Raw genomic sequence first — 230,686 nt, forward strand, 5'->3', positions numbered from 1 at the left:
GACCTCCAGGCCGAGCCGGATGCGGGACAGCTCACCCCCGGAGGCGACCTTGGCCAGCGGCGCCAACGGGCTGCCCGGATTTGCCGAGAAGAGCAGGCTCACCCGGTCCGAGCCCCAGGGCCCCGGAAGCTCAAGGGGCTCGAGGCGGAACTCAAGTCGGGCGTGCGGCATGGCCAGTGCGCCCAGTTCTTCGCGCACCCCGGAGGCGAGGTGTTGGGCGGCCTTCACGCGCAGGCCATGCAGCACCTCGGCCTGGTGGTGCAGCTGCTCGTCAAGCTGCGTCCTACGGGTGCGCAGCGCCTCGATGCGCTGCTCGTCGCTGCCGAGGTCCTCGATCCGCTCGGAGGCGTCGCGGGCCCAGTCGAGCACGGCGTCGATGTTCTCCCCGTACTTGCGGGTGAGGTCGGCCAGCTCTGCGCGGCGGGTGGTGATGGTCTCGAGTGCGAGTGGGTCGGCGTCCAGCCCCGCCACATAGGAGGCCAGGGCCCCGGCCGCTTCCTGGGCGGCCAGGCCGAGTTGGTTCAGCTGCTCGCCCAGCGCTTCTGCCTGGGGGTCCATCTCGGCGATGCGACCGGTGTTCTTCACTGCAATGCCGGCCAGCCCGACCACCCCGGGGTCATCGGGGTCGCCGTCGTCGGCACCGGACAACGCGTGGCTGGCCTCCTGCGCCAACATGCGCAGGTCATCCATGGCTTGCAGACGCTGCGCCCGGGTGGCCAGTTCCGTGTCCTCGCCGGGTTGTGGGTCAACGCGTTCGATCTCGCTGAGGCCGAAGGCGAGCAGGTCCGCCTCCCGGGCCCGCTCGCGGGAGTTCTCCACGCGCTCGTTGAGCTCCTTGTCGACGCTGCGCCGCAGCTCGAACAATTCGCGGTAGCGCTCCAGCACCTCCGCCACGGGCTTGCCGCCGAAGCGGTCAAGCACCTGGCGCTGACGCTCCTCGGTGCCCAATCGGACCTGTTCCAGCTGGCCATGGATGGTGGCCAACTCCCCCACCACGCCGGCGACGGTGCCAAGGGGTGCGGCGACACCTCCCAGCCAGGCCCGCGATCGACCATTGGTACGTAGTTGGCGTGCCACGATCAGTTCGCCGGCATCGGTCTCGGCGCCCAGCTCGGAGAGTCTGGTGGCCACGTCGTCGAGACCTGTGAACACCCCCTCGACGCGGGCTTGCTCAGCCCCCGTGCGCACCATGGTCGGGTCGGCGCGGTGGCCCAGCAGCAGTCCGAGTCCGGTGACGATCATGGTCTTGCCCGCACCGGTCTCGCCGGTGACCGCCGTCAGCCCGGGTGCCGGCTCCAGGCGCGATTCGGTGATCACGCCCAGCTGCTGGATGTGCAGCTCGGTCAGCATGGTTCCGGGGTCGGGCGCTGCAGCCCGGGGCTGCGCCAGCCGTCGATGTTGAGGCCGAATTTCTTCACCAGGCGGGTTGTGAAGGGCTGCTCCCGCAGGCGGGCGATCTGCAGGTCATCCGGATTGCGGCGTACCCCGATCCGATACCCGGCGTGCACATCGACACTGCGGCGTCCATCGCACCACACCACCGCCCCCAGCGACATGTCCCCCACCATCCGCAGGTCGACCGTCGACGTGGGTGCCACGACGCAGGCCGCCGAGAACAGTGCGTGGGCGGCTATCGGAACGACTTCGAATGCTTCGGTATTGGGCCACATCACCGGTCCCCCGCAGGAGAACGCATATGCCGTCGAGCCGGAGGCCGAGGCCACCAGGACGCCGTCACAGCCCCACCGCGACAGTGGGCGCTCGTCGATGGTCACCAACAGGTCGACCATCTTCTCGCGCGAGGCCTTCTCGGTGGAGACCTCGTTGACGGCGAAGGACTCCCACACGGTGCGTCCGTCGCCATCACGCACGGTGACGGCCAGGGTGAGTCGCTTCTCGATCTCATAGTCGCGGTCGGCCACCTGCGCGATGAGCTCATCGATCTGGGAGGCCTCAAGCTCTGCCAGGAAGCCGACGTGGCCCAGGTTGACCCCTAGGAGGGGCACCCGGTGGGGCAGGGCCCACTCGGCGGACCGCAGAATCGTGCCGTCTCCCCCGAAGACCACCATCAGCTCCACCTGGGAGTCATTGGACAACGCGGCGATGCGCACATCGGGCAGTCGACGGCGCATCTCGGCGACGCGACTCTCCTCAACGACGCATTCGATCCCGTGAAGGTTCATTCCCGCGATGAACTCGGCCGCGCCATCAAGGGCCTCGGTCCTGACCGGATGCATGGTGATGGCGACGCGACGGCTTTGATTCACGTCTTCCAGCCTAGCGATCCGACGAAGCTCGATGGACGAGGTTGCCCCCTCCGCGTGCGATCGTTCAGCGTGCAGGAGGATCCGGCATCGGGATGCCGGCATCGCGCGAGCCGTTGAGGATCGCCTGGAGCTGCTCCTGTGCGGCACCGAGGCGGGCGATGCGCTGCTCGACGTCCAGTGTCGGGAGCTGGCCGAGCGCCGCCAGTGCGCGGTCGACCTGGTCGTTGCCGGTGACCGGCGGAAGTGGTGCGTCGTCCGGCGATGTGGGCGTCGGTTGGACGCTGCTGTCCCGGTCTGTGCTCACAATGCGAAAGCCTACCGGGTGTGCGCTGCGGTATCCCGGGGAGAGACTCCCTGTTCGGGGGCCGCTGCCTGGCTAGTCGCCCAGGCCGCGGGCCTGGAGGGCCTCCCCCACCTGGAGCGCATGCCCCACGGCGGTGACGAGTACCGGGGCGACGAACCGCCACGAGAAGCGCAGGCCCCTGGCGCGTGCCGCATCGCGAACATTGCGCACGGAGACGAGCAGATAGGGAATCGAACTCCACATGACCGACACGGCGAGGGCGAATTTCTCGGGGTTCGCCCCGATGATCCGGAATGGCCTGGCGCAGGCCGCGATCCCGTCCATGATCAACCCGCTGGGCGTGGTGGAGGTGATGATGCGCGCCAACCACAAGGTGGCGATCATTCCACAGGCGAAGACCACGCCCTCCTGCCAGGTGCGGAAGATCCAGTCATAGGCGACGATGACCGCGTTCATCACCAGCAGGCCCACGCCCGGGTTCAGCTGCGCGATCCCCATTCCCGAGCCGGCCACGACCAGCACGGCCGCCACCGCGAAGGCGGCGAGGGACAGGGGCACGTTCTTCGCGAAGAATGGCACGACCCCGACCGCCACCAACAACAGATACTTGACCCACAGTGGGCACCGGTGCATCAGGCTGTGGCCCACCCGGTAGGCGCCCAGGAATGTCTCGGCGCTCATCGTGGGTTACCCGCCGCAGCCCGGTCGGACATCATCGCCCGGTAGCGCGCAATGACCTCATCGGGATGCCCGTCGTCAATCAGCTCTCCGTCGTCGATGAGCAGCGCCCGATCCATGGCGGAGGCGAGGTCAAGGTCGTGGGTGGACACGACCAACTGCTGCTCCAGTGCGTCGAAGGCCCGGGACAGCAGGATCCGGTTGCGCAGGTCCAGCAGGGTGGTGGGCTCGTCGGCGATCACGATGGTGGGCTGGACCGCGAGGACGGAGGCCAGCGATACGAGCTGGCGTTCGCCTCCCGACAACGCATGCACGCTGCGATTGGCAACCTTGCTGAGCCCGTGGTCCGCCAGGATCTGCAGGGCGCGCTCACGGCGTTCCGCGCGATGCGACACCGACGCACGCAGGCTCAGCTCCACCTCCTCGAGCGGGGTGGCCATGATCAGTTGGGCGCCGGGGTCGGTGAAGACATGTCCGACGTGGCGCCGTACCTCCTTGGGGCGCCGCGCCGGATCCAGCCCATCGACGAGGACTGTTCCTGCGCTCACCTTCATCAGTCCATTGACCAGCTTCAACAGCGTGGACTTTCCCGACCCGTTCGCACCGATAACGGCCACCCGGTGCTCCACGAGTCGGGCCGTGACATTCGACAGGATGGTTGTCGTGGTGGGACGGCCCTCCAGGTCATATCCCTCGACCTGAACGCTGACGCCCTGGAAATCGATCACTTCAGGTTCTCTATCACTTTGCCGAGTTCCGCGGACGGGGCATGAGCCTGGGATAGGCGAGGAACACGGCGGTGGCGAGCAATCCGGCCAGGACCGCCTTCAGGATGTCCCAGGGAAGGAAGACAGCGGTGGTCGCGATGGCCTTGCCGAGCGTCAGGTGCAGCGGCCCGGCCATGAACCATGCGACCCCGAAGACGTGCACGACGCCGACACCCACGACGGCAATCAGGCACAGCAGCACCGGCAGTACCCGGCGGCCCGGGCGACGACGCACCAGCGCGGTCATGATCGCGCCGCAGATCAGCCCGCAGGCGATGTAGCCAACCAGGTATCCGCCCGAGGGGCCGATCAGCTTGGCCGGCCCCGACGCGCCCCCGGCAAACACCGGCAGTCCGGCGACGCCGACCAGGATGTAGAGCGCCATCGACGCCCCACCGCGAATCGATCCCAGCACCAGGGGGGCGAGCAGCACGATGATCATGGCCAGGGAGAAGGGGATGGCGCCCACGGTGAAGATCGGCGGGATGAGGGCGAAGACGGCCATCAGCGCGGCGAACACCGCGATCAGGGCAAGATCACTCGCCTGGAAGCCCTTGCCGGCCTCTTCGACGACGGTTCCAGCTTTGGCAGGTGTTGCTGTCATGGGATGTCCCCCTGTTCATGCGGTGGCCACAGATCCGCCGGCGACGTCGCCCGCGAAGCATGTGCACGACGCCCCGTGGGGACCTCGCAGGATGAGCCTACCGAGTTTCATGAACACTGTTCAATTGATCTCAGGGGAGGATCAGCCGAACAGCCCCGGCGACGGTGTGGAGTGGAGCGATCCCGAACCTAGTGGAGGGTGTCCAGGCCCTGCAGGGAGGCCCACGACTCGGGGGTCAGGCCACCATCATCGGACAGCTTCCACAGGAGCTGCAGGGCTGCCCAGAGGACGTCCAATTGCTCGTCGCGCCCCGGGGGAATCTCTTCCAGCTCGAGTGCCCCATCGATCAGTCGTACCTTCTGCTCGCCGCACCGTGCGACCAGTCCGTCGACGGTTGCCCGCCGCACGGGGGCCAGGAGTGCTCGCACATCGTAGCCGAGGTGGGTTGGCCGTTCCTGGGGAACCGCCTCCACCAGGTCCCGGACGCCGTGGGCGCCGGTGAAGACGAACAGGGAGTCCATCTGGGTGTTGAAGGCGCCCAGGATGTCGGTGTCAAGGCGGTCTCCCACGAAGATGGGATGCTGCGAGCCCAAACGTCGTTCGGTCTCGCGCAGCAGCGCGGGAAAGGGCTTCCCGGCAACCAGGGGTTCCCGGTCGGGGAAACATGCGCGCACGGCGTTGACCTGCGTGCCGACTCCGGGCTCCAGCCCGAGGTCGGTGGGACGGGTCAGGTCGAGGTTGCAGGCAAACCACTGGGCTCCGGCCGCAATCGCATGGACCCCATCGGTGACGCGGGGCCATGTCATATCCGGGTCATAGCCCTGGATCACCGCAGCCGGCTCGTCCAGGCGGCTGTCCACGAGCGTGAAGCCCACCGAAGAGATCTCATCGGCCAGTGCCTGAGTTCCCAGGCAGAGGACGCGGGCACCCGGTTCGAGGGTTTCCTGCAGCATGCGTGCGGCGGCCTGGGCACTTGTCACCACATCATCGATCGTGGATCGCACGCCGATGCGATTCAGCTGATCTGCAACGACCTGGGGAGGACGCGCGGCATTGTTGGTGACAAAGCCGACGCGCACTGCATGGGCACGCAGCCCGTCGACGGCCTGTGACGCACCGGGCACCGCATTCGGGCCCAGGTAGATGACGCCGTCAAGGTCGAACAGTGCGGCGTCGTACTGATCGCACAGGGCTTGCTGGGGACCAACAACCGCCGTCACGAATGGACCTCTCCCTCGCCATCGGGGCCGGCGGGTGGCTGGTCCTCCGCCACACCTGCGTCCGGCTCCGGGGTGTCGCCAAGAGGCAGAGCGGGTTGTTCGAGGTTCCCCTCCACGCTGGCCGGCTTGTGATCCTCCGAGCTGGCCGGGACGTCGCCCGCTGAAGCCGTCGGCTCATCTGACGCGTCCGCAGTATCGTCCACGCTGGCCGCGGTGTCATTCTCCGAGCTGGCCGGGACGTCGCCCGCAGAGGGCGTCGGTTCATCTGATGCGTTCGCAGTGCCCTCCGCATCCGGCTCCTCGTCAGACGGAACGGTCAGCGTATCGGTGTCCTCGGGGCTGGTCGGGCCCAAGTCGGGCACCCCACTTGCTTCCGAGGCTGCGCTTGCTTCCGAGGCTGCACCGTCGGAGTCCTCATCGCCATCGGGTGACAGACCTTCATCGGAATCATCCTGCGACTCGGTGACTTCCGGTTCGGGGTCGGCCTCCTCTTCCTGGATCAGGAGGTAGTCCTCCTCATCGAAGTCGGGTTCCTTCTCGGGAACGTCCACGCCAAGGTCCCGCAGACGATCGTCGGCGTCAAGATCCGCTTCGACGTCAAGGGCCTGCGATGCTTCGAACCACCTGACGGCATCCGACTCATTGCCCTCCTGCTGAAGCAGGTTGGCATAGGCGTACCGGAGCCGGGCCTGGGACTCCTTGGGTCCGAGTCGATCGCTGATCGCCTTGCGAAGGAGCCGCAGCCCCTCGGGCCGCTGCCCCATGTCGTCGCGCAGACCGGCCTCGACCAGTACCAGCTCGACCTCCTGCACCACGTCCAGGTCGGCGTTGTGTGCCTCGCGAATGGTGCGTAGCGCCTGATCGTGCTTACCCAGCGCACGCTCACTATCAGCGATCACGGGAAGGTAGTTGGGATTGCCGGTCATCCGGGAAACAGCCCGATACTCAGTCAGGGCCGTCGCAAAGTCGCCATTCGCGTAGGCGGCCTCAGCGGCCGCCTCGCGCACGATCGGTAGCCGGGCAGCCCTGCGTCGCGCCGCCATCGCATGCGCCTGCGCCAGGGCGGGATCCTCGTCCAGCAGCTCCCCGGCGGCCATCAGATGTGCCATGACGACAGTCGCCAGGTCCTTGGGAAGTGCCCGCAGCTCGGCCCGAACGGGTCCAGGAATCGATCGGATGTCAATCAGTGACGTGTCGACGCCGGGCTCGTCGGCAGGCTTCTCCAGCCCGGGTGCAACATAACGCTCTTCCCGATCATCGCGACCGCGTCCGGGGCGGCCGTCCGAACGACCACGGGCCGTGAAACTACCGCCACCCCTGCGCTCACCAGGGCGTCCACCCTGCCCGCCACGACGCTCGCTGCCTCCGAAGGAGCGGCCTCGGCCCGATCCCCTCGAGTCGCGGTCACGACGATCCGAACCACGCGTATCGCCACGCCACGACCCCTGGCCGGCGCGCTCACCCTGGCCCTCCCGATCGCGATCCTCGCGCCGGTAGTTGCCGGGACCACTATCGTGACGCGACCCGAACGAACCACGTCCACGTGCGTCACCGCGATCATCGCGGTCGCGGAAGCCAGCACGGCGACCATCCGAGCGCGACGACGAACCCCGTCCGCCATCGCGTGCAGAACCGTCGCGCTCGCCCCGGTTCCGGTCACCCCAGGTCGAACCGCCGCGGCGGTCATGGTCGCGCCGTCCTGAGCTACGGCGATCGTCCGACCATCGGCGCGGGCGATCCGCGTCACGAGGAGCATCCCCGCGCTCGGAACGGCCCCGATAGTCATCTCGCCCACGACCGGACGATCCAGCGCCGCGGGGGGCACGGTCATCCCGGCCGCGCTCATCACGCCGCCAGCCGGAACGGCCATCTTCACGTGGACGCTGATCATCGTCGCGGCGATTGCCACGACGTTCGCGATCATTGAAGTTACGCGATTCCCTGCCCCGGTCGTCATTGTCCGAAGAACGACGTCCGCCGCGATCGCGCGGACGTCCGGAATCATTGGAACGTGAGCCCCCCAAGGGGCGATAAGGACGGCGTCGGCCTCGACCCTGGCCAGAGCCCGGATCCTCCCGATCGTGCGAGCGCGACTCGTTATCTGAGTTGGCCATTCGGTCCGTCCTATATGAAAAAGTGAAACTTGTCCTGAATGTAGTAACTCCCTCCCACCATCGGGTGGGAGGGAGTTGAAAGTCCGGCGGCTTCCTAGTCTCCCACAGGCTCCCGCCTGCAGTACCATCGGCGTAGAAAGGCTTAACTTCCGGGTTCGGAATGGGACCGGGTGTTTCCCTCTCGCTATGGCCACCGAAACAACTATCGGCTTACTACGTGTACAACCCCCCACACCAACCCCAACAGGGCGGCATGAACAGGAGGTTCCCGACCGTATACCGGGAACGACACAGTGGACGCGAACAAAACTCTTCACAACAATCTACAAGAATTAAAGTGTGGGACAAGCCCTCGGCCACTTAGTATCGGTCAGCTCCACATGTCACCATGCTTCCACATCCGACCTATCACCCGGTGGTCTACCGGGGGCCTTACCACATTAACTGTGCAGGAACCCTCATCTTGAAGCGTGCTTCCCACTTAGATGCTTTCAGCGGTTATCACTCCCCAACGTAGCCAACCAGCCATGCTCCTGGTGGAACAACTGGCACACCAGAGGTTGGTCCGTCCCGGTCCTTGCGTACTAAGGACAGCCCTTCTCAAGATTCCTACGCGCGCAGCGGATAGGGACCGAACTGTCTCACGACGTTCTTAACCCAGCTCGCGTGCCGCTTTAATGGGCGAACAGCCCAACCCTTGGGACCGACTCCAGCCCCAGGATGCGACGAGCCGACATCGAGGTGCCAAACCATTCCGTCGCTGTGAGCGCTCGGGAAAGATCAGCCTGTTATCCCCGGGGTACCTTTTATCCGTTGAGTTCTGGCGATTCCACAATCCACCAGAAGATCACTAGTCCCGACTTTCGTCCCTGCTCGACATGTCTGTCTCACAGTCAAGCTCCCTTGTGCACTTACACTCAACACCTGATTACCAACCAGGCTGAGGGAACCTTTGGGCGCCTCCGTTACCTTTTGGGAGGCGACCGCCCCAGTCAAACTACCCATCAGGCACTGTCCCTGATCCGGATCACGGACCTAGGTTAGATAACCAGAACGACCAGAGTGGTATTTCAACAATGACTCCACAATCACTAGCGTGACCGCTTCAAAGTCTCCCACCTATCCTACACAAGTCGTACCGATCACCAATACCAAACTATAGTAAAGGTCCCGGGGTCTTTCCGTCCTGCTGCGCGTAACGAGCATCTTTACTCGTAATGCAATTTCGCCGAGTTCATGGTGGAGACAGCGCCCAAGTCGTTACTCCATTCGTGCAGGTCGGAACTTACCCGACAAGGAATTTCGCTACCTTAGGATGGTTATAGTTACCACCGCCGTTTACTGGGGCTTAAGTTCAGTGCCTCGCACAAAAGTGCTAACACGTCCCCTTAACCTTCCAGCACCGGGCAGGAGTCAGTCCGTATACATCGTCTTTCGACTTAGCACGGACCTGTGCTTTTAGTAAGCAGTCGCTTGGGCCTATTCTCTGCGACTATCGACGCACCGACAAGTAAACTGCCGTCACGCCTCCAGTCTCCCTTATTCCGAAGTTACGGGAGGATTTTGCCGAGTTCCTTCACCATGATTATCTCGATCGCCTTGGTATTCTCTACCTATCCACCAGTGTCGGTTTGGGGTACGGGCAGCTCGAGAACTCGCTCACGAAGATTTTCTAGGCAGCATAGGATCATCCGGATACGTACCACAAAAGTGGCACCACTCATCACCTCTCAGGCACACGTCCGACCGGATTTACCTGGCCAGACACCCTACAGGCTTAACACCGCAAACCAATACGGTGCCAGACTACCTTCCTGCGTCCCTCCGCAGCTTGCCTACTACAAGATCGGGTTACAGACTCAACGATCAGGGAACCGAAGCCCCCACGACCGCCTTGCATGCTTAGCATCACTCACCTCGGCAGGATCGTTCTCGCGCCGGTACGGGAATATCAACCCGTTGTCCATCGACTACGCCTGTCGGCCTCGCCTTAGGACCCGACTCACCCAGGGCAGATTAGCTTGACCCTGGAACCCTTGGATATTCGGCGGACGGGTTTCTCACCCGTCATACGCTACTCATGCCTGCATTCTCACTTGCGTGCACTCCACGACCGGGTCACCCCGCCGCTTCAACGCACACACAACGCTCCCCTACCCATCCACGCACCTGGACACCCCAAAGGATGCCGGATACACGCGTAGATGCCACAGCTTCGGCGGATGACTTGAGCCCCGCTAAATTGTCGGTGCAGAATCACTTGACCAGTGAGCTATTACGCACTCTTTCAAGGATGGCTGCTTCCAAGCCAACCTCCTGGTTGTCTCCGCAACTCCACGTCCTTTTCCACTTAGTCACCACTTAGGGGCCTTAGCTGATGATCTGGGCTGTTTCCCTCTCGACGACGAAGCTTATCCCCCGCCGTCTCACTGCCATGCTCTCACTTGTCGGCATTCGGAGTTTGGCTGATTTCGGTAAGCTGGTAAGCCCCCTAGACCATCCAGTGCTCTACCTCCGACAAGAAACACATGACGCTGCACCTAAATGCATTTCGGGGAGAACCAGCTATCACGGTGTTTGATTGGCCTTTCACCCCTATCCACAGCTCATCCCCCAGGTTTGCAACCCTGGTGGGTTCGGGCCTCCACGACGTCTTACCGTCGCTTCACCCTGGCCATGGATAGATCACACCGCTTCGGGTCTAGAGCATGCGACTCAAACGCCCTATTCGGACTCGCTTTCGCTACGGCTTCCCCACACGGGTTAACCTCGCCACACACCACTAACTCGCAGGCTCATTCTTCAAAAGGCACGCCGTCACCCACCACAAGGGCAGGCTCCGACGGATTGTATGCGATCGGTTTCAGGTACTATTTCACTCCCCTCCCGGGGTACTTTTCACCTTTCCCTCACGGTACTTGTCCGCTATCGGTCACCAAGGAGTATTTAGGCTTAACGGGTGGTCCCGCCAGATTCGTACGGAATTTCAGGGGTTCCGTACTACTTGGGAAAACATTAAGAGAGAGATCAACTTACGCATACAGGGGTATCACCATCTATGCCGCGCCTTCCCAGACGCTTCTGCTTCATCAATCCTTTATCACTCTCCGACCTCACGGCAGTTCAGTCAAAACGCTTCCCACAACCCCGCACATGCAACACCTGCCGGCTATCACACACATACGGTTTGGCCTCTTCCGCTTTCGCTCGCCACTACTCACGGAATCACGGTTGTTTTCTCTTCCTGTGGGTACTAAGATGTTTCACTTCCCCACGTTCCCTCCAACCGCCCTATACATTCAGGCGGCGGTCGCCAGTAGCTAAACTGGTCACCTTCGAGGTTTCCCCATTCGGACATCCCCGGATCAAAGCTCGTTTACCAGCTCCCCAGGGCTTATCGCAGGTTACAACGTCCTTCATCGGCTCTTGGTGCCTAGGCATCCACCGATCGCACTTAGTAGCTTGTCACACAAAACTCATAAAAAACTACAAAGATGCTCGCGTCCACTGTGAAGTTCTCAACATACGGGCGGACCCAACCAGCCACCCCCCAAACACGGGGAACAACCACCTGGCCACACCGAAAAACCAGCCACAAACATGGCCGATCCCTCAGGACCCAACAACGTGCCTCCCACGACCACCAACCAACCCCCACCCGCGTTCCACACCAACACCCCAACAGGGCACCAGCAGTACTAACAAACAGAAACCAGCCGACAATCTACGGTCAATGCTCCACAACCTCCACCACCAACGCCGCAGGACACAGCCCACGAAACGCACGATGGCGAAAAGGCTCCTTAGAAAGGAGGTGATCCAGCCGCACCTTCCGGTACGGCTACCTTGTTACGACTTAGTCCTAATCACCAGTCCCACCTTCGACGGCTCCCCCCAAAAGGTTGGGCCACCGGCTTCGGGTGTTACCGACTTTCATGACTTGACGGGCGGTGTGTACAAGCCCCGGGAACGTATTCACCGCAGCGTTGCTGATCTGCGATTACTAGCGACTCCGACTTCATGGGGTCGAGTTGCAGACCCCAATCCGAACTGAGACCGGCTTTCTGAGATTCGCTCACCCTCACAGGCTCGCAACTCTTTGTACCGGCCATTGTAGCATGCGTGAAGCCCTGGACATAAGGGGCATGATGACTTGACCTCATCCCCACCTTCCTCCGAGTTGGCCCCGGCGGTCTCCAATGAGTCCCCAGCCGAACTGCTGGCAACATTGGACGAGGGTTGCGCTCGTTGCGGGACTTAACCCAACATCTCACGACACGAGCTGACGACAGCCATGCACCACCTGTGTACCAGCCAAAAAGGCACGCCCATCTCTGAACGCTTCCAGTACATGTCAAACCCAGGTAAGGTTCTTCGCGTTGCATCGAATTAATCCGCATGCTCCGCCGCTTGTGCGGGGCCCCGTCAATTCCTTTGAGTTTTAGCCTTGCGGCCGTACTCCCCAGGCGGGGTACTTAATGCGTTAGCTACGGCACGGACCCCGTGGAAGGGACCCACACCTAGTACCCACCGTTTACGGCGTGGACTACCAGGGTATCTAAGCCTGTTTGCTCCCCACGCTTTCGCTTCTCAGCGTCAGGAAATGTCCAGAGAACCGCCTTCGCCACTGGTGTTCTTCCCGATATCTGCGCATTCCACCGCTCCACCGAGAGTTCCATTCTCCCCTACATTCCTCAAGTCAACCCGTATCGAAAGCAAGCCCAGAGTTAAGCCCTGGAATTTCACTTCCGACGTGATCAACCGCCTACAAGCTCTTTACGCCCAATAATTCCGGACAACGCTCGCACCCTACGTATCACCGCGGCTGCTGGCACGTAGTTAGCCGGTGCTTCTTCTCCCACTACCGTCACTTGCGCTTCGTCATGGATGAAAGCGGTTTACAACCCGAAGGCCGTCATCCCGCACGCGGCGTTGCTGCATCAGGCTTGCGCCCATTGTGCAATATTCCCCACTGCTGCCTCCCGTAGGAGTCTGGGCCGTATCTCAGTCCCAATGTGGCCGGTCACCCTCTCAGGCCGGCTACCCGTCGCTGCCTTGGTAGGCCATTACCCCACCAACAAGCTGATAGGCCGCGAGACGATCCCTGACCGCATAAAGCTTTCCAACCCGACCCATGCAGGCCAGGCTCATATTCGGGATTACCACCAGTTTCCTGGAGCTATACCGAAGTCAAGGGCACGTTCCTCACGTGTTACTCACCCGTTCGCCACTCGTGTACCCCCCGAAAGGGGCCTTACCGTCCGACTTGCATGTGTTAAGCACGCCGCCAGCGTTCGTCCTGAGCCAGGATCAAACTCTCCGTTGAAAAAATATCGGCACAACCACAACCCCACCCCAAAAGGACAGGACCACAGCAGAAACCGTCAACAAAAAGTAGAACCTGACCAAGCCCAAAAACTGGACTCAATCAAATAATACAAACTACAAAGGAATCCAAAACCATCAACAATCCCACCAAAGCAGGACCATCAACGATCACGGAAACAAAATAAAATCATTGACTATAAAAAGACACGCTGTTGAGTTCTCAAGAAACGGACACACACGAACCAACACCCAAAAACTTCCTTCAGGCACCAACTCGAGGTGACTCGACCTCTTCGGATTTTTCACATCATGCCCTTGTTTCCAAGAGCTGTCATTGACATTCAGAACTCTAGCGTGAGTTCCTGATGCTTCTTGACTTGTTGCGATCCGCCCGAAGCGGCTCTATCAATTTTAGACCTTCTTGGCGTCTCCGTCAAGTCCAGTCCTCATCCTTGTTTCTGTTCCTTCCGAGTGCCTCAGTGAGGCCCTCAACCAGAACAGCTCTTCCGGATGGCTTCCACCCCCGCTGGCTCCGCAGATCGTGTCCTTCGGACTCTTTCGCGGTGCTTCCCGGTGGAGGAGGCAGAAAGGAACTCTACACGGAAGCTACCGAGCATGCAAATGGGCGGTCCCCCCGGCGTCAGATCCGGGTGGACCGCCCATGGGCATTGGGGCGTGTCACCGCGTCAGGATCACGCCTCCGACCGTCTTCTTGCCCCGTCGCAGCACCGCATAACGACCCGCGAGCAACTGGTCCGCGCTCAACCTTGCATCAGGGTCGGTCACCTTCGCGTTGTTGACGTAGGCGCCGCCTTCCTGGATCGTCCTGCGCGCAGCCGACTTTGAGGCGACCACACCGCTGGCCGCCAGTGCATCCACGACCGTCGGCAGCTCGCCGTCCCGGGTGGAGACCTCGGTTGCCTTGACCTCCCCCATGACGGCGGAGATCGTCGCGTCATCCAGTGCCGCCAGCTCTCCCCTGCCGAACAAGGCCCGCGCCGCCTCATCTGCTGCCTTGCGGGCCTCGACCCCGTGCACGAGGTCCGTCACGTCGTCGGCCAGCGCCCGCTGGGCAAGCCGCTTGTACGGAGCCTGTTCGGTCTGTTCCGCCAACTCGGCCAGTTCATCGTGACTGCGGAAGCTGAAGATCTTGAGGTAGTCCATGACCTTGGCGTCCTCGGCGTTCAACCAGAACTGGTGGAAGGCATAGGGCGATGTGAGCTCGGGATCCAGCCACACGGTGCCACCCTCCGTCTTGCCGAACTTCGTGCCATCTGCCTTGGTCAGCAAGGGGGTCACGAGCCCGTGGACGATGTCGCCGGTCGTGCGCCGGATGTAGTCGGCCCCTGCGGTGATGTTGCCCCATTGGTCCTGGGCACCGGTTTGCAGTGTGCATCCGTAGAGGCGATGGAGTTCTGCGTAGTCGAACGACTGCAACAGCACATAGCTGAACTCGGTGTAACTGATGCCGTCCTCAAGGCGTCGTGCCACGACGTCGCGGGCCAGCATGCGGTTCACACTGAAGTGCTTGCCGATGTCCCTGAGGAAGTCCAGGGCCGACAGCGGACCGGTCCAGTCCAGGTTGTTGACGATCCTTGAACCGTTCTCACCCTCGAAGCTCACGTACTTCTTGGTCTGTTCGGCCAGGCTCGCCACCCAGGCGGAAACGGTCTCCTTGGTATTCATGACCCGTTCGCCGGTCATCTTCGGGTCCCCGATCAGGCCCGTGCTGCCCCCGATGAGCAGTAGGGGGCGATGTCCGGCCTGTTGGAGGCGTCGGGCAAGGATGAGCTGCATCAGGTGGCCGATGTGGAGGCTGCGGGCAGTAGGGTCAAAGCCCACATAACTCGTGACCATGCCGGCGTCCAGATGGGCGGCCAGGGCATCCCGGTCGGTCGAGTTGGCGACGAATCCTCGCCAGGTCAGGTCATCGAGTAGCGCATTCACCCGGCCACTCTATCGACCTTCACCGTGGAGCGCCCGGGTGCACTTCACGCCCCGAACAACGACCCCGGGGAGCCGACGAAAGTCCCTGCAGACGGGGAATTGCCCTGCAGGGACCGGGACATCTCCCTCAGTAGTCCGACCCGGCCCATTTCTCGAAATGGGCGCTCTGCTGCTTGACGGCGGCGAGCTGTTCGGCGACGCGTACCGGCGCCGTGCCACCGCGGGCATCGCGGGAGGCAACGGAACCCTGGATATTGAGCACCTTGCGCACGTCGGCAGTGAGGGCCGGATCGATGGCGGCCAGCTGCTGGTCACTCAACTCGGGCAGGCCGATTCCATGGGCTTCGCAGAACTTAACCGCCCGACCGGTGACGTCATGGGCCTTCGCAAAGGGCTCCCCCTGTCGCACGAGCCAATCGGCCATATCGGTCGCCAACGAGAACCCGCGGGGGGCATCAGCCGCCAAGCGTTCTTCGTCGAACGCCAGCGTGCCGACCATCCCGGCCAGCGCGGGCAGCAGGACGTGGAGCTGGTCGATGCCGTCGAACAACGGCTCCTTGTCCTCCTGCAGGTCGCGATCGTAGGCCGTCGGCAATCCCTTGAAGGTGGCCAGCAGGCCGCACAGGTTGCCGATCAGCCGTCCCGCCTTGCCACGTGCCAACTCGGCGACGTCGGGATTCTTCTTCTGCGGCATGATGCTGGACCCGGTGCTCCAGGCGTCGTCAAGCTTCGCGAAGCCGAACTCCGGTGTGGTCCAGGCGATGACATCCTCCGCAAGGCGGGAGCAGTCCACGCCGATCTGGGCCAGCACATAGGCCGCCTCGGAGACGAGATCACGTGCCGATGTGCCGTCGATCGAGTTGAGGACCGAACCAGTGAACCCGAGCTCGTGGGCCACCAGCTCGGGATCAAGCCCCAATGAGCTACCGGCCAGGGCGGCCGACCCGTAGGGGCTCACGGCCAGTCGCTTGTCAAGGTCGGTGAACCGATCCAGGTCACGTAGCAGCGGCCAGGCATGGGCCAACAACTGGTGGGCCAACAGGACCGGCTGCGCCGTCTGCATGTGGGTCCGCCCGGGCATGATCGCGCGGGGATGGGCGTCGGACTGGGCACACAGGGCAGTGATCACCTCGACCACGTCCTGGCCCAGTGCGCGGATCTCCCGGCGAAGGTACATGCGGATGAGCGTGGCGATCTGGTCATTGCGGCTGCGGCCGGCCCGCAAGCGGCCACCCAACACGGGGCCGACGCGCTCGGTCAGGATGCGCTCCAGCGCGCCGTGGACATCCTCATCGGTCGGTGCAGGTCGCAGCTCGCCGCTGTGGACCTCCTCGAGCATGCCGCGCAGCGCGGCCTCCATCTGCTCATAGTCGGCGTCCCCCAGCAGGCCAGCACGGTGCAACGCGGAGGCGTGGGCAATGGAGCCGGCGATGTCCTCGGGGGCCAGCCGCCAGTCGAACTGCGTCGACACGCTCAGCTGGAACATGGCCTCCGCAGGCCCACCCTGGAAACGTCCGCCCCACAGGAAACCCTCTTGATGATCGCTCATTGCTCAGTCTCTCCGTTCAGCTTCATTGCCATCGCCGTCGGCGGGGCGTCCGGTCCGCGCCATCGAGACGAAGTACTCGGCCATCTGTGCCCCGCCGTCGCCGCTGCGGGAAATGACCATCACCGTATCGTCCCCGGCGATGGTCCCGGCCACGGAATCAAGGGCCACCCGATCGATTGCCGAGGCAAAGTACTGTGCCGCTCCGGGCGGGGTCTTCAGGACCGCCAGGTTCGCCGACGCATCGGCGCTGACCAGCACCTCGGCGCAGATGCGCGCGAGGCGCTGCTCGTGCATCGCGTGGTCGGAGGCGATCTCGCTGCCGGGAGGGGCGTAGACCAGCAGGCCGGACCCCGAACGGACCCGGACCGCCCCGATATCGAGCAGGTCCTTGCTCAGGGTTCCCTGGCTCACGGAGATGTCGTCGTCGGCGAGCATGTCGGCCAGTTCCGCCTGTGAACCGATCTCATGGGAACGGATCAGCTCCAGGATGCGGCCCTGCCGCGCCACGCGATTGGACCGGCTGCGCTCTGAGCTCGTGCTGCGCTGCGACACGGTCATCGGTTCTCCGCGGCGTCCAGCAAACTGGGCAACACGTCGACGAATTCATCGATCTGCTCGGCCGTCACGATCAATGGGGGCGCGATGCGCAATACCGAGGGCCTCGGCGAATTGATGATCCAGCCGGCCTCCAGGGCGGCCGCAGCAGCCTCGGCCCCGAGCGGCTTCGTCAGGACAATGCCGCGCAACAGGCCCCGTCCCCGCACCGTGGCAATGCGCGGATCATCCAGCGACATCACCTTGTCGGCGAGCCGCAGGCCCATCTGCTTCACGTGGTCGAGCAGGTCGTGCGACTTGATGTAGCTGATCACGGCAAGGCCGGCCGCGCACGCCACCGGGTTGCCACCGAACGTCGTGCCGTGTTCACCGGGGCCGAACAGATCGGCCGCGGGGCCGAGGGCGATGCATGCCCCCATGGGAAATCCATTGCCCAGGCCCTTGGCCACTGAGATGAGATCGGGCACCACATCGAGTCGCTGGTGGGCGAACCATTCGCCGCACCGACCCATGCCCGTCTGCACTTCATCGATCCACATCAGGGCGCCGTGCTCGGCAGTGATCCTTCGGACTGCCGGCAGGAAGTCGTCGGGCGGTTCGATGACGCCGTTCTCGCCCTGGATCGGCTCGGTCACGACGGCCGCAACGGTGTCGTCGACGACCTTCTCCAACGCTGCCACATCGCCATAGGGCGTCCAGATGATCTCGCCGGGAAGGGGCTCGAAGGGCTTGCGGTAGTGCTCGTTGTAGGTGATGGCCAACGAACCCATCGAGCGACCGTGGAATGAGCCGATCATCGCGACGATCTTCTTGCGTCCGGTCATGCGGGTGGCCTTGAAGGCCGCCTCATTGGCCTCAGTGCCCGAGTTGGCGAAGAAGACCCTGGCGGGGGTGCCCGGGGCGGACTCACGAGAGGCGAGTGCCACGAGTTCCTCACCGAGCCGAATCTGGGTGGGCGAGGCAAAGATGTTCGAGATGTGCCCGAGGGTGTTCATCTGCTCCGCCACGGCGCGATTGACCTCCGGGTTGGCGTGGCCCAGCGCATTCACGGCGATTCCGGCCAGGAAATCCGTATATCGCTTGCCGTCGGCGTCCCACACCACCGCGCCTTCACCGCGCACCAGCACTCGCTTCGGGTGTCCGAAGGTGTTCATGATGGTGCGGTCGTACCGAGCGCCCCATTCCTGCTGGTTCAGTCCGGACGCTGCGTCCCCGTTACTCACCGTTGTTTCCCTCCTCGGCGCGAACCATCGTGCCGATTCCCTCATTCGTAAAGATCTCCAGGAGCAGGGAGTGCTGCACGCGCCCGTCGATGACCGTTGCGCGACTGACTCCGCCGCGCACCGCCCGCAGGCAGGCCTCCATCTTCGGTTTCATGCCCGACTCCAGTTGCGGCAACAGGCGCTCCAGCTCCCCCGGGCTGATCTGGGTGATCACGTCTTCGGAGTTGGGCCAGTCTGCGTACAGGCCGGCCACATCCGTCAGCATCACGAGGCGCTCCGCCCCCAGTGCCACGGCAAGTGCCGCGGCGGCAGTGTCCGCGTTCACGTTGAAGACCTGCTCATGGTCCCCCGGCGCCACCGTGGCGACCACGGGGATCCTTCCGGCGTCGATCAGATCGCGCACCGACTCCGGGCGGACCTCGGTGACCTCCCCGACCTGCCCGAGCTGCTCGGGCTTGCCATTGATCATCACCGTCTTCGGGCGCGCAGTGAACAGCCGGGCGTCCTCCCCCGACAGCCCCACCGCGAAGGGTCCGTGCTCATTGATCAGATTGACCAGCTCGCGGCCCACCTGCCCGACGAGCACCATCCGCACCACGTCCATTGCCTCCGGTGAGGTGACGCGCAGCCCACTGCGGAACTCGGTCTTGATATCGAGGCGCTTGAGCATCCGACTGATCTGGGGTCCACCTCCGTGGACGACCACGGGCCGCACCCCACAGCGACGCAGGAACACGATGTCCTGGGCAAAGGCATGCTTCAACTCGTCATCGATCATGGCGTTGCCGCCGTACTTGATGACGATGATCTTCCCCGCATACTGCTCCAGCCACGGCAGGGCCTCGATCAGGGTGCCGGCCTTCGCAATCGCGGCGTCATGGTCCAGGCTGCGCGTGCGGCTCACGATGAGTACTCCGCGTTTTCCCTGACATAGTCGTAGGTCAGGTCGTTCGTCCACACGATGGCCTGCTCCGAACCCGCATGGAGGTCCACGACCACCGTGCATTCCCTCGGGCTCAGGTCGACCAACGCACGATCGTCACCGATTTCGCCACCCCGGCACAACATCACGCCATTGAAACTGACATCGACCCGGCTCGGCTCGAAGCCGGCATCCGTGGTGCCCATCGATGACAGGACGCGGCCCCAGTTGGGATCATTGCCGAAGATGGCGCACTTGAACAGGTTGCTCGCCGCGATCGAGCGACCCACCACCAGGGCATCGCGTTCGCTGGCCGCATTGACCACGTGGATCGTGATGTCGTGCGAACTGCCCTCCGCGTCACCCAGCAACTGGTGTCCCAGGTTGAGGCAGATCTCGGCCAGGGCAGCCGTGAACTCATCGGTGTCGGGCGTGATACCGGAGGCGCCGGACGCCAGCAGGAGCACCGAGTCGTTCGTGGACATGCAGCCGTCGGAGTCGAGCCTGTTGAAGCTGACCTCGGTGGATGCGGTCAGGGCGGCCCGGGCCTGATCGGCGGTGAGGGACAGGTCCGTGGTGATGACCACGAGCATCGTGGCCAATTGCGGTGCGAGCATGCCCGCGCCCTTGGCCATGCCACCAATGCTCCAGCCATCGCCCTGGAACACGGCTGTCTTGGCATGGGTGTCGGTGGTGATGATGGCGTTGGCCGCATCCATACCGCCCTCGCCGGACAACCCCACGACTGCCTCGTCGACGCCGGTGAGGATCTTGTCCATCGGCAGGCGCTCACCAATCAAGCCGGTGGAACAGACCGCGACGTCATGGTCATCGACACCGAGCTGCTCTGCCAGGTGGTGGGCGGTCTCGGCGGAGTCGCCAAGTCCGGCCTCGCCGGTGCACGCGTTGGCGCCACCCGAATTGAGCACCACCGCATGCAGTCGGTGGTCCGCGACGGCCCGGCGCGACCAGATCACGGGCGCTGCGCAGAACCGGTTCGAGGTGAACACCGCGGCTGCCGTCTGGTCGGGTCCGTCGTTGACGACCACGGCGAGGTCGGGCTTTCCGGTGCTCTTGAGCCCTGCGGCCACACCAGCGGCCCGGAATCCCCTGGGGGTGGTGACGCTCACGGTGCTACTCCAATCGTGGTGAGCCCGGTGGTCTCGTCGAGCCCCAGGGCCAGGTTCATCGCCTGGACGGCACTGCCGGCGGTGCCCTTCACCAGGTTGTCCAATGTCGACACGATGACCATGCGTCCGGCATCCGGATCGACGGTGGCATTGACGCAGACGCTGTTGGAACCCAGCACGTTCTGGCTTGCGGGCCAGACCCCGGCGGGCAGGACCTGGGCGAATGGCTCCGCGTCGTAGGCGTCGTGGTAGGCCGCTGTGATCTGCTCGGCGCTGACTGATGTGTCGACCGGGGCGGTGATCACCGCGAGGATCCCCCGGGACATCGGAGCCAGCAGCGGCGTGAAGCTGATGGTCGGATCTGTGGCGCCCAGCACCTCAAGGTTCTGCAGGATCTCGGGCGTGTGCCGATGTATCCCACCCACGCCATAGGCGCTCACTGAACCCTGCGTCTCACTACCCAGCAGGCGCGGGGTCAGTGCCTTGCCGGCGCCACTCGTCCCCGACGCAGCGGCGATGGTGATGTCGTGTCCGTCGGTCAGGCCGTGGGTCATGGCCGGAAGCAGCCCGAGGATGACCGTCGCCACGAAGCAGCCCGGCACCGCGATCCGCTTCGTGTTGGCCAGCAGTTCACGTTGCCCGGGAAGCTCGGCCAGGCCATAGGGCCATGCGCCGGCATACGGCGAGGGGTAGAAGCGCTGCCACCGGGCCTCGTCGGTGAGCCGGTGGTCTGCTCCGCAATCAACGACCAGCACGTCATCGGGCAGTTGCTTGGCAAGCTCGGTGGACGCTCCGTGCGGCAGGGCCAGGAAGACCACATCGTGACCGGCCAGGTTTTCCGGGGTGGTCTCGAGAACGGGTCGGTCGTACAGGGGCACCAGGTTGGGATGGTGCTGACCCAGGAGGGTCCCGGCATTGGACCCGGCGGTCAGGGCACCGATCTCGATCTCGGGATGGCCCGCCAGGAGGCGGAGCACCTCTCCCCCGGCATAGCCGGTGCAACCGGCGACTGCTGCTGTGTACGACATAGGCATAAGTATGCCACGGAGCGCATACATATGCGAACGGCTGACCCGGGCTCCCCGGGGCACATCGTGTCGGGCAGGCTGACCGGCACGCCGAGCGCGAACGCGATGGCCTGCGGATTCCCGGCCTCATTAGTGTTTGATGGCGACTCGAAGGGAAGTAGTTCATGACAGGGTTCCATCAGGCGACTCGCCTACAGGGCGTGCGCTATGACGTACGCGGCAAGAACATGGTTGAAGCCCAGGCGATGGAGGCTCGTGGCGAGCACATCCTGAAGCTCAACATCGGCAACCTCGCCCCCTTCGGATTCGCAACCCCCGATTCCGTGGTCCGCAGCGTGGCCACGCACCTGCCCGAATCCGAGGGCTATTCGGACGCACGCGGTGTGCCGTCCGCACGGGCAGCCGTCGCCGAGTACTACCAATCGAAGCACCTTGACGTGGATCCCCAGCAGGTGCTCATCGGCAATGGGGTCAGCGAATTGATCTCACTGACCCTGTCGGCCATCCTCAACCACGGCGACGAGGTTCTCGTCCCGGCGCCCGACTATCCCTTGTGGACCGCCCAGATCACCCTGTGCGATGGCAAGGCGGTGCACTACTTGTGCGACGAGACACGCGGCTGGAATCCCGATCCGGACGACATCGCCGCGCACATCACGGCACGCACCAAGGCAATCGTGCTCATCAACCCGAACAACCCGACCGGGGCGGTCTACTCCGCGGACACGGTGCGGGCCATCGTCCAGCTGGCGCGCGAGCACGATCTCATCGTGTTGTCCGACGAGATCTACGAGAAGATCATCTATCACGGCACGCACACCTATACGGCCCATGAGACCGGCGATGATGTGCTGTGCCTGACCTATTCGGGGCTGTCAAAGGCATACCGGGCGTGCGGCTTCCGGGCGGGGTGGGTGGTCTTCACCGGGTCACTGCAGCGGGCCCACAACCTGCTTGAGGGCGTGGACCTGCTGGCGAATATGCGCATGTGTGCGAATGTGCCCGCCCAGTACGCGATCGAGGCGTGCCTTTCGGGTTACCAGTCGATCGACGAGCTGACCGCTCCCGGCGGACGCTTTGAAGAACAGCTGCGCCTTTCCCATGACCTGTTGGACCAGATTCCCGGCGTGAACTGCGTGCCGGCCGCCGGGGCCCTCTACTTGTTCCCGCAGCTCGACCCCGAGCGCTACCCGATCACCGACGACGAGGACTGGGCGCTCGGTCTCCTGCGCGAGAAGAAGATCCTGATCAGCCATGGTCGGGGCTTCAACTGGCCGAATCCGGACCATTTCAGGCTGGTGGCACTACCCGAGGACGCCGTATTGCGTGAGGCGCTGGGACGGCTGGCGGAGTACTGCGAGGAGACCCGCCGCGACTAATGGGCCGGGAGGCTGCTTGACGTAGGAAGAAGGGGGGTCCGGGCTAAAGCCCGGACCCCCCTTCTTCAGGTTGTCGTCTCTTCGTTTTGCCGGGCCCATTCGGGACCCGGCAAGCAGCAGCCGGCCGTCAGGCCTGCCGCGCCTGGGCTCCCAGCTCACTGACCGCCGCCGCGAGCGCATTGTCGCGGGCCTGGGCGGCCTCCGACTGGGTCAGGGTGCGCTCCGGGCTACCGAAGCGCAGGCTGAATGCCAGGGACTTCTTGCCCTGTCCGGTCTGCTCGCCGCTGTAGATATCGAACAAGGCAATTGACTCGAGCAGCGGACCGGCCCCCGTGCGGAGGACCTCTTCGACATCCGCCGCAGCGACCGTGTCATCGACGATGAGGGCGACATCCTCCTTGGTGAGCGGGTAGGGCGACAACTCGTGAACCTCACCGCCGGTCGGGGCGTTGGCCAACAGCACATCCAGGTTGATCTCCACGGCGCAGCTGCGGGCCGGCAGCCCGCATGCTTCAATCACGCGGGGATGCAGCTCCCCGGCAGCACCCAGGCTGACCAGGTCACCGTCGGAGTTGCGAATGGACAGCTCAGCGCACCGGCCGGGATGCCAGGGCATGATCTCGGCCTGCGAGCGGATCAGGCGCAGGCCGACTGCATCGGCCGCCGTCTGCGCGAACAGCACCGCATGCGTCCAGTCCACCGGCTCGGCCGGGCCGTTCCACCTGGCAGGCAACCAATTGCCGGCCAGCACTGCCGAGAGCATGTGGGGCTGGTCGGGCAGGGAGTTCAGCAGGGCATCAATCTCGGCATCGCTGGGGCGGTGGGACACATCCGGCATGGGAGCCGGGGGCAATTCGCCACCGAGGAAGACCGAACCCTGCTCGAACAGCGCCACATCATCCATACCGCGTGAGGTGTTGCGGTTGATGGCCGCGAACAGTCCGGGGAGCAGGGTGGTGCGCACATAGGGCTGGGCGTCCGACAAGGGATTGGCCAGCTTCACCAGCCGATGCTGATCGGCCTGGGCCGGCAGCCCGAGCCGGTCAATGTCGTCGGTGCCCACGAAGGGCAGGGTGACGACCTCGACGAAGCCCGCCTCAGCAATCGCGTTGAGAACCGCCCGGCGTGACTTCTGGACGGCGGTCAGCCCCTGTCCGGCCTCGGCCCGCGGCACGACCGCATTGACCACTTCGAGGCTGAGCTTGCGTCCGACCTCCTCCACGTAGTCGTAGGGGTCCACGAGATCGGTGCGCCAGGTGGGCGGCACCAGGGACAGCCGCTCGCCACGCCTGGTCACCTCGATGTCGGATCCCTTGAAGACGCTCAATACCTGGTCGGGCTCGATGCGGGCGCCGAGGATTCTGGCCGGCAGCCCGATGTCGATCGACTGCCCGGGCATCTGGGGCACGCGGCCCACGACAGTGGCACCGTCGGCGATGGTGCCCCCCGCCAGTTCGACCAACAGTCGCGCCGCCATCCGGGCAGCTGCACAGCACACGCCGATATCGGTATCGCGCTCGAAGCGCTTCGAGGCCTCCGACGGCAACTTGTGCAGGCGGTAGGTACGACCGATGGTGCCGGGTGAGAAGTGCGCCGCCTCGATGACCACATTGCGGGTCGAGTCACTCAACTCGGTGTTGAGGCCGCCCATGACACCAGCCAGGCCGATGGGGCCCGAATCGTCGGTGATCAACAGATCTTCGGCACTCAGCTCGCGATCGACGCTGTCCAGGGTGGTGAGGCGCTCCCCCTGATGGGCCTTGCGCACCACGATGGGGCCCAACAGCTGGTCGGCGTCGTAGGCGTGCAGCGGCTGGCCGGACTCGAGCATCACATAGTTGGTGATGTCGACCGGCAGGCTGATGGAGCGCATGCCACTGGCCTCCAGGCGGTGGCGCATCCACGTCGGAGTCGGGGCGAGGGCGTTGATGTCGTGGACGACCAGGTCAACGAACAACTCACAGTCGTCCGATTCGACACGCACCGGGTAGGCACCCTGGCTGGGCTCGGGAACGCGGCGGGAGTAGATGTCGTTGTAGGGCACATCGAACGCCTGCGCCGCTTCGCGGGACAGGCCCCTCATCGACAGGCAATAGCTCATGTCGGGGGTGACATCAATGTCCAGGATCTCGTCGGGCACGCCGAGCAGGGCCATCGCCTCGGAGCCCAGTCCGGCCCGGGAGGCCTCATTGGCGGGCAACACGATGATGCCGGTGTGGTCCTCCCCGATACCGAGCTCATCGGCAGCGCAGATCATCCCGTCGGAGACGTGTCCATAGGTACGTCGCGACGAGATCTTGAACCCGCCGGGCAACTCGGCACCGGGCAGTGCCACCACCACGTAGTCGCCCTGGGCGAAGTTGTCGGCCCCACAGATGATGCCGCGTCCGTCGGTGACGTCGGGGTTCTCATCGGTGATGTTGAACTGCTCTCCACAGTCCACATGGCACCAACGGATGGTCTTGCCGTTCTTCTGGGGCTCCTCGACGAAGCTCACCACCCGACCCACCACGACCGGACCGGTGACCTGGTTGCCCATGAGTTCGATGTGCTCCACCTGCAGGCCGGTGCGCGTGAACGCGTCGGCAAGCTGCTGGGTGGTGACGCCATGGGGCAGCTCAACCAGGGATCGCAACCAACTGATCGGTGCCTTCATCGTGCTCCTCCTACCAACGAACGGCTGAAACGAACGTCGCCCTCGACGAAGTCACGCAGGTCGGGCGCGTTGTTGCGGAACATGACGGTGCGATCGACTCCCATGCCGAAGGCGAATCCGGAATAGACGTCGGTATCGATGCCGGCGGCCTTGAGCACGCGGGGATTGACGATTCCGCAGCCACCCCATTCGATCCAGCCCTCGGACTTGCACGTCCGGCAGGGACGGTCGGGGTTGCCCACCGATGCGCCATGACAGACGAAGCATTCGAGGTCGACCTCGGCGCTGGGCTCAGTGAACGGGAAATAGTGGGGACGCAGGCGCGTGCGGATGTCGCCGAACATGGCCTTCGCCAGGTGGTCGAGGGTGCCCTTGAGGTGACCCATGGTGATGCCCTTGTCGACGGCCAGGCCCTCGAGCTGGTGGAACACCGGCAGGTGGGTGGCGTCGTATTCGTCGGCACGAAAGACCTTGCCCGGGCTCACCACGTAGATGGGGAGCTCGCGCTGCAGCAGGGCGCGCACCTGCACCGGGCTGGTCTGGGTGCGCATCAGCTTGTGATCGCTCGCCGGCTCCACGAACAGGGTGTCCGACATGAACCGGGCCGGATGGTCGGGCGTGAAGTTGAGGGCGTCGAAGTTGAGCCATTCGGCCTCCAGCTCGGGGCCCTCGGCGACCTCCCACCCCATGGCGATGAAGACATCGCACATGTCGTCGATGAGCGCCGTCAGCGGATGGCGGGCACCGACCGGGTGCTCGCGCACCGGCAGGGTCACGTCGACCCGCTCGGACTCGAGCTGGGCGGCGAGCTCACTGTCAGCGATCTGCTCGGCCCGCTCCTTCAGTGCCTTGTTGACACGGCCGCGTGCCTGACCGATCAGGGCGCCGGCGGTCTTGCGCTGGTCCTTCGGCATTGAACCGATCCGGCGGTTGGCCAGGGCCAGCGGCGACTTGTCGGCGGCATGTGCCGCCCGCGCCTGCTTCAATTGCGCTGAATCCTTCGCAGCAGCGATCGCCTTGATCGCCGCATCAACCATGGCCTCGACGTCAGCGGCGTCGAGCGGTTGGGCAGTGTCCTGTGGCCCCGACATGGGCTCTCCTCGCATCTGGCTCATCACCGCGTGCCCACTCGGGTCGGCGCGGACGTACCTTTCCAGTCTAGGAGGACGCACCCAACCACGCGATTCCGTATCGCGGCGCAGCCCGCGTGGCCGGTCATGGCAATTGTGCGTTAGCCCGGTGATCCTCAGTCGTGGGGGCTGGCCTGATCGGGATGCGCCGGGTCGCGCTGCCCGGCACCAGTCCCTCGCGGATCACCTCGCCCCCGCAGGCGGGCCCGACGTCCCAGCAGGAGGAAGATGCCCGCGCACACCACGGAGGCGAGCATCAGGACAATGATCACGACGTTGACCACGATGGCCATCAGTGGGACCCCTCCGGATTCGGCTGCTGTTCGGGTGCGCGACGCTGGGCGCTCGCAGTGGCATAGAGGCAGATGGCGGCGGCCGTGGACAGGTTCAGGCTCTCTGCGGCACCCCACATGGGCACGGCGGCCACGCGATCGGCGAGCTCAAGATCGTGGCGCGGCAGTCCCCATGCCTCATTGCCCATCAGCCACGCCGTGGGCTGCCCCAGCTGACCGGCCCCGGCCATGAGGTCCACCGGTTGCCCGGAACCGTCCGCGGCAAGCACCTGGAGCCCACTGGCATGCGCCCACTCGATCGCCCCGGTCAACTCCACCCCGGAGATGATCGGGAGGTGGAAGATGCTCCCCACCGAGGCCCGCACCGTCTTGGGGTTGGTGATGTCGACGGAGCCGTGGGTCAGCACCACCGCATCCGCCCCGAAGGCATCCGCGCACCGCACCACGGTCCCCGCATTGCCCGGATCTCGCACCTGGGCGCAGATCACCACCAACCGCGGCTCCGCGATGTCCTCGAACCGGGAGCCCGACCAGTGACAGACCGCGATGATTCCCTGGGGGGTCTTCGTGTCGGACAGGCTCGCCAGGTCGGCGCTGCTGCCCTGCACCACGTCAATGAGCTGGCCATCGTCCAGGGCGAGGTCGACCAGCTCCTGATGCCGTGCCGGGTCATCAACCACGAGGGTGTCAACGGCCCCCGGGGACCTCAGTGCCTCGCGGACGGCCTGGGCACCCTCGGCCAGGAAGAAGCCGGTCTCGGCACGATGCTTGTGCTGTAACAACCGACGAGCCGAACGCAAGGACTCCCCGGAGATCTCCGGGAGGCTTGCGTTCGGCTCGTGGTTGGCGAACTGCGCCATGCTGATCCGCTCAGGCAGCCTTGGCGGCCGGCTGGTTGTCCTTGGCCACCTTCACCAGTGCGGCAAAAGCGTCGGAATCAAAGACGGCCAGGTCGGCGAGCATCTTGCGATCAACCTCAACGCCGGCATTCTTCAGCCCATTGATGAAGCGGTTGTAGGTCATGCCCTCGGCACGGCACGCCGCATTGATCCGCTGGATCCACAGCGAGCGGAAATCGCCCTTGCGAGCCTTGCGGTCGCGGAACGAGTAGGTGGCCGAATGCAGCACCTGCTCCTTGGCCTTGCGGTACAGACGCGAACGCTGGCCGCGGTAACCCGAGGCTGAATCCAGAATCTCACGACGCTTCTTATGCGCATTCACTGCGCGTTTGACGCGTGCCATGGTCTTACTCCTTGCTTATTGAAAATCAGTGGTGGAAGGCGTCGGTCACTTACCGAGCAGCTTGCGGGCCTTCTTGGCGTCGGGCTTGGTCAACACGGCGTCCTGGCCCAGGCGGCGAGTCTGCTTGGTGGGCTTGTGCTCGTTCAGGTGCGCCTTGCCGGCGCGGGCATGCATGACCTTGCCGGTGCCGGTGATCCGGAAACGCTTCTTCGCACCGGAGTGCGTCTTCATCTTGGGCATATCTCGCTCCATTCGGTTGACCGTCCGGGGTGCCGGACGGCTGGTCTGTCAGTGACTTCGGTTCGACTCAGACGTCGATATCCGGATCCATGTTGTCAGCCGGGCCGCGCTTCTTCTTCGGCTTGGTTTCCTTCTTGCTGGCCTCGCGCAGGCGTGCTTCCTCAGCCTTTTCGGCGGCCGCCTCTGCCTGGCGCTCTGCCTGCTTGCGGGCCCGTTCAACCTCGTGGTCGGCGCGGGCATCGCTCTTCTTGCGGGTGGGCGACAACACCATATGCATATTGCGCCCCTCCTGCTTCGGGGACTGCTCGACAACACCGTCGTCGCTGACGTCCTCGGCCAGGCGGCGCAGCAGGTTGAAGCCCAACTCGGGTCGCGACTGCTCGCGGCCCCGGAACATGATGGTGATCTTGACCTTGTCGCCGCCGCGCAGGAAGCGCACGACATGGCCCTTCTTCGTCTCGTAGTCGTGTCCGTCGATCTTCGGGCGAAGCTTCATCTCTTTGATGACGGTGTTCGACTGGTTGCGCCGCGATTCGCGGGCCTTCTGCGCATTCTCGTACTTGAACTTGCCGTAGTCCATGAGCTTGCAGACCGGGGGACGTGCCCCGGGAGCAACCTCGACCAGGTCGAGATCATGTTCGCGGGCAAGCTGCAGCGCCTGCTCGAGGCGAACAATGCCGATCTGCTCCCCGTTGGGTCCGACGAGGCGGACTTCGGGTACCCGGATCCGCTCGTTGATGCGGAGTTCGTTGCTGATTATGTCCTCCAATGATGTGGCCAATGTGGTGCACCGCACGAAAAAGGCCCTCACCCGCGGGTGAAGGCCTCAGAAACGCATCACGGAGAACCGGGCTGGCCGGTCATCCGCTCCATCGTACTGACCCAGTCGGCTGCTCACGTGACGCTCCATCGGAGCATCGACTGAGCCGAACAAGGTGGGAGTCCAGGCCTCCACTTGTGGGATCGTCCGTCGTGCGACGTCGATCAACTCAACTAGTTTAGCTCGTCACGGCGTCGAAACCGAATTGCCGCGTGCCAGGGCCCCGACGGTACCTGCTGCCCGGGCGAGGCCCCGCGGCATCGATGTGCAAGTCTTGAGCCATGAGTCCCACGACACTGGCCCTGATCGTCGCCATCGTCCTCGTGCTGGTCGGCCTGCTGGTCGCCTTCCTGGGTTGGCGCCGACGCCGCAGTATGCGCACCGTGCTACGAGGATTGAGCCTGGGCCTGCTGTCCGCAGGGCTGTGGGTGACGGGCATCCTGTCGTTGCTGGCCGATGCCGCTCGGGGCATCTGGCACTGGGTGCGCGATCAGCACCTTGACACACGTATGTGGACCGGGATCGGGATCGCCGCCGCCGGAGTCGTGGTCTTCCTCATCTCCTCGGCCCTGGAACCGGTGGGAAGGGCGGAGGGCCGACGTCGACGCGAGGCCCTGCTCGCACCCCAATCCGCACAGCAGCCGGTCACCGGGGCTGCGGCCACCGCACCCTCGGGGCAGGCGGCGGGCCCCGGCGCGGGACTGGATGACCCCGACGAAGACGCTGAGATCACCGCGATCCTGAAGAACCACGGCATCCACTGACGGACCGGGCGCGGTGCCCCGACCGGGTCCGCCGCGCATCGCCCCGCCACACGGGGACGCTGACTACAGCCGGCAGGCCGCGACCTCGGTCACCAGGATGGCCCGCGCGCCCAGATCCCACAGGTCATCCATGAGTCGTTGGGCCTCGGAACTGGGCACCATGGAACGCACCGCCACCCATCCCTCCCGCGCGAGCGGCGAGACAGTCGGCGATTCGAAGCCGGGGGTCAGGGCACTTGCCTGGTCAAGGATCTCGGAGGGGCAGTCGTAATCCATGATCACATAGCTGCGCGCCACCAGGACGCTGGAAAGACGCCGGGTGAGGTGGTCCAGGGCCGTCTCGTCGAGCTCCCCCTCGCTGCGGCGGATGAGGATTCCCTCGGACTCAAGGATCGCGTCGCCGAAGAGCGCCAGACCCGCCTTGCGCAGGGTGGTGCCGGTCTGCACGACATCGGCAATGGCGTCCGCCACGCCCAGGGCGATGCTCGACTCCACGGCACCGTCCAGGTGCACCAGCTTCGCGGTGAGGCCGTGCTGGTCCAGGTAACGACGCAGCAGGCCCGGGTAGCTGGTGGCGATCCTCTTGCCCTCGAGGCCGGCCACACCGGGCACGGCACCGCGGGGGGCGGCGAAACGGAAGCGACTGCGCCCGAAGCCGAGCGGCAGGATCTCGGTCGCGGCAGCGCCGGAATCGATCAGCATGTCGCGCCCGGTGATGCCCAGGTCGAGGGTCCCCTCACCCACGTACACCGCGATATCGCGCGGACGCAGGTAATAGAACTCGACCCCGTTGGCCTCGTCGAGGAGCACGAGCTCCTTGGAGTCGGTGCGCTGCGCATAGCCCGCCTCGCGCAGCATCTGCGCGGCGGCCTCCGACAGCGAGCCCTTGTTGGGCACGGCGATCTTCACGTAGTTCTCGTCACTCATCAGGAATCCTTAGAACGGTGCATGGTGGGCTTTCCCGGATGCCCCTTGGAGCGGGGGCCGCGTGGCTCACAGGTGGCGGTAGACGTCCTCGAGGGACAGGCCCTTCTTCACCATCATCACCTGGCACCAGTAGAGCAGCTGGCTGATCTCCTCGGCCGCCATGTCAAGCGTCTCGTACTCGGACGCCATCCAGACCTCGGCGGCTTCCTCAACCACCTTCTTGCCGATGGCGTGTACGCCCTCGTCAAGTTTGGCGACGGTGCCGGAACCGGCAGGACGTTCGGCGGCGATCTTGGTCAGCTCGTCGAACAATTGGTCAAAGGACTTGCTCACGCGCCCAAGCCTAGTGCAGGGGCCTGCCGGGGCTGCTCGGTATCACCACGATCGCGCACGCCGACGAAGCCGGACACCGCCGCGGGCCTGCTCGTGGGGGCCAAACGAAATCGCTGGTGGGAACGCGTTGGTGGTGGCGTTTAGGATCGGTGATGAATACCAGGAGGTATCCATGGCCAGACGACCAGCGCACACGGATGACGTGCCCGATCAGGACACCAACCGTGAGCAGGACGCGCCCAAGAATTGGCGCAGTGAGGCACCCCAGGGGCCTCCTCCACTCGACTCCCCCAAGCCGTGGCATACCGAGGGCCTGCCGAAGAAACCATCGGACGGGGACCGGCCCAAGCGCCCCTTGTGGATGCGCTTCGTTCCGTGGCTGATCCTGCTGCTGTTGTTCTTCATCGGCATCAACTGGTTCAACGCGGTGCAGGCACCCCCGACGATCAGTTACAACGAGTTCATCACCCAAGTGAAGGCCGACAACGTGCAGTCGGTACACGCCAAGGGCGATTCGATCGACGGCGTGCTCAAAAAGGCCGCCATCGCACCGGACACCTCAGAGACCAAGAAGGGTGAGAGCTACACCAAGTTCACCACCGAGCGGCCCACATGGGCGAACGACGACCTGCTGACCGAGCTCAACCAGCACAGTGTCACCGTGTCGGCCGTCTCGCTGGTCAACCAGACGAGTCCGTGGGTGAGCCTGCTGGTCGCCTTCGTGCCCTGGATCCTGATCATCGGCGTCTACGTGTGGTTCATGAACCGCATGAGCAAGGGCGGCGGCATGGGGGGCCTGGGCCTGAAACGTGATGTCAAGCCCGTCGAGAAGGACACCGTACGGGTCAACTTCTCCGACGTTGCCGGTATCGACGAGGTGGAGGACGAGGTCCGACAGATCGTCGACTTCCTGCGCAATCCCGACAAGTACCGCAAGGTGGGGGCGCGAGCCCCGAAGGGAGTGCTGCTGGAGGGCGAGCCCGGAACCGGTAAGACCCTGCTGGCCAGGGCAACCGCCGGCGAGGCCGAGGTTCCCTTCTTCAGTGCGTCTGCCAGCGAGTTCATCGAGATGATCGTCGGTGTCGGTGCCCAGCGTGTGCGCCAGCTGTTCGAGGAGGCCCGGAAGGCCGCGCCCGCCATCATCTTCATTGACGAGATCGACGCGATCGGACGCTCGAGGGCGTCCAACCGCTCCCTGGGTGGCAATGACGAGCGCGAGCAGACCCTGAACCAGATCCTCACCGAGATGGATGGCTTCGACGGCACCGAGGGGGTCGTCGTGATGGCGGCCACCAACCGCGCCGATGTGCTGGACCCGGCGCTGACCCGTCCCGGCCGCTTTGACCGTGTCATCACCGTCAGCCCGCCCGACCAGAAGGGACGGGCCGCGATCCTGCGGGTGCACACCCGCGAGATCCCGACCGCCAAGGACGTGAACCTCGACCAATTGGCCGCCTCCACGCCGGGCATGACGGGCGCCGATCTGGCGAACCTGGCCAATGAGGCCGCCCTGCAGGCTGCAAGCCGCAACGACACCCAGGTGTACCAACGCGATTTCACCAATGCCCTGGAACAGATCCAGCTCGGCGTGGCCCGCTCGGTGGTCATTCCTGACGATGAGCGACGCCGCACCGCCTACCACGAGTCCGGGCATGCCCTGCTCGGCATGCTCCAGAAGGGTGCCGACCCGGTGCGCAAGGTCTCGATCATTCCGCGCGGCCAGGCGTTGGGCGTCACGCTGTCGACCCCCGACACCGACAAGTACGGCTATGACGAGCAGTACCTGTTGGGACGCATCGTGGGGGCATTGGGTGGCATGGCCGCCGAGAATGCGATCTTCGGCGTGGTCACCACCGGCGCCGAATCCGACCTCAAGCAGGCCACCGCCATTGCCCGCCAGATGGTGGGCAAGTGGGGCATGAGCGAGAAGGTCGGCCCGGTCATGGTCCTTCCCGACGATGCCGACCCGCGCCAGATCGGGATCAGCGACGAGACGCTGTCGACGGTCGATGGTGAGGTCCGCAGGATCATCGGGGAATGCCAGGACAAGGCGGTCAGGCTGCTCAAGGAGCACCGGGCCCAGTTGGACTCCATCGCCACCAAGCTCCTCGAGAAGGAGACCCTGGACGAGAACGAGGTCTATGCGGCCGCAGGCATCGATCGTCCCCGCGATGACTCGAACCTCTCGGGCGCCGAGGCCTCGCCGGCCGCCCCCGCACCGCCACCCGATACCCCTCCTGACGACTCCGGCACCGCGGCCCCGGCAGGGCCCACCCCACCGTCGAGCCTGTGGGGACCGCCACAGGGAAGCCCCTCGAGTTGAGGGACTGACCGGCCCGCGCACGGTGACGGGTGACACCGGACCATCAGATGGAGGGGCCCCGGACCAGTTGGTCCGGGGCCCCTCCATCTGTCCCTTTGCGGGGTTGGCGCTACAACCGGATGCCCAGCAGGGCGTCCACGGCCTGTGAGATCTGCTGCGGCGCGGCCAGGTCGTCTCCGTCGCCCGCCAGGACTGCCGAACTCCATTCATCGACGACCGCCAGCGCCGTGGGCGTATCGAGGCCCTCCCGCAGGGCGCGGCGAATGTCCGCGATGACCGGCACCGCGTCGGTGCCCGAGGAGGCCCGCGTGGCGGCACGCCACGCGTCAAGGCGACGCTGCGCATCATCCAGCCCGGCCTGTGTCCACGACCAGTCGGAGGCGTAGCCGTGCGCCAACAGCGCGAGCCGGATGGCCATGGGATCAACGCCCTGGGCGCGCAGCTTGCTGACCAGCACCAGGTTGCCGAGCGACTTGCTCATCTTCTCGCCGTCCAGACCCACCATGCCGACATGGATGTACGCCTCGGCGAAGGGCTTGCCGGTCGCGACGATCGCTTCGGCCGCACACATCTCGTGGTGGGGGAACGCGAGATCGCGCCCACCTCCCTGCACGGCGAAGTCCTCGCCCAACCGGTTCAGCGCCGTGGCGGTGCATTCGATGTGCCAGCCCGGCCTGCCGCGTCCCAGCCGCGAGTCCCAGGCCGGCTCCCCGGGACGTTCCATGCGCCATACCAGGCAGTCCAGGGCGTCACGCTTGCCGGGACGTTCCGGATCGCCCCCGTGCTCGGCGAACTCCGAGATCATGTCCTGCCGGCTGAGATGACTCTCGGTACCGAAGCCGGGTGCCTTGCCCACCTCGAAATACCAATCGGGATACTGCGGATCATCAACCTGATAGATGGTGCCCTGTTGGCGCAGCCGTTCGATGAGCTCAACGACCTCATCGATGATCGAGGTTGCCGGCACGTACCAGCGGGGAGGCAGTACCCGCAGGGACTCCATGTCGTCGCGGAAGAGCTGGGTCTGGTCGCTGGCGAGCTCGCGCCAGTCAACCCCCGTGGCCCGTGCCCGCTCCAGCAGCGGATCATCGACGTCGGTGACATTCTGCGCATAGCGCACGTTGAGGCCGAGGTCACGCCAGACCCGGTCGAGGACATCAAACATCACATAGGTGAAGGCATGCCCCATATGCGTCGCATCGTAGGGGGTGATACCGCACACATAGAGACCGGCATCACCGTCTGCCGGTCCGATCGGTACCGCTCTGCGGTTGTTCGTCGTGACCATGACAAGGCGTTCAGGCACCTTCTGGTCGCTCGGACTCGCAGGGATCGTCGGGACTTCCACCGTGGGCCAGGCTTGCATGAGGCCAAACCTACTCGGCCCGCACTAGGCTTTCGGAAACAGTGGTCGTTCGTGGAAAGGGGCCAGATGCGCACCCGGCGGGTCGGCGCCAGCGGTCTCGAGGTGAGCCAGCTGGGCCTTGGCACGATGACATGGGGTGGCGACACCGACCTCCCCACCGCCACAGATCTGGTGACCACCTTCGTGGGCGCGGGGGGAACCCTGGTCGACACGGCCCCCGCATACGGGGGCGGAGCGGCCGAGCAGATGCTGGGTCGGATCATGCGCACGACACTGAACCGGGAAGACGTGGTACTCGCCACGAAGGCGGGTTTCGGGGTGCGCGACGGTCACCAGGTCATCGACACCTCCCGCAAGGCCATGCTCAACGACCTTGCGGGATCGCTGCGCCGCCTGCGCACCGACCACGTCGACCTGTGGCAGGTCCATGCCTGGAGCGACACACCCCTGGACGAGACCCTGGCGGCCCTTGACCAGGCCGTCCGCTCCGGGATGGCCCGCTATGTGGGGGTGTGCAATTACATCGGCTGGCAGATCGGCACTGCCGCCACATGGCAGGAGGCCGTCCCCGACCGCAATCGGCTGGTCAGCGCCCAGGTGGAGTATTCACTGCTGGCCCGTCGGGCGGAGATCGAGGTGGTCCCCGCCCTGAAGCACCACGAGATGGGCCTGTTCGCCTGGTCCCCCATCGGACGCGGTGTACTGACCGGCAAGTACCGCACTGGCACGCCACGCGATTCCCGGGGTGGCCGCAAGCACTTCAGCTGGTTCGTGGAGCCCTACCTGGAAGAGCGGAGCCGGGCCGTCACCGACGGCGTGGCACGTGCTGCCGAGGGATTGGGCCTGACACCGGCCCAGGTCGCGCTCCTGTGGGTGCGCGACGCACCCGGTGTGACCGCGCCGTTGTTGGGCGCTCGCACCACCGAACAGTTGCAGGCCTACCTGGGACTCGACGACGTACGCCTGCCCGAACCAATCATTGCGGCCCTGGATGACATCACGGGCGGACCCAATCAGGGGCGGGCGCCTGCACATCGGGTCGACGCCGACGCCTGAGCCGCCTGTGGGGGCGACTACACGAGTGCGGTCAACCGGGCCCGGATGACCTTCCTGCGCAACCACACCTCGCGCGAACCATCGCGGTACCGCCTCAGCCGGGCCAGTTCCCACCCGTCATGCTCAGCCTGCTCGGTCAACAGGCGACGCACCTGGTTGCGGGTGACCTCACGCGTCAGCCTGAGGCACTGCTCCTCCGTTTCGACACCGGAACGCTCTCGCCTCCGGAGCCTGGTGGACGCGATCCACGAGCTGGGCAGGTAATCCATGGCTTCTCCCTGTTCACCGGTACCGGTCGATCGGATCGGATTCGCCGGTGCACGCGATGATAGCGCCGCGTTCACAACGCCCACGCCGTGGCGATGACAGCTCGGACACGGTTGCACGCGTACACGCGTGCAGGGCGGACACGGATGCACGCGTTCGCGCGCGCGAGCCAAGGAATGCTATGGTTTTGGGGCGTTGCAGGAAACTGCACACAGTGTCCGGGTGGCGGAATAGGTAGACGCGCTAGCTTGAGGTGCTAGTGCCCGTTATAGGGCATGGAGGTTCAAGTCCTCTCTCGGACACCATCGTTGAAACCCTCTCTGACAAGGGGAAGCACCTAGTCGGAGAGGGTTTTTCATGCCTCTCTCGTGCCCGTGCGGCCGCTGACGGACGCTCCGATATGCCGACATCTGGCACGTGTGCGGCACGTCACTGGCACGAAAACCGAGGAGGCCGACCCATGGGACGACGTGGATTCGGCTCCATCAGGACGCTGCCGTCGGGAAAGTACTAGGCCCGCTACACCGCCCCCGACCTTGGCGTCCACAAGGCCCCATGACCTTAACCAGGAAACAGGACCCAGAACGCTGGCTCGCCGCCGAGGAAGACCTCATCTCCCTGGGAGTGTGGGCCGCGCCAAAGATCCGGGCCGCGAAACCCAAGTGCACGTGCGTCGGGACATGGATCGAGAAGGTCATCCAGCGCGCGCCAGCCGCACCCGCAGACCGCTGGCACAAACCACGTTCGACGTGCTGTGGGTCACCGACGACGTGATGAAGGTGCGCATCGAGCACCTTCATCCGCCTGAGCGGGCGTGGATCGAGAAGAACCTCGCAGGTCCCTGAAACTGTCACAGGCCCCCGATAGATTCCTGACAAGACACCCGCCGATCCGAAGGACTCCCCCATGGCCACCAACGAACCCGACATCGCCGCCAAGCTCCTCGAACACCTCGACGCCAAATACGCCGCCGGTCAGCTGAGCCCAGCCGAACACGAGGCACGCAGAACCAGGCTGCTGGCAGACATCCAGCGGGGGGCCTACAACCGGCCGAGCGTTTCAACCATCGTCGGTCACTTCGCCTTCGGAATCATCCTTCTCGCCCTATGCGTTGGCATTGCGGGAGCCGGCGGCGGCCTGGTCGCTGGCCTGATGGTCATTGGCGGATTCGTGTTGATCGGCATGGGAGCGGGACGCCTGGTCAAGAGGATCCGACTCAAGATCTGACCAGGTTCTGTCACGTCAGTACCCACCAACTCGAAGGACTCCCGACATGAAGCACGCCCACCGAATCCTCGCCCTGGTCGCCGCAGCACCGTTGCTGCTCACCGCCTGCGGATCCAATGACGGCAGCACACCCGCATCCACCCCGAGCTCAAGCACTCCTACTACCGCAAGCGCCTCCCATTCAGCGACCCCAAACGTAACGACCCGGCCAGCCTCAACGACCACCCTGACTGCCACATCTCCCAGCGACCTACGCAACAAGCTCACCGCATCCGGCCTGGCCTGCACCGGCTGGCACGAGACACTGGAATCCGGCTTAGCCGGGACCTGTTCCGGCAACATCCGTCTCGTAGTGAACGGCGATCCTGGAGAAGCCTCCTGGGACCGCTTGTACGAAGGCAACCGAGATCTGTTCAAGAGGCTGGTCGGTTCAGACCAGTACTCTTCCCTGAAAATGATCATCGACGCTAACTGGTATGCACTCGTCCCCGCAGCCCAAGCCTCCGACCTGGCTGCCGCGACCGGGGCGCAGACGTACAAGTGATAGTCCGTGCCTCACGGCCAGACAGAGACTAGCTAGCCCCTGAGCGATAATCACCGAAGCCGCTCCCGGCGGTCCCCGTCTGGCACGAAACATAATCCCAGCCACGTTTCCCCTTGTCATGGGCACTCTGCGGGAAGGTTCACGTCCTCTCTCGGAAACAATGCGTAACACCCCTCTGACAAGGTGAAATGCCTCGTCAGAGGGGTTTTTCGTGCCTGAGGGCACGCAACGCGGGACTCCAATCCGTGCCAGATGTCGCACGCCTGCGGTGCATGGTGCTCAACCGGTGCCCGGCTCACCGGGGCCGGGACGCGACCCACATCACGCCAACCGGGGGCACCGGGATGGACCGCCGGTCTGGCGATGGCGACATTGCATCGGCCTGCGGACCGATATCAGTGCGGCACGCCGATCACTGCGTCAACGCGGCGCAGCACACGGCTAGCCTAGGTGGCTGTCAGGATGGCTGCGGCTCGAGCATGGCCCCAGCCGCGCCTGCGAGCAGAGAGCGCACATGAACCTTCTCCACGCCATTCTCCTGGGCATCGTCGAGGGAATCACCGAGTTCCTTCCGGTGTCCAGTACCGGCCACCTGAACATCGTCGAAAAGCTCCTCGGCTACCAGATCGACTCCCCCGGCATGACCGCGTTCACGGCGGTCATCCAGGTGGGGGCGATCATTGCCGCCATCGTCTTCTTCTGGAAGGACATCGTCGCCATCGTGGTGGCCTGGTGTCGCGGGATCGTCCATGCCGACAAGCGGGATGACCCGAACTACCGGATGGGCTGGGCAGTGATTCTGGGATCCATCCCGGTGGCCGTGGTGGGCCTGGCATTCAAGAACGCGATCGAGACGACCACTCGTTCCCTGTGGGTCATTGTCGGGGCGCTGCTGGTCTGGAGCATCGTCATGGCCATCGCCGACAGGCGTGACCATGGCGAGCGCACCATGGTGGACGTGACGTGGAAGGACGGGCTCATCATCGGGCTGTTCCAGGCCCTGGCCCCCGTATTTCCGGGCATCTCGCGTTCGGGCGCGACGATTTCGGCCGGCCTGTTCCGGGGGATGGATCGTGTCTCGGCAACCAAGCTGAGCTTCTTCCTGGGAATCCCCGCGCTGGTGGCTGCCGGCGGCATGGAGGCCATCAGCCAGGCGGGGGCCATTTCGGCCCAGGTGGGTTGGCTACCCACGGCCGTGGCGACGGTCGTGTCGCTGGTGGTCGCCTATGTGTCCATCGCCTGGTTGCTGCGCTTCGTGTCCAAGAATTCCTTCACGGGGTTCATCGTCTACCGCATCATCCTGGCCGCAGTGATCATCGTCCTCATCATGATGGGCGTCGTGGCTGCCTGACGCCTCGAACAGAACGCACGAGGGGGACCGCACGGCCGTGCGGTCCCCCTCGTGCGTTTCTGCCTGCTGCCTACTTGTCGTCTTCCGACTCAAGCCGCTTGACCACGGCCAGCACTGCGTCGCGGGCGGGCATCTCCGGCACGCCGACAACGACCGCGAGGCCGAGCTTGCCCAGGGTGTTGACCATGGGAGGACCCATGTGGCCGGCGGCCGCAACCGTCACCGAGTTGTCACGCATGAAGCGCACGATCCGGGCGTGATGCTGGCCATGCTCGCTCTGGTCATGGAGGACGTCCCAACCGACCTGCTCGGTGCGCCAGTCGGTGATGGCACCATCCTCGACGGTGGCGATCGCCATTTCGGGGGCACGGCCGAAGCGTGGCTCAACATCACCGGTAGGGGTGACCGGAATGGCCACCACCTGACGGCCGAGGCCATTCACGTTCTCAGTTGTCATGGTCAGACCCTACCTTCGTAGGCCGGCAGGTCGAGCACGCCATTTCCCGATACCCCGATCACCACGACCTCGTCGGGTCGCGCCGAGGTCGTCACATAGTCGAGGGCTCCGGCAATCGCGTGGGTCGATTCGGGCGCCGGGATGATTCCCTCACTGCACGCGAAGAGAACACCAGCCCTGAAGGAGGTGTCCTGGTCGATGGCCGTTGCCCCCATCAGCCCCAGGTGCACCGCGTGGGACACCATCGGGCTCATCCCGTGGTAGCGCAGTCCGCCGGCGTGGATCGCTGGCGGGACGAAGTCGGTTCCCAGGGTGTACATCATGAGCTTCGGGGTGAGCCCGGCGACGTCGCCGAAGTCGTAGCGGTATTCGCCCTTCGTGATCGAGGGTGCCGCCTCGGGCTCGCAGGCCATGAACCTGGTCGTCGTGCCCTCCCGCAGGTTCTGGCCGATCAGGGGGAAGGTGATGCCGGTCAGGTTGGAGCCGCCGCCGGCGCAGGCGAAGACGATGTCAGCCTGTTCCTCCCCCGCCGCCGCCAGCTGCTCAAGCAGTTCCTCACCGATGACGCTCTGGTGGATCATCACGTGGTTGAGCACACTGCCCAGGGCGTAGTGGGCGCTCGGATCGCCCGCAGCCACCTCAACAGCTTCGCTGATGGCCATGCCCAACGATCCGGTGGTGTCGGGCATCCGGTCGAGCAGTTCGCGCCCCGAGGCCGTGAGGTCGGAGGGCGACGGATGGCAGCTCGAGCCGTAGACCTCCATCTGGTAGCGCCGGTAGGGCTTGGCGTCGTAGGAGGCCCGCACCTGCCACACCTCGGCGACCATGTCGAACAACGCACAGGCGAAGGCCAGGGAGGCTCCCCACTGGCCGGCTCCGGTCTCGGTGGTGAGCTTGGAGATCCCCTGGGCCTTGTTGTAGAAGGCCTGCGCCACCGCGGTGTTCGGCTTGTGCGAGCCGGTGGGGCTGACCCCCTCGTACTTGTAGTAGATCTTGGCCTTCGTGCCAAGTTCCCTCTCCAGCCGACGGGCACGCACGAGGGGGCTCGGCCGCCACAGTGCGTAGACCTCACGGATTGCCTGGGGAATGTCGATATAGCGCTGCGTGCTCACCTCCTGGGCGATGAGCTCCTCGGCGAACAGGGGCGCCAGATCGTCAGCCGTCACCGGCTCATCGGTGGCCGGGTTCAGGGCCGGCGGCATGGGCTCGGGGAAATCCGCATTGAGGTTGTACCAGCGGGTCGGAACCGTGGACGGCACGGCTGTCCCGAGTGTGTGCAGGACCTCGGATGTCGCGTCGGATGAAGGGCCTGGGTTCTGGCTCACTGTGGTTGCCTCCGGTCTTCTGTCGTGGTCATTGCCATGGGACGTCACCGCCCCCCCCAACACGGCAGGTGTCCGGCTTGGGTGACGACATCCTCCCGGGAGGAGAACGTGTCCGCGTCCCGTGAACGTTCACGATACCGAGGTGGTTCGGCCACCGCGGCACTATCCACCTGCCGGGGCCCCGGCGGGGTGTCGGGGCCGACGGATCCTCCAGTGTTGCGGACCCGTCTGCTGCACCAGGCCCCGCATGTCGAGGCGGATGAGCGCAGCTGCGCACTGCGCAGCCGATCGTCCTGAGGCAACGCTCAGTGAATCCAGGTCGATATCCCCCCTGCTCGGCATCGCCTCACGCACCGCTGCCAATTCGGGATCAAGCCCATCCAATTCCCGCACTGCCTTGACGCCGGGCAATTCCACGTGTTCGCCGACCGGTGTGAGCAGGGCACCCGCGTCATTTGCGTCGGCCACCAATGCCGCCTCGTGGTCCCGGATGAGCCGATGGGGCGACTCGCTGAGTGCGGAGTTGATCGGTCCCGGCACCGCCATCAATGGCCTTCCCAGCCGCAGGGACCAGCTCGCCGTGTTCAGGGCCCCTGATCGGGCCGCTGCCTCGACCACGAGTGTGCCCCCGGAGAGCGCGGCAATCAGCCTGTTCCGGGCCAGGAAGCCCTGTCTGGTGGGGCGGATGCCGGGCGGGATCTCGGTGACGACCACGCACTCACCCGCGATCTGGTCCAGCAACCGGCTGTTGCCCCGCGGATACCACCCGTCCAGCCCGCCCGCCATGACCGCCACAGTGGGCCCGCCCACCGACAACGCCCCCCGATGCGCCGCAGCATCGATGCCGTAGGCACCCCCACTGATCACGGGGAACTGCCCGGCCAATTGCGCAGCGAGTTCATTGGCCGAATCACACCCGTAATGCGTAGCCGCCCGCGCACCCACGATGGCGACCGCGGGCAGTCGCGACTGGCACAGTTCGCCGAGATCCCGCGGCCCCACGGCCCACAGGGCGATCGGGCTTCCGGCCATGCCGTTCAACGGCTCGACATGGTCGAGACCGTCCAGGCGCTCGGGCCATTCCCCATCGCCCGGCATGATCAGTCGGGCCCCGCAGCGTTCGGCCGCCGCCAGGAGCTGGTCGATCTCAAGGCGCCGCGCCCGCTTGGGCCACGCGCCCTGCTCCTGACTTGCCAGCAGCGACTGCCACACCTCCTCGGCCCCCTGTTGGCGAACCAGCTGCGCCAGGTCCGGCTTTCCGGCTTCACAAATGAACGTGAGGGCAGCCCGTGCCCGGCGCTCACCCGACCAACGCCCGCTCATGCCGCACCACCCATCGTCTCGACCTGCCGCAGTCCCATGGCCGAGGCGATGTCGTCCGCACACGGCTTGTCGCGGCCGGCAAGGTCGGCCAACGTCCATGCCACCCGCAACACCTTGTCCACTCCCCGGGCGCTCAGCCGTCCCCTTGCGATGCAATCGTCGATCAGATCCAGCCCGGCCGGTGGCGGCGGGGTCTTCCGCAATTGGGCGCCGGGGACCTCAACGTTCGTCCGCCAAGGTGTGTTCGCCAGTCGTCGCCGCTGGCGATCCCTGGCCTCCAGCACCCGGGCGCGAACCACCGATGAGCTCTCGGGTGCCGGACCCGCGGTGCGCCTGAGGCGGGATGCCCCGGAGCTGGTCATGGCGACGTGGATGTCGACGCGATCAAGGATCGGCCCGGACAGGCGCTGAGAGTATCGACGCACCATCATGGGCGCGCAGGTGCAGTGGGAGTCCGGGACCCCGTAGTGGCCGCAGGGACACGGATTGGCTGCGAGCACGAGCTGGAAGCGGGCCGGATAGCTCACCGTCGCACCGCTGCGCGCGATCGAGACGACGCCCGATTCCAGGGGCGTTCGCAGGGCTTCCAGCACAGAGGTCCCGAACTCGGGTGCCTCATCGAGGAAGAGCACGCCCCGATGGGCCAGGGAGATGGCCCCGGGGCGGGGGATGCGAGCCCCTCCCCCGACCATGGCAGCGACGGTGGCGGTGTGATGCGGATCGGCGAACGGTGGCCTGCGGATCAACCTGTCGTGCAGATCATGACCGGCCAGTGAATGGATCGCCGAGATCTCCAGCGCCTGGGAGTCATCGAGGTCGGGCAGCAGCCCGGGCAGTCGCTTGGCCAGCATTGTCTTGCCCGTGCCCGGGGGGCCATGCATGAACAGATGGTGGCCACCCGCGGCAGCCACCTCGAGGGCCCAGCGCGCCGACTGCTGCCCCTCCACGTCGGCCAGGTCGGGTGCTTGCTCCTCGTCCGGCGTCGTCGGGGCCACCGCCGGGACGGGCCTACCGCACACCGGCCGACCGTTGAGGACCTCGACAAGCTCTGCCAGGTCTGCGACCGCCCAGACGGTGAGCCCCTCGACGAGCTCGGCCTCACCGAGTTGTTCGGAGGGCACGACGGCGGTGGTCAACCCGTGGCTGCGCGCCGCCAGCAGGGCGGGCAGGATGCCGCGCACGGCCCGGACGCGCCCGTCGAGGCCGAGCTCGCCCATGAAGACCGTCCTGGCTGCCGGTTCGGCGGGCACGAGCCGCGCGCTGGCAAGCACGGCTGCCACGATCGCAAGGTCGTAGTGGCTGCCCGCCTTCGGCAGGCTGGCCGGAGTCAGGTTGATGGTGAGCAGTCTGTCGGGCCAGCTCAGTCCCGCACCGGCAACCGCGGCCTTGCACCGGTCGCGAGCCTCGTACAGGGCAGCATCGGGAAGGCCCACCAGGACGGTACGTGGAAGGCCGGCACCAAGCGCTGCCTCGACCTCGACGGCGGTCCCCCTCATGCCCACCAGGGCCATTGACCATGCGGATGCCGTGGTCATGCCAGCCCCCTGAGGTGACGGAGGACCGGCGCGCTCCCGCGCATCCCGACGATGCCGATCGCGTCGATGCGCACCACCCCGGTGGGGCCGTGCTCAGCCAACCACTGGGCGCAACTGGCCCGCAGATGGCGCCGCTTCGTTGCGGTGATCGCCTCCAATGGATCACCAAAGCCTCGACCGGTGCGGTATTTCACCTCCACGAAGACGGTCGTGTGGGTTCGTTCGACGGGTTCGTACGCCACGATGTCGAGCTCGCCGGAGCCGCACCGCCAATTGCGATCAACGATGGTCCAGCCGAGTCCGCGCAGGTATTCAGCGGCGAGGTCCTCGCCATATCGTCCTGTGACCAGAGTGCTCATGGCCATCACCTCCACAGGGGGTGTGGGCGCATCAGCGGTGATCAGTCGCCCATCCACAGGTATCCCGCAGGGCACTGGCGGGCATCCACCGCGGTGGTGGGACGGCCAATAGCTCGCGCGACCTCACGGGCCGCCCGGCATGGTGCTCGGGGGCTACTCCCCCTCGGGCACCTCGAGGTCGGTGTGCTGGATCTCTTCAATCGACACATCGCGGAAGGTGAGGACCTTGGCAGATTTCACGAACCTGCTCGGGCGGTACATGTCCCAGATCCAGGCGTCGCTCATGGAGACCTCGTAGTAGACGTCGCCACCCTCGGTGCGGACCTTCAGGTCGACTGCATTGCACAGGTAGAAGCGGCGCTCAGTCTCCACGGCGTACTTGAAGATGTTGACGACATCCTTGTACTCGCGGTAAAGATCGAGCTCAAGTTTGCTCTCGTAGGCATCAAGATCGTCGGCGCTGCTCATGATTCGTTCAGCCTAGCCGCTCGCCGGACATTCGCGTAGCTGCGCCGGTGGATGGCGCTGGGGCCGAGCGCCTCCAGTCTCTCCTGGTGGAGCTTGGTCGCATAGCCCTTGTGGATCTCGAATCCATAGCCGGGAAATTGTTGGGCCGCCCTGACCATGAGTCGATCGCGGGTGACCTTGGCCACGATGGATGCGGCGGATACGCACGCGCACACCCGATCGCCCTTCCACATGCCCAGCCCGGGAACGGGCAGACCCGCCACCGCAAAGCCATCGGTCAGCGCGAAGCCCGGCGAAGGATCAAGGCGCAACAGCGCGCGACGCAGTCCCTGCAGGTCCGCCTCCTGCATCCCGAGGCGGTCGCATTCTGCCGGGCCCACGCACACCACCGACCAGCTGAGGGCGTGGGCCTTGATCTGGTCAAAGGCGCGTTCACGCCGACGTGCGGTCAGGGTCTTGGAATCGTGGAGGTCCTCGATGTGGTCCTGCGGATCCTCGGAGAGGATGACGGCTGCCGCGACGAGTGGACCCGCGCAGGCTCCCCTGCCGGCCTCATCGGCGCCTGCCACCGGGCCGAATCCCGAGGCGGCCAAGGCCTGTTCATAGCCGATCTCCGACAATGACGTCGCCATGGGGCTCAGCAGGGCTTCCGGTTCACCGTCGGCTGGTCCGGTGCCGGGGCAGGATCGGGTACCGAGGCGAATGTCGCAGGGATGGCGAAGCGCGTGGCGCGGTTGAAGGGCATGAAGATCCCCACCATCGGCCCCGTGACGTCTGAGATGGGTACGAATCCCCCGGATCCGGCCACCTCGCCCGACTCCACCGCGTCACACAGGTGGTAGCGGGAATCGCGGGAGTCATTGCGATGGTCACCGAGCACGAAGATATGTCCGGCCGGAACCACCACGTCGAAGCTCAGGTCGGAGGGATGAACCGACACCCCATTGACCGAGTACAGGTAGGAGGCCTCATCCAAGGGCTGGCCATTGACCGTGATCTGGCCCTGGGCTGTGCAGCACGCAACGTGGTCACCGGGCATGCCGATCACGCGCTTGACCAGGTGATCGGTGGCAGATGAGGGCGCCACACCCAGGAATTCGGCGACTTGGCGCACCGGGTTCGAGGTGCCGCTGGTCTCGTTGCCCAACCAGTTCCCGGGGTCCTTGAAGACCACGACATCCCCGCGATGGAAGTCGGCCACCTTGATCACCGCGCCGCGATCACCGATCTGGAGCGTGTTCTCCATCGACGCCGACGGGATCACGTACAACTGCATCAGGAAACTGCGGATCAGGGCCGAGATGATCAGGGCGACGACGATGATGATCGCCAGCTCGCGGACCGTGGAGAGCCATCCCTGCTTCTTCTTGGGCTTGTTCGCCTTCACGGACGCAACCTTATGCCCGCCCAGGTTTCCCTGAGCGGGCATGTCGGCGTGGGACCCCTGATCAGAGTCCCTCATGGAAGAGTCGCTCACGCGTTATCGCGCTTCTCCTTGATCTTCGCAGCCTTGCCGTGCAGACCACGCAGGTAGTAGAGCTTGGCGCGACGCACATCGCCGCGACGCTCGACCTCGAGCTTGTCGATGATCGGGCTGTGCAGCGGGAAGGTGCGCTCAACGCCGGTGCCATAGGACACCTTGCGCACCGTGAAGGTCTCGGTGAGCCCGGAGCCCACGCGTGCGATGACGACGCCGGCGAAGACCTGGACACGGGACTTGTTGCCCTCGACCACCTTCACGTGGACGCGCAGTGAGTCACCCACGCGGAATTCGGGGATATCGCTACGCAGCGACGCCTTGTTGATCTCGCTGATGAGCTTGTGAGTCATGTTCCTGTCCTCGCCGGTGCCACAGGTCACCTCGTCTGAAGAATTGGATTGCAGTGCTGTTCGGATTCCCCCCGTGGCAGGCGCCGAGCAAGCACAACAGCCCCCAATTTTTGCACATCGGGGTGGCTGGGACCAAACCCGCGACAGCCCGAGTGCCCACCGGCGACGAGGTGCCCCGGCGAACGCAGTAGTGGGGATGGGGCCTGCATGCCCCATCCCCACTATGCAGTGATTACGATCCCGACCGGGCGTCGGGGTTCTGTTGGAGTGCGATCACTCCTTGCCGTCACCGGAGAACAGCGACGCAATGAGGTCACGGTTCAGCTGGTTGATCGACTCGAGCGGGATGCCCTTCGGGCAGACGGCCGCGCACTCACCGATGTTGGTGCAGTGCCCGAAGCCCTCTGCGTCGTGTTGACCGACCATGTTCTTGACCCGCAGCTTGCGCTCGGGCTGGCCCTGGGGCAGGTTCGCCAGGTGGGTGATCTTCGCCGACGTGAAGAGCATGGCGGAGCTGTGCGGGCAGGCTGCCACGCACGCGCCACAACCAATGCAGGTCGCGTTGTCGAAGGCCCGATCGGCCTGGCGCTTCGGAGCCGGCGTGGAATGCGCGTCGGGGGCAGCACCGGTGTTCACGGAGATGAAGCCACCGGCCTGGACCACGCGGTCCAGCGCACTGCGGTCGACGACCAGGTCCTTGATGACCGGGAAGACGGGGGTCTTCCACGGCTCGATCGTGATCGTGTCGCCATCCTTGAACGAACGCATGTGCAGCTGGCACGTCGTGGTGCGCACCGGGGACACGCCGCGGCCGTGGGCGGTGCCATTGATGACCACGCCACACATTCCGCAGATGCCTTCACGACAATCGGAATCGAACGCCACGGGCTCCTCGCCCTGATGGGTCAACTGCTCGTTGAGCTCATCAAGCATCTCGAGGAACGAGGTGTCGCCGCTGATTCCATCGATTTGATAGGTCTTGATGGCGCCGTTGTCGGCACCCTCGGCCTGACGCCAGATATTCAGTGTCAGCTTCACTTGTAACTCCGTTGCTTGAGTTCGATTGCCTTGTAGACCAGCGGCTCCTTGTGCAGCTCGGGCTTCTGCCCGTCGCCGGTGAACTCCCAAGCGGCGACGTAGAGGAAGTCCTTGTCGTCACGCAGGGCCTCGCCCTCCGGAGTCTGGGACTCAACCCGGAAGTGACCGCCACAGCTCTCGCGGCGATGCATGGCATCGATGCACATCAGTTCACCGAGCTCCAGGAAGTCAGCCACGCGACCGGCGCGCTCGAGGGTCTGGTTCAGATCCTCGTTGACACCGGTCACCTTGACGTTCTTCCAGAACTCGTCACGCAGCACGCGGATCTTGTCGATGGCCGTCTTGAGGCCCTCCTCGCTGCGGGCCATGCCGCAGTACTCCCACATGATCTGGCCGAGTTCCTTGTGGAACGAGTCAACCGTGCGCTCGCCCTTGACGGCCAGCAGCTTGTTGACGCGGTCCTTCACGGAGGCAACGGCCTCGACCACTGCCGGATCATCGTCGGGCAGCTTGCCCTCGTGATTGCCGGCCAGGTAGTCGTTCATGGTGTTCGGGAGCACGAAGTACCCGTCGGACAGGCCCTGCATCAGGGCCGAGGCACCGAGTCGGTTGGCACCGTGGTCGGAGAAGTTCGCCTCGCCGGCGACGTACAGGCCGGGGATCGAGCTCTCCAGGTCGTAGTCGACCCACAGGCCACCCATCGTGTAGTGCACGGCGGGGTAGATGCGCATGGGGGTCTCATAGGGATCCTCAGCGGTGATCTGCTTGTACATGTCGAACAAGTTGCCGTACTTGGCGGCCACTCCCCGCTTGCCCAGACGCTCGATGGCGTCGGAGAAGTCGAGGTAGACGCCACGACGAACCATCCGCTCCTTGCCGTCCGGACCGATCTCCTTGATCGCCGGACCGACACCGCGGCCCTCGTCACACATGTTCTTGGCCTGGCGCGATGCGATGTCGCGGGGCACCAGGTTTCCGAATGAGGGATAGATGCGCTCGAGGTAGTAGTCGCGATCCGCCTCGGGGATCTGACGCGGATCCTTGTCGGCGTCCTCGGCGCGCTTTGGCACCCAGATACGACCGTCGTTGCGCAACGACTCACTCATCAGGGTGAGCTTGGACTGGTTCTCGCCGTGCACGGGGATACAGGTCGGGTGGATCTGCGTGTAGCACGGGTTGGCGAAGTAGGCGCCCTTGCGGTGCGCACGCCACGTCGCCGTGGTGTTGCATCCCATGGCATTGGTCGACAGGAAGAACACATTGCCGTAGCCACCAGAGGCGATGACCACTGCGTCAGCAGTCCACGACTCGATCTTACCGGTGACCATGTCGCGCGTCACGATGCCGCGGGCATGACCGTCCTTGACGATCAATTCGAGCATCTCGTGGCGGCTGTGCATGTGCACCGTGCCGGCTGCCACCTGACGCGACAGGGACTGGTAGACGCCGATCAGCAGCTGCTGACCCGTCTGGCCCTTGGCGTAGAAGGTGCGCTGCACCTGGACGCCACCGAACGAACGGTTGTCGAGCAGGCCGCCGTACTCGCGGGCGAAGGGAACGCCCACGGCGACGCACTGGTCGATGATGTTGGAGCTCACGTCGGCCAACCGGTAGACGTTGGTCTCGCGGGCTCGGTAGTCGCCGCCCTTGACCGTGTCATAGAACAGCCGGTAGACGGAGTCGTTGTCGTTCTTGTAGTCCTTGGCAGCGTTGATGCCGCCCTGGGCCGCAATCGAGTGCGCACGACGAGGGCTGTCCTGGTAGCAGAAGTTCTCGACGTGGTAGCCGGCCTCGCCCAGTGAGGCAGCGGCAGCGCCGCCAGCCAACCCGGTGCCGACGACGATCACTGTCATCTTGCGGCGGTTGGCAGGGTTCACGAGCTTGGCATTGAACTGGCGGTCGGGCCAGATCTTCTCGATCGGAACATCGGTGTTCGCCTTGGTGTCATGCACCTCGGCGCCCAGCGTGTAGTACTTCTCATCGCCGGCGGGAAGGCCCGCCACATTGTTCTCAGTCACTGGGTGATCACTCCAAAGGCAATAAGGGTCGGGACGAGCATGAAGCCCACGAACACCAGGATCGACACGAGCCACGCGCAGACCTTGATGACGACCGTCGACGAGTTGCCGACACGCCAACCGAGTGTGCTGAAGGCCGAGCGGAAACCGTGCCAGATATGGAGGCAGACGGCCAGCATGGCCACGAAGTAGATCGCATAGATGCCCCAGTTCTGGAAGCCGAGGATCACGCGCAGGTGCGGCTGGTCGACGGCCGGATCGCCCGCCGAGTAGCCAACCTTGATGATCTGGTCGGTGAACTGCAGCAGGTGGAACACCAGGAACAGGGCGATGATAATGCCGCCCCAGATCATGGTGCGGGCCGCGAAGCTGCCTTCGAGGTAGCGACGCTGGACATACCGCTTGAAGCCCACACCACTCGCCTTGCGGTCACGCAGCGTGAGGTCGATGGCCAGTCCCATGTGAATGATGACTGCGGCACCGAGCACGATGCGGAAGAGCGTAAGGAAGAAGTAGGGCGGGAGGATCGGCACAAGGAACTGCCGGAGCGCATGCGAGTAGGCGTCGAACTCGGCGCCTGAATCGTTCATGAGCAGCTTCAGATTGCCGAACATGTGCATCGCCAGGAACGCCACCAAGAAGATACCGGTGAGAGCCATCAGGAATTTTCTGGCCACCGTGGAGCGCAGCGCCCTGCTCTGCGGAGTCGTGTCCGCTGATTGAGTAGTGAGAGTTGCCACGGCAACACAGTAGAGCACGGGTTGGCCCTGTGAACAGCGCTACGCGACAGCAGTTCGCGTTTTGAGACCAAAATGGTCCGTAATTTGATCCCGGCCCGCTACTACGGTGAACGGCATGAGTCGAAGTGTGATCGCGAACATCGCCCTGCCGGATCCGGGCAAGGACCTCGGCCTCGCCGCCGCCGTCTTTCCCGGAGGCGGGTACCAACTGCTGCCCGAGCATGAGGGCGCCCCGGTTGCCCGGTGGCTGGCCAGCGTCGGGGTTGCTGCGGCGGTGATCGAATATCCGGTGCAGCAGCGCCATCCGGCCCCGTTGGAGGCCTCCCTGGACGCTCTGGGCGAACTGCGGGGCCTTGATGGCTTCCGTGACCGTCGGCTCGGGGTGGTGGGGTTTTCCGCAGGCGCGCACCTGGCGGGCATGTGTTGCCATCCGGAGGCATTCGGCTTCCGGGTTCCCCGCCCCGATTTCGCCGTCTTCGGCTATCCCCTCATATCGATGGACGCCGACACCCATCGCGGGTCGATGGAGACGCTGTTGGGCCCCGACGCCGATGACCAGACCCGTCGCACATTCAGTATCGACCGCCTCGTGGATCCGCAGACGCCGCCAAGCTTCGTCTGGCAGACCGATGAGGACACCAGCGTGCCGGTGATCAATTCGATGCGCTATGCGCTTGCCTGCTATCGCTCGCAGGTGCCCATCGAGCTGCATGTCTTCGCCCATGGTCCGCACGCCCTGGGCCTGGCCGGTGGCGCCTACGCCGAGCCGTGGACGGCACTGTGCGCGCGCTGGCTGGCGGCACTGCCCGATTGAGCCGCGCTCATGGGCGGTCCGGGGACTCCTGGTCGAGCAGGTCGGGGCGTCTGGCCGCGGTGATCTCACGCGAGCGCAACGCGCGCCACGCGTCGACGGCGCCGTGATCGCCCGACAGCAGGACACCGGGCACCTCAAGCCCGCGCCACTGGCTGGGCTTGGTATAGACCGGGTACTCGAGCATGCCCCGGGTGCTGGCCGAGTAGGACTCCTCGACGAGTGAATCCGGGTTCCCGATCACGCCCGGCACGAGCCGCACGATGGCCTCGATCATGGCCAGTGCAGCCACCTCGCCGCCGTTGAGCACATAGTCGCCCAGGCTGAGCTCATGGAGCTCGAAGTGCTCGTCCGCCCAGTCCAGGACCCGGTGGTCGATGCCCTCGTAGCGCCCACACGCGAAGACGAGGTGCTCGGCACCCGCCAGCTCGGCAGCGGCGTGCTGGGTGAACGGGCGTCCGGAGGGGGTCGGCACGACAAGGACCGGCCGCCTGCGCGGGGAGGGCAGCTGTTCGAGTATGGAATCCAGGGCCTCGCCCCAGGGCTCCGGTTTCATCACCATTCCGGCTCCCCCGCCATAGGGGGTGTCGTCAACCGAGCGGTGCCGGTCATGGGTGAATTCACGCAGATCATGGCTGCTCACCTCGAGCAGGCCGTGATCGATGGCCTTGCCGATCAGGCTCAGGTGAAGGGGCGCGAAGTATTCGGGGAAGATGCTGATCGTGTCGATGCGCATCACGCTTCGCGAACCTGCCGGCGACGTGTCCGGCGCGGCAGCGTCGGCTTCTGCGCGCTCGCTGCTCACTGCTTGCTTCCCGTGTTGCTGCCATCATCGATGGCCCGGTCATCGACCAGTCCCGGCACGTCGGCCAGGCGGACCACTCCCGCCTCCGCATCGACATGGGGCACGAGCTCGCGCACGAAGGGGACCAGTCGCTCCCCGGCATCGGTGCGCACCGACAGCACATCCTGGGCAGGCAGGTGGAGCACATCGGACACCACGCCCACACGGCGTTGATCGGCAAGCTCGACGGCCATGCCGATCAGCTGTCGATCGTAGAACTCCTCGGAGTCCTCGGGACGCTCGTCGCGCGGCACGTCTGCGAAGAGCACCGTGCCGCGCAGTGCCTCGGCGGCGTTCCGGTCCGCCACGCCGCCCAGCGTCACCACCAGGCGACCGGAGACCCACCTCGCGGATTCCACGACAAAGCTGCGGTCCGGATCCGAGGCCCGCAGTCGGACCCCCTTACGCAGACGACGGTCGGGCTCATCCGTACGAACGGTGAGCGTCAGCTCACCGCGCACGCCATGTGCCCGACCGATGACTGCGACGACAACCTCCACGGTGTCCATCGCGCTACTCAGCGTCGACGCGAACCGCGGCGATCCACGTCGACAAAGTCGATGCGTAGCTGCTCATGGCCGGCCAGGGCCGCCACGACGGTCCGCAGCGCCGTGGCAGTGCGTCCCTGGCGTCCGATCACACGGCCGATGTCATCGGGATGGACCCTGACCTCGAGCATCCTTCCGTGTCGCAGGTTCTTGTCGCGAACCTGGACATCGTCGGGATGCGTGACGATCCCCTCGACCAAATGCTCCAACGCATCGTCGAGCATGATCAGGCCTTTGCCTGGGAGTCGTCGGACTTCTCGGCAGGCTTGTCAGCGCTGGCGTCCGGCTTGTCGTCGGCCTTGTCCTTGGCGGGCTTGGTATCGGCGGCCTCGTCCTTGGCGCCCTTCTTGCTGATGGCGCTGGTGGTGGGCTCCCCATCGGCCTCCGCAAGGGCGGCATTGAACAGGTCAAGCTTGTTCGGCTTGGCGGCCTGCTCCTGGACGCCCGAGGGAATCGAGGTGTCACCGGTGAACTTCTGCCAGTCGCCGGTGCGCTTCAGCAACGCCACGACGGCCTCGGTCGGCTGGGCACCGACAGAGAGCCAGTGCTGTGCGCGCTCGGAGTCAATCTTGATGATGGAGGGATCGTTCTTGGGATGGTACTGACCCAGGACCTCGATCTCACGACCATTGCGCTTGGCGCGCTCATCGATGACGATGACGCGGTAATGCGGCTCGCGGATCTTGCCGAGCTTCTTCAGACGAATCTTGGTGGCCACGGTGTGTGGTTTCTCCTGTAGGACTGCCCGGAAGCCTGTTCCGGGGCGATGGTTGGCCGTTGACCCACGCGTGGGGACACGCAGACAGCGTCCGATGGTTGTGTGCGCCAGACGTGAGAGGGCGCCACGGCACACAGACATGGCTATTATGCCAGATACGCAGCCCGGGAGTGAAACTCAGCGCAGCGCGGATTGCTGCTGCGGCACCCCGCGCAGGACCACCAGTTGCGGACGGCGCACGACCTCGAGTTCTTCGCGGGGATCGGCGCCATAGACCACCAGGTCGGCGCTGTCGCCCACCTCCAGTCCCGTGGCCCCCAGCCATTCGCGCGCCCGCCAGCTCGCAGCGCCCAGGGCGAACTCGTGATCGCCGAGCTGCGCCAGCGCGAGGACCTCGTCGCCGATCCGGCCGTGGTGGATCGTCCCCCCGGCATCGGTTCCGGCATAGATCGCCACACCGGCCTCACGGGCCGCCCGCAGCATCGGGAGGTGCCCCTCGAACAGGGCCCGCATGTGTGACGCGTAGCGCGGATACTTCGCCTCCGCGGCCCGCGCGATGTCGGGGAAGGTGGCCAGGTTGATCATGGTGGGCACGAGTGCGACGCCCCTGGCGGCCATCGCCGCGATCACCTCATCACTCATGCCCGTGCCATGTTCGATGCAGTCGATGCCGGCACCGACCAACTCGGCCACCGACTGCTCCCCGAAGCAGTGGGCGGTGACGCGCGCACCCTGTGCGTGTGCCGCTGCGATCGCCATGCTGGCCTCGTCGGGATCCCACAGCGGGGCAAGGTCGCCCAGGTCGCGATCGATCCAATCGCCGACCAGCTTCACCCAACCGTCCCCCCGGCGGGCCTGCCGGGTGACCTCGTCGACCAGTTGGCCGGTCTCGATCTCGACGCCGTAGTGACGCAGATAGCGCTTCGGGCGCGCGATGTGGCGACCAGCCCGGATGATCCGCGGCATGTCCGCTTCATGGTCCAGCTCGTGGGTATCGATCGGCGAACCGGCGTCGCGGATGAGCAGGGTGCCCGCGTCACGGTCGGTGCGGGCCTGCGCACGGGCCGTGTCCATGGTGGTGCCGCCGTGCGAATCCAGCCCGATGTGGCAGTGCGCGTCGACCAACCCGGGCATGATCCAGCAGTCGGAGGCCAGTGTGACCGCCCCGGGCACCGGTCCGGGCGCGACCACCCCGTTGGTGATCCACAGGTCGCGCACCCCACCCTGGGGCAACACGGTGCCCCTCAGGTGCCAGGACCGGGCCTGTGGGAGGGCAGCTGTGCTCATCGTCGCGCCGTTGCTACTTGTCGAACAGCTTGCGCATCTCGGGGGGAAGCTCGAAGTTATCTGCCCCCTGGCCCGAGCCCGGAGTACCGAACATCGAGGAGATGTCTGCCTGCGACGGCTGCCCCGTGGGCTTCGGGGCGACGGCACGTTGGGCCCCCCGTCGCAGTGGCGCGCCGTTCTTGCCGCGCTTCTTCTTGCCCTTCTTCTGGTTCTTGGGCCGCATCGCGCGGCCACCCCCCATGCCGGGCATACCCGGCATGGGGGGTACGCCACCGCCGGACCCGAACTTCTGCATCATCTTGCGGGCCTCGACGAAGCGCGTCACCAGCTGGTTCACGTCGTGCACCTGCAGGCCGGCACCGGCCGCGATGCGGGCCCGGCGCGAGCCATTGAGGATCGAGACGTCGTCGCGCTCTGCGGGCGTCATCGACAGGATGATGGCCTCAAGGTGATCAACCTCGCGCTCATCGAGGTTCTCGACGGCCTCCTTCATCTGGCCGCCCATGCCCGGCAGCATCCCGAAGATCTTCGACAGCGGACCCATCTTGCGCAATTGCTTGAGCTGTCCCAGGAAGTCCTGGAGGCCGAATTCGCCCTTGCCCCGCAGCAGCTTCTCGGCGCTGACGCGGGACTGCTCGGCGTCAAAGGTCTTCTCAGCCTGCTCGATCAGGGTGAGCATGTCGCCCATGCCCAGGATTCGCGAGGCCATCCGGTCGGGGTGGAAGAGATCGAAATCCGTCAGGTTCTCGCCGTTGGAGGCGAACATGATCGGCTTGCCGATCACCCGGGCGATCGACAGGGCCGCGCCACCGCGGGCATCACCATCGAGCTTGGACAGCACCACGCCGTCGATGCCGACGCCCTGCTCGAAGGCCTTCGCCGTGTTCACGGCGTCCTGGCCGATCATCGCATCGACCACGAACAGGGTCTCGTTCGGGGTGACGGCGGCCTTGATGTCGTGGGCCTGCGCCATCATCTCCTCATCGACGCCCAGTCGACCAGCGGTGTCGACGATGATGACGTCATAGAGCTTGTGCCGGGCCTCATCGAGGGATTCCCGGGACACCTGCACCGGATCTCCCACGCCGTTACCGGGCTGGGGGGCGAATACGGGCACGCCGGCCCGCTCGCCGATCACCTGCAGCTGCTGCACGGCATTGGGCCGCTGGAGGTCAGCCGCCACCAAGACCGGGCTGTGGCCCTGTTCCCGCAGCCAATGGCCGAGTTTTCCGGCCAGTGTCGTCTTGCCTGCGCCCTGAAGGCCGGCCAGCATGATGACCGTCGGGTCGGTGCCCTTCGAGAAGCGAATCTCACGGGTCCTGCCGCCGAGGATGTCAATCAGTTCCTCGTTGACGATCTTGACGATCTGTTGGGTGGGGTTCAGGGCCTTCGACAGTTCAAGGCCATGGGCACGTTCCTTGACCTTGGCGACGAATTCCTTGACCACCGGCAGCGCGACGTCCGCCTCGAGCAGGGCAATGCGGATCTCGCGGGTGGTGGCGTCGATGTCGGCATCGGTCAGACGACCCTTGCCACGCAACGACTTGAAGGTATCTGCCAGACGACTCTGCAGGGTGTCGAACACGGGATCATCCTCGCTTGGAAATGTTTCAGAAGAATGTGGGGAGGGCCCCAACGGGACCGGCCGGGGTCAGATGGCGACGGGGATCGCAGGCGTCGCAGTGGTCACCTGCGAGGCCACCGGTGAAGGTCACTCCCCCAGGAGGCCATCGACGAATTGTGCTGCGTCAAAGGGTGCCAGGTCGTCGGGACCCTCGCCGAGGCCAATGAACTTCACCGGCACGCCGAGTTCGCGCTGCACCTGGACCACGATGCCTCCCTTGGCCGATCCATCGAGCTTGGTGAGCACGATGCCGGTGATGTCGACCACTTCGGCAAAGATGCGGGCCTGGGTGAGGCCGTTCTGCCCGGTCGTGGCGTCGATCACCAGGAGCACCTCGTTGACGGGGGCCTTCTTCTCGATGACCCGCTTCACCTTGCCGAGCTCGTCCATCAGACCGACCTTGGTGTGGAGTCGTCCAGCGGTGTCGACCAGCACGACGTCCACGCCCTCGGTGATGCCCTCATCGACGGCATTGAATGCCACCGATGCGGGATCGGCGCCCTCGTCGCCACGCACCGTACGAACCCCGACGCGCTCCCCCCAAGTGGTCAGTTGTTCAGCTGCGGCGGCGCGGAAGGTGTCCGCGGCACCGAACAGGACGGTTCTGCCCTGGGCCACGAGCATGCGGCCCAGCTTGCCGACCGTGGTGGTCTTCCCGGTGCCGTTCACGCCCACCATCATCACCACGGCCGGGACCGACTCGGCATGGTCGAGGTTGAGGTCGCGGCTCATGTCCGGGCCGACGATCTTGATGAGTTCGCCGCGCAGCGCCTTGCGGGCGGCGGCCGGGTCGGCCACTCCCCCCACGGCGAGTGCCTTGCGCAGGTTCTCGACGAGTTCAGTGGCCGGGCCCACGCCCAGGTCGGAGGCGATCAGGGTTGATTCGAAGTCGTCCCATGTCTCATCGTCGATCTTGTCGACGCTGAGCAGGTCGGCCAGGGCACGAGCCAGAGTGTTCTGCGAGCCGGCAAGTCGGCGACGCAGCCTTGCCAGGCGCGCGCCGGGGGCCTCGGGCGTCTCCAGTTCGGAGACCGCCTCCTCGGCGGCAGCCTGGGCTGTCGCCGGCGCTGCCGGCGCTCCGGGCTGCTCGGCGGGCTCCTGCTCGACAGTCGTCGGCGTGACGGCCTTCGCCTCAGGTGCCGCCGTGACCTGCTTGTTGGAGCGTCCGAACCGGACCGCAACATACGCGACTGCGCAGGCTGCGACGATGCCGGCGACGATTACCCAGAAAACCCAATCCACGCTGGCAGTCTAGCTGTACTTCCCCGTGACGTTGTGAACGCGGGCTGAGGGAGTCTGGCCGCCGATCCCGGTGTGGGGTCTGTGGTGATTGTAGTGATGGAGCCAGGTCTCGTAGGCTGCGGCGCGCTCGGCTTCGCTGGCGTAGGGCTTCGCGTAGGCCCACTCGACGGCGAGGGTTCGGTTGAACCGCTCGACCTTGCCGTTGGTCTGCGGCCGGTATGGCCGGGTCCACTTGTGCTTCACCTCGTCGCCGAGCGCGTCAGCGAAGGCGCCTGACCGGTAGCAGGAACCGTTGTCGGTCATCACCGCGGTGACTGTGACGCCCAGGCCTGCGAAGAACGCGTTCGCGCGGGTCCAGAACCCCGCTGCGGTCTCTTTGCGCTCGTCGTCAAGGATCTCTGAGTACGCGATCCGGGAGTGGTCGTCCACGGCGTGGTGCAGATACCGGTAGCCGCGAGAGCCGGCTGCCCCGGCACGGGCTGCCTTGTCGCGGGCCACTCCCGCGTGACGGTCCTGCATGGATCCGCGACCGTGGGCACGCCACCCGCCGCCGTCGGGGATCCGGCCTTGTTTCTTGATATCTACGTGCACGAGCTCGCCCGGCGCGGCGACCTCGTACCGTTTCGGCTTCGGGCGGCGAACCGGCAGCCCGGTGGCCTGGTCGATGTTGATCAGCTTCGGCATCTTGTATCGGGCGAGCACCCGACCGACCGTGGAACGGTGCAACCGCAGGTGATACGCGATCCGGTGCGGACCCCACCGGCGAGTGAACCGCAACGCGACGATCCGATGCTCCGTCTTACGCGGAAGCCGGTTCGGTGACGAGGTGGGCCTCGAACTACGGTCGATCAACGGCAGCCCTGCCCGGTACCTGTCGGCCCACCGCTTCACCGTCGCGGGCGAGCACTGGAACCGTTCCGCCGCCCGCCGCAACGACCAGCCCTGTTCCACGACGAGAACAGCAAGACGACGACGCCCTTCCGGTGTCAAGGGTGCGTTAGCGTGAGTCACGAAGACCTCCGTGGTCAGGAGAGTGAGTGTGGTAACCCACATCCTGCCCGGAGGTCTTCGCTACCTCACCCGTTCACAACCTCCCGGGGAAGTACATCTAGCGGGCATGTCCGTGGTTCCCCCGGTCATGAGCCCCCAACCAACCTGCCCCGCACGGGTCCCGGCGATCCCCCGACGACTCAGCGCCTGGGGATCAGGTCGCGCAAGGCCTGCGGAATCTCCGCCTCACCATTGAGGTGGCGTGCCAGCGTGCCCAACCGCCTGGCGAGCCGGGGATGACGATCGCGGAAATATCCCTGCATGCCCATCATGACCATGGCCACGACGCCAACCGCCAGGGCCAGCACGGCCAACATGGCCAGAATGAAGACGATCACGGGACCTCCGATCGGTGCGTTGCACCGCCATTATCCCCCATGGCGGCGCGGGCCCCGCCACCGGCCGGTGTCCCGACGACGTCAGCCGACCAGCCTCTGGGAGATCACCTTCGTGACGCCGTCCCCGCGCATCGTGACCCCGTACAGCGCATCGGCCTTCTCCATCGTGCGCTTCTGGTGGGTGATCACCAGGAGCTGGGAATCCTTGCCGAGTTCCTCGTAGATGCCGAGCAGGCGTGACAGGTTCACATCGTCGAGGGCGGCTTCGACCTCGTCGAGGATGTAGAAGGGGCTCGGGCGGGCGATGAACAGGCTGAACAGGAAGGCCACCGCCACGAGCGAGCGTTCCCCCCCCGACAACAGCGACATGCGCTTGACCTTCTTACCGGCCGGGCGCGCCTCGATGTCCACGCCGGTGGCCAACATGTCACCGGGGTCGGTCAGCACCAAACGCCCCTCGCCGCCGGGGAACAACCTCGGGAAGACCGTGGCGAAGGTCGCTTCGATGTCGGCATATGCCTGGCTGAACACCTGCTGCACCCGGGCATCGACCTCATCGATGATGTCCTCCAGGTCCTTGCGTGTCTTCTTCAGGTCCTCGAACTGCTCCGCAAGGAATTGGTGGCGCGCATTGAGCGCGTCAAATTCCTCGAGGGCCAGGGGGTTGATGCGTCCCAGCTGGTCAAGGGCCCGGCGGGCACGCCGTTCGCGTTTGACCTGCTCCCCACGATCGAAGGGGACCGGATCGGGCTGCTCGTCATCCTCGGTCAGGGCGCTGCCGTCCGGACGGGTGAGGACGGGGATGGGCTTGTCGGGCCCGAACTCGTCAACCAACGCATCGGCCTGCATGCCGAGCTCGCTCATCGCCTTCTCCGTCAACTGTTCCACTCGCATCTGTTGTTCGATGCGTGCCAATTCCTCGCGGTGGGCCCCCTCGACGAGCGACTCGATCTCCTGGCTGCGCTGACGCACCTCTTCGCGTGCCGCGCTGATGTGCGCATCCGCCTGGCTGCGGGCGCGTTCGGCTTCATCGCGTTCGGACTGCGCAGCGACGGTGAGCTCCTCGACGCGCGCAGCGAGCCATTGGGCTGCCTCATGGACCGCGCCGGCAACTGCCGCCTCCCGGCGAACCCGCTCCCGGCGGGCTGCGGCCTCGGCCTGGCTCTGGCGTTCGCGGGCTGCGGCACGACTCAGCGAATCGGCACGCCCGGCCAGGGAGCGGGCACGTTCCTGACCGGTGCGCAGGGCCAATCGGGCGTCCATCTCGGTCTGCCGGGCCAGCCGTGCCGCCACCGACAGCTCGTCGCGCCGCGCCGGATCCGGCTCGGCGACCTCCTCCTGGCTGCGGGCCAGTTCAAGTCGTTGCCTCAGCGCCTCAAGCTCCCCCTCGTCGGCGGCCCGGCGGCTGTTGGCCTTGTCGATGGACGCCTTGGCACGTTCAGCCTCGGCCCTGGCCGTTGCCGAGGCCTGGCCAAGGTGGGAGATCTGCTCTGACAGCGCCGACATCGCCGCATCGGATTCATTCAACAGCTCCAGTGCCGCGTCGGCCTTCTTCTGCGCCGCGGACACCGCCTCCCCAGCCTGCTGACGCGAGAAATGCGCCCGCTCGGCCTCATGGCGGGCGGCGGACAGTTCCTCACGGGCACTGCTGATGGCGGCCTGCAGCTCGATGCGGCTGCGACCCGAACCCGATCCACCGGCCATGAACCAGGCCGACAGGAGTTCCCCGCGTCGGGTGACCACCTGGAGTTGCGGATCGCCGCTCACCACGGCGAATGCCTCGTCCAGGTCCTCAACGGCCAGGAATTCGCCGAGCAGCTCGTTGACCGCCGGCGCCATGGGCTGGGGTACCTGCACGAGATCACGCACTCGGCGGGTGCCGGCGGGGACGGGGCCCGACGACGGCTGTACGCTCGGGGCTCCTTGGATCACCAGCCCTGCCCGGCCCAGATCATCGCGGTGCAGAGTCTCCAGTGCCTCGCGGGCCGCGGCGGGATCACGGACGACCAGGGCCTCTGTTGCCGGGCCGAGCACGGCGGCGACGGCGATCTCCCAACCGGATTCGACCGTGAGCAGCCCGGACAGCGCTCCCAGCACGCCGGGAACCCCGGCCCCGGCCAGCGCAGCGGCACCGTCGGCGCGCACCAACCCCAGCTCCAGGGCCTCGATGCGCGCCGACAGCGTGGCCACATTGCGCTCCACCTGCTCTCGGTGCTGGTCACCGGCAGCCAGGGCCTCCTTGGCAGCCGCGAGCTCGTGGGCGGCCCGCTCATAGTTGGCGTCAAGATCGGACTCGCCGTCACCGAGGCCGGTGATGCGACTCTCCAACGCGAGATAGACCTGTTCGGCCTCGGTGGCCCGGGCCAGGGCCTCATCGCGGCGTTGGCTGAGTCGATCGACTTCTTCGGCGCCCGCCTCGAGCCTCGAATTCAGTGAGCCGACCTGACCGGAAAGGCGGGCCAGCCCCTCCCTACGGTCGGCGACGGCCCGGAGCTGGGCGGCATAGTCCGCCTCCGCCGCCTCATGGTCGTGCTCGGCGGATTCACGACGCGTGGTTGCCCGCGCCAGGCTTTCCTGGGCGGCCTCGACCTGAGCTTCCAGCTCCGCCTCCTCCGCGCGGGCCCGGGCCGCCTCCGCCTCCAACTCGGCGGGATCCCGTGCTGAGCGCGTCTCAGGTGCCACCTCGCCATGGCGCATCCGCTCGGCACTGATCGATTCGATCGTGGCCATCCTTTCGCGCAGTGCCACGGCGGCGTACCACCGCTCCTGGGCGGCCGTGAGGGCGGGATTCGCGGCCGTCAGCGCCTGTTCGGCCTCCGCCTCGCGGGAGCGTGCCTGGTCCAGGCGGACCCTGGCGTCGGCACGCAGCTTCTCCTGACCAGCCTGGTTCTCCTGTTCGGAGGCCAGTGCCAGCCGGGCTGTGGTGAGGTCGTCGGCCAGCAGGCGGGAGCGGGCGTCGCGCAGTTCCGCCTGCACGACCGCTGCCTTGCGCGCAACGGCCGCCTGCCGACCGAGGGGCTTGAGCTGGCGGCGGATCTCTGAGATGAGGTCGGAGAGCCGTTCGAGGTTCTGACGTGTCGACTCGAGTTTCCTGGCCGCCTTCTCCTTGCGGCGACGATGCTTGAGCACCCCGGCCGCCTCTTCGATGAAGCCCCGGCGGATCTCCGGCGTGGCCTGCAGGATCTGGTCGAGCTGGCCCTGACCGACGATCACGTGCATCTCGCGGCCCATGCCGGTGTCGGACAGGAGCTCCTGGACGTCGAGCAGCCGGGCCGTGTGGCCGTTGATGGCATACTCGGAACCCCCCGCGCGGAACAGGGTGCGCGAGATGGTCACCTCTGTGTAATCGATCGGCAGGACGCCATCAGTGTTGTCGATGGTCAGCGTAACCTCGGCGCGTCCCAGGGGTGGACGGCCAGCGGTGCCGGCGAAGATGACGTCATCCATCTTGCCGCCGCGCAGGTGCTTGGCCCCCTGCTCACCCATCACCCAAGCGAGGGCATCGACGATATTGGACTTTCCCGAGCCATTGGGTCCGACGATGGCGGTGATGCCCGGTTCGAAGGCGAGTGTGGTGGCCGAGGCAAAGGACTTGAAACCCTTCAGGGTCAAGCTCTTCAGATACACGCCACGGCTCCCGGAAGGCCGGAATGGTGAATGTCCACTATGCGCTCACAGGTGCTTTCTCGGCAATGGCCTGATCGTGCTTGATGCGGAAGGTCCACAGCTTGTTGACGATGAAGTTGATGGGCATGGTGACCAAGATGGCGATGGCCTGGCTCACGTACTCACGCGAGTGCACCGCATTGAGCACCTGCTGCACGATGGACCCGCTGTGGTGCTGGTAGGCACCGAACCACGCCCCGCGCAGGGAGATGACACCGGCAGGGCTCATCATCATCGCCTTCAGGATCATGCCGATGAAGGCAGCGACGGCCCCGATGGCGAGGAATTGCCAGAAGCCCTTCCACCAGGCGCGCTGGGTGCCCCGGAAGGTCCAGCTGCGGTTGAGCTGGTAGTTGTAGGTGTTCGCCACCAAGAATGACAGGATCCACACCAGCGAGCTGAAACGGAAGTTGAAACTCGTGGCAGGGATCGAGAAGAGGATCTCGGTGGCATTCGCCGAGCCGCCATTGAGCTTGTTTATCACCACGGCGACCGCCATATTGACGATGACGCCGGAGCCACCCACGACGCCGAAGCGGATGAACTGGCCACCAATCCTGGCCGCACGCCGTGAGCGGCTCTCGATGGGTTCCTCGGGGACTTGCTGGCTCATGGGCATCTAGCCTATCTTTCGGGCGCGTCGTGCGCGCTGGATGACGCCCTTGCACGGGCCGGTTCGGATTGTTCCAGCCGACGGGGCAGGCGTTGGCAACGCGGGCACAGGTAACTGGATCGGTTCATGAAGCGCTGCCTGACGATGGCCGTGCCACACCGGGGGCAGGGCTGTCCGGCCCGCCCATAGACGGCCAGGCCGCGGGCGAAGTAGCCGCTGTCGCCATGGACGTTGACGTAGAGCGCATCAAAGCTCGTGCCACCTGCCGCCAGGGCCCGGCGCATGACATCGGCGGCTCGGCGCAGGACCGCGCGCGCACGGCGGGTCGACAGCAGCGATGTCGGATGTTGGTAGTTGGTGTGCGCCAGCCACAGCGCCTCATCGGCGTAGATGTTGCCGATGCCGGAGACGAGCGTCTGGTCGAGGAGGGCACGCTTCACGGTGGTGTGCTTCGCCTGCAATCGGCCGGCGACGGCTTCCACCCGGAAGTGGGGGTCGAAGGGGTCGAGCGCGATGTGTCGAATGGGTTCGGGTAGGCCTGCTCCCCCCGGGCAATAGGCCAGGGAGCCGAAGAGCCGCTGATCCACGAAGCGCAGTTGTGTGCCATCGTCCATGGTGATCACCACGCGTGCATGCTGTGGTAGCGGCGCTCCGGGGGCGTCCACCCGGAATTGGCCGCTCATGCCCAGGTGGGCGATCAGGGCATCACGCCCGTCAAGGGGAATCCACAGGTACTTGCCGCGACGCCGCGGCTCGTCGCAGCGCCTGCCCACCAGTGAGCCGACGAAGTCGTCAGGGCCACCGTCGTGACGCTTGAGTGCCCTGGCATCAAGCACGCGCACGGCGTCGATGCGCCTGCCTTCCACGAACTGGGCCAGCCCCTCGCGCACCACCTCGACCTCAGGTAGTTCAGGCATCAGTCAGGCTGTTCCGCACCATTCACTTCGGCATCGAGCACGCGGAAGGCATTCTCCGCCGCGTGCTGTTCGGCCTGCTTCTTGTTGTGTCCCATGCCGGGGTCGAAGGTGCGGCCGTCCACGAGCGCCACCGCAGTGAAGCGCTTGTCGTGATCGGGTCCGGTCTCGCTGATCCGGTATTCGGGCGGATCGGACTCCATCGCCGCCGCGATCTCCTGCAGCGAGGTCTTCCAGTCCAGGCCCGCCCCCATCTTCACGGCCCGGTCGACCAGCGGATCGAAGATGTGGTGGACGAACTTCGCGGCACCCGACGGGTCTGTCATGTAGATGGCGCCGATCAGCGCCTCGGTGGTGTCGGCGAGGATGCTGGTCTTGTCGCGTCCGCCGGTGGTGAGTTCACCATGGCCGAGCTTCACCAGTTGGCCGATTCCCAGGCTGCGGGCCACTTCGGCCAGGCTCACCGAGCTGACCACGGCCGCGCGCAGCTTGGCCAGCCGACCCTCGGCGTAGTCCGGGAAATGGCGGTACAGATAGTCGGTCACGTTGATGCCGAGCACCGAATCGCCCAGGAACTCAAGGCGTTCGTTGTGGGGGATCTGCCCGTGCTCGTACGCGTAGGAGCGATGTGTGAGCGCAAGGCCAAGGAGCTCGGCGTCCAGAGGGACACCGAGCTCCTTGATCAGTTCAGCGAATCGGCTGGAGCCGGATTCACTCGAATTCACGGGTGTTCAGGCTTCCGGTCACCGTGCGGAACTCGCCACGCGGACCGTACTGATGGCACTTGGGGCACGCGGTGTGCGGCAGGTGGAGCGCACGGCATGCAGGGTTCGGGCAGGTAACCAGGGTCACCGGCGCAGCCTTCCACTGCGAGCGGCGCGACCGCGTGTTGCTGCGGGACATCTTCCGCTTCGGGACAGCCACGTTATTTCTCCTCGATCAAGAATGGGAATGCGCGCCTTTGCAGACACGCGACAGCCTAGGTTACTCGTAGACCCGCCGGTCGTCCAAATGGACGGCCTGCGCGCCGTGGAAACCCGGCACCGCGCCGACGTTCCACATGCGGCACCGCGGTCAGTTGTTCTGGGCCCCGATTCCACCGGTTTCCGGCTCGGTGAGCGCCTTCAGCGCACTCCACCGGGAATCAAGGGGAGCCTCGTGATGATGGTCGGGATGCTCGTTGAGGTTGGCACCGCACTGGGGGCACAGGCCCTTGCAGTCGGGGCGGCACAGGGGCGTGAAGGGAAGGTCGAGGACGATCGCGTCGCGCAACACCGGGTCAAGGTCGAGCAGCTCCCCGTCCAGGAAGAGGTCATCAGGTTCTGCGGAGCGTCCCTCATAGTTGAACAGCTCGAAGACCCGATAGCTGCCGTGGTCGTGCAGATCGGTCAGGCATCGCGCACACTCCCCTTCCAGGGGTGCCTCGACGGTGCCGGTCACGAGGACGCCCTCGACGACGGCCTCAAGCCGAAGGTCCAGGTCGATCCCCGCGCCCTCGGGCACGCGGATCATTTCAATGCCAAGATCGGCAGGCGCCGCGACGGTGTCATGGACCTCCATCATGACTCCCGCCTGACGGGCGAGTTGCTGGGTGTCGATCACAAGGGAATTGCGGGCGTCAAGATGTGTGCTCACACCCCAATCGTAGGAGGCGGCACAACATTTCGACGACTCGCCACCGCCACATCACCTCGCCACGACGCACGGTGGGGTGGGGCCGCGTCAGTAGCCGAGCTTGCTGCGCACCGCTGCGTTCACCGCGGGGGTCACGAAGGGGCTGATGTCGCCGTGGTTCGCCGCCACCTCCCGCAGCATGGAACTCGAGATCGTGCCGTATTCGCGCCCGGCCGGCAGCAGGACCGTCTCGATGCCCGACAGAATGCGATTGAGCTGGCCCATCTGCAGCTCGTAGTCGAAATCGGAGCCGAAGCGAACGCCCTTGACGATCACTGAGGCGTCATGTTCCTTGCAGAACTCGCTCAGCAGTCCGTCTATGGGCTCCACGGTGACACCGTCGATGTCCGCCACGGATTCCCGCACCAGTTCCAGGCGCTCATCACCCTCGAACAGGTAATTCTTCGATGTATTGCGGCCCACCGCAACGATCACCTCGCTGAACACGGTGCGGGCGCGCTCGATGATGTCGAGATGACCACGGGTGATCGGATCGAACGACCCCGGGCACACGGCCCGTACGGGCTCAATCATCCTTGTTCCCTTCGGCGGCACGACAAAAGTACAAACAGCTCTCACCGTAGCGTCGCGTCCAACTGAGTTCGAGGCCACCCGGCCAGTCCGGTTCCCCCACGCGCACCGAGCGTTCCACCACGAAGATCCCGTCGGACAGCAAATAGCCGTGTGCCAGGGCGGTTGCCATGAGCGTGACCAGCTCATCGTTGCTCAACTCATAGGGCGGATCCAGCAGGATCACGTCATTGGCGTGGGCGGCGGGCTGTGCCAAAAAATTGCGTACCGATGCCGTCACGATGCGCCCGGACAGGCGGGTGTGCTTCTGGTTCTGCTTGATCACGGCGGCAACGCCATGGTCCTTCTCGACCCAGGTGACCGGATCGGCGCCCCTGCTCGCCGCTTCCAGCCCCAACGCCCCGGACCCGGCGAACAGATCGAGCACCGCGAGTCCGGACAATTGCTCGGCAGGATCCTCGGCTGCCGTGCCGGCCCATGTCGACAAGGAGCTGAACAGGGCTTCACGCACCCGGTCGGTGGTGGGTCGGGTTTGGGACCCCTGCGGGGTGATCAAACGTGCACCCTTGGCTGATCCGGTAATGATTCTGCTCACGGCCCAAGGCTAGCCGGGGCGTGGCGTACGGCTGCGACGCTGGCCCGGACGCCCGGGCTGGGGTTAGATGTTGTCATGGCTGACACAACGAACCCGATCTCCCCCATTCCCGATGACAGCACGTGGGGATACCTCGCCAGCGTCGACGTGGGCCGCATCGCGGTGAGCTCCGACAACCTGCCGGAGGTGTACCCGGTGAACTTCTGCCTCGACGGCGAGTCGATCGTCTTCCGCAGTGCGGCCGGCAGCAAGCTCGAGAAGCTCGCGCTGAATTCCCACGTGGCCTTCGAGGCCGACGGATGGAGCGAGGAGGGCGGTTGGAGCGTGCTCGTGCGCGGAACCGGCTCCTTCATCACCGATGAGGACGAGCTCGCACGCGTGGCGAAGGCTCCCCTGCTGCCGTGGGTGCCGACCGTCAAGAAGAACTGGGTGCGGATCACGCCGACGAGGGTGACCGGAAGGACCTTCCTCTTCGGCCCTGAGCCCTCCCAGTCCTAGGCGCCCACCAAACACCGGGATGCGGCGGCCCGGCGGCACTGTCACACCGAACCCCGCGAGCACACCGGACCCCGCGAGGTCCGGACCCCGGCCAGTGGGGCGCGACTCAGTCGCGCTCCATCCAGGCGGCGTCCGCGTTGAGTTGGGCGGCCTTCACCATGTCCTGCAGGCCGGGGTCAAGTGATTCCAGCGCAGTGGTCGACAGTGCTGCGGCGACGTCGCGGGCCCGTCCGATCAGGTCGGCATCATCGAGCACGCGCAGGAGCCTCAGCGTGCTGCGTCCACCCGCCTGCTCCGCCCCGAGGACGTCGCCCTCGCGGCGCTGTTCCAGGTCGAGCTCGGCCACGGCGAAGCCATCATTGGTCTGCGCCACCTGCTGGAGGCGCTGCGCCGCGGGGGTCCGTGGGTCAACCCCGCTGACGAACAGGCAGATGCCCGGAAAGCTTCCCCGTCCGATGCGTCCACGCAGCTGGTGCAACTGGCTGACCCCGTAGCGATCGGCGTCCAGAACCACCATGGCGCTCGCATTGGGAACATCCACGCCCACCTCGATGACGGTGGTGGTGACCAACACATCGGTCTGGCCCGCCGCGAAGGCTGCCATCGCTGATTCCTTGTCGGCTCCACTCATCCGCCCGTGCAGCAGACCAAGGCGCAGGCCCTTCAGCTCGTGGGAGCCCAAGCGTTCGAAGACCTCCTGAGCGGCGGCAACCGGCTCAGCCGACTTCCCCCCGTCGGTCTGGCTGACCCGGGGGCACACCACGAACGCCTGCCGTCCGGATTGGACCTCCTCCAGCACGCGCTGCCAGACCCGGGCCAGCCACGTGGGATGCTGCGCGGTGAGCACGGCGGTGGTCTGGACGCCCGCCCGGCCCTGCGGCAGCTCGCTGAGGGTGGACAGCTCCAAGTCACCGAAGACGGTCATCGCCACGGAGCGTGGAATCGGCGTGGCAGTGAGCACCAGCTGGTGGGGGCGATGGTCACCCTGGTCGGCCAGGACCGCTCGTTGCTCGACGCCGAAACGATGCTGCTCATCGACCACGATCAATCCGATGTCGGAGAAGTGCACGGCCTCGGACAACAGGGCATGGGTCCCGACGACCAGCCCGGCCTGCCCGGAACTGATCGCGGCAAGGGCCTGCTTGCGCGCGGCACCGGTGACGGCGCCGGTGAGCAGCACCAGGTGCGTGGCATGCTCCGGGGCGTCCAGGGTGCCCGCCGCGGCCAGGGGCCCGAGCAGCTTGCGGATGGATCCCTCATGTTGCCCCGCAAGCACTTCGGTGGGGGCCAACAGCACGGCCTGATGCCCGGCATCGACTGCGGCGAGCATGGCCCGCAGCGCCACGACCGTCTTGCCGGATCCGACTTCACCCTGGACGAGGCGGGCCATCGGCACCGACCCGGACATGTCGGCGACGATCTCGTCACCCACGGCGCGTTGGCCCCGGGTCAGGGTGAAGGGCAGGGCGGCGTCGAAGGCATCAAGCAGGCCGCCGCTGCGGTGGGTGATCACCGGCGCGCGATGGCGACTGGATTCCTTGCGCCGATAGGCCATCAGGAGCTGGAGGCCCAGCGCCTCGTCGAACTTGAGCCGCTTCAGGCCACGGGCGACGTCGTCGGGGACCCTCGGCCGATGCACCAGGTCGAAGGCCTCCCACAGGCCCACGAGGCCCTCCTCACGCACCAGCGAGGGCGGCAGGAAGTCCACGATGCCCGCCAGCATGTCGAGCCCCATGGCCACGCATTCGGCGATCTGCCAGGTCGGCAGGGTGGCGCGGGCCGGATAGATGCCGATGATGTCTGATTTCGTGACCACCTGCGCCATCAGGGCGCGCTTCTCATCGGCGGCACCCACGATGCGCCCGGCGGCGTCCAGCATGACGAAGTCGGGATGGGTCATCTGCAGCTGGTCATTGAACTCACCGATCTTGCCGACGAAGATGCCCCGCTCCCCCATCGAGAGCTGCCGTTGCCAGTAGTCGACCAGGTACTTCTTGCCGAAGAAGATGAGGTTGAGGAAACCGCGTCCGTCGGTGAGCCGCGCCTCCAGCCGGTAACGGCGTGGGTCGCCCCGGAAGGGCGCCGACGACAGGGAGGCCACCTCCGCCACGACCGCCGCCCGCTCATCGGGCACGAGCGTTCGCAGGTCGGTGCGCTGCGTTCCCGACAGATAGTCACGCGGCGTGTAGTGCATCAGGTCATCGACGGTGTGCAGCCCCACGGCGGACAGGGCCTTGGCAGTGCGTGAGCCGAAGACGCTGCCCAGGGTCGCCTCCAGGCGCTCGAAGGTGTCCGTGCGAAATGGGCTGACCACCCGGCCCGGGACACGGCGGGACGCCGCGGTGCGGGGATGATGGCCCGGGGCCGGCCTTGACGAAGCGCTCACGCCCCGAGCCTAACCACTGCCTGTGACATGGCTCGTCCACCATGAACATGCTGAGGGCCCGTCCACCGACGGGTGGACGGGCCCTCAGGCAAAATCTGTGAGTTCAGCTCAGGTGCGCGAACGCCCTGCTCAACGGCTGACCTTGCCAGCCTTCAGGCAGGAGGTGCACACATTGAGGCGCTTCGCTGTGCCATTGACCACAGCATGCACGCGCTGAATATTCGGATTCCAACGGCGGTTCGTCTTCTTCTTCGACCACGGCACGTTGTGCCCGAAGCCGGGACCCTTGCCGCAGATCTCGCACACGGCAGCCATGGCGACTCCTTGACCTCTTGATGACAGAAACTTGGGAAACAGTCAGCGCCGCTTCCGACGCAACCGGACAAGCTTATCCCCGAGCCACCTACGAGCTCAAATCGGACGCCGGGCCGGGGAATGGCCGGTGCCCGTCATACGGCAATGACCACCGGCACGATCATCGGACGGCGCCGATAGGTATTGCTGACCCATTGTCCGACGGTGCGTCGCACCACCTGCTGGAGACGGTGTACGTCGTCGACCCCCTCATCGAGCGCCGAACGCACCGACTTGGCGATGCGCGCGGTGACATCGTCAAAGATCGAGGGATCCTCGAGGAAGCCGCGGGCCGACAGGTCCGGGCCCGACACGATGGATCCGTCACGCAGATCGACCGCCACGACCACGGAGATGAAGCCCTCCTCGCCCAGGATGCGCCGATCGGTGAGCGCACTCTCGGTGATGTCACCGACGGTGGACCCGTCGACGAAGATGTAGGAGGCGTCCACGCGTCCCACGATCCGCGCCCGCCCCTTCTTGAGATCGACCACATCACCGTCCTGGGCGACGATGGCCCGGTCACGGGGCACGCCGGTGGCCACGGCAAGGTCGGCGTTGGCGACGAGGTGGCGCGGCTCACCGTGCACCGGCAGGGCATTGCGCGGCTTGACGATGTTGTACAGGTACAGCAACTCACCAGCACTGGAGTGGCCCGACACGTGCACGAAGGCGTTGCCACGGTGCACCACATGGGCCCCCATCCGGGTGAGTCCATTGACCACCCGGTAGACCGCATTCTCGTTGCCGGGAATCAGCGATGAGGCGAACAACACCGTGTCACCGGCGTCGATCGAGATCACGGGATGGTCGCGGTTGGCGATCCGGGACAGGGCTGCGAGCGGCTCACCCTGGGATCCCGTGCAGATGATGACCACCTTGTCATCGGGATAATCGTTCAACTTGGACATCTCGATGAGCAGGTCACCGGGCACCTTGAGATAGCCCAGCTCGCGGGCGATGGCCATATTGCGCACCATGGAGCGTCCGACGTAGCAGACCTTGCGGTCGTGCTTCACGGCCAGGTTGATGATCTGCTGGACGCGGTGCACGTGGGAGGCGAAGCAGGCCACCACCAGCTTCTGCGTCGATTCTGCGAAGACCCGTTCCAGGGCCGGCAGGATGTCGCGCTCCAGCGGGGTGAATCCGGGCACCTCGGCATTGGTGGAGTCCGCCAACAGGATGTCGACGCCCTCCTCGCCGGCATGCGCGAAACCCCGCAGGTCAGTGATGCGGTGGTCGAGCGGGAGCTGATCCATCTTGAAGTCGCCGGTGTGGAGCACCGTACCGGCCTTGGTGCGGATGAACACGGCCAGTGCATCGGGGATCGAATGGGTGACCGCGTAGAACTCGAGGTCGAAGATGTCCAGGGCCACCTGGTCGCGTTCCTTGACGGTGTGCAACTCGGCATGGCGGATGCGGTGTTCGCGCAACTTGCCCTCGACCAGCGCCAGGGTCAGCTTGCTGCCATAGATGGGGATGTCCTCGCGCATGCGCAGCAGATAGGGCACGCCCCCGATGTGGTCCTCATGGCCGTGGGTGAGCACCAGCCCGACGACATCGCCGAGGCGACCCTCCAAGTAATCGAGGCCGGGCAGGATCAGGTCAACACCGGGCTGGTTGTCCTCCGGGAACAGCACCCCGCAATCGACCAGCAGGATCTTGCCATTGACCTCGAAACAGGTCATGTTGCGCCCGACATCACCCAATCCTCCGAGGGGAATGATGCGCAGGGTGTCAGCCGCCAGCTTTGAGGGGCTCTTCAATCCGTCATGTGCCACGGGCACCACCCTAGCGGGAGGCCTGTCCCCCTGCCGCCCGGACGCCGGGACCCGCGCCGGGGCCATCGCCGGCCCCACTCGCAGGTCCGATGGCCGCGTTAGTGTGGGGCGGTGACTTCTCAGAGCTCCGGCGCCGGGTTCGTGCGACTTGCCATGCCCAAGGAGGCGGCAGCCATCGCGGCCATCCAACGCGAGTCCTGGCATGACCAGGGACTCGCCGATGAGCTGCCCGGCCCTGCACAGATCGAGCAGGCCTGGCGCGAGGCGATCGCAACTCCCCCGTTGGCCATCTACCGGGTACTCATCGCCCAGGACGACACCCGCACGGCGGTGCGCGGCTTCGCGGCGATCGGCCCCAGCGACGATCCGGACTGTGCCGTCGACGACGCCCTGGTCGGGGAATTCGTGATCGATCCGCGTCACCTGCATGAAGGGCATGGCTCACGACTGCTGAACGCCGTGGTCGACACCCTGCGTGCCGATGGCTTCGTGCGGGCCACGTGGTGGGTCGCCACCACCGACGATCCGTTGCGCGCCTTCCTGGAGGCCAGCGGATGGGCGCCCGATGGTGCCCATCGGGAGGTCGGCGACGAGCAGGGCATCAAGGCTCGTCAGATCCGATTGCACACGGCCCTGAAATAGGGTCCGGGACCGCTACTGCTTGAGCTTGCCCAAGTCGACGTGGTCGCCGTGCACGCCCAGGGTGGCCCCCTGTTCGGTGAGCGTCACGCTCGAGTAACTCAGCCCGTCGCCCACGGTCGGCAGGGTCAGCTTGTCCTGGAAGGCCTTCGTGGCCCCCGCGATGACATCGGAGGGAACGTCCACGCCGGCCAGGGTGGCACTGGGCGAGACGAGGCCGAGCTGGCCATGGGGATCGTTGACGTTCAGCGATGCGGTGACCTGGATGGGGATCGTCTGGCTGCCCGCCGTGATGTTCGTGGACCCGGCTGCCCGTCCATCGCCGGCATAGCTGAGCTGCACACCGGTGAGGCTCGACAGGGTCGCCCAGTCCACCGTGACGGCGGCATCCAGCGATTCGACGGTGGCCTCGGCCGGCTTTGTCAGCGGACTCACATTGTGCAGGTTCACCGTGGCCGAGCTGACGTGCACCGTGCGGGTGCCGCCCGTGAGGGTGAAGGAGCCCAGCGTCAGCTCGGCACCCGAGACCTTGTTCTGCACGGCCGAAGCGAGGAAGATCGGATCGGTGATCCTGGTGTGCACCTCGCTGAGCGTTCCCACCTTGGCGGTCAGCTTGTCATCGATCGCCTGCTCGGCGCGGTCACGCACCACATGGTCCACCACCATCACGGCCACACCCAGCAGTGCCAGGACCATGCTGAAGATGATCACATCGCGTCCCCGATGCGATGACCGGCTCATGGTGGTCAGTCCAGTCCGAGGATCTGGTTCATGCCGACGGTGAGGCCGGGGCGGGACATGACGGCTCGCACCGCTGCCAGCACGCCGGGCATGAAGGAAACCCGGTCGTAGGAGTCATCGCGAATGGTCAGGGTCTCCCCCGCCAGTCCGAGCAGCACCTCCTGGTGGGCGACCAGGCCCTGCAGGCGCACGGAGTGGACGGGGATCCCGTCGACGCGGGCGCCGCGGGCCCCCGGAAGCTCCTCCACCGTGGCGTCGGGCATCGGCTTGGAATGAGCCTTCTGCCGCGCCGCGGCGATCTGCTCAGCCGTCGTCCGCGCAGTGCCCGACGGGGCGTCGAGCTTGCGGGGATGGTGCAGCTCGATGATCTCCACCGAGTCGAAGAAGGGGGCTGCCTTGGCAGCGAAGGCCATCATGAGCACGGCACCAATGGAGAAGTTCGGTGCGATCACCACGCCACACCGTGGCTCGGCGCCGAGCCAGTCGCGCACCTGGTCGAGTCGCTCCTCGGTGAAGCCGGTGGTGCCAACCACCGCGTTGATCCGATGGTCGATGCACCATTTGATGTTGGCCATGACCGAGTCGGGCTGGGTGAAGTCGACCATCACGTCCGCGTGCTCGGCCGGGGCAAGGTCACTGCCCTCGCTGATGCGGGCAACAAGCTCCATGTCGGGGTCGTCCTCGACCGCCTGGACCACGGTCGCACCCATCCGCCCGCTGGCTCCGAATACGCCAACCTTCACCATTGCTCCCCTCGACGCCTCGCACCGGAACCACTACCGGCAGCGCTGTCAGCCTACCCGTCGCGACGCTCGCACAGGGGGATCCACCGCTCAAGGTGGCTGATGGTCCCCGGACCGCAAGGCCATATGAAGCACTGGGGGCCAACCACGTCTGTGGCCGGCCCCCAGTGCTCAGGTGCTCATCCAGCGATCACGCTGGCATGTGGATCACTCGTCGTCGGAGTCGTCCTCGTCGAGCACGGGAACCAGTGACAGCTTGCCGCGATCATCGATGTCGCTGATCTCGACCTGCAGCTTCTGGCCCACGGAGAGCACGTCCTCAACGTTCTCCACACGCTTGCCGTCGTTGAGGGCGCGCAGCTTGCTGATGTGCAGCAGCCCGTCCTTGCCCGGCAGCAGGGAGATGAATGCGCCGAAGCTGGTCAGCTTCACCACGGTGCCGAGGTAGCGCTCGCCGCGCTCGGGCATCGTCGGGTTGGCGATCGCATTGATCATCGTGCGTGCGGCCTCGGCGGCATCGCCATTGTCGGCGCCCACGTAAATGGTGCCGTCCTCCTCGATCGAGATGTTGGCGCCCGTGTCGTCCTGGATCTGGTTGATGACCTTGCCCTTGGGCCCGATCACCTCGCCGATCTTGTCGGTGGGAATGTGCACGGTGATGATGCGCGGCGCATAGGGGCTCATCTCATCGGGGCTGTCGATCGCATCGTGGATCACGTCGAGGATGGCGTGGCGCGCGTCGCGGGCCTGCAGCAGGGCAGCGGCCAGCACGTCGGCGGGAATGCCATTCAGCTTCGTGTCGAGCTGCAGCGCCGTGACGAACTCGCTGGTGCCGGCCACCTTGAAGTCCATGTCGCCCAGGGCGTCCTCGGCTCCCAGGATGTCGGTCAGGGCGAGGTAGCTCGTCTTGCCCGACTCGTCGGTCTCACTCATCAGGCCCATCGCGATACCCGCGACCGGGGCCTTGAGCGGAACGCCGGCGTTGAGCAGCGACAGCGTCGAGGCGCAGACCGAACCCATCGAGGTGGAACCGTTCGAACCGATCGCCTCGCTGACCTGGCGGATCGCGTAGGGGAATTCCTCGCGCGTCGGCAGCACCGGGACGATGGCCCGGGATGCCAGAGCACCATGGCCCACCTCGCGGCGCTTCGGGGAACCCACACGACCGGTCTCGCCGGTCGAGTAGGGCGGCATCTCGTATTGGTGCATATAGCGCTTCGTGTGCACCGAGCTCAGGGTGTCGAGCTTCTGCTCCATGTCGAGCATGTTCAGCGTGGTGATGCCCAGTACCTGGGTCTCGCCGCGCTGGAACAGTCCGGAACCATGCACGCGCGGGACGACGCCCACCTCGCTGGACAGTGCCCGGATGTCCTTGGGGCCACGTCCGTCGATGCGCACGCCCTTGCTGAGCACACGGTCACGCACGATCTTCTTCTCAAGGGCCTTGAAGGCACCGGCGATCTCGCCCTCGCGGCCCTCGAAGTCCTCCTCGCCCACCATCTGGCCGACGATCTCGTGCTTGAGGTCGCTCTCGGCCTCCTGACGATCCAGCTTGGCGGCAACCTGCTCGATCTTGTCGAGCTTGTCGTAGCCGAGTTCCTTGACGCGATCCCACACGTCGTCCTCGTATTCCTTGAACACGGGGAAGTCGTAGGTCTCCTTGTTCACCTGGGCGGCGAGCTCGGCCTGGGCGTCGCACAGCACCTTGATGAAGGGCTTTGCGGCATCCAGTCCGGCGGCCACGACCTCTTCGGTGGGTGCGGTGCGTCCGCCCTTGACGAGCTCCCAGGTGGCTTCGGTGCCGCCGGCCTCGACCATCATGATGGCGATGTCACCGTCGGGCAGTACACGGCCGGCAACGACCATCGAGAAGGTTGCGTCCTTCTCCTGGTCGACGGTAGGCAGGCACACCCACTGGTCACCGATGAGGCTGATGCGCACGGCACCGATCGGCCCGCTGAACGGCAGGCCCGAGATCTGGGTGGACATCGAGGCGGCGTTCATGGCCACCATGTCGTACTCGACCTGCGGGTTGAGCGCCAGGACGGTCACGACCACCTGGACCTCGTTGCGCAGGCCCTTCTTGAAGGCGGGACGCAGCGGACGGTCAATCAGGCGACAGGTGAGAATCGCGTTCTCCGAGGGGCGACCCTCGCGACGGAAGAAGGAGCCGGGGATACGACCCACGGCATACATCTTCTCTTCGACGTCGACGGTCAGGGGGAAGAAGTCGATCGCTTCGCGCGGCTTCTTCTGTGCCGTCGTGGTGGACAGCAGCATGCTGTCGCCGTCAAGGTAGACGGCAGCAGCGCCGTCGGCCTGCTGGGCCAGCAGACCGGTTTCGAAACGCATGATGTGCTTCCCGAACTTGCCATTATCGATAATGGCCTCGGAAAACTTGATGTCAGGTCCCTCCACGGGGATTCCTTTCATTGGGGAATAGCCGCTGGCATGGGCGCCTCACAGTGCCGGTCTTCGATCGAGGACAGCGGGGCGTGCCCGCAGTCCACCACCGAGGACCGAGGCCTGGGCTGGCGACCATGACGGCAGCGTCTGGACGGTGTGCGCAAGGCACAACTTCGACAAGCCTACCCGAACATGCAGCCTGAGTACGCTTTGTGCGTTTCGGACGCATGAATGGTCGGCGGCCGGCAGGAGAACAAGGAAGGGCCGCCCCAGCTGGGGCAACCCTTCCTGCCAGGTTTCCGGATGTCCAGTTCCTGAATGTCTGGTTTGTGGCTGTCAGCGACGAATACCAAGGCGCTTGACGAGATCACGGTAGTGCTCGACATTCTCCTTGGCCACATAGTTGAGCAGGCGGCGGCGCTGGCCGACCATGAGCATCAGGCCACGACGGCTGTGATGGTCACCTTTGTGCACCTTGAGGTGCTCGGTCAGGTGCGAAATGCGCTTGGTCAGCAGTGCAACCTGCACATCGGGGGAACCAGTGTCACCCGGGTGCGTCGCGTATTCTTCGACGATCTTCTTCTTCTCTTCGGCGTCCATGACTGGTCGCTCCCTTCAGTTCCCGCTGCGCGGCGCTGCCCTACCCTGTGTGTTGGCAGCCCTTGGTACTCCGCGGCCGATCGACGGCAACCCGGCGACTATATCAGTCCCGTTGCGCCGACCAGGAATCAGCCGGGATCCCCGCGCCGGTCACACCTGCCGTGGGACGTGTCGCGTCCAGTACCTCCCGGGTGCGCTTGACGTCGGAATGCATCTGGGTGATGAGCTCGTCGATGTCATGGAAGCGCGCCATCCCGCGCAGGTGTTCGACGAAGTCGACCGCGATGTGGCGCCCGTACAGGTGCAGGTCGGTGCGGTCGACGACATAGCTCTCGACGCGACGCTCCACCCCGTCGAAGGTGGGATTGGTCCCGACGCTGATCGCGGCCTCGAGTGGCTCGGCGTCCGGCTCGTCCAGGGGCGTCAGCCACCCGGCATAGACCCCATCGCCGGGCGTGGCCAGTTCCGCCGAGATGGCCAGGTTCGCCGTGGGGAATCCGAGGGTGTGCCCGCGCTGGTCGCCGACCATCACCACGCCGGTGACGCGGAAGGTGCGTCCCAGGTGATGTGCCGCGGTGGCCACGTCGCCGGCGGCCAGGGTGCGCCGGATGAAGCTGGAGGAGGTCTTGCGTCCCCCCACCGAGACCAGCCCCAGGTTCTGCACCTCGAAATCGCCGCCCGACAATTCCCGCAGCGTCTCACCGGTGCCCCGGGCCCCCTTGCCGAAGGTGAAGTTGGCCCCGACGATCACCACGGCCGGGTTCAGAGGGCGCACCATCGTGTCCACGAAGCGTTCGGGCGACCAACTGGCGACCTCGCGATTGAACTGGATCACCCGCACCTCATCGGCACCGTAGTGCCTCAGGAGCCGAAGGCGATCGTCCAGGGTGGTGAGCAGTCGTGGCGCACGATCAGCGGCGAAGACCGTCATCGGATGTGGCCACAGTGTCACCGCAATCACCTTGAGGTCCCGTCCACCCTCGGCGAGGGTGTGGGCCCGCTCCCGGGCAACCTGCAAGAGCCGCTGATGCCCCTGATGCACCCCGTCGAAGTTGCCGATGACGACGACGCTATGTGGCATCGAGTCCCTTTCCCGTGGGGTGAAGTCCGCGCCGGTCACGACGACCGGCCCCGCAAAGTCTAGACGCTGGTCCCGGCAACCTGCTGTGCGCGTTTCACGCTCCGCGGACCCCCGGCGGGCGGGGTGCATGCCCCGCACCGATCAATCGGGATACCGTCCATCCGTGAACGTGGACCCCATGGACATGCTGCGGGGCGGGAGGGTTCGAACCCTCCCGCCCCGCAGCGGATCCATGCCGTATCAGGCCACTTCGGCGCCGGACCACCACCGTGTTAGGAAAGTACGGCGTCAGGTAAGTACGGCGTCAGGCCACGATGGCCTCAGCTCATTCGACAACGTCGTCGTCGACCCAGTCGAAGGTCTTGGTGACGGCCTTCTTCCAGTTGCGGAACAGGCGATCGCGCTCCTCGGCGTCCATCGTCGGCTCCCAGCGCTTCTCCTCCGCCCAGTTGTCGATGACGTCCTGCTCGCCTTCCCAGAAGCCCACGGCGATGCCGGCTGCGTAGGCGGCACCCAGGGCCGTGGTCTCGGCGACCACGGGACGCACCACCGGCACGCCCACCTGGTCGGCCTGGAACTCCATGAGCAGCTCGTTGGCGGTCATGCCGCCGTCGACCTTGAGCTCCTGCAGCGGAACACCGGAGTCGGCGTTCATGGCCTCAAGCACCTCGCGGGTCTGGTAGGCCGTGGCCTCCAGGACCGCACGGGCGATGTGTCCACGATTGACATAGCGGGTGAGGCCCACCAGCGCACCACGGGCATCGGAGCGCCAGTAGGGAGCGAACAGACCGGAGAAGGCGGGCACGAAGTAGGCGCCACCGTTCGTCTTGACGCTGCGCGCCAGCGGCTCGATCTCCGGGGCGGTCTCGATCATCTTCAGGTTGTCACGCAGCCACTGCACCAGCGACCCCGCCACGGCGATGGAACCCTCCAGGGCGTAGACCTGCGGCTGGTCACCGATCTTGTAGGCCACGGTGGTCAGCAGGCCGTTCTCGGAGAAGACCGGCTCATTGCCGGTGTTCATCAGCATGAAGCAACCGGTGCCGTAGGTGTTCTTGGCCATGCCCTTCTCGAAGCAGGCCTGGCCGAAGGTGGCCGCCTGCTGGTCGCCGAGGATGCCGGCGACGGGGGTGTCGATGAGCAGGCCGTTCTTGCGGCCGTAGCCGTAGATCTCACTGGAGGACTTGATCTCGGGCAGCATCGACATGGGAATCCCCATGGCCTCGCACATGCCCTCGTCCCACTGCAGCGTGCGCACGTTCATGAGCATGGTGCGCGAGGCATTCGTGACGTCGGTGACGTGGACGCCGCCGCCGAGCAGGCCGCCGGTCAGGTTCCACAGCACCCAGCTGTCCATGTTGCCGAAGGCCAGCTTGCCGGCCTCCGCCTTCTCGCGGGCCTCGGGCACATTGTCGAGGATCCACTTGATCTTCGGACCGGAGAAATAGGTGGCCAGGGGCAGTCCGACGATGTCCTTGTAACGGTCGGCGCCCTGGTCGCCGGCCAGTTCGTCACAGATCTCCTGGGTGCGGGTGTCCTGCCACACGATCGCGTTGTAGATCGGCTCACCGGTCTCGCGGTCCCACACCACTGTGGTCTCGCGCTGGTTTGTTATGCCGACCGCGGCGATCTGGTGACGGTTCATCTCGCCGGCGGACAGCGCCTGCCCGACGACCGCGCGCACGGCATCCCAGATCTCGATGGGATTGTGCTCGACCCACCCGGCTTTGGGGAGGATCTGCGAGAACTCCTGCTGACCCACCGACACGATGTGGCCGGAATGGTCGAAGATGATCGCCCTGGCGGACGTGGTTCCCTCATCGATGGCGAGAATGTACTTCTCTTGACTCATGGTTAAACCTCAATTGGCTAGCTGGAACACACAGTTGGAATGAGCATACGGAAGGTCTCACCAGAACAGCTGGTAGGTGAGGCCGGCGGCGATGCCACCCGCCAGGGGTGCGATGACCGGGACCCACGAGTAGGACCAGTCGGAGCCGCCCTTGCCCTTGATGGGCAGGATGGCGTGGGCGATACGCGGCGACAGGTCTCGTGCCGGGTTGATGGCGTATCCGGTGGGTCCGCCCAGTGAGTTACCGATGCCGACGATGACCAACATGACGCCGAGGGGGCCGATCAGGGTACCGGTGACATTGCTGATGCCGGTCGAATCGATGGTGATGCTTGCGATGTTGGTGTAGCCCGACAGGATGACCCAGATGACCAGCACCCACGTGCCGATGAACTCGACCAGGAAGTTCCAGCCGTAGGCACGGATCGCAGGTGCGGTGCAGAAGGTACCCAGCTTGTCGCCGGGCTCCCCGGGCTCGTCGTAGTGGCGCTTGTAGACCAACCAGGCCAGGACGGCACCGCAGAAGCCGCCCAACATCTGGGCGACGATATACAACATGATGTTGGTGCCGGTGGCGGGGATGCCGGCTGCCAGTGGCTTACCGCCGGCCCACAGGCCGAGCGTGACGGCAGGGTTCAGGTGGCCGCCGGTGCGGTAGGCGCCGTAGACGCCGATCATGACCGCAATACCCCAGCCCCAGTTGATGAACTGTGGTCCTCCGGCATGTCCCTTCGTCTTGGCGAGTAACGCGTTGGCAACCACACCAACACCGAGCATCGTAAGAAGCATCGTGCCCAAGAACTCCGAACCGAAGATCTGGGCCGATGTCACAGTTTGTAACAGAAGCATGAGAGCTCCCTCCACACATCGTCGTGAATGCCAATCCCGGACGTGGGATTGGTGAGGGTGAGCCGGATTCCAGCGACACTGATCGGAAACCGACAGCTATCAGCTTCCCGCACCCGATTGCGATGCACGACCGATATGCACATGCGTCCATCGCCGATTCACGTGTTTGGGAGTGATTGCGTTGACATCGGCGTGTCGAACCGTCAGGGGCCGCGGGGCGGCGCGGATCGCGGTGCGGGCTGCCTCAGATGAGGACGGCCGCCGGGCGTGCCCGGCCGACCCGCTCATCGGGCCGGTAGAGGGCGACCAACTCCCCCTGCTCGTCGACCAGGCCCGCGAGCGGACCGGGCAGCACCAGGTCGAGGGGCTTGCCGTAGCCCACGGCCTGTCGTTGCGCGGCGTCGATGTGGACCACCGGGAAGCTCAGCTCGGCGGCGCGCGCCATGGGCATCAGGGGCGGCGCGGGCTGGTCGGAATCCCGGTCGGGAAGCTGGACCGCGTCGTCGATCAGGTAGCGACCGATCCGCGTGCGGCGCAGCGCGGTCAGGTGTCCACCGACCCCCAGGCCCGCCCCGAGGTCACGCGCCAGCGCACGGACATAGGTGCCCGAGGTGCACTCGACGGTGACGTCCAGGTCGATGAAGGGTCCCTCGCGCCGGGTGGCCAGCACCGTGAAATCACTCACTGTCACCCGTCGGGCGGCCAGTGTCACGTCCTGTCCCTTGCGCACCAGCGCATAGGCCCGCTGGCCATTCACCTTGATGGCGGACACCGAGCTCGGGACCTGGTCGATCTGTCCGGTCAGCCCGGCGATGCCGGCATTGACCTGCTCGTCCTCCACCCCGGAGGCATCGGTCTGCGCGACGACCTCGCCCTCGGCGTCGTCGGTGGTGGTGGACGCGCCAAGCCGGATGGTGGCCAGATAGCGCTTGTCGTGCATGGCGAGGTGTCCCAGCAGCCTCGTGGCACGGTTCACCCCGACGATGAGCACGCCGGTGGCCATGGGGTCGAGCGTGCCGGCATGGCCCACCTTGCGGGTGCCCAGGAGATGCCGACACCGGCCGACCACCTGCTGAGAGGTGAGGCCGGCCGGCTTGTCGACGATCAACAGCCCGGAGGCCGTGTTGTCAGGGCGATTCACTCCTGCTCGTCGTCCTGTGGTGCTTCATCATCCTGACGGTAGGGATCCGGCTCGGAGGCATAGTCATGCCCCTTGCGCGAGGCCAGCTCCTCGTCGGACTTGCGGGCCCGGGCGATCAGTTCCTCCATGTCCTGCGCGGTCTGGGAGGTGGCGTCCGGCACGAAGTCAAGCGTCGGTGCGTAGCGCAGTCCGAGTCGCTTGCCCACTGTCGAGCGGAGCAGGCCCTTGGCCGACTCCAGCGCCGCAGCGGTGGCGACCAGGTCGTCCTCCTTGCCCATCACCGTGTAGAAGACGGTGGCCTCCCGCGCATCACCGGTCAGGCGCACATCGGTAATCGTGACGAACCCGAGCCTGGGATCCTTGATGCGCGATTGGAGCATCTGGGCAACAATGACGCGAATCTGATCCTGCAGCCGGGCAATACGCGGGTTGGCCATTACTTGTCCCTCGCCTTCTCAACCATTTCGTAGGTCTCGATCTGGTCGCCGACATGGATATCGGAGTAGCGCTCCAGCGTGAGGCCGCACTCAAAGCCCTCGCGGACCTCGGTGACGTCATCCTTCTCGCGTCGCAGTGAGGAGATCGAGGTCTCCGTGACGACGACGCCATTGCGGATGAGGCGTGCCTTGGCATGACGGCGGATGAGGCCATCGAGCACCATGCAACCGGCGATGTTGCCGATCTTGGAACTGCGGAAGATCTCGCGGATCTCTGCGGTTCCGAGGGTCTTCTCCTCGTAGATCGGCTTGAGCATGCCCTTCAGGGCCGACTCGATCTCGTCGATCGCGTCGTAGATCACCGTGTAGTAGCGAACGTCGACGTTGTCCTGATCGGCCATGCGCGCGGCCTGGACGGTCGGGCGGACGTTGAAGCCGATGATGACGGCGTGCGGCTCACTGGCGGCTGCCAACGAGACATTCGTCTCGGTGATGGCACCCACGCCACGGTCGATGACACGCAGGTCGACCTCGTCGCCCACGTCGATCTTCGACAGCGCATCTTCCAGGGCCTCGACCGAACCGGCCGAATCGCCCTTGAGGATGAGCAGCAGCTCGTTGGTCTCGCCCTTCTCCATCTGCTCGAAGAGCTCGTCGAGCGTGCGACGCTTGCTGGAGGCCGCCTGCTGGGCAGCCCTCATGCGCGCTTCGCGCTTCTCGGCGATCTGGCGGGCCATGCGATCGTCCTCGACAACCAGGAAGTTGTCGCCGGCGCCGGGCACGCTGGTCAGGCCGAGCACCTGAACCGGCATCGAGGGCGGGGCCTCATCGACGGCCTGTCCACGGTCGTTGATCAACGCACGCACGCGGCCATAGGCCGAACCTGCCACCAGCGAGTCACCCTTGCGCAGGGTGCCGCGCTGGACCAGGGCCGTTGCCACCGGACCACGGCCCTTGTCGAGGTGGGCCTCGATGGCCACACCCTGGGCCGGCATGTCGGGATTGGCACGCAGGTCGAGCGACGCATCCGCGGTGAGGATGACGGCCTCGAGCAGCTGGTCAAGGCCCTGACCGGTTACCGACGAGACGTCGACGAACATGGTGTCGCCGCCGTACTCCTCGGGCACCAGGTCGAACTCGGTGAGCTGGCCACGCACCTTCGTGGGATCAGCGCCCTCCTTGTCGATCTTGGTGACGGCCACCACGATCGGCACATCAGCCGCCTTCGCGTGGTTCATGGCCTCGATCGTCTGGGGCATCACACCGTCATCGGCGGCCACCACGAGCACCGCGATATCGGTGGACTTGGCGCCACGGGCACGCATGGCCGTGAAGGCCTCGTGTCCGGGGGTGTCAATGAGGGTGATGGCCCGTTCCTCGCCATCAACGTTTGCCTCAACCTGATAGGCACCGATCGACTGGGTGATGCCGCCGGCCTCGCCCTCCACCACATGGGTGTGGCGCAGCGCATCCAGCAGGCGGGTCTTGCCATGGTCGACGTGGCCCATCACGGTGACGACCGGCGGACGCGCGGCGAGGTCATCCTCGTCGCCCTCGTTCTCGCCGAAGTCAAGGTCGAAGCTCTCAAGCAGCTCACGGTCCTCGTCCTCGGGCGAGACGACGTCGATCTTGTAGTTCAGTTCATCGCCGAGGACCTGCAGGGTCTCGTCGGGCACCGACTGCGTGGCCGTGATCATCTCACCGAGATTGAACAAGACCTGCACCAGCTGCGCCGGATCGACGCCGATCTTCTCGGCCAGGTCGGTCAGCGACGAGCCACGACGAAGCCGAACGGCCTCGCCACTGCCCTTGCGGATGCGCACGCCGCCAATGCTCGGCGCCTGCATCTCGTCGAACTCTTGCCTGCGCTGCTTCTTCGACTTGCGACCACGGCGGCCACCGCCACCGCGACCGAAGGCACCCTGGGTGCCTGAGCCGCCACGACCACCACGACCGCCACGACCGCCACCCATGGGGGGACGGCTGAAGCCACCGAAGCCACCGGAACGACCCGGACCGCCCTGGCCACGTCCGCCACGACCACGGCCGCCACCAGCGGCACGTTGTCCGGCAGGGGCCAGCGCGTTGTTGTGGCGCTTGGGCATCATGGCCGGGTTCGGACGCGGCATCCCTGCGGCGCCACCAGTGCCACGGGCACTGCTGGGACGGGGCATGCCAGCGGCACCGCCGGCTGAACGCTCGGAGGATCCCCGACGCTGCTGACCCATTCCCTGGGCGGAGCTGAAGGGGTTGTTACCGGGGCGCGGGGCACCCGAACGGCGATTGTTGCCACCCGGCAGCCCGCCGGTGGCACCCGGACGGGGTGCGGGACGCGGACCCGGACGGGCCGCGCGCGGAGCCGGCTTGGCGCCGCTGTGTCCCTGACCGGTGCCGTGGCCCTGTGTCGGAGTGCTCGACGCGGAACCCGGACGGCGCGGCGGATGGGGGGTATGTGCCGGCGAACCCGGACGCGCTGAAGCACCCGGCCTGGGGGTCGGGCTCGACACCGGGCCGCTGTGCGGGACCGGTGCCTTCGGGGTGGCATGCACCTGTGGGCCGGGGGTCGGCTTGACCTTGGCCGCAGGACGCGGGGCCGGCTTGACCGATGAGGCCTTCGCCGCCTTCGGGGCCTGCGGGGTCACGGGAGTCGTCCCGGCACCGGGCTTGGCCGCCGGACGGGCGGACTTGGGTGCGCCGCTCGTCTTCGGCGTGGCGCCCTTGGCGCCTGCCTTCGGGGCGGATGAAGTGTCTGCCCCGCCACGCTCTGAGGTGATCTTCTCAGTCACCCTGCGTACGACGGGGGCTTCGATGGTTGACGATGCTGAGCGGACGAATTCGCCCATATCATTCAGCTTCGCCAGAAGTTGTTTGCTTTCGAGTCCGAGCTCCTTGGCGAGCTCGTAGACGCGGACCTTGGCCACTACTCTCCTCCAGGTCCAGGCGTCTTGGGCCAGGACCAGTTATTGGTTGGTTGTGCTCATTGCTGTGTACTCATCGAGTGGTCATGAGCGTTAGCCCACTTTCTGAAAATGACTGGCATGAGCCGCGAAAAGCGGCACACCTGACTACGCACCAAGATGGCGCGCGCATTCAAGGATACGCGCGCACCCCAACAATCACCAACCGGGCGGCGGGGCCTGGGGCGGATGCACCCGCTGCCGGAAGCTTCTGGCGAATCCACCACGGGTGGCCCCGACCCAGCACTGCTCGTTGCGGTGCAACCAGGCACCGCGGCCGGGCAGCACCGCCCGGGGGTCTGCGACCACCTGCTGGTCACGCACCACGAATCGGGTCAGTTCGGGGGCAGGCACCACGCGTCGGCACCCTGCACAGGTGCGCATGCACCGGTCGGATCTCACAACGCAAGGCTAGTCATGCACTCGGGGCCCGTCATGCGGTCATGGGCCAACGTGCAGTCGTGGGCCAATATGGGGTCGTCCGGGGGCGCCACCCGCAGGGCTCAGGACTGTGCGGGGCCCTCGGCCCCGGTCTCGGCCTGCTGCGCACCGTCGGGAACCTCCAGTGGACGCCCCGGATTGGCGGGCGGCACATCAGGGGCGGTATCGGGACGGATGTCGATGCGCCAGCCCGTGAGCCGGGCCGCCAGCCGTGCATTCTGTCCCTCACGTCCGATCGCCAGGCTGAGCTGGTAGTCCGGCACGATGACCCGGGCAGCCCGCGCACCGGCGTCGACCACCGTCACCTTGAGCGCCTTGGCAGGGCTCAGGGCATTGGCCACGAATTCGGCGGGATCGGCCGACCAATCGATGATGTCGATCTTCTCGTCGTTCAGCTCGCGCATCACCGCACCGACCCGCTGGCCCATCGGGCCGATGCAGGCGCCCTTGGCCGAGACATCCGGATTGTGTGACACGACCGCGATCTTGGTGCGGTGGCCCGATTCGCGGGCGATCGCCTTGACCTCGACGACGCCCTGCTCGATCTCGGGAACCTCGAGCTCGAAGAGCTTCTTCACCAGGTTCGGGTGCGTCCGACTCACGACCACCTGGGGACCGCGGGCCTCCTTGCGCACCGTCACCACGTAGACGCGCAGTCGCGTGCCGTGCTTGTAGTCCTCACCGGGCACCTGCTCGGCCAGCGGCATGATGGCCTCGATGTCGCCCAGGTCGACCCGGATCGTCTTCGAACCCCGGTCCTGCTGCACGACGCCCATCACCACGTCGCCCTCGACGGCGCTGAACTTGCCGTACTTCTGCTCGTCCTCGGCCTCACGCAGGCGCTGGAAGATCACCTGGCGGGCAGTGGAGGCGGCGACGCGTCCGAAGTCAGTGGGCGTGTCGTCGTACTCGCCGACGGACTCGCCCTCGTCGTTCACCTCGGGGACCATCACCGACACCTCGCCGGTGCGACGATTCAGCACGACATGGGCACCGGGCTTGGGATGTTCGGTCTTCTCATAGGCGTTGAGGAGGGCATCCTCCAGCGTCCCCACGAGGTAATCCAGCGGGATTTCCTTCTCATGTTCCAGCGCTCGCAGCGCGGTCATGTCGATATCCATGTCAGTCCTCCCGACTCTTGCGGTTCATCTCGATCTGCACCACTGCCCTGCGCACCTGCCCGAAGTCGACGTGACGGGGCTGCCCGTCGATCTCCAGTTCAGCGCCGTCTTCGTCGGCGCTGGTGATGCGCCCGGTGTACTTCTCCCCCTCCAGCGGCGTGACCTCCACCAGCCGAGTGGCATTGCGCCGCCAATGGGCCGGGCGCGTCAGGGGTGCCGAGACGCCACGCGAGCTCACTTCCAGGGTGTAGGGCGAGTTGCTGGGGGCCTCGGCCTCATCGAGGGCGTGTGAGATGGCGCGCGTGGCATCCGCGATCTGGTCGAGGTCGGGGCCGTGCCCCTCGCTGCCGTCGCCATCGAGGCTGATGCGCAACACCGAGTGCTTCCCGGCCCGCACGATCTTCAGCTCATCGATCTCCAGGCCGTGCTCTGCGACGATGGGATCCAGTAGGTCGATCAGCGTCGATTCGGTCATGACCGGCTCCTCATACGTTTGTCGCTTCTGTTGTGCAGCAACCAGCATAGACGCCCGCCGGCGTCGCGTCGCGGCCGAAGGACCGGCCCGGGGCCCACCGGCCACATCCCCGCGCAGGCCATCGGGAGGCGCTCCCGCGCACGTCACCACAACGCGCTCCCGCGCACGTCACCACAACGCGCTCCCGCGCACGTCACCACAACGCGCTCCCGCGCAGGTCATCAGAAGGCGCTCCCGCGCAGGGGCCGCCCAGCCGCTAGTGTCGACGGGTGCCGACTCGTCGTTCCTTCCTGTTCGCGGCCCTGACCGTCGCATTGGTCGGTTGTGCTCCCTCGCCCGTCGTCAACGCGCCCCGGGCCCGGGGCTCCCTGAAACCGGCGACCGACGCCCTGCGCACTGCCGCCCTGGACGAGCAGGCCCTGGCAACGCTCACCGGGACCATCGCCCAGCAGGGGGAATCCTGGCGGCTCAGCACCGCCACGACTGCCTGGTGTTCCGGGGCAACGACTGCCCACCGGGAGCACCTGACCGCCCTGGTGCGGGCTGATCCCCTGGGCGGGGTGAACGCCGACGACTCCCCCGTCATCGACCTGCCCGCCACCACGGCCGTCCCCCCGCAGGATGCGGCCGGGGCGCTGGCCCAACTCGCGGCCGGCTATGCCACCGCGGCCGACCACTGCCGCTCGACCCTCATGGCTGCACCCACGGGCCCCGGTTCCCTGCTGTGGGCGTCGCTGTACTGCTTCTCCACGGCGGGGGCGGCAACCCTGGCCGCCCATCCGGACGGCACCTCCCCGGGTACGCCGCCCGTCGCCGGTCAGGCCGTGCCCACCGGGATCTCCGTGGGCAGCCGCGACGACCGGCTGGCCGCACTGTTGAGCCGCATCGATGCGCTCCGCTACGGCCTGGAAACCATGATCGGACGCTCGGGTGGGGCGCGCACCGACATGAAGCAACGACGCACGGCGGTCGACAATGTGCGCAATCAGGTGGCCGCGCAGATCACCGCGGGATCCGCAACGCCAGCGGGCCCGGCGATCGACTACGAGCTTCCCGGTGATGTCACCAATCCCACGAGCTGGGACGCCATCTGGGGCGAGCTGGAGGCCGCCGTGCTGTCAGCATGGGTCAGCCTGGCCGCAGCCAGCGACGCGGACAGCGATGGGCGCCGCTCCGCGATGGCCGGAATCGATGCCCAGTGCTTGGTGCCGGGGCAGCACGGCGTGGGCCTGGCCTGGTGGCCGGGTTGGGTCTGAGGCCGCCACCATCACCCGGCCCCCGGGACCCGGGTGCGATGCGGCACCCGGGGGACGCTCAGTTCAGCTGGTCCAGCACGGTCAGCACCTCGTCGACGGCCTCTTCCACGCTGACCTCGCGCTTTGAACCGGTCTTGCGGTCACGCAATTCCACCACCCCGTCGGCAAGCCCACGGCCCACGACCAACGAGGTCGGCATGCCGAGCAGCTCGGCGTCGGTGAACTTCACGCCGGGACTGGCCTTGCGGTCGTCCAGCAGCACCCGCACGCCGGCGGCATCGAGCTGCTCGGCGATCCGGGTGGCTGCCTCGAGGATCTCGCCGCCCTTGCCGGTGGCCACGATCTGCACCTGGAAGGGTGCCACCTCGGCGGGCCAGCACAGGCCCTTGTCATCGCAGGTGGATTCGGCGATCATGCCGACCGCGCGTGACACGCCGATGCCGTAGCTCCCCATGGTGACGGTGACGAGCTTGCCGTTCTTGTCCAGCACCTTGAGGTCGAGGGACTCGGCGTACTTGCGGCCGAGCTGGAAGATGTGGCCCATCTCGACGCCACGGGCCAGGGTCAGCGGTCCGGAGTTGTCGGGGGCCGGGTCGCCCTCGCGCACGTCGGCCACATCGGCAACGCCGTCGGAGGTGAAGTCGCGTCCGGCGACCAGGCCGATCACGTGCTTGCGATCCACGTTCGCGCCGGTGGCCCAGGTGGTGCCGGCGACGACGCGGGGATCGAGCAGATAGCGCACGCCGGAGCTCGCCTTCTCGCCCAGCAGCGCCGCTCCGTCCAGCACGGGCCCGATGTAGCCCTTGACAAGGCCGGGATAGCGCTTGAAGTCCTCGTCCTCGAAGGGCTCGATCACCGAGGGCTCCACGGCCACCGCGAGTCGATCGGGGTCAACGTCGCGGTCGCCGGGCAACCCGATCACCAGCGGGGCGCGGGTGCCGTCAGGGGCCACGGTCATGAAGACGACGTTCTTCAGGGTGTCGCCGGCCTGCCAGGCGCGGTCCTCGCGTGGATAGCGCTCGTTGAGCAGGGCGACGAGGGTGTCGATGGTCGGCACATCGGGGGTGTCGACGACCCGCGCCGGCGGCGCATCGGTGAAGTCGATCGGATCGGGGACCGGGACGGTGACAGCCTCGACGTTGGCCGCGTAGCCGCCGGCGGACCGCACGAAGGTGTCCTCGCCGTTCTCGGACAGCGCCAGGAACTCCTCGGAGGCCGAGCCGCCCATGGCGCCGGCATTGGCCTTGACGATGACGTACTCGAAGCCGAGCCGGTCGAAGATGCGGATATAGGCGTCGCGATGCTTCAGGTAGCTGGCGTCCAGGCCCTCATCGTCGACGTCGAAGGAATAGGAGTCCTTCATGACGAACTCGCGGCCACGCAGGATGCCGGCGCGCGGACGCGCCTCATCGCGGTACTTGGTCTGGATCTGGTACAGGATCACCGGCAGGTCCTTGTACGACGAGTACAGGTCCTTCACCAGCAGGGTGAACATCTCTTCATGGGTGGGTCCGAGCAACATGTCGGCACCCTTGCGATCAACCAGGCGGAACAGGTTGGGGCCATACTCCGCCCACCGATTCGAGATCTCATAGGGCTCACGGGGAAGCAGCGCCGGAAGGAGCACTTCCTGGCCGCCCATGGCGTCCATCTCCTCACGCACGATGTTCTCCACGCGTTGCAGCACCTTCAGGCCCAGCGGCAGCCAGGAATAGATGCCCGGCGCGACACGGCGGATGTAGCCGGCACGCACCAGGAAGCGGTGGCTGGGGATCTCCGCCGCCGCGGGGTCGTCACGAAGCGTGCGGACGAAGAGCTTGCTCATGCGGGTAATCACGAAGGAGATGCCTTTCCGAAAGCTGCTGGCGCGCCCAATCATGGTGCGTGCCCGCACAATCCTAGTGTGAGCGGCGCGGGGCAGTTGCCGACGCCCGACCCGGCCGGACACCGCGGACGACCCGGGTCAGTACAGGACGGTGGCCAGTTCCGAGACGGTGCGGAAGCCGACCCGCTCGTAGAGGCGACGGGCCCTGGTGTTGAAGTCGTTGACGTACAGCGACACGACGGGATAGGCGCGCAGGCACAGGCGCACGACCTGCGCCATGGCGGGTTTGGCCAGGCCACGTCCGCGGAGCAGGGGGTCGAGCCACACGCCCTGGATCTGGCAGGCCCATTCGTGGGCACACCCGATGTCGGCCTTGAACCAGACCTTGCGCTGGGCCTCGTCATAGGCACCGAAGGCGCGTCCCATCATGATGAGGCTGTGCACATAGTTCTCGTAGCCGCGGGTGCCGTCCAGGGGCGACACCCCGACCTCCTCGGTGTACATCGACACGGCGGCGCTCAGATAGGGCTGCAGCAGGCTCGGCGCGATCGGGTGGACGCGTTCGTCGGGAACGATCAGGGACATGCCGTCGACCGACATCAGGGGCTGGTGGGCCCGGATCTCGCGGGGATGGGCCCAGGCATCACCCCATCGCTGCGCAAGCCGTTCATACAGGCCCCGGGTCTGGTCAGCGGCCCCCATGATGGACGCCGAGATGCGCCGTGGCCCGAGCTGCTCGGCGAAGGCGTCCAATGCCTCGGCGTCGGCCCCCACGGACACCAGGTTCGCGCCGGCATGGCACAGTGCGGTGAGTTCGCCATCGCTCTCCCATCCCCACACGCGGGTCCCGGGGCGATTGCGCTCCAGCCCACCCATGTCGAGGCGGGCATTGACGAACAGGTTCTCCAGCGGGTTGCGGTCCAGCAGCGCACGGGCGCGGGGAAGGTCCTGGGGTCCCAGGACGCGCACGACACCACTCATCAGCTCGCTACCTCCGCCGTCCCTGCGTCGTCACTGATCTCACCATTACCATGTGGGGCACATTGCTGCCTTGTGGGGAACATTGCTGCCTTGTGGGGAGCACTGCCAGGGGCCCATCGGACCGGAGGGGACGTGCCCCTCAGACGAGCACCTGGGGTGTGCCCTGCTCGGGGAAGTCCGCAGCGATCTTGTTCGCTTCCTCGATGAGCGTTTCGACGATGGCGTCCTCCGGCACCGTCTTGATCACCTTGCCCTTGACGATGATCTGTCCCTTGCCATTGCCCGAGGCAACCCCCAGGTCGGCCTCGCGGGCCTCCCCGGGTCCGTTGACCACGCAGCCCATGACGGCAACCCGAATCGGGATGGTCATGTCCTTCATGGCCTCGGTGACCTGCTCGGCCAGCGTGTAGACGTCCACCTGGGCGCGTCCGCAACTGGGACAGCTGACGATCTCGAACTGGCGGGGACGAAGGTTCAGGGCCTCCAGGATCTTGACCCCCACCTTCACCTCCTGCACCGGATCAGCCGACAGCGACACGCGAATCGTGTCCCCGATGCCCTCGGCGAGCAGCGCCCCGAAGGCCACCGACGACTTGATGGTGCCCTGGAACGCCGGCCCGGCCTCGGTGACACCCAGGTGCAGGGGGTAATCGCAGGCCTGGGACAGGCGACGGTATGCCTCCACCATGATGACGGGATCATGGTGCTTCACGGAGATGGCAAAGTCGCGGAAGCCGACATCCTCGAAGAGCCGGGCCTCGTTGAGGGCCGACTGCACGAGTGCGCCGGCCGGGTCGGTTTCGTACAGCCGGTGCAACCGCTTGTCCAGCGAACCGGCATTGATGCCGATGCGCAGGCCGGTGCCGTGTTCGGTGGCCGACCTGGCGATCTCGGCGATCTTGTTGTCGAAGGCCTTGATATTGCCCGGATTGACGCGCACGGCCGCACAGCCGGCCTCGATGGCCGCGATCACGTACTTCGGGTTGAAGTGGATGTCGGCCACCACCGGGATCTGCGAGCGGCTGGCGATGGCGGGGAGCGCATCCACGTCATCCTGGCTGGGCACGGCCACGCGCACGATGTCGCATCCCGCCGCGGTGAGCTTGGCGATCTGCTGCAGCGTGGCATTGACATCGGCGGTGAGCGTATTGGTCATGGACTGCACCGAGATCGGGGCGTCGCCACCGATGAAGACCTTGCCAACGCGAATCTTGCGGGTCCTGCGTCGGGGAGCGAGCACCCCGGTGGGGGGACGCGTGAACTCCCCGGAGTCCGTCGCCTGGTTGGTCATGCCGCTGTCAGCCATGGATTCAAGAATAGTCGTCCCCCGGCTGCGGACCGGGGTCGGCGCCCGGGCCGGTACCGGCGGGCCGGGTGATCAGGCGTCGTTGACGCCGCAGTAGGCACGTGCCCTGTCGCGCGCCCAGGCGTCGGCAGCCAGGACGTCCTGCACGCTCAATTCCCCGATGCGAGGTTTCGCATGGTGCTCGTGGAGCACCTTGGCGATGTTGTCGGTGATGTCCAGGAAGCCGATGAGCCCGCTGAGGAAGGCCTCGACGCACACCTCGTTGGCGCCATTGAACACTGCCGGGGCCGTGCCGCCGGCCTTGCCTGCGCGCCGTGCCATCTCAGGGGCCGGGAAGGTGTCGGTGTCCAATGGCTCGAAGCTCCACTGGGCAGCCCTGGTCCAGTCGCAACCCAGGGCAGCATCCTTCATGCGGGCCGGCCAGGTGAGCGCAAGCCCGATGGGCAGGCGCATATCGGGGGGCGAGGCCTGCATGATGGTGGCGCCGTCGAAGAACTCCACACCGGAGTGCACCATCGACTGGGGATGGACCACCACGTTGATCGCGTCATAGTCGACGTCGTACAGCAGCGCCGCCTCGATGAGCTCGAGGCCCTTGTTGACCAGCGTGGCCGAGTTGATGGTGATCACCCTGCCCATGTGCCAGGTGGGATGGGCCAGGGCCTGCTCGGGGGTCACGCTGCGCAGCTCGTCGCGGGTGCGTCCACGGAAGGGCCCGCCGGACGCGGTGAGCATCAGGCTACGGACCTCCCGGGAACCTCCCCCACGCAGGCATTGCGCAAAGGCGGAATGCTCGGAGTCGACGGCGACGAGCTGGCCGGGCCGGGCCGCCTGCGTGACGAGCGTCCCGCCGATCACCAACGATTCCTTGTTGGCCAGGGCCAGGGTCGTGCCGGCTTCCAGCGTGGTGAGCGTGGCATGCAGTCCGGCCGCCCCCGTGATCGCATTGAGCACCACGTCGGTCTTCATCGCCGCGAGTTCCTGGTTGGCCGATTCGCCGGAGATCAACTTCGGGCGACGCGTTCCCCCGGCTGCCTCGAAGGCATGCCAGAACTCCTCCTCGTGGCCCGCCTCGGCGATTCCCACGACCGGCACCTCGAACTGGACGGCCTGCTGGGCCAACAGCGCCACGTGGGCACCACCCGCCGACAATCCGGTGATCCGGAAACTGTCGCGGCGGGGGTCGATCACCTCACAGGTCTGCGTTCCGATCGATCCGGTACTGCCAAGAAGCACAACATCACGCACACGCCGATTATGGCCCATCGCCCATCGGGCGGTGCCCAAACGCGGTGCGGCCGGTGTGGCGGGCCTGCCGCCACGGCTCCCCGGATGCTCAGCGCGCCTTGACGGCGGCGGCCAACTGACCACAGGCCCCGTCGATCTCGCGGCCGCGGGTGTCGCGGACCGTCACGGGCACGTGATGGTTCTCCAGGTGCCTGACGAAGGCCTCCTCGTCCTCACGCCGGGAGGCCGTCCACTTCGATCCCGGGGTGGGATTCAGCGGAATGAGGTTGACATGGCACCAGCCCCAGTCGCCGCGTTCCTTGAGGCGGCGCGCCAGCAGGTCGGCACGCCAGGACTGGTCGTTGATGTCCTTGATGAGGGCATATTCGATGGACACGCGCCGCTTGGTGTTCTCGGCATAGGCCCAGGCCGCGTCCAGCACGGCATCGATGTTGAAGTGCTTGTTGAGCGGCACGAGCTCGTCGCGCAGCTCATCGTCGGGGGCGTGCAGGGAAATGGCCAGGGTCGCCGGGATCCCGGTGTCGGACAGCTCATTGATGCGCGGAACCATCCCAATGGTGGACACGGTGACCCCGCGCGCCGAGATGCCCAGCCCATCGGGCTCGGGGCGCGTGATCTCGCGGACTGCGCCCAGCACGGCCTTGAAGTTCGCCATGGGCTCCCCCATCCCCATGAACACGACATTGTTGATGCGTCCGGGGCCCCCGGGAATCTCCCCGTTCGCGAGGCGACGGGCGCCATCCAGTACCTGCCCGACGATCTCGGCGGCGGACAGGTTGCGCTGCAGGCCGCCCTGGCCGGTGGCACAGAAGGGGCAATTCATCGCGCAGCCCGCCTCCGAACTGATGCAGATCGTGGTGCGGTGCGGATAGCGCATCAGCACCGATTCGACCAACGAACCATCGTGCAGCTGCCAGGCGACCTTGACGGTGCGCCCGTGGTCGGCGCTCAATGCCTGCACCGGGGTGAGGAGCTGGGGGAACAATTTGTCGGCGACCTCGTCGCGGACGGCAGCCGGCAGGTCAGTCCACTGGCGCGGGTCGTGCTCGCACCTGCTGAACCAATGCGTGGAAATCTGCTTGGCGCGGAAGGCCGGCAGTCCGAGTGCCCTGACCGCCTCGATGCGCTCATCGACGCCCAGGTCCATCCAGTGCTTGGGGGGACGTCGCCCCGGACCGGTCGACATGATCTCGTCAATGGTTCGGGCGCTCTGCACAGTACTCACACGATCAAAACGTACATCACGAGCCAAGCGGCGGGCGCGGCAGCGAGCAGGGAGTCGAGCCGATCCATGACGCCACCGTGGCCGGGCAGCACATGACTCATGTCCTTGATGCCGGCATCGCGCTTGATCGCCGATTCGACCAGATCGCCCACGACGCCGCAGCAGCCCGCGACCAGGCCCAGCAGCAGGCCCACCCAGGCCGGGGCGTGCAGCAATCCGTGCACGGCCAGCGCGCACAGCACCATGGCTGTCACGATGCCTCCGGCGAAGCCCTCCCAGCTCTTGGCCGGGGAGATCCTGGGCGCCATCTTGTGCTTGCCGAACAACACCCCGACCACATAGGCACCGGTGTCGGACGCGATGGGTGCCAACAGGAAGCAGAAGATGCGTGCCACCCCGCTGCTGCCCGCCAACATGAGGGCCACCGTGGAGCCCAGCAGCGGCAGATAGCCGATGACGAACAGGCTTGCCGCTGCGTCGCGCACGAAGTCCTGCGTGCCGCGGGGAATGCGCCAGAACAGGGCGACGATGACCATGAGCGCAAGCCCGCCCACGATGAATCCCAGGGCGCTCTCCGGTTCGCCGGACCCCTGACCCACGGCATAGGAGCCAATCATCACGATGGGCGTGCCCACCAGAATGGGCCAGCGCGCCGGGTGCATGTCCAGCTTCTCGAGGGCGTTGCAGACCTCCCAGACGCCCAGGGCCAGCGCGAGCGCCACGAACAGGGCGAAGCCCCAGTTCCACCACAGCAGGGTGGCGACGACCACCGCACCGAGGATCACCCCGGTGGTGATGGCCGCCGGCAGATTGCGCCCGGGGCTGCGCTTGGCCGCCGACACCGTCTACCTCAGACAGCCAGCAATTCGGCCTCTTTGGCCTTGAGCAGCTCGTCGACCAACTCGGTGTACTTCTTGGTCACCGCGTCCAGCTGCTTCTCGGAGACGCGCGCGTCGTCCTCGCCGATCTCCTTGTCCTTCTCCTGGGCCTTGATGGCGTCCATCCCGCGGCGACGGTGCCCGCGAATGGCGATCTTGGCGTCCTCGGCCTTGGTGCGCACGATCTTGATGTATTCCTTGCGGCGCTCCTCGGTGAGCTCGGGCAGCACGGCGCGGATGGCATTGCCGTCACTGGCCGGATTGACGCCCAGATCGGAGTCGCGCACCGCCTTCTCGATGGCTCCCAGTGCCCCCTTGTCGTAGGGGGTGATGAGCATGGTGCGCGGGTCGGGCGAGCTGAAACTGGCCAGCTGCTGGATCGGGGTGGGGACGCCGTAGTACTCGGCCTCGAGCTTTTCGAACATCGCCGGGTTCGCCCGGCCGGTGCGCACGCCGGAGAAGTCCTCCTTGGCGAAGTCGATGGCCCCCTGCATCTTCTTCTCGGCGCTCTTGATGATGTCGCTTGTCACTTCTACTCCCTTGAGAACAACGAATATGGCTGATGGCCGCACTCCATGGGACACAGGGCCCATGGTGGCGTGTCAGTAATGCACGAGCGTGCCGATCTTCTCCCCCCGCACGGCCCTCATGATGTTGTCGGGGTCGTCCATGTTGAAGAAGATCATGTTCAGCTGGTTGTCGCGGGCCAGGCTGACCGCAGTGGCGTCGGCCACCTTGAGGTCCTTGGCCAGGAACTCGTCGTAGGACAAGTCGTCGTAGAGGTGCGCATCGGCGTTCGTGCGGGGATCTGAGTCGTACACCCCTTCGACACCGTTCTTGGCCATCAGCAGGACCTCGGCGCCGATCTCCAGCGCGCGCTGGGCGGCGACGGTGTCGGTGGAGAAATAGGGCATTCCGGATCCGGCCCCGAAGATGACGACCCGTCCCTTTTCGAGGTGGCGCTCGGCGCGGCGCGGAATATAGGGCTCGGCGACCTGCCCCATCGTGATGGCGGTCTGCACCCGTGTGGCCACTCCCTCCTTCTCGCAGAAGTCCTGGAGGGCCAGCGAATTCATCACGGTGCCGAGCATGCCCATGTAGTCGGCGCGATCGCGGTCCATGCCGCCCTTCTGCAGCTCAACACCGCGGAAGTAGTTCCCACCGCCGACCACGATGGCCACCTGGGTGCCGGCTTCGGTGACCTTGACGATCTGCTTGGCAATCGCATTGACGGTCACGGGGTCGACGCCCAGACCTCCATTGCCGAATGCCTCGCCCGAGAGCTTGAGCAATACGCGATGGAATGGTTCGGCCACGTCGTCCTCCTGGTTGGGCACCGCACAGTCGTGCACACGACACTCTACCGGCAGCGGGCCCGGGCGCGCCTGCCGGACGGGCCCACTGACAAGACCCCTCCCGGTTTTCCGGAAGGGGTCTTGTCAGTGATTAAAGCCGGGCGATCGGGCGGGCCCGATCGATCAGGCCTGCTCAGGCGCCGGTGGCGAACCGCTCGAACGCCAGGATCTTCACGCCGTGCTCCTTGGCCAGCTGACCAACGGTCTTCTTCTCATCGTTGATTTCGGGCTGCTCGAGCAGGCACTCCTCCTTGTAGAAGGACTTCAGGCGCCCTTCGACGATACGGGGAATGATCTTCTCGGGCTTGCCCTCTTCCTGGGCCGTCTCCTCGGCAATGCGACGCTCGCGCTCGACGATGTCGGCGGGGACGTCCTCGGGGGAAAGGTAGCTCGGGTTCATCGAGGCGATCTGGAGCGCGACCGAGTGCACGAAGTCCTCGTCGTCACCCTCCACCGCGACAATGACGCCAACCTGCGGGGGCAGGTCGGGATCGCGGCGGTGCAGGTAGACGTCGATCGTGCCGGGCACGTACGCCGCGTGGGCGAGTTCGATCTTCTCGCCGATCTTGGCGGCCATGTCGGCCACGGCCTGCTGGATCGTGCGGCCATCGGGCAGCGTGATGGCCAGGGCCTCATCGAGGCTGGCGGCGGCGGCCTCGTCAACGGCCTTGGCGATCTGGTCGCCCAGCGCGATGAACTCGGCGTTCTTCGCCACGAAGTCGGTCTCGGAGGCGAGCTGGATCAGCGCGTTGCCGGCGGCAGCGACCAGGCCGTTGGCGGCCTCACGATCGGAGCGCTTCGCGGCCTTGGCCGCACCGCTCACGCGGAGCAGCTCGGTGGCCTTCTCGAAGTCGCCCTCGGCCTCGGTGAGCGCCTTCTTGGCGTCCATCATGCCGGCGCCGGTGGCGTCGCGCAGCTTCTTCACATCAGTGGCTTTGATTGCCATATGTACATCCGTTCCTGGTGATGTCGATGACTGGTTGCTCAGTTGGCCTGGGCGGGCTTTTCCTCGGTGGCGGGGGCTGCCTCGGCAGGCTTGGGGGCCTCAGGGGCGGGCGTCGCCGCGGCGGGCTTGGGGGCCTCGGCGGCCTTCTCGGCCTCCTTGGCGTCCTCGGCCTGCACCGCATCGGTCACCTCGGCGTTGAGCTCGCCGGCCTGCTCGTCGGTCTGCTCGGTCTTCTCGGCCTTTTCGCCCGACTCCAGCAGTTCCTTCTCCCACTCGGCCATCGGCTCGGCGGCGGCACCCTCGGTGCCGTCGGCCTGGTTCTTGGCCTGGCGGGCCACGAGTCCCTCGGCGCAGGCGTCGGCGATGATGCGGGTGAGCAGCGCAACCGAGCGAATGGCGTCGTCATTGCCCGGAATCGGGTAGTCGACCTCATCGGGGTCACAGTTGGTGTCCAGGATGGCGACCACCGGGATGTGCAGCTTGCGCGCCTCGTCGACGGCCAGGTGCTCCTTGTTGGTGTCAATGATCCAGACGGCCTGCGGGACCTTGGCCATGTCGCGGATACCACCCAGCGACTTCTCCAGCTTGGTCTTCTCGCGCGAGAAGCCGAGGAGTTCCTTCTTGGTGAATCCACCGGGCTGGACGGTCTCGAGGTCCATGGCCTCAAGTTCCTTCAGCCGCGCGATGCGCTTGCTGATGGTCTGGAAGTTGGTGAGCATTCCGCCCAGCCAACGCTGATCGACGTAGGGCATGCCGACACGGCTGGCCTGCTCGACGACGGCCTCCTGGGCCTGCTTCTTCGTGCCCACGAACAGCACCTGGCCGCCCTTGGCGACGGTGTCCTTGACGAAGGCGTAGGCCTTGTCGATGTAGGTGAGCGACTGACGAAGGTCAATGATGTAGATGCCATTGCGCTCGTTGAAGATGAAGCGCTTCATCTTCGGATTCCAACGGCGGGTCTGGTGTCCGAAGTGGACACCGCTCTCGAGCAGCTGACGCGTAGTAACGACGGCCATGGTCGTTCCTTTCATGGTTACCGGCATCGGCGAACCGATGCCCCTGATGCGCGCGCCCCGTGGCACCCCGACGGATCGGGGACCGCGCCACGACGCACGACCCCTGCGATGAGGGACCGCCTGCGCGCATGCGAAGTCAGCCCGCGGACGCGGACTGCTCCCACCAGTTTATGGGTGCGTCGACAAAGTCACCAAACTGCCACCCGGATGCACACGGTGGCGCCACCCGCAGGCAGTTATCCACAATTCCCCCGGCACCGGTATTTCCACGGCGCGGCAACCACGGTGCAGGCATGGACCACTCATCTGCCGACCGCCGCTCAGCCGATTACCGCTCCCTCGACGAGCTCTCTACCGAGCACCATGAGGGACGGCACCGTCCGGGGCGGCATCGTGACCCCGCTGGCCGCGGCGGCCCCTCCACCCGCACCGTGGAGCAGGCCCGGGCCCTACGGATCACCGGGATGCGACGCCGTGCCTGCGCGGGCCACCCGCTCGGGCCCCCCCGGGCTGCGGTGCGCACCCTGCTCGTCTGCCTGCTGACATGCCTGGCGCTGATGTGCCCGGTGGGGGCCTGGGCCCAACAGGTCGATGGCGAACTGCGTCAGCTGCTACCGCTCGATGGTCCCGTGAGCCGCGATTTCCGGGCGCCGGACAAGGCCTGGTCAGCGGGCCATCGAGGAGTTGACCTGTCAGCCAGCGAGGGAACCCCGGTGCGTGCGGCCGCCGCGGGCACGATCAGTCATGTCGGCACGATCGCCGGCGTGCGGACCGTGTCGGTGACCCATGCGGATGGCCTGCGCACCACCTACCAGCCCGTGGATCCGCAGGTGCGCAAGGGTGAGCGCGTGGCGGTGGGACAGGTGATCGGCACGCTGCTGTCGGGCCATGGCCCCACCACGAGCCTGCATTGGGGGCTGTTGCGCGGCAAGGAATACCTGGACCCGATGGAATGGCTGTCGGGGCGTGCGGAGGGCCGGGTGAGGCTGCTGGCCGGCGGCACGACGGTGAAGCGCCCGGTTCCTGAAGGCTGGTCCGGGCTGATGGAGGCGGGGGTCCAGATCCTGAGTCCCTCCGGAACCGCGGTGATGCCGGCCGATGGCCCACTCACCTCGCCGTTCGGGTCACGGACCAATCCGGTGCTCGGCACCACCGAGGTGCACGATGGGCTCGATATCGGTGCCCCCTGTGGCGCACCGGTGAGGGCCGCCTGGGCGGGCACGGTGCGCTATTCCTCGGTGATGAGCGGGTTCGGGAACCGGGTTGAGATCGACCACGGCGGGCAACCCCACGTGGCGGCGGCCAGCTCCTACAACCACATGGCCGATGCGGGTGTGGGCCTGGTGCGGGTCGGGGACCGGGTGCAGGCGGGCCAGGTGATCGGGCTGGTGGGCACCACCGGACTGTCCACCGGTTGCCACCTGCACTTCTCGACCTATACGGCCGGACGCGCGGTGGATCCGCGTCCATTCCTGTAGGTGGGCCCGACGATGGCTATCGGGCCCCGCGGCCAGCGGGGCATCAGGCCCGGGGAAAGGCCTGCTTGTACGCCGCACGAACTCGTTCGTCGCTCACATGGGTGTAGATCTGCGTGGTGCTCAGCGAGGCATGGCCCAGCATCTCCTGCACGCTGCGCAGGTCGGCTCCCCCCTCGAGCAGGTGGGTGGCCATGGCGTGGCGCAATCCGTGGGGTCCGATATCGGGGGCCTCGGGAACCGCACGCATCGACTCATGCACCACCCGGCGCACGACCCGCTGGTTGATGCGCCCTCCCCGCGTGCCCAGGAACAGCGCATTGGCCGATGCGGGTGCGACCCACTGGTCGCGTACCGCGCGCCAGGCTTCGATGGCCCTGAGTCCGGGCAGCCCCAGCGGCACGATCCGCTCCTTGTCCCCCTTTCCGATCACCCGCACCAGGCCCCGGGCCTCGTCGAGGTCGCCCACATCGAGGCCACACAGCTCGCTGACCCGCAGGCCCGAGCCGTACAGCGTCTCGAGGATGGCGACATCGCGCAGGCCACGGACCCCACCGGCCTCGGCAGCGGCGGCAGCCGCCGCGTCCATCAGCTCACGCACCTCGGTCTGGGTGAGGGTCTGGGGCAGGCGACGTCCCAGCTTGGGGGAACGCAGTCCGGCGGCGGGGTCGGTGCCGAGGCGGCCGGTCTCGCGGGCCCAGCCGAAGAAGACCCGGGCGGTGCCGGCGCGGCGCGCCACCGTGGCAGGGGCCTCGCTCGCCTGCTGGGAGGCCAACCAGCGGCGCAGGTCCGTGAGTCGCACGTGATCCGGATCGTGGACTCCCCTGCCCTGCAGGAACAGCGCCAGCTCCCTGAGGTCGGTGAGATAGGCCCGTTCGGTGTTGGCCGAGCGACGACGTTGGAGGCGCAGGTAGTCGGCGAACAGGCCGGCGTCCCGGACCCATCCGGTCGGCATCCTTCCCGCGTCATCCATCTGGTTGAGTATAAATTGTTGCTGGTGCGCCGGGAGTGTCCCGCGCCGGCCGATCGGATCGATCCGCGGTGGTCCACAGGATCCCGTGGACGATCCGGGGACGGCGGTCGCGATCAGCGGCGATGAGCAGGCGATGAGCAAGAGCTACGAGGAGAGACTATGAAGAGCCCGGCCGAGTGGGCAGTCAATGGCAAGGTGCTGCGAATCACCCGCTGGGATGAGTCGATCATGCGGAGCCAGACGCGTCCGGTGACCACTTTCGACGACACCTTGGCGCAGCTGATCGCGGACATGTTCAAGACGATGGCCGCTGCCGATGGCGTGGGCCTGGCCGCCCCGCAGGTGGACAGCGACCTGGCCCTGTTCGTCTTCAACTGCCCCGATATCCACGACAAGCTCGTCTACGGCGTGATGTGCAATCCCGTCGTCACCCTGCCGGAGGGCAAGGACCGCCACCTGGTGTCGGCGCAGGAGGGTTGCCTGTCCTGGCCGGGTGCCTACCAGTCGTTGGCACGCCCGGACTTCGCCGTCTGTGAGGGCCAGGACGAGACGGGGGCCCCGGTGCGCGTTGAGGGAACGGGATTGTTGGCACGCTGCCTGCAGCATGAAACCGATCACCTGCACGGCACCGTCTTCGGCGACCGACTCTCGAAGCGGGCGCGACGCCGGCTGGACCAGGAGAAGGAAGAGCTCGCCCCGCTGTATCCCGCCGACTGGCCGGTGCACCCGAAGATCGCTCCCAGTCAGGTGCCGACCGAGCCGGTCACTCCCACTGAATGACCCGATCGCGGCATCGCCCGTGCGCCGCGACGTTCAGGGGCGCAGCGCGTAGCAGGCGACCGCGGCCGCTGCCGCGACATTGAGCGAGTCGATGCCGTGTGCCATGGGGATGCGTACTGCGGCATCGGCCTGGCTGATCCAGTGCCCGGACAGGCCGGCACCCTCAGTACCCATCAGGATCGCCAGCTTCCCGGGCCGGGCGCGCATCCGGGCGGCGAACTCGTCGAGCCCCACGGCGTCGTCACGCAGGGCCAGGGCGGCCACCGTGAAGCCGGCCCGTTGCAGGGTGGCCAGACCGTCCCGCCAGTCGTCCATGCGCGCCCAGGGCATCGAGAACACCGACCCCATGCTGGTCTTGATGGCGCGTCGGTAGAGCGGATCGGCAGCCCTGGGCGCGAGCAGGACCCCGTCCCACCCCAGACCCGCTGCACAGCGGATGATCGCCCCCACGTTGGTGTGGTCCACGATGTCCTCGCACACGACCAGCCGATCCATGGCCAGCAGGTCGTGCATCGACCAGGCGATGATCCGCTTGAACGAGGCCAGCGCGCCGCGATGCACGTGGAAGCCGGTGATCTGTTCGGCCAGGTCCTCACTCACCACGTAGACCGGCGCATCGGTGGCATCCAGCACATCGCGCAGCCCGTCGATCCAGCGCGGCGCCAGGAGGAAGGACCGCGGCTGGTAGCCGGCCTGAGCGGCCCGATGGATGATCTTGTCGCCCTCGGCAATGAACAACCCGTGCTCGGCCTCCAGGGACTTGCGCAGGTTCACGTCCCGCAATCTGACGAAATCACCCAGGCGCTCGTCATGGGCGTCATCGATCTGGATCAGCGTGGCCACCCGGTAAGGCTAGTCGCGCCACACACCGGGCGCCGCGACGCCACGGATGAACGGCCCCCATCGACCTCCGCGGCCAGGGGGTTCCCGGGCCGATGCGCCGGACCGGGCCACGGCAGGGCCGATCTCCCTAGAATGTGCCCGTGAGCAGGCATGAGCAGCGCGGGCCGGGCAAGCCCTGGTTCCGTCGCATCCGCATCGACTGGTTCGTCACCGCCATCTGCATCTCGGCCATCATGGCCTCGATCTTCCCGGTGCGCGGTGGTGGCAGCGTCGTGCTCGATGGTGCCACCAAGGTGCTCATCTTCATCCTGTTCTACCTGTACGGGGTGCGCCTGGAACCGCGCGAGGCCATGGCGGGCCTGAAGCACTGGCGGTTGCACCTGCTGATCCTGGCGTTCACCTTCGCCGTGTTCCCGCTCGTGGTCTTTGCGATCCACCCGATCCTGACCCACGTGCTGACGCCGGCCCTGGTGGCCGGGGTGCTGTGGCTGTCGATCCTGCCCTCCACCGTGCAGAGCTCCATCAACTTCACCTCCATCGCCCGCGGCAACGTGGCCGGCGCCATCGTGTCCGCCTCGGCATCGAACATCCTGGGCGTGATCCTCACCCCGCTGCTGGCGATGTTCGTGATGAGCACCGGCGGCCTGGTGATCCATGCCCAGTCGATCCTTGACCTGTGCGTGCAGTTGCTGTTGCCCTTCGTGCTGGGCCAGCTCACCCGCCGGTGGACGGCGGGTTTCGTGCTGGGCCATCCCCGGCTGAAGTACGTCGACCAGCTCAGCATCATCACGGTGGTCTACAACGCCTTCTCCGACGGCATGAACGAGGGGATCTGGCACACGGTCGCGTTGGCCGACATCGGGCGCCTGCTGCCGATCCTGTTCGCGATCCTGGCCTTCATGCTGTGGTTCACCTGGTGGTTGCCCGGCCGCCTCGGCTTCAACCGCAAGGACCAGATCGCGATTCAGTTCTGCGGCACCAAGAAGTCTCTCGCCACCGGCGTGCCGATGGCCTCGGTGTTGTTCGCCCCGTCGATCGTGCCGCTGTTGGTGTTGCCGCTGATGATCTTCCACATGGTGCAGTTGATCGCCTGCGGGGTGATCGCCGGGCGGTATGCGCGCAAGGACGAGGCATGGCATGAGGCCCCCGGGCGGGGCGTGGGACCCGAGCCCGCCGAGGATTGAGCTCGTGGTCGCAGGGCCCCGGCCGTCCGATTGGCCCGGGATCACAGGGCGCCGGTTGGCGTCGCGACGGGCGATCGCGCCTCAGTAGTTCAGCCTGGCGCGCGCCGCCCAGCGTCCGTCGGGAAGCTGGTTGATCTGGAGCGGCAGGCCGAAGGTGGCCGACATGATCTCGTCGGTGAACACCTGGTTGATCGGCCCCTGGGCCACCACGTGGCCATGGTCGAGCAACAGTGCATGGGTGATGCCCGCCGGAACCTGCTCGACGTGGTGGGCGACCAGGACGATGGCCGGGGAATCGGGATCCTGGCACAGCATGGACAAGGTGGCCACCAGGTGTTCACGGCCACCCAGGTCGAGTCCCGCGCCGGGCTCGTCCAACAGGAGCAGTTCCGGGTCGGTCATCAGCGCGCGGGCGATCTCCACCCGCTTGCGCTCCCCCTCGCTGAGGGTGCCGAAGGTGCGCTGTGCCAGCCCCTCGACGGCGAACAACCTCATCAACTCGTGGGCACGCTGGAAGTCGAGCTCGTCATACTGCTCACGCCAGCGTCCCACCACGGCATAGGAGGCGGACACCACCACGTTCTCAACGGTCTCGTTGCGCGGAATGCGCTCGGCCAGCGACGAACTGCTCAGCCCGATACGGGGCCTCAACTCGAAGACATCGACCCGGCCCATCCGCTCGCCGAGCAGTTCGACGGTCCCCTCGGAGGGATGGTTCTGGGCGGACAGCAGCGACAGCAGCGTCGTCTTGCCGGCACCGTTGGGGCCCATCACCACCCAACGGTCGCCCTCATTGATCGTGAGGTTCACATCGTCGAGCAGCTTCGCCTTGCCACGTCGCACGCCAACCCCGGAAAGCTTCGCCACCTCGACCATGACTAGAAACATACAAGGTGCCCGCGCCCGGCGCAGGCGGGACAAGCCGCGCACGCCGGCGATCACTGCGCGCGAACAGCACGGTGGCAACCCGTGGGCGCGCCGTGGGCCATGCCCACCCGGCGGGTTGCGCGCATGGTTAACCTTGCGGCGTGTCTGACTCCTTGATCGAAGGCCTGCGCCTGGTCAGCGTGCTCAATGCGATGACCGGTGATGGGCTGGACGCCGCCCGCGCCGAGGATGCCCTGCGCGTGGCCGACAACGGCGACCCCAACCGCGCCCACCATGTCTTCGACCCGGCGGGCGTGCTCGGCCTGGAGCCGCAGGTGGCCACCCCGGTGCGCATCGCCCTGGGCCGGGTCGCGAACCAGCTGCCGGGCGAGCACTGGGCCCTCCTGCTGCCCCAACCCGGACGGCTCGCCGGGCTGCGCGGTCCGATCGCGACCAACGCTGCCGCCCTGGAGACCGGGGTGATCGTGGTGAACCACGGCGGTGGGCTGGGATGGCTGCCGCGCCCGGTGGGCCCGGCCATGCAGTGGGAACTCGTGCCGGCCGAACGCCCCCTGCTCCCCGCGACGCCGGGCGAGGCCGCACAGGCACTCAATGAGCAGATCCTGGCCGCCGGGCGGGAACTCGGGCGCCTCGATGCGCCGGCGGGCAACCGTCCCGACGACGCGGCCTCAATCCACCTGGGGGCTGCCTACTCGCACGTCAACCAGAAACTGCTCGACCGCGCCCTGCTGTGGCGCGAGGCGAGCCGGGCCGGCATCGAGGCCAGCCCGCAACTGCTGCACAGCCACGGGGTGCTGGTGCGCGACAAGCAGTTGCGCGAGCTGGACGACATCTGCCGCGATGCCATCAGCGCCGCCGCCAGCTGGCCCCGGGCACCACACGGACTCTGACGCCCCCCGCCGGGCACGACGATGCCCCCTGACCCGGGCCGGGCAGGGGGCATGGACGAGTGGTGGTCGACCGATCAGGCGCCGGTGGAGGCCAGGCCGCCATCGACATGGATGATCTCGCCGGTCGTGGCGGTGAACAGGTCACTGAACAACGCACACACGGCGTTGGCCACCGGGGTGGCGTCCTTGGCGTCCCATCCCAGCGGTGCACGCTCGGTCCAGATGTCATTGAACGAGTTGGCGCCCGGGATGGCGGTCTTCGCAATGGAATCAATCGGCCCGGCAGCCACCAGGTTGGAGCTGATCTGGTCAGGGCCGAGGTAGCGCGCGAGGTAACGGTTCGCCGACTCGAGGCCGGCCTTCGCCACGCCCATCCAGTCATAGGACGGCCAGCTGACCGAGGCGTCGAAGGTGAGGCCCACGACCGATGATCCGGCCGACATCAGCTCGCGCACCGCCATGGCCAGCGAGACATAGCTGTAGGTGGACGTGTGGAGGCTGACCGCGACATCGTCCCAGCCGGTCTTGAGGAATGCGCCGCCCAGGGCCCGCTCGGGATTGGCGAAGGCAATCGAGTGCAGCACACCGTCGACGTGGTCGAAGCCGAGTTCACGCAGCTTGCCGGGCAGCGCCGCCAGCTCGTCGGCATTCGAGGCGTCGAGCTCGATGACCTGCGGTACCGGATCGAGCTTCTGCACCACCTTGGTGGCCAGGCGCAGCGCCCGCCCGAACGCGGTCACGATCACCGTGGCGCCCTGCTGCTCGGCGACCTCGGCCACCTTGTACGCAATCGAGGTGTTCATCGTGACGCCGGTCACGAGGATGTTCTTGCCATCGAGAATGCCCATTGAAAAGTCCTTTCGTCAGCTTCCCCGAGCCTATCGGGACCAGCCCCGCCACACGTCGCGCACAGGGCGGCGCCGCACCCGGTGGTGGATCAGCGCCCCATGCCCAGGCCGCCGTCGACCGGCAGCACTGCCCCGGTGACATAGCCCGCGGCGTCCGAGCACAGGAAGCGGACCGCGTGGGCCACGTCGCGGGTCTCGCCGAAGCGCTTGGCGGGGATGCGTGCCAGGTAGTCGTCCTTCACCTCATCGGACAGCTCGTCGGTCATGTCGGTGGAGATGAAGCCGGGGGCCACCACATTGCAGGTGATGCCGCGGCCGCCGAGCTCACGGGCAACCGACCGCGCCATGCCGATCAGTCCGGCCTTCGACGCCGAGTAGTTGACCTGTCCCGGTGACCCGACATAGGCCGAGACGGAGCTCATCAACACGATGCGCCCGAAACGCGCCCGCATCATCCTGCGGGTTGCCCGACGGACCATGCGGAAGGTGCCGGTGAGGTTGGTGGCGAGCACGCCATCCCAGTCGTCATCGCTCATGCGCATCAGCAACATGTCACGGGTGATGCCGGCGTTGGCCACCAGGACCTCGACGCCGCCCAGTTCCTCCTCGACCCGCGCGAATGCCGCCTCAACCTGCTCGGGATCGGTGATGTCGGCACTCACGCCGAGCACCCCGTCCGGGGCCCGGCCGCTGCGCGAGGTGCCGGCGACGCGATAGCCGGCAGCCAGCAGCTCGGTGGCGATCTCGGCTCCGATGCCCCGGCTGGCCCCGGTGACCAGGGCCACCCTGCCGGCAGGAATGGTGGTGGGATCAGTTGCAGTCACGGGGCAACGGTATCGGTTGCGACGGGTGCCGACGCCACCGTCGTCGCCGGAGTCGGGCAGAATGAACCCATGGATCTGGGTCTTGCCTCAAAGGTGTTCATTGTCACGGCGGCCAGCGGTGGCCTCGGGCTGGCCAGCGCTCGCGCGCTGGTCGCCGAGGGCGCACGGGTGGTGTTGGTGGCCCGTCGTGCGGAGGCCCTGGCGGCCGCCGCGGCCGAGCTGGGCGCGCAGAATGCGGTGGTGCTGCCCGCCGACCTGTCGGCGCCGGAAACCGCCGATGCCGCCGCCCAACTGGCCCTGGACACCTGGCAGCGCCTCGATGGCGCCTTCGTGTCGGTCGGTGGCCCGCCCAAGGGCCATGTGGTGGAGAACACCGATGAGCAGTGGCAGGCCGCGTTCTCGTCGGTCTTCCTGGCGGCGCTGAGGGTGTCGCGTGCCGTGGTGGGCGCGAATCCGGCTGCCCGCCTGGGGTTCGTGTTGTCGAGTTCGGCGAAGTCCCCGCTGGCCGACATGGCCATCAGCAATGGCCTGCGGCCGGGGCTGGCGATGCTGGTCAAGCAGTTGGCCAATGAGATCGCCCCGGATGGTGGTCGCGCATTTGCCCTGTTGCCCGGACGCATCGCCACCCAGCGGATGGTCGACCTGTTGGGCCATGACCCGACGCCCCAGGACGCGGTGGATTCTGGCATCCCGATGCGTCGGATGGGCGATCCCGACGAATTCGGGCGCGTGGCGGCCTTCATGCTCAGTGATGCGGCCAGCTATGTCACCGGGGTCATGCTGCCGGTCGACGGCGGCCTGCTCCAGGTGCTGTGACGCGTCCGTGACTGATTTCAGCACGCTCGACGCCGCCTGTCCCCTGCTGGAGTGCCCCGTGTGCCGCGGCCGGGGGGCCGCCGAGGTGCCCCTGGTGCGCCACGACCGGCAGCTGGCGTGTCCCAATGGCCACGGCTTCGACATCGCGCGCCAGGGATATGTGAACCTGGCCGGCGGCGCCCCACCGGCGAATGCCGATACGGCGCCGATGATCGACGCGCGCCAACGCTTCCTCGACAGCGGTGTCTACGAGCCCATCCGACAGGCGGTCTCGCACGCCAGTGATGCGGCACACTGGCTGGTCGAGGTCGGCGCCGGTACCGGCTGGTACCTGGACGGAGTGCTCACCCATCGCCGCGATGCCGTCGGACTGGCCACGGATGTGTCCGTGGCCGCCGCCAAGCGGGCGGCCCGCTCCGGCCTCGCCTCCGTGGTGGCCGACACCTGGGCGGGCCTGCCGATCCGATCGGCGAGCGTGGATGCGGTCCTGTGCGTCTTTGCCCCCCGCAGTGCCGCAGAGTTCGCCCGGGTGCTCGCGCCGGGCGGGCGTGCCGTCGTCGCCTGGCCCACGCCGCGCCACCTGGCAGCGCTGCGCGAGCGCCTCGGGCTGCTGAACGTGGCCACCGACAAGGACGAGCAGTTGGTCACCCAGTTCGGCGAGGCAGGGCTGAACCCCGCCGACCGCGAGTTGGTGGAGTTCTCCGCCGAATGCACCGCCCAGCAGGTCGCGGACCTGGTGGGCATGGGCCCCAACGCCTTCCATGACCATGCGCCGGCGCAGGGCCCCACCACCATCGACGTATCGGTGGAGGTGGGTACCTTCTTACGCGCTGGCGCGTAGGAAGCATGGACACCGTCTACGCGCTGGCACGTAAGAAGCATGGGCACCGTCTGCGCGCAGGCGCGTAGGAAGCATGGGCACCGTCTGCGCGCTGGCGCGTAGGAAGCGCTCAGCGCGATCCACCCGGGGCAGGCCCCGGGTGGCATGGGATCACGCCAGCGACACCAGCTCGGTGTACTCGTGATCCCACAGGTCCTCGTCACCGTCGGGCAACAGCAGCACGCGATCGGGTTCGAGGGCCTCCACGGCACCCTCATCGTGGGTGACCAGCACGATGGCGCCCTTGTAGCTGCGGATCGCACCGAGCACCTGCTCGCGGCTCGCGGGGTCGAGGTTGTTCGTCGGCTCATCGAGCAGCAGCACATTGGCCGCACTGACCACCAGGGTCGCCAGCGCCAACCGCGTCTTCTCCCCGCCCGACAACACATGGGCCGGCTTCTGGTCGTCGTCCCCGGTGAACAGGAACGCACCCAGCACCTTGCGGGCATCCGTGTCGTTGAGCTCAGGGGCCGCGGCCTGCATGTTCTCCAGCACCGTGGCCGACATGTCGAGCATGTCGTGCTCCTGGGCGAAATAGCCCAGCTTGAGGCCGTATCCGTCCAGCACCTCGCCGGTGTCGGGCTTCTCGATGCCATCGAGGATCTTGAGCAGGGTCGTCTTGCCGGCACCGTTGAGCCCCAGCACCACGACGCGGCTGCCCCGGTCGATCGCCAGGTCAACCCCGGTGAACACCTCCAGCGAGCCGTAGCTCTTCGACAGGTCCTTCGCCATGAGTGGCGTCTTGCCGCAGGGTGCGGGCTCGGGGAAGGTGATCTTCGCCACCTTGTCACTGACCCGCTCCGGCTCGACGGACGCCAGTAGGCGCTCAGCACGCCGTGCCATGTTCTGGGCGGCAACGGCCTTGGTGGCCTTGGCATGCAACTTGTCCGACTGGGCCATCAGCTGGGCGGCCTTGCGTTCGGCATTGAGGCGCTCGCGGCGGCGACGCTTCTCGTCGGCCTGGCGCTGTTCGAGGTACAGCTTCCAGCCCATCGAATAGATGTCGAGGGTGGCCCGGTTGGCGTCGAGGTAGAAGACCTTGTTGACGGTCTCCTCCAGCAGCTCGGTGGCGTGGCTGATCATCATGACACCGCCGGGGTAGGTCTTGAGGAATTCACGCAGCCACATGATGGAGTCGGCGTCGAGGTGGTTGGTCGGCTCGTCGAGCAGCAGGGTGTCGGCATTGCTGAACAGGATGCGGGACAGCTCCACACGTCGGCGCTGGCCACCGGAGAGCTCGTGCAGCGGCTGGGCCAGCACTCGATCGGGGAGCCCCAGGTTCGCGGCGATGCGCGCCGCCTCCGCCTCGGCCCCGTACCCGCCGGCGGCGGTCAGCTGGGCCTCGGCACGGTCGTAGCCGGCCATCGCCTTCTCACGAGCCGCACCGCTGGCGGTGGACATCTCCTCGGTGAACTTCGTGAGGCGCTCCATGATGCGGTCCAGTCCACGCGCCGACAGGATGCGCTTCGATGCGGTGATCGACAGGTCTGACTCGCGCGGATCCTGGGGCAGGTAGCCCACCTGGCCGGCACGCTTGACCGCGCCGGCGGCCGGCAGGCCCTCCCCCGCCAGGATGCGCATGGTGGTGGTCTTGCCGGCACCGTTACGGCCGACCACGCCGATCTTGTCCCCGGGGATCACCTGGAAGCTCACCGGGTTGAGCAGCAGCCGCGCGCCGGCGCGAACTTCGAGCTCCTTGGCCTGAATCACATTTCTCCTGAAGGATCGGGGGCGGCCCGCTGCCGGGGACGATCGGCGATCACGGCGCCCCGATGGGGGTGCGGCTGGTCGTCGGTGGCCGCGCGATGACGGCCGGGCCGTCGTCCATTGTCTGCGCTGAGGGCCATTTGGGCAAAAAGCCACCCTCACCGGTGGGGCTGTCCACGCAATGATGCCCGCACCATCGGATGGTGCGGGCATCATTGCGTGCCACCTCGTCGGTGGGCTCCCGGCGCGGTCGGACGGGTGTCCGGCCGGTGGGGATCAGACGTTGAAACCGATGTAGCGCAGTTGTTCACGGCCATCGTCGGTGATGCGGTCCAGGCTCCACGGCGGCAGCCAGACCCAGTTGATGGTCACCTCATTGGCGATGCCGTCGAGGGCCGCCTGGGCTCCCCATTCCAACTGATCGGTCAGCGGACAGGTGGGACTGGTCAGCGTCATGTCGAGCAGCACATTGGCGTGCTCGTCGATGTCCACGCCGTAGACCAGGCCCAGGTCCACGATGTTGACCATCAGTTCCGGGTCGACGACCTCCCTGAGCGCCTCGAGCACCTGCTCCTCGGTGGGCGGTTTCAGGTTCGGGTCGGTCGGCGTGGTGGACACCTCCGGCAGCTCATCGCGCACCAGGTCCGACGGACGGGCCGCGGCAGCGGTGGACTGCTCGGTCTGGGCGGGTGTCGGCGACATCTGGTCGCTGTCAGGCACGCTCATTTTTCCTCCTCAATTGAAGCTCCGGCCCGGGCCAATGCGTCACGCAATGCCGACCAGCTCAACATGGCGCACTTGACGCGCGCCGGGAACTCCGAGACGCCGGCAAAGGCGATGCCGTCCTCAAGGTGATCCTCATTGGGCTCGATCCTGCCCTGGCTTTCCATCATCGTCCTGAACTCGTCGAACAACTCCATGGCATGCGCCACCGAGTGCCCGATCACCAGGTCAGTCATCACCGACGTGGAGGCCTGCGAGATCGAGCAGCCCTCGCCGGCGTAGCTGACGTCGGCGATCGTGTCGCCGTCGAGATCCACGCGCAGCGTCAGCTCGTCACCACAGCTCGGGTTCACATGGTGCACCTCGGCCTCATAGGGGTCGCGCAGGCCGGTGTGATGCTTCTCCCGGTAGTGATCCAGGATGATGTCCTGGTACATCTCCTCGACGTTCATTGACGCGCTTTCACCTTTCCAGTGAAGAAATCATGCGCCCATACCAACCCATCACGCAGCGCATCTATTTCCTCGCGCGTCGTGTAGAGGTACGACGAGGCCCGAGTGGAGCTCTGCACGCAGAAGCGCTGATGGAGCGGGGCGGCGCAATGGTGACCACCCCGCACGGCAACGCCACGCGAGTCGAGCAGCTGCATGAGGTCGTGCGGGTGCACGCCGTCGACCGTGAACGAGATGGCGCTGCCACGGTCAACAGCCTGCTTCGGGCCGAGAATACGCACGAAATCAAGATCGCCAAGCAGGCCGAGGGCATAGCTGGTGATCTCGTGGTCGTGTGCGGCGATGGCGTCCATGCCCAGGGTGTCGAGGTAATCGACGGCAGCGCCCAGGCCCACGGCCTGCGCGATCGGCGGGGTGCCGGCCTCGAACTTGTGGGGAACCTCGGCCCAGGTGGACTTCTCCATGGTGACCACGCCGATCATCTCGCCGCCACCCAGGAAGGGCGGCAGCTCGTCGAGCAGCTCACGGCGACCCCACAGCACGCCGATGCCGGTGGGACCCAACATCTTGTGCCCGGTGAAGGCCAGCAGGTCGCCTCCCAGCGCCGTCACGTCGGTGGGCAGGTGTGGCACTCCCTGCGAACCATCGATCACCATCACCGCGTCGACGGCATGGGCCATCTCCGCGATCCTGGCCACCGGGTTGATCGTGCCCAGGACATTGGAGACCCAGGCAATGGAGACAACCTTGGTGTGCTCATTGATGAGGTGTTCCTGCTCGGCCTTGTCGAGGTCGAGGCGGCCCTCCTCGGTGACGTCGAACCAACGCAGCGTGGCGCCGGTGCGCTCACACACCATCTGCCAGGGCACCAGGTTGGAGTGGTGCTCCAGCACGGAGATGACGACCTCGTCGCCGGGTCCGAGGCGCGAACCGAGCGTATTGGCCGCCAGGTTGAGCGATTCCGAGGCGTTCTTGGTGAACACGACTTCCTCGGGTTCGGCAGCCGCGATGAAGTCCGCGATGCGCGCCCGGGCACCCTCGAAGGCCGCGGTGGCCTCGGCGCCGAGCGTGTGCATGGCACGGGCCACGTTGGCATTGTGCTTCGCGTAGTGCTCGGCGACCGTGTCGATCACCGTACGCGGCTTCTGCGAGGTGTTCGAACTGTCCAGGTAGACCAGCGGATGCCCGTTGATCTGGCGGCTCAGGATCGGGAAGTCCCGGCGCACCGTCTCCACATCGAAATCACTTGACATACTGCTCGTAACCCCGCTCCTCAAGGTTGTCGGCGAGCTCGGAGCCGCCGGTGACCGAGACGCGACCGTCCACGAAGACATGGACGCGGTCAGGGTGCACATAACGCAGGATGCGCGTGTAGTGCGTGATCAACAGCACGGCCTTGCCGGGCTTCTTGGAGAAGGCATCGATGCCACCGGCAACCACCTTGAGGGCGTCGATGTCCAGACCGGAGTCGATCTCGTCGAGGATGGCGAAGCTGGGATCGAGCAGCTCGAGCTGGGCGATCTCGCCGCGCTTCTTCTCGCCGCCGGAGAACCCCTCGTTCACCGAGCGTGAGCTGAACTCGGAGTCCAGGTCCATCTCGGCCAGCGCAGTGTTGACCTGCTTGGGCCAGGTGCGCACCTTGGGTGCGTGCCCGTCCAGGGCGGTCTTGGCAGTGCGCAGGAAGTTGGCCATGGAGACGCCGGGCACCTCCACCGGGTACTGCATGCCGAGGAACAGGCCCGCCTTGGCACGCTCGTCCACCGGCAGGTCCTGCAGCTCGGTGCCGTCGAGGGTCACGGTGCCCTGCGTGATGTGGTACTTCGGATGGCCGGCGACGGCGTAGGCCAGGGTCGACTTGCCCGAGCCGTTGGGGCCCATGATGGCGTGCACCTCGCCGTCGTTCACGGTGAGGTCAACCCCCTTCAGGATCTCCTTGGGGCCGTTCTCCGTGTCGACGTCGACGTGCAGATCTTTGATGACGAGTGTGGCCATCGGTTCAGTTCTCCTTCAGGGGATTCTCGACGTCGACGAGGATCTGGTCGTCCTCGACACGAACGGGATAGACGGGTACCGGCTGGATCGCCGGCGGATTGAGCGCTGCTCCGGTGCGCACATCGAAATGGGAGCCGTGCAGATAGCACTCCAGACTGCAGGTGGCCTCATCGAAGTCACCCTCGGACAGCTTGACGTGGGCGTGGCTGCATTCGTCGAACATCGCGTGCACGTCGCCGTCGGGCGACTTCACGAGCACCACGGGCAGTGCGCCTTCGGTCGGGTGGTCCACCTCGATGCCCAGGGGACCGTCGTCCAGGTCGGACAGGGTCGCGACAGCTGTGAAGCTCACTGGTCGGTCCCCCAATCCGGTGCGATCGAATCGAGCTCGCGCTCGACGGCCTTCATGAGCCGTTCCTCGACCTCGGGCACGCCGATGTGGCGCACGATGTCGACGAAGAACCCGTGGACGACCAGGCGACGTGCCTCGTCGTTGGGGATTCCGCGGCTCTCGAGGTAGAACAGCTGCTCGTCGTCGAAGCGACCGGTGGTCGACGAGTGTCCGGCCCCGACGATGTTGCCGGTCTCGATCTCGAGGTTCGGGATCGAGTCGGCGCGGGCGCCACGGCTCAGGAGCAGGTTCTTGTTCGCCTCGTAGGTCTCGATCTCGTGGGCGATCTTGCGGATCAGCACATCGCCCACCCACACCGAGTGGGAGCCCTCACCCTGGATCGCGCCGCGGTAATCGACGTTCGAGCGGGTGCGGGGCTGGTTGTGGTCGATGAACATGCGGTGCTCAACATGGCGTCCGCCGTCCACGAAGTACAGCCCGTACTGCTCCAGTTCGCCGCCGGGGGCGGCATAGCTGGCCCGTTCGAGCACGCGGGTGACCGCGCCACCCAACGATGCCTGCACCGTGCGCACATGGGCGTCGCGGCCGACGAGCAGGGAGACCTGGGCGGCGTGGAGGGTATCGGGAGCCCAGTCCTGCACCATGATCACGTCGACCCGGGCACCGTCACCGATGCGGATGTCGATCTTCTCGGCCAGTGCTGCGCTGCCCTCGAAGCGGAAGACGATCTGCGCCCGGGCATTCGTGCCGACCTCGATGATCAGCTGCTGGTAGGCAAGTCGTCCCACCCCGGTGCCGCGCACGTCCAGTTCCAGGGGCTCGTCCAGCTCGACGTCGGCGGGCACGCGGATGAGGCGCGCCTCGTCGGACTGCGCCACGGCAATGGCCGAGCTGCGGTCGGCCGGTGGTTCCACGCTGAGTTCACGGGCGCGCACCGGGTCGATGACGACGCTGGTCACCCCGGCAGGAGTGCGCTCGACAAGGTCGACGTCGCCCTTCTCACCGCGAGCCTCCAGCAGGGCCTTCAGCTTGCGCACGGGGGTGAACCGCCACACCTCCTCCCGACCGGTCGGCATCGGATGGTCCCCAAGGTCCCAGGAGACCTTCGGGTGCAGGTGGGACGCGAGGCTCTCCACCGCGCTGGCCACCGCGTCAGCGCCGGAATTCACCGGTTCGGCCACAGCAATTGCTCCATTCTCGTTCTCGTGGGTCATCAGCCGACCGAGCCTTCCATCTGCAGCTCAACGAGGCGGTTGAGCTCCAGGGCGTATTCCATCGGCAGTTCGCGGGCGATCGGCTCCACGAAGCCGCGCACGATCATCGCGCGGGCCTCGTCCTCATTGAGGCCGCGCTGCATCAGGTAGAACAGCTGGTCCTCACTGATCTTGGAGATCGTCGCCTCATGCTCCATCGAGACGTCATCGGTCTGCACGTCCACATAGGGATAGGTGTCGGAGCGCGAGACGTCGTCGACCAGCAGGGCATCGCACTTGACGCTCGAGGCCGAGTGGTGGGCATTGGGCTCCACCGCGATCAGGCCGCGGTAACCCGTGCGGCCGCCGTTGCGACTGATCGACTTCGAGACGATCGTGCTCGACGTGTACGGCGCGGCATGGACCATCTTGGCACCCGTGTCCTGGTGCTGGCCCTCACCGGCGAATGCCATCGACAGGGCCTCGCCCTTGGCGTGCTCACCGAGCAGGTAGCAGGCGGGGTACTTCATGTTGATCTTCGAGCCGATGTTGCCGTCGACCCACTCCATCTGGCCGCCCTCGGCCACGGTGGCGCGCTGGGTCACCAGGTTGTAGACATTGCCCGACCAGTTTTGGATGGTCGTGTAGCGGCAGCGGGCGTTCTTCTTGACGATGATCTCGACGATCGCCGCGTGCAGCGAATCGGTCTTGTAGATCGGCGCCGTGCACCCCTCGACGTAGTGCACATAGGCATCCTCGTCGACGATGATCAGCGTGCGCTCGAACTGTCCGAGGTTCTCGGTGTTCATGCGGAAGTAGGCCTGCAACGGGATGTTGACGTTGACGCCCTTGGGAACGTAGATGAACGAGCCACCGCTCCACACCGCGGTGTTCAGCGCGGCGAACTTGTTGTCGGCACTGGGCACGACGGTGCCGAAGTACTCCTCGAACAGTTCGGGATGCTCGCGCAGGGCGGTGTCGGTGTCGGTGAAGATCACGCCCTGGCGGGTGAGCTCATCATTGATCTTCTGGTACACCACTTCGGATTCGTACTGCGCCGCGACGCCGGCGACGAGGCGTTCCTTCTCGGCCTCGGGGATGCCCAGGCGGTCGTAGGTCTTGCGGATGTCGTCGGGCAGGTCCTCCCAGCTGGTGGCCTGCTTGTCGACGGACCGCACGAAGTACTTGATCTGGTCGAAGTTGAGGTGCGACAGGTCGGCCCCCCACGTGGGCATCGGCTTGCGCTCGAAGTCCTTCAGGCCCTTGAGTCGCTTGGCGAGCATCCATTCGGGCTCGTGCTTCAGCGCCGAGATGCCGCGGACGACGTCCTCCGACAGGCCGCGCTTGGCGGCGGCACTGTAGGCATCCGAATCGTGCCATCCGTACTTGTAGGTGTTGAGGTCCTCAGCCAGCTGGTCCGCGGTGGACTGGCTGGCTCCCGGGCCGGTGCCGACTGGCCCTGTATCGAGCTGCGTCATGCGCTTGTTGCCTCTCGGTTGTTATCTGTCGCTCGGTGGTTTTCTACCGCTCGCTTGCGTTCTCGTGGCGTGTGTTCGATCACCATCTCGTGGTCGATTACAACGATGTCCAGCGGAATGTTGGTGGTGCACACGCCATCGCCGTGCGCGATGGTTGCCAGCCGCTGGACGCGGGTACCGAGGAGCCGCGAGAACATCTGCGTCTCGGCCTCGCACAATTGGGGGAACTCGGCGGCCACGTGGGCCACCGGGCAGTGGTGCTGGCACAGCTGCGCGCCGGCAGGGGCCTCATCGACCTTCGTGACGTAGCCGTCGTCGTTGAGTGCGCTGGCCAGCGCCTCGACGGGATCGGCCAGCGGATGCGCGGCGCGATAGCCGCGGTAGCGCTGTTCGACGTCGACGTAGCGCTTCTCACCCAGCTTGGTGACCGCGTCGGCACCCATCGTCTCCACGAGCACGCGCAGCGCCTGCATCGCCAGGTCGTCATAGGCCTGGTTGAACGCCGAGCGCCCCAGGTCGGTCAGCTGGAAGGTCTTGGCCGGGCGCCCGCGCCCCCGACTCGGCTGCTGGTCGGGCTGGTTCTCGACCACCTGGCCGCCCTTGATCAGCCCCGTCAGGTGGCGGCGCACTGCGGTGGGCGTGATAGAGAGCCGACAGGCCAGGTCGGGCGCCGTCATGGCCCCCTCGCTCAGCAGCAGGTGCAGCACCTGATGACGGGTGGACAGGTCGCCGTTGGGGCGCTCCGCTCCGAGCTCCGTCATGTTTTTCACAACACCATTGTTGCCGAAATCATCGCCGGATCAAAACGCTTTCGCCCAGCGCCTTCCCCCGAGCCGGATCCGAGGGCCGCCGGGGCCGTCGTCGGGCCCGGCCACACACGGCCCCGGACAGCCTATTCCCTCCCGATTCCGAGCACGAGTCGGCCTTCCCCACGACGCCGTCGACGCCCGATCACCCCATGGCACGAGCCTTGACGCAGGATCGCTCCTGTGTCACTGTATTGGTGTACTAATACAGCAGGGAGGCGTTATGGGCTTCGACACCACGAGTCCACTGTGGATCCAGCTGGTGGACCGCCTGCAAACCCGCGTGGTTGCCGGCCAATGGGCTCCGGGGCAGAAGATCCCGAGCGTGCGCGAGCTCGCCGTGGAGTTCGGGGTGAACCCGAACACCGTGCAGCGGGCCCTGTCCGAGCTTGATCGGCTGGGACTCACCGCCACCGAACGAACGTCCGGGCGCTTCGTGACCGCCGACCGCCAGCAGGTCGCCCAACAGCGGCTCCGGCTGGCCACCGGAGCGGTCGACGGGGCCATCGACGTGCTTGCCGGACTCGGACTCGACCGCGACACGGCCATCGAGCTGTTCGGTTCCCGTTGGGATGACATCCAGAAGGAGGAGAAATGACCACAGCACTCAGCGTTCATGCACTGACCAAGGTCTACGGCCGGGTGAGGGCACTCGACGGGCTGGACCTCGACCTGGAGCCGGGCCACATCGTGGGGCTGATGGGCGACAACGGCGCGGGCAAGACCACCCTGCTCAAGGTCCTGGCCGGAGTCACCGCCGATTGGCAGGGAGAGGTGAGCCTGCATGGCCAGCCCCCGGGTGCCGCCACCAAGCAGTTCGTCTCCTTCCTGCCCGACCAGTCGTTCCTGCCCGACTGGCAACGGCCCGCCGACGCGATCGCCCGGTACGCCGATTTCTTCGCCGATTTCGACGCGGATCGGGCCCACGATCTCATCGACTTCTACCGCCTGCCGACCGACCGGCGACTCAAGGAGATGTCGAAGGGCATGCGCGAGAAGGTGCAGATCGCCCTGGCCATGGCCCGACGCGCGAAGGTCTACCTGCTCGACGAACCGGTGGGCGGCGTCGATCCCGCGGCGCGTTCCATCCTCATGGAGGGCATCCTCAAGCACTTCGAACCGGACCAGTTGCTGGTCATCTCCACCCATCTCATCCACGACCTCGAACCCGTGATCGACACCGTCGTCTTCCTGCACCAGGGCCGCCTGCGCCTGCAGGGCGACGCCGACGAGCTGCGCGCGGCCAACAAGACCGACCTCGAGGGCCTCTTCCGAAAGGTGTACCTGCCATGATCGCCAAGCTGTGGAAGCATGAATGGCTGGACAATCGCCGCACCCTGCTGGGCGTGGCCGGTGCCTCGGCACTCGTCTCGCTGCTGGCCAGCGCCGGGGTGGCGCTCGGGCTGCCCGACTACGGATTCAGCTTCATTGCCGGTGCCGTCGCGGTGGCCCTTCCGGCGGTGGTCACCGTCCTGCTCCTGTGGTCGTACTGGAAGACGATGTACGGCAGGCTCGGGTATTTCACCGGGACGATCCCGGTGCGGGGGCGCGTCGTGTTCGCCGCGAAGCTCACGTTCACCCTCGCGGCCTGCGTCCTCGCCGCGCTGGAGGGCGTGGCGCTGTTCCTGGTGCTCATGATTGCCCGGGAGCGCGAGTGGACCACCCCGGCCGCACTGATGGCCGATTTCTGGAAGCTGCTCACCGGCGCCCCACATGTCGGATTGTGGGTGCTGGCGCTGGTCGTGGTGGAGCTGGCCTGCATGCTCGTTCAGCTCGTCGCCGGCATCTCCATCGGCCAGGGCCCGCACCTGGTGCGCCAGGGCGTCGCCGGCTCGGTGATCGTGCTCATCGCGCTCTACCTGGTGAACCAGCTGACGAACCTGGCGTCCATGGTCCTCATCCCGGCCAGCCTGCGGATCGGCGGGCCCGAGGCCGGCCACGTGGTCTGGTCGCCCATGCTGGGCGGGCTGTTCAACGGATCGTTCCACTCCGGGGCGTCCGCCGACCTGCTGGGCCTCGGGTTCATTCCGGTGACGATCGTGCTCACCGCCGTGGTGGCCTGGCTGGCCGTCCGTTCGATCGAACGGCACACCTCCCTGCGCTGACCCACGCCCGGTCCACACACCCGGTCCAGACATCGGAGAGGGGCGCCACAGTGATGGTGGCGCCCCTGCCCGATGTACCGATGTAGCCCATGTACCGATGAAGCCGACATGTCCTGCGACGACGGGTCCGACCGGAGGCTGGTCCCCCGTCTCAGGCAGCCAGCGACAGATGTGCCGCGACCGAGGACACGAAGTCCGCGTGGATGCGCCGATCCGGGGTGAGTTCCGGATGGAAGGCAAGCGCCGTGATGGCTCCCTGTCGCACGCCGACGACCCGGTCGTCGACCTGCGCGATCACCTCGACGCCGGCGCCGACCTGTTCAATGACCGGTGCACGGATGAACACGGCCTCGACGTCCTCCCCGACCCCCTTCACCGACAATGAAGTCTCGAAGGACGCCAGCTGGCGTCCGAAGGCATTGCGTCGGGCACGCACGCGCAGCACCTGGAGGGTCTGTTGCCCGGGCGCCGCATCGGTCAGCTCGTCGCTGAGGAGCAGCAGTCCGGCACACGTGGCCAGCGTGGGAAGCCCACCAGCCACGGCCGCCTTCAGGGGTGCGGCCAGGCCGAAGGCCCGCGACAGCTTGTCGAGCACGCTCGACTCCCCACCGGGCACGACGATGCCGTCCAGTCCCCCGAGCTCCTCGGAGCGGCGCACGAGGCGAGTGCGCGCCCCGCACTGCTGGAGGGCGGCGACATGTTCAGAGACCCCGCCCTGGAGGGAGACGACCCCGATCAGTGGGGCCCCGGTCACTACTGGGGAATCAGCCATCGGCTCACCAGCCCCGGTCGGCCAGGTGGTGGGGTGCCGGCAGATCGGCCACGTTGATGCCGACCATGGCCTCGCCGAGGTCGTGGGAGACCTCCGCGATCGCCTTGGGATCGTCATAGAGCGTGGTGGCCTTCACGATCGCTGCGGCGCGCTTCGCCGGATTCCCCGACTTGAAGATGCCCGAACCCACGAACACCCCTTCGGCACCCAGCTGCATCACGAGCGCGGCATCGGCCGGCGTCGCCACTCCGCCCGCCACGAACAGCACCACCGGCAGCTTGCCGGTCTCTGCCACCTCGCGCACCAGGTCGTAGGGCGCCTGCAGTTCCTTGGCGGCCACATACAGCTCGTCGTGCGTCAGGGAATGGAGCCGGTTGATCTCATCGCGGATCGTGCGGATGTGCTTGACGGCCTCGGAGACGTCGCCGGTGCCGGCCTCGCCCTTGGAGCGGATCATCGCAGCACCCTCGGTGATGCGCCGCAGGGCCTCACCCAGGTTGGTGGCACCACAGACGAAGGGGACGTCGAAGTTCCACTTGTCGATGTGGTTGGCGTAGTCAGCGGGCGACAGCACCTCGGACTCGTCCACATAGTCCACGTTGAGGGCCTGCAGCACCTGGGCCTCGACGAAGTGGCCGATGCGCGCCTTGGCCATCACGGGGATCGAGACGGCGGCCTGGATCTGCTCGATCAGTCCGGGATCGCTCATGCGGGCCACGCCGCCCTGCGCACGGATGTCGGCGGGTACGCGTTCCAGGGCCATCACGGCGCTGGCGCCGGCCTCCTCGGCGATCCTGGCCTGCTCGGCGGTGACCACGTCCATGATCACACCGCCCTTGAGCATGTCGGCGAGGCCGCGCTTCACGCGGGTGGTGGCTGTCGTCTCTTGTGTCATGGACGCCATTCCACCGCGACAAGCGGACCATTACAAGATCCACATGCAGCCAGTTCGAATGGACCACTTTCACCGGACGGTGCAAGACTTGCCCCATGCGCGGTCAACTCGTGATCGACCTTCCCCTGCACCTGGACACCTCCGGCGACCTCGGCCTGACGGCCCAATTGGTGGTCGGGCTGCGCGGGTTGATCGACCAGGGGCGGCTGCACCACGACGACGAGTTGCCCTCGACGCGGGCGCTGGCCGCGAGCCTGTCCGTCGCGCGGGGGACGGTGGTCGCGGCCTACGACCAGCTCCAGGCCGAGGGATATCTCACCTCCAGGCCTGGCTCGGGCACCCGCGTGGCCGCAGTGGACGCCCGCCGGCCGGTGGCAGGCCCGTCCGCGCCGGCGCCTCCCGCACCCCAACCCGACGGCCGGGCCATTGACCTGCGCCCGGGCACCCCGGATGTATCGGCCATCGTCTCGCCGCCGTGGCGCCGCGCCTGGCGCGAGGCGACGAACGACCCCCGCCCACTCATCGACGCCCGCGGGCTGCCCTCGCTGCGCCATGAGATCGCCGAGCACCTGCGCCTCATGCGCTCGCTGGTCCGCCCGTCCGACCAGGTGCTGGTCACCTCCGGGGCACGCGAAGGCCTCGCCCTGCTGCTGGCGGCGCTGGCCCGCCGCGGTGAGCGTCCCCCGCTGGTGGGACTGGAACGTCCCGGGCATCCCGCGCTGGCCGCGATCCCCACCGCCATGGGCCTGCCGACGATCGCGCTGCGCACCGACGACCGGGGACTGGTGACCGAGGAGCTCCCCGAGGCCGGCTCCCCCACGAGCCACGGGCCCGATGTGCCCACACCTGATGTCATCGTGGTGACACCGAGCCACCAGTACCCCTATGGCGGGTCGTTGTCGATCACCCGCCGCCAACAGCTGCTCGGCTGGGCCGCACGCACCGGGGCCATCGTCGTGGAGGACGACTATGACTCCGAGCTGCGCTATGTGGGCATGCCCCTGCCCGCGCTGGCCACCCTCGACGACCCGGTCCGGGGCAGGGTGGTGCTGCTGGGCACCTTCTCGACGGTGCTGACCCCCGCCGTGGCCACCGGCTACCTGTCGGTGCCCCAACGCCTCGCGCCCCTCGTGGCGGGCCATCGCGCGATCTTCGGTTCCCCGGTGCCGGCACTGGGACAGCAGGCCCTGTCGAACTACCTGGCCAGTGGCGAGCTGCGGCGCCACATCCAGCGGATGCGCCGCGAGTACCGGCGCCGCCGGGAACTCATCGTGGCGGCCTTCCGCGATGCTCCCCACGCCCGACTCACGGACATGTCGGGCGGGCTGCAGGCCGTGCTGCGCACCAACGTCCCGGGCTCCCGGATCACCCGGCGGCTGGCGGCCCGGGGCGTGCTGGTCAGCGACCTGGCCCAGTTCTGGGGGCCCCATGCCCCGGCGATGGACGGCATCGTCTTCGGTTTCGGGTCGGTGGACACCCCGACCCTGCGCCACGTGCTGCCGATCATCCGCCGGGCCTGCTCATGATCCGGTGCCCCGCTGACGTGCCACCCCGCCGACCTGCCACCCCGCCGACCTGCCACCGGGCCGACCAGCCGCGTGGCCCGGTCCCTGACGCCGACATGACCGGCGAACTGCCAACAGGACAATCAAACAGCGGGCCTTAGTAGGGTGAGGACGTGAACTCCACACATCGAAGCTCGGCGAAATCCAAGCAGACCCCGCCGGCGCAGTCCGCACCCCTGACGCCACCCGTGCCGTGGGTCAATCCCCTGATCGATCCCGAAGACCGTCGCATGCCCCGCATTGCGGGCCCCTGTGCGCTGGTCTTCCTCGGCGTCAGCGGCGACCTGTCACGCAAGAAGCTGCTGCCGGCCGTCTACGACCTGGCCAATCGTGGCCTGTTGCCGCCGGGGTTCGGCCTGGTCGGTGTGGCGCGTCGCGACTACACCGACGCCCAGTTCGCCGAGATCGTCAAGCAGGATGTGCGCGAGAATGCTCGCACGCCCTTCCGCGAGGAGACCTGGAAGCAGTTGGTCACCGGGATCCGCTTCGTGTGGGGTGACTTCGACGACGAGGGCACCTTCAAGCGCCTGCGGTCCACCCTCGATGAGCTCGACAACAGGCAGGGCGCCGACGGCAACCATGCGTTCTACCTGTCCGTGCCACCGCGGATGTTCGAGGTGGTCGTCGACCAGCTGGAGAAGTTCGGCATGGTGGACCAGTCGCAGGGCTGGAAGCGCGTGGTGATCGAGAAGCCGTTCGGCCACGACCTGGCCAGTGCGAAGGACCTCTACCGGGCGGTGTCGAAGGCCTTCCCGCCCGAGTCGGTGTTCCGGATTGACCACTACCTGGGCAAGGAGACGGTGCAGAACCTGCTGGCCCTGCGCTTCGCCAACCAGATGTTCGAACCGATCTGGAACAACAACTACGTGGGCCATGTGCAGATCACGATGGCCGAGGACATCGGCATCGGCGGTCGCGCCGGCTACTACGACGGCATCGGCGCGGCCCGTGACGTGATCCAGAACCACCTGCTGCAGCTGATGGCGCTGACCGCCATGGAGGAGCCCAACAGCTTCGAGGCCAACCAGATCTCGATCGAGAAGCAGAAGATCCTCGCCGCGGCCACCACTCCGCGCAACCTCGACATCCACACCGCCCGCGGCCAGTACGCCGAGGGCTGGCAGGGTGGGCAACTGGTGCCCGGATACCTGCAGGAGAAGGGCATCCCCGCCGATTCGCACACCGAGACCTATGCGGCCATCCGGGTGGACCTGGGCACCCGGCGCTGGGCCGGCGTGCCGTTCTACCTACGGGCCGCCAAGCGCATGCCGCGGCGCGTCACGGAGGTGGCACTGGTGTTCAAGCGGGCACCCCACCTGCCCTTCACCAACACCGAGACCAGCGAACTGGGCACCAATGCCCTGGTGATGCGCATCCAGCCCAACGAGGGCGTGTCAATGCACTTCGGCGCCAAGGCGCCGGCGACGGCCATGGAGATCCGCCAGGTGAGCATGGACTTCGCCTATGCCGATTCGTTCAACGAGTCGATCCCCGAGGCCTACGAGCGGCTCATCCTTGACGTGCTGCTCGGTGAGCCGCCCCTGTTCCCCCGCCAGGAAGAGGTGGAGCTCAGCTGGCAGTTGCTCGATCCGGTGCTCCAGCACTGGGCCGAACAGGGCCCGCCCGAGCAATATGCGTCGGGTACCTGGGGCCCGAACTCGGGCATCGACATGCTCAAGCACGATGGCTTCACCTGGCGCAGGCCGTAGGAGACCGATCATGATCATCGAACTCACCAATACGAATTCGTCGGAGATTGCCGACGCCGCCATGAACGCCCGTCGCAGCACCGGACTGGCGTCCGGCCTGGTGATGACGCTCATCGTCGTCAGCACCCCGCAGCAGTACACCCGCGCCTTCGATTCGGCCCAGGCGACTGCCGCGGAGCATCCGTCGAGGATCCTCATGGTGGTGAACAGCAAGTCGACCAAGACCGCCATGGACGCCGAGATCCGCGTCGGCGAGGGCGTGCCCGGCGACATCATCACCCTGCGCCTGGCCGGCGAGCTCGTGGGCCGTGGCGACTCCGTGGTGCTCCCCCTGCTGCTCCCCGACCTGCCGGTGGTGGCCTGGTGGCCCGGACGCGGCACCGAGTTCCCCGCACAGGATCCGATCGGACGCATGGCGGATCGGCGCATCACCGACGCCACCAACGCCGACGACCCCGTCGGCACCCTGGTGGCCCGCGCCCGCGGCACCCACAGCGCCCAGGACACGGACCTGTCGTGGACCCGGCTCACGCGTTGGCGGGCCCTGGTGGCCTCGGCGCTGGACCAGTGCCGTCGCCCCGTGACCTCGGCGATCGTCGAGGCGGTGGAGGACAACGCGCCCGCCGCGCTGATGGCCGCCTGGCTCGACGTGCGACTGGGCGTTCCGGTGACGGTGAACACGTCCATGGGCCCGGGGATCACCGCGGTGCGCCTGGTCACCGACGCCGGCGAGGTGGCCGTACGTCGCGTGAAGAGCAGTGATGCCGAGTACATCGTGCCCGACCAGCCGCTGCGCACCGCTGCCCTGATCCGGCGCCCCGTGGTCGACCTGTTGTCCGAGGAGTTCCGCCGGCTGGGACCCGATGACTCCTATGAGCGCGCCCTCAACCGGTTGGGAGAGCGAGCCGGATGATGGCGCCGCCCATGACGAGCGCACCGCGCGTGCTGCGTTACCTGGACAACGAGGAGTTGACCACAGGTGCCGGCACGCTGCTGGTGTCGGCCCTGGCCGAGATGCAGCGCCGTCAGGAATATGTGAACCTCTGCCTGTCGGGCGGGCCCACCGTGCTGTCGGCGCTCACCCACTTCGCGGCGTTGGCGCGCACCGGTGCCTTCGATGCCTCCCGGCTGCAGCTGTGGTGGGCCAGCGAACGCTTCGTCACCACCACCGATCCGGTACGCAACTCCGTGCAGGCCCTCAGCATCCTGGCCGGCGCCGTCACCCTGGTGCCCTCCCAGATCCACGCCATGCCCTCACGCACCGGCAAGACCGACCCGGACGATGCCGCCTATGCCTACGCGAAGGACATCGGCGACACCCAGTTCGACATCACCATGCTGGAGTTGGGCGACGACGGCCACATTGCCTCGATCTTCCCCAACCACCCCAGCTATGCGGTGCAGTCGACCACCACCCTGCAGGCTGTGGGGGTGGCCGATGCGCCCATGGATCCCCCCGAGCGGGTGACCCTGACCCTGCCGGCCATCAATCGTTCGCGCCAGGTGTGGATGCTCGCCTCCGGAGCGACCAAGCAGGACGCGCTGGCCGGATCGCTGCGCGGCGAGTCCCGCTACCCTGCCAGCCAGGCCCACGGGGCCGACTGGACACTGTGGTTCGCCGATCAGGACGCCGCCGGGGAGCTCCCCTGCTTTCGTTGCGATCTGTGAATCCCCCACGCTGAGGCCCCGCCGGTAACCCTGCGGACAAGCCCGCACCGGGGAGAATCCCCCCTCGCGCTGCGGCGCCCTGCGCAGGGGTGCTGCGACCCGGCACACAGGACAGTTGGCCCGGACGCGGTTCGGCCCGACGCAGCGCAGCGGAGTTGGACACAGCACAACCAGACACGGCGCAGTAGGACACAGCGCAGCCAGACTCAGCGCAACCGGACTCAGCGCCGCCGGACGCAGTTCGGCCCGGACACTGGCATATCACCGTGGTGTCCGGGCCGAACCGTTTGTACTGGCCTGTGGGGGCTCTGCGTCCCTAGTAGATGACCTCACCGCGGTCGCGGCGGTCCTTCAGGTGCGCCAGCGCCTCCGACAGGATCGCCTGGGCCTCCTTGTCGCTGCGACGCTCCTTCACATAGGCGAGGTGCGTCTTGTACAGCTGCGTCTTCGGCGGCGGCGGCGGGTTCTTGGGGTCCCGATTGGCCGGGAGACCGCACTTCATGCACTCCCAGTCATCGGGAACGGCGGCCTCGGAGGCGAATGAGGGACGCGTCACATGGCCGTGCGCGCAGTAATAGGAAACCTGGATGCGGGGTGCGACCTCGCCGCGCTCCGCCTCCCCCATGGGACCTGCACCGACACGGCTGCCGCGGATAGCGCTGCCACTTGACACTGGATTGTGCTCCTTGCTGAGTCTTGATGAATTCAGACTTCAAGAATGAAGCCTACAAGGGGGGGTTGACGGTCAGCCGATGTGCTTGTAGAGCACAAGCAGGCCGAGGATGCAGGCAACCCACAGAAGACCGATGATGACGGTGAGCCGATTGAGCATTCGCTCCGCTGCCGAGGTGCCACCTGTGGAGGTGGACATTCCACCGCCGAACAGGTCACCCATGCCACCACCCTGACTGCGGTGGAGCAGGATGAACGCCGTGAGCACGAAGCTGAGGACAATGAGGACGATCGACAGGGTAATCGTCGGCCACGTCATAAGTGGAACTAGCATCACTTGGCAATGTTAACCCACCGTGGCGGTTTACCCGAACCGACGCTGTGCCACCACGGGCCGGGAAAGGGCCCGACAGCGCCGTGGCTGCCGGGCCCCTCACACAGTGATCGGGCAGCTGATCAGGCCTGTGCCATCGCGTAGAAGCGCACGATGGCGGCGAAATCATCGGCCTTGAGGCTGGCGCGACCGACCAGTGCGCCGTCGATGTCGGGCTTCGCCATGATGGCCGCCACGGTGCCGGGCTTCACGGAGCCGCCGTACTGGATGCGCACGGCGTCCCCGGTCGGGGCGTCGTACAGGTCCGCCACGGCGGCACGGATGGCGCCGCAGACCTCCTGGGCGTCCTCGGGGGTCGCCACCTCGCCGGTGCCGATGGCCCAGATGGGCTCATAGGCGATCACCAGGGAGGCAGCCTGCTCGGCCGTGATGCCGGCCAGCGCGCCGGTGACCTGGGCCAACACGTGCTCGACGTGCTTGCCGGCCTTGCGCACCTCCAGGCTCTCGCCCACGCAGATGATCGGCGTCAGGCCGGCGTCGAGGGCCTTGCGGGCCTTCGCGTTGACGACCTCGTCGGTCTCGGCGTGGTACTCGCGCCGCTCCGAGTGCCCGACGACCACATAGCTGCAACCCAGCTTGGTGAGCATCGACGAGCTGATGTCGCCGGTGTAGGCGCCGTCATCGTGGGGCGACAGGTCCTGCGCGCCGTAGACGATCGGCAGCTTGTCGCCCTCGACGAGCGTCTGCACGGTGCGCAGGGCGGTGAACGGCGGGATCACCACGCATTCGGACTGCTCGGGGTCGTACCCCTTGTCGGCCAGCGTGAACGCCAGCTTCTGCACCAGACCGACGGCGTCGATGTGGTTCAGGTTCATCTTCCAGTTGCCCGCCATGATCGGCTTGCGTGCCATGCTTAATTCTCCTTGTCCAGGACTGCCAGACCCGGCAGTTCCTTGCCCTCCAGATACTCCAACGAAGCGCCACCGCCCGTGGAGATCCAGCTGAACTGATCATCGGTGTATCCGAACTTGCGTACTGCTGCGGCCGAGTCGCCGCCGCCGATCACGCTGAATGCGTCGCCGGTGGCCAGTGCCCTGGCGATCGCCCTGGTGCCGTTGGCGAGCTCATCGATCTCCGAGACGCCCGCGGGCCCGTTCCAGAACACGGTCCTGGCGCCGGCGATCTGCTCGGCGAACAGCTTCTCGGTCGCGGGACCGATGTCGAGGCCCTCCTGGTCGGCGGGGATGTCGTCGACCGACACCACCGAGACCGGGCCGTCGACGGTGCGGGCGTCCAGGTCCATGCCCTTTGCCACGCGCACGTCCACGGGCAACAGGATCGACTTGCCGGCCGCCTTGGCGTCGGCCAGGTAGCCACGGCAGGCGTCGACCTTCGAGGCGTCGAGGATCGATCCGCCGACCTGCTTGCCCTGGGCCCTGAGGAATGTGTACGCCATGCCGCCGACAATGATCAGGGTGTCGGCCACCTTGAGCAGGTTGTCGATGACGGCCAGCTTGTCGGCCACCTTCGCGCCGCCCAGCACCACCACATAGGGGCGCTCGGGGTCGTGGGTGATCTTCGACAGCACCGACACCTCCTTGCCCACCAGTTCACCGGCCGCGCTCGGCAGCAGCTTGGCGATGTCGTAGACGCTCGCCTGCTTGCGATGCACCACGCCGAAGCCATCGGAGACGAAGTAGTTGCCCAGCTCGGCGTACTTCTTGGCCAGCTCCATGCGCTCGGCGTCGTCCTTGCTGGTCTCGGCGGGCTCGAAGCGCACATTCTCGACCAGGGCGATCTCGCCGTCGTTGAGGTTCGCCGAGGCCTTCAGCGCCGACAGCCCGACGGTGTCGGTGGCGAACTCGACGTGCTGGCCGAGCAGGTCGGCGAGCCGCTTGGCGACCGGGGCCAGCGACAGCTTGGGGTCGCGCTTGCCCTTGGGGCGGCCCAGGTGGGCCATCGCGGTGACGCGGGCACCCTGGCCCAGCAGTGCCTCGAGGGTGGGCAGCGCTGCCCTGATACGTCCGTCGTCGGTGATTTCCTCACCCTTGAGTGGCACATTGAAGTCGCAGCGGATGACGACGCGCTTGCCGCGCAGGTCACCGAGATCCGAAAGGGTTCTCACTGTTCATCTCCTGAAAACTGGTGGTTGATGTTGTCGATGGTGGACGCCGGCCCACCGGCCGATCGTGCAGGATCGGGAGCCCGGTGGTCACGCCCCGATACCCACACAGGGCGCGCCAGCCGAAGCCAGCACGCCCTGTGTGATCACGGTATTGAGTTGTGGATCAGAGCTTGTCGGCAACCAGCTCGGTGATGTCCACCAGGCGGTTGGAGTAGCCCCACTCGTTGTCGTACCAGCTCAGCACCTTCACCAGGTTGCCAATGACCTTGGTCTCGCTGGCATCGAAGATGCTCGAGTGCGGGTCAGTGACGATGTCGGTGGAGACGATCGGGTCCTCGGTGTAGGCCAGGATGCCCTTGAGCGGGCCCTCGGCGGCCTTCTTGACGGCGGCGTTGATCTCCTCGACGGTGACCTCGCGACCCGGGATGAAGCTCAGGTCGGTCAGCGAGCCGGTGGGAACCGGTACGCGGACGGCCAGGCCATCGAACTTGCCCTTGAGGGCCGGAATCACCAGGGCAACGGCCTGGGCGGCACCGGTCTTCGTCGGGATCAGGTTGATCGCGGCAGCGCGGGCGCGACGCAGGTCCTTGTGCGGGGCGTCGAGCAGGCGCTGGTCGCCGGTGTAGGCGTGGATCGTGGTCATGACGCCACGCTCGATGCCGAACTCATCCTCGAACACCTTGGCCAGCGGGGCCAGGCAGTTCGTGGTGCAGGACGCATTGCTGATGATGTTGTGCTTGGAGGTGTCGTACTCCTGCTCGTTGACGCCGATCACGAACGTGGCGTCGACATTCTTGGCGGGAGCCGAGATGATGACCTTCTTGGCGCCGGCCGCGATGTGGGCCTTGGCCTTCTCGCCATCAGTGAACAAGCCGGTCGACTCGACGACGACCTCGACGCCGAGATCCTTCCACGGAAGGTTCGCGGGGTCGCGCTCCTCGCACACCTGGATCTTGTGTCCATCAACGGTGATCGAGTTGTCGTCGTAGGTGATCTCGCCCGGGAAACGGCCGAGGATCGAGTCGTACTTCAGCAGATGGGCCAGCGTCTTCGTGTCGGTCAGATCGTTCACGGCGACGATGTCCAAGTCCGCCTTCTGATCCACCATCGCACGGAAGAAGTTACGGCCAATGCGGCCGAAACCGTTGATACCAACCTTGACGGTCATATAGACGATCCCTTCACGGTTCTTAAGTCTGTGCTCAGGCATCAGACAGGTGTTGTTGACAACCTCCAGCCTATCCGTGCGGGAGCCTGCAAGGAATGGTGCGGAGCAAACAATCAGTCGGTTGAACGTTGTTGCTCACGCAACAACCGGGTCTGCAACGGACTGCAGCACTCCTGTACCGCAAATACCAGCCCAATGCCAGCGACGAGCGTAGCCAGCAGCGTGATCAGCATGTCGGGACGCTGCGTGATCAGGGGTCCGGTGAACGGGAACTGGAAGGCCAATCCGGCCAGGGCGGGCATCACGGTGGCGACGACCACCGGGACGAGCACCTCCCGGCGACGGATCGCCGTCAGCAGGCCGCGCGGGGCCCCGGCGACCGACAGGGTGCGGGCGTCCCCGATGCGGTCCAGGATCTTGGCGGCCTGGTTGAGTCCCGACGACACCGCCGTGAGCAGGAAGGCGATGGACAGCGTCAACAGCACGCCCTGGCGCATGTCGCCCAGCAGCACGACCATGTCCTGGTCGGAGTCCGAACCGTTGCCGAACAGCGGCAGCATGGCGGTGAAGGAGGCGAGGAAGCTCGCCATCGACAACGCACCCACGGCCCGCCAGGTGGCCTTCGGTGCGTCGGCGATCCGCCGCCCGGCAATCAGCGAGGCCGCACTGTTGGCCCGCGATGCCATTGCATTGCCCAGCCACTGCACCAGCAACGGCCCCACGAAGTCGACCCCCGCGAGCAGCGCCGCCAGGGCGAGCACGATGGATCCGACGACCACCACGAAGCCGGTGTCGCTGATCAGCTGGCCGGCCACGGCCCAGCCCACGACGATCACCAGCGGAACGATCAGCCGGGCCTTCTTCAGCCCGGGGGCGGCCGTGCGCCGCACGACACCCAGCGGGGAGATCGCCACGCGCTGCAGGCCGATCACGGCCGAGGCAGTGGCGATCACCAGCACGGCGAGGCTGACCAGCCCCAGCCCGAGCGGCCCGATCCACATCGCTGCGGCGCTGAGCGCCTGCCCCTCGAAGTGCAGCGGCGACCACAGCGGCAGGGTGGCCAGGTAGACCACCGTGCCGCCCACCACGCCGACCAGGGCATGCCCGAATGCCTCGATGACGCCGATGGTGCGCACCTCGGCGGGACTGCCGCCCAGCAGCCGCACGATCGACAGCCGGCGCGCCCGGCGCAGCGCCCCCATCCGGGCCGCGGCCGCGCACAGCACCACGAGTGGCGCGATGAGCACCGCCCCCGCCAACATCGCCAGCAACACGTAGATGCCCGAATTGTCGGCCTGGAAGCGGTTCGATGGATGACGGTCGTGGTCGACGAAGACCATGACCCCTGCGGCGACCGACAGGGCGAGCGCCTGCACGACGGCGTACGCCACGACGGACAACACGGTGAGCACCCCGCGCGCATCACGGGCCGAACCCCCACGGCCGGGGCGCGTCACGAGCGCGGCGACCCTGACAAGTGATTGCGGCCTCATCGCAGTGACTCCCCCGGGGTCATGCCGGCTTCCGTGGCGGTGTCGGCGATGATGTGGCCATCACTCATCGTGACCGTCCGCGAACACCACGCCGCCACACCCGGATCATGGGTCACCATCACCAACGATGCCCCATTTGCTGACACAGAACTCGTCAGCACTTCCATCACCTCCCGGCCGGTGCCCTGATCCAATGCACCCGTCGGCTCATCAGCAAAGACCACCCCCGGTCCATGCACCAACGCCCGGGCAATTGCCACCCGTTGCGCCTGTCCACCCGAAAGTTGGCCCGGACGCCGTTGCTCAATCCCGGCCAGGCCGAACCGGCCCAGCCACTCATGGGCCCGCGCCACGGCCTCGCGACGGGACAGACCCGCCATGATCAACGGCAGCGCCACGTTCTCCTCGTTTGTCAGCTCCGGCAATAGCTGGCCGTCCTGGAAGACAAAGCCAAAGGACGACAACCGCAGAGCACTGCGTTCGGCATCCGATAGCGCTCGGATGGACCCTCCCTTGAGGAGGACATCCCCCTCGTCCGGAAGCAGGATGCCCCCAAGCACATGCAGGAGGGTCGATTTTCCGCAGCCAGAGGGTCCCATCACGGCCACGGTTTCGCCGTGCCGAATGGCCAGGTCAACACCAGCCAGTGCGGAGACCGGCCCATAGTTCTTGACCAGGCCTACGGCGCTCAGAACGTCGCGTGGATCATCGGGACTCATCATGGACCCAACGATTCACGCCACGACCCTCACCGCGCATCAGGCCCCGGGTGGATCCTCGGGTACTACCGCTCGGTGAGCATCTCCGGCGTCAGCGCCGCCTCGGTCGTAGGGACGCCACGATCGGTGGCGGTCTTGTCGGCCAGCGCGAGGAGCCGGCGGATGCGTCCGGCCACCGCGTCCTTGGTGAGGGGCGGGTCATTGAGGTGCCCCAACTCCTCGAGGCTCGCCTGGCGGTGCGCCAGGCGCAGTTCGCCGGCCGCCCGCAGGTGATCGGGAGCGTCATCCCCGAGGATCTCCAGGGCGCGTTCCACCCGGGCGCTGGAGGCCACGGCGGCGCGAGCCGAGCGCCGCAGGTTGGCGTCGTCGAAGTTGGCGAGCCGGTTGGCGCTGGCACGCACCTCCCGGCGCATCCGGCGTTCCTCCCAGGCGAGCACGGACTCGTGAGCCCCCATGCGGGTGAGCAACGCCGAGATCGCGTCGCCGTCGCGCACCACGACCCGATCCATCTGGCGCACCTCGCGCGCCTTGGCACTGATTCCCAGGCGACGTGCGCAGCCGACCAGCGCCAGGGCGGCCTCTGAGCTGGGACAGGTGACCTCCAGGCCCATGGAACGGCCCGGCTCCGTCAATGAGCCCCGGGCCAGGAAAGCCCCGCGCCAGGCGGCGACCTGGTCCTGCATGGATCCACCGACCACCTGGGCGGGCAGTCCCCGCACGGGACGCCGGTGCTGGTCGATCAGCCCGGTCCGACGTGCCAGAGCCTCACCGTGGCGCACCAGGCGCACCACATAGCGGGTGCGCCGACGCAGCCCGGAGGCATTGACCACCACCACCTCGGAATCGAAGCCGTAGAGCTCCGCGAGCGCGGTGCGCAACCGCCTGGCCGCGTTGCCAGAATCCAGTTCGGCCTCGATGACGATGTGGCCACTCACCACGTGGATGCCGCCGGCGAAACGCAGCATGGCGGCCACCTCGGCGGCACGCGCCTCGGGCTTCAGCTCCCCAACGGTCGCCAGCTCCGCCTTCACCTGCTGTGTCAGTGCCATCAATCTGTCCTCGTTGTCCTTCTCGTCGTCACCAATGGGGCTCTCACATCTCAAGGTCTGCCTCGGCGCCGCCCATCACCTCGCGGTAGACGGCGGCGAGCCTCAACCGATCATGCCGTGCCGTGTGGTCGTGCATCGCCACATCATCCACGACGAGATCGGCCCCGAGCGTTGCACATGTCTCGGCCAACGCCGCATCCGAGGCGGCGAAGGCCTCGTCGGCGACCACTGTATTGAGTCGCAGGCCGGGAGCATGCTCGGCGATCAGTTCGATGTGGCGGCTGGGCGAGAAGCCGGCGGTCTCCAACCCCGAGGTCACATTGAGCGTCAGGATCTTGTGGGCCGGGCTGGCGATGATGGCGGCCGCCAGCTGCGGGATGAGCAGATGCGGCAACACGGAGGTGAACCACGAGCCGGGCCCCAGCACGATGTAGTCGGCCCGCTCGATGGCGGTGAGCGCCTGCGGGCAGGCGGGCGGGTCGGCGGGCAGCAGGCGGATCGCCTGCACCCGGCCGTTGGTGGAGGCCACCATGTGCTGGCCACGCAGCACGTGCACCTCGTTGGGGAATTCGACCTCCAGGCCGAGCACGTCCGCCTCGATGTTCAACGGCTCGGTGGAGGCCGGCAGCACCCGTCCGCGCGCATCGACGAGCTCCCCGACCAGACCCAGGCCCCGGACCGGGTCGCTGATCGCCTGCCAGACGCCCTCGATGAGCAGGTTGCCCACCGCGTGGCCGTCCAACGGGCCCTCGGAACGGAACCGCGACTGCAGCACGGAGGCCCAGCGCCGTCCGTTGTGGTCGTCGCCACACAGGGCGGCCAGCGCCATGCGCAGGTCGCCCGGGGGAAGCCCGCCGAATTCCTCCCGGAGTCGTCCCGAACTGCCGCCATCATCGGCCACGGTCACCACGGCCGTCAGCTGATCGGTCACCTGCCGCAGCGCCGACAACGAGGCGGACAGGCCGTGGCCGCCGCCCAGCGCCACCACCGACGGCAGCTCGCCGCCGCTCATTCCAGCCCCAGGTCTCGGTGCAGGACGCTCACCTGCATGCCCCGGTGGCGCAGCCTGCCGGCCAGCGCCTCGCTGATGGCGGTGCTGCGGTGCTTGCCGCCGGTGCACCCGATGGCAAGGGTCACCTGCTGCTTGCCCTCGCGCAGGTATCCGGGCGTCACCACCTCGAAGAGGTGGTCGAGGGTGGTCAGGAACTCCTCCGCACCGGGCTGCTCCAGCACATAGTTGCTGACCTCCTTCGACAGGCCGGTCTGGGGCCGCAGCTCGGGTACCCAGTGCGGATTGGGCAGGAAGCGGACGTCGAAGACGAGGTCGGCGTCCAGCGGCACGCCATTCTTGAAGCCGAAGCTCATCACCTGCACGCGCAGGGTGTCGGCCACGTCGCCGCCATAGATGTGCGCAACCCGGGCGGTGAGCTGGTGCACATTGAGATTCGAGGTGTCGATCACCATGTCGGCGCTGGCCCGCAGGTCGGACAGCATGCGCCGTTCCTTGATGATGCCCTCCATGAGGCGGCCATCGCCCTGCAGCGGCAGCCGACGTCGGCTCGACTCCTGTCGGCGCACGATCACCTCATCGCTGGCCTCCAGGAAGACGATCTCCGGGGAGATGCCGTCGGCCTCCAGCTGGGTGAACACCATCGGCAGCTGCTCGAACATGTCGCGACTGCGCACGTCCAGGCCCACCGCGAGCCGGGTGAAGCCCGAGTTGTTGGCGGTGCCGATCAGCTGCGGCAGCATGCTCGGCGGCAGGTTGTCGACCACGAACCAGCCGAGGTCCTCCATGGCATGGGCGCAGGTGCGTCGGCCGGCGCCCGACAGACCGGTGATGATGACCGTGCGGGGATGCTTCGGAAGGCTGGGCGCCAATGTCTGGTTCACGCCCCAATTATTGCCGAGATGACGGCGGGTGCCCCGAAATGGAGCTTTTCGCCGTTCCGGCGGCGGGCCATGACGCATCCGTGCGCCCCGAGCGGGGTCGCCGTACGCTGCTCCATCCCGTCGGGCTCGTTCCCACCGGGACTCCTTCCCGTCGGGGCCCCTTCCCACCGACCAGCGGGCCGGCGCGCCCACCGGTCAGGCCGGTTGGCCGGCCCCGCTGGCGTCCTCGTGGGGGGCGGGACCCTCGCTGACGATCTCGCCGGTGGTCACGTTGATGGCCTGACCGGGCTGATCGGCACGCAATGCGTCCACGATGGCCTGCGCGGTCGCGGCGCCCAGGCCGGGCAGCTCGGCGATCTGGTCGACGGTGGCAGCCCGCAGCTTGCGCAGCGACCCGAAGTGGGACAGCACCGTCTTGCGGCGCACCGCACCCAGGCCGGGAACGTCATCCAACACGGATTCGACCATGGCCCGGGAGCGCCGCTGACGGTGGTGGGTGATGGCGAACCGGTGGGATTCATCGCGCACCCGCTGCAGCAGGTACAACCCCTCGGAGTCCCTGGGCAGGATCAGTGGGAAGTCCTGGTCGGGCAGCCAGACCTCCTCCAGGCGCTTGGCCAGGCCGATCACGCGCACCTCCGCCAGGCCCAGGGCGGTGATGGCGTTCTGGGCCGCCTCCACCTGCAGGGGCCCACCGTCGATCACCACGAGCGACGGGGCATAGGCAAACTTGAGGGGCTTGCCGGTCTCGGGGTCGATGAGCCCGGGCCCGCCCTGTCTGCTCGCCTCCTCCATGGCCCTGCGGTCGTTGATCAACCGGCTGAAGCGGCGGGTGAGCACCTCGTCCATGGCCCGCAGGTCGTCGGAGCCCTCGAAGCTCTTGATCACGAAGCGGCGGTATTCGCTGCGACGGCTCAGCCCGTCCTCGAAGACGACCATCGAACCCACCACCTGGGTGCCCTGCAGGTGGCTGATGTCATAGCCCTCGATGCGCAGCGGCACCTCGGGCAGTCCGAGGGCCCCCTGGAGTTCCTCGAGCGCCTGATTGCGCGTGGCGAGATCGGCGGCCCGCTTGGCCTTGTGGCGATCGAGGGCCTCGGTGGCGTTCTTGGCCACGGTGTCGAGCAGCACGCGCTTGTCGCCGCGTTGGGGGACGTGCAGGTTCACCCGCCCGCCACGCTGCTCGCCGAGCATCTCGGTGAGCACCGGGGCGGTGGGTGGCATCACCGGCACCAGGATCTCGTGGGGCACCCGCGAGTCGGAGTACAGCTGGAGCAGGAAGGACTCGACCAACTCGGATTCGTCGGCGTCATCGGCCCGGTCGGCGATCCAGCTGCGTTCGCCGCGGATCCGCCCGCCGCGCACATGGAACACCTGCACGGCCAGCTCGAGCGGATCCAGCGCGAAGGCAATGGCATCGGCGTCGGTGCCGTCGGGCAGCACCACGGCATTGCGTTCGGTCGCCTTGTCGAGTGCTCCGAGCGAGTCACGCAGCACGGCGGCACGCTCGAACTCCTCGTTCTCGGCGGCCTGGCGCATCTGCTTGGTCAGCTTGTGCTGCAGCTGGCGGGTGCGCCCCTCCCAGAAGCTGCAGAAGTCGTCGGCGATCTCGCGGTGCTCCGCGGCGCTGACACGGCCCACGCACGGTGCCGAGCACTTCCCGATGTAGCCGAGCAGGCAGGGTCGTCCGGCGGCCTGGGCATTGCGGAAGACCCCTGCCGAGCAGGAACGCATGGGGAAGATGCGCAACAGCATGTCCACGGTGTCGCGCACCGCCCACGCCTGGCCGAAGGGCCCGAAATAGCGATATCCCTTGCGCTTGGCGCCGCGCCCCACGTAGACGCGGGGGTACTCGTCCGACCAGGTGACGCACAGCCACGGGTAGGTCTTGTCGTCGCGATACATGATGTTGAATCGCGGGTCGTACTGCTTGATCCAGGTGTACTCGAGCTGGAGCGACTCCAGTTCGTTCTGCACCACGGTCCACTGCACGTGGGCCGCGGTGCGCACCATCCGTTGGGTGCGCGGATGCAGCGCGGAGATGTCGTGGAAATAGGAGTTGAGGCGGTTCCGGAGGTTCTTCGCCTTGCCGACGTAGATGACCTGGCCGTGCTCGTCGGAGAAACGGTAGACGCCCGGATCGGTCGGGATCGACCCGGGCGCGGGGCGATAGGTGGACGGATCGGCCATGATTCCGAGCCTAGACGCCCACCGAAGTGGCGACCGGGCACGCCGTGGCGCTCGGCAGGCACTCCCCCCGACCCCGGTGGCGGTCGGACCGGGAGCGCCATTCCCCTAGTCTTGCTCAGCGTGGAGACGCCAACAGCACCAGTGCGGCCCCGACCCTGGTCGGGTTTCCTGTCGTGGGCCGGTATCAATGACCCCTGGCAGCGGCCGGTTCCGCGCGTCGGGCGCGAGGACGTGCTGGTCGTCGTCGCCCTCACGGTGCTGGCAGCCGTGCTGACGGAATTGCAGCGCGGCCTGGGTTCGGTGGGCACGCCCCCGTCATCGCGCCCGGTCACCTATGCCCTGCTCGCCGCAACGTGCGTCCCGCTGCTGTGGCGACGGCGCTATCCCTGCACGTCGGCGGTGGTTGCGTACGTGGCGTTCATGGCGGTGTCGATGATGATGCCGATGGTGGGCGGCCAGCTGATCCTGCTCGTCGCCTTCTTCCTGAGCATGTACTCGGCCGCGGCGTGGGCACCGAACCGGCCCGGGATGCTGGTCACCATCGGGGTGGTCGCCGGCACGATCATCTTCTGGCTCATCTGGTCGTTGGCGGTCGGGGCGGGGGCCGAGAGGCTGCGCGGTGAACTCAACACGCTCGACCCGGGCAATGCGCTGATCTCACCGCTGGTCGCCTATCTGCTGTTCAACCTGCTCATCAACGGTGCCTTCCTGGCCGGGGCGTTGATCTTCGGGGTCTCGTCGTGGCGACGGGCCAGGGGCAATGCCGAGATCGTCGCCCAGCAGGCGCAGCTCACCGCGCAGGCCGATCAGCTGCGAGATGAGGCCGTGCTGCGCGAGCGCCTGCGGATCGCCCGCGACCTGCACGATGTGGTGGGTCACCATGTCTCGGTGACCGGTATCCAGGCGGCCGCCGCCCGCCGGGTGCTGGAACGCGATCCGGCGAGGGCCGCGGCGGCGCTCGCCGTGGTCGAGGAATCGACGCGCCAGGCCGTCACCCAGATGCGCGACCTGCTCGGCACGCTGCGTGCCGTCGATGAGGACGCCGCCGACTCACCCCATGGGGCCCCGACGCTGGTCCAGCTGCCCGACCTGGTTGCCGCCCAGCAGGGCCATGACCTGCAGGTTTCCCTCGACGTGGTGGAGAATCCGCCGGGGGCTGCCGCACAGGTCCCGCCGGTGGTGGCGCTCTCGTTGTACCGCGCCGTCGAGGAGGCGCTGACCAATGTGCGCCGCCACTCCACCGCCCACGAGGCGCAGGTGGTCGTGCGGGTCGAGGCGGGACGCTATGCGGAGGCCGAGATCCTCGATTCCGGACTGCCACGGCCCGATTCCACCGGAAGCGGACTGGGCCTGCTGGGCATGAGAGAACGCGCGAAGAACGTGGGCGGCACGGTGGAGGCCGGACCCCGCATGATCGGTGGCTATCGGGTGCGGATGCGTCTGCCCCTGGAGGAGGGCTGAACATGATCAGGGTGCTACTGGCCGATGACCAGACGCTGGTGCGTACCGGATTCGAGATGATCCTGGGCGTCGAGGACGACATCGAGGTGGTCGGTCAGGCCGCCGACGGCCGCCAGGCGGTGTCCGCGGCCGCCCGGCTGCATCCCGATGTGGTGTTGATGGACGTGCAGATGCCCACGATGGACGGAATCGCCGCTACCCGTGAGGTCGTCGCCGCCGACTCCGCGAGGGTGATCGTGCTGACCACCTTCGATCGCGATGACTACCTGTTCGACGCGCTGGGTGCGGGCGCCAGCGGTTTCATCCTGAAGAACTCCGATCCCACCGAACTGGTTGCCGCCGTTCGTGCGGTGGCGAACGGGGATGCCCTGTTGAGTCCCTCGGTGACGCTGCGGGTGATCCGTGCGATGGCGCAGGGCCACGCCCCGCGGGAGGTCACGCCCGGTGCCGACGCCGAGCTCGCCAGGCTCACCGATCGTGAGGTCGAGGTGCTGCGGGCCCTGGCCCGCGGCCTGTCCAATGCCGAGATCGCCGCCGAGCTGTTCGTCTCGGAGGCCACCGTGAAGACACATGTGTCGAATGTGTTGTCCAAGCTGGGCCTGCGCGACCGGGTGCAGGCCGTGGCGCACGCCAACCAGCACGGCCTGGTGTCCTAGTCACCACCGCGGCCCCGCGGCCCGGCCTCATCCGTTGGGGGGAGACCCGATTTCCGTCGTCCGCCCGATGTGCGGGCGCGGCGGTGCCGGCAGGCTGGTCACATGCTTGCAGTAGATCACCTCACCCGAAGTTTCGGTGAGCTCATCGCGGTAGACGATGTCAGCTTCACCGTGCCCGACGGCAAGACCATCGGCTTCGTCGGCGGCAATGGCGCCGGCAAGACCACCACCATGCGCATGATCATGGGGCTGCTCACCCCCGATTCCGGCCACGTGCAGTGGGATGGGCGCCCGATCACCGCCGCCGATCGGCGCGGATTCGGCTACATGCCGGAGGAACGCGGCCTGTATCCCAAGGAGCCCGTGCTGGAACAGCTGGTCTACCTGGCCCGCCTGCGTGGGGCCAGCCGGGCCGGCGCCACCGCAGAGGCCACCACCCTGTTGGAGGCCTTCGGGCTGGCTGATCGGGCCAAGGACAAGCTGGAGAAGCTGTCCCTGGGCAACCAGCAGCGGGTGCAGATCAGTGCCGCCGTGATGACCGAGCCCACGAGGACTTCGGGAGTCAGTTGGGGTGCCGCCGGGGCGGTGCAGATCAGTGCCGCCGTGATGACCGAGCCCACTGCCCTGTTGCTGGACGAACCGTTCTCCGGGCTAGACCCCGAGGCGGTCGACTCGCTGGCCCAGATGTTGAAGACGCGTACCGCGGCCGGCACGCCGCTGCTGTTCAGCTCCCACCAACTCGACCTGGTCGAGCGCTTGTGCGACGGGCTGGTGATCCTCTCGCACGGCAGGGTCGTTGCGCAGGGCGGCCGCGAGGAGCTGCGCGACCGCGGCACGAACCACTACCGACTCACCATGACCAGCGACACGGGATGGGTCCGTGACGCACCGGGAACGACGGTGCTGGACGTCGCCGGACCCACGGCCCTGTTGTCGTTCGATTCGGACCGGGCCCGTCAGGGGCTGCTGCGGGCAGCCATCGACCACGGCGATGTGATCGAGCTGGCGTTGGTGCGCCCGAGCCTTGCCGACATCTACCGAGAGGTGACGAAGTGAACAAGCGCCAATGGACCCTGGTGGCGGGCCACGAGATGTGGGTGAAGCTCGCCAACAAGAGCTTCATCATCTCCACGCTGACGATGGTGGTGCTCATGGCCGCCGGCATCGCCTTCGGCGCCTGGCAGGCCAACAAGACCGACACCATGAGCGTGGTGGTCACCACCCAGCAGGCCCAACAGGTCGGCGAACGGGCCGGCGCCCTCGCCGGGGCCGCCAACGATCACTCCGAGCTGTCGGTGCGCCACGCCGACTCCGACGACCAGGCCCGCTCCGAGGTGACCGCCGGTGACGCCGACGCCTGGTTGCACTCGGATGGCACCAGCTGGCACCTGACCTTCAAGGACGACACCAAGTCCAGCCTCGAGAACTATGTGAGCGCCGCCGTGTCGACCAACGTGGTCAATGACCTCGCCGGACGGGCGGGCGAGCCACTCGACCGGGCACATGCCGCCATGACGGTCTCCACCGATGTGCTGGAGAGCTCGGAGAACCCCGGTGGCGAGCTGGTGGGCATCGTCTTCGCGATGGTCTTCATGTTCTCCTCACTGATGTTCGGGATGCAGATCGCCCAGTCCGTCACGGCCGAGAAGCAGTCGCGGATCGTCGAGATCCTGGCCGCCGTGGTGCCCGCCCGCCAGCTGATGCTCGGCAAGGTGGCCGGGAACACGGCCGTCGCGTTGTTGCAGATGGTGCTCTACGCGGCCATCGCACTGATCGGGGTGGCCGTGACGCCCCTGTCGACGATGTTGCCGAGCCTGTCAGGGGGCATCGGCTGGTTCCTCGCCTTCTTCCTGGTGGGCTTCCTGACGCTGTCGTGCCTGTGGGCCGCGGCGGGTGCCATGGCCCCCACCACCGAGGACCTCCAGTCGACGGCGCAGCCCCTGACCTGGCTGCTGATGGTCGTCTACTTCGCGGGCTTCCTGGCGAAGGGCAACCTGGCGGTGGTCCTGAGCTATGTGCCGGTGATCTCCTCGGTGGTGATGCCCACGCGCCTGGCGATGGGCACGGCCCATTGGTGGGAGGGGCTCATCGCACTGCTGATCACGCTCGCCTTCACCGTGGTGGCCATCTGGTTCGGCTCGCGCATCTACCGCCGGGCCCTGCTGCAGACCCATGGCCGGGTGAGCATCCGCGAGGCCATGTCGCACGAGAGCCTGTGACGACCTCCCCGTGCCCCGCCCCGCGCGGCCGGGCACGGGGATGGGGCGTCACGGCACCGGGATGGCCCATCGGGGCGATAACGCGCGCCGTGCAGCGGTAGGCGCTAGTCTCGGTGGGACATCGTCCCAAGGAGTCACGCAATGTTGCAGTGGCCATTTCCGCAGACATCCTTCGTCAGCGGGGATCTCACCATCGAACGCTGGGATGCCCAGCGCGACATGGATCGGCTCTGGCGCGCCCTCCAGGCGCCCGAGGTGTGGCAGTTCAACCCGCGTGGGGTGCCCCTGGATGCCCAGGACCTGGCGCGACGGATGGGCCAGCGCACCGATGGGCCCGAGCGGCTCACCTGGACCGTGGTGCTGCGCGGCGAGGTGGTGGGCACCACGAGCCACTTCCGGGCCGGTGAGGCCGTTGAGATCGGTGCCACCTATCTGACGCCGAGCACCTGGGGCACAGGGCTGAACCTGCGCGTGAAGCGCGTCATGGTGACCATGGCCCGCAGCAATGACGCCTCGGGCATCATCTTCCGTGCCGACGACCTCGATGAGCGTTCCAACAAGGCCCTGCTCAAGCTGGGTGCCAGCTTCACCCACAAGTCGGCCGAGAAGGTGCTGCGGGCCGACGGAACGCGCCGCATCACCCGCTTCTACCGGCTCGACAACGACACCTGCATCTGAACCGACGGGTGGGCTCACGCCGCCTTGCGCTGGGTCTTCTTCTTGGTCGTGACCGCCTTCTTCGTGGCCGTCCCCCGACCCGTGGCCGATGCCCGCGCACCGGATTTCTTGGCCCCCGAGGTGCGCGTGGCCGGCTTGCCGGCCTTCGACGCCCTGCCCCTGGTGCCCTTCGGGGCGGGTCCGGGTGCCGCCGCGACCTCCGCGGGGGGCTCCAGGGGCCCCTTCGCGGCATCGGGCGTGACGATCTCGGCCAGGTACTGGCCGGTGTAGGAGTCGGGGTCGGCCGCCACCTGCTCGGGCGTGCCCTGGGCGATCACCATGCCGCCGCGCGCTCCGCCCTCGGGGCCCATGTCGATCACCCAGTCGGCCGTCTTGATCACGTCCAGGTTGTGTTCGATGACCACCACGGTGTTGCCACCGTCCACCAGCTTGCCGAGCACGGTGAGCAGCTTGCGGATGTCGTCGAAGTGCAGGCCGGTGGTCGGCTCGTCGAGCACGTACAGGGTGCGTCCGGTGGAGCGCTTCTGCAGCTCACTGGCGAGCTTCACGCGTTGCGCCTCGCCACCCGACAGGGTGGTTGCGGGCTGGCCGAGTCGCACATATCCCAGGCCCACCTCCACCAGGGTCGCGAGGTGGCGATGGATCGACTGGATCGGTTCGAAGAACTCGGCCGCCTCCTCGATGGGCATGTCGAGCACCTCGGAGATGCTCTTGCCCTTGTAGTGCACCTCAAGGGTCTCCCGGTTGTACCGGGCACCGTGGCAGACCTCGCAGGGCACGTAGACGTCCGGCAGGAAGTTCATCTCGATGCGGATGGTGCCATCACCATGGCAGTTCTCGCAGCGTCCGCCCTTGATGTTGAAGCTGAACCGGCCCGGTTGGTAGCCGCGCATCTTCGCTTCGGGGGTCTGCGCGAACAGCCCACGGATCTTGTCGAAGACGCCGGTGTAGGTGGCCGGGTTCGACCGCGGGGTGCGTCCGATCGGTGACTGGTCCACGTGGATGATCTTGTCAATGTTCTCGGCGCCGGTGATCGAATGGTGGCGCCCCGGCACGGCCTTCGCGCCGTAGATGCGCTTCGCGAGTGCGGTGTAGAGGATCTGGTTGACCAGGGTCGACTTGCCCGAACCCGACACTCCGGTGACCGCGATGAACTGGCCCAGCGGGAAGCTGACGTCGATGCCGCGCAGGTTGTTCTCGGCGGCACCGTGCACGGCGATCGTGTGGCCATTCGGCCGGTGGCGTTGCGCCGGGATCTCGATGCGCCGCCGTCCGGTGAGATAGGCACCGGTGATCGACTCCCTAGAGGCGAGCAGGTCATCGAGGGTGCCCGAGACGACCACATGGCCGCCGTGCTCACCGGCGCCGGGGCCGATGTCGACCACCCAGTCGGCGGCGCGAATGGTGTCCTCGTCGTGTTCGACCACGATCAGGGTGTTGCCCAGGTCACGCAGCCGCAGCAGGGTCTCGATGAGGCGGCGGTTGTCGCGCTGGTGCAGTCCGATGCTCGGCTCGTCGAGCACGTAGAGCACGCCGGTGAGGCCCGAACCGATCTGGGTCGCCAGCCGGATGCGTTGGGCCTCGCCACCCGACAGGGAACCGGCCGGACGCGACAGCGTCAGATAGTCGAGTCCGACGTCGAGCAGGAAGCGCAGGCGTTCGCGGATCTCCTTGACCACGCGTTCGGCGATCTGCTTCTCCCGGTCGGTCAGGTCGAGCTGGTCGACGAAGCCGGTGACCTCGCTGATCGACATATCGGACAGGGTCGAGATGTTCACCTCGCCCACCGTCACCGCCAGCGACGAGGGCTTGAGCCGGGCCCCGTGGCAGGTGGAGCAGGGGATCTCGCGCAGGTAGCCGCCCCAGCGGTCGCGCGCGGCATCGGTCTCGGCCTCGTCGAAGCGCCGACGCACATAGGGCAGGATGCCCTCGTACTTCTGCGTATAGGTGCGGTTGCGTCCGAAGCGGTTGCGGAAGTGCACATAGACCGGGTTGTCGTAGCCCTTGAGGATGAAGGCCTGGGCGGTGCCCGGCAGGTCCTGCCAGGGCGTATCGACGTCGAAGCCCTCCTTCTCCCCCAGGCCCTGGAACACCTTCGCGTAGTGGTTGCGCAGGGTCGGCGTCGACCAGGGGGCAATGGCGCCCTCGGCCAGGGTGAGTGTCTCGTCGGGCACCACGAGGGTGGGGTCCACCTCCAGTTGCGTGCCGAGCCCGGTGCAGGCCGGGCAGGCTCCCCATGGCGAGTTGAAGCTGAACTGGCGGGGCTCCAGCTCGTCCATCTCGATGTCGTGCCCGTTGGGGCAGGCCATCTTCTCCGAGTAGGTGCGCAGCCGCATCGGATCCTTGGGCTCGCGATCGACGAAGTCGACCGAAACCACCCCGTTGGCCAGCCCGAGCGCGGTCTCGATCGAGTCGGTGATCCGCTGCTTGGCGCTGGCCTTGACCACCACGCGGTCGACCACCACGTCGACGTCGTGCTTGCGCTGCTTGTCGAGGGCCGGAACGTCGTCGAGCTGGTGCACCTCGCCGTCGACCCGCACGCGCGCATAACCGTCGGTGGCGAGTTGGCGGAACAGTTCGGTGTATTCGCCCTTGCGGCCGCGGATCACCGGGGCGAGGATCTGGAAGCGGGTGCCCTCGTCGAGCCCCAGCAGGCGGTCGACGATCTGCTGCGGTGTCTGGCGGCTGATCGGGGCGCCGCAGATCGGGCAGTGCGGGTGGCCGATGCGCGCATAGAGCAGGCGCAGGTAGTCGTAGACCTCGGTGATGGTGCCCACCGTGGACCGCGGATTGCGACTGGTGGACTTCTGGTCGATGGAGACGGCCGGCGACAGCCCCTCGATGAAGTCGACGTCGGGTTTGTCCATCTGTCCGAGGAACTGGCGGGCATAGGAGCTCAGTGACTCCACATAGCGGCGCTGGCCCTCGGCGAAGATGGTGTCGAATGCCAGCGACGACTTGCCCGAACCGGACAGCCCGGTGAAGACGATCATCTTGTCGCGGGGTAGGTCGAGGCTGACGTTGCGCAGATTGTGCTCGCGGGCACCGCGGATGACAAGTCGATCGTTCACGGGCTCCATGGTACGTAGCGGCTCTGACATTTCCAGACCAGCGACCAGTCGCCGGGACCCCGCCGATCGCGGTGCGCGATGGCCCGACGCGCCTCGTGCAGGTAGGTTCTTGTCATAACTTATTGATGTTGTGGTGCGCGCCCCGCGCGGGACGGAGGTCCCTGCGGTGGCGGGCAGCTGCACGCGAGGCGGGTCCGACAGGCCGGGCAGGAGGTGCGCGATGCCATCGGTGGAGGAGCAATCGGAGCTTCCCGGCGCCGGGGACATGCGTCCGATACGCCTGCGCAAGCTGGAGGCGACCCAGCGGCTGTTGGGCGACACCATCGCCATTGACGAGCGCAGCTGGCAGGAGCCGTGTCACCTGCCGGGGTGGACCCGCGCCCACGTGGCCACCCACCTGGCCCGCAACGCAGATGCCTTCACGCGCGTCGCGGCCGGCATGATGACCGGCATCAACACCCCGCTGTACATCTCGGAGCGCGAACGCTTCAACGACATCGAGCGCGGCTCGGAACGTCGTGCACTCGACCTGCAGGTTGACCTGGACACCTCGGCCGGCCGGCTCTACCACGGGCTCGACGAGCTGGGCGATATCGACGGCTCCCGACTCGTGGAGATCTCGCCGGGCCGCAAGCTGCGCATCGACCTCCTGCCGCTGGCCAGGCTGCGTGAGGTGGCCCTGCACCACGTCGACCTGGCCTGCGGATTCACCGTGCTCGACATGGACGACGACATCGCCCGCTGGGTGCTGGAGTGGACCTGTTACTGGATCGGCGATGATCCCCGACTGGCCCCGCTGCAGATCGAATCCACCTCCGGCTTCCACACCCGGCTCGGTGGCACGGGACGTCCCACTGCGGTGGGCGGCTCCGACGCCCTCCTGCTCGGCTGGCTGACCAACCGCCTGCCCGACGACCCGTCGGTGGCGAAGACCCTGCCCGCACTACCCGAAGGATGGTGGGCCTGACATGAAGTGGGAATCACGCAGCGTTGGCTCCATGGAGAACAACGCATACCTGCTGACCAGCAGCGACGATCACCTGGTGCTGGTGGACGCGGCCACCGAACCGGCCACCCTGCTCGAGTGGATCGGCCCGCGCACCCTGGACGCCGTGATCACCACGCACCAGCACTTTGACCACATCGGGGCCCTCGCCGCGGTGGTCGAGGCCACCGGAGCCACGCCCTGGTGCGGCGGGCCCGATGCCGCCTCGATCGCGGAACAGACCGGCGTGCAGTGCCGCACCGTGTGGACCGGCGACACGCTCCTGGTCGGCGACGAGGCCCTCGAGGTGATCGGCCTGGTGGGGCACACCCCCGGATCGATCGCGCTCGTCCTGCCGACCAACCCGACGGTGCTGATCACCGGGGACTCGCTGTTCCCGGGGGGCGTGGGACGCACCAAGGACCACGACGAGTTCGATTCCCTGTTCGGCGACGTCACCACGAAGCTCTTCGACCGCTTCGGCGATGACACGCTCGTGTTGCCGGGCCACGGGAAGTCCACGACCCTGGGCGCCGAGCGCCCCCACCTACCCGAATGGCGTGCCCGCGGCTGGTGAGGCCACACCGGGCCCCCGTCCACGGGCCCCGGGCTCAGGAGCCGTCGCCGGATCCGGCACCGGGTGACGAGGGCGCGGGTCCCTCGACGGCGCCGGTGCGTCGGGCGTGCAGCATCTGCACCACGCTGGCCAGGGCGGTCACCGCCAGGATGGCGACGATCACGATCAGCGAGATGCTCGTGGGGATCTCCACGCTGAAGCCCAGTTTCGCATCCCATCCGTAGTGGTGGCAGGCGTGCAGCACGAGCTTCGCGCCGATGAAGGTCAGCAGCACCGAGAGTCCGATGGGCAGGTAGACCAGTTTCTTCAACATGCCGCCCAGCAGGAAGTACAGCTGGCGCAGCCCCATCAGGGCGAACACATTCGCGGTGAACACGATGTAGGGCTCCTGAGTGAGCCCGTAGATGGCGGGGATGGAGTCGAGGGCGAACATCACGTCGGTGGTGCCCAGGGCCACCACGACGAAGAACAGCGAGGTGGCCAGCAGCTTGCCGTCGACGCGCACGAACAGCTTGTCGGACTCGTAGTCGCCGGTAGTGGGCACGATCTTCTTCAGCCACCGCACCGCGGGACCGTCGGCGGCGTCTTCCTCCTCCTCCGAGGAACTTCCGGTGATGAAGTCCCGGACGAGCCCCACGGCGGTGTAGATCAGCCAGGCGCCGAAGATGAAGAAGATCCAGGCCAGCCGTGAGATCAGTGCGGCGCCCAGCCCGATGAAGATGCCCCGGAACAGCAGGGCCAGCATGATGCCGACCAACAGCGCGAACTGCTGCGCCTTACGCGGCACCGACAGCTTGGTCATGATGATCAGGAAGATGAACAGGTTGTCCATCGACAGGCTGTACTCGGTCAGCCAACCGGCGAAGAACTCACCTGAATACGCGGGTCCGGCCCAGAAGTGCATGGCGATGCCGAACAGGATCGCCAGGGCGACATAGAAGCCGACGGCGGTGACTGATTCCCGGATGCTCGGCACATGTGGTCGCCGCGACAACATCACCGCGTCGATCGTGAGCACCGCCAACATCACGACAATGGTCACGATCCAGACCAGCAGGGAAATGTGCACCGGGTACCTCCATCGGACGCAAGGTCTCTTCCCTCCGGACCGCGGGCCCGGAGCGCAGCGCCGGGCCACCTGTCGTGGCCGTACTGACGACTACTGCGAGGATGGAGTACTCCCCTTAGCGTCAACCATTGTTGCACCGGCAGCGGTGAGCACCAACCGCGCCCGGCGCGTCGGCCGGCGGCGGAAACCGCTACTTGGCAGCCTCCACCATGCCGCGCAGCTCCTTCTTGAGGTCGGCGATCTCGTCGCGCAGCCGGGCGGCGAGCTCGAACTGCAATTCGCCGGCCGCCGAATGCATCTGCGCGGTCAGTTCCTGGATGAGGCCGGCCAGCTCGGTGGCGGGAAGGTTCTCGCCGCGCTTGTGCTTGTCGGAGGTGGTCGGCAGGGCGCTCGCCTCGTGGCCGCTGCCCCGGGTGTCGGCAAGCAGCTTGTCGGTATCGGCGTCCTCACGCACGAGCATGTCGGTGATGTCGGCGATCTTCTTGCGCAGCGGCTGCGGATCGACGCCGTGGGCCTTGTTGTAGTCAACCTGAATCTGGCGGCGACGGTTCGTCTCGTCAATGGCCTTGGTCATCGACGGCGTCATCTGGTCGGCATACATGTGCACCTGGCCCGAGACATTGCGGGCCGCACGACCGATCGTCTGGATCAGCGAACGGTCGGAGCGCAGGAACCCCTCCTTGTCGGCATCCAGGATCGACACCAGGCTCACCTCCGGCAGGTCGAGTCCCTCACGCAGCAGGTTGATGCCCACCAGCACGTCATATTCACCCATGCGCAGTTCGCGCAGCAGTTCGACCCGCTTGAGCGTGTCCACCTCGCTGTGCAGATAGCGCGTGCGCACGCCATGCTCCATGAGGTAGTCGGTGAGGTCCTCGGCCATCTTCTTGGTGAGGGTGGTCACCAGCACGCGCTCGTCCTTCTTGGCGCGCGCCTTGATCTCGCCCATCAGGTCGTCGATCTGGCCATGGGTGGGCTTGACGATCACCTCGGGGTCGACCAGGCCGGTCGGGCGGATGATCTGTTCCACCACGCCATTGCCCCGGGCCAGTTCGTAGGGTCCCGGGGTTGCCGACGAGTAGACGGTCTGGCCGATGCGTTCGGTGAACTCCTCGAAGCGCAACGGACGGTTGTCCATGGCGCTGGGCAGGCGGAAGCCGTGGTCGACCAGGGTGCGCTTGCGGCTCATGTCGCCCTCGTACATGCCGCCGATCTGGGGCACCGTCACGTGCGACTCGTCGATGACCAGCACGAAGTCCTCGGGGAAGTAGTCGAGGAGGCAGTTCGGTGGCGAGCCTGCCGGACGGCCGTCGATGTGACGGGAATAGTTCTCGATGCCCGAGCAGGTGCCGATCTGGCGCATCATCTCGATGTCATAGTTCGTGCGCATGCGCAGCCGCTGGGCCTCCAGCAGCTTGTTGTCCTTCTCCAGTTCGGCCAACCTGTCGGCCAGTTCCGCCTCGATGTCGGTGATGGCGCGGGCCATCCGCTCGGGGCCCGCCGTGTAGTGCGATGCGGGGAAGACATAGACCTGCTTGTCCTCGCTGACGATCTCGCCGGTCAGCGGGTTCAGCGTGGTGAGGGCCTCGATCTCGTCGCCGAAGAACTCCACCCGGATCGCGAACTCCTCGTACATCGGGAAGATCTCGAGCGTGTCGCCGCGCACCCGGAAGGTGCCACGGGTCGCAGCCATGTCATTGCGCACATACTGCACCTCCACCAGCCGACGCAGCAGGTTCGAGCGATCCCATTCCTGGCCGACCTTCAGGTTGATCATCTGGTCGACGTACTCCTGGGGCGTGCCCAGTCCGTAGATGGCGCTCACGGTGGCCACCACGATGACGTCGCGGCGGGTCAGCAGGGAGTTCGTGGCCGAATACCGCAGCCGCTCGACCTCCTCGTTGAGGCTGGAGTCCTTCTCGATGTAGGTATCGGTCTGGGGCACATAGGCCTCGGGCTGGTAGTAGTCGTAGTAGCTGACGAAGTACTCCACGGCATTGTCGGGGAAGAATCCCCGCAGCTCGGTGGCGTACTGGGCGGCGAGGGTCTTGTTGGGCTGCATCACCAGCATGGGACGCTGCAGCCGCTCGGCCAGCCAGGCGACGGTGGCCGTCTTGCCGGTGCCGGTGGCGCCCATCAGCACGACGTCCTGCTCGCCGGCCTCAATGCGCCGGGCGAGCTCCTCGATGGCCTGCGGCTGATCACCTGAGGGCTCGAAGTCCGCATGCACCTTGAACGGGGCGACGGTACGGGTGATGGTGTCAACGGGGCGCATACCGCCGATATTAGGTGCGCCACGCAACCCGTTCGGGGCACCCCCGGGCTCGACGGGTCAGGCCGGCCGACTGCTCAGTGCCCGTCGCCCGTCAGGCGCCGCCACAGTGTGTCCACCTGGGTGCGGGTGGCGTCCAGGCTGCCGGAATTGTCGATCACCATGTCGGCGGCCGCCAGGCGTTCGGCCCGGGACGCCTGGGCCCCGATGCGGGCCAGTGCCTGTTGGCGGCTCAGCCGGTTGCGGGCGATCAGCCGGCGCAACTGGAGGGGTTCGGGCACGTCCACCACCACCACCAGGTCGAAGTCGTCCTGCTGCCCGGTCTCCACCAGCAGGGGCACGTCATGCACCACCACCGCGTCGGCGGGGGCCCGGTCCTCGAGCTCGTCGGATGCCTTCCAGACCAACGGATGGATGATCGCATCGAGGTCATGGCGTGCCCGGGCATCACCGAAGATGATGGCGCCCAGTCGGCTGCGGTTGAGCGCCCGATCCGGCGTCAGCACGCCATCGCCGAAGCGTCGCACCACCGCCTGCAGTCCCGGCGTGCCCACATCGACGACGTCGTGGGCGAGCCGGTCATGGTCGATCACCACGGCCCCGCAGTCGGTGAGCATGCCGGCCACCACGCTCTTGCCCGAGGCGATGCCCCCGGTCAGGCCCACCAGCGTCTGGCCGGGATGGCTCCGCTGCCGGGTGTCGCGGGCGGGCTTGCGGGGTGCCCCTGATGCCGGATTCGTCGCCACGGTTCAGGCCTGCGCCCGGGAGATCGCGTCCAGGGCCAGCTGCAGCGCCCTGTCCCGTTCGCTGTAGCCCCAGTCGCGGGCCTCATGGCCCTCGGGGCTGCCCAGGCTGTCCGCGGTGTAGAACAGCTGCGCGAAGTCGGCGCCGCGCAACTGTGCCGAGGCGGCCATCGCCGAGCACTCCATGTCGACGATCCGGCAGCCCTGGGCGAGCCGATGGGCGAGCATCTCGGGGGTCTCGCGGTAGAACGCATCGTTGGTCCACACGGGTGCCGACGAGGTGTGGTAGCCGGCCCGGGCCACCGCGGCCTCGATGTGTCCCCGCATGGTGGGATCCAGGTCGACCCACGGCGATGCCGGCAGATAGTGGTAGCTGGTTCCCTCATCGCGCAACGCCCGGGTGGGGACGAACAACTCGCCCTCCGCCAGCGCCTCGAGCGCACCGCAGGAACCCACCGCCAGGGCGCGCTTCACGCCGAACCGGAACAGGTAGTCGGTGCACATGACGGCCGCGGGCGAACCGAGCGGCATCCGCATGAGTGCCACGTCTCCGGTGGGGACCTTCGCCCGGTACACCGGGAAGACGTCCCCGATCATCTCGATGCGGTCGATCTCCGCCAGCTTGTTGTCGGCGGCGTATTCGTCGATCGCGGGTCCGAGGAAGGCAAAGACCGCCCGGGAGGGAAAGCGATCGGCCTCGACGGTCTTCGCCTCGCCCTGACCGATCAGGTCATGGGGGTCGTCATCGAACTCGAGCACGGGGAACTTGTCGGTGTGCAGCATGGGATTCCTTTGTCAGCAGTTGTCCTGATGGTGCCGGCGCACAGCACCGGGTGGGCACAGAAGGGGCCCCGACCGTGACGGTCGGAGCCCCTCCATGATCAGCTGTACCGGATGGATCAGTTACCGGAGAGCTTGTCGCGCAGTGCCTGCAGGGCCTCGTCGGAAGCCAGCGAGCCGGCCTCCTCGGCGGGAGCCTCGGGCGTGGCGGCCGTGTAGCTGGTGGCAGCCTCGACAGAAGCCTTCTGATCGGCTTCCTCGGCGGCCTCGGCCTGCTTCTTCAGCGCCTGCCAACGGGCCTGCGCCTCGGCGTACTGGGCCTCCCACGCAGCCTGCTGCTCCTCGTAGCCCGGCTTCCACTCGTTGGTCTCGGGATCGAAACCTTCGGGGTAGATGTAGTTGCCGTTCTCGTCGTAATTGGCAACCATGCCGTACAGCGACGGATCGAAGTCCTCGGCCCGCAGGTCGACGCCCTCGTTCGCCTGCTTCAGCGAGAGGCTGATGCGACGACGCTCAAGGTCGATGTCGATGATCTTGACCAGCACCTCGTCGCCGACGGAGACGACCTGCTCGGGGATCTCCACGTGGCGCTCGGCCAGCTCGGAGACGTGCACCAGGCCCTCGATGCCCTCCTCGACGCGCACGAAGGCGCCGAAGGGAACCAGCTTGGTGACCTTGCCCGGCACGATCTCACCGATCTGGTGGGTGCGTGCGAACAGCTGCCAGGGATCTTCCTGGGTGGCCTTCAGCGACAGGGAGACGCGCTCGCGCTCCATGTCGACGTCGAGCACCTCGACGGTGACCGGCTGACCGACCTCGACGACCTCACTGGGATGGTCGATGTGCTTCCACGACAGCTCGGAGACGTGCACCAGGCCGTCCACGCCGCCAAGGTCGACGAACGCGCCGAAGTTGACGATGGACGAGACGATGCCCTTGCGGATCTGCCCCTTCTGCAGCTGCTGCAGGAAGTTGTGGCGGGTCTCCGACTGGGTCTGCTCGAGCCAGGCGCGACGCGACAGCACCACATTGTTGCGGTTCTTGTCGAGCTCGATGATCTTGGCTTCGAGTTCCTGGCCCACATAGGGCTGCAGGTCGCGGACGCGGCGCATCTCAACCAGGGATGCGGGCAGGAAGCCACGCAGGCCGATATCGACGATCAGGCCGCCCTTGACAACCTCGATGACGGTGCCGGTGACGACGCCGTCCTCCTCCTTGATCTTCTCGATCGTGCCCCAGGCACGCTCGTACTGAGCGCGCTTCTTGGACAGGATCAGGCGGCCTTCCTTGTCTTCCTTCTGCTGGACAAGTGCCTCGATCTCATCGCCGACGCTGACCACCTCAAAGGGATCAACGTCATGCTTGATGGAGAGTTCCTTGGACGGAATGACGCCTTCCGTCTTGTAGCCGATGTCGAGGAGGACCTCGTCGCGATCGACCTTGACGACAGTGCCTTTGACAATGTCGCCGTCATTAAAGTACTTGATGGTGGAATCAACCGCTGCCTCAAAGGCTTCGGCACTCCCGATGTCGTCGACCGCGACCTGATTCGACGCCTCAGTGGAGGAGGTCATGTAGTAGGGCTCCGATGTTGGATGGATGTGAGATTGTGACGCGCGCAAACGCATCCCGCTGAACGGAACGGCGATTCGCTCCCGATAATTCCCGTCCGTCCGCAGGGACGGGCCGGACCATCGACAACGACGCCACACACTAGGTCTGGAGCGGCGTACACGGCGCTGACCAATTCTAGCTGTGCGGTTCACGCTGAGGCAAAAGACCCCCCGGATGGCAAATCACGTTGTCATCGCCGGCACATGCGGCGCGCGGTGACCAACCCGGACGCGGCATGGTCATGCCCCATCCCCCGGGCAGGAGATGGGGCATGTTGCCCACGAAATGGGGCGGGTTGGACCGCCCGTCCGGACCCGACCGATCAGCGCCAGGGGTTCGGCAGGGCCACGTAGATGGTCTCGAGGTATTCCTCGATGCCCTCGAAGGAGCCCTCACGTCCGAGGCCCGATTCCTTCACGCCGCCGAAGGGTGCTGCGGCATTCGAGAACAGTCCGGCGTTGGCGCCGATCATTCCGGTCTCCATGCGCTCGGCGAAGCGCTGGATGCGATCGAAGTCACGCGTGAACACATAACCCGCCAGTCCGACCGGCACCGAGTTCGCGATGTCGAGTGCCTCCTGCTCGGTGGAGAAGGTGGTGATCGGGGCCACGGGACCGAAGATCTCGGTGCGCATGATCTCGGCATCGGGCTTCACGCCGGTCAGCACGGTGGGCGGGTAGAAGCTGCCGACGCCGGTGGGCACCTCGCCGCCGGTCTCGAGCTTCGCGCCCGCCTCGACGGCGCGATCCACCAGCGCCGCAATGTTGTCGCGGTCCTTGGTCGCGATGATCGGACCGACCTTCGTGTTGGGATCCAGGCCGTCACCGATCGGCAGCGACGACATCCACGCGGTGAACTTCTCGGTGAATTCGTCGGCGATCGACTCATGCAGGATGAAGCGGTTCGCGGCGATGCAGGCCTGACCCATGTTGCGCATCTTGGCCGCCTTGGCACCCTCGACCGCGGCATCGACGTCGGCGTCATCAAAGACGACGAAGGCCGCGTTGCCGCCGAGCTCCATGCTGATCCGCAGGTTGTGGTGGGCTGCCTGGGCGCTGAGCATCTGGCCGACCGGCGTCGAGCCGGTGAACGACAGCTTGCGCAGGCGCGGATCATCGATCAGCGAGTCGACCACCTTGTGGTCGGTGCAGGTGATCACATTCACCACGCCGTCGGGCACGCCGACGTCAGCGAGCACCTTGCCGAACAGCAGCGTGGTGAGCGGCGTCGACGACGCCGGGCGCACCACGACGGTGCAACCCGCAGCCAGCGCCGGAGCGATCTTGCGGGTGGCCATGGACAGCGGGAAGTTCCAGGGCGTCACGAGCAGACAGGGTCCCACCGCGCGCTTGCTGATCAGCTGGCGCAGGTTGCCCTCCGGGGTGGGCATGTAGCGCCCCGCAATGCGCACGGCCTGCTCACTGAACCAGCGCACATATTCGGCGCCGTAGGTGATCTCGCCGTAGCTCTCCGCCAGGGTCTTGCCCATCTCGAGGGTCATCACCCGGGCGAAGTCGTCCTTGCGCCGCTCGACCTCATCGAAGGCGGCACGCAGCAGGTCGGCACGCTCACGCGGCGCAGTCGACTGCCACTCAAGTTGGGCCCCGACAGCTGCGTCGAGGGCCTGCGAAGCCTGGGTCACATCGGCGTTCGCGATGCTTGTCAGCACCTCGCCGGTGGCCGGGTTCGTCACATCGAATGTCCCTGCAGCGCCTTCGACGTTCTTGCCGTTGATGTACAAGGTACGCGGAGTGTCGGCGGGAAGCTCATGACTGATCTGTTCGCTCACGCCACCACTGTAGTCTCGCGCAGCGCGCGCCCAGCGATGCGCAGCCCGCCGATCGGGGACACTTAACGGACCCGTAACATGGGCGCCGGGCGAGCCCGCCGCCACCCGCGGCAGGACTGCCGATCGATCGCACTGACCGCTGCGCCATAGTCGCCACCACCCCACTGCCGCCTCCCCCGCCGGGAGACGAGGAGACGGGGAACCGGAACGGGGAACGCCATGACGAGGACCGGGATCCGCCTGGTGCGCCTGCTGGCACTGGTGGCGTTGGTCGTGGGACTGGGACTGGTGGCCTGGCGGGTGGTGCTGATCACCCCCAGCGACTACGAGAAGCAGCTGCCGACCGCCCCCGGCGCCCCGATCCCCGACGCGGCCTCCGCGGGGCTGGCGGGAACCGGTCCCGCGCACGGGCCTGCCAACGGAACCGGCGGTGGTGCGGTGCCGGCCGGTTGCGATCCGCAGCCCCGGCCCCTGGTCGGGGCCCGCATGACCCTCGAGGGCCACCGCAGGTCGATGCCGATGATGTCCCTGGGGGTCGCCCCCGATCAGGCACCGGCCTCCCCACCGTCCCATCTCGGCAACACCGTCGGCTGGTTCGATCGCAGCGTCCCACCGGGAGCGGCACAGGGCCGGGCGGTCCTCACCTCGCACACCTTCCGATGGGGAGGGGCACTGGGCAACGAGCTCAACCACGGCCTGTTGGCGCCCGGCGACGTGATCCGCATCTCGGATGGCGGGGGCCGCGACGTCTGTTACCGGTTCACCGGGGCACTCAAGGTGCGGGTCAGCGACTACCGACCCGATTCGGGGCTGGTCTACGACAATGACGGTCCCGCGCAGCTGGTGATCGTGGTGTGCTCGGACTATCCCCTGGTCGGCGACGCCGCGGCATCGCGCGCCCTCTATTACGCCGACCTGGTGACCGGACCCTGATGCGAGCGCCGCAACGGACTCAGTGGGCTGCGGCGTTCCAGCTGCGGCCATAGCCGAAGGACACGTCGAGGGGCACCGTCAACTCGATCGCATGCTTCATCTTGTCGCCGACGATCTGTTGCACGCGGTCGCGCTCCCCCGCCGCCACCTCGAGCACCAGCTCGTCATGGATCTGCAGCAGCATGCGGCTCCTGAGGCCCGAGGCCGACAGTTCCTGCTCGACCTGGAGCATGGCGGTCTTGATGATGTCAGCCGCGGTGCCCTGCATCGGGGCGTTGAGGGCCATGCGCTCCGCCATCTGGCGACGTTGGCGGTTCGACGAGTTCAGGTCGGGCAGATAGCGACGCCTGCCCAGCATGGTCTCGGTGTAGCCCTGCTTGCGGGCCTTCTCCACGAGGCTGTCGAGATAGTCGCGCACGGGCCCGAAGGTCTGGAAGTACTGGTCCATCAATGCCCGCGCCTCGGGCACCGAGACGTTCAACCGGCTGGACAGCCCGTAGGCCGACAGGCCGTAGGCGAGCCCGTAGTTCATCTGCTTCACGCTGGAGCGCTGGGCCGGCGTCACCTGCTCGACGGGCACGTCGAAGACATGCGAGGCAGTCATCGAGTGGAAGTCGGCACCCGATGCGAAGGCATGGATCAGCGTCTTGTCGCCGGAGGCCGCCGCCATCACCCGCATCTCGATTTGGGAGTAGTCGGCGCTCATCAGGCCCTCGAAGCCCTCGCCGGGCACGAAGGCATCGCGGATGCGGCGTCCCTCGGGGGTGCGGATGGGGATGTTCTGCAGGTTGGGGTCGGTGCTCGACAGGCGGCCGGTGCCCGCCACGGTCTGCACATAGGTGGTGTGGATGCGCCCGTCATCGCTGGTCGACTTGATGAGGGTGTCGATGATCTGGCGCAACTTGATGGTGTCGCGATAGGCCAGCAGGTGCTCGAGGAAGGGATGCCTGGTCTTCTGGTACAGCTTCTCCAGGGCGTCGGCGTCGGTGGTGTAACCCGACTTGGTGCGCTTGGTCTTCGGCATGTCGAGCTGGTCGAACAGCACCGCCTGCAGCTGCTTGGGCGAGCCGAGGTTGATCTGGGTGCCAATGGCCGCGAACGATGCCTGCTCAGCGGCCTGCACGCGCGCGTCATATTCGCTGCGCAGCTGGTCGAGCACGTCCATGTCGATGGCCACGCCCCGCTGCTCCATGCGCGCCAGCACACGTTCCAGCGGCATCTCGAGGCTGTGCAGCAGGCCGCGCTGGCTGGTGTCGTCGAGCTCGCCGTCGAGCACCCCGGCCAGCTCCGCGATGGCGCGTGCCCGCAACATGGCGGTCTCGGCGGGTTGGCGTTCGGACCCGAAGTCGAGGGTCTCCTGGTTCACCTGCTCGGAATCCTGGACCCGCAGCTCGCGTCCCAGATGGCGCAGGGCAAGGTCGTCCAGGTCGTAGCTGCGCTGGTCGGGACGCAGCAGGTAGGCGGCCAATTGGGTGTCGCTGTCCAGTCCCGCAAGGTCGAGCTGGCGTGCCCACAGGGCCAACAGTGGACCCTTGGCGCCGTGCATGGCCTTGGTCGCCTGCGGGTCGGTGAGCCACGCCGCCAGGGCCTTCTCGTCGTCGGGGGTCAGTTCGGGCACGTCGACGCATGCGGCGTCATCGCTGGTCGTCGCGAAGGCCAGCGTGTCGATGTCCCCGGTTCCGGCGCCCCAGTGCCCGGTGGCCTCCACGCCGATCGGGTCGTCGCTGCGATGGGCCGCGAACCAATCACCGAGCCTGCCCGGCTCCGGACGGGTGACCTCGAGCTCGAAGCCCTCCTCACCCTTGGTCTCCCCCGCCTCGGGGAAGACGCTGAACAGGCGGTCGCGCAGGGTGCGGAACTGCAGGACGTCGAAGACCTCGTGGACGGCCTCGCGATTGATCTCGGCCCGCGCCAGGCCCTCGACGTCGACGGGCAGCTTGAGGTCGGTCAGTTCCCGGTTGAGCTCGCGGTTGCGCTTCACATCGTCGAGGTGCGCCCGCAGGCTGTCGCCCACCTTGCCCTTGATCTCGTCGGCGTGGTCGAGCAGGTTCGCCAGGTCGCCGTACTTCGCCAACCACTTGGCGGCCGTCTTGGGGCCGACCCCGGGCACGCCGGTGAGGTTGTCACTGGTGTCGCCGACCAGTGCGGCCAGCTCCGGATAATGGGTGGGGCTGACGCCGTACTTGGCCTCGACGGCCTCGGGCGTCATGCGTGACAACTCGGAGACGCCCTTCTTCGGATAGAGCACCGTGGTGTTGTCGTCGACCAGCTGGAAGCTGTCGCGGTCCCCCGACACGATCAGGTTCTCCCAGCCCTTCGCGTCGGCCTGGGCCGACCAGGTGGCGACGATGTCGTCGCCCTCGAAACCCTCGAGCTCGGCGTGGGCGATGCCCATCGCGTCCAGCACCTGCTTGATCAGCCCGATCTGGCCGGAGAACTCCTCGGGGGTCTTCGCGCGGGTGCCCTTGTAGTCCTCGTAGATGTCGGTGCGGAAGGTGCGTCGTGAGACGTCGAAGGCCACGCCCAGATGCGTCGGTTCCTCGTTGCGCAGCAGGTTGATGAGCATCGACGTGAAGCCGTAGACGGCGTTCGTGTACTGCCCGGTGGAGGTGGAGAAGTTCTCCACGGGCAACGCATAGAACGCCCGGAAGGCCATCGAATGGCCGTCGATCACCAGCAGTCGCGCAGTCTCAGTCACGTGCCGAGCCTAGGGCGTGACGGTGACATCGCGCATCCGCCCGCCCGCTCCACGGACCTGTGCGTGGGCCGATGCGTGCTCGCGCCAGTGCCCCGGCGCGCGGCCCTCACTCGGAGGTGGTGTCGGCCTTCTCGTGCTGCACGACGCCCTCGGCGACCTCGCGCATCGACTTGCGCAGGTCCATCGCCGTCTTCTGGATCCAGCGGAAGGCCTCGGGCTCGCTCATGCCCAGGGTGTCCTGCAGGATGCCCTTGGCCTGGTCGACGGCCTTGCGCGAGGCAAGGCGGTCCTCCAGCGTGCCGACCTCCTCGTCGAGTGCCACGATCTCGGAGAACCGTGCCTGGGCGATCTCGATGGCCGGCACCACATCGGAGGAATCGAAGGGCTTGATCACATAGGCCATCGCGCCGGCCTCGCGGGCCTTCTCCACCAGATCGCGCTGGCTGAAGGCGGTGAGCATCACCACGGCGGCCAGGCGTTCCCCGGCAATCTGCTCGGCGGCGGTGATGCCGTCCATGACGGGCATCTTCACGTCGAGCACGACCACGTCGGGCTCAAGTTCCTTGGTCAGCTTGACGGCGGTCGCGCCGTCGCCGGCCTCACCCACCACGTCATAGCCCTCATCGGTCAGCAGTTCGACCAGGTCGAGCCTGATCAGCGCCTCGTCCTCGGCGACGAGCACACGAGTCCGCTTCTGGGCGGGCTGCTTGTCGGACTTCTTCGTCACCATGTGCCTAATCCTGTCTACCTCTATCGTGGGCCACCGACCACACGCCTGAACGAGTCTATCGTCTGCAAACCCCGGATTGGACCACCGGCCCCGCCACCGCGCCGGGCCCCGCGGTCGGCCGCACCCGGGAAACCCGCGGCCCCGGACAGTGGGGCGAGCATCCGCGCCGCCGCCGGCAAGTCGTCCCGGACGCACGATTGTGCCAGAATAGTTCCGCTCGCCCGAGTGGCGGAATGGCAGACGCGGCGCACTCAAAATGCGCTGTCCGAAAGGGCATAGGGGTTCGACTCCCCTCTCGGGCACCCTTCATCCCTCATTGACCGCACAGCACCGGTCCTGCACGGCACCAGTCCTGCATGACACCGGCCCTGCGGGGCAGATCCATTGCGTCCCACGACGCTGCGGGCTGCTGCCAGCGCCCTGCCCCACATGACACTGCCTACACGTCATTGCCCACATGCAACCGCCCACATGCCACTGGCGGCGCCATGGCCGAAGCCACGACACCGCCAGAAGTCATTTGCGAGGGCCCTTGTCAGCGCCTGTCGTTGGCCACCACGGTGCCATCGACGGGACCATCCTCGCCGCGCATATAGCTCGGCAGCTTGACCTTCTCGACCCAGTCGATCGGCTTCAGCCGGTGGATGCGCATGGTGTTGGTCTTGCCGACCATGCCGATCGGGGAACCGAAGATGATCACCACGACGTCGTCGGGTGCCGCCAGACCGAGGTCCTGCAGGGTGCGGTTGACGGCGGTGACCATTTCCTCGTTGCTGGAGTAACTGGGGGTGTGGAACACCTGGGCGCCCCAACACAGCGTCAGCCACTGGGCGGTCTTCGCCTCGGGGGTGAAGACCAGCAGCGGAATGTCATTGCGCAGCCGCGACATGCGGCGTGCGGTATCACCCGACTGGGTGAAGGCCACCAGGAACTTGGCTCCCAGCTGCACACCCGAGGTGGCGGCAGCCATGGCAATGACGCCGCCGGTGGTGTGGGGATCCCACTTGATCTTCGAGATGTCGGTGAGGCCCTCGCCCTCGGTGGTGGAGACGATATTGGCCATCGTCTCCACGGTGGTCACCGGGAAGGCACCCACCGAGGTCTCGCCGGACAGCATCACGGCATCGGCACCGTCGAGCACGGCATTGGCCACATCGGAGGCCTCGGCGCGGGTCGGGCGCGGATTGCTGATCATCGAATCCAGCATCTGGGTGGCCACGATCACCGGCTTGGCCCACTTGCGGGCCTTGCGGATGATGGTCTTCTGCACCAGCGGCACCTGCTCGAGGGGCATCTCGACACCCAGGTCGCCGCGGGCAACCATGAAGCCGTCAAAGGCGTCGATGATCTCGTCGAGGTTCTCGATGGCCTGCGGCTTCTCGAGCTTGGCGATCACCGGCAGGTGCATGTCCTCCTCGTCCATGATCTCGTGGACGCGGTCGATGTCGGCGGCATGGCGCACGAAGGACAGCGCGATCATGTCGAAGTCGTTGCGCAAGGCCCAGCGCAGGTCGTTCTCGTCCTTCTCGGACAGCGCGGGCACGTTGACGGCAACGCCGGGCAGGTTGATGCCCTTGTGGTTGCTCACGGGGCCGGCAACGGTGACCTTGGTGATCACATCGGTGTCGGTGACGCCGGTGGCCTCCAGCTGGATGTTGCCATCGTCGATGAGGATGCGGTCGCCGGCCTTCACGTCGGCGGGCAGTCCCTTGTAGGTGGTTGACGCGCGGTGGGCGTCGCCGGGGACGTCATCGGTGGTGATGATGAACTCCTGGCCGAGCGCGAGCTCGGCCTTCCCGTCGGCGAAGACACCCAACCTGATCTTGGGGCCCTGAAGGTCTGCCAGCAGGCCCACGGTCTTACCGACCGCCTCGGCCGCGGCACGCGTCTCCTCAAGGCGACGCAGGTGTTCGGAATGGTCCCCGTGGCTCATATTGAACCGGGCCACATCCAAACCCGCGTGAATCATCTCTTCCATACGCTCCTGGGTCGACGTTGCCGGCCCGAGCGTGCACACAATCTTGGCTCTACGCACACCCAAACCCTACCCGGGACGGTGCTGACGGCCCTGCTCCGGCCCCCCGGATGGGAGAACGTTCACAGGACGTTCATCGCCGAGGGCGAACGCGCCACGACGGGGAGGCAAGCCCGGCGGCCGGCCGGCCGAGGCCCGGACCCGTGGTCGCTCGGCACATCCGCTGCGCTGTTTCCCCGGCCGCGATCCACTCGCCGCCGGGCCTTCGGGACCGCGACTCACGCGTCACCGGACCTTCGGAACCGCGACTCACTCGTCGCGGAGGGCCTCCAGGGCGTGCTGCAGGTCTGCGGGCGGATCGGAATGGTATTCGACGTGCTCGCCGTTGCCCGGATGCACGAAGCCCAGGTCGGCGGCGTGCAACCACTGGCGCTCGAGCCCCAGCTGGGCGGCGAGCACGGGATCGGCACCGTAGAGGGGATCTCCGACGCAGGGATGGTGCAGTGCGGCGAAATGCACCCGGATCTGGTGGGTGCGTCCGGTCTCGAGGTGCACCCGCAGCAGCGAGGCCCCGCGCATCATCTCGACCGTCTCGTAATGGGTGACGCTGGGACGCCCATCGGCGGTGACCGCGAACTTCCATTCCGAGCCCGGATGGCGTCCGATGGGCGCATCGATGGTGCCCTCGCTGGCGTCCAGGTGGCCCTGCACCAGGGCCAGGTAGTACTTGTCGACGGTGCGGTCGCGGAAGGCGCGCTTGAGCAGGGTGTAGGCCCGCTCCGACTTCGCCACGACCATCAGCCCCGAGGTGCCCACGTCCAGGCGGTGCACGATGCCCTGCCGTTCCGCGGCCCCGGAGGTGGAGATCCGGAAGCCGGCACCGGCCAGTCCACTGACCACATCGGGCCCGTCCCATCCGACCGACGGATGGGCGGCGACGCCCGCGGGCTTGTCGACCACCACGATGTCGGCATCGTCGTGCACGATGCGCATGCCCTCCACGACGGCCGGCGTGACCCGCGCGACCCGGGTGGGTTCCGACAGGTCGATGTCAATGGTCTGTCCCCCGCGCACCCGCTCGGAGGCCTTGACGACGGTGGAGCCGTCCAGCAGCACCTTCCCCTCACCGATGAGGTCGACGACACGTGAACGCGACAGGCCGGTCATCCGGGCCGCGGCGGCATCGATGCGCTGGCCCTCCAGGCCGTCCGGGACGAACAGGACGCTCACGATGACCCACCTTCCTGATGGTCTTCCCGCCGGTGGTCGGTGGCCGCGACGGGCTCCGGGCGCCCGGAGCCCGGGCCGGGACCCGCATGATCAGCGCGCAGCAGGTAGATGGCGAACAGCACCACCGAGCAGGTGATGAACACGTCCGCCACGTTGAACACGGCGAAGTGCTGTACCGAGATGAAGTCGACCACGTGGCCGCGCAGGAATCCGGGCGGACGCACCAGGCGGTCGGTGAGGTTGCCGGCGATGCCGCAGGCGACCATGCCTGCGCACAAGCTCGTGAGCCATCCGTGGGCGCGCGGCCATCCCCAGCCGATGACGGCCACGAGGGCGGCGATGGACAACACGGAGAACACGATCGTCACCGAACTGCCCATGGAGAAGGCCGCACCGGGATTGAGCACCAGCTGCAGGCTGACCCAGCCATTGAGGAAACTCGGACCATCCGTGGTCGCGAGGTGGGTGAGGGCCAGCTGCTTGGTCCACCGGTCGAGGGCATAGCCGACGAGTGCCACCGCCACCATGGCGGTGCGCATCATCGTCAGCGGTCTCGTCGTCGACTGTCCGGGTGTGGCCACGTCTGCAATGCGCCGGCTCAGCGCCGTTCCAGGCGCGTCTTGCACTTCACGCACATGGTGGCCTTCGGGAAGGCCTCGAGGCGTGCCTTGCCAATCGGATTTCCGCAGTTCTCACAGAACCCGAACTGACCCTCATCGAGGCGACGCAACGCCGACTCGTTCTGCTCCAACAACTCACGCGTATTCGCGTTGAGGCTCATTTCCTGGTCGCGCTCGAAGTTGGACGATCCGACGTCGCCGGGATCCTTCCCGGTGGCCTCGATGCCCTCGTCCATCAGCGTGGCCAATTCCTCATCCGAGGTCTCAACGGCCTTGCGCATGCGTGCGATTTCCGAGACCAGCTCCTCGCGGACCTCGGCAATCTCCTCCGCAGTCCACGGCTTCTCACCCTCGAGGACTGGCAGGTCGACTGTGGTTACGGACGCTGTCTTGCCCTTCACTGCCATCAGTTCCAACTCTCTTGGTCGTGGATTTACAACTGATGGCAGAGGCTACACCCGCCGTCAAGCCCGGCAGATGCCTACTCGGACTTACGGTCTTCCAGCAGTGCGTGCAGGCGCGGGCTATCGTCCTCGGACTCCGGCGACAGGCTCAGCTTGGAGAACCTGCTCAGCGAGCTCTCCAGCTCGTTCTTGATGGTGGTGCGGTAGTCGGACTCGAAGCCGCGCAGGGCCTTGATGCGGTCAGCGAGCTGGTCGCGCTGAACCTCCAGCGCCTGGAACAACTCCGTGCGCTTTGCGGCGACCTCGGAATCCAGGTTGTCGGCGCGACGCTGTGCGTCGCCGGTGATGCGCTCCGCGTTGTTACGCGATTCGTAGTCGAGCCGCGCGGCCTTCTGGGTGGCTTCCTCGACCATGGCGTCCGCCTTGGTCTTGGCCTCGGAGCGCGTGCGCTCGGCATCGGCATTGCTGCGGGCCACCAGGCTGTCGGCCTGTTCGTGGGCCTCCGAGACCAGCTGATCGGCCTGCTGGGTGGCCATCTCGAGCAGTCGGGCTGCCCAAGCGCCTGCCTCGGCGGAAGCGGTCACGGTGATGTGCTGCTCGCCATCGGCCGACACGATCGGCTGCGATGCGGTGGCGGCCGCTGCGTTCTGCGCCGCCCGCGACTGGGCCTCGGACAGCTGGCTGCGCAGGCCCTCGAGCTCATTGCGCAGATGCTCGTTCTCGGTGGTGAGCTGCTGGTTGGCGGCCGAATCACGACCACCGGAGGTGCGCAGCTCGTTGAGCTGGCCCCGCAACTGCTCGTTCTCGCCGGTGAGGCGCTCCACATCAGAGGTGAGCTTCTTGTTGCTCCCGGTGAGGTCCTCGATCTGGCTGGTGAGCTCAGAGACCTTGGCGTCATCGCTGCCGGTTGCAGCGCCGCCCTGCTTGAGCTTGTCCAGTTCCTCGGTCAGCTGCGCATAGCTGACCTCAAGGTCATCCATGAACTTGTCAACCGAACTGGCACGGTAGCCATCCTCATTGGGCTTACGGGCCAACGGGAAACGAATACTGCGGACCTCATCAAGGGACAGCGTCATTGTGCGCTCCAAACCTCGCTGCTGTGATTCTCTTACCCGCAACTGCGGGGACACCGAAAGAGGCTACCCTTCCGGAACCCACCAGGTCGCGCCGACCCGGCAAAGCTCGACCCTTGGTTGAGGGTCGAACGGGGGCTCAGGCGAAGATGACGAGCACTCGTTGGGCCACGATGATGGCCAGCACGACCACGAGGAATCCCATGTCCAACCCGACCGAGCCGATGTGCACCGGCCGGATGACGCGACTCACGAATTTCAGGGGCGGATCGGTCAGTGTGTAGATGATCTCGAAGATCACCAGGATCGGTCCCCGGGGGCGCCAGTTCGGCGCGAACAGGGGAACCCACGACATGATGGCTCGCACGAACAGCAGCCCAAGGTACACATTGAGCAGGATCAGCAAAACGCGCGCGGTGTAGGCGATCAGCACGGGTCAGCTCTGGTTGAAGAAGCTCGAGGTGGCCAGGCGCTGCTTGTCCTCGGCGGTGACATTGACGTTGCGGGGGCTCAGCAGGAAGACCTTCGAGGTGACGCGCTCGATGGAGCCGTGCAATCCGAAGATCAGCCCGGCGGCGAAGTCGACCAGCCGCTTGGCGTCGGAGTCGTCCATGTCGGTGAGGTTCATGATCACCGGCGTGCCGTCGCGGAAAGCCTCCCCGATGGTGCGGGCCTCGTTGTACGTGCGGGGTCGAACGCTGATGATGCGGGCCAGGTCCGCAGTCTGGGTCACCTGGGCGTGGGGATGGTCCTTCGTTGCCACATCGGTGGTCGCGGCACCCGTCTCGACGCCGGCACCGTTGGCGGCCAACTCGCGGACGGGGGGCTGCTCAGCACCGGCCTGGCCGTCCTCGATGTACACGGATTCGGAGTACTCCTCCTCGGGGGCTTCCTCGTCGTAGCGGTCGTCGGTCACAAGACCCAGCCATACTGCGGCCTTTTTGACTAGTTCCGGCATGAAGAGCCCCTTCTCCTTGCGTCGCGCCCCATCAGGTGTGCGGCACCCAAGAGGTTACCCGGTTGGCCAGCGCGCCACACGGCGCATTGCGGCGTGGCGCCCTGAATTCGATGACCCCGCGCACGCCACGACGCGACGGCCGTCGGGCGGCTCACGACGTGCTCCCGTCGCGCCAGATGAGGCCTATCTGGCGTCCGGCGCGGCCCCTGCTCCCCCGGTGGCTGAACAGGGTGTCGGGGTGCTCCAGGGTGCAGGGATCGACACGGTGCACCCGCACCCCGGCCGCCTCGAGCACCGCCTGGGTGCCTGCGCCGAGGTCGAGCGAGGCCGTGTGCCAGCGACTGCGCGCCCGCAGGGCGGGCAACGCCCGGTAGGCCTGGGCGGCCATGTCGTCGGGCACCTCGTAACAGCGCCCACAGATGTGGGGACCCACCCATGCCTCCAGCGACGTGGCACCCCGGGAGGCCATGGCGTCGACGGTGGCCTGCAGCACCCGGGTCAGCAGGCCGACGCGCCCGGCGTGGGCCGCACCGATCACCCCGGCGTGCACATCGGCCAGCACCACGGGAACGCAGTCGGCCACCCGAATGGCCAGGGGCACGTCGGGCAGCGTGCACACGATGGAGTCGGCGACCGGCACGGGAGCACCACCGGGGACCAGGTCACCCAGCCAGCCCTCAGGGCCCTGGAGGTCATCGACCCGATCGATGTGGCGAATCATGGTGCCGTGCACCTGATGGACCGTCTGCAGGGGCGCGATCCCCAGCCGGGCGCGCAGCAGGGACATATTGGTGCGCAATGCCGCGAGCTCGTCGACGTCGGTGCGCCCGAAGTTGAGGGACCTGAATCCGCCCACGGACACGCCGCCACGCCGGTCGGTGAAGGCCACGCCCACATCGCCGACCCCGCGCGGCGTCGGCTCACGCAGGTAACTGAACATGGACCAGTTCTACTTCATGAAATCAGGAACGTCGAGATCGTCGTCATCGTCGGGCGGCAACTGCGTGCGCTGGGGAGCGGGCTGTGCCGGCGGATTGGTGCGTCGGGTCGGCTCATCGAACTCGGGGCCGGCCTCGGGGGCGTGGCCCTGGGGAACCAGGGGCGTGCGCACCGTGGTCTCCGGTTGCGCCGCGGGGGCCTGTGCGTGGGCGGGTGCCTCGCCGGCTCCCGGGTTCTGGCGCGGGGTGGCCGTCGGGTTCGGACTGGCGGCGGGCTTGCGCACCTTGCCGTCCTGGGGACCATGGTTGGCGTCAAAGCCGGCCGCGATCACGGTCACGCGCACCTCATCGCCCAGGGCGTCGTCGATCACGGTGCCGAAGATGATGTTGGCGTCGTCGGCGGCAGCCTCCTCGATGAGGTTCGCCGCCTCGCTGACCTCGAACAAGCCCAGGTCGGAACCACCGGCGATCGACAGCAGGACTCCCCTGGCACCGTCTATGGTCGCCTCCAGCAGCGGGCTGTTGATGGCCTGCTCGGCGGCGGTGCGGGCACGGTCCTCGCCGCGGGCCGAGCCAATGCCCATGAGGGCCGAGCCGGCGTCGCTCATGACCGACTTCACGTCGGCGAAGTCAAGGTTGATCAGCCCCGGAGTGGTGATCAGGTCGGTGATACCCGAGACGCCCTGCATCAGCACCTGGTCGGCTTGCTTGAAGGCGTCCAGGATGGCCACCTGGCGGTCGGTCATCTCCAGCAGCTTGTCGTTGGGGATGACGATCAGGGTGTCGACCTCTTCGCGCAGGCGCTGGATGCCCTCCTCCGCCTGCTTGGCCCGACGCTTGCCCTCGAAGCCGAAGGGGCGCGTCACGACGCCTATGGTCAGGGCCCCCAGGGAACGGGCCAGCTTGGCCACCACGGGTGCGCCACCGGTGCCGGTGCCACCGCCCTCGCCAGCCGTCACGAAGACCATGTCGGCCTCCTTGAGGGTGGCCTCGATCTCGTCGGCGTGATCCTCGGCCGCCTGGCGGCCCTTGTCCGGATCGGCGCCGGCGCCGAGTCCGCGGGTGAGCTCCCGGCCGATATCGAGCTTCACATCGGCGTCGCTGAGCAACAATGCCTGCGCGTCGGTATTCACCGCCACGAATTCAACGCCCTTGAGGCCTTCTTCGATCATGCGGTTCACCGCATTGACGCCACCGCCGCCAACGCCCACCACTTTGATGACCGCCAGGTACTTTTGCGACGCTGCTGTCACGAGAGTCCGCCTCTTTCTTGCTGATCGTGCCGAATCAACGACCGTGTCGAAATGCTCATGAACGCTCTTCGTTCCACCGACACGGGCGGCCCGCTGCGCAGTGTCAGGCTATGGAAGGCCGGGCGGGGGTGTCCACTGGGACCCTGCCACCCGCCTGAGAGCCTCAACCATGGGTCGAGACATTGGGGCTTTCGCAGCATCTGCACAGCCGATCCACCTATTTCACCGCGGGATGCGACACCGATGAGATGTCGAAGGTTGCGCCGCCCTGTCCCAGCAATACGGGCAGCAGGGCCGCCTTGTCGCCGGATTGGTCCGCACTGCCCCAGAACACCGCCTGGTCATTATCCAACTGCAACAGGATGTTGTCACTGGAACTGGCGGAAACCGACTGCACCCGCGTCTTGACCTGGGGGCTGAGGGAGTCAAGCGCCGTGGCCACATCAGCGCGCAATTGCTGGCTGGCATTGCCCGGCAGGTGGGCGATCGGGGCCTGTTGGGAATCCTTGGTCATATTGAAGACCGCTCCGGTCTCATCGGTCCACTGGAAGCTGCCGGCGTCCTGCGCCTGGTAGACGAGCTTGCGTTCGGTGACCTGCAGGGTCACCGAACTGGGCCAGGAACGTGTCAGGTGGCAGGAGGCCATCACCGGCAGCTTCACGACGCGCTGTTCGATCGCGTGGGCATTGAGTCCGGCCAGCGAGCTCCCCTTGGCGATGCCGGCGGCCTGGCGCACCTGGTCATCGGTGACCACGTGGGCACCCTCGACGTTGACCTGGGAGACGGTGAGGAAGGGGGAGAGGTAGAACACCCATCCGATCACCAGCAGCAGGCCGACCGCCGCGGCGGTCCAGCCCAGTCGCCGCCGACGCCTGCGCAACCGGGCCTGGCGGCGCACCTGGAGTGCGGGATCGATAGCGGCGGGCGGCAGGACCGGGTCGGCGCTCACCGGTTCTCCCGGGAATGGCGCTTGCGGAGCAGCCGTAGCAGCATCGGACCCACCAATGTCACATCACCGGCACCCAGCGTGAGGACGAAGTCACCGCCGCGCACCAGCGCAGCCAGTTCGACCGGAAGCTCGGCCTTGTTCGGCACGTAGTAGGTGTCGGCGCCCGCTTCGACGGCGGCGTCGGCCACCAGCTTGCCGCTCACTCCGGGCACCGGTTCCTCGCGGGCGCCATAGATGTCGGTGACTACCACCAGGTCGGCCAGGGCCAGGGCCCGGCCGAACTCGGTGGCGAATTCCCGGGTGCGGCTGTACAGGTGCGGCTGGAAGCAGGCCACCAGACGGTGGTCGCCAGCCACCCGGCGTCCTGCGTTCAGGGCCGCGCGGATCTCGGTCGGATGATGGGCATAGTCGTCGAAGACGTGCACCTGCCCGTCGGGCAGGGTGGCCGAGCCCAGGGGCTGGAAGCGGCGCAGGGTGCCAGCAAATGCCTGCGCACCCCGCAGCAGGTCGTCTGCGGCCAGCCCCAGGAGTCGTCCGGTCACGAAGGCGGCTGCCGCATTCCACAGGTTGTGGCGCCCCGGCACCGACAGGCGCAAGGCGTACTCATGGCCCTGGAAATGCAGGGTGGCCGAGGAGTGCATGCCGGAGAACTCGATGTCGGACAGACGTGCGTCGGCGTCGTCGGCCTCCCCGTAGGTGGTGACCGTAGGCCCCGACGCAAGGCGCCGCAGTTTCCCGGTGAGCTCCCGGGCCCCGGCATCGTCCGCATCGATCACGACGTCGCGGACGGTGGGTCCGGTCGCGAAGCGCTCGAACCCGCGCGCATAGTGCTCGGCGCTGCCCCAGTTATCGAGATGATCGGCCTCCACATTGGTGATCACCGCGATCCGGGTGGGGTACTGCAGGAATGAGCCGTCGGATTCGTCGGCCTCGACGATGAAGGGCGTGCCCTTCCCGATCCTGGCGCTCTCCCCCGTCGACGCCAGCGGGGAACCGACCACATAGCTGGGGTCGGCGCCGGCGGTGGTGGCCATCGTGGCGATCATGGCCGTGGTGGTGGTCTTGCCATGGGTGCCGGCCACCGAGACCGCCTCGTGGTCGAGCATCAGCGCGGCCAGGGCGGCGCTGCGGTGCCAGACGCGAAGGCCCCGTTCGCGGGCCGCGACGAGCTCGACGTTGTCGGGGTGGATCGCGCTGGAGATCACCACGGTGTCGACGTCCTTGAGCTGGGCGGGATCGTGCCCCACCCAGATGGTGATGCCATCGTCGTGCAGTTGCTCGAGGGTCTTGGAGTCAACCTGGTCGCAGCCACTGACCGGCACGCCCAGCTCGTGGTAGGCCAATGCCAGCCCGCTCATGCCCGAGCCGCCCATGGCGATGAAGTGCACCGCCCCGAGCTCGGAGGGACGCACCAGCCGGATCGGTTCGCGCAAACTCATCGTGAGGCCTCCTGCAACACCACGTTCGCCACTCGCTGGGCGGCGCCCGCAGGCATGACGCGCTGCGCGGCCTCCCCCATGGTGGACAGGCGGTCCGCGTCGTTGATGAGCGGTACCACCTCCCTGATCAGGCGCTGCGGGCCCAGCTCGTCGTCAGGCACGATGATCCCGGCGTCGGCCCCCACCAGGGGGGCGGCATTGCGGGCCTGCTCACCATTGCCGATCGGCAGGGGCACCATGATTGCCGGCAGGCCCACCACGGCCGTCTCGACGACGGTGCCGGCACCGCTGCGGGCCAGCATGAGATCGGCGGCTGCATAGGCCGAGGCCATGTCGTCGACATAGGCCACCGGGTGGTAGCCGGCTCCGGTCTGCTGATCGGTCACCGGCTTGTCGTCATGGAAGTTCTTCAGGCCCAGCACGTGCAGCACCTGGACGCCGGCGGCCAGGAGTTGGTCACGGGCCGCCACGGTTGCGCGGTTGATGGATCGGGCCCCCGAGGAGCCGCCGCTGACCAACAGCACCGGCAGGTCACGGCGCAGCCCGAAGCTGTCCCGGGCCGGGCCCCGCCGCGCGGAGCGACCCTGCTCGGCCAGCTCGGCGATGGCATCGCGCACCGGCAAGCCGACGCGCTGGGCATGGGGCAACCGGGTGTCGGGGAAGGTGGTGAGCACGGCCGCCGCGAAGCGTGCGGCGATGCGATTGGCCAGTCCGGGCAGGGCATTCTGCTCGTGTACCACCACCGGCACGTGCATCCGGCGCGCCGCCAGGTAGACCGGCATCGACACATAGCCCCCGAAGCCGATCACGACATCGGCGTGGGCTGTGCGCAGGATGCGCGAGGCCGCGCGGACAGCACCCACCAGCCTCGTGGGCACCTTGAACAGGTCGGCATTCACATGACGGGGCAGGGGAACCGGCGGAATGAGTTCCAGCCTCAGTCCGGCCTCGGGGATGACGCGGGTTTCCAGGCCCTTGGCGGTGCCGACGCAGACCAGGGAGCCACCCGGGTCGGCCATGGCCAATTGCTCCGCCGTGGCGATCAACGGCGAGGTGTGCCCCGCCGTTCCGCCGCCGGCCAACACGACGTTGACCATCACCGCCCCTTCCTGTCGACCACCGATGTCACCCGTACCGGCTCTGCAGCCGGCGGGCGTTGGGTATTCAGCGCGACCTTCGCATCCGGCTCGTTCCTGGCGGCGGCGAGCAGGACGCCCACACCCATGAGGTTCGCCAGCAGGGATGAGCCGCCGTAGCTGATGAACGGCAGGGGCACGCCCATCACCGGCAGGAGCTTCATGGCCACCGCGATGTTCGCACAGGCCTGCACCAGGAACCATGCGGTGATGCCGGCTGCGGCAAGGCGCCAGAAGGTGCCCTTGCTGCGCAGTGCAATGCGCACCCCCGCGATGCCGAAGACCAGGAACAGCACGATGAGCGTCAGGGTGCCGATGAGCCCCATCTCCTCACCGAGCACGGCAAAGACATAGTCGTTGAGCACCCCGTCGTACAGGCCGCCCCACTTCATGCGGGAGCGTCCCAGCCCCACGCCCCACCAGCCACCGGTGGCCAGGGCGTAGATCGAGTGGAGGGGCTGCTCCGAGGATGCGCCGGAGCCCGACAGGAAGGCCTTGACCCGGGCCATCCGGTTCGCGCTCGTGACGACCATGCCCAGTGCACCCAGGCCGGCCACGCCGATGATGCCGGCGAGGGTCCATCCCGGTGCGCCGACGAACCACAGCATCGCGATCATGATGGCAACGATGATCACGGCGGTGCCCAGGTCACCCCCGGCCAGGACCATGCCGAGCACGACGCCGAAGCCCACCAGGTAGGGCACGAAGAGTCGCTTCGGCTCGCGGATGGTGGTGCCCCGGGTGGCGAGGATCGCGGCGGCCCACACGATGAGCCCGAGCTTTGCGAACTCGGCCGGCTGCATGCTCAACGGACCGAGGTAGAGCCAGTTGCGATTGCCCTTGGAGCTGATGCCCGAGGGAGGCGTTCCGAGTGGTGTGAGGAGCACCAGGAGCTGGGCAGCCATGGATCCGATGAGCACCACCCAGCCGAACAACTTGAAGAAGTCCTCACTGCGCCGCGCCAGCCAACCGCAGGCGAGGACCCCGGCGATCAGGAAGGCGACCTGGCGGGTGAAGAAGTAGTAGGAATCATTCATGTTCGCCGCGGCATAGGCCGACGACGAACTCAGCACCATGATCACACCCAGCGCGAGCAGCAGGCCCGAGCAGGTGAGCAACAGGTAGTAGTCGGCCAGCGGGTGCGCGAAGGCACGCGACAGGGACGATGCCCCGCCCCCGGACGTGTCCGGGTCCCGCGTTGCGCGATCATCGGTCGCGGTCGACATCAACCCTCCCCCTGCCTGTGCCCCATGTACCTGTTGCCAGTGCCTGTGTCCACGTGCCTGTGTCCATCCGTCCTGCGTCCATGCGTCCCCGGCGTCGGGACGTCATGGGCTGCGCCCCGGGCGCTGGTGCGCCACTCCCGGGTGCCACGCCGTCGGCACTGCGCGCAGATCAGGGCGTCTGGCCCGGACGGACTAGGCGTCACCCGATGCCAGCAGACTCTTCACGGCCCTGGCGAAGTCGTCACCGCGCGCCGCGTAACCGGTCCACATGTCCTTGCTCGCCGCTCCCGGCGCGAGCAGGACGGTATCGCCGGGACGTGCCATGCGGGACGCCTCCTGCACCGCCTGATCCATCACCCCAGTCTGCTTCCCGTCCAGCACGACCACCGGCACCCGCGGGGCGTGTCGCCGCAAAGCATCGGCAATGACCTGCCGATCGACGCCCAACAGCACCACCCCGCGCAGGCGCTTGGCATGGCGGGTGAGCAGTTCGTCGAAGCTGGTGCCCTTGGTCTGTCCACCGGCGATCCACACGATGTGCTCGTAGGCGCGCATCGAGGAATTCGCCGCATTGGGGTTGGTGGCCTTCGAATCATCCACCCAGGTGATGCCATCGGACTGGGCGACCGTCTCAATGCGGTGTCCACCCAGGTGCAGGTCACGAAGGCCCTGTGCGACGGCCCGCGGGGGAACCCCGAAGCTGCGGGTCAGGGCCGCTGCGGCCAGCGCATTCTCCACGTTGTGGGGCGCGAAGGGATGCACATCGGACAGCGCTGCGACCGGCATGGCCGAGGTCTGTCGTTCCTGTACGAAGGCCCGGTCGACGAGCATGTCGTCCACCACGCCCACCTCGGCGACCTTGGGAATGCCCAGGGTGAAGCCGATGGCGCGGGCGCCCTCGATCACCTCCGCCTCCTCGACCATCGTCCGGGTCGCGGGTTCGGCGACGTTGTAGACGCATGCCGTGCGCACATTGTGGAAGATCTTCGCCTTGTCGGCCCCGTAGGCCACCATGGCCGCGTCGGTGTCACCGGCATAGGAGTACCACTCCAGGTGGTCGGCATGCAGGTTCAATGCGGCCGCCGAGTACAGGCTCAGGGAATCCGACCAGTGCAGCTGGAAGCTCGACAGCTCCACCGCCAGCACGTCGTACCCCGCCGGGTCGTTGATGGCCTCGATGATGGGCCGTCCGATGTTGCCCACGGCGGCCGACTTGTGGCCGGCGGCTCGCAGGATCGAGTCCACCATCTGGGTGGTCGTCGTCTTGCCATTCGTGCCGGTGATTCCGATCCAGGGAATCACGCGGTCGGGATGCATGAGGCGCCACGCCAGTTCGGGTTCGCCCCAGATGGCCAGGTCCCGCGAGGCCGCGGCCGCCAGGAGCGATTCGTCGGGACGCCAGCCCGGTGAGGTGACCACCACATCGGCGTCGGACGGCAGGTGCTGGCTGGAACCCGGCCCGAGCCGCAGCGTGGCACCGAGGGTCTCGAGGATCCTGGCATGGTCGTGCATGGCCTCGGCATCCACGTCGTCGATCACCGTGACGCGTGCGCCCAACTCGAGCAATGCGTCGGCAGCGGCGAAACCCGACGTGCCCAGGCCGGCGACCACCACATGTGCCTGCGGCCAGGGCGACGTCCGATCGGCCCCAGCGATCCATTCCTTGACCGAAGTCACCATCCCCACACCCAACCGCCATAGAACAGACCGAGTGCCGTGGCGACGGACACCCCGCAAATGATCCAGAAACGCACCACGACGGTCGGCTCGTCCCACCCGACGAGCTCGAAGTGATGGTGCAGCGGTGCCATCTTGAACACGCGCTTGCCATGCGACAGCTTGAAATAGCCCACCTGGATCATCACCGAGAGCGTCTCGATGACGAACAGCAGGCCGAGCACGATCAGCAACAGTTCGGTGCGCGTGAAGATCGCCAACCCGGCCATTGCCGCACCCAGGGCGAGCGAACCCGTGTCACCCAGGAAGATCTTGGCGGGTTTCGCATTCCACCACAGGAAGCCGAAACAGGCCGCCGCCAGCGCAATCGCCACCACCGCCAGGTCGGAGGGATCGCGCACGTCGTAGCAACGCGGCAGGTGGCTGCCGGTCAGGCACCACTGGTTCGACTCGAAGATCGCGATCAGCGCGAAGGCACCGAAGACCATGGTGGAGGCCCCGGTGGCAAGCCCGTCGAGGCCATCGGTGAGGTTGACCGCATTGGACGCGGAGGTGATTAGGAAGGTCATCCACAGGATGGCCAGCACCACGGGCAGCCGGAGCCAGTCGATGTCATGCAGGAAGGAGACGTACTGGCTGGCCGGGTGCGAACGGACATCGCCCGCGGCGGCGGGGAAGATCAGGGACAGCACCCCGAAGGTAACGCCGATGGAGAGCTGGCCGATCAACTTGCCGCGGGGCTTCAGCCCCAGGGACCGTTGCTTGGAGATCTTCCTCCAGTCGTCCAGGAAGCCCAGGAAACCGGTGGCGACGAGCACCCCGAGTACGAGCACCCCCGACACGGTGATGCGGGTATTGGTGATCAGGTGCGACAGGAAATAGGCGAGCACGGCCGCAGCGATGACCACCAGGCCCCCCATCGTGGGGGTGCCACGCTTCTTGCGGTGACTGGTGGGTCCGTCGTCGCGGATGAATTGCCCATAGCCGCGGTGCACCAGGAAGACAATGAAGAACTTGGTGCCGATCAGCGTTATCAGTAACGCCAGAACTCCCGCTCCGAGGATCGTGATCATCGCGGGAGTTCCTCCTTACCGGCCGCGTGATGGGTTGTAGCGGCATCAAGCGAAAGCAGCTGCGCAGTGATGTCCTCAAGGGCCATCGAGCGGCTGGCTTTCACCAGCACAATATCGCCCGGGACGAGCTCGAGGCTGTCAGCCACCTCCTCCTTGCGTGCCGCACGCGCCTGTGCGCCGCCCTCACGGGCCGCTTGCGCCATCGTCCCGGCATGGTCGCCCAGGGCAATGACGATGTCGATCCCCAGATCGGCGGCCAGCCGGGCCACCCGGGCGTGCAACCGCGCGGACTGGGTGCCCAGCTCGCCCATCTCCCCCAAGATCGCGATGGTGCGGGCCCGGGGATATTCGTCGTGCCGCGCCGCGCCCATGGCAGCCACCGCATGCAGTGCCGCAGCCATGGAATCCGGGTTGGCGTTGTAGGAATCATTGATCAGGGCGATGCCGCCGCGCAGCTCATGGAGTTCCATGCGCAGCGGAGAGCGGGTGGTCGCCGTGCTGAGTGATGCGGCCACGGCGGCGGGATCGAGCCCGGCCGCCAGCGCCATCGTGGCCGCAGCCGTAGCGTTGAGCACCTGATGGGCACCGATCAGGCGCAGCCGCACCGGGTGCGTACTGGTCGCGCCGCCGCGGGTGACCCGCAGCTGGAAGGAGCCCCGCTGCAGGGCATCGGTGGTGATGTGGTCGGCGCTGACGAACAGTTCGGCGTCGGAGGCCCGTGCGGCACCGGTTGTGGTCCAACGGGCGATATGGGCATTGGTGCGTGGTGCCATCGCGGCGACCCGTGGGTCGTCAGCGTTCAGCACGGCCCAGCCATCGGCGGGAAGGGCCTCGACGATCTCGCCCTTCGCCTCGGCGATGGCGTCCTGACTGCCGAATTCGCCCAGATGGGCGGTCCCGACATTGAGCACGGTGGAGATCCTGGGCGGCACGATGCGGCACAACGTGGCGACATCGCCCTTGCCCCGCGAACCCATCTCGCTGACCAGGTAGCGCGTGGTGGCGTCCACCCCGCACGCCGACAGCGGCACGCCGATCTCGTTGTTGTGGTTGCCGGCCGGGCTGACCGTGGGGCCGGTGGCCTCCAGCACCTGGGCCAGGAGGTCCTTGGTGGACGTCTTGCCGCTGGACCCGGTGATCGCGAAGGTGATCAGTCCACGCGCCAGTTCGGTGGCCACCACGCCGGTGGCCAGGGCGGACAGTCCTCTGCCGGCATCCTCGACGATCAGGCGGGGAAGCCCGGCCGTGACGTCGTGGCCGACCAGCGCCGCAGCTGCTCCGGCACCGGCGGCCTGCGGGGCCAGGTCGGCGCCGTCGACATGCTCGCCGGGCAGGCCGACGAACAGCGCACCGGGCGTCACCTGATGCGTGTCAATAACCACCTGGGGTCCCACCGGCACGGCGGCACTGCCCTGCAATCGACAGGGCGTGCCATGGGCCGAGACCAGCTCGGCCAGATCGCCGGTAGTAGTGACACGCACGTCAGATTCCCCTTGTCCTTGGTTTTTCGTGGTCTGCGGGCGCAGCATCCGGATGGTCGGACGTCCAGGCCTGCTGCACGACGGTGACGTCATTGAAGGGGTGCAGCACCCCGTTGATCTCCTGGGTGGTCTCATGGCCCTTGCCGAGGATCGCGACGGCGTCGCCGGCGTGTGCCATCCCCAGCGCCAGGCCGATGGCATGCCTGCGGTCGAGTCCGTCGATCACCTCGGTGTCGGGCACCTGCCGGGCCCCGGCCAGCACCTCGGCCCGGATCGTGGCAGGGTCCTCGGTGCGCGGGTTGTCATCGGTGACCACCACCACGTCGGCGTGGCGGGCGGCGGCCACGCCCATCGGTCCGCGCTTGGCCTCGTCGCGATCGCCACCGGCCCCCAGGACGACGAGCGTGCGTCCGGGAAGGGCCGACAGCGCAGACTCGACGGCCTGCGGGGTGTGGGCGAAATCCACATAGACCCTGGGGCTGTCCGGCCCCAGGTCAACGCGCTGCATGCGTCCTGGAACCAGCGCCTTCTCCAGGCCGGGCACAGCCCGGTCCAGGTTGACGCCAGCCTGGGCGAGCACGGCAATCGTGGTGGCGGCGTTCGCGACGTTGTACTGGCCGGGCAGGGCGATATCGAAGGCCATCGCCTCACCGGGCGTAGCGAGTTCGATGTGTTCCCCGCCCTCGATGGTCGGCGTCGAGTCGAGCACCCGGTAGTCGCGCTCCGGATCAAATCCCGTGGTCACCACGTGCGGGGCACCGGCCGCGTCGGCACGCTCCACCAGGATCCTGCCCCACGGGTCGTCGCCGTTGATGACTGCGCGGCTTGTCATGGTGGGGCGGAACAGCTTGGCCTTGGCCTCGAAATAGGCCTCCTGGGTCTTGTGGAAGTCGAGGTGGTCGCGTCCCAGGTTGGTGAAGGCGGCCACGTCGAAGTGCACGCCCTCGACACGGTCCAGGGCCAGCGCGTGCGAGCTGACCTCCATCACGATGGCATCGGCGCCACCCTCGCGCATCACGGCGAACAGGGCCTGCAGGTCGCAGGACTCGGGCGTCGTGATGGTGCTGCGTGAGCTGGGCAGTGGCTCGCCCTCGAGCCGGAAACCGATCGTGCCGATGGTGCCGACGCGGTGGCCGGCGGCGATCAATGCCCCTTCGATCAGGAAGGCACAGGTGGTCTTGCCATTGGTGCCGGTGATCCCGATCATCAACAGGTCGCGGGTGGGGTCGCCGAACACGCGGGCGGCCATGTGTGCCATCGCCACCCTGGGCTGCTCGGCCACCACGATCGGCAGTCCGGCGTCGGCGGCCAGTTCCGCGCCCTCGGCGTCGGTCAGCAGGGCCACTGCCCCGAGCGCTGCCGCCTGCGCGGCGAAGTTGGCGCCATGCGTGCGGGTGCCCGGCAGGCCGACATACAGGCTGCCCGGCAGCACGGAGCGTGAATCGAGGTAGACGTCGACGATCTGCAGGTGATCGGCGCCGGCCGGAAGGCGGACCGACAATCCGTCCGCAGCGCCGGCCAGTGAAATGGGTTGCACATGTGCCGGCCGTGCTGCGCGCGGGCGGTTCGTGGGGTTCTGATTTGTCGTCATCACGGTGAATAGGTGAGGGGATCGGTGTCCTTGGGTACATCAGCCTCAGGCAGAACACCATAGCGGGGCAGGGCGATCTTCATCAGGTCGCGCGAGGTGGGCATGGCAACGGTGCCGCCGTACTGTCCGTGCACCTGCATCACCGTATACACCAGGATCTGGGGGTCATCCAGTGGGGCGACCGAGACATAGGACGACATGTACAGGTCAGAGTCATAGGCACCGGTATTGGGGTTGATGGTTTGGGCGGTGCCCGACTTGGCACCCATCGTGTAGCCGGTGATCATCGTATTGGCCGCATTCGGGCCGGCGGCAACCACCGCCTCCATCATGTTGCGCAGCTGGGCGCTGGCGTCCTCGGAGATCACCCGACGGCTGGACCGCGCGGGAAGCTCGACGTTCTTGCCGGACGCATCGGTGGCACTCTTGATGAGGGTGGGCTCGTGGTAGACGCCACCATTGGTCACCGCGGACAGCCCGGCCGCCATCTGGATGGCGGTAACCGAGACGCCCTGTCCGAAGGCCATCTGGTCCTTCGTGTAGTCCTCCATGTCGGTACCGGGCAGGTATCCGGCCGACTCACCAGGCTGTTCGATGCCGGTGGTCGAACCAAGGCCGAAATCGGCCATGTACTGGTGGAAGGTGTCCTTGTCCATGAGCCGCGACAGCAGGGTGGCACCCACATTGGACGAGTTGTAGATGACCCCGCGGGCGGTCATGTACTTGGTGTCGGAGTGCAGGTCGGCATCGCGGATCACGCTGCCACCCGATTGCACCCCGGCGGGAACCTGCACCTTCGTGTCGGGTGAGATGAGCCCCGCGTCCAGCAGGGCCGCCATCGTGAACACCTTCTGCACCGAGCCGGGCTCGTAGGCGGCGCTCACGGCCCGATTGCCCAGGGTGCCGGCATCGGTGACGTCACCGGGCTTGTTGGAATCGAAGCTGGGCGTGGTGGCCATGGCCAGCACCTCGCCCGTCTTCACGTTCATGGCGATGGTGGTGCCCGTGACCGCCTGCCACTTGGCAACCTGGGAGTTGAGGAGCTGCTGGGCCTGGTACTGCAGCTCGGAGTCGAGGGTCAGCTGGTAGCTGGTGCCGTTGGTCGCTTCCTTGACGGTGGAGTTGCCCAGGGGGATGCGCCCGTACTGACTGGTCTGGTACTGCTCGAAGCCCTCGCTGCCGGCCAGGTTGCCGTTCGCATAGGACTCCAACCCCGCAGCTCCCGAGCCCTCGGAGTTCACGAAGCCCAGCACATTGGAGGCGAGCGTGCCGGAGGGATAGATCCGTTGTGGATCGTCCTCCTTGGTGATGCCATTGAGGCCGGTGTCCTCCAGGGCATCGGTCTGCTTGGCCATGTCGGCCAGGATCTGCTGGTAGACGTCGGCGGGGACCTTCGAGGCCATCACCTCGTAACGGTTCGGCTGCCCGTTGGCGCCGGTGACCCGGCTGAGTTGGGGCAGGTAGTCGGCGGCAGTGCCACCCAGGTGGGCCACCAGCACGTCGGCGATCTGCTTGGGGGTGTTCTGCGCCAGGGTGCTCCTGGCGTTCGCGGACAACGAGTCGGCGTTGTAGCCGTTGAGCGAGATGGCGTAGGGGTCGGCGATCACCTTCACCGCCGGAAGGTTGGTGGCCAGGACCTCGCCGTTGCTGTCCAGGAAGGCGCCGCGCACCGGCTTGAGCACGCGGTCCTGGTCGAGCGAGACCTTCATGCTGGCGGCAGCGGCGGCGGCCACCGCCTGGGAATTGATGCCCTGCACCACCAGGGCCCGTCCCGCGAGCAGGGTGATCGCCACGGCCATCACGACGAAGAAGATCCGGATGCGCTTGGTGGAGTCGCCGATCTTCAGGCGCATCGTCGACAGGGCCTGGTTCAACGATTCGCGCGTGGAGGCGCCCGACGAGCGCTGTCGTCCCCGCTGCCCGGAACCGGGGCGCGGGCCACCGGAGGGCCGGCGTGCGCCACCGGGGCGCCGGGAACCGGTACCTGCGGAAGGATTGCTGCGCGAGGGGTTCCTGCCCGAGGAGTTGCCCCGTGATGGCTTGTTGGGCTGCCCGGCCATCATCGTCCCTCCGTTGGCGAGGCGGTCGGCGTGCCGGTGGCAGCACCGGGCGTCGGGGTGGGCGTCGGGCTGGCGGGCCGATAGGTCGGCGTCGCGCTGCTGATGGTCGAGGGCACTGCAATGCCGGGCATCGCGGTGCCATCGGCGGCCTGCGGCTTACCGTTCACCGAGCCCTGGGGCATCTGGATCACCAGGGGGTTCGGGTTCGGCACCATGCCCAGGTTCGCCGCCTTGGCCCCCAAGGTGTCGGTGGTGCCCAACTGGTCGACGCTCTGCTCCAGTGCCGCCTCGTGGTAATCAAGCCGCTGCGCCGATGCCTGCAGCTCGTCGAGCTGGCGTTGCTGGTCCTGGATGCGTGTATTGAACAGCAGCACCCCCACCATGCCGACGCCCAGCAGCATCACCAGGGCGAGGATGAAGGGGATTCCGGAGATGCGGCGGCGTCCCGAGGTGGCCGCGCCGGCCTTCTCACGCGCCGCATTGATGCTCGTGCGCACCGCGCCGAGGAGCTTCTTCACCGTCGACCACCTCTTCTGTGACCGTGCCGGCTGCCTGCGGACGGGGCGACATCGGGACGGATCCGTTCGATCGCGCGCAGGCGGGCCGACGCGGAACGGGGGTTTTCCGCGATCTCGGCGGCATCGGGCTTCTCGGCGCCCCGGGTGAGCGGCGCGAACCGGGCCGCCATCTCGTCGGGGACGACGGGCAGTCCCGCCGGTGCCGAATCGCTCGTGGCGGCAGTGAACACCTGCTTGACGATGCGATCCTCCAGCGAGTGGTACGCGAGTACCGCCGCCCTGGCTGCTGGGCCCATACGGCCCAGCATGACAGGAAGAACTGTGGACAATGCCTCCAGCTCGCCGTTGACCTCGATGCGCAGCGCCTGGAAGGTCCGCTTGGCGGGGTTCCCCTTCGTCTTCGTGCGCACCGCGGCGGGGATTGCCCGCAGGATCAGGTCGACCAGGCGTGCCGAATCGGTGAATGGCTCCCGTTCACGTTCGGCGACGATGGCCCGCACGATGCGCGTGGCCTGCTTCTCCTCGCCGTAGTCGCGCAGGACACGCACGAGGTCACCGGGCGAGTACTCATTGAGCACGCGCGCCGCAGTGAGCTCGCTGCGGGTGTCCATGCGCATGTCGAGCGGGGCGTCCACCCGGTAGGCGAAGCCCCGGTCTGCACGGTCGATCTGGAGGCTGGACAACCCGAGGTCGAACAGGGCCGCGTCGATGGTGGCGATGCCGGCGTCGTCGAGCACCCGGCCCAATTCGTCGAAGCGCGCCCGGGCAAGGTGCACCCGAGCGCCGAAGGGGGCCAACCTGCGCGAGGCCAGGTCGAGGGCATCGCGATCACGATCGATGCCGACCAGGCGGGCCTGCGGATTCGCGGTCAACATGAGTTCGGCGTGCCCGGCCATGCCCAGGGTGCCGTCGACGTAGACGGCATCGGGGTGGTCCAGGGCCGGGCTCAACAGCTCGACCACGCGGGCCGCCATGACGGGCACGTGGATCGTCGAGGGATCGGGGCCAGTGGCTTCGTGCGTCACGGCTGTCCCCTCCCCTGCGTTGACATGGCCCGCAGGGGACCACGCGTCGCCACGTCACCCGCCTGCCGGACCCTAAGCAAAGACTGCGGCATCCGGTCCCAACCCGAGTCATGTCACCACCTGGCACCGGGGAAGTGGAGCCAGGGGGTTCAGCTCGGGCTGAAGCCGCATACCGCAGTCAGCGATCGGCTTCCCCCGAGAGGATCTCCTCGTTCATCTGGGCGAAGACATCCTCCTGGGCGGTGGAGTATTCCTTCCATGCGGTCGAGCCCCACACCTCAACCCGATTGATGGCACCCACAACGACGATGTCCTTGTCGAGCCCGGCGTAGGAACGCAGGGCCGGCGGGACAGTGACTCGCCCTTGCTTGTCCGGGATCTCATCGCTGGCCCCGGCTGCCAGCATGCGCTGGAAATCCCGAACCTGCTTGAGCGTCGCCGGAGCAGTGCTCACCGACTGGGTCATCTCGGCGAATGTCGCCATCGGGTAGACGGCCAGGCAACGATCCTGGGATCGCGTGATGACCAGACCCGGGGCGAGTTCATCACGGAACTTGGCCGGCAGGAAGAAGCGACCCTTCTCGTCGAGCTTGGGGGTGTACGTGCCCAGGAACATCTGGGTACCCCCCTCACTGTCCGATCGGAATCGGCTCCTCCACTGCGCTCCACATTACTCCACTCTCCCCCACTTGGACAGCTGGACAGCCCCCACGAGACCCCGGATGACCCACCACCACGGAATGCCGGGCCGCCGGTCGGCGGTGGAGTGGGCCCGGACGCACAGGACCCCCGGACCAATGGTCCGGGGGTCCTGGTTATCGATCAGTTGCTGGAGGACTCAGAGTCGTCCATCGTCCTCGCGACGACGCCAGCGGCTTTCCATCTTGGTCATGAAATCGTTGGACGGATGGGGTGAGCTCTTCGGTGGGCGCACCTTCTCCTTCGGCTCGTGGGACATATGACGCCAGGAGCCCAACGCAAGAATCGCGCAGCCAAACATGACGACAAAACCGAGCACACTCAGCACCCAGACCGTCTGCATGCCAACCAACAGCAGGCAGACACCCAGCAGGAAGCCCAACCCGGCAAGCCCGGCACGGCGACCATGCGCGCGCTTGGGAGTGCGGGACGAGCCCATGGCATGGGCCAGGCGCGGGTCCTCCGCGAGGAGCGATGCTTCGAGTTCTTCGAGCGTCTTTTGCTCTTCATTCGACAGGGGCATCACACGCCTCCTTCATCAGGAGTAACAGATGTGTCCAGTCTAGGCGGTCCCACCCACAGAAGTAATGCCGGGTGACCCGCTTTCTGGATTGGACAACGTTCTGCGGGTGAGTCGGGCGCGCTGCGCCGCATGGGCCCCGAAGCGGTAGACCACGTCATCGGCCGCCAATTCCACCTGGCGCATGCCCCGCTCGGGTTCATCGAGGGCCGGCTGCCGATAGGCCTGGTCGCTGGGCACCAGGCCCTCGACGCGAACCCCCACGCGACGGATGCGGGCGCGTTGCAGGCCCAGGGACTCGAACAGCTTCCTCGCCCGGGCATAGATCTCGTCGGTGACATCGGTGGGATCACGCAGCGTCCCACTGCGGGTGATCGTGGTGAAGTCGGCGAAGCGCACATCGAGCACCACCGTGCGGCCACACAGGCCACTGGCCCGCATCCTCCCCGCGGTGCGTGCCGCCATGCGCAACAGCTCGGTGCCCACCTGCTCGGGGTCATCGGTGTCACGGGCAAAGGTGGTCTGGGAACCAATGCTGCGTTCCCGGTCCTGCCCCACCACCAACGATTCATCATGCCCCCAGGACAGGTCGGACAGCCATTGCCCGGCACGAGCCCCCAGCGCACGCCGCAGGGTGGACACCGGGGTATGCGCCACCTGCCCCACCGTCGACAGGCCCAGCTTGTGCAATGTGGACGCGGTGGCGGGGCCGACCCCGCTCAGCTGCTCCACCGGTAGGGGGTGCAACAGGGCCACGACCTCCCCGGGATCAACCACGAGCAGGCCATCGGGCTTGACGCGATTGCTGGCCAGCTTGGCCAGGGCCCGCCCCTGGGCGATGCCCACCGAGCAGGTGATGTGCTGCTCATCGGCCACCCGGGCCCGCACGTTCTCGCCGATCAGGCGGGGAGAGCCGAGTCGACGTTGCGACCCGGTGATGTCGAGATAGGCCTCATCGATGCTCGCGGCCTCGACGCGGTCGGTGATCTGGTCGAACAGGGCGAAGACCCCCGCCGAGACGGCCCCGTAGTGATCGAAGTCGGGTGGCACCGCCACGCCGGCGGGGCACAACCGGCGGGCCCGCGTGGAAGCCATGCCACCACTCACCCCGTAGGTGCGGGCAAGGTAGTTCGCGCTCAACACGACCCCCCGCTCGGCGCCACCCACCCAGAACGGCACCGTGCGCAGCCGGGGATTGCGTGCCGCCTCCACCGAGGCATAGAAGGCATCCATGTCGACGTGCATGATCACCCGGCCCCGCATCACATCGGGCATCTCAGGCATGCCCCGTCCCGATCACCATGGCAGGTTCAGCCCCCTGAGCTACCCGGACTGGCATGCCACAACTTGCGCGAGGCGGTGATCAGCGATTCCCCGGCCACGGCGGTATCGGCGAAGGGCGACTGCAGGAAGCCGCTGGGATGGCGGAGCATCCGATGGACGGCCGGTGGCGCCCAGCTGGTTGCATGCTCCCCCAGCCGGGCACGGACGGCGGCCAGGGCCGCCCCACGACCTGAGGCATCACGCACCCGGCTGTACAACGCATGGAGTTCCTGCATGTCCCAGGCTCCCGTGGCGTTCAGTGAGATGCCACGGGGGCCGGTGCGTCGGATCTCACCACGCACCACGAGCAGCCAGTTGCTGAACACGGTGGACGCATAGGGGCCCTGGGCGTCCTCGAAGAAGGTGGCATCGACGGGACCGGTCGAATCATCGAGGCTCAGGAAGACCACCCGGCGCCCCGAGCGCACCGGGGGTGTCTGCGTGGCAACCTTGACCCCCGCGACCAGTACCTCCTCGTGGTTGCGGTGGTCTAGCAGCTGGGCGGCAGGCACCCAACCGAGGCCCTGCAGCATCTCCTGGTAGAACTCCACGATGTGGCGACTCACGTCCATGCCCAGCACCGCGAGCTCCGCCTGCGTCCGCTCAGCGCGCGACATCTCGGGCAGGCCGCTGGGCTCGACGTCACCGGCCGCCGCGAAATCGAAGGTTCCCTGGAGGCTGGTTGCGGCGCCATGGGCACGCCGTCCGGCCCGGGCATCACGCACCAGGTCGCCCAGGGTGAGCAACAGGTCGCGCCGCGTCACCCGTCCGGCACCGGAGGGGCGGTCAGGGTCAATGCCGTAGAGCGAATCCAGGCCACCCACCATGATCAGGTTCTCGGCCACGGGGGCACTGACATGGGAGCGGGCGAAGAAATCGGACAGGTCGTCGTAGGGCTGGCCCGCCACGATGGATCCGATCATGTCGTCGGTGATGCCGGCCACGTCGGCCAAGGAGAGCCGGATGCCCCAGTCCCGGGCATCGGGGAGGCCTGCCGGCGGCGCCGGCATCTGCGGGTCGGCCTCCACCGGCTCGGCATGGAAGCTTCCGCTGCAGGAGTTCACGTCGATGCCCAGCACCGAGATGCTCATGCGCCGGGCCTCCTCGAGCAGCAACCTCTTGGGATACATGCCGGGATCGTGGGTGAGGATGCCCGCCAGGAACTGTGCCGGCCAGTGCCTCTTCAGCCACGCCGACTGATAGGTGGGCACCGAGAAGCTGGCCGCATGCGCCTTGCAGAAGCCGAAGGAGGCGAATGACTCCAGGGCCGCCCAGATGCGCGTGGCCTGGCCCTGGTCATAGCCGTTGAGTCGGGCGTACTTGAAGAACCACTCCTGCACCGCGGGCTTGGCCGACATGCTGCCCAGGGCACGGCGCATCTCATCGGCGCGCCCCAATCCCTTGCCGGTGACCTCCGCGATGATGCGGATCACCTGCTCGTGGAAGACGATCACGCCATAGGTCTCGGCCAGGATCGGACGCAACCGCTCGTCCAGATAGCTCGGCGAGACCCATCCGGCACGGGCATCGAGGAAGGGCGAGACCATGTCGGCCTTCACCGGACCGGGTCGGAACAGCGAGATGTCGATGATGATGTCGTTGAAGCAGGTGGGTGCGAACTTCCCCACCAGCTCGCGCTGGCCGGGTGATTCGATCTGGAAGCAGCCCAATATCTGGCTGTGGTCGATCAGTTCATAGACCTCCGGATCGTCGAAGGGCTCCAGCTCCTCGAGGTCGGGAACCTCCTCGGGACCCTCGGTGTGGCGGATCTCGTCAAGGGCATGGGCGATGGCGGATTGCATGCGCACGCCGAGCACATCGAGCTTGAGCAGGCCCATCTCCTCCACATCGTCCTTGTCGTACTGGCTCATCGGGAAGTCACTGGCACTGGTCTGCACCGGACTGCGGTCGTAGAGGGTCTTGTCGCTGATGATCACCCCGCAGGGATGCAGGGCCAGGTGCCGTGGCAGCCCGTCGAGCCCTTCGACCAGGTCAAGCACCACCCCGAAGCGTTCCTCGTTGATACCCGCCGACCGCAGCTCCGGCAGCTCCGCCAGGGCATTGCGCACCTGATCGGCACGGATATGGGGAAAGGCCTTGGCCATCGCATCGATCTCACCGGGTGGCACGCTCAGCGCCACCCCCACGTCGCGGAGGGCATGGCGTGCCCGATAGGTCTCCACCATGGCCACGCAGGCCACCTGGTCGGCGCCGAAGCGGTCGAGCACCATCCGGTAGATGTCGGTACGGCGCGCCGATTCCACGTCGAGGTCAATATCGGGCAACTTGTCGCGCTCGGCGGACAGGAAACGCTCCATGAGCAGGCCGTAGCGCATCGGGTCGACCCCCGAGATCCCGAGCAGATGGTTGACCAGGCTCCCCGCACCCGACCCACGCGCCGTGCACCGCAGCCCCGCACCGCGCACCATGTCGACCACTCCGGCCACGGTGAGGAAATAGGAGGCCATGTTGCAGCCCTCGATCACACCGAGCTCGGCATCCAGACGCTGTTCCACCATGGTCGTGTTCCCTCGATAGCGCCGTGGCAGTCCGGCCAGGCAACGCTCCCGCAGGCGTCGGCTCGCGTCGGGAACACCGGGCAGGTGGATCTCGCCCAGCCCGATATCGCGCTTCGGATCGAGCACGCATTCCTCGGCCAGGACCCTGGTGTCCGCCAGCAGGCGACGCCCCCGGTCATCACGGCCGGCACCGTCGCTGATGCGCGCTGCCACCGCCGCCATCTGCCCGGACGGCTTGAGCCACCCCTCTCCGGTACCAAGCCCCAGGCGCCCCATGGTGAGCGGTTGGAGCAGCCGGGCCGCATCGAGCACATCGCAGACCGGCGCCTGATCAGCCCTGGCCATGCGCACCTGGTTGGTGAGCACGCACTCCAGTCGGTGACGGTCGGCGAACCTCACCATGGCCACCGCCTGCGGCAACGAGGCCTCCCCGTCACGCCCCAGGTGGTCGCTCACCGCAAGGGCGATCCTGTTGTCGGGGACCACCTGCCGCCACCGGGCGAGCTCCCGGTCAGCACCATGGTCGTCATGGTTGGCCAGGGCCCTGCCCAGTGACGAATCCGGACCCAACAGCACCGACAACCCACCGTCACCGGCCCACTGACCGAACAGCTGGCCGGTGGCGACCGGACGAGCCCGGTCCGGTGCCTGATGGGCTCCGGTCACCAGCCGACACAGCGCGGCCCAGCCGGCCTTCGACCGGGCGAGCACGACCACGCGCGGCAGGCCCTCGTCCCGTAGCGAGCCGCCCTTCACCGGCACGGGCCGCACGCGGCGTGCACCATCGGGCACACCGCAGAGCTCCACGGCCAGGTCGACTCCCACGATGGGCGAGATATTCGCCTGCTGGCAGGCCTGCACGAAGCGGACCGCACCATAGAGCCCATCGCGATCGGTGAGGCCCAGCATGGTCATGCCTGCCGCAGCGGCGCCCGCCACGAGTTCCTCGGGATGACTGGCCCCGTACTGCAGCGAATATGACGAGGCGACGCGCAGGTGCACGAAGGCAGGCATGCCGTCCGGACCCCGACGATCGGGGAGGCGGGGCCGTTCCTCCCCGCCTGACCTGCCGACTGTCCTTCGACTCATGGGGGTGCCCCTCAGTCCACTGCTGCGATGAGGGACCATTCCCCCTCGCAGGATGCCAGGTCGTAGACCCCCTGACGGTCGCCCGAGCTGGCCACCACCCGCCAGACCGTGCGCTGCCGGGCACCCCGCCGGAGCCCGTGGGCCGGCGAGCTGGGGACTGGGGCCCGGGATGGTTCGGCGGGACTTGCCCAGTCGTCACCCTCTGCGCGCCACCAGGCCTCGTCGGCGGGCAGGCCCGTGCCGAATCGCTCCCCCTCCGGGCCGCCCACCCCATCGGGGTTGGTCCACCAGGGAACCGCCTCCACCCAGCTGCGCTGCACCTCGCTGACCCGCCAGAGCCGGGAGCGCCAGACGAAGCGGTGCGGCGTGCCATGCACCGGCTCACAGATGATTGCCCTCTCGTAGCTGCGCATGGCATGCCCCTTCCCCGATCCGATCCGCTCATCAAGCGCTTCCCCGTCGATGAACCGGGACTTGAAAGCTAGCACATATTCGAACACCCATTCGATAGATGGCCATTACCTGTGGACCCGCCACCTGCGACACACCCGGCTTGTGGACGAGCCGGGTGTGCCACGGGCCACGCGGAGTAAAGTTGATCGACCCGTGGACAGGACTGAGACACTGTGACTGAATCTGCACCACACGACGACGCCGACATTCTGGAGCACGAGCTGGAGCTCGAACAGCGCCATGTTGACCACGTCTATGAACGCCTCGAGGCGGCCATGGCGGAGGCCCGCAATGTCGAGGCGGAAAGCCGTGCCCGCTTCACCAGCGATCGTGCTGATTGGCTGCGCGAGGAGGACAGCACCGCACTGTTCGAGCGCGACGCCTTCGCCTACCAGGCCTCACGACGACTGGCGATCCTCGACGAGGAGCATGAGGGGCTGGTCTTCGGACGCCTCGACCTGCTGCTCGACAAGGAGACCCGCTACATCGGACGGCTCGGCGTGCGCGACGAGGACTACGAGCCACTGGTCATCGACTGGCGCGCACCGGCGGCCGAGGCCTTCTACCGGGCGACCCCGAACAACCCGATGGGCGTGGTGCGTCGACGCGTCCTGCGCTGCCGCGACGACAAGGTGATCGGCATCGAGGACGATCTCCTCGACACCGAGGCCGACACCGACCTGGTCGTCATCGGCGAGGGTGCCCTGATGGCCGCCCTCGGCCGTGCCCGCGGCCAGCACATGCGCAGCATCGTGGCCACCATCCAGGCCGAACAGGACGAGGCGATCCGTGCCCCCTACCAGGGGGTCACGACGATTGCCGGCGGCCCCGGCACCGGCAAGACGGTGGTGGCACTGCACCGGGCCGCCTACCTGCTCTACACCCATCGCAAGCGCCTGGAACGCGGCGGCGTCCTGGTGGTCGGCCCCTCCGATGTGTTCATGAACTACATCGAGCGGGTGCTGCCCGGCCTGGGCGAGGACGCCGTGACGCTGCGCAGCGTCGGCCGGGTCGCCGACGACGTGCTGGGGCTGGGCTCCGATCGTCAGGACAGCGCCGAGGCCACGATCCTCAAGGGCTCCCTGGTGATGAGCAGGCTGTTGCGCCGACTCGTCAACGAACCCCTGGTGGCGCAGGGCGCCCAGCAGCTGCGGGTCACCTTCTCCGGTGAGATCCTCACCCTCGACGCCAAGGCGCTGGCCGCAATGCGCAACAAGATCCTGGCGAACAACAAGCTCAACGAGGCCCGCCACATCGCCGAGCAGGCACTGCTCGGCGCGCTGTATGCCAAGCTGCCGCCGGCCCTGGCCAAGGATGTGGAGCGCGACGAGTTCGACGACAAGGTGACCACCCAGGCCAGTTGGCAGATGTTCGTCAACGCATGGTGGCCACCCCTGGACGCCGAGCAGGTGCTGGCCCGTCTGGCTGAGCCGACGCTGGCCGCGAAGGTCTCCCACGGGCTGCTGGATGCCGATCAGCAGGCCGTGCTGTCGGAGTCCCTGTCGCAGTCCCGCGGATACGTCCCCGCCGCCGGCATGGCCCATCCGCAGTGGTCGGTCAGCGATATCCCGCTGCTCGATGAGCTGGCGATGATCCTCGGCCCGCTGCCCGAGCCCGCCAGCACCGAGCCCGACCTCTTCCTCGACTCGACGAAGGAGGAGCTGGTGACCACCGCTGACCTGTTGTCGGACCAGCGCGACACCGAGGACGACGAGCTGCTGCAGAACTACTCGCACGTACTCGTGGATGAGGCACAGGACATCACCCCCATGCAATGGCGGATGATCCGGCGTCGCGGGCCACAGGCGAGCTGGACGATCGTCGGCGACCCGGCCCAGAGTTCCTACCCGGAGGCGGCCCAGACCGACCGCGCCATGCGGGAACTGATCGGACGGGCGCCCCACCGCACCTTCCGACTGGCGACGAACTACCGCTCGCCGGCAGAGGTCATGAACCTGGCCGGACGCTTCATCCGCACCTACCTGCCCGAGGCGGACCTGCCCAATGCGGTGCGGAGCACCGGTATCGAGCCGGAGCTCGCGGCCACCACGCCGGAGGACCTCGACATGACGGTGCGCGCGCTCATCGAGCGCCTGCTGGGCCAGGTGGAGGGAACCATCGGCGTCATCGTGCCGCCCTCGGCGGTCGAGGAGGTACGCACCTTCGATCCGGGTTCGGATCGGGTGTTGGTGGTCACCGCGCTGCAGGCCAAGGGCCTGGAATATGACGCGGCGCTGGTGATCAATCCCGACCAGATCATTGCCGAGGCACCCGGTGGTCCCCGGGTGCTCTATGTGGCGCTGACCCGCCCGACGCAACGCCTGATCACCCTGGACGTCACCACGGGCGGCGTGCCAGGAGAATGGCGAGAATCTCTCGGGTAGCCGCCGAGCGGTTCCGGGTGAAGAACTGCAGGCCGGGCGCGCCGCGCTCCAACAGGTCCGAGGCCAGCTCGGCGCAGATCTGGGCACCGGTGGCGCGCACGGCCAGCGGATCATTGGCCACGGCCATCAGCCGCTCCGTGACGCTGGCGGGCAGCGGCACCCCGGACAGCTCGGCGAACTTGTCGAGCTGGCTGATGGCCGTCACCGGCATCATGCCCGCGATCACCGGCAGGGTGCAGCCATCGGCGCGCATCCGGTCGATCAGGTCGTAATAGGCACTCGGGCGGAAGAACAGCTGGGTGATGGCGAACTCGGCCCCGGCGTCCTGCTTGTCGTGCAGCACGCGCACATCCTGCTCGGGGGTCGATCCGGGATGGATGTCGGGGAAGGCCCCCACACCCACGCAGTAGTCGCCGCGGCTCTTCACCAACTCGACCAGCTCGGTGGCATTCTTCAGCCCCTGGGGATGTGGCTCCCAGGGCTGGCGGGGCCCGCCGGGCATGTCGCCCCGCACGGCCAGGATGTGGTGCACGCCCAGGTCGCCGTAGGCGTCGATCACCGACTTGAGCTCGTCCACGCTCTGCCCGGTGCAGGTGAGGTGTCCCACGACCCTCAGCTTGGTGGACGCCACCATGTCGCGGACGGCGGCCAGGGTGCGATCACGCAGTGATCCGTTGGCGCCATAGGTCACCGAGACGAAATCGGGGTTCCAGGGCTCGAGCTTCTCGATGGCCTCGTGCAACACCCGGGCGCCCTCATCGGTCTTGGGGGGAAAGAACTCAACGCTGAAGGTGGGTCGCTCGGCCCGCGCCAGCAACTCGGCAATCGTCTGCGTGGTGTCGGTGTTGCTCCGTCGGGCGGGGGCGAGGTCAGCGGGTCGATAGTTGTCCAGCACGTTGGTCAGCGTATCCAGCCGCCCACTAGGCTTCCGGGCGTGTCCATGCCTGCCTTCGATCCCACCGACCCCGCCGGTCCCGCATTCCGTGATGCCGTCGGTGCCCGGGTCGGCTTGTTCCTTGACCAGATCGATGAAGAATTGGCGCCGGTTTCGCCGCTGATGTCCGAGCTGGTGGGCCTGGCACGTCGCTTCACGGCCGGGGGCAAGCGACTTCGTCCGGCGTTCTGCTTCTGGGGCCATGTGGCGGCCGGCGGCGCACCGGCCGATCCCACGGCCCTGCTTGATGCCACGGCCGGCTTCGAGTTGCTGCACGTTGCGGCGCTGGTGCACGACGACCTCATCGACGACTCCGACACCCGACGCGGCATGCCGGCGGCCCACCGCCAGCTGGAGGAACTGCATCGCCGCCGTGGTGGCGTCGGCGATCCCGCAGCCTTCGGACGGGCCGGGGCCATCCTGCTCGGCGATCTGCTCGCCGCGTGGTCGACACAGCGCTTCGCCACCGCTGGACTGGACCCCGCAGCCTTCGCCCGGGCGCGCTGGGTGCTCGACGCGGTGCGTACCGACGTCAATGTCGGCCAATTCCTCGACCTGGCCGCCGAGGGCGGCCTGGCAGGCGGTGCTGGCCTGGCCACTGCCGAACAGGTGGTGGAGTACAAGACCGCCCGCTACACCGTGATCCGTCCGCTGCAGTTCGGTGCCGCCCTGGCCGGCGCCCCGGCGCAGCTGCTCGATGGCCTGGCGCACGTGGGCTCGGCAGTGGGCCGGGCCTTCCAGTTCCGCGACGACCTGCTGGGGGTCTTCGGCGACGAGGAGCTCACCGGCAAGCCGGCCGGCGACGACCTGCGCGAGAACAAGCGCACCGTCCTGGTGGTCGATGCGCTGTACGACCAACCCCAACTCGCCGATTACCTGGGCCGACCCCTGTCCGACCCGGAATTGGACGAGGCCCGGGAGATCCTGCGGGGCAGCGGCGCCGTGAGCCGTCTCAACGCTCGGATCGACCGCGATTCCGCCGCCGCACTGCGGGGATTGTCCGGTCTGCAGATCACCGACGAGGGACGAACCGCCTTGGAATCGTTGGTCCATGCTGCGGTCGACCGCCAGTTCTGACCGGGGCCCACCGCGCGAATCGCCGTCCGGCACTGATTCGGGTTCACCCCCGACGATCAGGACGCCTACTATGTAACCGGGCTGACACGGCCTACTTCCCCCGACCGTGTTTGGAGCATTTCTGTGACGAGAGACAGCACGAGTGACCCCTTGGTGGGTGACGTGCTAGCGGGCCGCTACGAGATCGTGAGGAAACTCGCGCGTGGCGGCATGGCTACCGTTTACCGTGCCCGGGATCGCCGACTGGGTCGCGTCGTTGCAGTCAAGGTGATGCATGAGGGCCTCGGCGATGACGCCGACTTCGCCCGCAAGTTCGATCGTGAGGCCCGCGCCGTCGCACGGCTGTCAGATCCCCATGTGGTGGGTGTCTTCGACCAGGGACGTGACCACGGCCGCCCCTATATCGTCATGGAATTCGTTGAGGGTTGCACGCTGCGCAATCTGATCACCCGCGAGGCGCCCTTCAGCCCGGCCCGGGCCCTGGAACTCATTGAGCCCGTCGTGGCGGCCCTGGCGGCCGCCCACGAATCCGGGCTGGTGCACCGTGATGTGAAGCCCGAGAACGTGCTGATCGGCCCGCACGGGCAGGTGAAGGTGGCCGATTTCGGCCTCGCCCGGGCGGTCACCGCCCAAACCGTCACCGCGGCACACGGACTGGTGATCGGCACCGTCAGCTATCTGCCCCCCGAGCTGGTCACCAACGGCCATGCCGACGCGCGCTCCGACATCTATTCCACCGGCGTGGTGCTCTACGAGCTGCTCACCGGGGAGAAGCCCTATGCGGGTGACACGCCCATCCAGGTGGCCTATGCACACGTGAACAAGGCGGTGCCCCCGCCCTCGGTCACCCTGCGGCGCACGAACCATGCCCCGGTGCCCGACTACATCGACGCGCTGACCGTGGCCTGCACCCGCCGCGAGCCCGACCAACGGCCCCGCGATGGCATCGACCTGCTGGCCCGGCTGCGGCGCGCCCGCATGGCGCTTGCGGCCGGCGTGGGCAATGACCCCTCGCTGTCGGCCATCATGAATCCTGCCGCGTTCCGTTCGTCACAGGTCTGGAGTGGTTCACCCACCGCCCGGGTTGATGTCGTGCACACCGAACCGGTGGCGACCCGCCAGGCCGCCCTGCCGGCCCAGCACATGGCGGGCCAGCAGCTGGCCGGCGCCGCGACGGGCCCTGCCGCAACGGTCCCGGCCCCGCGCCTGACGGCCACGATGGGGGCCTCCACCACGAGCTCCGTCACCAATTCGGGTGGCATCGACGTGCTGGCGGCCCGGCAGGCGTCGCCCAGTGCCCCGCCCACACCCCGCACGGCACGCTCCACGGCCGACCCGGTGCGTCCCATGACAGCCGGCTGGCGTGCCATGTCGGCAGGCTCCGGGCCACGCACGCCGGTGAGTCCGGTCGATTTCCGCGCCCGCCTGGCGGCCGATCCGGATGCCCAGCTGCCGCGCAGTGGTCGCACTCCGCGCTTCCCTGAACTGGTCAACGACCCGGTGCACCGTCGTCGGCGCGGAATCGTGGCCACCGTGCTGGTGATCCTCATCGCCCTGGGCGTCGGGTGCCTGTCGTGGTGGCTGGCCAGCGGACGCTATGTCAGCGCACCGGCAGTCATCGGCATGAACCGCACCGTGGCCCAGGGCGCTGCCCAGAAGGTCGGCGTGACGATCAGCTTCTCCGAGGACTACGACGACGCGGTGCCGGCCGGCGACGTGGTGCGCACGACCCCCGAGGCCGGTTCACGCATGGTGCGCAAGGACGAACTGCACGCGGTGATCTCGCAGGGGCCGCAGAGCTATCCCATGCCCACCGTGGTGGGGCTGGACAAGGATGCGGCCACCAGGGCCCTGGCCGATGCCCATCTGAGGGTCGGCACGATCCGGCAGGACTATGACGCCGACCACGCCGAGGGAATCGTCAGCGGAGCCAGCGCCTCACCGGGATCCCAGGTGCGCCACGACGCGACGGTCGACCTCACGGTCTCCAGGGGTCCGGCTCCGGTGAGGGTGCCGGGGCTGAGCGGCAAGACCCGCGATGACGCCACGGCCGCGTTGGACGCCCTGGGGTTGAAGGCCGACGTCAGCACGCAGCATTCTGATGCGGTGGCCTCGGGGTCGGTGATCTCGCAGGATCCCGCCGACGGTGAGCTCAGGCCCGGCGACACCGTCAAGGTCGTCGTCTCCGATGGGGGCGCCCCCACGGACGTGCCCGATGTGCGTGTCCGCTCAACCGCCGACGCCCACAAGGTGTTGGAGGCCGCGGGCTTCCACGTCGACGAGGTGATGGTCGATCCCGACGCCCGCATTCGCCTGGGTCGGGTGCAACGCACCGACCCCGATCCGGGTGCCAAGCTGCCCAAGGGCACCACGGTGAAGATCTTCATCATCTGAGGACATGTTCCCGGACGCCGCCGCGACCTGCGTAGATTGACCCTGTGAGTTCTGCCCCCGAGCATCCGGCGGCCCGCCGCCCTTCCAGCCTGCCGGCGGCGTCGGCCCTGCTGCTGATTGCGATGCTGTGGGGTTCGAGCTATTTCATGAACAAGGCCCTGGTGGGCATGATGCCACCGGGAGACATCACGGCGGTGCGCTTCACCATGTCGGCGATCGTGCTGGCCCTGGTGGCCCCCCGGGCCCTGCGGATGAGCCGTCGCACCCTGTTGCAGGGCATCGCGATGGGCACGGCCTACGGGATCGCCCAGTTGTTCCTGATGTTCGGGATCGTGCGCACCTCCGCATCGGTGTCGGGTTTCCTCACCGGCATGTACGCGGTCTTCACCGCCGTGATGGTGGCGCTGATCCTGCGACGCAATCCCCCGCCCCGGGTGTGGATCTCGGTCGGCCTGGCCACGGCCGCACTGGGCGTGCTGACGCTGGCGCCGGGGGCGGCCGGGGGGCTGGGCCTGGGCGAGCTGTTGTCCATCGCCGCAGCCGTCGGCTTCGCCGCGCACATCGTGCTCACCGACATGTTCATCGCCCAGCAGCGGGTGATGAGCCTGGCGATCGTGCAGACGGCCACGGTGGCCGTCTGGTCGTTGGCGGTGGCGGCTCCGGGTGGCATCACGATGCCCCGTGGAACCGTCCAATGGGGCGCCCTGATCTACCTGGGTGTGTTGTGCGGCGCCCTCACCCTGTTCCTGCAGGCATGGGGCCAGGCACGCATGGAGGCGAGTCGGGCGGCGGTGATCATGAGCTCCGAACCGCTGTGGGCCGCCGTCTTCGCCGTGCTCGCCGGGCAGGAGGACCTGAGCGTGCGCACGGTGGTCGGCGGCACGCTCATGATGGGTGCCATCTGGCTGGCGGTGCGCATTCCCCCACTGCGACGCCGCACCGATCCACCACCCGCCGCCGTGTCCTGACCCACGGACGGGCTAGAGCGTGATCCCCCGGGTGACGGTCCACGGACGAGGATCGCGCACCGGCACGAACTGGGCCGTGGTGCGGGCCGACAGGTGGCCGGCGATCATCCAGAAGCCGTCGTCGTTGAGCAGCCCGTCGTGGATCGGGATCATCTGGCGAGGGACCACGCCCCGCACGAAGTCGATGGTCTGCGACACCTTCTCCCAGGGCGCCATCATGGGCACGCAGAGCACGTCAATGTCATCGGGCGTCACGTCGAGCGCGTCGCCGGGGTGGAAGACCGAGGGTTCTCCGGGCGCACGCAGCACGAGTCCGAAGTTGCCGACCCGGGGGATGTCCGGATGGATCACGGCATGGAGGCCGCCGACCACGGTGACGGTGAGCTGCCCGAGCATGATCTGCTGTCCGGACGCCATGGCAGTGGTGGTGGGCACGATGAGTTGCTCGTTGACCCCCGGCTCGACATAGCAGGGCAGGTCGGGGCGGTCGGCCAGGTAGGCGGGCAGCCGGACCGGATCGGCATGGTCGGCATGTCGGTGCGTGATGAACACCGCGTCGGGCGTCGCGATGGACTCCCAGCCCCTTGAGTAGACGCCGGGGTCGATCAGCACACGGGCCCCACCCGCCTCGACCAGCACGCAGGAATGTCCGAACCGGGTGATCTTCATGTCCCCACTATGCCTGCGTGCGCTGTCCCACGAGTATGCCCCGGTGATGACAGGCATGGGAAGAGACCGCCGTCGCGGACTCCCCCATGCCTGTGCCTATCCGGGTTCGGTGCTGTGCTCAGGCATTCCAGTCAGGAGTGACCGGTGCTGCCGCGTAGCGGTTGCGGTAGTCATTGAGCCGCTCGGCGATCATGAAGGCCAGCTCGAGGCTCTGGTTGCGGTTCAAGCGGGGATCGCAGGTGGTCTCGTAGCGGCTGGCGAGGTCTTCCTCGCTGAGCTGGAAGGCCCCACCAAGGCACTCGGTGACATCGTCGCCGGTGAGCTCCACGTGCACCCCGCCGGGCCAGGTGCCCAGCTGCTCGTGCACGTCGAAGAAGCCGTTGAGCTCGTCGACGACCGCAGCATATTCGCGGGTCTTGTAGCCCTTAGCTGTCTCGAAGGTGTTGCCGTGCATGGGATCACAGACCCAGGCGACCTTGCGGCCGGAGGCCTCGACCCCCTCGACCAGTGCGGGCAACAGGTCACGGACCTTGCCCGCACCCATCCGGGTGATGAAGGTGATGCGACCAGGGATGCGCTCCGGATCGAGCCGATCGGCGATCTCCAGGGCATCCTCGGCGGTGGCGGTCGGGCCGAGCTTGACGCCCAGCGGGTTGCGTACGCTGCGCAACAGCTCCACGTGGGCACCACCGGGTTGGCGGGTGCGCTCGCCGATCCAGACCATGTGGCCGGAGGTGTCGTAGGGCTCCTGCGAGCGCGAGTCGATACGCGTCATGGCGTTCTCGTAGTCGAGCAGCAGGGCCTCGTGGCTGGCGTAGAAGTCAACCGTGCGCATGGTCTCGGCATCGACGCCACAGGCCTCCATGAAGCCCAGGGCACGCTCGATCTCACCGGCCATCTCCTCGTAGCGCTTCTCCACATGCGAGTCGCGGACGAAGCTGGCATTCCATGCATGGAGCTGGCGTAGGTCGGCGAAGCCGCCCTTGACGAAGGCGCGTACCAGGTTGAGGGTAGCCGCCGACGCGTTGTACATCTGCAGCAGCCGCTCCGGGTCCTGGTGGCGGGCCTGGGCGGTGAAATCAAAGCCGTTCACGGCGTCACCACGGTAGGCGGGCAGTGTCACGCCCTCGCGGGTCTCGGTGTCCTTGGAGCGCGGCTTGGCGTACTGGCCGGCCAAGCGGCCGAGCTTGACCACCGGCACCTGCCCGGCATAGGTGAGCACCACGCTCATGGCAAGCAGCACGCGCAGCTTGGCCTTGATGGGATTGGCCTGCACGCCGTCAAAGGTCTCGGCGCAGTCACCACCCTGCAGCAAGAAGGCCTTGCCGTTGGCCACCTGGGCGAGCTTGTCGCGCAGGTCATCACATTCACCGGCGAAGACCAGTGGCGGCAGCGAGCGCAACTTGTCGACGACGCGCTTCTCGGCGGAGGCGTCGGCATAGTGCGGCTGCTGCACCTGGGGCATATCGCGCAGGCTCAACAACGACGGAAACAGTTCGGGCACGGGCCCAAGGATAATGCGCCGGCGCCACACACCGCCCCGCGTCCGCCGTGAGCGTCATCGCAGGGCCCGGGAGGCCGCAGAACCCGACACGGGGCGGGCCCGACGGGCCTCAGCGCCGGGGACGCTCGCCCGCACCACCGTCGGCATAGCGTCGTGCATTGCGAGCCGCCTCGGCCGCGGCACGTTCGAGGTCGCGCTGGTCCTCCACGCGCAGTTGTTCGCGCTCGATGGCGGCCCGACGGCGCTGTTCCCACAGCGTGGGGTAGTTGTCGGCGCGTTCCTCGGCCTCGCGATGACGCCGTTGGCGGATCAGCTCCTTGGCCTGGGCGGGCGTGTCGTCCTGGTACAGCTGGCCGGACAGTTCCCCGATGGCCGCCATGATCTCGGCGGTGCAGCCGCGCAGCAACACCCCGTCGAGGGCGTCGGACAGGGCCGGGCTGGTCCAATAGCGTGAGAAGTCCAGGGGCTTACCGAAGGCGATGGTCGGGCCGAGCATCCGCGACAGAGTGCGTCCACCCATCCCCTCGCGCTCGGGCAGCTCGATGCCCACCGGCACCACCGGCACCTGCGTGGCCAGGGCCAGCCAGGCGACCTCGGGGTTGCCCCTGTGCAGGCGTCCGTCCGGCGACGGATCACCCTCGGGGAAGACGACCACCAATTCGCCCTCCCCCAGCACCGATACCGCGTCGGGATGTCCCGGGGCCGCCCCCTCCAGGGGAATGGCGCGGGCCCGCTTGCCACGGCCGCGCACGTCCGGGTTGAGGTCCACCAGCCGCACGGGCCGCTCCACCGACGCCTCCAGCCGTGTGAAGTCGGACGGCAGCCGATGGTTGCAGGCCAGGATCGCAGCACCCTCCGGGATGTTCTCGACCCCCTCGACATGGGCCGTCAGTGCCTCCCGGGTGCCACGGAAGAGACCGCGGGTGAATCCGGCGGCCCGGGCAGCGGCCCTGAGGCTGCCGCGCAGCGTGGGGGGCCTGGACTCCGGCAGTTGCGGATGGTTGGGCGCATCACGCACTGCGGGGGCATCAGGTCGATCAGTGTCACTCATCGCGAACATCCTTGTCATCACCGGGGCCCGATTCGGTTCCCCGGGGCGAAGGCGCCGGGGAACCCGCCTCATCGTGCCCTGCCAGGCCCAGCTCGGCGTCGGTGGGTGGCACCGGCAATCCGGCGGTCGGGCTGTCCTTGCGGAAGCGCGTCAGGTCGGCGTCGCGCAGGTTGCCATATTTCACGCGGAAGCCGTAGACATCGACATAGGGCTGGCCGGACAGCTGCTGCACATGGGCCAGCACGTCGTTGGTGATCCAGCGCAACACCCTGACGTCGTCGCGCTGGTGGCGCCACGGCGAATAGTCCAGTGGCCTACCGATGATCATGCGTCCGTCATGCATCGTGGGCAGGCCCAGGCGGTTGCGCCTCACGGTCGTGTTCACCATGGCGACCGGGATCACCGGCACCTGCATGTCGAGTGCCATCCGGGCAACCCCGGTATGCCCCTTGTAGAGGGATCCATCGGGCGAGCGGGTGCCCTCGGGGAAGATGCCGGCCAGTCCGCCGTCGGTGAGCACCTGATCGATCGGGCCAAGGCCACTGGCGCTTGCCCGGCCACCCGAACGGTCCAACGGCACCATGCCCACTGCGGTGAGGAACCAGGCGACGATGCGTCCCCACAGTGTCCGCCCCTCGAAGAGCTCCTTCTTGGCGGGAAAGGTGAGCCGACGCCTCATGAGCGCGGGCAGCGCCAGGGTGTCGGCGATGTCCAGGTGGTTGCTGGCGAGCACGGCACCGCCCTGTCGGGGGATGTTCTGCTCACCCTGGAGCGTCGGGTGGAGCAAGAGCTTCACCCCCGGCCTGAACAAAAGGTATTTGAACAGGGTGTACCACACGGCCGCCTCCTTGACCCTGTAACCCTATTGGCCACCGAAGTGGACGGTAAAACCACCACGCTGGCGGTTTCGCCAGATGGAACCCGACCAGCCGGAACGGGGCCGGTACCCGCAGGTTACTTGCCGAAGATCGGGGCCGGGTCGACGGCGATGCCGTTCTCGATCACGTGGAAGTGCAGATGGCATCCGGTGGAGTTCCCGGTGGAACCCACGCGCGCGATGACGTCGCCGACGTTGACCTGCTGTCCGGGCGACACCGAGAACCCCAGCAGGTGGTTGTAGGCGGTCGCAAGGCCGTTGCCGTGGTCGATCACGACGCGGTTGCCCCAGCCGCCGACCATTCCGGCGGCCAGCACCGTGCCGCCCCACGCGGCCTGCACCGGTTCGCCGCACGCCGCGGCGATGTCGTCCCCGTCGTGGAATTCGGCATATCCGCCGATGGGATTGACCCGCGAGCTGAAGCTCGACACGAGTTCGCCGGAGGCCGGCCAGACCTTCTGCTTGGCGATGGCGGTGCGGATGCCTGCCAGGTCACTGCGGCTGGCGTCGCGCGAGGCCCCGTTCGACACCGATGTGCCCACCTGCACCTTCGTGGCCTGGGCCGCGATCACCTGCTTCTGCTGCTCGGTGGTCAACCCGTCAAGCACCTTCTGGGCCTGTGCGGTCTGGTCCTGTGCCTTCGCAAGCAGCGCCGCCTGCTGGTCGGTCTGCTTCCTCACCTCGTCGACGGAGGCCACAGCTTCCTCACGCAGTGACTCGAGCAGCGACTTCTCGGCGTTGTAGCGGGCCATCTTCTCGGCGGTCAGGGTGTTGATCGACTGCACGGTGGACAGCTCGGAGAGCAGGTCATGGGTGTCGTCGCTGGTCAGCAGCCGTGTGGTCTGCGGAACCGATGCCCCCTGGTAGTTGCTCAGGGCGATCTGGGCGGCATCGCCCCGCAGGGCGTCCAGCTTGGCCTGTTCCTCGGCGATCTGGGTGGTCGCCTGGTCGTAGGCGTCCTGGGCTGCCTGCTGCTTCTTCACCGACGTCTGGTAGTCGGCCTCGACCTGTTGGCTGTCGTACTTGATCTGATCGAGCTTTGCCTGTGCCGCATCGACGGTGGAGTTGCTGACCGCGGCATCAGTGCCCTCAGCCATCACCGCAACCTGACCCGACACATTTGCCGTGCCGAAAACCGCCAATGCGGTGAGACAGACCAGACCAAGCCGGACGACGCCGTGACGTGCCCTCATCGCCATTCGATTTCCTCGCTGTGATCACTCACGAAATACCCCGACGGGGCCGATTCGCCACGGAAGACAGCGCGAATCTAAGGAAATCTTAGAGAAATCTCATGAAAGTAGCAATGCCGGAGACCACCTGTGGACGACCGCTCGGGACCCGATGTGGCGCACAGATGGCCACAGCCCGACATTTCCGCTGGTCAGCCGGCACATGCGGCCGGCGACACCGGATGCCGTTCGGCCCCTGCCGAGCCCGCAGCATTAGGATGCGAACATGATCACCGCGATTGTCTTCGTCCATGCCGACAACGACCGCATCTCCGAGGTCGCCGAGCAGATCGCCGGCCTGGAGCACGTCACCGAGGTCTACTCGGTGACCGGCGACATCGACCTTGTCGTCATGGTGCGGGTGGCCGGTTACGAGGAGATCGCGCCGGCCATCACCGATCAGCTGAAGAAGGTGCCCGGGGTGATCGACACCGACACCCACCTGGCCTTCCGCGCCTACAGTGAGCACGACCTCGAGGCCGCCTTCTCGCTGTAGCCGGCCGGCGCAGGAGCGGGTCACCGTCCCGGGGACAGGAATCGCCGTGGACCATATGGTCCACGGCGATTCAGATGGCCCTCGGGCCCGTGGGAAGCCGCACCATTGCCGGCGCGCTCCCCACGGGTCGCCCCCGGTTGCAGGGGGCAATCCCGATCAGAGGGCGACCCCGGTCACTGGGCGATCTCGACCGAATTGATCACCACGTCGTCCACCGGACGATCCCCGCGCGCGGTGGGAACCTTGGCGATCTCGTCCACGACCTTCTTCGAGGCGTCATCGGCGACCTCACCGAAGATGCTGTGGCGCATGTTCAGGTGCGGCGTGGGGGCCACGGTGATGAAGAACTGTGAGCCGTTGGTGTTCGGGCCCGCATTGGCCATGGCCAGCAGATAGGGCTTGGCGAAGGTCAGGTCGGGGTAGAACTCGTCGGCGAACTCATAGCCGGGACCACCACGGCCGGTGCCGGTGCGGTCGCCGCCCTGGATCATGAAGCCATCAATGATGCGGTGGAAGATCGTGCCGTCGTAGTACGGCTCGGTCTTGCGCTGGTTGTCGGTCATGTCGAGGAATTCCCTGGTGCCGTTGGCCAGCTCCACGAAGTTCTTCACCGTGTTCGGCGCGAAGTCATCGAACAGGTTGATCGTGATGTCGCCGTGATTGGTGTGCAGGATGGCTTGCGTCATGGGCAGGCCCCTTTCCGCTGTCGGATGTGATGCCCCCATCATTCCAGCATCGCGAAACCGACCCCGGCATCCGACCTGCACTGCACGGGCATCCGACGGTCCCGCGCCGGTACCGGGCTGGCACTGCCGGTGGACGACATCGCTCGCTGGGCACACGCTGTGGTGTGCCCGTGAACCGGCCCTGACCGGCAGATGTGGCTCACGGTCGTCGATCACCCTGAGCCACTACCCGACCCCCTTCGCCGGGTGACCCCACATGGGTAGCGTGGAAGACGGCTCGATCACGAGCAGCTCGATTACGAGCACAACCAGTATCGGAGGACACTGTGAAAAAAGAGGACCTCAAGCAGTCCGCCACTGCCGCCGGCGAGAACGCCCGCGATGCGGTGAACGATTCCGTCGCCACCGCGCGTGGCGTCGTGGGAAGGATCACATCATTCCTGAGCCCCAGGGTGGCTGACGCACGCGAACGCGTCGAACCCCTGGTGGCTGACGCGGTGGACCGGGTGGCACCCCATGTGGCCGAGGCCGCCGAGAAGGTGGCCCCCTATTACGAGAAGACACGGGACGCCGTCACCGAGGGCTACGACAAGAACGTCAAGCCCCGGGTCAGGGAATTCGTCGATAGGGCAAGCGAGAACGAGCACGTCGCGAAGGCTGCTCGCAAGGGAAGCGATGTCGTGGAGAATCTGAAGTCAAGGGCCGATGCATCCGTCGTCCAGGTGGCACCCAAGAAGAAGCACCACCGGGTCCTGAAGGGCCTGGGGATTGCCGCATTGCTCGGTGGGGCCGTGGTGGCGGTGCGCCAGCTGTTGCTTCCCAAGGACGATGGCTGGACCCCGCAGGAACCCAGCACTGCCTACACCGACAACGACGCCAGCTACGACTACGCCGGCGAGGCCCGTCGGGACCGTCCCAAGGAGGACTCGGCTGACACCGAACCCGGTGGCGCCGTGAAGTTCACCGAGCCGGACACGGCCACCGAGCACCTGGAGCCCGCCGATGTCACGGTGAGCACCGAGGCCTCAGATCTGCCGCAGGGTGCCGCCGGGGCCCGCAAGGCCGCACCGGCGCAGCCCGATGTCGCCAAGCAGGAGACCGGCGATGCCGAGCCGACCGAGCTCGATGAGGCCAACGACTCCCACGAGACCGGTGACGCCGCGAAGGGCGGGGCCGGCTACCGTGGCGCGAATCCGCCCGAGGGATACACGATCAAGGGCAATGAGCGCTCCATGAAGTTCCACGTTCCCGGTGGTGCGGGCTATTCACGCACCAACGCCGACGTGTGGTTCAAGACCATCGAAGAGGCCGAAGCCGCAGGCTTCACCAAGGCCTCCCGCTGATCCAGCGGCGAATGAGGTCCGGTTTCCCCCGATCCCTGACCGCATTCGCCGCGTCAAGGTGACCGACGGCCGACATTCCAGCTGGGATGTCGGCCGTCGTCATGTTCACGCTCCGGCCACACCCGGGCCGGTGGTTGCAGGGCGGCACGCGATGATCGCTGCACCCCCGACAAGTTAGGGTCATGAGGCATGGAACCGTTCACCATCGACGCCCCGGGTCTGGTCCTGTCGACGCCCACCGCCCAGGACATCGACAAGGTCTTCCTGTTCTGCCAGGACCCCCAGATCCAGCGCTGGACGACGGTTCCCAGCCCCTACACCTATGCCGATGCCGAAACCTTCTGCACCAGGGCGCCGGCTGACTGGCGGCTGGGCTTCGACCTGAAGTGGGGCATCCGTGACCCGCGGGGCACCCTCATGGGCATGCTCACCCTGTTCAGCCGTGGCGGCGGCAACTGGGAGATCGGCTACTGGATGGGCAGGCCCTATCGGGCGCGCGGGTTGATGTCGCGGGCGGTGAACGCCGCGCTTGACGCCGCCTTCGACCCGCTGGGCCCCATCGGCGCCCAACGCATCGTGTGGCGCTGCGACTTCAACGGCGATGTGCCCAACTGGGCCAGTTGGCGGGTGGCCTGGCACGTCGGATTCCACAAGCAGGGGCGCACCCGTTCCAGCCAGCCGAACAATGGCGTGCGCCACGACAACTGGCTGGCTGACCTGTTGCCCTACGACCCGCGCAGTCCGGCCCTGCCATGGGACGGTCCGATCGCGCACGGGGACACCGCCGCCTACGAGCAGGCCGCGGTCCCCACCGATTCCGTCGCAATCCGCGAGGGTGACTCCCCCGAGGGCCTCGTCGCCCGCTTCCACCGCCTCTACGGTCGCCCAATCGCCGACGACGGCCCCAACCTGCGGCGTGACAGCCTACCCCTGCGCATGAGCCTGATCGCCGAGGAATTCGGCGAGCTATTCGAAGCCGTCTACGGCACGACCGCACGACGCATCGTGGACGAGGCGAACGCCACCGCCATGGACAACGACGAGGAACATCGCGATGTGGTCGCCACGGCCGATGCCCTGGCCGACCTGGTCTATGTGATCTATGGGATGGCCTTGGAGATGGGCATCGACCTGCCAGCCGTGCTGGCCGAGGTGCAGCGCTCGAACATGTCCAAGATGGGCGCCGACCACCACCCGGTCCTGCGTGCCGACGGGAAGGTGCTCAAGGGGCCCGACTATTTCCCACCGGACATCGCCGCCGTCCTGGCGCGGTCCATGAAATCCTGAGAATTTCCTAAGAAAACACGTCCAAGCCTCACAAATCGGTTGTCCCGAAGGGCAAGGAGGGTGAGAACCCCCACAAGTCAGGAGAACGACCGTGACCGATATCGCCAACCCCAAGCCGCCCCACCTGCATCTCGTGGGTTGCGGCGCCACTGCCCCGGTCGCGCCCGGCGACGCCCCGGCAGGCCTCGACTCCCCGGAGGCCAGCAGCGGTTGGGTGGACGCGGCACCCTTCCGGGCCATGGCCCATCGCCTCATGGCCGAGACCGGTTGGCACTGGCGCGTGCTGGCGCTGGCCACCGATGTGCCGGCAGGCACGATGCGTGCGCTGTTGGGCCTTGGCCGGGCGGCCCGCCACGAGCATCCCCGCATTCGTCGCAGTGATGCCCTGTCGTTGTGGGAGCGCGACGCCGGCTACCTGCTCGCCCGGGCGGCCCGCCCCGAACTGGCCCGCACCACCCGTATCTGCCTGCGCGTGCTGATCGCCCGTGGCCACACGGTGCGCACGATCTCCACGATGACCGCCCTGCCGGTCCATCTGGTCATCGAGCTGGCGTCGGGACGCCGCCGGCACTGCACGGCGATGACCACCTGGCGTTGCCGCGCCGCCATGCAATCGCATGCCGAGAAGCTGCGCGCCGGTCAGGCGAGACGGCGCCGCGATGCGGCACAGCCCGCGCTCATGGCGTCGCCGGAAGGCCCGGACCGGGCATCCGTCGCACCGGCCCCGGCACGGGCCGCATGAGGATCAGGGCCCTAGGATCAGGGCCATGGACCGGCTGACCAGCGCTGCATGGGCCGCCCTGCCGTGGCTGATCGCCGGTCTGGGGCTCGTGGTCGTCCATGCTGCCGTGCTCCTGCCCCGCCAGCCGGAACCCGCACCGGACGTGCCCGATGCGGACACCAAGCCGAGTTATGCGCAGTTGACCACCTGGCGGCTCATCGCCGCGTGCCTGGTGATCTGCCTGGCCTGCCAGCCGCTCCTCATGACAGCCCCGGGCGCACAGCGACCGGCCTGGCTGGTCTGGTCATCGGGTTTCGCCGTACTGGCGACCGTCGACGCGGTGTCAACGTGGATTCCGCGCGGCCTCACACGCCTGTGCCTGATCGAGTTGGCGGTGGGACTGGGGCTGGGCGCCCTCGTGTGGGGAGATGCGTCGGCCCTGCTCGGTGCTGCCCTGGGGGCCTGCGCGCTCGGAGCCATGTTCTGGGCCCTGTGGCGCTTCGGTGCCGGCATCGGCTTCGCCGATGTGCGCATGGCCGTGGGCGTCGGTGCCCTCACCGGATCCGTCTCGTGGGATTTCCTCATCATGGCGGTGTTCGCGGCCGCCATCATCGGGGCACTGTGGGGTGTCATCCATCGGCTGGTGGCCGGCCCGGGACGCGTCTTCGCCTATGCCCCGGCCCTGTGGGCGGGGCCCTGGGTTGCGCAACTGGCGCAGCACCTCGCCTGACGCGCCATCGGCTGCCCGGATCTTCCCGGAACCACCAGCGGCTGCGAACGTCGGAATCTAAGCTGATCCAACCAATCAACAATGGGCGAAGCACCGTTGCGCCGCTCGGCGGCACAGCCCGGAGGCACGGGAGGTTCCCATGACATGGGCACGCCATTTCTGGCTCAAGGTCGTTTCCGCGGTGTGGGTCCTGGTGGCGATGGGATCCACCGCCGTGGCGGCGCTGACGATCACCGTCAATGACGATCTCCCCGTGAGGGTGATGGCCGTCATCGCCACCGTGTTGCTGGTGCCGGGGTTGATCATGGCGTTGGTCGCCCACGACCATCCGGCGGGCCGGTGCTTCCTGGCCGGCCGCTTCCTCACCTACGCAGGGGCCGCGGCGATCCTGGTCAGGTGCCTGTTCCAGGCGGGATCCGACCTGGTCAACATCGGCGGTTGGATCGGCGTGCTGCTCGAGGTCGTGCTGCTGATCGTCCCCGCGCTGCTCGTGGCCACGCCATCACCGACGGGCCGTGCCCCGACCACTGCCCCGGGAGGGCCACTGGCCATCCAGCGCCCCTGAGGGTCCTTCCCGTCCGGCCAGCCGCATCATCTGCGGTGGCTCACACTCCGGCAACCTCGTGGCTGATGGCCACCCAACGCTCGAGCAGCTCGGTGGCCCTGCCCTGCGAAATGGTGGTGAAGGCCTCCTCCAGGCGGGGACGCATCTGGTCGACCAACGGTTCAGTGAAGTTCGGCCCGTCGAAGGCGAGCATCGCCGCGGCCGCATTGAGGCCAACGATGTCACGAACCGGACCGGTCTGGCCGGCAAAGACGTCACGGGCGACCTGGGCATTGTGCGCCGGGTCTCCGCCCACCAGGTCACTGGGACGGGCAGGGGCCAGGCCGAGTGCCGCGGGGTCAAGCGTCGTCTGGTGGACGGCGCCGTCACGGATCAGCCAGATGTCGGTCTCGCCGGTGGTGGTGAGCTCGTCGAGGCCGTCCTTGCCGTGGAACACCAGACCGCGATTGCCACGGTCGGCGAGCACGCCGGCCACCAGCCCCGCTATGCGGAAGTTGGCCACGCCGATCGCCTGTGCCTGTGGCCGTGCCGGGTTGGCCAGGGGCCCAAGGAAGTTGAAGGTGGTCTGGATGCCCAGTTCCTTGCGCGCGGGCGCCGCGAAGCGCAGTGACGCATGGTAAAGCGGCGCGAACAGGAAGGATATCCCGGCCTGGTCGAACACCTGGGGCTGCTTGGCGGGGTCGATGTCGATCACCAGGCCGAGCGCCTCGAGGCAGTCGGCAGTGCCCGACATGGAACTCGCAGCACGGTTGCCGTGCTTGATCACCGGACGGCCGCTGGCGGCCGCGACGATGGCCGCCATGGTGGAGATGTTGACGGTATTGGCGCGGTCGCCACCCGAACCCACGACATCGACGGCATCATTGGGCATCTTCAGGCTGACGGCCTTGTCGAGCATCACATCGGCCATGCCGCGGATCTCGCCAACCGTCTCGCCCTTGGCGCGCAGGGCGACCAGGAAGCCCGCCACCTGCACGGGGCTCGCATTGTTGGACAGGATCTGGTCCATCGCCCAGGACACCTCGGCGGCGTCCATGTCGTCGTGTTCAAGCAGTCCGGTCAGCACGCTGGCCCACGTGAATTGGGCCATTACTCAGCCATTTCCTGGGGCTGGTCATGCTTGTCGGGAGCGTGACGGCTCGCGCTGCCGGGAGCCGGCTCGGGTTCGGGCTTCATCGGGAAGGCCTGACCGGAACGGGCCCGACGCACCACCTCGGCAGCCGTGTCGGGCAGCCGGATCGGATCGATCGGATAGGGCGAGATGGCCTCCGCGTTGGACCACGCGGCCAGCCAGGCGTCGGTGGGGCGGGCGATGAGCAGCACGACGGGCGGCGGCGATGCCAGCTCGTCCTTCATCTGGTGCGAGATGCCCATGCCACCGGAGGGGACTGCCTCGCCGTCGAGGATCGCCAGGTCAAAGTGCTCGTGGTCGAGCGCCTCGAACAGGGCGTCCTGCGTGGCGAACTCGGTGACTGCAATCTCCGGGAGGTCACGGGCGATCTTTCGTCCGAGCGCCAGGCGCACCTGCTGGCGCACCGTGCGGTCATCGGAATACACGATCACCTTCAGCGGCGTCGCGCCGTTCGTGGAATCGGAGCTGGCCACACTACTCATGGAACCGTCCTTGGCTGGGCATCACAGTGTTGTCGCGCGTCATGCTACCGCGCACGGCCCGTCGGGGTTGCCCTGACCGAACAGCCCCTCGGGGACCCAATGACGCTATCAGCGTGGCCCCTGAGCGGGGAAAAGCCACCCCGCCGGGCGCATGTACGACCCCGCAATGACCTCGAATATGAGAACTTGTGTGGGCACGGCACAATTGAGCAGTGCGATTTCTCAATCAGCAGCCCGCGTACGACCTGACGTACAACGACGTCTTCATGGCGCCGAACCGTTCGTCGGTCAAGTCGCGACACGATGTCGACCTCACCAGCCGTGACGGTATCGACCTGCCCCTGCCCCTCGTGGTGGCCAATATGACCGCCATCTCAGGGCGACGCATGGCCGAGACCATTGCGCGGCGCGGCGGCATCGCAGTGCTCCCCCAGGACATCCCCGTGGACGTGGTGCAGCAGGCCATCGGACGCGTCAAGCGTGCCCCGATCGCCTTCGAGACCCCGGTGACCGTGTCGCCCTCCATGACCGTGGGCGAGGCAATGGCCCTGGTCAACAAGCGTGCCCACGGCGTGGCCGTGGTGGTCGACGAGCAGAACCACCCGATCGGCGTGATCGGGCCTGCCCAGACCGAGGGCGTGGACCGCTTCCTGCAGGTGCACGATGTGATGCTCACCGACCTCACCGTGGTGGACCAGCACACCGAGCCGCAGCAGGTCTTCGAGATCCTCGACACCACGCGCCACAAGCTGACCATTGCCGTGGACGACGACAAGAAGCTCGTGGGCGTGATGACCGCCAAGGGTGCGGTGCGATGCGGCATCTACAAGCCGGCCGTGGACGCCCAGGGCCGCCTGCGCATCGGCACCGCCATTGGCATCAGTGGCGACGCCGCGGCCCGCGCCGAGGCCCTGTTGGGCGCCGGCGCCGATGTGCTGGTGATGGACACCGCCCATGGACACCAGGAGCGCATGATCGGGGCCCTGGGCCAGGTGCGTCCCGTGCGTGACGCCTACGCCGACCGCACCGGCATCCGGATTCCGATCGTCGCCGGCAATGTCGTGACCGCCCAGGGAACCCTGGACCTGCTCGATGCCGGCGCGGACGTCGTGAAGGTGGGGGTCGGCCCCGGGGCCATGTGCACCACGCGCATGCAGACCGGAGTCGGACGCCCGCAGTTCTCCGCCGTCATCGAGTGCTCGGAGGCCGCGGCATCGGTCGGCGGCGCCATCTGGGCCGACGGCGGGGTACGCCATCCCCGTGACGTCGCCCTCGCACTGGCCGGGGGTGCCGGTTCGGTGATGATCGGCTCGTGGTTCGCCGGCACCTATGAGTCGACCGGCGCCCTGCTCGTCGACCCCGAGGGTCGCAGCTACAAGGAGAGCTTCGGGATGGCCTCGGCGCGCGCCGTGCGCAATCGGACGCGCCAGCAGTCGTCCTACGAGCGGGCCCGCGCGGCCCTGTTCGAGGAGGGCATCAGCTCATCGCGCATGTACCTCGACCCGGTCCGCCCGGGCGTGGAGGACCTGCTCGACTGGATCACCGCCGGGGTGCGCTCGTCGTGCACCTACGCGGGCGCACGCAGCCTGGGTGAATTCCATGAGAAGGCAGTCGTGGGCGTGCAGTCGCCCTCCGGTTACGAGGAGGGCCGGCCGCTGCCGGTCAGCTGGGCCTGACACACCGGGGACACCGCCGAACCCCGAATGAGTCGAACCCCGAATGATGTGAAAGGGGCCTCTCCCAATTGGGAGAGGCCCCTTTCACATCTGTGTGGGTAGCAGTGCCGAGGCCCTGCCACCCACGTCGACGACGGATCAGTGGAACGAATCGCCACAGGCGCAGGTGCTCTGCGCATTGGGATTGTCGATGGTGAAGCCCTGCTGCTCGATGGTGTCGACGAAATCGATGGTCGCACCACCCAGGTACGGAGCGCTCAGCCGGTCAACCACCAGGTCGACGCCGTCGTAGGCATCCACCAGGTCGTCGGGCAGGCGTGAATCATCGAAGGCGAGGCGGTAGCGCAGTCCCGAGCAGCCGCCGGGCTGCACCTCGACGCGCAGGGCGAGGTCGTCGCGACCCTCCCCCTCGAGCAGGGTGCGGGCCTTCTGTGCGGCAGCATCGGTGAGCGTCACACCGGTGACCTTCTCCTGAATCGTGTCTGACATATCGATGTCCCTTCGTCTCCATGCGTTCCTTGACGGCACCGGGGTCGCCGGGCCATCGCTGCATCAGTTCATGGGGTTTGTGGCCGGTCGCTGCGGGTGGGCGCCGGCTTCACCACCGTGGCACAGCTTATGTGCCCGTTCCCACGGGTTCCAGTGCCTACCAGATCCAGCTGCGGGCGAATCCGCCACAAGCGGACGTCACATCGGCGTCGTCACCGATCGCGTGCACGGCCTCGATACCGACCGAGCGCTGCCCGATCTCGTAGGTGTGGTTGGTCCGCGCGATCACCACCACCGGCTTCTCGTGCTTGTTGGCGAGCGCGGCGACATAGTCGGTGACCGGGCTGCCCCAGTGGTCCACGTCAAAGACATCGCACGAGGTGACGACCAGGTCCGCGCGGGCGATGGACTGTTCCAACCGGGCGGCCCGGGCGAGCACGTCCACCCCACTGCGCACCGTTCCGCCGAACGCCTGGACCACGGCGCCGGCGCCTCCTCCGGCGCCCGACCCGGGGACCCGCCCCGGAAGTCCTGACGCGTCCTCACCGGTGGATCCGGGTCCGGACCCGGCAGGGGCCTGCCCGGTGGGGCCACTTCCCACGGCGGCCCGCAGCCCCTGTGCCCAGTGCTCCAGGCCCCGGTCGAGCCCAAGTCGCTCGGCAAGGCCCAGGTCGCCCCGGGTGCCGGCGAGTCCGAGTGGGCCGGTGAGCAGTTGTCCGGTCTGGTCCGCGGCGCAGATGCCGACCAACTCGACGCCGTGGGCGCGCCGCTGGCGCTGCCGCTCGAGTGCGACATCGAAGTCCATGGCCGACATGTCCACCGTCGGCGACCAGTGCCGGGGCAGATTGCACACGCCCACCGAGGCCATGGCCGCCACGATGGCATCGGGGCCATGGCCGGTCAGCGACAGGTAGTGGGCCGGATCGTCGGGACACAGTGCCCGGTGGGCACGCGCCCAATCGGCGCCCGGCTCGGCCAGGCCGAGGGCAGCCACGTGGGCACCGGCGGACCGCCAGGCACGCCCGATGAGCACGGCGGCGTCCACGCCGTCGTGGTCGCCGATCCGCCCCGCAGCAACGAGTGCTCGCACCGATCAGCCCGGGAAGAGCCCATCGGGGCGGTCGTCGGAGGCCAACATGGTGGCGACATCCTGCAGCGATGAATCGGGACCGGGGATGATCAGGTCCGAATCGCGCAGGTCATCGTCGTCGATGGCCACGCCCTGGCGCCTGACGCGGGCGTCGAGTTCACGCAGCGCCAGGCCGAGCCCGGTGGCGTCCTGGGCCCGTACGGCCGACTCGATCTGACGATCGAGTTCGTTGAATTCGGGGAGGGCGTCGTCGGGAAGCTCCCACTGGCCCTCGCCACTGATACGCACGATCATTGCTGTTGCCCCTTCTGCTGATCCGCCTCGATCGCCGGGGAAGTGAACCCGGGCTGTACCTGCTGGGCGCCGGTGGTGCCCGGGCCCGCAATGCCGAGCTGGCTCTTCATTGCCTCCAGCTCGCTTTCGACCCCGGACCCCGACGCCATGGCGTCCAGCTCCCGGGTGATGTCGTCCTGCACCATCCCGGTGGGATCCTCCAGCGCCCCGGACGCGATCAACTCGTCGACCGCACCGGCGCGGGCCTGCATCTGCTGGGTCTTGTCCTCGGCGCGCTGGATTGCCTGGCCGACGTCGCCCATCTCCTCGCTCAGGCCGCTGAATGCGTCATTGACGCGGGTCTGGGCCTCGGCGGCCGAGTACTGGGCCTTGATGGTCTCCTTGCGGGTGCGGAAGGCCTCGACCTTCGCCTGCAGCCGGGTGGAGGCCCGCACGAGCTTCTCCTCCTCGGCGGCCAGCGACGCATGTTGCGTCTGGAGGTCGGCGAGCTGGCCCTGGAGCCCCGATTTGCGCGTCAGTGCCTCACGGGCAAGGTCTTCGCGTCCCTGGGCCAGGGCGCGCTGGGCGGCCAGGGTGAGCTTGTCCATTTCCTGCCCGAGCTGGGTTGCCTGCAGTTCGACGCGCTTGCGGCTGGTGGCCACATCGGCCACGCCACGACGTACCTTCTGCAGCAGTTCCCGCTGGCGCTCGTAGGAATAGTCCAGGGTCTCGCGGGGATCCTCATGCTTGTCCAGGGCCTTGTTCGCCTTGGACTTGAAGATCATCGAGAGCCGTTCGAGGATGCCAGCCATGCGCTATCGGTCCTTCCGATCGGGATAGGTCATCTGCGGGACTCATCGTCCCCGGAGGCCGTGGTCTGCAGCGGTTGTACCGCAGAACGGTCAGGTCACCACCATTGTTCCATCTCGCCGTTCCATCGGCCGCCTTTCGGGCGCGCCCACCAAGACCCACCGTCCCCCATCAATCCCGGGATTTCTTCGCGAACACGGCCCACCCGGGCGCCGGGGTCGAGCGGGCAGGCCCGGCCGTTTAGACTTGGACACAGAAATCCACCAGGAACATCGACGTAGCAACATCAAAGGGGTGCGCAGTGGCAACCAGCCGTTCACGCGAGACGGTCGAGCCGGTTGACGAGGAGACCGAGCGCGACGCCGGACGCAAGGGAGCGCCGACCCCCACGCGCAAGCAGGCCGAACAGGCCCGCATGCAGCGTCTGCACCCCGTGCTGACCAAGAAGGAACAGAAGGCCCGCGACCGGCAGGCCCGCGCCCGCAAGCGCGACGAGCAGTACAAGAAGGTGGAGGAGATGCCCGAGCGCGTGCTGTTGCGCAACAACATCGACTCCCACTGGTCCGTGGCGGAGTTCGCCTGGCCGGTCGTCTTCCTGCTGCTCGCCTGCGTGCTGGCCACGCAGATCCTGCCGGTGCTGTCGCTGGTGGGCACCCTGGGCATCTGGGTGTTCTTCCTGGTGTGCGCGGTCAATGTGTGGTGGCGCTGGCGCAGCTACAAGCGCGAGGCCACCGAGCGCATCCCGGGCTTCACAACGCGCGGCAAGGGCCTGATCGGCTACATGATGTCGCGCATGATCACCATGCGCCGCTTCCGCAATCCGGGCCCGGCGATCAAGCGCGGGGAGGCCTACTGATGGCATTCATCTGGACCGGCGAACCGGCGGCGGACAGCGACCTGACCGACGATGAGATGAAGGCCCTCGGGTTGGGTCAGCCCTTCGAGAGCCAGGGCGACGCCGAGGCCTGGCTGACTGCCGCCTACGGCGAGCTCTCGGACGCCGGCATCATCTCGGTGAGCCTGCACGACGGCGACCAGCTGGCGTATTCGATGAGCCTGGAAGAGGCCTGACACCCACCACTGCCCCACGGCGGGCCGACGACCACCCATTCATGATGATGCGGCCCGGACCAATTGGTCCGGGCCGCATCATCATCGTCAGGGACCCCACCGGCCGACGGGCCCCGCCCGCAGGTCAGATGACCGGGAAGGCCGTTCGCACCATCAGCGGACGTGGGGCTGCACGAAGGGCGGCTTCACCACGTCGAACTCCTCGACACGATTGCGAACCACCACGCCGACCTTGTCGCCCGGCTTGATGGAGGTGTCGATCAGCGCCAGGCCGATGCCGATGCGCAACGTCGGACTGAAGGTCCCGGAGGTCAGCACGCCGATGGGCTCGGCGTCCGGGCCGGCACCGGCGGGCACCACGGACATGCCCGGGCGCGGGATGCCGCGTCCCACGGCCCGCAGGCCACGGTTTCGCCGGGCCGGCTTGTTGGCCCGGATGGCGCGCAATGCCTCGGCTCCCCGGAAATCCGGCTTGTCCCAGCCGATCGCCCAGGTCAGTCCGGCACTGACGGGATCGATCTCGGGCGAGATCTCGTGCCCGTGCAGCGAGTAGCCCATCTCCGTGCGCAGGGTGTCGCGCGCCGCCAGTCCGCAGGGCACGATGCCGAAGGGCTTCCCGGCCTCCAACACCTTTTCCCAGACGGCCACCGCATGGTCGGAGGGCACGACGAGTTCGAAGCCCGTCTCGCCGGTGTATCCGGTGCGGCAGACCGTGAAGGTGCTGTCGCCCACCGGCACCACCTCAAAGGCCATGTAGTCCATGTCGGTGGGAAGGCCCATCGTGGCCAGCACATCAGGGGACTTGTGGCCCTGCACCGCCATGATCGCGAAGTCGTGGTGCTGGTTGACCACGTTGACACCCTCCGGTGCCCCTTCGGCCAGGATCTGCGCCACCGTGGTGTTGTTGGCGGCATTCGGGATCAGGAAGACATCGTCGTCGCCCAGCAGATAGGCGATCATGTCGTCCACCACGCCACCCTCGGGCGTGCAGAGCAACTGATACTGCGCCTTGCCGGGCACGATCTTGTTCAGGTCAGCGGCAAGCACCCCGTTGAGGTAGTCCTTGGCCCCGGGACCGGTCACGCGGATCTTGCCCAGGTGCGAGACGTCGAAGATGCCCACCGCGTCACGCACCGCCTTGTGCTCGGCCAACACGCCGTGGCCCTCGTACTCCAGGGGCATCAGCCATCCGCTGAACTCGGAGAACTTTGCGCCCAGCTTCTCGTGACACTCATTCAGCGGAGAGCGCTGCAGGGAATCGGTTGAATCGGCCATGGTGTGCTCCTTCGCGACATCGGTCTTCTGCCCCATACGCTAACGGTCGGGCCCCTCATCGCGCTGATGATCGTGCCGGTGCGGTGACAGCGCCATCGGGCCGCGGCACTGCGCCGGGCGACGATAACGCCGCCCGAGCCCCGTGTTCGCTGCCAGCGTGCCCCCCGCAGTCACCGAAAGGGGTCGGCAACAGGAGCGTGCTCGCGTTAGGCTGAGCCTGTCCACCGGAATGACCCGGTGTGAGCAGCTGCAGACCCTTGGCAATGCTGCAGATTTCTGGCAAAGGAGTCACGTAGAACCATGTCGACCGAAGTCACACTGCCCGAGCTGGGTGAAAGCGTCACAGAGGCCACAGTCTCGAGGTGGCTGAAGGAAGTTGGGGACCACGTCGACGCTGACGAGCCCCTGCTGGAGGTGAGCACCGACAAGGTGGACACCGAGATTCCGTCGCCCGTCGCTGGCACCCTGCTTGAGATCAAGTTCAATGAGGACGACACCGCGCCGGTCGGCGCCGTGCTCGCCGTGGTGGGTGACCCGGCCGAGGCTCCTGCGGGCGCACCGGCCCCGGCAGCCCCCGCCCCCGCAGCTGCGCCCGTTCCGCCGCCGCCCCCGATTCCCGCAGCCGCCGCGGCCCCGGTCGCCCCGCCTGCTCCCCCTGCACCCGCTGCTGCGGCACCCGCTGCGGCACCTGCCGGCCAGGGCACCCCGGTGACCCTGCCCGAGCTCGGCGAGAGCGTCACGGAGGCCACCGTCTCGCGCTGGCTCAAGGAGGTCGGTGATCCGGTCGAGGCCGATGAGCCGCTCCTGGAGGTCAGCACCGACAAGGTGGACACCGAGATCCCCTCACCGGTCGCCGGCACCCTGACGGAGATCCACGTCAAGGAGGACGAGACCGCCGAGGTGGGCTCCGTACTCGGCGTCGTCGGCTCATCCGTGCCTGCTGCACCGGCTGCTGCACCGGCCGCCCCTGCGGCACCCGCCGCACCCGTTGCCCCGCCTGCTCCCGCAGTCCCCGTGGCGGCTCCGGCCCCCGTTGCCCCTCCGGCCCCGGTGGCCCCGTCCGCCCCTGTGGCGGCCCCGCCCGCGGCGCCGACCCCGGCAGCGGCCGTCCCGGTGAACCCACCGGCTCCCCGGGCCACCGAGGGTGCCGCGTTCACCGGCTATGTCACCCCGTTGGTGCGCAAGCTCGCCCAGCAGAACGACGTTGACCTCAACCAGGTGACCGGCACCGGCGTGGGTGGTCGTATCCGCAAGCAGGACGTCCTGGACGCTGCAGCTGCCAAGCAGAAGGCCGCTGCCGCCCCCGCGCGTCCCAAGGCCGCACCGTCGCCGGATGCCGGCAAGCGCGGCACCACTGAGAAGATGTCGAACCTCCGCAAGATCGTGGCGAGCCGCATGACCGAGTCGCTGCAGACCTCGGCCCAGCTCACCGCCACGGTGGAGGTCGACCTGTCGGCCGTTGCGCGGGTGCGCGCCAAGGCGAAGGACGACTTCCGCAAGCGCGAGGGCGTCGGCCTGACCTACCTGGCCTTCATCACCCAGGCGGCCACCGAGGCGCTGCGCCAGTACCCGAAGGTGAACGCCTCCATCGATACCGAGGCCGGAACCATCACCTACCACGACTCCGAGGACATCGGCATCGCGGTCGATACGCCCAAGGGCCTCATGGTCCCGGTGATCAAGGGTGCCGGTGACCTCAACGTTGGTGGCGTGGCCAAGTCGATCGGTGACCTGGCCGCCCGTGCCCGTGACGGCAAGATCGGCCCCGACGAGCTGTCGGGGGCAACCTTCACCATCACCAACTACGGGTCCACCGGCACGCTGTTCGACACCCCGATCATCAACCTGCCGAATGCCGCCATCCTGGGCACCGGCGCGATGGTCAAGCGTCCCGTGGTGGTCAGCGACGAATACGGCAACGACACCATCGCCATCCGGCCGATGATGTACCTGTCGATGACCTACGACCACCGCCTGGTGGACGGCGCGGACGCCTCACGCTTCCTGTCGTTCGTCAAGGCCCGCCTTGAGGAGGGCGACTTCGGGGCTGAGTTCGGTCTGAACCAGTAGGGCCCGACCCCGTAACGGGGATCGCGCACCTGACAAGGGAGGGGCGGGGATGCATGATGCATCCCCGCCCCTCCCTTCCTGCGCCCGTGCACTGGCCCCGTGCACCGGTGCGCGACGCGTGTGCGACGCGGCCCGGTGGCCCACCCCTGGGCGGACGTTCCCGGCCCGCCATGCGCCCCACCGGGGGCGCATGACTCATGCACTAGACTGGATCGGCGGCCGATCAGGCCCATGTGAGGGCCCCGGTGGCCCCATCCATTGACTCGAGCACGGAGGCACAGCGATGGCGAGCGAGGCGGCCAAGGAACTGGCCAGGAAGCAGAAGGCCGAGGCAAAGGCCCTCAAGGAGGCGAAGAAGCACTCCGACAATCCTTCTGACTGGGGCACCATCCGCCAGATCCGCGAGACCTACAAGCTCACCGCGGAGCATCAACCACGCATCGGTTGGATGCTGGCAGGGGCGGTGCTGGGCCCGGTCGTGGTCGGCGTCGTGGTGGGCCTGCTCGTGGGCACCATGCTGATCTTCTGGATCCTGCTCGGACTGCTTGCCGGTCTCACCGTGGCGCTGTTCGTGCTGCAGCGCCAGGCCAAGAAGGCCGCGTTTGCCCGCGCCGCCGACCAGGCCGGCGGCGCCCAGGTGGCGCTGTCGCTGCTGGACAAGAAGAAGTGGCACTACACGATGGCGATCGCCCTGGACAAGCAGGCAAACTGCGTCCACCGCGCCATCGGACCCGGCGGGCTCATCCTCATCGGTGAGGGCAAGGGCAAGGCCGCGACCACGATGCTGCGCAATGAGGCCCGCCGCCATCGGCAGGTGCTCTACGGCGTCGACGTGCAGACCGTGATGATCGGCAACGGGACCGACCAGGTGCCGCTGCCGAAGCTGTACGACTACATCAAGAAGCTGCCCAAGAAGCTGTCCGCCGAGCAGATCGAGGAGATCGAGTACCGTCTGGTGGCCCTCGATTCGATGCGTCCGCGCGTGCCGCTGCCCAAGGGCCCGCTGCCCACCAGCGGGAACATGCGCGTCTCACGTCGCGCGATGCGCGGCTGACGTCCCCCAGCGATTGAATCCCTGATTTCTTCATGGCTTTTCTGCTCGGAGCCGAGTCCCTGCACCTGGAGTACCCCACAAAGGTGGTCTTCGATGCCGTGACGCTCGGCGTCAACGAAGGCGACCGCGTCGGCATCGTCGGCCGCAATGGTGACGGCAAGTCCAGCCTGCTGGCCCTGCTTGATGGCCGCATGCAACCCGACGAGGGACGCGTGATCGCCCGCAACGGGGTACGCATCGGCGTGCTCGACCAGGCTGACACGCTCGCGGCCGACCAGTCGGTGGCCCATGCCGTCGTCGGTGATGTGCCCGAACACGTGTGGGCGTCCGATCCGGGCATCCGGGACATCCTGTCGGGCCTGCTCGGCGAGATCGACTGGCACGACTCGGTGGACACCCTGTCGGGTGGCCAGCGCCGACGCGTCTCACTGGCCCGGGTGCTGGTGGGCGACTGGGACGTGCTGGCCCTCGACGAGCCCACGAACCACCTTGACGTCGAGGCGATCACCTGGCTTGCCGACCACCTCAAGCATCGCTGGCCCGACAACGCCGGCGCCCTGCTCGTGGTGACCCACGACCGCTGGTTCCTCGATGAGGTGGCCAATCTCACCTGGGAGGTGCACGACCGGATCGTCGAGCCCTTCGAGGGTGGCTACGCCGCCTATGTGCTCCAGCGGGTGGAACGCGACCGCCAGGCAGCCGTCAACGAGGCCCGCCGCGAGAATCTGGCCCGCAAGGAACTTGCCTGGCTGCGACGCGGTGCCCCGGCCCGCACCTCGAAGCCCAAGTTCCGCATCGAGGCCGCCAACGAGCTGATCGCCGATGTACCCGAGCTGCGCGATCCCCTGGCGCTGGAATCGATGGCGATCTCGCGGCTCGGCAAGGACGTCGTCGACCTGCTGGATGTCTCGGTGAGCTTCGGCGACAACCGGGTGCTGCGCGACATCACCTGGCAGCTCGCACCCGGTGAGCGCACCGGGCTGCTCGGCGCCAACGGGGCGGGCAAGTCAACCCTGCTCAGCCTGATCGACGGCGAGCTGCAGCCCACGTCGGGGCGCGTCAAGCGCGGCAAGACAGTGCACACGGCCACCCTGAGCCAGCGCCTCGATGAGCTCGATGAGTACACCGGCGTGCCCGTGCGCAAGGTGCTCGAGAGCCTGCAGACCACCTACACCTTCGGCACGGGCTCGAAGGCCCAGGAGCTCACGCCGGCGCAGCTGCTGGAACGCCTGGGGTTCTCCCCCGCCCAGCTGTCCACCCCCGTGCAGGACCTGTCCGGCGGTGAGAAGCGTCGCCTCCAGCTGTTGCTCATCCTGCTGGGCCAGCCGAATGTGCTGGTGCTGGACGAGCCCACCAACGACCTTGACACCGACATGCTGACGGCCCTGGAGGACCTGCTCGACACCTGGCCCGGCACGCTCATCGTCGTCTCCCATGACCGCTATTTCCTCGAGCGCGTCACCGATCAGCAGTACGCGCTGATCGACGGGCACCTGCGCCACCTTCCCGGCGGCGTGGACGAATACCTCAGGTTGCGGGCGGGCCAGCGACGCGAGGAGCGGGCCGAGGCCAGCTCGGAGCGTCGCGAATCACGCCAGGCCGCGCAGGACTCCGGCGAGCTGAGTGGGGCCGAACAGCACGAGGCCCGCAAGAAGCTGGGTGCGCTGGAGCGTCGCATCGACAAGCTGCAACGCCAGGTGGACCGGGACACCGAATCGATGGCCGCCGTGGACCCCAGCGACTATGTGGAGCTCGGGAAGCGGGCACAGGCCGTGGACGACAAGCGCGCCGAGATCGACCGCCTCGAGAACGAGTGGCTGGAACTCGGCGAACAGACCGAATAGCCCCGTCCCTGAGCACAATGCGCCTGCCCGCCGGTCGGCGGGCCATCCCGACACCGATCGCTGCAGGCCCCGTCGGGACTCTGTAACGTGGCTGCAACATGGACGCAACGCGGGGTTACTTCGCGTTACTAGCCTGTGCTTATCACCTCAAGCCGGGCCTGAAGGGGTCCGGACCATGACTGCGGAGGAATACATGTTCAACGGGCCCGACGAAATGCTGGAATTTGTGAAGAGTGAGGGCGTCGAGTTCATCGACGTGCGATTCTGTGACCTCATCGGCATCATGCAGCACTTCACGATTCCGGCCAGCCAACTCGAGCACGAGGCTTTCGAGGAGGGCTTGGCCTTCGACGGCTCCTCGGTCGCCGGCTTCCAGAAGATCAATGAATCCGATATGGCCCTGGTGCCCGATCCCACCAGCGCCTGGCTTGATCCGTTCCGCGAGCACAAGACGCTGATCGTCAACTTCTTCGTGCATGATCCGATCACCCACGAGCCCTACAGCCGCGACCCGCGCAACATCGCGCGCAAGGCCATGAATTTCCTGGCCAGCACCGGCATCGGCGACACCGCCTTCTTCGCACCCGAGGCCGAGTTCTACGTCTTCGACGATGTGCGCTACGAGACCAACGGCCACGAGTCCTTCTACAGTGTCGACTCCGAGTCTGCTGCCTGGAACACGGGCCGCATCGAGGAGCGCGGCAACCTGGGCTACAAGGTCAAGGTGAAGGGTGGCTACTTCCCGGTGGCCCCCACCGACCACTACGGCGACCTGCGCGACGAGATGGTCAAGCACTGTGAGGACGCCGGACTCATCATCGAGCGCGCCCACCACGAGGTCGGCTCGGCCGGCCAGGCCGAGATCAACTGGCGCTACGACAAGCTGCTGAAGAGCGCCGACGACGTCATGAAGTTCAAGTACATCGTGAAGAACACGGCCTACCAGCACGGCAAGACCGCCACCTTCATGCCGAAGCCCGTCTACGGCGACAATGGCACCGGCATGCACTGCCACCAGTCGATCTGGAATGAGGGCGAGCCGCTGTTCTTCGACGAGAACGGCTACGCACAGTTGTCCGACATGGCCCGCTACTACATCGGCGGCCTGCTCAAGCACGCGCCGAGCCTGCTGGCCTTCACCAACCCGACCGTGAACAGCTACCACCGTCTGGTGCCGGGCTTCGAGGCACCGGTCAACCTCGTGTACTCGAACCGCAACCGCTCGGCCTGCATCCGCATCCCGATCACCGGACCGAGCCCGAAGGCCAAGCGCATCGAGTTCCGCTGCCCCGATCCGAGCGCGAATCCCTACCTGGCATTCGCCGCGCAGCTGCTCGCCGGCATCGACGGCATCCAGAACAAGATCGAGCCGCCGGCCCCGATCGACAAGGACCTCTACGAGCTGCCGCCCGAGGAGTACGACCAGGTGCAGCATGTCCCCGGTTCGCTGGGCGAGGTGCTCGACGAGCTCGAGAAGGACCAGGACTACCTGCTGGCCGGCGACGTGTTCACGCCCGACCTGCTGAGCACCTGGATCTCGCTGAAGCGCCAGGACCTGGCCGAGCTGGCCCAGCGTCCGCACCCCTATGAGTTCGACCTGTACTACCAGATCTGAGTTCTGCCCCGGCGCATGACAATGCGCAGTTCCCCGTTGAAACGTCCGTCACCGGAAAACCGGTGACGGACGTTTCACATCGGAGCTGGGGAAACCACCGCGGTCCGACACCGGGAGGCGCCGCGAATGCCGATTCGACGGCGCCTTCCGGCTTCAAACCGGTGACTAACCACCAGACAATCTGAACCCTGCAGCTGTGTGCCACATAGGGATGGGCTATCGGTTGACATGACGGTGGCACTTCATGGCCGGCGCTGTACGGGTGCAGGTGCCGAGCGGCATACTGAACCACATGTCCCTCGCACGACGCGCCCTCACCGTGGCCCTGGCCGGCGCCTGTGCACTGGTGGCGCTCAGCGGCTGTGGCGGGTCCACGTCGACGGCACCCGCGTCAACCCCGGGGTCCCACGCGACGACCCCGACGCCCGATGCGTCCGCCAGCCCCAGCGCGAGCCGCAAGGCCGCGACGACCGCAACCCTTCCCGCCAGCTTCGAGGGGTGGACCACCTCTCCTGCTCCGAGCGCCAGCGCCACGCAGATCGACAGCGCGCGGGCGACGCTGCAGACGGCCATCTACCAGGGGCCGGCCGGTGCCGGCACGAGGATCATCACCCTGGTCTCCACCGAGGACAGGGGCTATGCGGCGTCCCAGCTGAGACTGCTCGTCGGCCCGACCCTCCACGGGTTGAGCACCTGTGGAACGTTGGCCCAGATCGACAACTCCGTCAGTTGCGTGGTGGAGATGGACGACGGCCTGCTGCAGGTCACCGGCACCGGCACGGACGTCGCGACGCTGGCGGCCTTCGCCAATGACCTCTACGCCTCGCTGGGGTAGCAGCCCGGGCTTCGGGCCCCGCCTGACGGGTGGACTGCCGTACTCCGGCGTGGCTCCCGTCGTCCCGCGCGACTGCCATAGTGTGGGGGCGTGGCACTGACCAAGACCGAGATCATCTCAACGGCTTTGGGCATTCTCGACGCCTATGGGCTCAATGACCTGACCATGCGGCGCCTTGCCGACAGCCTCGACGTCAAGGCCAGCGCCCTGTACTGGCACGTCGCCAACAAGCAGAGCCTGTTGGCCGAGCTCGTCGACAAGATCCTGGCCGGGCTCGAACCCCCCGAGCTCGATGCCACGGCGGACGGTGACCCGTGGCGCCCATCACTTCGTGGCTGGGCCACCGAGCTGCGTGCCCGCCTGCTCGACCATCGTGATTCGGCTGACCTGGTGGCCTCCATGCGGGCCATCGGCCTGGCCGGGACAGAACTGTCCCGGGCCCCCGCCGCGGTGCTGACCGCGATGGGGATGGCCGACCAGGAGGCGACCACCGCCTCACAGACGCTCATCTACTTCATCCTGGGCCACGTCGACGAGGAGCAGCAGCGGGCCCAGCTGGGGGCGCTGGCCGGCGAGGCGTCCCCCACGCCGGTCATGGATGGCACGGCAAGCTTCGCCGCCGGCCTGAACCTCATCTTCGACGGCATGGCCGCAGCCCTTCCCCACGACGGCTGAGGCCCCTGCTGGGCGTCCCTCAGAACGCCAGGCGCCGGGCGATCCGATCGGGAAGGTTGCGATAGATCGCCATGAGCGGCGTGAAGATCCGGGGCACGCGCACCACGGCGCGGTCCGTGTCCAGAGCGCGCACCACGGCGCCGGCGACCCGATCGGGATCCACGGCGAGGCCGGCGCGGCGTCCGACGGTCATGGCCGAACGGACGAATCCGGGACGCACCACCAGCACCCGGATGTGCTCCGGCGCCAGGGCCTGCCCCAGGCCGATGAAGAAGCCGTCCATGCCGGCCTTGCTGGCGCCATAGACGAAGTTGGAGCGTCGCACGCGCTCGGCCGCCACCGAACTCACGGCGATGATGCGTCCCGCCGGGCCTCCCCCGCGACGCTGGGCGCGCAGGGCCTCGGCCACCAGCGCGCCGATGCTGGCTGCCGCGGTGGTGTTCACGGTGAACATCGCACGTGTCCGTCGTGGATCCTGCCAGGCGGCCTCCGGGTCGCCCAGCACCCCGAAGGCGATGATCACCGTGCGCACCGGTTCCTGCGGCGCGCGGGGGTCGTGCATGGCGTGGTCCACGGCGTCCGCGTGGGCGTCCAGGTCACGGACGTCCAGGCCGACGACCCGCACTCCGGTGGCGCCGGCGGCGACCATGCGGGCCCGGGCCGGGGCGAGTCTCGGCGATTGCGGACGCGCCACCAGGGTGACCGGGCCGGGCCGGTCACCCAACAGCGCCTCGGCGATCGCCAGGCCGATGTCACTGGTGCCGCCGAACAGCACCAGTGAGCCGTCGGCCGGCGTGGGCTCCGGGCCAGTGGCGTGGCGTGCCTGCCCGCTCACTCCGCATGCCCCCAGAACAAGCGGTCCACGACCTTGGACGCGAGCCGGGTGGTGCGCTCGTATTCGTCGATCAGCAGGGACGCCTCCCCCTTGTTGCGCCCCAACTGCACCGCGACGGCCGACAGGTCACGCGGGTCGGGTGGCAGCTGGTCGCTGGTGCGTCCGCGCACCAGCATCGTGTGGTTTCGCAATTGGCTGGCGAGCTGCCAGGCGTCACGCAGGACGGCGGCATCGTCGGTGGTCATGATCCCCTCGCTCTCGCAGGCGTCCAGGGCCATCATCGTCGAGGGCGTGCGCAGGGATTCGACGGTGCCGGCGTGACGCAGTTGCATCAGTTGCACCGTCCATTCGACGTCGGACAGGCCACCGGGGCCCAGCTTGAGGTTGCGCCGACGATCGGTGCCCCGCTCGATGCGCTCGGTCTCCATGCGCCCCTTGAGGCGGCGGATCGCCATCTCCTCATCGGCGTCCAAGCCGTTGGGCGGCCAGCGCAGGTGGTCGATGCCGGCAAGGAATTGCGCCACGAGGTCCTCGTCCCCGGCGCCGTAGGCGGCGCGGATCAGTGCCTGGTGCTCCCAGGTCTGTGACCATCGGTCGTAGTAGCTGAGGTAGCCGCCCAGGGTGCGCACCATGGCCCCGTCACGGCCCTCGGGGCGCAGGTCGGCATCCAGCTCGAGGGAGGGGTCGGCACCGGGCAGGCGCAGCAGCGACGCCGCCTTGGCGACCACCCTGATGGCGGCCGCGATCTGCGCCGGCGTGGCGTCGTCGGGCACCACGTACATGGCGTCGGCATCGGAGGCGTAGCTCATCTCGGCGCCACCCCAGCGTCCCATCGCCACCACCCCGATGGGCGGCACCCCGGCGGGTTCGCCACGGACCGCCACGGCCAGGGCGGCGCCCACGGTGGCACCGGCCAGGTCGCTGAGCCCCCGGCCGAGGGCGTCGAGGTCGATGCGGCCCAGCACATCGCCCAGCGCCAACCTGAGCAGTTCGCGCCGGCGCAGGGCACGCACCGCGTCGATGGCCTCCTTCTCGCCATCGTGGCGACGCACCACCGCGTCCATCGAGCCATCCAGGGAGGTGCGATCGCGCGGCACGAGCTCGTCGGGCTCGGCCAGCAGCTGGACGGCGGCCGGGTCACGTTCGATCATCGCGATGTCGTAGCGGCTGGACGACAGGATCGTGGCCAGCAGCTCGGCCATCTGTCCCCCATCGCGCAGCGCCCTGAGGTACCAGGGGGTGGTGCCCATCGTCTCGGACAGCCGACGGAAGCTGATCAGGCCGAGGTCCGGATTCGGGCCGGTGGCCAGCCAGCCGATCATGGCCGGCATCAGCTGGCGACGGATCTCCACCGCCCGGCTGGAACCGGTGGTGAGCGCCTCGATGTGGCGCAAGGCCGAGCCCGGATCAGAGAAACCCAGCGCCTTGAGGCGGTCCTTCGCCGCGTCGGGCGACAGCCGGATCTGGTCGTCCGACAGCTTGCTGACGGTGAGCAGTAGGGGCGAGTAGAAGATCTTGTTCTGCCGGCTCTCGACGTCGCGGGCGGTGCGCCGCCAGCTCGTCCACAGGTCCGCGGCCTCCGACATCCCCATGCTGCGCGCGATGCGGCGCCGGTCGGCCTCGTCGGGCGGCATGAGGTGGCTTCGACGCAGCTTGGCCACCTGGATGCGGTGCTCGATGCAGCGCTCGAAACGGTAGGAGGCGTCCAGGGCGGCGGAGTCGTCCCGTCCGACGTAGCCGTGCTCGGCGAGGGCCTGCAATGACACGAGGGTGCCGCGGTGGCGCAGGCGCTCGTCGACGCGTCCGTGCACGAGCTGCAGGGCCTGCACGCTGAATTCCACGTCACGCAGCCCGCCGGCGCCCAGCTTGATCTCGCTCTGGGCGTCCTTGGCGGGGATGAGGCTCACCACGCGGCGGCGCATGGCCTGCACATCGCTCATGAAGTTCTCCCGTCCACCGACCTGCCACACCAGCGGCGTGGTGATGTCCAGGAAGCCCCGGGTGAGCTCGGAGTCGCCGGCCATCGGACGCGCCTTCAGCATGGCCTGGAACTCCCAGTTCTTCGCCCAGCGCTGGTAATAGGCCCGGTGGCCCTCCAGGCTGCGCACCAGCGGCCCGGCGTTGCCCTCCGGACGCAGCGCGGCATCGACCTGCCAGATGGTGCCGGCGGCAGAATGTGCCGAGCAGATCCGCGCCGTGGCCCCGGCGATCCGGTTCGCGATCGAGATGGCCTCGGTCTGGCCCACCTCGTCGGTTGCCGGTTCCCCGACGAACAACACGTCGATGTCGGACAGGTAGTTCAGCTCCTGGGCGCCGCACTTGCCCAGGGCGACGATCCCGAGCCTGGCCCGTTCGGCGTGCGGGGTCTGTGCGCGGGCGATGGCCAGGGCACAGACCATGATGGCGTCGGCAAGGTCCGCCAGCTCGGCGGCGATCTGGTCGACGATCGCGGTGGGCTGGGTGGAGGACAGGTCGCGTCCGGCGATGCGCAGCAGGTGCCGCTTGTTGGCCAGGCGCAGCCGATCGGCGGCACCCGGATCATCGGCCACCGCCATGGCGAGCTCAGCGAGGCCGTCATCTGCCCGCTCGGCCAGTCCGACCTCGGCCAGCAGGTCGGCTCGGATCTGTTCGGCGCTCCACCGTGCGGGCTCCGGTTGCAGGGCCGTCAGGTCTCCGGGGTGGGCGATGAGGTGCTGGCCCAGGGCCTGGCTCCCACCCAGCACGGCGATCAGCCGACGGCGCCAGGGTTCCTCGGCGAGGGCCTGCAGGGTGCCCACCAGGTCGGCTGCCTGCAGGTCGACCAGGCTGGCCAGGGCCTGATCGGGGTCGGCGGCTGCGGCCAGCGCATCCACCAGTTCATCGGTGCATTCGGGCAGTCCATTGAACAGCTCGGCGGCGCGGCTGGCGTCGATGAATCCCTTGCGGGCCAGCTCGCCGGCCGGCGTCCTCGTTCGTCCGTTCATGTCCCCACCTGATCAGTGTCGTCCTGAGTGAGACTAGCCAAGCCGAAGTTTCCTGCTGCGGAGTATCGTGGAATGTTGTGCCATGCCGTTGCACACCCGCCACGAAGGCGTGCAATTCGCGGACACATTGACGCCAAAGTGCGCCATGAGGTCAATCGCTGAAGACCCGCACAAGACGGGGTGGTCGCAAGGGCCATCGTCGCGTCGGGCCCCTTGAATACTTCACTGCCAGGAGCAACACATGGCTGATCGCCAGCTTCGCCAAACCAAGCGTGCCGCCGCAGTACTGGCGGCGCAATTGCCGACACTTCTGGAGCCGGCGGCCACCGCGGGACGCCAGTCACTGGCCCACCTCATCGCGATCGCCGAGGCCATCACCTCGGCGCTGGCGGTGCCCACCAGGACCGCCCCGCAATCGATCTCGCAGTTGCTGCTCGCCTGGGGCGAGTGCAAGTCCCAGCGCAGTGCCACCATCTGTCAGGTGGCCCATGGTTGCAATGAGCGCCAGCTCAGGGAACGCGCCGCCTCGGCCATCGCGGCGGCCCAGCAGGCACTCACCACCGATCCGCTGCCGCCGGCGGTGACCAGCTTCGTGGGGCCGGTGCGCCTGTCCGACCTGATCGCGGGGCTGACCGTCTCGTTGGGCAAGCTCGCCCAGCATTTCGGCGCGCGGCTCGATCCGGCAAGCACGCAGCAGGCGTTGCGGGCGCTGGCGGTGACGCTCGAGGAGCGCTATCCGGGCCACACCATTGAACTGCGGGTGCCGCCGGTCACGGCGGTACAGCTGGGGGCCTTCGGCGAGGGGCCGACGCATCATCGCGGGACGCCCCCCAACGTGGTGGAAACCGATCCGGACACCTTCTGGGCCCTGTGCACCGGCTCACTGAGCTGGCAGCAGGCCCGCGACGAGCACCGGCTGCGCGTCTCGGGAGTGCATGCCGACCAGGTTTCCCGGATGCTTCCGGTGATCAAGC

212 protein-coding genes, 2 tRNA genes, 3 rRNA genes and 1 pseudogene (2 of these 218 cut by a window edge) are annotated in these 230,686 nt (G+C 67.0%); 56 read left to right on the forward strand and 162 right to left on the reverse strand.

The features are described from left to right. The 19 genes from recN to argC form a co-directional block, all read right to left on the reverse strand. Positions 1-1,350 carry the 5' portion of a DNA repair protein RecN gene (gene recN / locus RM25_RS06425; protein WP_013161251.1) on the reverse strand. Its footprint begins 342 nt before the window's first position, so only the first 1,350 of its 1,692 coding nucleotides appear in the window; it begins with the start codon at positions 1,348-1,350; its stop codon lies off the left edge, out of view. After that, on the reverse strand, positions 1,344-2,276 hold the full coding sequence (locus tag RM25_RS06430; RefSeq protein ID WP_044636759.1) for an NAD kinase: 933 nt from the start codon (positions 2,274-2,276) through the stop codon (positions 1,344-1,346). Before RM25_RS06430 ends, recN begins: the two co-directional genes overlap by 7 nt. A gap of 55 nt (positions 2,277-2,331) precedes the next feature. Beyond that, positions 2,332-2,571 (reverse strand): hypothetical protein, encoded by a 240-nt coding sequence (locus RM25_RS06435; protein WP_013161253.1) that lies wholly within the window; start codon positions 2,569-2,571, stop codon positions 2,332-2,334. Between the two features lie 72 nt (positions 2,572-2,643). Continuing rightward, positions 2,644-3,252, reverse strand: coding sequence for a CbiQ family ECF transporter T component (locus RM25_RS06440; protein ID WP_044636206.1), 609 nt, complete (start codon positions 3,250-3,252; stop codon positions 2,644-2,646). Then, a complete protein-coding gene (locus RM25_RS06445; RefSeq protein WP_044636207.1) occupies positions 3,249-3,977 on the reverse strand; it encodes an energy-coupling factor ABC transporter ATP-binding protein in 729 nt (242 codons plus the stop codon). The genes RM25_RS06440 and RM25_RS06445 overlap by 4 nt, the downstream gene beginning before the upstream one ends. A gap of 13 nt (positions 3,978-3,990) precedes the next feature. Next, a complete protein-coding gene (locus RM25_RS06450; RefSeq protein ID WP_044636208.1) occupies positions 3,991-4,620 on the reverse strand; it encodes a biotin transporter BioY in 630 nt (209 codons plus the stop codon). Positions 4,621-4,808: 188 nt separating this feature from the next. Further along, complete coding sequence (locus tag RM25_RS06455; RefSeq protein ID WP_044636209.1) at positions 4,809-5,840, reverse strand: HAD-IIA family hydrolase; 1,032 nt, start codon at positions 5,838-5,840, stop codon at positions 4,809-4,811. Then, positions 5,837-6,949: a prolipoprotein diacylglyceryl transferase gene (locus tag RM25_RS12295; RefSeq protein WP_080774499.1), complete on the reverse strand. Its 1,113-nt coding sequence runs from the start codon at positions 6,947-6,949 to the stop codon at positions 5,837-5,839. Before RM25_RS12295 ends, RM25_RS06455 begins: the two co-directional genes overlap by 4 nt. Positions 6,950-7,023: 74 nt before the next feature. Beyond that, a complete protein-coding gene (locus tag RM25_RS12300) occupies positions 7,024-7,764 on the reverse strand; it encodes a hypothetical protein (protein WP_081081451.1) in 741 nt (246 codons plus the stop codon). Positions 7,765-8,035: 271 nt separating this feature from the next. Then, positions 8,036-8,152 (reverse strand): 5S ribosomal RNA (rrf, locus tag RM25_RS06465). A gap of 142 nt (positions 8,153-8,294) precedes the next feature. Then, a 23S ribosomal RNA gene (locus tag RM25_RS06470) occupies positions 8,295-11,422 on the reverse strand. A 339-nt stretch (positions 11,423-11,761) separates the two neighbouring features. Next, positions 11,762-13,280: ribosomal RNA gene (locus RM25_RS06475) — 16S ribosomal RNA — on the reverse strand. The 16S, 23S and 5S rRNA genes sit together here, the layout of an rRNA operon. 680 nt (positions 13,281-13,960) lie before the next feature. Beyond that, a complete protein-coding gene (gene tyrS / locus RM25_RS06480; protein WP_044636210.1) occupies positions 13,961-15,229 on the reverse strand; it encodes a tyrosine--tRNA ligase in 1,269 nt (422 codons plus the stop codon). A gap of 127 nt (positions 15,230-15,356) precedes the next feature. Continuing rightward, complete coding sequence (argH, locus tag RM25_RS06485) at positions 15,357-16,778, reverse strand: argininosuccinate lyase (RefSeq protein ID WP_044636211.1); 1,422 nt, start codon at positions 16,776-16,778, stop codon at positions 15,357-15,359. Between the two features lie 3 nt (positions 16,779-16,781). Continuing rightward, positions 16,782-17,336, reverse strand: coding sequence for an arginine repressor (locus RM25_RS06490; RefSeq protein WP_044636212.1), 555 nt, complete (start codon positions 17,334-17,336; stop codon positions 16,782-16,784). After that, positions 17,333-18,556 (reverse strand): acetylornithine transaminase, encoded by a 1,224-nt coding sequence (locus tag RM25_RS06495; protein WP_013161264.1) that lies wholly within the window; start codon positions 18,554-18,556, stop codon positions 17,333-17,335. The genes RM25_RS06490 and RM25_RS06495 overlap by 4 nt, the downstream gene beginning before the upstream one ends. After that, positions 18,549-19,460 (reverse strand): acetylglutamate kinase, encoded by a 912-nt coding sequence (argB, locus tag RM25_RS06500; RefSeq protein WP_013161265.1) that lies wholly within the window; start codon positions 19,458-19,460, stop codon positions 18,549-18,551. Before argB ends, RM25_RS06495 begins: the two co-directional genes overlap by 8 nt. Next, entirely contained in the window at positions 19,457-20,608 is a 1,152-nt protein-coding gene (gene argJ / locus RM25_RS06505) for a bifunctional glutamate N-acetyltransferase/amino-acid acetyltransferase ArgJ (RefSeq protein WP_013161266.1), read from the reverse strand. Before argJ ends, argB begins: the two co-directional genes overlap by 4 nt. After that, a complete protein-coding gene (gene argC / locus RM25_RS06510) occupies positions 20,605-21,636 on the reverse strand; it encodes an N-acetyl-gamma-glutamyl-phosphate reductase (RefSeq protein WP_013161267.1) in 1,032 nt (343 codons plus the stop codon). The genes argJ and argC overlap by 4 nt, the downstream gene beginning before the upstream one ends. Before the next feature lie 164 nt (positions 21,637-21,800). Between argC and RM25_RS06515 the strand changes: the two genes are divergently transcribed. Then, on the forward strand, positions 21,801-23,015 hold the full coding sequence (locus RM25_RS06515) for a pyridoxal phosphate-dependent aminotransferase (protein ID WP_013161268.1): 1,215 nt from the start codon (positions 21,801-21,803) through the stop codon (positions 23,013-23,015). A 127-nt stretch (positions 23,016-23,142) separates the two neighbouring features. On the opposite strand, the gene pheT is transcribed toward RM25_RS06515, so the two are convergent. From pheT to infC, 7 genes are all read right to left on the reverse strand, one after another. Next, the gene (pheT, locus tag RM25_RS06520; protein ID WP_013161269.1) at positions 23,143-25,671 is read right to left on the reverse strand and encodes a phenylalanine--tRNA ligase subunit beta; all 2,529 of its coding nucleotides are present in this window, start codon (positions 25,669-25,671) and stop codon (positions 23,143-23,145) included. Further along, a complete protein-coding gene (gene pheS / locus RM25_RS06525; protein WP_013161270.1) occupies positions 25,668-26,762 on the reverse strand; it encodes a phenylalanine--tRNA ligase subunit alpha in 1,095 nt (364 codons plus the stop codon). Before pheS ends, pheT begins: the two co-directional genes overlap by 4 nt. Positions 26,763-26,917: 155 nt before the next feature. Beyond that, the gene (locus RM25_RS12750; protein ID WP_013161271.1) at positions 26,918-27,094 is read right to left on the reverse strand and encodes a hypothetical protein; all 177 of its coding nucleotides are present in this window, start codon (positions 27,092-27,094) and stop codon (positions 26,918-26,920) included. Further along, complete coding sequence (locus tag RM25_RS06530) at positions 27,094-27,954, reverse strand: TrmH family RNA methyltransferase (RefSeq protein ID WP_013161272.1); 861 nt, start codon at positions 27,952-27,954, stop codon at positions 27,094-27,096. Before RM25_RS06530 ends, RM25_RS12750 begins: the two co-directional genes overlap by 1 nt. A gap of 10 nt (positions 27,955-27,964) precedes the next feature. Further along, the gene (gene rplT, locus RM25_RS06535) at positions 27,965-28,336 is read right to left on the reverse strand and encodes a 50S ribosomal protein L20 (RefSeq protein ID WP_036939223.1); all 372 of its coding nucleotides are present in this window, start codon (positions 28,334-28,336) and stop codon (positions 27,965-27,967) included. Between the two features lie 45 nt (positions 28,337-28,381). Continuing rightward, positions 28,382-28,576, reverse strand: a complete 195-nt coding sequence (gene rpmI, locus RM25_RS06540) for a 50S ribosomal protein L35 (protein WP_013161274.1) — start codon at positions 28,574-28,576, stop codon at positions 28,382-28,384. 67 nt (positions 28,577-28,643) lie between these two features. Next, entirely contained in the window at positions 28,644-29,345 is a 702-nt protein-coding gene (gene infC / locus RM25_RS06545; protein WP_230579835.1) for a translation initiation factor IF-3, read from the reverse strand. A gap of 332 nt (positions 29,346-29,677) precedes the next feature. Here infC and RM25_RS06550 point away from each other — a divergent pair, with 332 nt between their 5' ends. After that, positions 29,678-30,160 (forward strand): hypothetical protein, encoded by a 483-nt coding sequence (locus tag RM25_RS06550; RefSeq protein WP_013161277.1) that lies wholly within the window; start codon positions 29,678-29,680, stop codon positions 30,158-30,160. Positions 30,161-30,223: 63 nt separating this feature from the next. Here the strand turns inward: RM25_RS06550 and hisG are convergent, their stop codons facing one another. Both hisG and RM25_RS06560 read right to left on the reverse strand, forming a co-directional pair. Beyond that, a complete protein-coding gene (gene hisG / locus RM25_RS06555) occupies positions 30,224-31,087 on the reverse strand; it encodes an ATP phosphoribosyltransferase (RefSeq protein WP_036939227.1) in 864 nt (287 codons plus the stop codon). 66 nt (positions 31,088-31,153) lie between these two features. Beyond that, positions 31,154-31,420, reverse strand: coding sequence for a phosphoribosyl-ATP diphosphatase (locus RM25_RS06560; protein WP_013161279.1), 267 nt, complete (start codon positions 31,418-31,420; stop codon positions 31,154-31,156). 172 nt (positions 31,421-31,592) lie between these two features. Between RM25_RS06560 and ftsH the strand changes: the two genes are divergently transcribed. Next, positions 31,593-33,743 carry an ATP-dependent zinc metalloprotease FtsH gene (gene ftsH, locus RM25_RS06565; RefSeq protein WP_013161280.1) on the forward strand — a complete coding sequence of 717 codons (2,151 nt, stop codon included), beginning with the start codon at positions 31,593-31,595 and terminating at the stop codon, positions 33,741-33,743. Positions 33,744-33,852: 109 nt separating this feature from the next. Here the strand turns inward: ftsH and mshC are convergent, their stop codons facing one another. Next, positions 33,853-35,109: a cysteine--1-D-myo-inosityl 2-amino-2-deoxy-alpha-D-glucopyranoside ligase gene (gene mshC, locus RM25_RS06570; RefSeq protein ID WP_013161281.1), complete on the reverse strand. Its 1,257-nt coding sequence runs from the start codon at positions 35,107-35,109 to the stop codon at positions 33,853-33,855. A gap of 66 nt (positions 35,110-35,175) precedes the next feature. Between mshC and RM25_RS06575 the strand changes: the two genes are divergently transcribed. Then, positions 35,176-36,165: an aldo/keto reductase gene (locus tag RM25_RS06575; protein ID WP_013161282.1), complete on the forward strand. Its 990-nt coding sequence runs from the start codon at positions 35,176-35,178 to the stop codon at positions 36,163-36,165. Positions 36,166-36,182: 17 nt separating this feature from the next. On the opposite strand, the gene RM25_RS13520 is transcribed toward RM25_RS06575, so the two are convergent. Beyond that, positions 36,183-36,434, reverse strand: coding sequence for a DUF5703 family protein (locus RM25_RS13520; RefSeq protein WP_013161283.1), 252 nt, complete (start codon positions 36,432-36,434; stop codon positions 36,183-36,185). 214 nt (positions 36,435-36,648) lie between these two features. Here RM25_RS13520 and RM25_RS06585 point away from each other — a divergent pair. The 5 genes from RM25_RS06585 (at position 36,649) to RM25_RS06605 (ending at position 39,554) form a co-directional block, all read left to right on the forward strand. Beyond that, positions 36,649-36,737: transfer RNA gene (locus RM25_RS06585), tRNA-Leu, on the forward strand. A gap of 321 nt (positions 36,738-37,058) precedes the next feature. Beyond that, the gene (locus RM25_RS12595) at positions 37,059-37,277 is read left to right on the forward strand and encodes a hypothetical protein (protein WP_057374908.1); all 219 of its coding nucleotides are present in this window, start codon (positions 37,059-37,061) and stop codon (positions 37,275-37,277) included. A 61-nt stretch (positions 37,278-37,338) separates the two neighbouring features. Next, positions 37,339-37,659 carry a hypothetical protein gene (locus RM25_RS06590; protein ID WP_013161285.1) on the forward strand — a complete coding sequence of 107 codons (321 nt, stop codon included), beginning with the start codon at positions 37,339-37,341 and terminating at the stop codon, positions 37,657-37,659. A gap of 46 nt (positions 37,660-37,705) precedes the next feature. Next, positions 37,706-38,203 carry a hypothetical protein gene (locus tag RM25_RS12600; protein WP_144406049.1) on the forward strand — a complete coding sequence of 166 codons (498 nt, stop codon included), beginning with the start codon at positions 37,706-37,708 and terminating at the stop codon, positions 38,201-38,203. A 514-nt stretch (positions 38,204-38,717) separates the two neighbouring features. Further along, complete coding sequence (locus RM25_RS06605; RefSeq protein WP_013161287.1) at positions 38,718-39,554, forward strand: undecaprenyl-diphosphate phosphatase; 837 nt, start codon at positions 38,718-38,720, stop codon at positions 39,552-39,554. 70 nt (positions 39,555-39,624) lie between these two features. Here the strand turns inward: RM25_RS06605 and RM25_RS06610 are convergent, their stop codons facing one another. The 12 genes from RM25_RS06610 to RM25_RS06665 form a co-directional block, all read right to left on the reverse strand. Further along, positions 39,625-40,011 (reverse strand): NifB/NifX family molybdenum-iron cluster-binding protein, encoded by a 387-nt coding sequence (locus tag RM25_RS06610; RefSeq protein WP_013161288.1) that lies wholly within the window; start codon positions 40,009-40,011, stop codon positions 39,625-39,627. A gap of 2 nt (positions 40,012-40,013) precedes the next feature. Next, positions 40,014-41,270 carry a TrpB-like pyridoxal phosphate-dependent enzyme gene (locus tag RM25_RS06615; RefSeq protein ID WP_230954624.1) on the reverse strand — a complete coding sequence of 419 codons (1,257 nt, stop codon included), beginning with the start codon at positions 41,268-41,270 and terminating at the stop codon, positions 40,014-40,016. 228 nt (positions 41,271-41,498) lie between these two features. Next, positions 41,499-42,659: a DNA-processing protein DprA gene (gene dprA, locus RM25_RS06620; protein WP_063493761.1), complete on the reverse strand. Its 1,161-nt coding sequence runs from the start codon at positions 42,657-42,659 to the stop codon at positions 41,499-41,501. Next, entirely contained in the window at positions 42,656-44,194 is a 1,539-nt protein-coding gene (locus RM25_RS06625; RefSeq protein WP_036939245.1) for a YifB family Mg chelatase-like AAA ATPase, read from the reverse strand. The genes dprA and RM25_RS06625 overlap by 4 nt, the downstream gene beginning before the upstream one ends. Beyond that, positions 44,191-44,553: a YraN family protein gene (locus RM25_RS06630; RefSeq protein WP_013161292.1), complete on the reverse strand. Its 363-nt coding sequence runs from the start codon at positions 44,551-44,553 to the stop codon at positions 44,191-44,193. The genes RM25_RS06625 and RM25_RS06630 overlap by 4 nt, the downstream gene beginning before the upstream one ends. A gap of 153 nt (positions 44,554-44,706) precedes the next feature. Beyond that, the gene (locus RM25_RS06635; RefSeq protein ID WP_013161293.1) at positions 44,707-45,021 is read right to left on the reverse strand and encodes a DUF2469 domain-containing protein; all 315 of its coding nucleotides are present in this window, start codon (positions 45,019-45,021) and stop codon (positions 44,707-44,709) included. Next, positions 45,018-45,632, reverse strand: a complete 615-nt coding sequence (locus RM25_RS06640; RefSeq protein WP_036939303.1) for a ribonuclease HII — start codon at positions 45,630-45,632, stop codon at positions 45,018-45,020. The genes RM25_RS06635 and RM25_RS06640 overlap by 4 nt, the downstream gene beginning before the upstream one ends. 26 nt (positions 45,633-45,658) lie before the next feature. After that, complete coding sequence (gene lepB, locus RM25_RS06645; protein WP_013161295.1) at positions 45,659-46,408, reverse strand: signal peptidase I; 750 nt, start codon at positions 46,406-46,408, stop codon at positions 45,659-45,661. Between the two features lie 86 nt (positions 46,409-46,494). Continuing rightward, positions 46,495-46,851, reverse strand: a complete 357-nt coding sequence (gene rplS, locus RM25_RS06650; RefSeq protein WP_013161296.1) for a 50S ribosomal protein L19 — start codon at positions 46,849-46,851, stop codon at positions 46,495-46,497. A gap of 273 nt (positions 46,852-47,124) precedes the next feature. Further along, entirely contained in the window at positions 47,125-47,889 is a 765-nt protein-coding gene (locus RM25_RS06655) for a succinate dehydrogenase/fumarate reductase iron-sulfur subunit (RefSeq protein ID WP_013161297.1), read from the reverse strand. Beyond that, positions 47,886-49,907, reverse strand: coding sequence for a fumarate reductase/succinate dehydrogenase flavoprotein subunit (locus tag RM25_RS06660; protein ID WP_013161298.1), 2,022 nt, complete (start codon positions 49,905-49,907; stop codon positions 47,886-47,888). The genes RM25_RS06655 and RM25_RS06660 overlap by 4 nt, the downstream gene beginning before the upstream one ends. Beyond that, the gene (locus tag RM25_RS06665; protein WP_112317723.1) at positions 49,904-50,665 is read right to left on the reverse strand and encodes a succinate dehydrogenase cytochrome b subunit; all 762 of its coding nucleotides are present in this window, start codon (positions 50,663-50,665) and stop codon (positions 49,904-49,906) included. Before RM25_RS06665 ends, RM25_RS06660 begins: the two co-directional genes overlap by 4 nt. A gap of 97 nt (positions 50,666-50,762) precedes the next feature. On the opposite strand from RM25_RS06665, the gene RM25_RS06670 reads away from it, so the two are divergent. Next, a complete protein-coding gene (locus RM25_RS06670) occupies positions 50,763-51,461 on the forward strand; it encodes an alpha/beta hydrolase (RefSeq protein WP_013161300.1) in 699 nt (232 codons plus the stop codon). Between the two features lie 7 nt (positions 51,462-51,468). Here the strand turns inward: RM25_RS06670 and trmD are convergent, their stop codons facing one another. The 17 genes from trmD to rsmD form a co-directional block, all read right to left on the reverse strand. After that, positions 51,469-52,194: a tRNA (guanosine(37)-N1)-methyltransferase TrmD gene (gene trmD, locus RM25_RS06675; RefSeq protein ID WP_036939306.1), complete on the reverse strand. Its 726-nt coding sequence runs from the start codon at positions 52,192-52,194 to the stop codon at positions 51,469-51,471. 65 nt (positions 52,195-52,259) lie between these two features. Next, positions 52,260-52,811, reverse strand: a complete 552-nt coding sequence (rimM, locus tag RM25_RS06680; RefSeq protein ID WP_013161302.1) for a ribosome maturation factor RimM — start codon at positions 52,809-52,811, stop codon at positions 52,260-52,262. Between the two features lie 8 nt (positions 52,812-52,819). Continuing rightward, positions 52,820-53,074 carry an RNA-binding protein gene (locus RM25_RS06685; RefSeq protein WP_044636214.1) on the reverse strand — a complete coding sequence of 85 codons (255 nt, stop codon included), beginning with the start codon at positions 53,072-53,074 and terminating at the stop codon, positions 52,820-52,822. Between the two features lie 2 nt (positions 53,075-53,076). Beyond that, positions 53,077-53,568, reverse strand: a complete 492-nt coding sequence (gene rpsP / locus RM25_RS06690; protein ID WP_013161304.1) for a 30S ribosomal protein S16 — start codon at positions 53,566-53,568, stop codon at positions 53,077-53,079. Positions 53,569-53,745: 177 nt separating this feature from the next. Then, positions 53,746-54,855 (reverse strand): amidohydrolase family protein, encoded by a 1,110-nt coding sequence (locus RM25_RS06695; protein WP_013161305.1) that lies wholly within the window; start codon positions 54,853-54,855, stop codon positions 53,746-53,748. 13 nt (positions 54,856-54,868) lie between these two features. Continuing rightward, a complete protein-coding gene (ffh, locus tag RM25_RS06700) occupies positions 54,869-56,440 on the reverse strand; it encodes a signal recognition particle protein (RefSeq protein WP_044636215.1) in 1,572 nt (523 codons plus the stop codon). 126 nt (positions 56,441-56,566) lie between these two features. Continuing rightward, complete coding sequence (ftsY, locus tag RM25_RS06705; protein WP_013161307.1) at positions 56,567-57,721, reverse strand: signal recognition particle-docking protein FtsY; 1,155 nt, start codon at positions 57,719-57,721, stop codon at positions 56,567-56,569. 9 nt (positions 57,722-57,730) lie between these two features. Further along, positions 57,731-58,732, reverse strand: coding sequence for an IS481-like element ISPfr17 family transposase (locus RM25_RS06710; protein WP_044636688.1), 1,002 nt, complete (start codon positions 58,730-58,732; stop codon positions 57,731-57,733). A gap of 179 nt (positions 58,733-58,911) precedes the next feature. Continuing rightward, complete coding sequence (locus RM25_RS06715; RefSeq protein ID WP_013161308.1) at positions 58,912-59,109, reverse strand: hypothetical protein; 198 nt, start codon at positions 59,107-59,109, stop codon at positions 58,912-58,914. 81 nt (positions 59,110-59,190) lie between these two features. Further along, positions 59,191-62,736, reverse strand: coding sequence for a chromosome segregation protein SMC (gene smc, locus RM25_RS06720; RefSeq protein ID WP_044636216.1), 3,546 nt, complete (start codon positions 62,734-62,736; stop codon positions 59,191-59,193). Between the two features lie 37 nt (positions 62,737-62,773). Then, positions 62,774-63,388, reverse strand: coding sequence for a GtrA family protein (locus RM25_RS06725; protein WP_036939309.1), 615 nt, complete (start codon positions 63,386-63,388; stop codon positions 62,774-62,776). A gap of 11 nt (positions 63,389-63,399) precedes the next feature. Next, positions 63,400-64,305, reverse strand: a complete 906-nt coding sequence (gene mutM, locus RM25_RS06730; protein ID WP_044636217.1) for a bifunctional DNA-formamidopyrimidine glycosylase/DNA-(apurinic or apyrimidinic site) lyase — start codon at positions 64,303-64,305, stop codon at positions 63,400-63,402. Continuing rightward, complete coding sequence (gene rnc, locus RM25_RS06735; protein ID WP_013161313.1) at positions 64,305-65,027, reverse strand: ribonuclease III; 723 nt, start codon at positions 65,025-65,027, stop codon at positions 64,305-64,307. Before rnc ends, mutM begins: the two co-directional genes overlap by 1 nt. Then, a complete protein-coding gene (gene rpmF / locus RM25_RS12305; RefSeq protein ID WP_080516105.1) occupies positions 65,014-65,226 on the reverse strand; it encodes a 50S ribosomal protein L32 in 213 nt (70 codons plus the stop codon). Before rpmF ends, rnc begins: the two co-directional genes overlap by 14 nt. Before the next feature lie 150 nt (positions 65,227-65,376). Then, on the reverse strand, positions 65,377-65,937 hold the full coding sequence (locus RM25_RS06740) for a YceD family protein (RefSeq protein WP_044636218.1): 561 nt from the start codon (positions 65,935-65,937) through the stop codon (positions 65,377-65,379). A gap of 87 nt (positions 65,938-66,024) precedes the next feature. Continuing rightward, positions 66,025-66,510: a pantetheine-phosphate adenylyltransferase gene (gene coaD, locus RM25_RS06745; protein ID WP_036939264.1), complete on the reverse strand. Its 486-nt coding sequence runs from the start codon at positions 66,508-66,510 to the stop codon at positions 66,025-66,027. Beyond that, the gene (gene rsmD / locus RM25_RS06750) at positions 66,503-67,102 is read right to left on the reverse strand and encodes a 16S rRNA (guanine(966)-N(2))-methyltransferase RsmD (protein ID WP_036939269.1); all 600 of its coding nucleotides are present in this window, start codon (positions 67,100-67,102) and stop codon (positions 66,503-66,505) included. The genes coaD and rsmD overlap by 8 nt, the downstream gene beginning before the upstream one ends. A 75-nt stretch (positions 67,103-67,177) precedes the next feature. Between rsmD and RM25_RS06755 the strand changes: the two genes are divergently transcribed. Next, entirely contained in the window at positions 67,178-67,600 is a 423-nt protein-coding gene (locus tag RM25_RS06755; RefSeq protein ID WP_013161317.1) for a pyridoxamine 5'-phosphate oxidase family protein, read from the forward strand. A gap of 106 nt (positions 67,601-67,706) precedes the next feature. Here RM25_RS06755 and RM25_RS06760 read toward each other — a convergent pair whose 3' ends face one another. The 3 genes from RM25_RS06760 to RM25_RS06770 form a co-directional block, all read right to left on the reverse strand. Next, entirely contained in the window at positions 67,707-69,914 is a 2,208-nt protein-coding gene (locus RM25_RS06760; RefSeq protein WP_044636219.1) for an ATP-dependent DNA helicase RecG, read from the reverse strand. Positions 69,915-70,115: 201 nt separating this feature from the next. Next, the gene (gene rpmB / locus RM25_RS06765; RefSeq protein WP_013161319.1) at positions 70,116-70,301 is read right to left on the reverse strand and encodes a 50S ribosomal protein L28; all 186 of its coding nucleotides are present in this window, start codon (positions 70,299-70,301) and stop codon (positions 70,116-70,118) included. 134 nt (positions 70,302-70,435) lie between these two features. Then, entirely contained in the window at positions 70,436-72,121 is a 1,686-nt protein-coding gene (locus RM25_RS06770) for a ribonuclease J (protein WP_013161320.1), read from the reverse strand. A 111-nt stretch (positions 72,122-72,232) separates the two neighbouring features. Between RM25_RS06770 and RM25_RS12895 the strand changes: the two genes are divergently transcribed. Further along, positions 72,233-72,763, forward strand: coding sequence for a GNAT family N-acetyltransferase (locus RM25_RS12895; RefSeq protein WP_013161321.1), 531 nt, complete (start codon positions 72,233-72,235; stop codon positions 72,761-72,763). A 12-nt stretch (positions 72,764-72,775) separates the two neighbouring features. Here RM25_RS12895 and RM25_RS06780 read toward each other — a convergent pair whose 3' ends face one another. The 13 genes from RM25_RS06780 to rimP all read right to left on the reverse strand — a co-directional run bounded on the left by RM25_RS06780 (position 72,776) and on the right by rimP (position 87,604). Next, complete coding sequence (locus tag RM25_RS06780; protein WP_041704197.1) at positions 72,776-73,501, reverse strand: LmeA family phospholipid-binding protein; 726 nt, start codon at positions 73,499-73,501, stop codon at positions 72,776-72,778. 5 nt (positions 73,502-73,506) lie between these two features. Next, complete coding sequence (gene dapB, locus RM25_RS06785; protein ID WP_013161323.1) at positions 73,507-74,247, reverse strand: 4-hydroxy-tetrahydrodipicolinate reductase; 741 nt, start codon at positions 74,245-74,247, stop codon at positions 73,507-73,509. A gap of 204 nt (positions 74,248-74,451) precedes the next feature. Then, on the reverse strand, positions 74,452-76,662 hold the full coding sequence (locus RM25_RS06790; RefSeq protein WP_013161324.1) for a polyribonucleotide nucleotidyltransferase: 2,211 nt from the start codon (positions 76,660-76,662) through the stop codon (positions 74,452-74,454). A 324-nt stretch (positions 76,663-76,986) separates the two neighbouring features. After that, positions 76,987-77,250 carry a 30S ribosomal protein S15 gene (rpsO, locus tag RM25_RS06795; protein WP_013161325.1) on the reverse strand — a complete coding sequence of 88 codons (264 nt, stop codon included), beginning with the start codon at positions 77,248-77,250 and terminating at the stop codon, positions 76,987-76,989. A gap of 103 nt (positions 77,251-77,353) precedes the next feature. Beyond that, positions 77,354-78,331, reverse strand: coding sequence for a bifunctional riboflavin kinase/FAD synthetase (locus RM25_RS06800; RefSeq protein ID WP_013161326.1), 978 nt, complete (start codon positions 78,329-78,331; stop codon positions 77,354-77,356). Positions 78,332-78,656: 325 nt separating this feature from the next. Continuing rightward, positions 78,657-80,183, reverse strand: coding sequence for a glycerol kinase GlpK (glpK, locus tag RM25_RS06805; RefSeq protein WP_013161327.1), 1,527 nt, complete (start codon positions 80,181-80,183; stop codon positions 78,657-78,659). 57 nt (positions 80,184-80,240) lie between these two features. Then, positions 80,241-81,032 carry an MIP/aquaporin family protein gene (locus tag RM25_RS06810; protein WP_013161328.1) on the reverse strand — a complete coding sequence of 264 codons (792 nt, stop codon included), beginning with the start codon at positions 81,030-81,032 and terminating at the stop codon, positions 80,241-80,243. Between the two features lie 244 nt (positions 81,033-81,276). Beyond that, positions 81,277-82,173, reverse strand: coding sequence for a tRNA pseudouridine(55) synthase TruB (truB, locus tag RM25_RS06815; RefSeq protein ID WP_036942330.1), 897 nt, complete (start codon positions 82,171-82,173; stop codon positions 81,277-81,279). After that, the gene (gene rbfA / locus RM25_RS06820) at positions 82,170-82,610 is read right to left on the reverse strand and encodes a 30S ribosome-binding factor RbfA (protein WP_013161330.1); all 441 of its coding nucleotides are present in this window, start codon (positions 82,608-82,610) and stop codon (positions 82,170-82,172) included. The genes truB and rbfA overlap by 4 nt, the downstream gene beginning before the upstream one ends. Further along, positions 82,610-85,531, reverse strand: a complete 2,922-nt coding sequence (gene infB, locus RM25_RS06825) for a translation initiation factor IF-2 (RefSeq protein WP_013161331.1) — start codon at positions 85,529-85,531, stop codon at positions 82,610-82,612. The genes rbfA and infB overlap by 1 nt, the downstream gene beginning before the upstream one ends. A gap of 195 nt (positions 85,532-85,726) precedes the next feature. Continuing rightward, a complete protein-coding gene (locus RM25_RS06830; protein WP_036942333.1) occupies positions 85,727-85,951 on the reverse strand; it encodes a YlxR family protein in 225 nt (74 codons plus the stop codon). A 119-nt stretch (positions 85,952-86,070) separates the two neighbouring features. Next, entirely contained in the window at positions 86,071-87,129 is a 1,059-nt protein-coding gene (gene nusA / locus RM25_RS06835) for a transcription termination factor NusA (protein ID WP_044636221.1), read from the reverse strand. A gap of 1 nt (position 87,130) precedes the next feature. Then, positions 87,131-87,604 (reverse strand): ribosome maturation factor RimP, encoded by a 474-nt coding sequence (gene rimP / locus RM25_RS06840; protein WP_013161334.1) that lies wholly within the window; start codon positions 87,602-87,604, stop codon positions 87,131-87,133. A 269-nt stretch (positions 87,605-87,873) separates the two neighbouring features. Between rimP and RM25_RS06845 the strand changes: the two genes are divergently transcribed. Further along, positions 87,874-88,860, forward strand: a complete 987-nt coding sequence (locus RM25_RS06845; RefSeq protein ID WP_044636222.1) for a DUF4439 domain-containing protein — start codon at positions 87,874-87,876, stop codon at positions 88,858-88,860. A 58-nt stretch (positions 88,861-88,918) separates the two neighbouring features. On the opposite strand, the gene RM25_RS06850 is transcribed toward RM25_RS06845, so the two are convergent. The 10 genes from RM25_RS06850 to rpsB form a co-directional block, all read right to left on the reverse strand. Then, entirely contained in the window at positions 88,919-90,697 is a 1,779-nt protein-coding gene (locus tag RM25_RS06850) for a proline--tRNA ligase (protein ID WP_048734551.1), read from the reverse strand. A gap of 126 nt (positions 90,698-90,823) precedes the next feature. Continuing rightward, on the reverse strand, positions 90,824-91,666 hold the full coding sequence (locus tag RM25_RS06855) for a GNAT family N-acetyltransferase (RefSeq protein ID WP_044636223.1): 843 nt from the start codon (positions 91,664-91,666) through the stop codon (positions 90,824-90,826). Positions 91,667-91,805: 139 nt separating this feature from the next. Then, on the reverse strand, positions 91,806-92,972 hold the full coding sequence (ispG, locus tag RM25_RS06860; RefSeq protein ID WP_036942346.1) for a flavodoxin-dependent (E)-4-hydroxy-3-methylbut-2-enyl-diphosphate synthase: 1,167 nt from the start codon (positions 92,970-92,972) through the stop codon (positions 91,806-91,808). Positions 92,973-93,044: 72 nt separating this feature from the next. Further along, on the reverse strand, positions 93,045-94,220 hold the full coding sequence (gene dxr / locus RM25_RS06865) for a 1-deoxy-D-xylulose-5-phosphate reductoisomerase (RefSeq protein WP_013161339.1): 1,176 nt from the start codon (positions 94,218-94,220) through the stop codon (positions 93,045-93,047). A gap of 88 nt (positions 94,221-94,308) precedes the next feature. Beyond that, on the reverse strand, positions 94,309-95,406 hold the full coding sequence (gene rlmN / locus RM25_RS06870; RefSeq protein WP_218915923.1) for a dual-specificity RNA methyltransferase RlmN: 1,098 nt from the start codon (positions 95,404-95,406) through the stop codon (positions 94,309-94,311). 35 nt (positions 95,407-95,441) lie between these two features. Beyond that, the gene (locus RM25_RS06875; RefSeq protein WP_013161341.1) at positions 95,442-96,287 is read right to left on the reverse strand and encodes a phosphatidate cytidylyltransferase; all 846 of its coding nucleotides are present in this window, start codon (positions 96,285-96,287) and stop codon (positions 95,442-95,444) included. Positions 96,288-96,295: 8 nt separating this feature from the next. Then, positions 96,296-96,817, reverse strand: a complete 522-nt coding sequence (frr, locus tag RM25_RS06880; protein ID WP_036942494.1) for a ribosome recycling factor — start codon at positions 96,815-96,817, stop codon at positions 96,296-96,298. Positions 96,818-96,925: 108 nt separating this feature from the next. Further along, positions 96,926-97,639, reverse strand: coding sequence for a UMP kinase (gene pyrH / locus RM25_RS06885; protein ID WP_044636763.1), 714 nt, complete (start codon positions 97,637-97,639; stop codon positions 96,926-96,928). A gap of 172 nt (positions 97,640-97,811) precedes the next feature. Continuing rightward, entirely contained in the window at positions 97,812-98,624 is an 813-nt protein-coding gene (tsf, locus tag RM25_RS06890; protein ID WP_013161344.1) for a translation elongation factor Ts, read from the reverse strand. Between the two features lie 38 nt (positions 98,625-98,662). Next, on the reverse strand, positions 98,663-99,640 hold the full coding sequence (gene rpsB, locus RM25_RS06895; RefSeq protein ID WP_013161345.1) for a 30S ribosomal protein S2: 978 nt from the start codon (positions 99,638-99,640) through the stop codon (positions 98,663-98,665). Between the two features lie 293 nt (positions 99,641-99,933). Here rpsB and RM25_RS12755 point away from each other — a divergent pair, with 293 nt between their 5' ends. Then, positions 99,934-101,118 (forward strand): peptidoglycan DD-metalloendopeptidase family protein, encoded by a 1,185-nt coding sequence (locus RM25_RS12755; protein WP_081081459.1) that lies wholly within the window; start codon positions 99,934-99,936, stop codon positions 101,116-101,118. 43 nt (positions 101,119-101,161) lie between these two features. Here the strand turns inward: RM25_RS12755 and RM25_RS06910 are convergent, their stop codons facing one another. Then, complete coding sequence (locus RM25_RS06910) at positions 101,162-102,088, reverse strand: tyrosine recombinase XerC (protein WP_044636226.1); 927 nt, start codon at positions 102,086-102,088, stop codon at positions 101,162-101,164. A 159-nt stretch (positions 102,089-102,247) separates the two neighbouring features. Here RM25_RS06910 and def point away from each other — a divergent pair, with 159 nt between their 5' ends. Further along, positions 102,248-102,868: a peptide deformylase gene (def, locus tag RM25_RS06915; protein ID WP_013161348.1), complete on the forward strand. Its 621-nt coding sequence runs from the start codon at positions 102,248-102,250 to the stop codon at positions 102,866-102,868. A gap of 33 nt (positions 102,869-102,901) precedes the next feature. Here def and RM25_RS06920 read toward each other — a convergent pair whose 3' ends face one another. Beyond that, the gene (locus RM25_RS06920) at positions 102,902-103,711 is read right to left on the reverse strand and encodes a TrmH family RNA methyltransferase (protein ID WP_013161349.1); all 810 of its coding nucleotides are present in this window, start codon (positions 103,709-103,711) and stop codon (positions 102,902-102,904) included. A 140-nt stretch (positions 103,712-103,851) separates the two neighbouring features. On the opposite strand from RM25_RS06920, the gene RM25_RS06925 reads away from it, so the two are divergent. Then, on the forward strand, positions 103,852-104,895 hold the full coding sequence (locus tag RM25_RS06925; protein WP_013161350.1) for a bile acid:sodium symporter family protein: 1,044 nt from the start codon (positions 103,852-103,854) through the stop codon (positions 104,893-104,895). Between the two features lie 81 nt (positions 104,896-104,976). On the opposite strand, the gene RM25_RS06930 is transcribed toward RM25_RS06925, so the two are convergent. Next, complete coding sequence (locus tag RM25_RS06930) at positions 104,977-105,771, reverse strand: ABC transporter ATP-binding protein (protein ID WP_080774503.1); 795 nt, start codon at positions 105,769-105,771, stop codon at positions 104,977-104,979. A 152-nt stretch (positions 105,772-105,923) separates the two neighbouring features. Between RM25_RS06930 and RM25_RS06935 the strand changes: the two genes are divergently transcribed. Next, complete coding sequence (locus RM25_RS06935; RefSeq protein ID WP_013161352.1) at positions 105,924-106,673, forward strand: Rv1486c family protein; 750 nt, start codon at positions 105,924-105,926, stop codon at positions 106,671-106,673. A gap of 74 nt (positions 106,674-106,747) precedes the next feature. Here RM25_RS06935 and fabI read toward each other — a convergent pair whose 3' ends face one another. Together fabI and fabG are read right to left on the reverse strand one after the other, a co-directional pair. After that, entirely contained in the window at positions 106,748-107,521 is a 774-nt protein-coding gene (fabI, locus tag RM25_RS06940; RefSeq protein ID WP_013161353.1) for an enoyl-ACP reductase FabI, read from the reverse strand. A gap of 89 nt (positions 107,522-107,610) precedes the next feature. Next, positions 107,611-108,345 carry a 3-oxoacyl-[acyl-carrier-protein] reductase gene (gene fabG, locus RM25_RS06945; protein WP_013161354.1) on the reverse strand — a complete coding sequence of 245 codons (735 nt, stop codon included), beginning with the start codon at positions 108,343-108,345 and terminating at the stop codon, positions 107,611-107,613. A gap of 69 nt (positions 108,346-108,414) precedes the next feature. Between fabG and RM25_RS06950 the strand changes: the two genes are divergently transcribed. Together RM25_RS06950 and RM25_RS06955 are read left to right on the forward strand one after the other, a co-directional pair. After that, positions 108,415-109,161: an SDR family oxidoreductase gene (locus tag RM25_RS06950; protein ID WP_013161355.1), complete on the forward strand. Its 747-nt coding sequence runs from the start codon at positions 108,415-108,417 to the stop codon at positions 109,159-109,161. A 7-nt stretch (positions 109,162-109,168) separates the two neighbouring features. Further along, entirely contained in the window at positions 109,169-110,002 is an 834-nt protein-coding gene (locus tag RM25_RS06955; RefSeq protein WP_052809136.1) for a putative RNA methyltransferase, read from the forward strand. A gap of 150 nt (positions 110,003-110,152) precedes the next feature. Here RM25_RS06955 and RM25_RS06960 read toward each other — a convergent pair whose 3' ends face one another. The 9 genes from RM25_RS06960 to RM25_RS07000 all read right to left on the reverse strand — a co-directional run bounded on the left by RM25_RS06960 (position 110,153) and on the right by RM25_RS07000 (position 118,699). Further along, the gene (locus tag RM25_RS06960; protein ID WP_013161358.1) at positions 110,153-111,751 is read right to left on the reverse strand and encodes an ABC-F family ATP-binding cassette domain-containing protein; all 1,599 of its coding nucleotides are present in this window, start codon (positions 111,749-111,751) and stop codon (positions 110,153-110,155) included. Positions 111,752-112,024: 273 nt separating this feature from the next. Then, positions 112,025-112,474, reverse strand: coding sequence for a metal-sulfur cluster assembly factor (locus RM25_RS06965; RefSeq protein ID WP_013161359.1), 450 nt, complete (start codon positions 112,472-112,474; stop codon positions 112,025-112,027). Next, on the reverse strand, positions 112,471-112,923 hold the full coding sequence (gene sufU, locus RM25_RS06970; RefSeq protein ID WP_013161360.1) for a Fe-S cluster assembly sulfur transfer protein SufU: 453 nt from the start codon (positions 112,921-112,923) through the stop codon (positions 112,471-112,473). The genes RM25_RS06965 and sufU overlap by 4 nt, the downstream gene beginning before the upstream one ends. After that, complete coding sequence (locus RM25_RS06975; protein ID WP_044636228.1) at positions 112,920-114,176, reverse strand: cysteine desulfurase; 1,257 nt, start codon at positions 114,174-114,176, stop codon at positions 112,920-112,922. The genes sufU and RM25_RS06975 overlap by 4 nt, the downstream gene beginning before the upstream one ends. Further along, the gene (gene sufC / locus RM25_RS06980) at positions 114,166-114,915 is read right to left on the reverse strand and encodes a Fe-S cluster assembly ATPase SufC (RefSeq protein ID WP_013161362.1); all 750 of its coding nucleotides are present in this window, start codon (positions 114,913-114,915) and stop codon (positions 114,166-114,168) included. Before sufC ends, RM25_RS06975 begins: the two co-directional genes overlap by 11 nt. Positions 114,916-114,919: 4 nt before the next feature. After that, positions 114,920-115,267 (reverse strand): Rieske (2Fe-2S) protein, encoded by a 348-nt coding sequence (locus tag RM25_RS06985; RefSeq protein ID WP_013161363.1) that lies wholly within the window; start codon positions 115,265-115,267, stop codon positions 114,920-114,922. Beyond that, entirely contained in the window at positions 115,264-116,481 is a 1,218-nt protein-coding gene (gene sufD / locus RM25_RS06990) for a Fe-S cluster assembly protein SufD (RefSeq protein WP_013161364.1), read from the reverse strand. Before sufD ends, RM25_RS06985 begins: the two co-directional genes overlap by 4 nt. Next, positions 116,481-117,938, reverse strand: a complete 1,458-nt coding sequence (gene sufB / locus RM25_RS06995) for a Fe-S cluster assembly protein SufB (protein WP_013161365.1) — start codon at positions 117,936-117,938, stop codon at positions 116,481-116,483. The genes sufD and sufB overlap by 1 nt, the downstream gene beginning before the upstream one ends. Then, the gene (locus RM25_RS07000) at positions 117,935-118,699 is read right to left on the reverse strand and encodes a helix-turn-helix transcriptional regulator (RefSeq protein ID WP_013161366.1); all 765 of its coding nucleotides are present in this window, start codon (positions 118,697-118,699) and stop codon (positions 117,935-117,937) included. The genes sufB and RM25_RS07000 overlap by 4 nt, the downstream gene beginning before the upstream one ends. A 268-nt stretch (positions 118,700-118,967) precedes the next feature. On the opposite strand from RM25_RS07000, the gene RM25_RS07005 reads away from it, so the two are divergent. From RM25_RS07005 to RM25_RS07015, 3 genes are read left to right on the forward strand one after another with little or no spacing between them, the layout of a single operon-like run. Continuing rightward, complete coding sequence (locus tag RM25_RS07005) at positions 118,968-119,342, forward strand: GntR family transcriptional regulator (protein ID WP_044636229.1); 375 nt, start codon at positions 118,968-118,970, stop codon at positions 119,340-119,342. Further along, entirely contained in the window at positions 119,339-120,037 is a 699-nt protein-coding gene (locus tag RM25_RS07010) for an ABC transporter ATP-binding protein (RefSeq protein WP_044636230.1), read from the forward strand. Before RM25_RS07005 ends, RM25_RS07010 begins: the two co-directional genes overlap by 4 nt. Beyond that, positions 120,034-120,849: a hypothetical protein gene (locus RM25_RS07015; RefSeq protein ID WP_013161369.1), complete on the forward strand. Its 816-nt coding sequence runs from the start codon at positions 120,034-120,036 to the stop codon at positions 120,847-120,849. The genes RM25_RS07010 and RM25_RS07015 overlap by 4 nt, the downstream gene beginning before the upstream one ends. A gap of 151 nt (positions 120,850-121,000) precedes the next feature. Here the strand turns inward: RM25_RS07015 and pdxT are convergent, their stop codons facing one another. Both pdxT and pdxS read right to left on the reverse strand, forming a co-directional pair. Then, on the reverse strand, positions 121,001-121,621 hold the full coding sequence (pdxT, locus tag RM25_RS07020) for a pyridoxal 5'-phosphate synthase glutaminase subunit PdxT (protein ID WP_013161370.1): 621 nt from the start codon (positions 121,619-121,621) through the stop codon (positions 121,001-121,003). A gap of 4 nt (positions 121,622-121,625) precedes the next feature. Beyond that, the gene (pdxS, locus tag RM25_RS07025; protein WP_013161371.1) at positions 121,626-122,516 is read right to left on the reverse strand and encodes a pyridoxal 5'-phosphate synthase lyase subunit PdxS; all 891 of its coding nucleotides are present in this window, start codon (positions 122,514-122,516) and stop codon (positions 121,626-121,628) included. Positions 122,517-122,611: 95 nt separating this feature from the next. On the opposite strand from pdxS, the gene pdxR reads away from it, so the two are divergent. The 4 genes from pdxR to pgl all read left to right on the forward strand — a co-directional run bounded on the left by pdxR (position 122,612) and on the right by pgl (position 127,458). Next, complete coding sequence (pdxR, locus tag RM25_RS07030) at positions 122,612-124,042, forward strand: MocR-like pyridoxine biosynthesis transcription factor PdxR (protein WP_013161372.1); 1,431 nt, start codon at positions 122,612-122,614, stop codon at positions 124,040-124,042. A 269-nt stretch (positions 124,043-124,311) separates the two neighbouring features. Further along, the gene (gene zwf / locus RM25_RS07035; RefSeq protein ID WP_230845408.1) at positions 124,312-125,790 is read left to right on the forward strand and encodes a glucose-6-phosphate dehydrogenase; all 1,479 of its coding nucleotides are present in this window, start codon (positions 124,312-124,314) and stop codon (positions 125,788-125,790) included. 10 nt (positions 125,791-125,800) lie between these two features. Continuing rightward, positions 125,801-126,703, forward strand: a complete 903-nt coding sequence (locus RM25_RS07040; RefSeq protein ID WP_044636231.1) for a glucose-6-phosphate dehydrogenase assembly protein OpcA — start codon at positions 125,801-125,803, stop codon at positions 126,701-126,703. Positions 126,704-126,714: 11 nt separating this feature from the next. Continuing rightward, a complete protein-coding gene (pgl, locus tag RM25_RS07045; protein WP_013161375.1) occupies positions 126,715-127,458 on the forward strand; it encodes a 6-phosphogluconolactonase in 744 nt (247 codons plus the stop codon). A gap of 316 nt (positions 127,459-127,774) precedes the next feature. On the opposite strand, the gene RM25_RS07050 is transcribed toward pgl, so the two are convergent. From RM25_RS07050 to uvrC, 11 genes are all read right to left on the reverse strand, one after another. Continuing rightward, entirely contained in the window at positions 127,775-128,131 is a 357-nt protein-coding gene (locus tag RM25_RS07050; RefSeq protein WP_013161376.1) for an RNA polymerase-binding protein RbpA, read from the reverse strand. A 72-nt stretch (positions 128,132-128,203) separates the two neighbouring features. Then, a complete protein-coding gene (secG, locus tag RM25_RS07055; protein ID WP_013161377.1) occupies positions 128,204-128,449 on the reverse strand; it encodes a preprotein translocase subunit SecG in 246 nt (81 codons plus the stop codon). A 137-nt stretch (positions 128,450-128,586) separates the two neighbouring features. After that, a complete protein-coding gene (tpiA, locus tag RM25_RS07060; RefSeq protein WP_013161378.1) occupies positions 128,587-129,375 on the reverse strand; it encodes a triose-phosphate isomerase in 789 nt (262 codons plus the stop codon). A gap of 2 nt (positions 129,376-129,377) precedes the next feature. Next, positions 129,378-130,589 (reverse strand): phosphoglycerate kinase, encoded by a 1,212-nt coding sequence (locus tag RM25_RS07065; protein ID WP_013161379.1) that lies wholly within the window; start codon positions 130,587-130,589, stop codon positions 129,378-129,380. A 163-nt stretch (positions 130,590-130,752) separates the two neighbouring features. Continuing rightward, positions 130,753-131,757, reverse strand: coding sequence for a type I glyceraldehyde-3-phosphate dehydrogenase (gene gap / locus RM25_RS07070; protein ID WP_013161380.1), 1,005 nt, complete (start codon positions 131,755-131,757; stop codon positions 130,753-130,755). Between the two features lie 113 nt (positions 131,758-131,870). Next, the gene (locus tag RM25_RS07075) at positions 131,871-133,250 is read right to left on the reverse strand and encodes a hypothetical protein (RefSeq protein WP_144406050.1); all 1,380 of its coding nucleotides are present in this window, start codon (positions 133,248-133,250) and stop codon (positions 131,871-131,873) included. Continuing rightward, the gene (locus RM25_RS07080; protein WP_044636772.1) at positions 133,247-133,969 is read right to left on the reverse strand and encodes an ABC transporter ATP-binding protein; all 723 of its coding nucleotides are present in this window, start codon (positions 133,967-133,969) and stop codon (positions 133,247-133,249) included. The genes RM25_RS07075 and RM25_RS07080 overlap by 4 nt, the downstream gene beginning before the upstream one ends. 65 nt (positions 133,970-134,034) lie before the next feature. Next, positions 134,035-135,018: a DNA-binding protein WhiA gene (gene whiA, locus RM25_RS07085; protein ID WP_036942389.1), complete on the reverse strand. Its 984-nt coding sequence runs from the start codon at positions 135,016-135,018 to the stop codon at positions 134,035-134,037. A gap of 43 nt (positions 135,019-135,061) precedes the next feature. Beyond that, the gene (locus tag RM25_RS07090; protein WP_044636232.1) at positions 135,062-136,030 is read right to left on the reverse strand and encodes a gluconeogenesis factor YvcK family protein; all 969 of its coding nucleotides are present in this window, start codon (positions 136,028-136,030) and stop codon (positions 135,062-135,064) included. Then, positions 136,027-136,911 (reverse strand): RNase adapter RapZ, encoded by an 885-nt coding sequence (gene rapZ / locus RM25_RS07095; protein WP_080713585.1) that lies wholly within the window; start codon positions 136,909-136,911, stop codon positions 136,027-136,029. The genes RM25_RS07090 and rapZ overlap by 4 nt, the downstream gene beginning before the upstream one ends. A gap of 195 nt (positions 136,912-137,106) precedes the next feature. Beyond that, positions 137,107-139,101, reverse strand: a complete 1,995-nt coding sequence (gene uvrC, locus RM25_RS07100; RefSeq protein ID WP_044636233.1) for an excinuclease ABC subunit UvrC — start codon at positions 139,099-139,101, stop codon at positions 137,107-137,109. A 120-nt stretch (positions 139,102-139,221) separates the two neighbouring features. On the opposite strand from uvrC, the gene RM25_RS07105 reads away from it, so the two are divergent. The 5 genes from RM25_RS07105 to RM25_RS07125 all read left to right on the forward strand — a co-directional run bounded on the left by RM25_RS07105 (position 139,222) and on the right by RM25_RS07125 (position 144,115). Next, positions 139,222-140,562 (forward strand): histidine kinase, encoded by a 1,341-nt coding sequence (locus tag RM25_RS07105; RefSeq protein WP_144406051.1) that lies wholly within the window; start codon positions 139,222-139,224, stop codon positions 140,560-140,562. Positions 140,563-140,564: 2 nt separating this feature from the next. Next, positions 140,565-141,218 (forward strand): response regulator, encoded by a 654-nt coding sequence (locus RM25_RS07110; protein ID WP_044636235.1) that lies wholly within the window; start codon positions 140,565-140,567, stop codon positions 141,216-141,218. Positions 141,219-141,320: 102 nt separating this feature from the next. Beyond that, positions 141,321-142,274, forward strand: coding sequence for an ABC transporter ATP-binding protein (locus RM25_RS07115; RefSeq protein ID WP_044636236.1), 954 nt, complete (start codon positions 141,321-141,323; stop codon positions 142,272-142,274). After that, on the forward strand, positions 142,271-143,437 hold the full coding sequence (locus RM25_RS07120) for an ABC transporter permease (RefSeq protein WP_036942403.1): 1,167 nt from the start codon (positions 142,271-142,273) through the stop codon (positions 143,435-143,437). Before RM25_RS07115 ends, RM25_RS07120 begins: the two co-directional genes overlap by 4 nt. A gap of 141 nt (positions 143,438-143,578) precedes the next feature. After that, complete coding sequence (locus tag RM25_RS07125) at positions 143,579-144,115, forward strand: GNAT family N-acetyltransferase (protein ID WP_013161391.1); 537 nt, start codon at positions 143,579-143,581, stop codon at positions 144,113-144,115. Positions 144,116-144,129: 14 nt separating this feature from the next. Here RM25_RS07125 and uvrA read toward each other — a convergent pair whose 3' ends face one another. Continuing rightward, positions 144,130-147,195: an excinuclease ABC subunit UvrA gene (gene uvrA, locus RM25_RS07130; protein ID WP_080516110.1), complete on the reverse strand. Its 3,066-nt coding sequence runs from the start codon at positions 147,193-147,195 to the stop codon at positions 144,130-144,132. Between the two features lie 211 nt (positions 147,196-147,406). On the opposite strand from uvrA, the gene RM25_RS07135 reads away from it, so the two are divergent. Together RM25_RS07135 and RM25_RS07140 are read left to right on the forward strand one after the other, a co-directional pair. Then, entirely contained in the window at positions 147,407-148,153 is a 747-nt protein-coding gene (locus RM25_RS07135) for a maleylpyruvate isomerase family mycothiol-dependent enzyme (RefSeq protein WP_052809138.1), read from the forward strand. Position 148,154: 1 nt separating this feature from the next. Beyond that, positions 148,155-148,748 carry an MBL fold metallo-hydrolase gene (locus RM25_RS07140; protein WP_013161394.1) on the forward strand — a complete coding sequence of 198 codons (594 nt, stop codon included), beginning with the start codon at positions 148,155-148,157 and terminating at the stop codon, positions 148,746-148,748. Between the two features lie 34 nt (positions 148,749-148,782). On the opposite strand, the gene RM25_RS07145 is transcribed toward RM25_RS07140, so the two are convergent. From RM25_RS07145 to RM25_RS07170, 6 genes are all read right to left on the reverse strand, one after another. Further along, the gene (locus RM25_RS07145; protein ID WP_013161395.1) at positions 148,783-149,817 is read right to left on the reverse strand and encodes a TerC family protein; all 1,035 of its coding nucleotides are present in this window, start codon (positions 149,815-149,817) and stop codon (positions 148,783-148,785) included. A 190-nt stretch (positions 149,818-150,007) separates the two neighbouring features. After that, positions 150,008-152,092, reverse strand: coding sequence for an excinuclease ABC subunit UvrB (gene uvrB, locus RM25_RS07150; RefSeq protein WP_013161396.1), 2,085 nt, complete (start codon positions 152,090-152,092; stop codon positions 150,008-150,010). A 74-nt stretch (positions 152,093-152,166) separates the two neighbouring features. Beyond that, entirely contained in the window at positions 152,167-152,835 is a 669-nt protein-coding gene (gene coaE / locus RM25_RS07155; protein WP_044636237.1) for a dephospho-CoA kinase, read from the reverse strand. A gap of 3 nt (positions 152,836-152,838) precedes the next feature. Next, positions 152,839-153,615 carry a nucleoside phosphorylase gene (locus tag RM25_RS07160; RefSeq protein ID WP_044636238.1) on the reverse strand — a complete coding sequence of 259 codons (777 nt, stop codon included), beginning with the start codon at positions 153,613-153,615 and terminating at the stop codon, positions 152,839-152,841. A gap of 116 nt (positions 153,616-153,731) precedes the next feature. After that, positions 153,732-155,186: a 30S ribosomal protein S1 gene (rpsA, locus tag RM25_RS07165; protein WP_013161399.1), complete on the reverse strand. Its 1,455-nt coding sequence runs from the start codon at positions 155,184-155,186 to the stop codon at positions 153,732-153,734. Positions 155,187-155,548: 362 nt separating this feature from the next. Beyond that, the gene (locus RM25_RS07170) at positions 155,549-157,015 is read right to left on the reverse strand and encodes an NAD-dependent succinate-semialdehyde dehydrogenase (protein ID WP_044636239.1); all 1,467 of its coding nucleotides are present in this window, start codon (positions 157,013-157,015) and stop codon (positions 155,549-155,551) included. 219 nt (positions 157,016-157,234) lie between these two features. Here RM25_RS07170 and RM25_RS07175 point away from each other — a divergent pair, with 219 nt between their 5' ends. Beyond that, on the forward strand, positions 157,235-157,948 hold the full coding sequence (locus tag RM25_RS07175; protein WP_013161401.1) for a class F sortase: 714 nt from the start codon (positions 157,235-157,237) through the stop codon (positions 157,946-157,948). A 19-nt stretch (positions 157,949-157,967) separates the two neighbouring features. On the opposite strand, the gene polA is transcribed toward RM25_RS07175, so the two are convergent. Together polA and RM25_RS07185 are read right to left on the reverse strand one after the other, a co-directional pair. Beyond that, positions 157,968-160,646 carry a DNA polymerase I gene (polA, locus tag RM25_RS07180; RefSeq protein ID WP_052809139.1) on the reverse strand — a complete coding sequence of 893 codons (2,679 nt, stop codon included), beginning with the start codon at positions 160,644-160,646 and terminating at the stop codon, positions 157,968-157,970. 106 nt (positions 160,647-160,752) lie between these two features. Then, complete coding sequence (locus tag RM25_RS07185; RefSeq protein WP_013161403.1) at positions 160,753-161,376, reverse strand: ANTAR domain-containing response regulator; 624 nt, start codon at positions 161,374-161,376, stop codon at positions 160,753-160,755. A gap of 219 nt (positions 161,377-161,595) precedes the next feature. Between RM25_RS07185 and RM25_RS07190 the strand changes: the two genes are divergently transcribed. Further along, positions 161,596-161,678: transfer RNA gene (locus RM25_RS07190), tRNA-Leu, on the forward strand. A 233-nt stretch (positions 161,679-161,911) separates the two neighbouring features. Here RM25_RS07190 and pyk read toward each other — a convergent pair. From pyk to RM25_RS07315, 25 genes are all read right to left on the reverse strand, one after another. Beyond that, a complete protein-coding gene (gene pyk, locus RM25_RS07195) occupies positions 161,912-163,411 on the reverse strand; it encodes a pyruvate kinase (protein WP_013161404.1) in 1,500 nt (499 codons plus the stop codon). A gap of 249 nt (positions 163,412-163,660) precedes the next feature. Continuing rightward, a complete protein-coding gene (locus RM25_RS07200; RefSeq protein ID WP_044636240.1) occupies positions 163,661-164,581 on the reverse strand; it encodes an RluA family pseudouridine synthase in 921 nt (306 codons plus the stop codon). Beyond that, positions 164,578-165,123, reverse strand: coding sequence for a signal peptidase II (locus RM25_RS07205; protein ID WP_044636241.1), 546 nt, complete (start codon positions 165,121-165,123; stop codon positions 164,578-164,580). Before RM25_RS07205 ends, RM25_RS07200 begins: the two co-directional genes overlap by 4 nt. A gap of 56 nt (positions 165,124-165,179) precedes the next feature. After that, complete coding sequence (locus RM25_RS07210) at positions 165,180-165,608, reverse strand: TraR/DksA family transcriptional regulator (protein WP_013161407.1); 429 nt, start codon at positions 165,606-165,608, stop codon at positions 165,180-165,182. Between the two features lie 74 nt (positions 165,609-165,682). Beyond that, entirely contained in the window at positions 165,683-166,681 is a 999-nt protein-coding gene (locus RM25_RS07215; protein WP_013161408.1) for a coiled-coil domain-containing protein, read from the reverse strand. A gap of 136 nt (positions 166,682-166,817) precedes the next feature. Further along, positions 166,818-167,111, reverse strand: coding sequence for a YggT family protein (locus RM25_RS07220; protein ID WP_013161409.1), 294 nt, complete (start codon positions 167,109-167,111; stop codon positions 166,818-166,820). Between the two features lie 3 nt (positions 167,112-167,114). After that, complete coding sequence (locus RM25_RS07225; RefSeq protein ID WP_013161410.1) at positions 167,115-167,636, reverse strand: cell division protein SepF; 522 nt, start codon at positions 167,634-167,636, stop codon at positions 167,115-167,117. 151 nt (positions 167,637-167,787) lie between these two features. Continuing rightward, positions 167,788-168,576: a purine nucleoside phosphorylase YfiH/LACC1 family protein gene (locus tag RM25_RS07230; RefSeq protein WP_013161411.1), complete on the reverse strand. Its 789-nt coding sequence runs from the start codon at positions 168,574-168,576 to the stop codon at positions 167,788-167,790. A 9-nt stretch (positions 168,577-168,585) separates the two neighbouring features. After that, positions 168,586-169,827 (reverse strand): cell division protein FtsZ, encoded by a 1,242-nt coding sequence (ftsZ, locus tag RM25_RS07235; RefSeq protein WP_013161412.1) that lies wholly within the window; start codon positions 169,825-169,827, stop codon positions 168,586-168,588. A 217-nt stretch (positions 169,828-170,044) separates the two neighbouring features. Beyond that, positions 170,045-170,776 (reverse strand): cell division protein FtsQ/DivIB, encoded by a 732-nt coding sequence (locus RM25_RS07240; RefSeq protein WP_044636243.1) that lies wholly within the window; start codon positions 170,774-170,776, stop codon positions 170,045-170,047. Further along, positions 170,773-172,215 (reverse strand): UDP-N-acetylmuramate--L-alanine ligase, encoded by a 1,443-nt coding sequence (murC, locus tag RM25_RS07245; RefSeq protein WP_013161414.1) that lies wholly within the window; start codon positions 172,213-172,215, stop codon positions 170,773-170,775. The genes RM25_RS07240 and murC overlap by 4 nt, the downstream gene beginning before the upstream one ends. Further along, a complete protein-coding gene (gene murG, locus RM25_RS07250) occupies positions 172,212-173,312 on the reverse strand; it encodes an undecaprenyldiphospho-muramoylpentapeptide beta-N-acetylglucosaminyltransferase (RefSeq protein WP_013161415.1) in 1,101 nt (366 codons plus the stop codon). The genes murC and murG overlap by 4 nt, the downstream gene beginning before the upstream one ends. Continuing rightward, entirely contained in the window at positions 173,312-174,577 is a 1,266-nt protein-coding gene (locus RM25_RS07255; RefSeq protein ID WP_013161416.1) for a peptidoglycan glycosyltransferase FtsW, read from the reverse strand. Before RM25_RS07255 ends, murG begins: the two co-directional genes overlap by 1 nt. 192 nt (positions 174,578-174,769) lie before the next feature. Continuing rightward, the gene (murD, locus tag RM25_RS07260) at positions 174,770-176,269 is read right to left on the reverse strand and encodes a UDP-N-acetylmuramoyl-L-alanine--D-glutamate ligase (RefSeq protein ID WP_036942427.1); all 1,500 of its coding nucleotides are present in this window, start codon (positions 176,267-176,269) and stop codon (positions 174,770-174,772) included. Next, complete coding sequence (gene mraY / locus RM25_RS07265; RefSeq protein WP_044636244.1) at positions 176,251-177,327, reverse strand: phospho-N-acetylmuramoyl-pentapeptide-transferase; 1,077 nt, start codon at positions 177,325-177,327, stop codon at positions 176,251-176,253. Before mraY ends, murD begins: the two co-directional genes overlap by 19 nt. Beyond that, positions 177,324-178,808, reverse strand: coding sequence for a UDP-N-acetylmuramoyl-tripeptide--D-alanyl-D-alanine ligase (locus RM25_RS07270; RefSeq protein ID WP_230579917.1), 1,485 nt, complete (start codon positions 178,806-178,808; stop codon positions 177,324-177,326). The genes mraY and RM25_RS07270 overlap by 4 nt, the downstream gene beginning before the upstream one ends. Position 178,809: 1 nt before the next feature. Continuing rightward, positions 178,810-180,345 (reverse strand): UDP-N-acetylmuramoyl-L-alanyl-D-glutamate--2,6-diaminopimelate ligase, encoded by a 1,536-nt coding sequence (locus RM25_RS07275; protein ID WP_230579918.1) that lies wholly within the window; start codon positions 180,343-180,345, stop codon positions 178,810-178,812. A gap of 53 nt (positions 180,346-180,398) precedes the next feature. Then, the gene (locus tag RM25_RS07280; protein ID WP_230954668.1) at positions 180,399-182,462 is read right to left on the reverse strand and encodes a peptidoglycan D,D-transpeptidase FtsI family protein; all 2,064 of its coding nucleotides are present in this window, start codon (positions 182,460-182,462) and stop codon (positions 180,399-180,401) included. Further along, complete coding sequence (ftsL, locus tag RM25_RS12605) at positions 182,459-182,977, reverse strand: cell division protein FtsL (RefSeq protein ID WP_013161422.1); 519 nt, start codon at positions 182,975-182,977, stop codon at positions 182,459-182,461. The genes RM25_RS07280 and ftsL overlap by 4 nt, the downstream gene beginning before the upstream one ends. Continuing rightward, on the reverse strand, positions 182,974-184,002 hold the full coding sequence (gene rsmH / locus RM25_RS07290; protein ID WP_375710243.1) for a 16S rRNA (cytosine(1402)-N(4))-methyltransferase RsmH: 1,029 nt from the start codon (positions 184,000-184,002) through the stop codon (positions 182,974-182,976). The genes ftsL and rsmH overlap by 4 nt, the downstream gene beginning before the upstream one ends. Positions 184,003-184,180: 178 nt before the next feature. Next, positions 184,181-184,618, reverse strand: a complete 438-nt coding sequence (gene mraZ, locus RM25_RS07295; RefSeq protein WP_013161424.1) for a division/cell wall cluster transcriptional repressor MraZ — start codon at positions 184,616-184,618, stop codon at positions 184,181-184,183. A gap of 222 nt (positions 184,619-184,840) precedes the next feature. Further along, positions 184,841-185,224: an SCO2097 family morphological protein gene (locus RM25_RS07300; protein WP_013161426.1), complete on the reverse strand. Its 384-nt coding sequence runs from the start codon at positions 185,222-185,224 to the stop codon at positions 184,841-184,843. Positions 185,225-185,263: 39 nt separating this feature from the next. Further along, on the reverse strand, positions 185,264-186,505 hold the full coding sequence (gene dinB, locus RM25_RS07305; RefSeq protein ID WP_196482644.1) for a DNA polymerase IV: 1,242 nt from the start codon (positions 186,503-186,505) through the stop codon (positions 185,264-185,266). A 26-nt stretch (positions 186,506-186,531) separates the two neighbouring features. Next, complete coding sequence (locus tag RM25_RS07310; protein ID WP_196488144.1) at positions 186,532-190,152, reverse strand: DNA polymerase III subunit alpha; 3,621 nt, start codon at positions 190,150-190,152, stop codon at positions 186,532-186,534. A gap of 11 nt (positions 190,153-190,163) precedes the next feature. Next, positions 190,164-190,565 (reverse strand): DUF6504 family protein, encoded by a 402-nt coding sequence (locus tag RM25_RS07315; RefSeq protein ID WP_060759130.1) that lies wholly within the window; start codon positions 190,563-190,565, stop codon positions 190,164-190,166. Between the two features lie 213 nt (positions 190,566-190,778). Here RM25_RS07315 and RM25_RS07320 point away from each other — a divergent pair, with 213 nt between their 5' ends. Next, on the forward strand, positions 190,779-192,989 hold the full coding sequence (locus tag RM25_RS07320; protein ID WP_013161431.1) for a HelD family protein: 2,211 nt from the start codon (positions 190,779-190,781) through the stop codon (positions 192,987-192,989). Here RM25_RS07320 and RM25_RS07325 read toward each other — a convergent pair. Continuing rightward, entirely contained in the window at positions 192,943-193,884 is a 942-nt protein-coding gene (locus RM25_RS07325) for a methylenetetrahydrofolate reductase (RefSeq protein ID WP_013161432.1), read from the reverse strand. The two genes, RM25_RS07320 and RM25_RS07325, sit on opposite strands and share 47 nt — an antisense overlap. Positions 193,885-193,929: 45 nt before the next feature. On the opposite strand from RM25_RS07325, the gene RM25_RS07330 reads away from it, so the two are divergent. From RM25_RS07330 to RM25_RS07340, 4 genes and pseudogenes are all read left to right on the forward strand, one after another. Beyond that, the gene (locus RM25_RS07330; protein ID WP_044636781.1) at positions 193,930-195,000 is read left to right on the forward strand and encodes a polyprenyl synthetase family protein; all 1,071 of its coding nucleotides are present in this window, start codon (positions 193,930-193,932) and stop codon (positions 194,998-195,000) included. A 123-nt stretch (positions 195,001-195,123) separates the two neighbouring features. Then, positions 195,124-196,152: pseudogene (locus tag RM25_RS13525) on the forward strand (protein kinase domain-containing protein); the annotation flags it as partial. A 216-nt stretch (positions 196,153-196,368) separates the two neighbouring features. Next, the gene (locus tag RM25_RS13530; RefSeq protein WP_257009060.1) at positions 196,369-197,394 is read left to right on the forward strand and encodes a PASTA domain-containing protein; all 1,026 of its coding nucleotides are present in this window, start codon (positions 196,369-196,371) and stop codon (positions 197,392-197,394) included. A gap of 44 nt (positions 197,395-197,438) precedes the next feature. Continuing rightward, positions 197,439-198,362: a DMT family transporter gene (locus tag RM25_RS07340; protein ID WP_080774506.1), complete on the forward strand. Its 924-nt coding sequence runs from the start codon at positions 197,439-197,441 to the stop codon at positions 198,360-198,362. Between the two features lie 12 nt (positions 198,363-198,374). Here RM25_RS07340 and RM25_RS07345 read toward each other — a convergent pair whose 3' ends face one another. The 5 genes from RM25_RS07345 to RM25_RS11900 all read right to left on the reverse strand — a co-directional run bounded on the left by RM25_RS07345 (position 198,375) and on the right by RM25_RS11900 (position 203,560). Then, on the reverse strand, positions 198,375-199,031 hold the full coding sequence (locus RM25_RS07345) for an MBL fold metallo-hydrolase (RefSeq protein WP_044636247.1): 657 nt from the start codon (positions 199,029-199,031) through the stop codon (positions 198,375-198,377). Between the two features lie 118 nt (positions 199,032-199,149). Further along, positions 199,150-200,496 carry a class II 3-deoxy-7-phosphoheptulonate synthase gene (locus tag RM25_RS07350; protein WP_230844017.1) on the reverse strand — a complete coding sequence of 449 codons (1,347 nt, stop codon included), beginning with the start codon at positions 200,494-200,496 and terminating at the stop codon, positions 199,150-199,152. A gap of 148 nt (positions 200,497-200,644) precedes the next feature. Further along, positions 200,645-201,586 (reverse strand): lysophospholipid acyltransferase family protein, encoded by a 942-nt coding sequence (locus RM25_RS11895; protein WP_157761557.1) that lies wholly within the window; start codon positions 201,584-201,586, stop codon positions 200,645-200,647. Beyond that, positions 201,579-202,424, reverse strand: a complete 846-nt coding sequence (locus tag RM25_RS07360) for a lysophospholipid acyltransferase family protein (RefSeq protein ID WP_044636248.1) — start codon at positions 202,422-202,424, stop codon at positions 201,579-201,581. Before RM25_RS07360 ends, RM25_RS11895 begins: the two co-directional genes overlap by 8 nt. Before the next feature lie 116 nt (positions 202,425-202,540). Further along, positions 202,541-203,560, reverse strand: coding sequence for a M23 family metallopeptidase (locus RM25_RS11900; RefSeq protein WP_055344986.1), 1,020 nt, complete (start codon positions 203,558-203,560; stop codon positions 202,541-202,543). Between the two features lie 361 nt (positions 203,561-203,921). Here RM25_RS11900 and RM25_RS07370 point away from each other — a divergent pair, with 361 nt between their 5' ends. Continuing rightward, on the forward strand, positions 203,922-204,191 hold the full coding sequence (locus RM25_RS07370; RefSeq protein ID WP_013161441.1) for an Lrp/AsnC family transcriptional regulator: 270 nt from the start codon (positions 203,922-203,924) through the stop codon (positions 204,189-204,191). A 173-nt stretch (positions 204,192-204,364) separates the two neighbouring features. On the opposite strand, the gene RM25_RS07375 is transcribed toward RM25_RS07370, so the two are convergent. Then, complete coding sequence (locus tag RM25_RS07375; RefSeq protein ID WP_044636249.1) at positions 204,365-204,877, reverse strand: peptidylprolyl isomerase; 513 nt, start codon at positions 204,875-204,877, stop codon at positions 204,365-204,367. A gap of 326 nt (positions 204,878-205,203) precedes the next feature. On the opposite strand from RM25_RS07375, the gene RM25_RS11905 reads away from it, so the two are divergent. The 5 genes from RM25_RS11905 to RM25_RS07400 all read left to right on the forward strand — a co-directional run bounded on the left by RM25_RS11905 (position 205,204) and on the right by RM25_RS07400 (position 209,523). Continuing rightward, positions 205,204-206,220, forward strand: a complete 1,017-nt coding sequence (locus tag RM25_RS11905) for a sunset domain-containing protein (RefSeq protein WP_052809145.1) — start codon at positions 205,204-205,206, stop codon at positions 206,218-206,220. A 189-nt stretch (positions 206,221-206,409) separates the two neighbouring features. Then, a complete protein-coding gene (locus RM25_RS07385) occupies positions 206,410-207,507 on the forward strand; it encodes a GNAT family N-acetyltransferase (protein ID WP_044636250.1) in 1,098 nt (365 codons plus the stop codon). Between the two features lie 91 nt (positions 207,508-207,598). After that, a complete protein-coding gene (locus tag RM25_RS12760) occupies positions 207,599-208,249 on the forward strand; it encodes a hypothetical protein (RefSeq protein ID WP_044636251.1) in 651 nt (216 codons plus the stop codon). Between the two features lie 25 nt (positions 208,250-208,274). Then, the gene (locus RM25_RS11910; RefSeq protein ID WP_052809146.1) at positions 208,275-208,958 is read left to right on the forward strand and encodes a prepilin peptidase; all 684 of its coding nucleotides are present in this window, start codon (positions 208,275-208,277) and stop codon (positions 208,956-208,958) included. A 139-nt stretch (positions 208,959-209,097) separates the two neighbouring features. Further along, on the forward strand, positions 209,098-209,523 hold the full coding sequence (locus tag RM25_RS07400) for a hypothetical protein (protein WP_013161447.1): 426 nt from the start codon (positions 209,098-209,100) through the stop codon (positions 209,521-209,523). 40 nt (positions 209,524-209,563) lie between these two features. Here the strand turns inward: RM25_RS07400 and trpD are convergent, their stop codons facing one another. Both trpD and RM25_RS07410 read right to left on the reverse strand, forming a co-directional pair. Beyond that, positions 209,564-210,613 (reverse strand): anthranilate phosphoribosyltransferase, encoded by a 1,050-nt coding sequence (trpD, locus tag RM25_RS07405; protein ID WP_044636252.1) that lies wholly within the window; start codon positions 210,611-210,613, stop codon positions 209,564-209,566. Further along, positions 210,613-211,137 carry a DNA-binding transcriptional response regulator gene (locus RM25_RS07410; RefSeq protein ID WP_013161449.1) on the reverse strand — a complete coding sequence of 175 codons (525 nt, stop codon included), beginning with the start codon at positions 211,135-211,137 and terminating at the stop codon, positions 210,613-210,615. The genes trpD and RM25_RS07410 overlap by 1 nt, the downstream gene beginning before the upstream one ends. A 266-nt stretch (positions 211,138-211,403) precedes the next feature. Between RM25_RS07410 and RM25_RS07415 the strand changes: the two genes are divergently transcribed. Beyond that, positions 211,404-212,813, forward strand: coding sequence for a GuaB1 family IMP dehydrogenase-related protein (locus RM25_RS07415; protein WP_230579923.1), 1,410 nt, complete (start codon positions 211,404-211,406; stop codon positions 212,811-212,813). A 138-nt stretch (positions 212,814-212,951) separates the two neighbouring features. On the opposite strand, the gene RM25_RS07420 is transcribed toward RM25_RS07415, so the two are convergent. The 4 genes from RM25_RS07420 to RM25_RS07435 all read right to left on the reverse strand — a co-directional run bounded on the left by RM25_RS07420 (position 212,952) and on the right by RM25_RS07435 (position 215,477). Next, the gene (locus RM25_RS07420; RefSeq protein ID WP_013161451.1) at positions 212,952-213,302 is read right to left on the reverse strand and encodes a HesB/IscA family protein; all 351 of its coding nucleotides are present in this window, start codon (positions 213,300-213,302) and stop codon (positions 212,952-212,954) included. Positions 213,303-213,459: 157 nt separating this feature from the next. Further along, a complete protein-coding gene (locus RM25_RS07425) occupies positions 213,460-214,392 on the reverse strand; it encodes a glycerate kinase (RefSeq protein WP_013161452.1) in 933 nt (310 codons plus the stop codon). Positions 214,393-214,395: 3 nt separating this feature from the next. Further along, positions 214,396-214,686: a PspA-associated protein PspAA gene (gene pspAA / locus RM25_RS07430; RefSeq protein WP_013161453.1), complete on the reverse strand. Its 291-nt coding sequence runs from the start codon at positions 214,684-214,686 to the stop codon at positions 214,396-214,398. Continuing rightward, a complete protein-coding gene (locus RM25_RS07435; protein ID WP_013161454.1) occupies positions 214,683-215,477 on the reverse strand; it encodes a PspA/IM30 family protein in 795 nt (264 codons plus the stop codon). Before RM25_RS07435 ends, pspAA begins: the two co-directional genes overlap by 4 nt. Before the next feature lie 299 nt (positions 215,478-215,776). Between RM25_RS07435 and RM25_RS07440 the strand changes: the two genes are divergently transcribed. Further along, entirely contained in the window at positions 215,777-216,331 is a 555-nt protein-coding gene (locus RM25_RS07440; protein WP_013161456.1) for a DUF3043 domain-containing protein, read from the forward strand. After that, positions 216,331-216,546, forward strand: a complete 216-nt coding sequence (locus RM25_RS07445) for a hypothetical protein (protein WP_044636254.1) — start codon at positions 216,331-216,333, stop codon at positions 216,544-216,546. Before RM25_RS07440 ends, RM25_RS07445 begins: the two co-directional genes overlap by 1 nt. Positions 216,547-216,699: 153 nt before the next feature. Here RM25_RS07445 and gcvT read toward each other — a convergent pair whose 3' ends face one another. Beyond that, positions 216,700-217,821 (reverse strand): glycine cleavage system aminomethyltransferase GcvT, encoded by a 1,122-nt coding sequence (gene gcvT, locus RM25_RS07450; RefSeq protein WP_036942592.1) that lies wholly within the window; start codon positions 217,819-217,821, stop codon positions 216,700-216,702. A gap of 300 nt (positions 217,822-218,121) precedes the next feature. Between gcvT and sucB the strand changes: the two genes are divergently transcribed. From sucB to RM25_RS07480, 6 genes are all read left to right on the forward strand, one after another. Further along, positions 218,122-219,891: a 2-oxoglutarate dehydrogenase, E2 component, dihydrolipoamide succinyltransferase gene (sucB, locus tag RM25_RS07455; protein ID WP_013161459.1), complete on the forward strand. Its 1,770-nt coding sequence runs from the start codon at positions 218,122-218,124 to the stop codon at positions 219,889-219,891. Positions 219,892-220,174: 283 nt separating this feature from the next. Beyond that, positions 220,175-220,945, forward strand: a complete 771-nt coding sequence (locus tag RM25_RS07460) for a DUF4191 domain-containing protein (protein WP_013161460.1) — start codon at positions 220,175-220,177, stop codon at positions 220,943-220,945. Positions 220,946-220,977: 32 nt separating this feature from the next. Continuing rightward, on the forward strand, positions 220,978-222,789 hold the full coding sequence (locus RM25_RS07465) for an ABC-F family ATP-binding cassette domain-containing protein (RefSeq protein WP_013161461.1): 1,812 nt from the start codon (positions 220,978-220,980) through the stop codon (positions 222,787-222,789). A gap of 193 nt (positions 222,790-222,982) precedes the next feature. Continuing rightward, positions 222,983-224,404, forward strand: coding sequence for a type I glutamate--ammonia ligase (gene glnA, locus RM25_RS07470; RefSeq protein WP_036942459.1), 1,422 nt, complete (start codon positions 222,983-222,985; stop codon positions 224,402-224,404). 292 nt (positions 224,405-224,696) lie between these two features. Beyond that, positions 224,697-225,239, forward strand: a complete 543-nt coding sequence (locus RM25_RS07475; protein ID WP_013161463.1) for a lipase chaperone — start codon at positions 224,697-224,699, stop codon at positions 225,237-225,239. Positions 225,240-225,329: 90 nt separating this feature from the next. Next, entirely contained in the window at positions 225,330-225,914 is a 585-nt protein-coding gene (locus RM25_RS07480; RefSeq protein ID WP_013161464.1) for a TetR/AcrR family transcriptional regulator C-terminal domain-containing protein, read from the forward strand. A 19-nt stretch (positions 225,915-225,933) separates the two neighbouring features. Here the strand turns inward: RM25_RS07480 and RM25_RS07485 are convergent, their stop codons facing one another. Together RM25_RS07485 and RM25_RS07490 are read right to left on the reverse strand one after the other, a co-directional pair. Then, the gene (locus RM25_RS07485; RefSeq protein ID WP_044636256.1) at positions 225,934-226,749 is read right to left on the reverse strand and encodes an SDR family NAD(P)-dependent oxidoreductase; all 816 of its coding nucleotides are present in this window, start codon (positions 226,747-226,749) and stop codon (positions 225,934-225,936) included. Further along, positions 226,746-229,712 carry a bifunctional [glutamine synthetase] adenylyltransferase/[glutamine synthetase]-adenylyl-L-tyrosine phosphorylase gene (locus RM25_RS07490; RefSeq protein ID WP_052809147.1) on the reverse strand — a complete coding sequence of 989 codons (2,967 nt, stop codon included), beginning with the start codon at positions 229,710-229,712 and terminating at the stop codon, positions 226,746-226,748. Before RM25_RS07490 ends, RM25_RS07485 begins: the two co-directional genes overlap by 4 nt. Before the next feature lie 241 nt (positions 229,713-229,953). Here RM25_RS07490 and RM25_RS11915 point away from each other — a divergent pair, with 241 nt between their 5' ends. Continuing rightward, positions 229,954-230,686 carry the 5' portion of a sterol carrier family protein gene (locus RM25_RS11915; protein ID WP_013161467.1) on the forward strand. It continues 5 nt past the right edge of the window, so only the first 733 of its 738 coding nucleotides appear in the window; the start codon lies at positions 229,954-229,956; its stop codon lies off the right edge, out of view.

It is taken from the genome of Propionibacterium freudenreichii subsp. freudenreichii, from assembly GCF_000940845.1.
Classification (GTDB): domain Bacteria; phylum Actinomycetota; class Actinomycetes; order Propionibacteriales; family Propionibacteriaceae; genus Propionibacterium; species Propionibacterium freudenreichii.

Bases quoted from the DNA above. Each gene is read 5' to 3' on its own strand.
- RM25_RS06440 (WP_044636206.1), bottom strand. From the start codon at position 3,252: ATGAGCGCCGAGACATTCCTGGGCGCCTACCGGGTGGGCCACAGCCTG.
- RM25_RS06450 (WP_044636208.1), bottom strand. From the start codon at position 4,620: ATGACAGCAACACCTGCCAAAGCTGGAACCGTCGTCGAAGAGGCCGGC.
- RM25_RS12295 (WP_080774499.1), bottom strand. From the start codon at position 6,949: ATGGCACATCTGATGGCCGCCGGGGAGCTGCTGGACGAGGATCCCGCC.
- RM25_RS12300 (WP_081081451.1), bottom strand. From the start codon at position 7,764: ATGATCGCGAACGTCGTGGCAATCGCCGCGACGATGATCAGCGTCCAC.
- argH (WP_044636211.1), bottom strand. From the start codon at position 16,778: ATGAGCGATCATCAAGAGGGTTTCCTGTGGGGCGGACGTTTCCAGGGT.
- RM25_RS06490 (WP_044636212.1), bottom strand. From the start codon at position 17,336: ATGACCGTGTCGCAGCGCAGCACGAGCTCAGAGCGCAGCCGGTCCAAT.
- argC (WP_013161267.1), bottom strand. From the start codon at position 21,636: ATGTCGTACACAGCAGCAGTCGCCGGTTGCACCGGCTATGCCGGGGGA.
- RM25_RS06515 (WP_013161268.1), top strand. From the start codon at position 21,801: ATGACAGGGTTCCATCAGGCGACTCGCCTACAGGGCGTGCGCTATGAC.
- pheT (WP_013161269.1), bottom strand. From the start codon at position 25,671: ATGAAGGCACCGATCAGTTGGTTGCGATCCCTGGTTGAGCTGCCCCAT.
- pheS (WP_013161270.1), bottom strand. From the start codon at position 26,762: ATGTCGGGGCCACAGGACACTGCCCAACCGCTCGACGCCGCTGACGTC.
- RM25_RS12750 (WP_013161271.1), bottom strand. From the start codon at position 27,094: ATGGCCATCGTGGTCAACGTCGTGATCATTGTCCTGATGCTCGCCTCC.
- RM25_RS06530 (WP_013161272.1), bottom strand. From the start codon at position 27,954: ATGGCGCAGTTCGCCAACCACGAGCCGAACGCAAGCCTCCCGGAGATC.
- rplT (WP_036939223.1), bottom strand. From the start codon at position 28,336: ATGGCACGCGTCAAACGCGCAGTGAATGCGCATAAGAAGCGTCGTGAG.
- rpmI (WP_013161274.1), bottom strand. From the start codon at position 28,576: ATGCCCAAGATGAAGACGCACTCCGGTGCGAAGAAGCGTTTCCGGATC.
- RM25_RS06550 (WP_013161277.1), top strand. From the start codon at position 29,678: ATGAGTCCCACGACACTGGCCCTGATCGTCGCCATCGTCCTCGTGCTG.
- hisG (WP_036939227.1), bottom strand. From the start codon at position 31,087: ATGAGTGACGAGAACTACGTGAAGATCGCCGTGCCCAACAAGGGCTCG.
- ftsH (WP_013161280.1), top strand. From the start codon at position 31,593: ATGGCCAGACGACCAGCGCACACGGATGACGTGCCCGATCAGGACACC.
- mshC (WP_013161281.1), bottom strand. From the start codon at position 35,109: ATGCAAGCCTGGCCCACGGTGGAAGTCCCGACGATCCCTGCGAGTCCG.
- RM25_RS06575 (WP_013161282.1), top strand. From the start codon at position 35,176: ATGCGCACCCGGCGGGTCGGCGCCAGCGGTCTCGAGGTGAGCCAGCTG.
- RM25_RS13520 (WP_013161283.1), bottom strand. From the start codon at position 36,434: ATGGATTACCTGCCCAGCTCGTGGATCGCGTCCACCAGGCTCCGGAGG.
- RM25_RS06590 (WP_013161285.1), top strand. From the start codon at position 37,339: ATGGCCACCAACGAACCCGACATCGCCGCCAAGCTCCTCGAACACCTC.
- RM25_RS12600 (WP_144406049.1), top strand. From the start codon at position 37,706: ATGAAGCACGCCCACCGAATCCTCGCCCTGGTCGCCGCAGCACCGTTG.
- RM25_RS06605 (WP_013161287.1), top strand. From the start codon at position 38,718: ATGAACCTTCTCCACGCCATTCTCCTGGGCATCGTCGAGGGAATCACC.
- RM25_RS06610 (WP_013161288.1), bottom strand. From the start codon at position 40,011: ATGACAACTGAGAACGTGAATGGCCTCGGCCGTCAGGTGGTGGCCATT.
- dprA (WP_063493761.1), bottom strand. From the start codon at position 42,659: ATGAGCGGGCGTTGGTCGGGTGAGCGCCGGGCACGGGCTGCCCTCACG.
- RM25_RS06625 (WP_036939245.1), bottom strand. From the start codon at position 44,194: ATGACCACGGCATCCGCATGGTCAATGGCCCTGGTGGGCATGAGGGGG.
- RM25_RS06630 (WP_013161292.1), bottom strand. From the start codon at position 44,553: ATGAGCACTCTGGTCACAGGACGATATGGCGAGGACCTCGCCGCTGAA.
- RM25_RS06635 (WP_013161293.1), bottom strand. From the start codon at position 45,021: ATGAGCAGCGCCGACGATCTTGATGCCTACGAGAGCAAACTTGAGCTC.
- rplS (WP_013161296.1), bottom strand. From the start codon at position 46,851: ATGACTCACAAGCTCATCAGCGAGATCAACAAGGCGTCGCTGCGTAGC.
- RM25_RS06670 (WP_013161300.1), top strand. From the start codon at position 50,763: ATGAGTCGAAGTGTGATCGCGAACATCGCCCTGCCGGATCCGGGCAAG.
- trmD (WP_036939306.1), bottom strand. From the start codon at position 52,194: ATGCGCATCGACACGATCAGCATCTTCCCCGAATACTTCGCGCCCCTT.
- rimM (WP_013161302.1), bottom strand. From the start codon at position 52,811: ATGGACACCGTGGAGGTTGTCGTCGCAGTCATCGGTCGGGCACATGGC.
- RM25_RS06685 (WP_044636214.1), bottom strand. From the start codon at position 53,074: ATGCTCGACGATGCGTTGGAGCATTTGGTCGAGGGGATCGTCACGCAT.
- RM25_RS06695 (WP_013161305.1), bottom strand. From the start codon at position 54,855: ATGAGCACAGCTGCCCTCCCACAGGCCCGGTCCTGGCACCTGAGGGGC.
- RM25_RS06725 (WP_036939309.1), bottom strand. From the start codon at position 63,388: ATGAGCCAGCAAGTCCCCGAGGAACCCATCGAGAGCCGCTCACGGCGT.
- mutM (WP_044636217.1), bottom strand. From the start codon at position 64,305: ATGCCTGAACTACCTGAGGTCGAGGTGGTGCGCGAGGGGCTGGCCCAG.
- coaD (WP_036939264.1), bottom strand. From the start codon at position 66,510: ATGATTGAGCCCGTACGGGCCGTGTGCCCGGGGTCGTTCGATCCGATC.
- RM25_RS06755 (WP_013161317.1), top strand. From the start codon at position 67,178: ATGGCTGACACAACGAACCCGATCTCCCCCATTCCCGATGACAGCACG.
- rpmB (WP_013161319.1), bottom strand. From the start codon at position 70,301: ATGGCTGCCGTGTGCGAGATCTGCGGCAAGGGTCCCGGCTTCGGGCAC.
- RM25_RS06780 (WP_041704197.1), bottom strand. From the start codon at position 73,501: ATGAGCCGGTCATCGCATCGGGGACGCGATGTGATCATCTTCAGCATG.
- dapB (WP_013161323.1), bottom strand. From the start codon at position 74,247: ATGGTGAAGGTTGGCGTATTCGGAGCCAGCGGGCGGATGGGTGCGACC.
- rpsO (WP_013161325.1), bottom strand. From the start codon at position 77,250: ATGGACGCCGAAGAGAAGAAGAAGATCGTCGAAGAATACGCGACGCAC.
- RM25_RS06800 (WP_013161326.1), bottom strand. From the start codon at position 78,331: ATGCCACATAGCGTCGTCGTCATCGGCAACTTCGACGGGGTGCATCAG.
- glpK (WP_013161327.1), bottom strand. From the start codon at position 80,183: ATGAGTCAAGAGAAGTACATTCTCGCCATCGATGAGGGAACCACGTCC.
- RM25_RS06810 (WP_013161328.1), bottom strand. From the start codon at position 81,032: ATGCTTCTGTTACAAACTGTGACATCGGCCCAGATCTTCGGTTCGGAG.
- rbfA (WP_013161330.1), bottom strand. From the start codon at position 82,610: ATGGCCAACCCGCGTATTGCCCGGCTGCAGGATCAGATTCGCGTCATT.
- RM25_RS06830 (WP_036942333.1), bottom strand. From the start codon at position 85,951: ATGCGCACCTGTGCAGGGTGCCGACGCGTGGTGCCTGCCCCCGAACTG.
- nusA (WP_044636221.1), bottom strand. From the start codon at position 87,129: ATGGATATCGACATGACCGCGCTGCGAGCGCTGGAACATGAGAAGGAA.
- rimP (WP_013161334.1), bottom strand. From the start codon at position 87,604: ATGACCGAATCGACGCTGATCGACCTACTGGATCCCATCGTCGCAGAG.
- RM25_RS06855 (WP_044636223.1), bottom strand. From the start codon at position 91,666: ATGAGTGGTGTCGTGCGCGTCCTGGGACCCCAGGACCTTCCCCGCGCC.
- ispG (WP_036942346.1), bottom strand. From the start codon at position 92,972: ATGGCTGACAGCGGCATGACCAACCAGGCGACGGACTCCGGGGAGTTC.
- rlmN (WP_218915923.1), bottom strand. From the start codon at position 95,406: ATGTCGACCGGTCCGGGGCGACGTCCCCCCAAGCACTGGATGGACCTG.
- frr (WP_036942494.1), bottom strand. From the start codon at position 96,817: ATGCAGGGGGCCATCGACTTCGCCAAGGAGGACTTCTCCGGCGTGCGC.
- tsf (WP_013161344.1), bottom strand. From the start codon at position 98,624: ATGGCAATCAAAGCCACTGATGTGAAGAAGCTGCGCGACGCCACCGGC.
- rpsB (WP_013161345.1), bottom strand. From the start codon at position 99,640: ATGGCCGTCGTTACTACGCGTCAGCTGCTCGAGAGCGGTGTCCACTTC.
- RM25_RS12755 (WP_081081459.1), top strand. From the start codon at position 99,934: ATGGACCACTCATCTGCCGACCGCCGCTCAGCCGATTACCGCTCCCTC.
- RM25_RS06910 (WP_044636226.1), bottom strand. From the start codon at position 102,088: ATGGATGACGCGGGAAGGATGCCGACCGGATGGGTCCGGGACGCCGGC.
- def (WP_013161348.1), top strand. From the start codon at position 102,248: ATGAAGAGCCCGGCCGAGTGGGCAGTCAATGGCAAGGTGCTGCGAATC.
- RM25_RS06930 (WP_080774503.1), bottom strand. From the start codon at position 105,771: ATGGTCGAGGTGGCGAAGCTTTCCGGGGTTGGCGTGCGACGTGGCAAG.
- fabI (WP_013161353.1), bottom strand. From the start codon at position 107,521: ATGGGCATTCTCGATGGCAAGAACATCCTCGTGACCGGCGTCACGATG.
- RM25_RS06950 (WP_013161355.1), top strand. From the start codon at position 108,415: ATGGATCTGGGTCTTGCCTCAAAGGTGTTCATTGTCACGGCGGCCAGC.
- RM25_RS06965 (WP_013161359.1), bottom strand. From the start codon at position 112,474: ATGAGCGTGCCTGACAGCGACCAGATGTCGCCGACACCCGCCCAGACC.
- sufU (WP_013161360.1), bottom strand. From the start codon at position 112,923: ATGAACGTCGAGGAGATGTACCAGGACATCATCCTGGATCACTACCGG.
- RM25_RS06975 (WP_044636228.1), bottom strand. From the start codon at position 114,176: ATGTCAAGTGATTTCGATGTGGAGACGGTGCGCCGGGACTTCCCGATC.
- sufC (WP_013161362.1), bottom strand. From the start codon at position 114,915: ATGGCCACACTCGTCATCAAAGATCTGCACGTCGACGTCGACACGGAG.
- sufD (WP_013161364.1), bottom strand. From the start codon at position 116,481: ATGACCCACGAGAACGAGAATGGAGCAATTGCTGTGGCCGAACCGGTG.
- sufB (WP_013161365.1), bottom strand. From the start codon at position 117,938: ATGACGCAGCTCGATACAGGGCCAGTCGGCACCGGCCCGGGAGCCAGC.
- RM25_RS07000 (WP_013161366.1), bottom strand. From the start codon at position 118,699: ATGACGGAGCTCGGAGCGGAGCGCCCCAACGGCGACCTGTCCACCCGT.
- RM25_RS07005 (WP_044636229.1), top strand. From the start codon at position 118,968: ATGGGCTTCGACACCACGAGTCCACTGTGGATCCAGCTGGTGGACCGC.
- RM25_RS07010 (WP_044636230.1), top strand. From the start codon at position 119,339: ATGACCACAGCACTCAGCGTTCATGCACTGACCAAGGTCTACGGCCGG.
- RM25_RS07015 (WP_013161369.1), top strand. From the start codon at position 120,034: ATGATCGCCAAGCTGTGGAAGCATGAATGGCTGGACAATCGCCGCACC.
- pdxT (WP_013161370.1), bottom strand. From the start codon at position 121,621: ATGGCTGATTCCCCAGTAGTGACCGGGGCCCCACTGATCGGGGTCGTC.
- pdxS (WP_013161371.1), bottom strand. From the start codon at position 122,516: ATGACACAAGAGACGACAGCCACCACCCGCGTGAAGCGCGGCCTCGCC.
- pdxR (WP_013161372.1), top strand. From the start codon at position 122,612: ATGCGCGGTCAACTCGTGATCGACCTTCCCCTGCACCTGGACACCTCC.
- zwf (WP_230845408.1), top strand. From the start codon at position 124,312: ATGCCCCGCATTGCGGGCCCCTGTGCGCTGGTCTTCCTCGGCGTCAGC.
- RM25_RS07040 (WP_044636231.1), top strand. From the start codon at position 125,801: ATGATCATCGAACTCACCAATACGAATTCGTCGGAGATTGCCGACGCC.
- pgl (WP_013161375.1), top strand. From the start codon at position 126,715: ATGACGAGCGCACCGCGCGTGCTGCGTTACCTGGACAACGAGGAGTTG.
- secG (WP_013161377.1), bottom strand. From the start codon at position 128,449: ATGACGTGGCCGACGATTACCCTGTCGATCGTCCTCATTGTCCTCAGC.
- tpiA (WP_013161378.1), bottom strand. From the start codon at position 129,375: ATGGCACGCAAGCCGATCATGGCGGGCAACTGGAAGATGAACCTGAAC.
- gap (WP_013161380.1), bottom strand. From the start codon at position 131,757: ATGACCGTCAAGGTTGGTATCAACGGTTTCGGCCGCATTGGCCGTAAC.
- RM25_RS07075 (WP_144406050.1), bottom strand. From the start codon at position 133,250: ATGAGGCCGCAATCACTTGTCAGGGTCGCCGCGCTCGTGACGCGCCCC.
- RM25_RS07080 (WP_044636772.1), bottom strand. From the start codon at position 133,969: ATGAGTCCCGATGATCCACGCGACGTTCTGAGCGCCGTAGGCCTGGTC.
- whiA (WP_036942389.1), bottom strand. From the start codon at position 135,018: ATGGCACTGACACAGCAGGTGAAGGCGGAGCTGGCGACCGTTGGGGAG.
- RM25_RS07090 (WP_044636232.1), bottom strand. From the start codon at position 136,030: ATGAGCGGCGGCGAGCTGCCGTCGGTGGTGGCGCTGGGCGGCGGCCAC.
- uvrC (WP_044636233.1), bottom strand. From the start codon at position 139,101: ATGGCCGATCCGTCCACCTATCGCCCCGCGCCCGGGTCGATCCCGACC.
- RM25_RS07110 (WP_044636235.1), top strand. From the start codon at position 140,565: ATGATCAGGGTGCTACTGGCCGATGACCAGACGCTGGTGCGTACCGGA.
- RM25_RS07115 (WP_044636236.1), top strand. From the start codon at position 141,321: ATGCTTGCAGTAGATCACCTCACCCGAAGTTTCGGTGAGCTCATCGCG.
- RM25_RS07125 (WP_013161391.1), top strand. From the start codon at position 143,579: ATGTTGCAGTGGCCATTTCCGCAGACATCCTTCGTCAGCGGGGATCTC.
- uvrA (WP_080516110.1), bottom strand. From the start codon at position 147,195: ATGGAGCCCGTGAACGATCGACTTGTCATCCGCGGTGCCCGCGAGCAC.
- RM25_RS07135 (WP_052809138.1), top strand. From the start codon at position 147,407: ATGCCATCGGTGGAGGAGCAATCGGAGCTTCCCGGCGCCGGGGACATG.
- RM25_RS07140 (WP_013161394.1), top strand. From the start codon at position 148,155: ATGAAGTGGGAATCACGCAGCGTTGGCTCCATGGAGAACAACGCATAC.
- uvrB (WP_013161396.1), bottom strand. From the start codon at position 152,092: ATGCGCCCCGTTGACACCATCACCCGTACCGTCGCCCCGTTCAAGGTG.
- RM25_RS07160 (WP_044636238.1), bottom strand. From the start codon at position 153,615: ATGCTGCACACCGACAAGTTCCCCGTGCTCGAGTTCGATGACGACCCC.
- rpsA (WP_013161399.1), bottom strand. From the start codon at position 155,186: ATGACCTCCTCCACTGAGGCGTCGAATCAGGTCGCGGTCGACGACATC.
- RM25_RS07175 (WP_013161401.1), top strand. From the start codon at position 157,235: ATGACGAGGACCGGGATCCGCCTGGTGCGCCTGCTGGCACTGGTGGCG.
- RM25_RS07185 (WP_013161403.1), bottom strand. From the start codon at position 161,376: ATGGTGACGAAGAAGTCCGACAAGCAGCCCGCCCAGAAGCGGACTCGT.
- RM25_RS07205 (WP_044636241.1), bottom strand. From the start codon at position 165,123: ATGATGCGCACCGCCATGGTGGCGGTGGCACTCGTCGGCTATGCCCTC.
- RM25_RS07210 (WP_013161407.1), bottom strand. From the start codon at position 165,608: ATGGCAGTGAAGGGCAAGACAGCGTCCGTAACCACAGTCGACCTGCCA.
- RM25_RS07215 (WP_013161408.1), bottom strand. From the start codon at position 166,681: ATGACGCTGTCCCTTGATGAGGTCCGCAGTATTCGTTTCCCGTTGGCC.
- RM25_RS07225 (WP_013161410.1), bottom strand. From the start codon at position 167,636: ATGCCGGAACTAGTCAAAAAGGCCGCAGTATGGCTGGGTCTTGTGACC.
- RM25_RS07230 (WP_013161411.1), bottom strand. From the start codon at position 168,576: ATGTTCAGTTACCTGCGTGAGCCGACGCCGCGCGGGGTCGGCGATGTG.
- murC (WP_013161414.1), bottom strand. From the start codon at position 172,215: ATGAGTTTGCGCGAACCGATCCGGCTGGTGCGTCCCTCCGAGCTCGGG.
- murG (WP_013161415.1), bottom strand. From the start codon at position 173,312: ATGGTCAACGTCGTGTTGGCCGGCGGCGGAACGGCGGGGCACACCTCG.
- RM25_RS07255 (WP_013161416.1), bottom strand. From the start codon at position 174,577: ATGTCGACCGCGACCGATGATCGCGCAACGCGGGACCCGGACACGTCC.
- mraY (WP_044636244.1), bottom strand. From the start codon at position 177,327: ATGATCACGATCCTCGGAGCGGGAGTTCTGGCGTTACTGATAACGCTG.
- RM25_RS07280 (WP_230954668.1), bottom strand. From the start codon at position 182,462: ATGATGGCCGGGCAGCCCAACAAGCCATCACGGGGCAACTCCTCGGGC.
- mraZ (WP_013161424.1), bottom strand. From the start codon at position 184,618: ATGTTCCTGGGCACGTACACCCCCAAGCTCGACGAGAAGGGTCGCTTC.
- RM25_RS07300 (WP_013161426.1), bottom strand. From the start codon at position 185,224: ATGCCCCTGTCGAATGAAGAGCAAAAGACGCTCGAAGAACTCGAAGCA.
- dinB (WP_196482644.1), bottom strand. From the start codon at position 186,505: ATGCCTGAGATGCCCGATGTGATGCGGGGCCGGGTGATCATGCACGTC.
- RM25_RS07310 (WP_196488144.1), bottom strand. From the start codon at position 190,152: ATGAGTCGAAGGACAGTCGGCAGGTCAGGCGGGGAGGAACGGCCCCGC.
- RM25_RS07315 (WP_060759130.1), bottom strand. From the start codon at position 190,565: ATGCGCAGCTACGAGAGGGCAATCATCTGTGAGCCGGTGCATGGCACG.
- RM25_RS07330 (WP_044636781.1), top strand. From the start codon at position 193,930: ATGCCTGCCTTCGATCCCACCGACCCCGCCGGTCCCGCATTCCGTGAT.
- RM25_RS13530 (WP_257009060.1), top strand. From the start codon at position 196,369: ATGTCGGCAGGCTCCGGGCCACGCACGCCGGTGAGTCCGGTCGATTTC.
- RM25_RS07345 (WP_044636247.1), bottom strand. From the start codon at position 199,031: ATGAAGATCACCCGGTTCGGACATTCCTGCGTGCTGGTCGAGGCGGGT.
- RM25_RS07350 (WP_230844017.1), bottom strand. From the start codon at position 200,496: ATGCCCCAGGTGCAGCAGCCGCACTATGCCGACGCCTCCGCCGAGAAG.
- RM25_RS11895 (WP_157761557.1), bottom strand. From the start codon at position 201,586: ATGAGTGACACTGATCGACCTGATGCCCCCGCAGTGCGTGATGCGCCC.
- RM25_RS11900 (WP_055344986.1), bottom strand. From the start codon at position 203,560: ATGGCTGAGGGCACTGATGCCGCGGTCAGCAACTCCACCGTCGATGCG.
- RM25_RS07370 (WP_013161441.1), top strand. From the start codon at position 203,922: ATGATCACCGCGATTGTCTTCGTCCATGCCGACAACGACCGCATCTCC.
- RM25_RS07375 (WP_044636249.1), bottom strand. From the start codon at position 204,877: ATGACGCAAGCCATCCTGCACACCAATCACGGCGACATCACGATCAAC.
- RM25_RS07385 (WP_044636250.1), top strand. From the start codon at position 206,410: ATGGAACCGTTCACCATCGACGCCCCGGGTCTGGTCCTGTCGACGCCC.
- RM25_RS11910 (WP_052809146.1), top strand. From the start codon at position 208,275: ATGGACCGGCTGACCAGCGCTGCATGGGCCGCCCTGCCGTGGCTGATC.
- RM25_RS07400 (WP_013161447.1), top strand. From the start codon at position 209,098: ATGACATGGGCACGCCATTTCTGGCTCAAGGTCGTTTCCGCGGTGTGG.
- trpD (WP_044636252.1), bottom strand. From the start codon at position 210,613: ATGGCCCAATTCACGTGGGCCAGCGTGCTGACCGGACTGCTTGAACAC.
- RM25_RS07410 (WP_013161449.1), bottom strand. From the start codon at position 211,137: ATGAGTAGTGTGGCCAGCTCCGATTCCACGAACGGCGCGACGCCGCTG.
- RM25_RS07415 (WP_230579923.1), top strand. From the start codon at position 211,404: ATGGCGCCGAACCGTTCGTCGGTCAAGTCGCGACACGATGTCGACCTC.
- RM25_RS07420 (WP_013161451.1), bottom strand. From the start codon at position 213,302: ATGTCAGACACGATTCAGGAGAAGGTCACCGGTGTGACGCTCACCGAT.
- pspAA (WP_013161453.1), bottom strand. From the start codon at position 214,686: ATGATCGTGCGTATCAGTGGCGAGGGCCAGTGGGAGCTTCCCGACGAC.
- RM25_RS07435 (WP_013161454.1), bottom strand. From the start codon at position 215,477: ATGGCTGGCATCCTCGAACGGCTCTCGATGATCTTCAAGTCCAAGGCG.
- RM25_RS07445 (WP_044636254.1), top strand. From the start codon at position 216,331: ATGGCATTCATCTGGACCGGCGAACCGGCGGCGGACAGCGACCTGACC.
- gcvT (WP_036942592.1), bottom strand. From the start codon at position 217,821: ATGGCCGATTCAACCGATTCCCTGCAGCGCTCTCCGCTGAATGAGTGT.
- sucB (WP_013161459.1), top strand. From the start codon at position 218,122: ATGTCGACCGAAGTCACACTGCCCGAGCTGGGTGAAAGCGTCACAGAG.
- RM25_RS07460 (WP_013161460.1), top strand. From the start codon at position 220,175: ATGGCGAGCGAGGCGGCCAAGGAACTGGCCAGGAAGCAGAAGGCCGAG.
- RM25_RS07465 (WP_013161461.1), top strand. From the start codon at position 220,978: ATGGCTTTTCTGCTCGGAGCCGAGTCCCTGCACCTGGAGTACCCCACA.
- glnA (WP_036942459.1), top strand. From the start codon at position 222,983: ATGTTCAACGGGCCCGACGAAATGCTGGAATTTGTGAAGAGTGAGGGC.
- RM25_RS07475 (WP_013161463.1), top strand. From the start codon at position 224,697: ATGTCCCTCGCACGACGCGCCCTCACCGTGGCCCTGGCCGGCGCCTGT.
- RM25_RS07490 (WP_052809147.1), bottom strand. From the start codon at position 229,712: ATGAACGGACGAACGAGGACGCCGGCCGGCGAGCTGGCCCGCAAGGGA.